The organism is Pseudomonas mohnii (assembly GCF_900105115.1).
In the GTDB taxonomy this organism is placed as follows: Bacteria; Pseudomonadota; Gammaproteobacteria; order Pseudomonadales; family Pseudomonadaceae; genus Aquipseudomonas; species Aquipseudomonas mohnii.
This window is the reverse complement of record NZ_FNRV01000001.1, coordinates 4,262,501-4,493,186: the sequence shown is the minus strand read 5'-3', so window position 1 is coordinate 4,493,186 and position 230,686 is coordinate 4,262,501. Positions and strand designations below refer to the sequence as shown.

The 230,686-nt window shown below is 59.3% G+C and carries 196 protein-coding genes, 3 tRNA genes, 2 rRNA genes, 1 other RNA gene and 5 pseudogenes (2 of these 207 cut by a window edge); 83 read left to right on the top strand and 124 right to left on the bottom strand.

From position 1 onward, the window contains the following. Positions 1-350, bottom strand: partial view of a phosphate-starvation-inducible protein PsiE gene (locus tag BLV61_RS20880; RefSeq protein ID WP_047537873.1) — the 5' portion only. The gene continues 151 nt to the left of window position 1, outside the view; the window shows 350 of its 501 coding nt (coding positions 1-350); its start codon is at positions 348-350; its stop codon lies off the left edge, out of view. A gap of 281 nt (positions 351-631) precedes the next feature. Between BLV61_RS20880 and BLV61_RS20875 the strand changes: the two are divergent. After that, a pseudogene (locus BLV61_RS20875) lies at positions 632-871 on the top strand (YebG family protein); the annotation flags it as partial. Positions 872-1,056: 185 nt separating this feature from the next. Here the strand turns inward: BLV61_RS20875 and BLV61_RS20870 are convergent. Next, positions 1,057-2,076 (bottom strand): Glu/Leu/Phe/Val dehydrogenase family protein, encoded by a 1,020-nt coding sequence (locus BLV61_RS20870; RefSeq protein WP_090467210.1) that lies wholly within the window; start codon positions 2,074-2,076, stop codon positions 1,057-1,059. Between the two features lie 183 nt (positions 2,077-2,259). Here BLV61_RS20870 and BLV61_RS20865 point away from each other — a divergent pair, with 183 nt between their 5' ends. Then, entirely contained in the window at positions 2,260-3,063 is an 804-nt protein-coding gene (locus tag BLV61_RS20865; protein WP_047537864.1) for a SirB1 family protein, read from the top strand. Between the two features lie 57 nt (positions 3,064-3,120). On the opposite strand, the gene maiA is transcribed toward BLV61_RS20865, so the two are convergent. Genes maiA through hmgA form a run of 3 tightly spaced genes read right to left on the bottom strand, consistent with a single transcriptional unit; the run spans position 3,121 to position 6,381 of the window. Next, the gene (gene maiA / locus BLV61_RS20860; RefSeq protein ID WP_090467207.1) at positions 3,121-3,756 is read right to left on the bottom strand and encodes a maleylacetoacetate isomerase; all 636 of its coding nucleotides are present in this window, start codon (positions 3,754-3,756) and stop codon (positions 3,121-3,123) included. Positions 3,757-3,768: 12 nt separating this feature from the next. Next, entirely contained in the window at positions 3,769-5,073 is a 1,305-nt protein-coding gene (gene fahA / locus BLV61_RS20855) for a fumarylacetoacetase (RefSeq protein WP_090467205.1), read from the bottom strand. Between the two features lie 3 nt (positions 5,074-5,076). Beyond that, positions 5,077-6,381: a homogentisate 1,2-dioxygenase gene (gene hmgA / locus BLV61_RS20850; RefSeq protein ID WP_090467203.1), complete on the bottom strand. Its 1,305-nt coding sequence runs from the start codon at positions 6,379-6,381 to the stop codon at positions 5,077-5,079. Between the two features lie 165 nt (positions 6,382-6,546). On the opposite strand from hmgA, the gene BLV61_RS20845 reads away from it, so the two are divergent. Beyond that, a complete protein-coding gene (locus tag BLV61_RS20845) occupies positions 6,547-7,368 on the top strand; it encodes an IclR family transcriptional regulator (protein WP_090467202.1) in 822 nt (273 codons plus the stop codon). Here BLV61_RS20845 and BLV61_RS20840 read toward each other — a convergent pair. From BLV61_RS20840 to BLV61_RS20820, 5 genes are all read right to left on the bottom strand, one after another. Continuing rightward, positions 7,333-8,022, bottom strand: a complete 690-nt coding sequence (locus BLV61_RS20840) for a hypothetical protein (protein ID WP_047537849.1) — start codon at positions 8,020-8,022, stop codon at positions 7,333-7,335. The two genes, BLV61_RS20845 and BLV61_RS20840, sit on opposite strands and share 36 nt — an antisense overlap. Before the next feature lie 142 nt (positions 8,023-8,164). Continuing rightward, the gene (locus tag BLV61_RS20835; RefSeq protein WP_090467201.1) at positions 8,165-8,491 is read right to left on the bottom strand and encodes a hypothetical protein; all 327 of its coding nucleotides are present in this window, start codon (positions 8,489-8,491) and stop codon (positions 8,165-8,167) included. Between the two features lie 143 nt (positions 8,492-8,634). Beyond that, complete coding sequence (locus BLV61_RS20830; protein ID WP_090467200.1) at positions 8,635-11,187, bottom strand: LuxR C-terminal-related transcriptional regulator; 2,553 nt, start codon at positions 11,185-11,187, stop codon at positions 8,635-8,637. 141 nt (positions 11,188-11,328) lie between these two features. Then, positions 11,329-12,696 carry a DUF1329 domain-containing protein gene (locus BLV61_RS20825; RefSeq protein ID WP_090467199.1) on the bottom strand — a complete coding sequence of 456 codons (1,368 nt, stop codon included), beginning with the start codon at positions 12,694-12,696 and terminating at the stop codon, positions 11,329-11,331. A gap of 23 nt (positions 12,697-12,719) precedes the next feature. Continuing rightward, positions 12,720-14,513, bottom strand: a complete 1,794-nt coding sequence (locus BLV61_RS20820) for a DUF1302 domain-containing protein (RefSeq protein WP_047537840.1) — start codon at positions 14,511-14,513, stop codon at positions 12,720-12,722. A gap of 713 nt (positions 14,514-15,226) precedes the next feature. On the opposite strand from BLV61_RS20820, the gene BLV61_RS20815 reads away from it, so the two are divergent. Continuing rightward, on the top strand, positions 15,227-15,997 hold the full coding sequence (locus BLV61_RS20815; RefSeq protein ID WP_090467198.1) for an N-acetylmuramoyl-L-alanine amidase: 771 nt from the start codon (positions 15,227-15,229) through the stop codon (positions 15,995-15,997). A gap of 49 nt (positions 15,998-16,046) precedes the next feature. Here the strand turns inward: BLV61_RS20815 and BLV61_RS20810 are convergent, their stop codons facing one another. The 4 genes from BLV61_RS20810 to BLV61_RS20795 all read right to left on the bottom strand — a co-directional run bounded on the left by BLV61_RS20810 (position 16,047) and on the right by BLV61_RS20795 (position 19,542). Next, positions 16,047-16,958, bottom strand: coding sequence for an SDR family oxidoreductase (locus BLV61_RS20810; protein WP_090467197.1), 912 nt, complete (start codon positions 16,956-16,958; stop codon positions 16,047-16,049). A gap of 211 nt (positions 16,959-17,169) precedes the next feature. Beyond that, positions 17,170-18,072: an alpha/beta fold hydrolase gene (locus BLV61_RS20805; RefSeq protein WP_047537831.1), complete on the bottom strand. Its 903-nt coding sequence runs from the start codon at positions 18,070-18,072 to the stop codon at positions 17,170-17,172. Beyond that, positions 18,072-18,854 (bottom strand): class II aldolase/adducin family protein, encoded by a 783-nt coding sequence (locus BLV61_RS20800; RefSeq protein WP_047537829.1) that lies wholly within the window; start codon positions 18,852-18,854, stop codon positions 18,072-18,074. The genes BLV61_RS20805 and BLV61_RS20800 overlap by 1 nt, the downstream gene beginning before the upstream one ends. Before the next feature lie 232 nt (positions 18,855-19,086). Continuing rightward, a complete protein-coding gene (locus BLV61_RS20795) occupies positions 19,087-19,542 on the bottom strand; it encodes a flavodoxin (protein WP_047537826.1) in 456 nt (151 codons plus the stop codon). A 101-nt stretch (positions 19,543-19,643) separates the two neighbouring features. On the opposite strand from BLV61_RS20795, the gene BLV61_RS20790 reads away from it, so the two are divergent. Continuing rightward, entirely contained in the window at positions 19,644-20,102 is a 459-nt protein-coding gene (locus BLV61_RS20790; protein WP_090467196.1) for a PAS domain-containing protein, read from the top strand. A 72-nt stretch (positions 20,103-20,174) separates the two neighbouring features. Then, positions 20,175-20,780, top strand: coding sequence for a hypothetical protein (locus tag BLV61_RS20785; protein ID WP_090467195.1), 606 nt, complete (start codon positions 20,175-20,177; stop codon positions 20,778-20,780). Positions 20,781-20,782: 2 nt separating this feature from the next. Here the strand turns inward: BLV61_RS20785 and BLV61_RS20780 are convergent, their stop codons facing one another. Then, on the bottom strand, positions 20,783-21,742 hold the full coding sequence (locus tag BLV61_RS20780; RefSeq protein WP_090469937.1) for a MerR family transcriptional regulator: 960 nt from the start codon (positions 21,740-21,742) through the stop codon (positions 20,783-20,785). 212 nt (positions 21,743-21,954) lie between these two features. On the opposite strand from BLV61_RS20780, the gene BLV61_RS20775 reads away from it, so the two are divergent. The 7 genes from BLV61_RS20775 to BLV61_RS20745 all read left to right on the top strand — a co-directional run bounded on the left by BLV61_RS20775 (position 21,955) and on the right by BLV61_RS20745 (position 26,623). Beyond that, positions 21,955-22,524 (top strand): antibiotic biosynthesis monooxygenase, encoded by a 570-nt coding sequence (locus BLV61_RS20775; protein ID WP_047537817.1) that lies wholly within the window; start codon positions 21,955-21,957, stop codon positions 22,522-22,524. Positions 22,525-22,697: 173 nt separating this feature from the next. Then, positions 22,698-23,408: a dihydromonapterin reductase gene (gene folM / locus BLV61_RS20770; RefSeq protein WP_090467194.1), complete on the top strand. Its 711-nt coding sequence runs from the start codon at positions 22,698-22,700 to the stop codon at positions 23,406-23,408. A 20-nt stretch (positions 23,409-23,428) separates the two neighbouring features. Next, a complete protein-coding gene (folE, locus tag BLV61_RS20765) occupies positions 23,429-24,004 on the top strand; it encodes a GTP cyclohydrolase I FolE (RefSeq protein ID WP_090467193.1) in 576 nt (191 codons plus the stop codon). A gap of 2 nt (positions 24,005-24,006) precedes the next feature. Then, the gene (gene folX / locus BLV61_RS20760) at positions 24,007-24,387 is read left to right on the top strand and encodes a dihydroneopterin triphosphate 2'-epimerase (RefSeq protein WP_047537809.1); all 381 of its coding nucleotides are present in this window, start codon (positions 24,007-24,009) and stop codon (positions 24,385-24,387) included. A 106-nt stretch (positions 24,388-24,493) separates the two neighbouring features. Beyond that, complete coding sequence (locus BLV61_RS20755; RefSeq protein WP_047537806.1) at positions 24,494-24,790, top strand: DUF1244 domain-containing protein; 297 nt, start codon at positions 24,494-24,496, stop codon at positions 24,788-24,790. Continuing rightward, complete coding sequence (locus BLV61_RS20750) at positions 24,783-25,121, top strand: HopJ type III effector protein (protein ID WP_090467192.1); 339 nt, start codon at positions 24,783-24,785, stop codon at positions 25,119-25,121. Before BLV61_RS20755 ends, BLV61_RS20750 begins: the two co-directional genes overlap by 8 nt. Positions 25,122-25,372: 251 nt before the next feature. Beyond that, the gene (locus BLV61_RS20745; protein WP_090467190.1) at positions 25,373-26,623 is read left to right on the top strand and encodes a 2-aminoadipate transaminase; all 1,251 of its coding nucleotides are present in this window, start codon (positions 25,373-25,375) and stop codon (positions 26,621-26,623) included. Between the two features lie 175 nt (positions 26,624-26,798). Here BLV61_RS20745 and trxB read toward each other — a convergent pair whose 3' ends face one another. Beyond that, complete coding sequence (trxB, locus tag BLV61_RS20735) at positions 26,799-27,755, bottom strand: thioredoxin-disulfide reductase (RefSeq protein ID WP_047539318.1); 957 nt, start codon at positions 27,753-27,755, stop codon at positions 26,799-26,801. Positions 27,756-28,070: 315 nt separating this feature from the next. On the opposite strand from trxB, the gene cysZ reads away from it, so the two are divergent. Both cysZ and BLV61_RS20720 read left to right on the top strand, forming a co-directional pair. Then, on the top strand, positions 28,071-28,823 hold the full coding sequence (gene cysZ / locus BLV61_RS20725; RefSeq protein WP_047537797.1) for a sulfate transporter CysZ: 753 nt from the start codon (positions 28,071-28,073) through the stop codon (positions 28,821-28,823). A 40-nt stretch (positions 28,824-28,863) separates the two neighbouring features. Then, positions 28,864-30,063 carry a glycosyltransferase family 4 protein gene (locus BLV61_RS20720; RefSeq protein ID WP_090467186.1) on the top strand — a complete coding sequence of 400 codons (1,200 nt, stop codon included), beginning with the start codon at positions 28,864-28,866 and terminating at the stop codon, positions 30,061-30,063. Between the two features lie 63 nt (positions 30,064-30,126). On the opposite strand, the gene BLV61_RS20715 is transcribed toward BLV61_RS20720, so the two are convergent. The 3 genes from BLV61_RS20715 to BLV61_RS20705 form a co-directional block, all read right to left on the bottom strand. Continuing rightward, a complete protein-coding gene (locus BLV61_RS20715; RefSeq protein ID WP_090467184.1) occupies positions 30,127-31,230 on the bottom strand; it encodes an NADH:flavin oxidoreductase in 1,104 nt (367 codons plus the stop codon). 221 nt (positions 31,231-31,451) lie between these two features. Beyond that, the gene (locus BLV61_RS20710) at positions 31,452-31,934 is read right to left on the bottom strand and encodes a glutathione peroxidase (RefSeq protein ID WP_090467182.1); all 483 of its coding nucleotides are present in this window, start codon (positions 31,932-31,934) and stop codon (positions 31,452-31,454) included. Positions 31,935-32,058: 124 nt separating this feature from the next. Next, positions 32,059-32,544, bottom strand: coding sequence for an FKBP-type peptidyl-prolyl cis-trans isomerase (locus BLV61_RS20705; protein ID WP_008054392.1), 486 nt, complete (start codon positions 32,542-32,544; stop codon positions 32,059-32,061). Between BLV61_RS20705 and BLV61_RS20700 the strand changes: the two genes are divergently transcribed. Genes BLV61_RS20700 through BLV61_RS20690 form a run of 3 tightly spaced genes read left to right on the top strand, consistent with a single transcriptional unit; the run spans position 32,513 to position 35,902 of the window. Then, positions 32,513-32,839 (top strand): DUF3565 domain-containing protein, encoded by a 327-nt coding sequence (locus BLV61_RS20700; protein ID WP_081997997.1) that lies wholly within the window; start codon positions 32,513-32,515, stop codon positions 32,837-32,839. The two genes, BLV61_RS20705 and BLV61_RS20700, sit on opposite strands and share 32 nt — an antisense overlap. Before the next feature lie 60 nt (positions 32,840-32,899). Beyond that, the gene (gene pta, locus BLV61_RS20695) at positions 32,900-34,999 is read left to right on the top strand and encodes a phosphate acetyltransferase (protein ID WP_047537783.1); all 2,100 of its coding nucleotides are present in this window, start codon (positions 32,900-32,902) and stop codon (positions 34,997-34,999) included. After that, entirely contained in the window at positions 35,000-35,902 is a 903-nt protein-coding gene (locus BLV61_RS20690; protein WP_090467179.1) for an acyltransferase, read from the top strand. A 183-nt stretch (positions 35,903-36,085) separates the two neighbouring features. On the opposite strand, the gene cysN is transcribed toward BLV61_RS20690, so the two are convergent. The 3 genes from cysN to BLV61_RS20675 form a co-directional block, all read right to left on the bottom strand. Beyond that, on the bottom strand, positions 36,086-37,984 hold the full coding sequence (gene cysN / locus BLV61_RS20685) for a sulfate adenylyltransferase subunit CysN (RefSeq protein ID WP_090467177.1): 1,899 nt from the start codon (positions 37,982-37,984) through the stop codon (positions 36,086-36,088). A 9-nt stretch (positions 37,985-37,993) separates the two neighbouring features. Beyond that, positions 37,994-38,911 (bottom strand): sulfate adenylyltransferase subunit CysD, encoded by a 918-nt coding sequence (gene cysD / locus BLV61_RS20680; protein WP_034147080.1) that lies wholly within the window; start codon positions 38,909-38,911, stop codon positions 37,994-37,996. A gap of 265 nt (positions 38,912-39,176) precedes the next feature. After that, positions 39,177-39,935 carry a Nif3-like dinuclear metal center hexameric protein gene (locus tag BLV61_RS20675; protein WP_047537773.1) on the bottom strand — a complete coding sequence of 253 codons (759 nt, stop codon included), beginning with the start codon at positions 39,933-39,935 and terminating at the stop codon, positions 39,177-39,179. A 103-nt stretch (positions 39,936-40,038) separates the two neighbouring features. Here BLV61_RS20675 and algW point away from each other — a divergent pair, with 103 nt between their 5' ends. From algW to BLV61_RS20660, 3 genes are all read left to right on the top strand, one after another. Continuing rightward, on the top strand, positions 40,039-41,199 hold the full coding sequence (gene algW, locus BLV61_RS20670; RefSeq protein WP_047537765.1) for a Do family serine endopeptidase AlgW: 1,161 nt from the start codon (positions 40,039-40,041) through the stop codon (positions 41,197-41,199). An 87-nt stretch (positions 41,200-41,286) separates the two neighbouring features. Next, positions 41,287-43,392, top strand: a complete 2,106-nt coding sequence (locus tag BLV61_RS20665; RefSeq protein WP_090467175.1) for a TonB-dependent siderophore receptor — start codon at positions 41,287-41,289, stop codon at positions 43,390-43,392. 12 nt (positions 43,393-43,404) lie between these two features. Further along, positions 43,405-44,124 carry a DUF4198 domain-containing protein gene (locus BLV61_RS20660; RefSeq protein WP_090467173.1) on the top strand — a complete coding sequence of 240 codons (720 nt, stop codon included), beginning with the start codon at positions 43,405-43,407 and terminating at the stop codon, positions 44,122-44,124. A 58-nt stretch (positions 44,125-44,182) separates the two neighbouring features. Here the strand turns inward: BLV61_RS20660 and hisC are convergent, their stop codons facing one another. The 10 genes from hisC to BLV61_RS20610 all read right to left on the bottom strand — a co-directional run bounded on the left by hisC (position 44,183) and on the right by BLV61_RS20610 (position 52,134). Then, complete coding sequence (gene hisC / locus BLV61_RS20655; RefSeq protein WP_047537760.1) at positions 44,183-45,235, bottom strand: histidinol-phosphate transaminase; 1,053 nt, start codon at positions 45,233-45,235, stop codon at positions 44,183-44,185. A 2-nt stretch (positions 45,236-45,237) separates the two neighbouring features. After that, complete coding sequence (gene hisD, locus BLV61_RS20650) at positions 45,238-46,563, bottom strand: histidinol dehydrogenase (RefSeq protein WP_090467171.1); 1,326 nt, start codon at positions 46,561-46,563, stop codon at positions 45,238-45,240. Positions 46,564-46,689: 126 nt separating this feature from the next. Next, the gene (gene hisG, locus BLV61_RS20645; protein ID WP_008018703.1) at positions 46,690-47,325 is read right to left on the bottom strand and encodes an ATP phosphoribosyltransferase; all 636 of its coding nucleotides are present in this window, start codon (positions 47,323-47,325) and stop codon (positions 46,690-46,692) included. A gap of 126 nt (positions 47,326-47,451) precedes the next feature. Then, complete coding sequence (gene murA, locus BLV61_RS20640; RefSeq protein ID WP_090467169.1) at positions 47,452-48,717, bottom strand: UDP-N-acetylglucosamine 1-carboxyvinyltransferase; 1,266 nt, start codon at positions 48,715-48,717, stop codon at positions 47,452-47,454. Positions 48,718-48,739: 22 nt separating this feature from the next. Continuing rightward, positions 48,740-48,979 (bottom strand): BolA family protein, encoded by a 240-nt coding sequence (locus BLV61_RS20635; protein WP_047537750.1) that lies wholly within the window; start codon positions 48,977-48,979, stop codon positions 48,740-48,742. Between the two features lie 114 nt (positions 48,980-49,093). Beyond that, positions 49,094-49,399 (bottom strand): STAS domain-containing protein, encoded by a 306-nt coding sequence (locus tag BLV61_RS20630; RefSeq protein WP_047537747.1) that lies wholly within the window; start codon positions 49,397-49,399, stop codon positions 49,094-49,096. Next, a complete protein-coding gene (locus BLV61_RS20625) occupies positions 49,396-50,049 on the bottom strand; it encodes an MlaC/ttg2D family ABC transporter substrate-binding protein (protein ID WP_047537745.1) in 654 nt (217 codons plus the stop codon). The genes BLV61_RS20630 and BLV61_RS20625 overlap by 4 nt, the downstream gene beginning before the upstream one ends. Positions 50,050-50,060: 11 nt before the next feature. Next, positions 50,061-50,528, bottom strand: a complete 468-nt coding sequence (mlaD, locus tag BLV61_RS20620) for an outer membrane lipid asymmetry maintenance protein MlaD (protein ID WP_047537743.1) — start codon at positions 50,526-50,528, stop codon at positions 50,061-50,063. Next, positions 50,528-51,325 carry a lipid asymmetry maintenance ABC transporter permease subunit MlaE gene (gene mlaE / locus BLV61_RS20615; protein ID WP_047537739.1) on the bottom strand — a complete coding sequence of 266 codons (798 nt, stop codon included), beginning with the start codon at positions 51,323-51,325 and terminating at the stop codon, positions 50,528-50,530. The genes mlaD and mlaE overlap by 1 nt, the downstream gene beginning before the upstream one ends. Further along, a complete protein-coding gene (locus BLV61_RS20610) occupies positions 51,325-52,134 on the bottom strand; it encodes an ATP-binding cassette domain-containing protein (RefSeq protein WP_090467168.1) in 810 nt (269 codons plus the stop codon). The genes mlaE and BLV61_RS20610 overlap by 1 nt, the downstream gene beginning before the upstream one ends. A 272-nt stretch (positions 52,135-52,406) precedes the next feature. Between BLV61_RS20610 and BLV61_RS20605 the strand changes: the two genes are divergently transcribed. The 10 genes from BLV61_RS20605 (at position 52,407) to BLV61_RS20560 (ending at position 59,435) form a co-directional block, all read left to right on the top strand. Further along, on the top strand, positions 52,407-53,381 hold the full coding sequence (locus BLV61_RS20605; protein ID WP_047537734.1) for a KpsF/GutQ family sugar-phosphate isomerase: 975 nt from the start codon (positions 52,407-52,409) through the stop codon (positions 53,379-53,381). Continuing rightward, positions 53,381-53,905 carry a KdsC family phosphatase gene (locus BLV61_RS20600; RefSeq protein ID WP_047537730.1) on the top strand — a complete coding sequence of 175 codons (525 nt, stop codon included), beginning with the start codon at positions 53,381-53,383 and terminating at the stop codon, positions 53,903-53,905. The genes BLV61_RS20605 and BLV61_RS20600 overlap by 1 nt, the downstream gene beginning before the upstream one ends. An 8-nt stretch (positions 53,906-53,913) precedes the next feature. Further along, complete coding sequence (lptC, locus tag BLV61_RS20595; protein WP_047537727.1) at positions 53,914-54,486, top strand: LPS export ABC transporter periplasmic protein LptC; 573 nt, start codon at positions 53,914-53,916, stop codon at positions 54,484-54,486. Beyond that, positions 54,473-55,021, top strand: coding sequence for a lipopolysaccharide transport periplasmic protein LptA (gene lptA, locus BLV61_RS20590; RefSeq protein WP_047537724.1), 549 nt, complete (start codon positions 54,473-54,475; stop codon positions 55,019-55,021). Before lptC ends, lptA begins: the two co-directional genes overlap by 14 nt. Further along, positions 55,021-55,746: an LPS export ABC transporter ATP-binding protein gene (lptB, locus tag BLV61_RS20585; protein ID WP_047537722.1), complete on the top strand. Its 726-nt coding sequence runs from the start codon at positions 55,021-55,023 to the stop codon at positions 55,744-55,746. The genes lptA and lptB overlap by 1 nt, the downstream gene beginning before the upstream one ends. A gap of 184 nt (positions 55,747-55,930) precedes the next feature. Continuing rightward, complete coding sequence (locus BLV61_RS20580; protein WP_090467166.1) at positions 55,931-57,424, top strand: RNA polymerase factor sigma-54; 1,494 nt, start codon at positions 55,931-55,933, stop codon at positions 57,422-57,424. 74 nt (positions 57,425-57,498) lie between these two features. Further along, positions 57,499-57,807 (top strand): ribosome hibernation-promoting factor, HPF/YfiA family, encoded by a 309-nt coding sequence (gene hpf / locus BLV61_RS20575; protein WP_047537716.1) that lies wholly within the window; start codon positions 57,499-57,501, stop codon positions 57,805-57,807. Between the two features lie 12 nt (positions 57,808-57,819). Continuing rightward, a complete protein-coding gene (ptsN, locus tag BLV61_RS20570) occupies positions 57,820-58,284 on the top strand; it encodes a PTS IIA-like nitrogen regulatory protein PtsN (RefSeq protein ID WP_047537713.1) in 465 nt (154 codons plus the stop codon). Positions 58,285-58,286: 2 nt separating this feature from the next. Next, positions 58,287-59,144: an RNase adapter RapZ gene (gene rapZ, locus BLV61_RS20565; RefSeq protein ID WP_047537710.1), complete on the top strand. Its 858-nt coding sequence runs from the start codon at positions 58,287-58,289 to the stop codon at positions 59,142-59,144. A 15-nt stretch (positions 59,145-59,159) separates the two neighbouring features. Further along, positions 59,160-59,435 carry an HPr family phosphocarrier protein gene (locus BLV61_RS20560; protein ID WP_047537707.1) on the top strand — a complete coding sequence of 92 codons (276 nt, stop codon included), beginning with the start codon at positions 59,160-59,162 and terminating at the stop codon, positions 59,433-59,435. An 88-nt stretch (positions 59,436-59,523) separates the two neighbouring features. Here the strand turns inward: BLV61_RS20560 and pmbA are convergent, their stop codons facing one another. After that, positions 59,524-60,870: a metalloprotease PmbA gene (gene pmbA / locus BLV61_RS20555; RefSeq protein ID WP_047537704.1), complete on the bottom strand. Its 1,347-nt coding sequence runs from the start codon at positions 60,868-60,870 to the stop codon at positions 59,524-59,526. Positions 60,871-60,978: 108 nt separating this feature from the next. Between pmbA and yjgA the strand changes: the two genes are divergently transcribed. Further along, entirely contained in the window at positions 60,979-61,503 is a 525-nt protein-coding gene (yjgA, locus tag BLV61_RS20550) for a ribosome biogenesis factor YjgA (protein ID WP_047537701.1), read from the top strand. A 48-nt stretch (positions 61,504-61,551) separates the two neighbouring features. Here yjgA and tldD read toward each other — a convergent pair whose 3' ends face one another. The 8 genes from tldD to mreB form a co-directional block, all read right to left on the bottom strand. After that, entirely contained in the window at positions 61,552-62,994 is a 1,443-nt protein-coding gene (tldD, locus tag BLV61_RS20545) for a metalloprotease TldD (protein ID WP_047537698.1), read from the bottom strand. Positions 62,995-63,006: 12 nt separating this feature from the next. Beyond that, positions 63,007-63,861, bottom strand: a complete 855-nt coding sequence (locus BLV61_RS20540) for a carbon-nitrogen hydrolase family protein (protein WP_047537695.1) — start codon at positions 63,859-63,861, stop codon at positions 63,007-63,009. 70 nt (positions 63,862-63,931) lie between these two features. Beyond that, positions 63,932-67,735 (bottom strand): YhdP family protein, encoded by a 3,804-nt coding sequence (locus BLV61_RS20535; protein ID WP_090467163.1) that lies wholly within the window; start codon positions 67,733-67,735, stop codon positions 63,932-63,934. A 75-nt stretch (positions 67,736-67,810) separates the two neighbouring features. After that, positions 67,811-69,268, bottom strand: coding sequence for a ribonuclease G (gene rng, locus BLV61_RS20530; protein WP_047537689.1), 1,458 nt, complete (start codon positions 69,266-69,268; stop codon positions 67,811-67,813). A 57-nt stretch (positions 69,269-69,325) separates the two neighbouring features. Further along, positions 69,326-69,922, bottom strand: a complete 597-nt coding sequence (locus BLV61_RS20525; RefSeq protein ID WP_090467160.1) for a Maf family protein — start codon at positions 69,920-69,922, stop codon at positions 69,326-69,328. A 44-nt stretch (positions 69,923-69,966) separates the two neighbouring features. After that, the gene (gene mreD, locus BLV61_RS20520; RefSeq protein ID WP_047537684.1) at positions 69,967-70,458 is read right to left on the bottom strand and encodes a rod shape-determining protein MreD; all 492 of its coding nucleotides are present in this window, start codon (positions 70,456-70,458) and stop codon (positions 69,967-69,969) included. Beyond that, entirely contained in the window at positions 70,458-71,594 is a 1,137-nt protein-coding gene (gene mreC, locus BLV61_RS20515) for a rod shape-determining protein MreC (protein WP_090467158.1), read from the bottom strand. The genes mreD and mreC overlap by 1 nt, the downstream gene beginning before the upstream one ends. 142 nt (positions 71,595-71,736) lie before the next feature. Continuing rightward, positions 71,737-72,774 carry a rod shape-determining protein MreB gene (mreB, locus tag BLV61_RS20510; protein ID WP_002555108.1) on the bottom strand — a complete coding sequence of 346 codons (1,038 nt, stop codon included), beginning with the start codon at positions 72,772-72,774 and terminating at the stop codon, positions 71,737-71,739. 211 nt (positions 72,775-72,985) lie between these two features. Between mreB and gatC the strand changes: the two genes are divergently transcribed. The 6 genes and pseudogenes from gatC to BLV61_RS20480 all read left to right on the top strand — a co-directional run bounded on the left by gatC (position 72,986) and on the right by BLV61_RS20480 (position 78,343). Continuing rightward, the gene (gatC, locus tag BLV61_RS20505; protein WP_047537661.1) at positions 72,986-73,273 is read left to right on the top strand and encodes an Asp-tRNA(Asn)/Glu-tRNA(Gln) amidotransferase subunit GatC; all 288 of its coding nucleotides are present in this window, start codon (positions 72,986-72,988) and stop codon (positions 73,271-73,273) included. 16 nt (positions 73,274-73,289) lie between these two features. Then, positions 73,290-74,741 carry an Asp-tRNA(Asn)/Glu-tRNA(Gln) amidotransferase subunit GatA gene (gene gatA, locus BLV61_RS20500; protein WP_047537658.1) on the top strand — a complete coding sequence of 484 codons (1,452 nt, stop codon included), beginning with the start codon at positions 73,290-73,292 and terminating at the stop codon, positions 74,739-74,741. A 146-nt stretch (positions 74,742-74,887) separates the two neighbouring features. Then, a pseudogene (gene gatB, locus BLV61_RS20495) lies at positions 74,888-76,336 on the top strand (Asp-tRNA(Asn)/Glu-tRNA(Gln) amidotransferase subunit GatB); the annotation flags it as partial. A gap of 143 nt (positions 76,337-76,479) precedes the next feature. Next, positions 76,480-76,854, top strand: a complete 375-nt coding sequence (locus tag BLV61_RS20490; protein WP_047537653.1) for a septal ring lytic transglycosylase RlpA family protein — start codon at positions 76,480-76,482, stop codon at positions 76,852-76,854. Positions 76,855-76,904: 50 nt separating this feature from the next. Then, positions 76,905-77,966 carry a calcium/sodium antiporter gene (locus tag BLV61_RS20485; protein WP_090467154.1) on the top strand — a complete coding sequence of 354 codons (1,062 nt, stop codon included), beginning with the start codon at positions 76,905-76,907 and terminating at the stop codon, positions 77,964-77,966. Further along, positions 77,963-78,343 (top strand): carboxymuconolactone decarboxylase family protein, encoded by a 381-nt coding sequence (locus BLV61_RS20480; protein WP_047537646.1) that lies wholly within the window; start codon positions 77,963-77,965, stop codon positions 78,341-78,343. Before BLV61_RS20485 ends, BLV61_RS20480 begins: the two co-directional genes overlap by 4 nt. Positions 78,344-78,439: 96 nt before the next feature. Here the strand turns inward: BLV61_RS20480 and BLV61_RS20475 are convergent, their stop codons facing one another. The 9 genes from BLV61_RS20475 to BLV61_RS20435 all read right to left on the bottom strand — a co-directional run bounded on the left by BLV61_RS20475 (position 78,440) and on the right by BLV61_RS20435 (position 90,071). After that, positions 78,440-79,381: an AEC family transporter gene (locus tag BLV61_RS20475; RefSeq protein WP_047537643.1), complete on the bottom strand. Its 942-nt coding sequence runs from the start codon at positions 79,379-79,381 to the stop codon at positions 78,440-78,442. A gap of 184 nt (positions 79,382-79,565) precedes the next feature. Beyond that, entirely contained in the window at positions 79,566-81,119 is a 1,554-nt protein-coding gene (gene garD / locus BLV61_RS20470) for a galactarate dehydratase (protein ID WP_090467153.1), read from the bottom strand. 11 nt (positions 81,120-81,130) lie between these two features. Then, positions 81,131-82,498: an MFS transporter gene (locus BLV61_RS20465; RefSeq protein ID WP_090467150.1), complete on the bottom strand. Its 1,368-nt coding sequence runs from the start codon at positions 82,496-82,498 to the stop codon at positions 81,131-81,133. A 168-nt stretch (positions 82,499-82,666) separates the two neighbouring features. Beyond that, on the bottom strand, positions 82,667-84,112 hold the full coding sequence (locus tag BLV61_RS20460; protein WP_090467148.1) for an aldehyde dehydrogenase family protein: 1,446 nt from the start codon (positions 84,110-84,112) through the stop codon (positions 82,667-82,669). Positions 84,113-84,187: 75 nt separating this feature from the next. Then, entirely contained in the window at positions 84,188-85,099 is a 912-nt protein-coding gene (gene kdgD, locus BLV61_RS20455; protein WP_047537632.1) for a 5-dehydro-4-deoxyglucarate dehydratase, read from the bottom strand. A gap of 392 nt (positions 85,100-85,491) precedes the next feature. Beyond that, positions 85,492-86,241 carry a FadR/GntR family transcriptional regulator gene (locus tag BLV61_RS20450; protein ID WP_177329342.1) on the bottom strand — a complete coding sequence of 250 codons (750 nt, stop codon included), beginning with the start codon at positions 86,239-86,241 and terminating at the stop codon, positions 85,492-85,494. A gap of 189 nt (positions 86,242-86,430) precedes the next feature. Next, the gene (locus tag BLV61_RS20445) at positions 86,431-88,158 is read right to left on the bottom strand and encodes an ABC transporter ATP-binding protein/permease (protein ID WP_090467145.1); all 1,728 of its coding nucleotides are present in this window, start codon (positions 88,156-88,158) and stop codon (positions 86,431-86,433) included. Positions 88,159-88,255: 97 nt separating this feature from the next. Then, positions 88,256-88,816, bottom strand: a complete 561-nt coding sequence (locus BLV61_RS20440) for a response regulator transcription factor (protein ID WP_047537624.1) — start codon at positions 88,814-88,816, stop codon at positions 88,256-88,258. Further along, positions 88,809-90,071, bottom strand: coding sequence for an ATP-binding protein (locus BLV61_RS20435; RefSeq protein ID WP_047537621.1), 1,263 nt, complete (start codon positions 90,069-90,071; stop codon positions 88,809-88,811). Before BLV61_RS20435 ends, BLV61_RS20440 begins: the two co-directional genes overlap by 8 nt. 306 nt (positions 90,072-90,377) lie before the next feature. Here BLV61_RS20435 and BLV61_RS20430 point away from each other — a divergent pair, with 306 nt between their 5' ends. The 9 genes from BLV61_RS20430 to BLV61_RS20390 all read left to right on the top strand — a co-directional run bounded on the left by BLV61_RS20430 (position 90,378) and on the right by BLV61_RS20390 (position 102,352). Continuing rightward, positions 90,378-91,094, top strand: coding sequence for an SIMPL domain-containing protein (locus BLV61_RS20430; RefSeq protein WP_047537618.1), 717 nt, complete (start codon positions 90,378-90,380; stop codon positions 91,092-91,094). Between the two features lie 466 nt (positions 91,095-91,560). After that, a complete protein-coding gene (locus BLV61_RS20425) occupies positions 91,561-93,186 on the top strand; it encodes an ABC transporter substrate-binding protein (RefSeq protein ID WP_090467142.1) in 1,626 nt (541 codons plus the stop codon). Positions 93,187-93,491: 305 nt separating this feature from the next. Continuing rightward, the gene (locus tag BLV61_RS20420) at positions 93,492-95,093 is read left to right on the top strand and encodes an ABC transporter substrate-binding protein (protein ID WP_090467138.1); all 1,602 of its coding nucleotides are present in this window, start codon (positions 93,492-93,494) and stop codon (positions 95,091-95,093) included. Between the two features lie 172 nt (positions 95,094-95,265). Continuing rightward, positions 95,266-96,699: an OprD family porin gene (locus BLV61_RS20415; protein WP_090467136.1), complete on the top strand. Its 1,434-nt coding sequence runs from the start codon at positions 95,266-95,268 to the stop codon at positions 96,697-96,699. A gap of 76 nt (positions 96,700-96,775) precedes the next feature. Next, complete coding sequence (locus BLV61_RS20410; protein ID WP_090467134.1) at positions 96,776-98,371, top strand: ABC transporter substrate-binding protein; 1,596 nt, start codon at positions 96,776-96,778, stop codon at positions 98,369-98,371. Positions 98,372-98,444: 73 nt separating this feature from the next. After that, positions 98,445-99,455 (top strand): ABC transporter permease subunit, encoded by a 1,011-nt coding sequence (locus tag BLV61_RS20405; RefSeq protein WP_047537606.1) that lies wholly within the window; start codon positions 98,445-98,447, stop codon positions 99,453-99,455. Between the two features lie 11 nt (positions 99,456-99,466). Beyond that, a complete protein-coding gene (locus BLV61_RS20400; protein WP_047537603.1) occupies positions 99,467-100,393 on the top strand; it encodes an ABC transporter permease subunit in 927 nt (308 codons plus the stop codon). 10 nt (positions 100,394-100,403) lie between these two features. Continuing rightward, entirely contained in the window at positions 100,404-101,372 is a 969-nt protein-coding gene (locus BLV61_RS20395; RefSeq protein WP_090467132.1) for an ABC transporter ATP-binding protein, read from the top strand. Continuing rightward, complete coding sequence (locus tag BLV61_RS20390) at positions 101,372-102,352, top strand: peptide ABC transporter ATP-binding protein (protein WP_090467130.1); 981 nt, start codon at positions 101,372-101,374, stop codon at positions 102,350-102,352. Before BLV61_RS20395 ends, BLV61_RS20390 begins: the two co-directional genes overlap by 1 nt. A 191-nt stretch (positions 102,353-102,543) precedes the next feature. On the opposite strand, the gene BLV61_RS20385 is transcribed toward BLV61_RS20390, so the two are convergent. After that, positions 102,544-102,801, bottom strand: a complete 258-nt coding sequence (locus BLV61_RS20385) for a hypothetical protein (RefSeq protein WP_047537594.1) — start codon at positions 102,799-102,801, stop codon at positions 102,544-102,546. A 324-nt stretch (positions 102,802-103,125) separates the two neighbouring features. Continuing rightward, positions 103,126-104,709 carry a peptide chain release factor 3 gene (locus BLV61_RS20380; protein ID WP_090467128.1) on the bottom strand — a complete coding sequence of 528 codons (1,584 nt, stop codon included), beginning with the start codon at positions 104,707-104,709 and terminating at the stop codon, positions 103,126-103,128. Positions 104,710-105,184: 475 nt separating this feature from the next. Here BLV61_RS20380 and BLV61_RS20375 point away from each other — a divergent pair, with 475 nt between their 5' ends. From BLV61_RS20375 to BLV61_RS20360, 4 genes are read left to right on the top strand one after another with little or no spacing between them, the layout of a single operon-like run. Then, positions 105,185-105,901, top strand: a complete 717-nt coding sequence (locus BLV61_RS20375; RefSeq protein WP_090467127.1) for an ABC transporter permease — start codon at positions 105,185-105,187, stop codon at positions 105,899-105,901. Between the two features lie 20 nt (positions 105,902-105,921). Beyond that, the gene (locus tag BLV61_RS20370; RefSeq protein WP_090467125.1) at positions 105,922-106,815 is read left to right on the top strand and encodes a glycine betaine ABC transporter substrate-binding protein; all 894 of its coding nucleotides are present in this window, start codon (positions 105,922-105,924) and stop codon (positions 106,813-106,815) included. A 13-nt stretch (positions 106,816-106,828) separates the two neighbouring features. After that, positions 106,829-107,482: an ABC transporter permease gene (locus BLV61_RS20365; protein WP_090467123.1), complete on the top strand. Its 654-nt coding sequence runs from the start codon at positions 106,829-106,831 to the stop codon at positions 107,480-107,482. After that, positions 107,479-108,636, top strand: coding sequence for an osmoprotectant ABC transporter ATP-binding protein OsmV (locus tag BLV61_RS20360; RefSeq protein ID WP_047537579.1), 1,158 nt, complete (start codon positions 107,479-107,481; stop codon positions 108,634-108,636). Before BLV61_RS20365 ends, BLV61_RS20360 begins: the two co-directional genes overlap by 4 nt. An 88-nt stretch (positions 108,637-108,724) precedes the next feature. Here the strand turns inward: BLV61_RS20360 and BLV61_RS31000 are convergent, their stop codons facing one another. Then, positions 108,725-109,288 carry a hypothetical protein gene (locus tag BLV61_RS31000; protein ID WP_139213639.1) on the bottom strand — a complete coding sequence of 188 codons (564 nt, stop codon included), beginning with the start codon at positions 109,286-109,288 and terminating at the stop codon, positions 108,725-108,727. On the opposite strand from BLV61_RS31000, the gene BLV61_RS20355 reads away from it, so the two are divergent. The 3 genes from BLV61_RS20355 to BLV61_RS20345 all read left to right on the top strand — a co-directional run bounded on the left by BLV61_RS20355 (position 109,287) and on the right by BLV61_RS20345 (position 112,921). Further along, positions 109,287-110,450: a type III PLP-dependent enzyme gene (locus BLV61_RS20355; RefSeq protein WP_047537576.1), complete on the top strand. Its 1,164-nt coding sequence runs from the start codon at positions 109,287-109,289 to the stop codon at positions 110,448-110,450. The genes BLV61_RS31000 and BLV61_RS20355 overlap by 2 nt on opposite strands. Positions 110,451-110,648: 198 nt before the next feature. Beyond that, entirely contained in the window at positions 110,649-111,830 is a 1,182-nt protein-coding gene (locus BLV61_RS20350; protein ID WP_090467120.1) for an alpha-xenorhabdolysin family binary toxin subunit A, read from the top strand. Positions 111,831-111,907: 77 nt separating this feature from the next. Further along, a complete protein-coding gene (locus BLV61_RS20345; RefSeq protein WP_047537570.1) occupies positions 111,908-112,921 on the top strand; it encodes an alpha-xenorhabdolysin family binary toxin subunit B in 1,014 nt (337 codons plus the stop codon). A gap of 91 nt (positions 112,922-113,012) precedes the next feature. On the opposite strand, the gene BLV61_RS20340 is transcribed toward BLV61_RS20345, so the two are convergent. Next, complete coding sequence (locus BLV61_RS20340; RefSeq protein ID WP_425272125.1) at positions 113,013-113,753, bottom strand: tetratricopeptide repeat protein; 741 nt, start codon at positions 113,751-113,753, stop codon at positions 113,013-113,015. Between the two features lie 57 nt (positions 113,754-113,810). Beyond that, on the bottom strand, positions 113,811-114,491 hold the full coding sequence (locus BLV61_RS20335; RefSeq protein WP_047537568.1) for a Fe2+-dependent dioxygenase: 681 nt from the start codon (positions 114,489-114,491) through the stop codon (positions 113,811-113,813). 207 nt (positions 114,492-114,698) lie between these two features. Between BLV61_RS20335 and BLV61_RS20330 the strand changes: the two genes are divergently transcribed. Together BLV61_RS20330 and BLV61_RS20325 are read left to right on the top strand one after the other, a co-directional pair. After that, complete coding sequence (locus BLV61_RS20330) at positions 114,699-117,017, top strand: TonB-dependent receptor (RefSeq protein ID WP_047537565.1); 2,319 nt, start codon at positions 114,699-114,701, stop codon at positions 117,015-117,017. Between the two features lie 248 nt (positions 117,018-117,265). Then, positions 117,266-119,794, top strand: a complete 2,529-nt coding sequence (locus BLV61_RS20325; protein ID WP_047537562.1) for a PepSY domain-containing protein — start codon at positions 117,266-117,268, stop codon at positions 119,792-119,794. 125 nt (positions 119,795-119,919) lie between these two features. On the opposite strand, the gene BLV61_RS20320 is transcribed toward BLV61_RS20325, so the two are convergent. From BLV61_RS20320 to ptsP, 3 genes are read right to left on the bottom strand one after another with little or no spacing between them, the layout of a single operon-like run. Next, positions 119,920-121,659 carry a PTS fructose-like transporter subunit IIB gene (locus BLV61_RS20320; RefSeq protein WP_047537560.1) on the bottom strand — a complete coding sequence of 580 codons (1,740 nt, stop codon included), beginning with the start codon at positions 121,657-121,659 and terminating at the stop codon, positions 119,920-119,922. 11 nt (positions 121,660-121,670) lie between these two features. After that, a complete protein-coding gene (pfkB, locus tag BLV61_RS20315; protein ID WP_047537557.1) occupies positions 121,671-122,612 on the bottom strand; it encodes a 1-phosphofructokinase in 942 nt (313 codons plus the stop codon). After that, positions 122,612-125,473 (bottom strand): phosphoenolpyruvate--protein phosphotransferase, encoded by a 2,862-nt coding sequence (gene ptsP / locus BLV61_RS20310; protein ID WP_047537556.1) that lies wholly within the window; start codon positions 125,471-125,473, stop codon positions 122,612-122,614. Before ptsP ends, pfkB begins: the two co-directional genes overlap by 1 nt. Positions 125,474-125,765: 292 nt before the next feature. On the opposite strand from ptsP, the gene cra reads away from it, so the two are divergent. After that, entirely contained in the window at positions 125,766-126,761 is a 996-nt protein-coding gene (gene cra, locus BLV61_RS20305) for a catabolite repressor/activator (RefSeq protein ID WP_090467118.1), read from the top strand. Between the two features lie 3 nt (positions 126,762-126,764). Beyond that, on the top strand, positions 126,765-127,541 hold the full coding sequence (locus tag BLV61_RS20300; protein ID WP_090467116.1) for a TatD family hydrolase: 777 nt from the start codon (positions 126,765-126,767) through the stop codon (positions 127,539-127,541). On the opposite strand, the gene BLV61_RS20295 is transcribed toward BLV61_RS20300, so the two are convergent. From BLV61_RS20295 to BLV61_RS20270, 5 genes and pseudogenes are all read right to left on the bottom strand, one after another. Further along, on the bottom strand, positions 127,542-127,931 hold the full coding sequence (locus BLV61_RS20295) for a hypothetical protein (RefSeq protein ID WP_090467115.1): 390 nt from the start codon (positions 127,929-127,931) through the stop codon (positions 127,542-127,544). A gap of 244 nt (positions 127,932-128,175) precedes the next feature. Next, on the bottom strand, positions 128,176-128,880 hold the full coding sequence (locus BLV61_RS32170) for a methyl-accepting chemotaxis protein (RefSeq protein ID WP_404943281.1): 705 nt from the start codon (positions 128,878-128,880) through the stop codon (positions 128,176-128,178). Between the two features lie 1,510 nt (positions 128,881-130,390). Further along, positions 130,391-131,227: a regulatory signaling modulator protein AmpE gene (gene ampE, locus BLV61_RS20280; protein WP_047537538.1), complete on the bottom strand. Its 837-nt coding sequence runs from the start codon at positions 131,225-131,227 to the stop codon at positions 130,391-130,393. Between the two features lie 2 nt (positions 131,228-131,229). Beyond that, entirely contained in the window at positions 131,230-131,799 is a 570-nt protein-coding gene (gene ampD, locus BLV61_RS20275) for a 1,6-anhydro-N-acetylmuramyl-L-alanine amidase AmpD (protein ID WP_090467112.1), read from the bottom strand. Between the two features lie 64 nt (positions 131,800-131,863). Next, positions 131,864-132,406 (bottom strand): annotated as a pseudogene (locus tag BLV61_RS20270) (DUF1631 family protein); the annotation flags it as partial. 271 nt (positions 132,407-132,677) lie between these two features. On the opposite strand from BLV61_RS20270, the gene nadC reads away from it, so the two are divergent. Next, a complete protein-coding gene (gene nadC, locus BLV61_RS20265; RefSeq protein ID WP_047537530.1) occupies positions 132,678-133,526 on the top strand; it encodes a carboxylating nicotinate-nucleotide diphosphorylase in 849 nt (282 codons plus the stop codon). Positions 133,527-133,588: 62 nt separating this feature from the next. On the opposite strand, the gene BLV61_RS20260 is transcribed toward nadC, so the two are convergent. The 17 genes from BLV61_RS20260 to rlmE form a co-directional block, all read right to left on the bottom strand. Then, positions 133,589-133,894 (bottom strand): DUF6388 family protein, encoded by a 306-nt coding sequence (locus tag BLV61_RS20260; protein ID WP_047539312.1) that lies wholly within the window; start codon positions 133,892-133,894, stop codon positions 133,589-133,591. A gap of 341 nt (positions 133,895-134,235) precedes the next feature. Continuing rightward, positions 134,236-134,311 (bottom strand) — tRNA-Thr (locus tag BLV61_RS20255). A 139-nt stretch (positions 134,312-134,450) separates the two neighbouring features. Then, positions 134,451-136,556, bottom strand: coding sequence for a polyribonucleotide nucleotidyltransferase (pnp, locus tag BLV61_RS20250; RefSeq protein ID WP_047537528.1), 2,106 nt, complete (start codon positions 136,554-136,556; stop codon positions 134,451-134,453). Between the two features lie 212 nt (positions 136,557-136,768). Next, a complete protein-coding gene (gene rpsO, locus BLV61_RS20245; RefSeq protein WP_046820615.1) occupies positions 136,769-137,038 on the bottom strand; it encodes a 30S ribosomal protein S15 in 270 nt (89 codons plus the stop codon). A 117-nt stretch (positions 137,039-137,155) separates the two neighbouring features. After that, positions 137,156-138,073 (bottom strand): tRNA pseudouridine(55) synthase TruB, encoded by a 918-nt coding sequence (truB, locus tag BLV61_RS20240; protein ID WP_047537524.1) that lies wholly within the window; start codon positions 138,071-138,073, stop codon positions 137,156-137,158. 3 nt (positions 138,074-138,076) lie between these two features. Then, positions 138,077-138,478: a 30S ribosome-binding factor RbfA gene (gene rbfA / locus BLV61_RS20235; protein WP_034148332.1), complete on the bottom strand. Its 402-nt coding sequence runs from the start codon at positions 138,476-138,478 to the stop codon at positions 138,077-138,079. 159 nt (positions 138,479-138,637) lie between these two features. Continuing rightward, entirely contained in the window at positions 138,638-141,166 is a 2,529-nt protein-coding gene (infB, locus tag BLV61_RS20230) for a translation initiation factor IF-2 (RefSeq protein ID WP_047537520.1), read from the bottom strand. Between the two features lie 27 nt (positions 141,167-141,193). After that, positions 141,194-142,675 carry a transcription termination factor NusA gene (nusA, locus tag BLV61_RS20225; RefSeq protein ID WP_047537517.1) on the bottom strand — a complete coding sequence of 494 codons (1,482 nt, stop codon included), beginning with the start codon at positions 142,673-142,675 and terminating at the stop codon, positions 141,194-141,196. Positions 142,676-142,722: 47 nt separating this feature from the next. Beyond that, on the bottom strand, positions 142,723-143,181 hold the full coding sequence (gene rimP / locus BLV61_RS20220) for a ribosome maturation factor RimP (protein WP_047539309.1): 459 nt from the start codon (positions 143,179-143,181) through the stop codon (positions 142,723-142,725). Between the two features lie 139 nt (positions 143,182-143,320). Continuing rightward, positions 143,321-143,397: transfer RNA gene (locus BLV61_RS20215), tRNA-Met, on the bottom strand. A 97-nt stretch (positions 143,398-143,494) separates the two neighbouring features. After that, a tRNA-Leu gene (locus BLV61_RS20210) sits at positions 143,495-143,580 on the bottom strand. 22 nt (positions 143,581-143,602) lie between these two features. Continuing rightward, the gene (gene secG / locus BLV61_RS20205; RefSeq protein ID WP_047537514.1) at positions 143,603-143,986 is read right to left on the bottom strand and encodes a preprotein translocase subunit SecG; all 384 of its coding nucleotides are present in this window, start codon (positions 143,984-143,986) and stop codon (positions 143,603-143,605) included. Between the two features lie 4 nt (positions 143,987-143,990). Next, on the bottom strand, positions 143,991-144,746 hold the full coding sequence (tpiA, locus tag BLV61_RS20200; RefSeq protein ID WP_090467107.1) for a triose-phosphate isomerase: 756 nt from the start codon (positions 144,744-144,746) through the stop codon (positions 143,991-143,993). Between the two features lie 66 nt (positions 144,747-144,812). Continuing rightward, positions 144,813-146,150 carry a phosphoglucosamine mutase gene (gene glmM / locus BLV61_RS20195; protein WP_090467105.1) on the bottom strand — a complete coding sequence of 446 codons (1,338 nt, stop codon included), beginning with the start codon at positions 146,148-146,150 and terminating at the stop codon, positions 144,813-144,815. Positions 146,151-146,166: 16 nt separating this feature from the next. After that, positions 146,167-147,018 carry a dihydropteroate synthase gene (gene folP, locus BLV61_RS20190; protein WP_047537505.1) on the bottom strand — a complete coding sequence of 284 codons (852 nt, stop codon included), beginning with the start codon at positions 147,016-147,018 and terminating at the stop codon, positions 146,167-146,169. A gap of 8 nt (positions 147,019-147,026) precedes the next feature. Further along, positions 147,027-148,937 (bottom strand): ATP-dependent zinc metalloprotease FtsH, encoded by a 1,911-nt coding sequence (gene ftsH, locus BLV61_RS20185; RefSeq protein WP_047537502.1) that lies wholly within the window; start codon positions 148,935-148,937, stop codon positions 147,027-147,029. A gap of 201 nt (positions 148,938-149,138) precedes the next feature. After that, on the bottom strand, positions 149,139-149,768 hold the full coding sequence (rlmE, locus tag BLV61_RS20180; protein ID WP_047537498.1) for a 23S rRNA (uridine(2552)-2'-O)-methyltransferase RlmE: 630 nt from the start codon (positions 149,766-149,768) through the stop codon (positions 149,139-149,141). Positions 149,769-149,869: 101 nt separating this feature from the next. Here rlmE and BLV61_RS20175 point away from each other — a divergent pair, with 101 nt between their 5' ends. Continuing rightward, positions 149,870-150,178, top strand: coding sequence for a YhbY family RNA-binding protein (locus tag BLV61_RS20175; protein ID WP_007942889.1), 309 nt, complete (start codon positions 149,870-149,872; stop codon positions 150,176-150,178). A gap of 9 nt (positions 150,179-150,187) precedes the next feature. On the opposite strand, the gene BLV61_RS20170 is transcribed toward BLV61_RS20175, so the two are convergent. From BLV61_RS20170 to grpE, 8 genes are all read right to left on the bottom strand, one after another. Beyond that, positions 150,188-150,592, bottom strand: a complete 405-nt coding sequence (locus BLV61_RS20170; RefSeq protein ID WP_047537492.1) for a hypothetical protein — start codon at positions 150,590-150,592, stop codon at positions 150,188-150,190. 34 nt (positions 150,593-150,626) lie between these two features. Then, a complete protein-coding gene (greA, locus tag BLV61_RS20165) occupies positions 150,627-151,103 on the bottom strand; it encodes a transcription elongation factor GreA (protein WP_047539307.1) in 477 nt (158 codons plus the stop codon). Between the two features lie 2 nt (positions 151,104-151,105). After that, entirely contained in the window at positions 151,106-154,327 is a 3,222-nt protein-coding gene (carB, locus tag BLV61_RS20160) for a carbamoyl-phosphate synthase large subunit (RefSeq protein WP_047537489.1), read from the bottom strand. A 118-nt stretch (positions 154,328-154,445) separates the two neighbouring features. Continuing rightward, positions 154,446-155,582 (bottom strand): glutamine-hydrolyzing carbamoyl-phosphate synthase small subunit, encoded by a 1,137-nt coding sequence (gene carA, locus BLV61_RS20155; protein ID WP_090467103.1) that lies wholly within the window; start codon positions 155,580-155,582, stop codon positions 154,446-154,448. A gap of 259 nt (positions 155,583-155,841) precedes the next feature. Further along, positions 155,842-156,648: a 4-hydroxy-tetrahydrodipicolinate reductase gene (dapB, locus tag BLV61_RS20150; RefSeq protein WP_047537484.1), complete on the bottom strand. Its 807-nt coding sequence runs from the start codon at positions 156,646-156,648 to the stop codon at positions 155,842-155,844. A 9-nt stretch (positions 156,649-156,657) separates the two neighbouring features. Next, a complete protein-coding gene (gene dnaJ / locus BLV61_RS20145; RefSeq protein WP_047537481.1) occupies positions 156,658-157,782 on the bottom strand; it encodes a molecular chaperone DnaJ in 1,125 nt (374 codons plus the stop codon). 298 nt (positions 157,783-158,080) lie between these two features. Continuing rightward, positions 158,081-159,997 (bottom strand): molecular chaperone DnaK, encoded by a 1,917-nt coding sequence (gene dnaK / locus BLV61_RS20140; protein ID WP_047537478.1) that lies wholly within the window; start codon positions 159,995-159,997, stop codon positions 158,081-158,083. A gap of 102 nt (positions 159,998-160,099) precedes the next feature. Beyond that, entirely contained in the window at positions 160,100-160,666 is a 567-nt protein-coding gene (gene grpE / locus BLV61_RS20135; protein WP_047537475.1) for a nucleotide exchange factor GrpE, read from the bottom strand. Positions 160,667-160,906: 240 nt separating this feature from the next. Here grpE and recN point away from each other — a divergent pair, with 240 nt between their 5' ends. Further along, complete coding sequence (gene recN, locus BLV61_RS20125) at positions 160,907-162,580, top strand: DNA repair protein RecN (protein ID WP_047537472.1); 1,674 nt, start codon at positions 160,907-160,909, stop codon at positions 162,578-162,580. A gap of 75 nt (positions 162,581-162,655) precedes the next feature. Here the strand turns inward: recN and fur are convergent, their stop codons facing one another. Further along, the gene (fur, locus tag BLV61_RS20120; protein ID WP_026013299.1) at positions 162,656-163,060 is read right to left on the bottom strand and encodes a ferric iron uptake transcriptional regulator; all 405 of its coding nucleotides are present in this window, start codon (positions 163,058-163,060) and stop codon (positions 162,656-162,658) included. A 97-nt stretch (positions 163,061-163,157) separates the two neighbouring features. On the opposite strand from fur, the gene BLV61_RS20115 reads away from it, so the two are divergent. Continuing rightward, positions 163,158-163,685 carry an outer membrane protein assembly factor BamE gene (locus BLV61_RS20115; protein ID WP_047537469.1) on the top strand — a complete coding sequence of 176 codons (528 nt, stop codon included), beginning with the start codon at positions 163,158-163,160 and terminating at the stop codon, positions 163,683-163,685. Between the two features lie 59 nt (positions 163,686-163,744). Here the strand turns inward: BLV61_RS20115 and BLV61_RS20110 are convergent, their stop codons facing one another. The 3 genes from BLV61_RS20110 to BLV61_RS20100 are packed head-to-tail and all read right to left on the bottom strand — an operon-like array spanning position 163,745 to position 165,897. Beyond that, positions 163,745-164,059 (bottom strand): RnfH family protein, encoded by a 315-nt coding sequence (locus BLV61_RS20110; RefSeq protein WP_047537466.1) that lies wholly within the window; start codon positions 164,057-164,059, stop codon positions 163,745-163,747. After that, a complete protein-coding gene (locus tag BLV61_RS20105) occupies positions 164,052-164,486 on the bottom strand; it encodes a type II toxin-antitoxin system RatA family toxin (protein WP_047537463.1) in 435 nt (144 codons plus the stop codon). The genes BLV61_RS20110 and BLV61_RS20105 overlap by 8 nt, the downstream gene beginning before the upstream one ends. 7 nt (positions 164,487-164,493) lie before the next feature. Beyond that, on the bottom strand, positions 164,494-165,897 hold the full coding sequence (locus BLV61_RS20100) for a sodium-dependent transporter (RefSeq protein ID WP_047537460.1): 1,404 nt from the start codon (positions 165,895-165,897) through the stop codon (positions 164,494-164,496). A 118-nt stretch (positions 165,898-166,015) separates the two neighbouring features. On the opposite strand from BLV61_RS20100, the gene smpB reads away from it, so the two are divergent. After that, entirely contained in the window at positions 166,016-166,498 is a 483-nt protein-coding gene (gene smpB, locus BLV61_RS20095) for an SsrA-binding protein SmpB (RefSeq protein WP_047537457.1), read from the top strand. Positions 166,499-166,570: 72 nt separating this feature from the next. Here smpB and BLV61_RS20090 read toward each other — a convergent pair whose 3' ends face one another. Next, positions 166,571-167,338 carry an FCD domain-containing protein gene (locus tag BLV61_RS20090; protein ID WP_047537454.1) on the bottom strand — a complete coding sequence of 256 codons (768 nt, stop codon included), beginning with the start codon at positions 167,336-167,338 and terminating at the stop codon, positions 166,571-166,573. A 264-nt stretch (positions 167,339-167,602) separates the two neighbouring features. Between BLV61_RS20090 and BLV61_RS20085 the strand changes: the two genes are divergently transcribed. The 7 genes from BLV61_RS20085 to ssrA all read left to right on the top strand — a co-directional run bounded on the left by BLV61_RS20085 (position 167,603) and on the right by ssrA (position 176,171). Next, positions 167,603-169,297 (top strand): lactate permease LctP family transporter, encoded by a 1,695-nt coding sequence (locus tag BLV61_RS20085; RefSeq protein ID WP_090467101.1) that lies wholly within the window; start codon positions 167,603-167,605, stop codon positions 169,295-169,297. A 151-nt stretch (positions 169,298-169,448) separates the two neighbouring features. Next, on the top strand, positions 169,449-170,273 hold the full coding sequence (locus BLV61_RS20080) for a (Fe-S)-binding protein (RefSeq protein ID WP_047537444.1): 825 nt from the start codon (positions 169,449-169,451) through the stop codon (positions 170,271-170,273). Further along, positions 170,270-171,724 (top strand): LutB/LldF family L-lactate oxidation iron-sulfur protein, encoded by a 1,455-nt coding sequence (locus BLV61_RS20075; protein WP_090467099.1) that lies wholly within the window; start codon positions 170,270-170,272, stop codon positions 171,722-171,724. Before BLV61_RS20080 ends, BLV61_RS20075 begins: the two co-directional genes overlap by 4 nt. Then, on the top strand, positions 171,724-172,395 hold the full coding sequence (locus tag BLV61_RS20070) for a LutC/YkgG family protein (protein WP_090467097.1): 672 nt from the start codon (positions 171,724-171,726) through the stop codon (positions 172,393-172,395). Before BLV61_RS20075 ends, BLV61_RS20070 begins: the two co-directional genes overlap by 1 nt. Continuing rightward, complete coding sequence (locus BLV61_RS20065) at positions 172,392-175,202, top strand: FAD-binding and (Fe-S)-binding domain-containing protein (RefSeq protein ID WP_090467095.1); 2,811 nt, start codon at positions 172,392-172,394, stop codon at positions 175,200-175,202. Before BLV61_RS20070 ends, BLV61_RS20065 begins: the two co-directional genes overlap by 4 nt. Before the next feature lie 204 nt (positions 175,203-175,406). Beyond that, complete coding sequence (locus BLV61_RS20060) at positions 175,407-175,682, top strand: hypothetical protein (RefSeq protein ID WP_047537432.1); 276 nt, start codon at positions 175,407-175,409, stop codon at positions 175,680-175,682. A gap of 99 nt (positions 175,683-175,781) precedes the next feature. Continuing rightward, positions 175,782-176,171, top strand: a transfer-messenger RNA (tmRNA) gene (gene ssrA / locus BLV61_RS20055). 416 nt (positions 176,172-176,587) lie between these two features. Here the strand turns inward: ssrA and BLV61_RS20050 are convergent. Beyond that, positions 176,588-177,532: a LysR substrate-binding domain-containing protein gene (locus BLV61_RS20050; protein WP_090467092.1), complete on the bottom strand. Its 945-nt coding sequence runs from the start codon at positions 177,530-177,532 to the stop codon at positions 176,588-176,590. 97 nt (positions 177,533-177,629) lie between these two features. Between BLV61_RS20050 and BLV61_RS20045 the strand changes: the two genes are divergently transcribed. The 3 genes from BLV61_RS20045 to BLV61_RS20035 all read left to right on the top strand — a co-directional run bounded on the left by BLV61_RS20045 (position 177,630) and on the right by BLV61_RS20035 (position 180,522). Next, positions 177,630-178,031 (top strand): tautomerase family protein, encoded by a 402-nt coding sequence (locus tag BLV61_RS20045; RefSeq protein ID WP_090467090.1) that lies wholly within the window; start codon positions 177,630-177,632, stop codon positions 178,029-178,031. 177 nt (positions 178,032-178,208) lie between these two features. Next, positions 178,209-179,444 carry an MFS transporter gene (locus BLV61_RS20040; protein WP_208604212.1) on the top strand — a complete coding sequence of 412 codons (1,236 nt, stop codon included), beginning with the start codon at positions 178,209-178,211 and terminating at the stop codon, positions 179,442-179,444. 46 nt (positions 179,445-179,490) lie between these two features. After that, positions 179,491-180,522, top strand: a complete 1,032-nt coding sequence (locus tag BLV61_RS20035; RefSeq protein ID WP_244159898.1) for a polysaccharide deacetylase family protein — start codon at positions 179,491-179,493, stop codon at positions 180,520-180,522. Positions 180,523-180,926: 404 nt separating this feature from the next. Here the strand turns inward: BLV61_RS20035 and BLV61_RS20030 are convergent, their stop codons facing one another. From BLV61_RS20030 to BLV61_RS19990, 9 genes are all read right to left on the bottom strand, one after another. Continuing rightward, on the bottom strand, positions 180,927-181,178 hold the full coding sequence (locus BLV61_RS20030; RefSeq protein WP_047537250.1) for a DUF2790 domain-containing protein: 252 nt from the start codon (positions 181,176-181,178) through the stop codon (positions 180,927-180,929). 450 nt (positions 181,179-181,628) lie between these two features. After that, entirely contained in the window at positions 181,629-182,999 is a 1,371-nt protein-coding gene (gene pelG, locus BLV61_RS20025) for an exopolysaccharide Pel transporter PelG (protein ID WP_047537247.1), read from the bottom strand. Next, a complete protein-coding gene (pelF, locus tag BLV61_RS20020) occupies positions 183,000-184,514 on the bottom strand; it encodes a GT4 family glycosyltransferase PelF (RefSeq protein WP_090467083.1) in 1,515 nt (504 codons plus the stop codon). It lies immediately after the preceding gene. Continuing rightward, positions 184,511-185,500 (bottom strand): HEAT repeat domain-containing protein, encoded by a 990-nt coding sequence (locus tag BLV61_RS20015; RefSeq protein WP_090467081.1) that lies wholly within the window; start codon positions 185,498-185,500, stop codon positions 184,511-184,513. Before BLV61_RS20015 ends, pelF begins: the two co-directional genes overlap by 4 nt. Next, on the bottom strand, positions 185,478-186,842 hold the full coding sequence (locus tag BLV61_RS20010) for a PelD GGDEF domain-containing protein (protein WP_090467079.1): 1,365 nt from the start codon (positions 186,840-186,842) through the stop codon (positions 185,478-185,480). The genes BLV61_RS20015 and BLV61_RS20010 overlap by 23 nt, the downstream gene beginning before the upstream one ends. A gap of 5 nt (positions 186,843-186,847) precedes the next feature. After that, on the bottom strand, positions 186,848-187,366 hold the full coding sequence (locus BLV61_RS20005) for a transporter (RefSeq protein ID WP_047537235.1): 519 nt from the start codon (positions 187,364-187,366) through the stop codon (positions 186,848-186,850). A gap of 29 nt (positions 187,367-187,395) precedes the next feature. Further along, positions 187,396-191,034, bottom strand: a complete 3,639-nt coding sequence (locus BLV61_RS20000; RefSeq protein ID WP_090467077.1) for a tetratricopeptide repeat protein — start codon at positions 191,032-191,034, stop codon at positions 187,396-187,398. Next, positions 191,012-193,825, bottom strand: coding sequence for a bifunctional glycoside hydrolase/polysaccharide deacetylase family protein (locus BLV61_RS19995; protein ID WP_090467073.1), 2,814 nt, complete (start codon positions 193,823-193,825; stop codon positions 191,012-191,014). The genes BLV61_RS20000 and BLV61_RS19995 overlap by 23 nt, the downstream gene beginning before the upstream one ends. A gap of 62 nt (positions 193,826-193,887) precedes the next feature. Further along, the gene (locus BLV61_RS19990; RefSeq protein ID WP_047537227.1) at positions 193,888-194,820 is read right to left on the bottom strand and encodes an NAD-dependent epimerase/dehydratase family protein; all 933 of its coding nucleotides are present in this window, start codon (positions 194,818-194,820) and stop codon (positions 193,888-193,890) included. Between the two features lie 443 nt (positions 194,821-195,263). Here BLV61_RS19990 and rimJ point away from each other — a divergent pair, with 443 nt between their 5' ends. Both rimJ and BLV61_RS19980 read left to right on the top strand, forming a co-directional pair. Then, positions 195,264-195,851 carry a ribosomal protein S5-alanine N-acetyltransferase gene (gene rimJ, locus BLV61_RS19985; RefSeq protein WP_090467070.1) on the top strand — a complete coding sequence of 196 codons (588 nt, stop codon included), beginning with the start codon at positions 195,264-195,266 and terminating at the stop codon, positions 195,849-195,851. An 83-nt stretch (positions 195,852-195,934) separates the two neighbouring features. Continuing rightward, entirely contained in the window at positions 195,935-197,374 is a 1,440-nt protein-coding gene (locus tag BLV61_RS19980) for an ArnT family glycosyltransferase (protein WP_090467068.1), read from the top strand. A 51-nt stretch (positions 197,375-197,425) separates the two neighbouring features. Here the strand turns inward: BLV61_RS19980 and BLV61_RS19975 are convergent, their stop codons facing one another. Together BLV61_RS19975 and pmrG are read right to left on the bottom strand one after the other, a co-directional pair. Next, positions 197,426-198,256 carry a phosphatase PAP2 family protein gene (locus BLV61_RS19975; protein WP_090467065.1) on the bottom strand — a complete coding sequence of 277 codons (831 nt, stop codon included), beginning with the start codon at positions 198,254-198,256 and terminating at the stop codon, positions 197,426-197,428. 26 nt (positions 198,257-198,282) lie between these two features. Further along, complete coding sequence (pmrG, locus tag BLV61_RS19970) at positions 198,283-198,954, bottom strand: lipopolysaccharide core heptose(II)-phosphate phosphatase PmrG (protein ID WP_090467063.1); 672 nt, start codon at positions 198,952-198,954, stop codon at positions 198,283-198,285. 19 nt (positions 198,955-198,973) lie between these two features. Between pmrG and BLV61_RS32165 the strand changes: the two are divergent. Together BLV61_RS32165 and BLV61_RS32160 are read left to right on the top strand one after the other, a co-directional pair. Then, positions 198,974-200,260: pseudogene (locus BLV61_RS32165) on the top strand (methyl-accepting chemotaxis protein); the annotation flags it as partial. A 42-nt stretch (positions 200,261-200,302) separates the two neighbouring features. Next, complete coding sequence (locus BLV61_RS32160; protein ID WP_404943280.1) at positions 200,303-201,166, top strand: methyl-accepting chemotaxis protein; 864 nt, start codon at positions 200,303-200,305, stop codon at positions 201,164-201,166. A gap of 119 nt (positions 201,167-201,285) precedes the next feature. Here BLV61_RS32160 and BLV61_RS19960 read toward each other — a convergent pair whose 3' ends face one another. The 8 genes and pseudogenes from BLV61_RS19960 to mdaB form a co-directional block, all read right to left on the bottom strand. Further along, entirely contained in the window at positions 201,286-201,654 is a 369-nt protein-coding gene (locus BLV61_RS19960; protein WP_047537209.1) for a glyoxalase superfamily protein, read from the bottom strand. 118 nt (positions 201,655-201,772) lie between these two features. Further along, positions 201,773-203,230 (bottom strand): N-acyl-D-amino-acid deacylase family protein, encoded by a 1,458-nt coding sequence (locus BLV61_RS19955; RefSeq protein ID WP_090467059.1) that lies wholly within the window; start codon positions 203,228-203,230, stop codon positions 201,773-201,775. 1 nt (position 203,231) lies between these two features. Next, positions 203,232-203,312: pseudogene (locus BLV61_RS30995) on the bottom strand (MurR/RpiR family transcriptional regulator); the annotation flags it as partial. Between the two features lie 34 nt (positions 203,313-203,346). Then, positions 203,347-204,792, bottom strand: a complete 1,446-nt coding sequence (locus BLV61_RS19950) for a SulP family inorganic anion transporter (protein ID WP_090467056.1) — start codon at positions 204,790-204,792, stop codon at positions 203,347-203,349. 159 nt (positions 204,793-204,951) lie between these two features. Next, positions 204,952-205,914 (bottom strand): IS110 family transposase, encoded by a 963-nt coding sequence (locus BLV61_RS19945; protein WP_090462387.1) that lies wholly within the window; start codon positions 205,912-205,914, stop codon positions 204,952-204,954. Between the two features lie 243 nt (positions 205,915-206,157). After that, positions 206,158-207,051 (bottom strand): NAD-dependent epimerase/dehydratase family protein, encoded by an 894-nt coding sequence (locus tag BLV61_RS19940; RefSeq protein ID WP_090467054.1) that lies wholly within the window; start codon positions 207,049-207,051, stop codon positions 206,158-206,160. Between the two features lie 103 nt (positions 207,052-207,154). Then, positions 207,155-208,066 (bottom strand): LysR family transcriptional regulator, encoded by a 912-nt coding sequence (locus BLV61_RS19935; protein ID WP_090467052.1) that lies wholly within the window; start codon positions 208,064-208,066, stop codon positions 207,155-207,157. Between the two features lie 72 nt (positions 208,067-208,138). After that, positions 208,139-208,729, bottom strand: coding sequence for an NADPH:quinone oxidoreductase MdaB (mdaB, locus tag BLV61_RS19930; RefSeq protein ID WP_047537199.1), 591 nt, complete (start codon positions 208,727-208,729; stop codon positions 208,139-208,141). 162 nt (positions 208,730-208,891) lie between these two features. Here mdaB and BLV61_RS19925 point away from each other — a divergent pair, with 162 nt between their 5' ends. Further along, a complete protein-coding gene (locus BLV61_RS19925; protein ID WP_047537197.1) occupies positions 208,892-209,206 on the top strand; it encodes a putative quinol monooxygenase in 315 nt (104 codons plus the stop codon). Here the strand turns inward: BLV61_RS19925 and BLV61_RS19920 are convergent. Continuing rightward, positions 209,196-209,960, bottom strand: a complete 765-nt coding sequence (locus BLV61_RS19920) for a sulfite exporter TauE/SafE family protein (RefSeq protein WP_047537194.1) — start codon at positions 209,958-209,960, stop codon at positions 209,196-209,198. The two genes, BLV61_RS19925 and BLV61_RS19920, sit on opposite strands and share 11 nt — an antisense overlap. Before the next feature lie 341 nt (positions 209,961-210,301). On the opposite strand from BLV61_RS19920, the gene BLV61_RS19915 reads away from it, so the two are divergent. The 4 genes from BLV61_RS19915 to BLV61_RS19900 all read left to right on the top strand — a co-directional run bounded on the left by BLV61_RS19915 (position 210,302) and on the right by BLV61_RS19900 (position 212,741). Beyond that, positions 210,302-211,186 carry a LysR substrate-binding domain-containing protein gene (locus tag BLV61_RS19915; RefSeq protein WP_090467050.1) on the top strand — a complete coding sequence of 295 codons (885 nt, stop codon included), beginning with the start codon at positions 210,302-210,304 and terminating at the stop codon, positions 211,184-211,186. A gap of 46 nt (positions 211,187-211,232) precedes the next feature. Beyond that, on the top strand, positions 211,233-211,808 hold the full coding sequence (locus BLV61_RS19910; protein WP_090467048.1) for an NAD(P)H-dependent oxidoreductase: 576 nt from the start codon (positions 211,233-211,235) through the stop codon (positions 211,806-211,808). A 63-nt stretch (positions 211,809-211,871) separates the two neighbouring features. Then, a complete protein-coding gene (locus BLV61_RS19905; RefSeq protein ID WP_090467046.1) occupies positions 211,872-212,243 on the top strand; it encodes a MerR family transcriptional regulator in 372 nt (123 codons plus the stop codon). A 153-nt stretch (positions 212,244-212,396) separates the two neighbouring features. Next, entirely contained in the window at positions 212,397-212,741 is a 345-nt protein-coding gene (locus BLV61_RS19900) for a cupin domain-containing protein (protein ID WP_030128140.1), read from the top strand. Between the two features lie 156 nt (positions 212,742-212,897). Here BLV61_RS19900 and mmsB read toward each other — a convergent pair whose 3' ends face one another. After that, entirely contained in the window at positions 212,898-213,785 is an 888-nt protein-coding gene (gene mmsB / locus BLV61_RS19895; RefSeq protein ID WP_090467043.1) for a 3-hydroxyisobutyrate dehydrogenase, read from the bottom strand. 10 nt (positions 213,786-213,795) lie between these two features. Then, positions 213,796-215,322 carry a CoA-acylating methylmalonate-semialdehyde dehydrogenase gene (locus tag BLV61_RS19890; RefSeq protein ID WP_047537177.1) on the bottom strand — a complete coding sequence of 509 codons (1,527 nt, stop codon included), beginning with the start codon at positions 215,320-215,322 and terminating at the stop codon, positions 213,796-213,798. Between the two features lie 150 nt (positions 215,323-215,472). Between BLV61_RS19890 and BLV61_RS19885 the strand changes: the two genes are divergently transcribed. Continuing rightward, complete coding sequence (locus BLV61_RS19885) at positions 215,473-216,420, top strand: LysR family transcriptional regulator (protein ID WP_047537174.1); 948 nt, start codon at positions 215,473-215,475, stop codon at positions 216,418-216,420. Here BLV61_RS19885 and yfiB read toward each other — a convergent pair. The 8 genes from yfiB to BLV61_RS19845 form a co-directional block, all read right to left on the bottom strand. Beyond that, on the bottom strand, positions 216,417-216,920 hold the full coding sequence (yfiB, locus tag BLV61_RS19880) for an outer membrane lipoprotein YfiB (RefSeq protein ID WP_208604211.1): 504 nt from the start codon (positions 216,918-216,920) through the stop codon (positions 216,417-216,419). The two genes, BLV61_RS19885 and yfiB, sit on opposite strands and share 4 nt — an antisense overlap. A gap of 6 nt (positions 216,921-216,926) precedes the next feature. Then, the gene (dgcN, locus tag BLV61_RS19875; RefSeq protein WP_047537168.1) at positions 216,927-218,195 is read right to left on the bottom strand and encodes a diguanylate cyclase DgcN/YfiN; all 1,269 of its coding nucleotides are present in this window, start codon (positions 218,193-218,195) and stop codon (positions 216,927-216,929) included. Next, positions 218,192-218,767 carry a regulatory sequestration protein YfiR gene (yfiR, locus tag BLV61_RS19870; protein ID WP_090467040.1) on the bottom strand — a complete coding sequence of 192 codons (576 nt, stop codon included), beginning with the start codon at positions 218,765-218,767 and terminating at the stop codon, positions 218,192-218,194. The genes dgcN and yfiR overlap by 4 nt, the downstream gene beginning before the upstream one ends. Before the next feature lie 119 nt (positions 218,768-218,886). Continuing rightward, positions 218,887-220,995: an exodeoxyribonuclease V subunit alpha gene (recD, locus tag BLV61_RS19865; protein ID WP_090467037.1), complete on the bottom strand. Its 2,109-nt coding sequence runs from the start codon at positions 220,993-220,995 to the stop codon at positions 218,887-218,889. Then, positions 220,992-224,684 (bottom strand): exodeoxyribonuclease V subunit beta, encoded by a 3,693-nt coding sequence (gene recB / locus BLV61_RS19860; protein ID WP_090467035.1) that lies wholly within the window; start codon positions 224,682-224,684, stop codon positions 220,992-220,994. Before recB ends, recD begins: the two co-directional genes overlap by 4 nt. After that, positions 224,681-228,133 carry an exodeoxyribonuclease V subunit gamma gene (recC, locus tag BLV61_RS19855; RefSeq protein WP_090467033.1) on the bottom strand — a complete coding sequence of 1,151 codons (3,453 nt, stop codon included), beginning with the start codon at positions 228,131-228,133 and terminating at the stop codon, positions 224,681-224,683. Before recC ends, recB begins: the two co-directional genes overlap by 4 nt. A gap of 218 nt (positions 228,134-228,351) precedes the next feature. Beyond that, positions 228,352-228,467 (bottom strand): 5S ribosomal RNA (gene rrf / locus BLV61_RS19850). Between the two features lie 155 nt (positions 228,468-228,622). Next, a 23S ribosomal RNA gene (locus BLV61_RS19845) occupies positions 228,623-230,686 on the bottom strand; it runs 828 nt beyond the window's last position.

The following is a 230,686-nucleotide window of genomic DNA, read 5'->3' as shown; positions in this document are numbered from 1 at the left end:
TAGATGATCCCGATGTCGGGCGGGTTGTGGTGCGAGACATTGGAAATCAGCAACCGTGTCAGCGCCGTGATCGCCACGTAGATCAGGAAACGCACCGGCATGTGGTTGGTCTTGAAGTAAATCCCGACCATCGCCCCCAGCTCCAGATAGATGAACAGCAGCAAGATGTCATCGATCTTGATGTGCCCCTGTTCGATCATTCCCAGAAATTCCATCACCGCTGCCCACGCGGTCACCGCACCAATGGCGAACAGCGCCAGATAGTGAAAGGTTTCGACGAACAGGTTGCCCAGGGACTCGGCCAGTTCATGCACGTTCTGCCGCAGGTTTTCTGCCCAGTTGATTTTCACGATGATGCTTCCTTAGGTCGGCTCGACCGGATAATGCGGGTTGGACATGACGATTGATCTGCATGCAGAAACAAGGCCACGCCATGATGGCGGGGCGCTCTGGAACGCGCTCCGTGACGTTTGGTCGCACCCACCTGTCATCGACGAGCCTGACAAACCCTGTTTTCGGTCTAGATTAAAAAGCCACTACCCAAACCCTGGGGTTTCGCTTATCCTTTTCGCTGTATATAGATACAGTAGTCGAATCAGACAACCAAATGTGAAGGCATGTGAGGTGGTGAATGGCCGTCGAAGTGGTATACCGCAGCAGCCGAGATCTGGAGCGCTTGTTCATGGATAAAGCCGAAGCTGACCGTCATGACAAAATGCTCGAACTGGCCGAGTTGTTGGCAGAAGTGTTGCAAAAAGCCGTTCCGTCCCTGACCGAGCAGCAAGTGGAAGAAGCCGGGATCTACATGGCGAAGAACCGCGATGTGTTCGCCAAGGCGTTCAAGAGCCAGCCGGATGCGTTGTCCGAATTGCTCAGCGCACCTGTCGAAGTCGCGGAACCGGTTGAAGTGGCGACGCCCGTCGAGGAGCCAGTGGCCGAGCCGATCGCTCCGGCGAAGCCAGCCAGGGCCGCCAAAGCAGCAAAGTAAGCAACGCCCGAATTGAACAGGCCCTGAGTCCGATGGAGTCAGGGCCTTTTTCATGCCGGGAAATCCATTCAGCGATACAAGACTTTCTCCGCCAATTCATCCGCCACCCGGGCCGGCGAACGCTTTTCCGCCTGGGCATGGGCGAAAACTTCCGTCAGGCGCGAGCTGATTTTCGACAGGTGGGCCGTGATGGTCGACAACTCTTCGCCACGGTGTTTGAGCGAGACGTAGATCAAGCCGCCGGCATTGATCACATAATCCGGTGCATACAGAATGCCCCGCCGCTCCAACTGATCGGCGACATCAAGATGAGTCAGCTGATTATTCGCCGAACCGGCCACTGCCGAGCAGCGCAGCTGCGTCACGCTGTGACTGCTGAGCACGCCGCCCAGGCCGCAGGGAGCAAGTATGTCGCAAGGGGTGCTGAGCAATGCATCGTTGGCGATCGGGTGTGCACCGAGTTGCTCCATGGCCAGTTGCACCTTGCCGTGGTCGATGTCGCTGACCAGCAGCTCGGCACCCGCGGCGTGCAGTTGTTCTGCCAGCGCAAACCCGACATTGCCCAGGCCTTGAATCGCCACGCGTAAACCTTCGAGATTGTCGCTGCCCAGTCGCGCCATCGCGGTGCTGCGAATGCCGGTAAAAACACCCATCGCCGCATGGGGCGCAGGGTCGCCCGCCGAGGTGGTACTGGTGACATGTTGGGTCTGCTGGGCGATGCAATCCATGTCCGCTACCGACGTGCCGCTGTCGATGGCAGTGATGTAGCGGCCGTCGAGCTGCTCGATGCAGCGCCCGAAGGACTCGAACAGCGCCGCACGGTTGGCCACATGGACCGGCCGAATGATCACCGCCACGCCACCGCCCTGGGCCAGGCCGGCCAACGCGGCCTTGTAGCTCATGCCTTGGGCCAGGCGCACCGCATCCTCGATCGCAGATTCGTCGTTGGGGTAGGCAAGGTAACGACAACCACCCAGGGCGGGCCCCAGTCGGCTGTTATGAATGGCAATGACCGCCTTCAACCCGGTGACCGGGTCGACGCTCAGATGCAGCGATTCAAGGCGAGTGCTTTGCATGAGAGCGAACATCGTAAGGCTCCCGAATCACTTCTTGTAGTCGCCAGTATAGGCTTGCGCCCAAAAATTGCAGAAGCGCACCGGAATAAGCGCAGCCTTGATGCAAGCATTCGGAAATAACCTGAATCAGCCTCTGCATGACACTGGACGAATGCTGGCGACGGGGCTAAAACGAGGCATTGCCCGGAGATTCTGATGACACCGCGCCAATCGTTTTTTGCCTGTCTGCAACGTTCACCGCCCGCGCTGTTCGAGGCAGCGCTATGGATTGCGGCCGAACATGACAACGAGGTCAATCCCGAGGCGTTGCTAAAGGAATTCCATGAGTTGCAACAGCGCGCGAGTTCCGGCTTGCCGATGCTGCCGGTCAACGAGCTGGCGCAACCCTTGTTACGCCGCATGAATGACCTGGGTTTCGCCCAGGACGACTTCAGCCCATTGCGCCCACAGGTGGCCTTGCTCAACAAGGTGCTGGAGTTGCGTCGCGGGCAACCGCTTTCCCTGGGGCTGATTGCCCTGGAGCTGGCCAGGGGCCTGGAAATCCCCTTGGTCGGGGTTAACTTTCCAGGGCATTTCCTGCTGCGCGTACCGGGGGCCGATCACTTGCTCGATCCGTGCGGCGGCCGCCGGCTATACCCCAACGATTGTCGGGAATTACTGCAACGCCAGTACGGCCCGAACATGAAACTCAGCGCCGAACACTTGGTTACCGCCGATCCCGTGCAGATGCTGCAGCGCCTGTCGCGCAACCTGCGTCAACTGCACCTTTCCCACGACGATTACATCGGCGCCTTGATCGACGCCGAACGCGTGCTGGAACTGGGCAATGGCAATGCCGCCGACTATCTGGCCCGGGCCAGTCTCTACCAACGGCTGGACTGCCCGAACGCCGAGCGCTTCGACCTTGAGCATGCGCTGTTGCTCAGCGACGACCCGATCCAGCGAATTCGCCTCACTGAACGGCTGGGGCATTTGCCGCCCAATTCCGTCGTGCATTGATCGCAATCCCCTGTGGGAGCGGGCTTGCCCGCTCCCACAGGGGATTTGTGCCGGGATTCAAGGCGTATCTGGCTGATTCGCCGGATGCGCCTCGATGAATGCTGGATGAGTCGCCGCCAGCGCCGCCACACGACGGATGCGCGGATAAGCTTCAAGTGCAATATTGAAGCGCTCGGCCGCATACAGCTGCGGGATCAGGTAGACGTCGGCCAGACCTGGCTCAGGCCCGAAGCAGTAATCTTCGTCGCCGATCAATTGCTCCACAGTCGCCAGCCCCTGGCTGATCCAGTGCCCGATCCACTCCATCACCTGCGGCTCGTCGTGTCCCAACTGGCGCAGCCTGTTGAGCACGCTGACGTTGTGCAATGGATGCACATCGCAGCCGATCACCCCCGCCACGCCACGTTCACGGGCGCGGGCCGCGAGGTCTTTCGACAGCAGCGGCGCCTGTGGATAACGCTCTTCCAGGTACTCGATGATCGCCGGTGACTGGATCAGCAACTCGCCTTCATCGGTGCGCAAGGCCGGCACGCGGCCCTGCGGGTTGATCGCCAGATACGCCGGCTGGCGGTGCTCGCCACCCGGCGGCGCGATCAGGTTGACCGGCAGTGCCTGGTAATCCAGGCCTTTGAGCGCCAATGCGATGCGCACCCGATAGGACGAGGTCGAACGGTAATAGGTGTAGAGCTGCATGACCCGTTCCCCTTAGCGTGCCGGCAACACTTTGCCACGGCATTCGCCGAAACCGATGGACGCAAAACCTTCACGGCTGCAACGGCCACGCAGGATGATTTCATCACCGTCCTCAAGGAATTTGCGCACTTCGCCCGACGCCAGTTCGATCGGCTTTTTACCGCCCTCGGTGATTTCCAGCAGGCTGCCGAACTGACCATTTTCCGGCCCGGACAGGGTGCCCGATCCGAACAGGTCGCCGGCCTGCAACTGGCAGCCGTTGACGCTGTGGTGCGCGACCATTTGCGCCACGGTCCAGTACATGTGTTTTGTGTTGCTGAGGGTCAGGCGATGGGCAGGCAGGTTCTGCTCGCGCATGGCTTCGGTCAGCAGCAGCACTTCCAGTTCGATGTCGAAGCCGCCAGCCGCCTGGTCACGCTTGTCGAACAGGTATGGCAGCGGCTGTGGATCGCCTTCCGGTCGCGCAGGCTGGGCACGACGGAACGGCTCCAGCGCTTCGGCCGTGACGACCCACGGCGAGATGCTGGTGATAAAACTTTTCGACAGGAAAGGCCCCAGCGGCTGGTATTCCCAGGCCTGGATATCCCGTGCCGACCAGTCGTTGAGCAGGCAGAAACCAGCAATGTGATCGGCGGCGTCACCAATGGCGATGGCGTCGCCCATCTCGTTGCCCTGGCCGATCCAGATGCCCAGTTCCAGTTCGTAGTCCAGGCGCGCGCACGGACCGAAAGTCGGTTCGCTCTGACCGGCCGGCAAGGTCTGGCCTTTCGGGCGACGGACGCCAGTGCCGGAGGGGCGAATGGTCGAGGCGCGGCCGTGGTAGCCGATCGGTACGTACTTGTAGTTCGGCAGCAACGGGTTGTCCGGGCGGAACAGTTTGCCGACGTTCTGCGCGTGTTCGATACCGACGTAGAAGTCGGTGTAGTCGTTGATTTTCGCCGGCAGGTGCATCACGCAATCCGCCGCCAGCGGCAGGAGTTTTGCGCCTTGGGCTTCGATCTTGCCACGCAGGCTGCTGCCTTCTTCGAGCAACTCGATCAAACGCTGACGCAAGGCCACGCGGGCTTCACGACCGAGTTCGAAGAACGCATTCAACTGACCGCCAAGGGTGGCTTCGACGGCGGCTTTTGCTGCGCCATCGAACAGGCCGGCAGCGAGTGCGGCCTCCAGGTCGACAATATGCTCACCGATGGCCACGCCACTGCGCGGCGCCGAACCTTTCACGCTGAACACGCCCAGCGGCAGGTTTTGCAGCGGGAAATCCGTATGACCGTTGGCGGAAGCAACCCAACTGCGAGGGAAGGAAGTCTGCGTCATGGGTTATCTCCGTGTCGGGTCGAAAGTGGCGGGCAGTGTGGCCCAGCAGGCATCGTAGTTGGTTTGCAGTTGCGGGCAATCGAGGGCGAACCGGCTCGGGCGCAGCACCTGGCTGGTCTCGAACATAAAGGCCATGGTGTTGTCGATTTTCACCGGCTTGAGGTCAGCATTGATGGCTTTGGTACAGGTTTCGCCATCCGGGCCGTGGGCGCTCATGCAGCTGTGCAAGGACGCACCGCCAGGCACGAAGCCTTCAGCCTTGGCGTCGTATTCGCCTTTGATCAGGCCCATGAATTCGTTCATCAGATTGCGGTGGAACCACGGTGGACGGAAAGTGTTTTCGGCCACCATCCAGCGTGGCGGGAAGATCACGAAGTCGAGATTGGCCAGGCCGTGGACGCTGGTCGGCGAGGTCAACACGGTGAAAATCGACGGGTCCGGATGATCGAAGCTGACGGTGCCGATGGTGTTGAACCGCCGCAGGTCATATTTGTACGGCACGTTATTGCCGTGCCAGGCGACCACGTTCAGCGGCGAATGATCGAGCTCGCAGCCCCACAGCTGACCGAGGAATTTCTGCACCAGCGTGGTTGGCTGCTTGAGGTTTTCGTAATGGGCCACCGGGGTCAGGAAGTCCCGCGGGTTGGCCAGGCCATTGCTGCCGATCGGCCCCAGATCCGGCAGGCGAAGCGGCGCACCATGGTTCTCGGCGACGTAGCCGCGGGCTTGCGGGTCAAGCAATTCGATGCGGAATTTCAAGCCGCGCGGCAGCACGGCGATTTCCAGCGGCTCCAGTTCCAGCACGCCCAGTTCAGTGGCGATGCGCAGACGGCCCTGCTCCGGGACCAGCAGCCATTCGCCGTCGGCGTTGAAGAACACACGCTCCATGGAGCGGTTGGCGCGGTAGCTGTAGATGCTGATCCCGGCCGGGTTTTCGGCGCCGGAGTTGGCCGCCATGCTCACCAGCCCGTCAATGAAGTCGGTCGGTTCAGCGGGAATATCTAGTGGGTTCCAGCGCAGTCGATTGGGGGTCACTTCACCCAGTGGACCACCGGCCAGTTGCCGCTCGAGTTTGACGAATGCCGGGTGATTGGCCGATGGCTGGATGCGGTACATCCATGTACGCCGGGCCTCGCTGCGGACCATGGTGAACGCGGTGCCGGAGAACAGCTCGGTATAGAGGCCGTACGGGGCTTTTTGCGGAGCGTTCTGGCCAACCGGCAGCGCACCGGGCAGTGCCTCACTGCTGAATTCGTTGCCGAAGCCTGACTGGTAAACCAGCGCTGGCGCCGTTGAATCGAGGTTCATGGAGCCTCCTGAACAGGGAGTGGGCAGTGGCCTGTCACTCCGTTGCAGAGGTCTGGGCACGCCGGGGTTATTTTTATCGTAATTCAATTACGCATAACGTAATTTGATTGGTATTGACCGTCAAGCTATAAAGACGCCCATTCGTCCCGGGATCACACCGCCTCCATGGAAAAGCCAGACAGCAACGGTAAACAGAAAGTCCGCTCGGCCGAGGTGGGTACCGACATCCTCAAGGCCCTGGCCGAGTTATCACCCTCGACTTCACTCTCGCGCCTGGCCGAACACGTGCACATGCCGGCGAGCAAGGTTCACCGCTATTTGCAGGCACTGATCGCCAGCGGTTTTGCCGAACAAAACAGTGCCACCAACCATTACGGCCTGGGCCGCGAAGCCTTGCGCGTCGGGTTGGCCGCACTCAACAGTATGGACGTGCTGAAAGTCGCCACCCTGCCCTTGGCCGAGTTGCGCGACGACTTGAACGAGACCTGCTTCCTGGCGGTGTGGGGCAACCAGGGTGCAACCGTGGTGCACATCGAACCGGCGGTACGTGCGGTGACGGTTGTGACGCAATTGGGCTCGGTGCTGCCGTTGCTCAGTTCATCGACGGGCCTGGTGTTTGGCGCCTACCTGCCCAAGCGCGAAACCGTGGACTTGCGCGAACAGGAATTGCAGGGGCAATCAGCCCACGCGCTGGCGGATGACCAAACCTATGCAGCCATGTGCGAGCAGATCCGCACACGTGGCCTGCATCATGTGCATGGCTTGTTGATGCCCGGCGTGGACGCCTTGTCGGCGCCGGTGTTCAACGCGATGGGGAACGTGGTGGCCGTGCTGACGGTGGTGGGCCCGACGTCGCTGTTTCACGCCGACGAGAACGGCCCGGCAGCGCGGCGATTACTCGCAGCGTCGCGGGCCGTCAGTTGGCGCATGGGATACGAGAGCCCCGTCCAATCAGATCAGGAAATCCGGAACGATTTCGATCACTAAATCGCGGATATCCGTCGCCGTGAGCTGTGGATGAAGATGACGCTCTTCGGCACTGTAGGCGACCGAATAAACGCCCATCCCCTCGCCGGAATAGAACGGAATTTCATCGTCCTGCAAATGAGCGTATAGATCTTCAACCAGGCTTCTAGATTGAATGACTTTTTGCACCCCGAGTTCAACGATAAAACTGGTCACGTACACGCTATCAATATCCACTTCGGGTATTTGATATTTCAATGCCGCGTGTACCGTCTCAACGTCCAATGGCTTGATCGACCGTTTTGAAAGATTGATCGAGGGAGCACTGGTCAGCGCATTGACTATATCGATGACGATGCGCTCAAAGCCCGGCATATCCAGAGCCTTGACCCTGTCTTTGGCTTCAAAGGAAAACCGCCGACTGAAAATTTCATTTAGGACCTGTACATAATTAGGCAACTGTTCACTTTCGACCCAACCCAGTGTTTCTTCGAATAGTGTTTTGGAAGAGATGACATTTTTGCTGATCAGATCATCCAATGTATTCAAATAGGTCTTGAACGAGTTAACCCCGAGCTTTTGCAGCCGCTCATCCAACAACACCTCTACCGCGAAACCTGCGCGAATTTTCTTCAACGCCATCATCTTGTGGGGAGAAAAGAAACTGTCACTCATAAATACTTCCGGTGTCGTTATCAGGCACATGCATCCTGCACGGCCAGCTGTTTCACATCAGCACGCGTCGAAACCCGACGGTGCTGAGGAAAACAAAATCAATAAATGATGTTCATACCAACTGACGCTGGCATAACCTCTTTCATCCGTTTACGGAGTCACCCAGAAAAACCCGGGCGATGTCCACTCCCATTCTGTTGACCTCATCAAAGTACAGGCCCTTGAAACGATAGGCCGGGTCGAATGTGTAAGGCTCGGTAAACAGACCCAGCGTCTCCCCTTCAAAGTGGGGAATCTCGCGGTCCTGCAGCTGTAGAAAGAACGCCCACACCAGTGTTTGGGAATAAGTTACCTGCGGATCTTCAAACTTATGAATGCCGTTCACATACACTTTATCGACATCGATACCACGCCCACTGAGCCTTGCATGCAACATGGCACACACTCGCTCAATATTCAGGTCTTCCATGATTTATCTTCCTTGCTTGCCAACTAATTAATATCAGGTTTGTTGTTGCCGGAAGCATACTAATCAAATCTGCACATCACGCACGCAGTAGAATGTTTCGCCATCTTGCAAGTTATACTTAGATAACTTCACCCACAGCCACTTCACCCTGACGATATAAGCCCCAACTTCTTCGCGATGGCCACCGCTTGGGTACGACGTTCGACGCCCAACTTGCTATGAATTCTTCGCGCGTGGGTTTTTACTGTATGCAGCGAGATAAACAACTGCTCGGCGATCTGCTGATTCGAATTGCCCTGAGCAATCAGGCTGAGCACTTCCAGTTCGCGCGCGCTCAATGGATTGTCGTCCAGGGTCGAAGGCGTCATATGTTCGTCTTCGCCCAATCGACTGAGCAATGTCGGCTGGCGCAGGCGCAGTTCGCACAAGGCTTGTTGCAAATGGCAGCGTTTCACCAGCTCCAGCCCGGCCTGCAAGGCCGACTTGGCCAGTGCCGTCTCGCCCATCAGATCGGCCACTTCGCAGATCGCCAATTGCAGCTCCGCTTCAAGCGCCAGCCTCCCGTGACGTTGAGCTTGATCGAGCAACGCCTTGAGCCGCTCCAGCGGCTGCTTCGCCTGATGCAGATACGTCTCGGCCAGCACCAACAGGTATTCGATCCGCGCGATCAGTTCCACTGTGGCCGGAGGCGCGTGACGGGCCTGAGGCCCACGGTAGTGCCGCAATACGCGGGTCAACGCTTCACAAGCCAATGGCGCGCGACCTTGCTGCAACCAGAAGTGACTGCTGATTTGCAGCAACACACTGCGATAAACCGTGTCGGGAATCTGCCGCTGCTGCATCAGGCGTTCGGCATCGCGCAGCCGGTCAAAGGCGTGTGCGTAATCGCGCTGATTGGCTGCCACCTGTGCCAGCCCGAGAAAACCATACAGCGCGCGTTTGTCCTGACTGTGCAGGCAGTCTTGCAGACCGGACTGGAAGAGCTCGGAAGCCAGGCCGTCCTGCCCCTGGCAGAGCGCCAGTCGTCCGCGTCGCAAGGCAATTCGTCCCAGCAGCGGTGTCGGACGATCAGCCTGCCGATCCAACAATTCATGGATATCCGCCAGCAGGCTTTCGGCACGTTGGGGAGCGCCGCGTTGCTCCAGCCACTGGGCGTGATCGAGTTCGAGCAAGCCTTCAAAGAGCAGCGAACCTTGCGACCGCGCCAGACACAGCGCCTCACGGTTGAAGGCCTGCGCTGCATCGAGGTCGGCGCAGAGCAGTGCTTGCTGGGTCAGCCCGGACAGGCATAACAATCGCGCGGCCCAGGCATCAGCGCCCAGCTCGGCCAGCGCTTCGATAAAGTGCGTGCGCGCCGCTTCCATCCGCCCCTGCAAATGCAGCAACCAGCCTTGCTGCGCCTGCCAGCGCGCCAGCAGTTGCCGTTGCAGGGCAGCCGTGGGCTGGGGGGTGAACCGGACCAGTTGCTCAATACACGCGGCCGCCTGATCGAAACGTCCGGCAAACAACAACGCTGCGGTGATCAAGCCCACCAATTGCGGCGTTCCGAAGGTCAACTCTTCGCCCTGGCGCTCATGCAGATCGAGCAGCAAACGCACATTCTCTCGGCGGAACAAGTGCTCAAAGCTGAAGTGCTGCAACAGACTGACCGCGACCTCGAACTCTTCGGCCAGCAACGCCTGCTCGAACGCGCCCTGCCAGTCCTGCTCGGCGGTGAACCACTGGCAGGCACGCCGATGCCAGGAACGCCCCGCCGAACCCTGCTCGTCACGCATGGCCCGGGCGAGTGGCACGAACACTCGCAGCCAGTCGGGCGAATCCTCCCAGGGTTCGATAAAACACCCCATGTCTTGCAAGGCGTGCAGCCACTTCGCGCCCTCACCGGCGCCAAACAGATGCTCGCACAGACCGGCATTGAATCGCGGCAGGTGCGCCAGTACTTGCCAGGCTTCCAGCAGTTCCGGCGGCAGGGTGTTGAACAGTTCATGTTGCAAGTAGTCGAGCAGCGTCGCCGATCGCCCCTGCTTGTCCTGCCCGGCCATCCACTGACAACCATCGAGCAAGGCTATGCGCGTGCCGGCGCACCAGCCACCGCTGCGCTGGATGATCTTCCTGGCCGTAATCGCTGCCTGCTCTGGCGCGACATGGACGAGCAGCTGTTCGATGTCCGACTCGTTGAACGCCAGCGCGCGCGCCTCGCACTCGTACAACTCATCATCGAGCAACAACCGTGGCCAGTTGCATGACGGACGCCGACGCGAGCCCAACCACCAGTTCAACAGCGGATTTCTGACTGCCAGCAAACGGTCCAGCAAGCGGTCGAGTTCAGGATTGGGCACGCGACAGTAATCATCGAGAAACACCCAGGTCGGCGTCTGCAACCGGGCCAGCGACTCCAGCAAAACGGGCTCATCCGCCGCTGCGAATCCCAGTGCCTGAGTCAGGCGCTGCTGAAAATCGACGACACTCAAACACGTCCCCGACAACGGCAACCAATACACCCGACAGTGCTCCGGTGCACGCAGCAGGCACTCGGTAAGCAGTGCACTCTTGCCGCTGCCGGCCGGTGCGCAGAGCAGTTTGACCCGCGCCGACGAGGCCAGCAGCGGTTCGGTCAACCGCTCGCGAGAGAGGTGGTGAGAAGACAAACGAGGCAGGGGTCCAGGACGGTCCAGACTCAGGGTCATGGCAGTCATAGTAGAAGCGCCTTTTTATAATTGTGGCGCCACCCTAGACCTCTCCCGAACGCTTGTTGAAGAAGTATTCAGCAGACTGATTTACACCCATAAAAAAGGTGACCGCGAGGTCACCTTTTTGTGTAAGAGCCTGTAGGAAGACTACTTCACACCTGTACTCCGCAAGGCTGCAGGCGTGTAGTCCCCTGCTTTTGCCGCGATGTTGAATTCGAAGCTGCGCTTCTCTTCATTCTTCATCCCCAGTGCGATGTAACGGCCGGCAATGAGGTCATACAGCGCCTCGACGGTGTAGGCCGGAACCTGATGATCGTAGTAGAACTGGGCATGCCCTTCCGCCACGCGCCAGAGCTGGCCGCGACCGTCGTAGTGATCAGCCAGGGCGACTTGCCAGGTGTCTTCGTCAATGTACATGTGACGCTTGGCATAGACATGCCGCTCGTTAGGCTTGACCGTGGCGACGACCTCCCACACCCGGTGCAACTCATAACGGGTCAGGTCCTGATTGATGTGCCCGGCCTTGATCACATCGGTGTACTTGAGGTCAGGCGAATCGAGCTTGTAGCTGTTGTACGGGATGTACATTTCTTTCTTGCCGATCAGCTTCCAGTCATAGCGATCCGGCGCTCCGGAAAACATGTCGAAGTTGTCGGTGGTGCGTAACCCGTCCGATGAGGTGCCGACGCCGTCATACGCCACTTGCGGTGCACGCCGCACGCGACGCTGGCCGGCGTTGTAGATCCAGGCCTTGCGCGGTTCCTGGACCTGATCGAGGGTCTCGTGAACCAGCAACACGTTGCCCGCCAGCCGCGCCGGTGCGGTCACCTCCTGTTTGAAATAGTTGAGCACGTTCTCCTCGCTGCCCGGTTTGTAATCCCCCAGCAGGGACGGTACGGCCACCTCGTCCTTGAAGCGGATGACGGTGAAATCACCATTCGATTGCGGCGTTGCCTGGGTAATGGTGCGGCGCAGATTACCGCCGTGATAACGGGTGATGTGGTTCCAGATCACCTCGACACCGTTCTTGGGAATCGGGAACGCGTAGTAGCGATTGCCAGTGAAATTGGCCAGACCGTTACCGTCGTTGATCGGGGTTACATTCAGCGCGCTGCGCTTGGCCGACTCATAGATTTCCGGTGGCAGGGCCGCCGTGCGGTGAGTCGGATACACCGGGATCCTGTAGGTCTCGGGATAGCGTTTGAACATCGCTATCTGCCCTTCGGAAAGCTTGTCCTTGTATTTGTCGACCGTCGCCGCCGTGATGACGAACAAAGGCTTTTCATTGGCGAATGGATCGGCCAGGAAACCCTTGCTGTCGACCGCCCCGGCGTTTTTCGGAATTCCGCCGGTCCACGCCGGAATCGAGCCGTCGGCATTGCCGGCCTTCTCCGCGCCCAACGGCGTAAGGCTGGTACCCAGTTTGTTGGCCTCTTCCGGCGTTACCGCCGCCATCACGTTGGCGGCCAGCAGACCGAGGGCCAGGGCACCGCATTGCAGAATCATCTTGCGCATGGAAATCATCCTTCTCAGCCAGATCAGAAGTTCACGCCAAAGCTCAACGCCACGAAGTCGCGGTCCTCGAGGGTGTTGTAGTCCCCCCCGAAGAAATCGGTGTAATTGAGGCTTGCGGTGTAGGTATTGCGGTAGTCCGCGTCGACGCCGAGGCTGATGGCCTTGGCACCTTCGTTGAACAGCCCGTTGGGGCCATACCCGCTGACGTCGTGGGACCACGACAGGTTGGGTTTGATGTTGATGCCGGCGATGAGGTTGTTGTAATCGAGGATGGCCCGGGCTCGATAACCCCAGGAGGTCGAGGTCACGAAGCCATCGGTGTCGCCGCCGAAACCATACTGCCCGTACACCGAGTCGCGTCCATAGCGCAGCTTGCTGCGGGCCTCCAGGCCACCGACGTGAACCACCGCCGCCTCGCCTACCAGGGTCAGGCGATCAGCGCCCATCACCTGATCGACGAAGTGCGTCAGGGTGCTCTGGACCTGGGTTATTTCCTTGCGCCGATAGCCCTTGTTGTCGGCGCCTGGACGGGACGCAATGGGCGATGCCGCGCCACCGGCAATCGGGTTGAGCATGGCCAGGGTCAGGTCGTTGGTGTTGACCTGCACCGGCGCGTTGGGCCGATAACTGATCTCGCCGGTCCATGCGGTACCGGTGGACAAGGTGGTAGAGAAACTCGCGCCGTACAGGCGAATGTCTTCCGGGTAATCGAGGTAATACTGACCGCGCCCGAGCATCACACTTTGCGCGAGACCCGAGCCACTGCCGGGCGCGATCCGGTTGGCCGTGGCCACGATCCCCGGAATGCTCGCCAGCGTGCTGGCACCCGCGGTGACGGTGCCCACCGTCGGCGTGCGGCTGTGGTAGTTCATGAAGTACAGACCGTACTCGGTGTCGTCGCCGAGCCAGCGCAACGCCGTCCCCCATTGTCCGGAATCGCGGGCATCACGGTCACCGCCACGGGGCACGATCACGCCCTCCTTGCTGACTTCAAACCCTTGGCCGAACGCTGCGGCAATCGGCTGCAACGGGGCGATGGCCGGGCTGGCGACGGTGTAGTTCTTGTTGCAACCGTCCGCCGCCACGTCGACGCCGAAGAAGGTCCCGCAGTTGTCGAGAACGGTCTGGTCCCATTCCAGTTGGTAGAAGCCTTCCACGGTCAACTTGTCCGTCAGGCCCTGGGAAGCAAACAACATGTTCACCGGAATCAAGCCTTCCTTGATCTCGGCACCCGGGCGCCGGAACGCGGAAACATCCACCGGGTTGATGCTGTTGATCGAGTTACCGATGAATGTACTTTCGCCCCAACTGACCACCTGCTTGCCCGCGCGCACCGTGCCCGGCAGATCGGCGATGGAGTAGTTGTGATAGACGAAGGCATCGAGGATCTGCCCGCCGGAAGACTTGGCGCCCTCCTTGCGGCCATGATCGCTGATGGGCTTGAACTCGCGGTCTTCGTCCTTCAGTTCGAAGTCGTACCAATACTTGCCACGGACAAACACACCGGTGTCGCCGTACTTCAGCTCAAGGTCATGGATGCCTTTGAAGATCTTCGAGAACGTCTCGCCTTTCTTGAAATTCAGCCGCCCGTCATCGCCGGTCGAGGACTGGCCCGAACCGCCATTGACCAAGCCCACCAGCGAGTCGTCGGCATCACGCATGCCCCAGCTCGCGCCCACCGACAGCGACGAGTCGAACGTCCCCTCGATCTCGCCGACGTTGAATGAAATGGCCTGTGCCTGGGCGCAGCAACCCAAGGCCACCGCAGCGGCCAGCGCCTGCGGCGTGAAGATGGCGCGCATTGTTGTTTTTGTCATGCGTCTTCCCCGGTGAGTGACAGAAGGCCTCACCCTACTGCCGCCCACCGGGGACGATAAGCGCACCAAGGAGGTATTCGTGGTGTACCTCTAAAGGATGAATGACCGCCGGGAACGGGGGTTTACACGGGGGTATGGATGGGCTGGATGGGAGGCCATCAGCTGTGCACATGTTGTGGCGAAATGGACCTCAAAGAGGTCATCAGGACTGTTACGAATGTCGCAATACAGCATGTCTCGAATCGCTATTTTTCCTTTACTGGCCAACACTTATTCTAGCCTGGCTTTCACGGGAACCCGCCCGGAAGCACGAAGCAGCGGCACGTGATTTACCGTGCCGACTGGCGACAGATTTCAGATGAGATTGAGGATCTCGACTCATCGCCCCGTGCACACCGACGTTGATTTGTAGCTCCTGGATCCAACGTCTTCTTTGGCCGCTGCGTTTGCAGCGGCCTTTTTTATGGGCGCGATTTTGTGGAGCCGACTGGATCCACTCTCATTATTTTTAATCTCTAGCAACTTTTAAACTAAACACCCCATGGCACTCAAACTCCCATCAGCCAAAAAAACCGCTTTCAACCCACATCATTCTCAGAATAAACCTACAAAACTTTGTACCTACCCGGAGCACTCCAACAATTAAGCTAAATCGCAGGTCAGACACTTCCCATCATCAGCTGACCTCTTCTTAATTCACTACGAGTGCTTTTATGAAATCCATCAGTTACAACAAGTATCGCTCCAGCAAAAGTTTCAACAGCCGAATACGCTTCCTTATCTTCCACTACACAGCCGACAACTTCTCCAGCTCGGTAAAAATTCTGACGGGGCCGAGCGCCAGCGCGCACTACCTGATTCCGGACATTACCGATTCAAGTTATTTGAGCGAAGGTTATACCGCACAGGAGGTCTTCAGTCTGGTGGATGAGTCCCATCGGGCCTGGCATGCGGGGGTCAGCCAGTGGGGGAGTCGCAGCAATCTGAACGACACCTCCATCGGCATCGAAATCATCAATCTTGCGACGGATAACAACGGCGATTTCAACTTCCCGCCGTATCATCCGGAACAGATCGCGGCCATTGAAGAACTTGCGCTGAATATCCTCAAACGCTACCCGGATATCACACCAACCCAGGTATTGGGGCACTCGGATATCGCGGTTGGACGAAAAAGCGACCCGGGGCCTGTGTTTCCCTGGCATGCGCTTTATCTCAAAGGCATCGGCGCCTGGTTCGATGAGGTCACCCGGGACGACTTTCTACAGCAATACAATGCCAGCGCCATTCCGGCCCGCAGCGAGTTGTTAACGCTATTCAAGTCTTACGGATATGACATTTCAGGCGCTTCGACCGAGCAAGGTTTTAAGCAACTGGTCCGGGCATTTCAGATGCATTTTCGCCCGGAGCGTTACGATGGGGTCATGGATGCGCAAACGGCCGCAACCCTGGCGGCGCTGGTGTCCAAGTACTTTCCTCGATAGCCCACGAATACAGTCGGCAAGGTCATTCGATATGACCTTGCCTGCCGCATTACAACGAATACTTCTGCAAATTCCCCATCATTTCCTTCAGCGCTTCAATGTTGTCCTTCGGATGCGCTGCGCCCTCGAAATCACAAATCTGCTGCCAGTGCGCCGCCACATCTTCCGGCGAAAAACCCACCCGCGGGTCGAACCCGGCGCCCAGGCTGCGCTCCCAGCGCACCTTGCCCATCCAGCCGCCGCCGACTTCGAACAGGCCAGAAGTTTCCTGGCAGTTTTCGCTGGCCAGGTACACCACCAGCGGGCTGACCAGTTCCGGTTTGAGTTGCTCGAACACTTGCGGCGGGATCAGGCCTTCGGTCATGCGCGTGCCGCCGGTGGGGGCGATGGCGTTGACCAGAATGTTGTTCTTGCGGCCTTCGATCGCCAGGGTGCGGGTCAGGCCGTAGAGGCCGAGCTTGACCATGCCGTAGTTGGATTGACCGAAGTTGCCGTAGATGCCCGAGGTGGACGCAGTGAAGATCACCCGACCGTAGTTTTGCTCGCGCATGTGCGGCCAGGCGGCGCGGGTGACTTTGTAGGCGCCTTCGACGTGGACGCGGTAAACCAGGTCCCAGTCGGCGTCTTCCATTTTGTGGAAGGTCTTGTCGCGCAGGATGCCGGCGTTGTTGACCACCACATCGACACGACCGAAGACGTCGAGTGCATGCTGAACGAGCTTGTCGCCATCGGTGACCGAGTCGTGGTTGGCCACGGCGGTGCCACCGGCATCACGGATTTGCGCGACCACGCGGTCTGCCGCAGATGCGTTGGCACCTTCGCCCTGGGCCGAACCGCCGAGGTCGTTGACCAATACTTTGGCGCCCTGCCGGGCGAACAACAGTGCATGCGCCCGCCCCAGGCCGCCACCTGCACCGGTGATGATCACGACTTTATCTTCGAAGCGCACAGACTCATTCATGGTGGGGACTCCAACAGGCCAGGGACATTGCCTTGGAGTTTCAGGCACAGCGCTGCGGGTCACAATGAACAGGGGGGAGGCTGAATGGTGCGCGATAAGGCTGGGGGATGATTGATGATGCAGAAGGCGAGCACAGCACCTGTCGCGAGGGGGTTTACCCCCCTCGCCACAAAGGCACCCTCGCCACAAAGTGTTCAGCGTTCAGCAGAACTCAGGAACACGCCACCTTGAGCGGCGGCAGCATCTGCTGATCGCGAAACGCCAGGTAGTGCTTGAGTACCTGGCACGGTGCCTCGATCTGTGGGTAGTGACCGATGCCGCTCAACAGCACCGCATCCGGGTTGGGGATCAGCTCCCGATAACGCGCGACCATGTGCGCGCCGGAGATCGGATCGACCTCGCCATCGATCACGCGCAAAGGCACCTCACCGCGCTGCATGGCGGCGACCCAACGATCGCGTTGTACTCGCCGTTCGGGGATGTAGCCGATCAACTTGTGCATGACCCGTGGCCCGTTATTGCTTTCGATCAGGCTCCAGAAATCATCCATTTCGCTCTCGGTGGGAAGCGTTTGAGGGCCAAAGATCTGATGAAAACTCTTCACCAACCCATCGCGACTGAACGCGCGGCCAATCATCCAGCCCAATGGGCTAAGCAGCAGTTTTTGCATCAATACGGGACGATGGGTTTCGGGAAACAGCCCGCCGTTGAGGAACACGCAACTGGCAATTTGAATCTGCGAATCGTAATGCCGGGCCAGCAGCTCCTGGGCCACGCTGTCGCCGTAATCATGCGCCAGCAGGTGCACAGGCTGCTCGACACCCAGTTGAGCCAGCAGCGCCTGTTGCAGATCAGCCTGCTCCAGCAAGCTGTACTCGTGATTCACCGGTTTGGCCGAGTCACCGAAACCCAACATGTCGCAGGCAATCACCCGATAGCGCTGAGCCAGCGGCTGCCACAGGTAATGCCAATCCCAACTGGCACTCGGGAAGCCATGGATGAGCAGCAGCGGCTCACCCTGCCCCGCCGTCCAGTAACGAATGGTCTGGCCACGGAAGTCGAATGTCTGGCTGCGCTTGCGCCAGATACACAGAGGAATCTCAGCGAGTGCCATTAGAGTTTATAACCCGTGTCTTGTTTATCGAGTTTGCGCAGTAGCGCTGGCCAGGCCAACGCACCGCCCATGCCTTCAGCACTTTTGGTGACACCGGCGATCATCGCCTTGGCACCCGCCAGAATCTGCGGTTCGATGGCGATCAGTTCCGCGCCACCGCCCTGCGCCATGACCTGGATGTCACAGGCGCGCTGGAAGGTAAACATCATCAGGAACGTGTCGGCGATGGTGCCGCCGCAGGTCAGCAAACCGTGGTTGTGCAGCATCAGGAAATTGTTTTCCCCGAGATCGGCTTGCAGTCGCGCCTTCTCTTCGTGATTCAGCGCAACGCCTTCGTAGGCGTGATACGCCAGGCTGGAAAGGACAAACAACGACTGTTGGCTGATCGGCAAAATGCCTTGTTTCTGCGCCGAGACCGCAACACCCGAGGCGGTGTGGGTGTGCAGCACGCAGACGACATCATGGCGAACCTCGTGAACCGCGCTGTGGATGGTGTAACCGGCCGGATTGATCTCGTAGGGGCTGTCCATCAGCTTGTTGCCGGCCTGATCGACCTTGACCAGGCTCGAGGCAGTCATTTCGTGAAACATCATCCCGAAAGGGTTGATCAGGAAGTCTTCGGTGCCAGGCACCTTGGCCGAGATGTGGGTGAAAATCAGATCGTCCCAGCCGTGCAGGGCAACCAGGCGATAACAGGCCGCCAGGTCGACCCGGGTCTGCCACTCGGCGGCACTGACCTGGTCTTTGACGCTGTTGGAGGATTGAACGGGGGCTACGCTCACGGCAAGGAACCTCTATTTTTATTATGGAGTGTTTCCAATGACTACCGAGTCTAGACATCCCCAGAGTCCGCGTAGTTGCATTCGCAGCCAGCTTGATGGCCGAGCGAGTCAGTCGCTCAATGAGGCGGGCCCCACGTCAAAGTACCGCCGCCAGAGATGGCGAGGCGGGCACTGCCTGCAGCCCCGGCAGCACCCTGAGAATTGACGTTTACAGACGTTGAGCGGTGCTCGGTCAGCCCCGCAGAGCGCCAGCCAGCTCGGCCAGCCAGGGCTCGGCATCCGTTTCGGGAGTGACGCTTTCACTGGCGTCCAGGCGCAGCATCGGCAGCACTTCGCGAATACCCAGCTCACCGAACAACTCACGCATCAATTCGCCGCCGCCGCAGAACGTATCGCCGTAGCTCGCATCGCCCAAGCCAATCACCGCGCCCGGCAAACCACGCCAGGCCGCGGGCAATTGGTCGCGGATCGCGAAGTACAGCGGTTGCAGGTTATCCGGCAATTCACCCATGCCGGTGGTCGAGGTCACCGCCAGGAAGGCTTGCGGGCCAAAGGCCTGAACATCGGCCAGACTTGCACGCGGGTTGTGCCAGGTTTCGAAACCGGCGGCTTGCAAAAGGCTGGCGGCGTGACGGGCAACCTCTTCGGCCGTGCCGTACACCGAGCCGGAAATGATGGCGACTTTCATCAATCTGATCCTGAAGCTGAGTCAAAGACCGGGATCTTAACAGCACAGTCTTTATTGTTCTTTTAGAATCCCCCCGACAACCAACAAGGAAGGGGTCCACCATGATCAACTCGAAACTGCTGCAATTGGCGATCAACGCCTCCAACGACGGCGTCGTGATTGCCGAAAAAGAAGGCGAGCAAGACAAGATTCTGATTTACGTCAACCCGGCATTCGAGCGCCTCACCGGTTACTCCAGCGAAGAAATCCTTTACCAGGATTGTCGCTTCCTGCAATCCGGAGACCGGGATCAGCCAGCTTTGTCGAAGATTCGTGATGCATTGAAGAGCGAAGGATCCTGTCGGGAAATCCTGCGCAACTACCGCAAGGACGGCACACCGTTCTGGAATGAGCTGTCCATTTCGACGGTGCAAAATCCGAGTGACGGGCTGGTTTACTTTATCGGTGTACAGAAAGACGTGACGCTGCAAGTCAAGGCACAGCAGCGGATTGCGCAGCTTGAAGCGCAATTGGCCGAAGTCCAGGCTGAGCTTGCGGCGCTAAAAGCGACGAACGGTTAAAACAAATCCGCGAATCAATTGTCATTAACTACAATCACCGAACACTTTGTAACTATTTCTTTCGAGCCTGCCATGCATCGCGACGCGCTCCTCACTCAGGATGAGCTGGATTTCATCCAGACCATGCAACACAACCCGCAGCTCAATGTGCGTGATGCGACGTCGAGCCTGCTCGTAAACGGCGGTTCGCAAATCCGTGACTTACTCACGCGCCTGGCAGCGCATGAACAAGTCACCATCCAGGCCAACTTCGACAATCAACAAATGACTTTCCCTCTGCACTTGGTGGAAGACGAGTTTCATGCGCTGCATCTGCGCCTGGGTGTTCCCAGTATTTATGAAGACGGTCCATTGGTGCGGCCATGGCGATTGGTGCTCGAAGAGCCGGTAGCGCTGGAAAATGCCCAGGGCCAACCCGGCACGATGTGGGTGCATGAAGTCTCGTTCAAAGGGGTTTTGCTCGAGGTTCGCAACAAGACCAAGGCACCGAAGCATTTCGCTTTGTGGTTCAGCCCTTCAGGCTATGAGCGAATCGCGCTGCGCGGCACCTTCGAGAAGGAAACCGAGCAAGGCTTCTACGCCTATCAATTGAGCCAAAGCGACACGGATGAAACCGAACGCCTACGCCAGTACATCCTGCAGCAACATCGATTGACCCACCCTAGCCTGCATCTCTGAATTCAAGTATCCAGATTGCCCGCCAGGAACTGATTCAGACGCTGGCGCATCACCACGCCCTCGCTTCCCAGACAACCAATCGACGATCCGGCAAGGCTTTCCTGCGCCAGGTCGGACGCATCACCGGCCAGCAGCAACGGACAATCAAGGCTCATTGCCAGACGATTCAGGCGCCGTGGAAGTTCGGGGGCCGGTACGTGATTGGAAAAAAGCACCAATGCCTGGGGTTTGATCCTTTCGCACACCAGGGTCAACTCATCAAATGGCTGCCCGATGGCTAACACGCGCACGCCGGCTTGTTCGCTGCTCAGGAACAAGGCAGCAATCAATAATTCAAGTTCCCGGCATTGGCCCGACAGGGCGCTGACGATGACTCGCCCTGGTTGCTTGTCACGGATCAACAGCAACCGTTGCGTGACCCGTGATCGCAGGAAACTATCCAGGAACAACCACTCGCTGACCCGGCCGAATGAATCCTGGCGTTGCAGCAACTGCTTCCAGAGCGGGAGCAGGATGTCCTGAAACACCACCGGCTGGCTGTAGCTGGAAAAGATCTGCCCGTATATTTGCTCCAGCAGCACATCGTCAAAAGCACTGACGGCGGCCTGAAGCTGCTGATGCCATTGCGCATAGTCAGCTTGCACGAGGTCGTTGGGGATCAGGTGCGACAACGCCTGAAGCGGCGCTGCCTTGGCCAGTATCTTGCCGATCTTGCTGACCGCGACACCGCGTTCGATCCAGCCGAGGATGCTGCGGACACGCTCGATATCGGCCATCGAGTACAGGCGATGCCCACTTTCGGTGCGCGTTGGCACGATCAGACCATAGCGTCGCTCCCACGCACGCAGCGTGACCGGATTGACGCCGGTCAGGCGAGATACTTCGCGAATAGGGAAGAGCTCTTCCTGCTCAAGAGATACAGCCTGCGGTACGCCTGAAGCACCATCAGTAAGTACGGGCATCTGCGCCTCAACGTCCATGCGTGGTTCGAGCGGCATTTTAACTCGCCTGCCCCATGATCATTCAAGCCATGCGCGATCGAAAAACACCAAATATGAAAACAGGTAGAATGCGGAATAATCCTTGCTTGTCACGACACGCAGTCCACCACCCCGGCACTGCGTTCAGCGAAGTTCCTACCCGGATCGATGCAAAAGCCTTACGGAGATACACAATGTCTACCTCACCCGTCACGCTGATGGTTGCACGTCGCGTTGCCGATGGGCGTTATCAGGATCTGATCGCCTGGTTACGCGAAGGCGAACAACTGGCCACCGACTTCCCCGGTTATCTCGGCTCCGGCGTGCTCGCTCCGCCGCCCGACGATAATGAATTCCAGATTATTTTCCGCTTCGCCGATGAGCAGACTCTGCACGCCTGGGAACACTCCGCCTCGCGTACGGCGTGGCTGGCGCGCGGTAGCGACTTGTTCGCCCATCCGATGGAACATCGGGTCAGTGGCATCGAAGGCTGGTTTGGCGCCGCAGGCCAGCGCCCACCACGCTGGAAACAGGCGGTGGCGATCTGGCTGGCTTTCTTTCCGGTGTCGCTGCTGTTCAACTTTGTTCTTGGACCGTTGCTGAGTGAAATGAGCCTGCTGCCTCGAATATTTGTCAGCACGCTGTGCCTGACCCCCTTGATGGTCTACTTCTTCATTCCACTGTCGACCCGGTTGTTGGCGGGTTGGCTCAATAGCAAGCCTGTGCGCCGGTTGTCCGCCGAGCCAAGCCCTCAAAGCCGCTGATCTCCCGGTGTAGGAGCGAACCAGCTCGCGATGAACCTGAGAACGCTGCGGGGTATCAGGCTCCCAGCGTTATCGTTCACGACCATCGCGAGCTGGCTCGCTCCTACCGGGGGCATAGGTGAACGCTGCAATGCGCTGGTATAGTTTTGCTCTTACCGCGACGCGAGCCGTTCATGACCTCTTCCGCAGCCCCAATCCTCATCACCGGCGCCGGCCAGCGGGTCGGCCTTCATTGCGCGCAGCGATTGCTCGAAGACGGCCATCGCGTGATTTTCAGCTACCGCAGCGAACGCCCCGGCGTACAAGCCCTGCGCGATCTGGGGGCGACGGCGCTGTTTGCCGATTTCGCCACCGAAGGCGGAATCCTTGCCTTCATCAGCGAGCTGAAAACCCATACCGAGAGCCTGCGGGCGATCGTGCATAACGCCTCCGAATGGCTGGCCGAAACCCCGGGGACCGAAGCCGAAGCCTTCACCCGCATGTTCAGCGTGCACATGCTGGCGCCCTACCTGATCAATCTGCATTGCGCCGACTTGCTCCAACGCTCGAGCCCCGCCGACATCGTGCACATCAGCGATGACGTGACCCGCAAGGGCAGCAGCAGGCACATTGGCTACTGCGCCAGCAAAGCCGGGCTCGACAGCCTGACGCTGTCCTTCGCCGCGAAATACGCGCCAGGCATCAAGGTCAACGGGATCGCCCCGGCCCTGCTACTGTTCAACCCTGATGATGATGCGGCCTACCGCGCCAAGGCGTTGGCCAAATCCGCACTGGGCATCGAACCCGGCAGCGAAGTGATCTACCAGAGCCTGCGCTATTTGCTCGACAACCCTTATGTCACCGGCACGACCCTGACCGTCAACGGCGGAAGGCACATCAAATAAGTGTCCCGCGAGGATTTTCCATGACGTTATCCCTGCCTCAGAACGCTCTGTCTCAGAGCTACCGCGAGATCCTGATCGGTCTGGGTGAAGACCCTGACCGCGAAGGCCTGCTCGACACCCCGGTGCGCGCGGCCAAGGCCATGCGCTACCTCTGCCATGGTTACGACCAGAGTGTCGAAGAAATCGTCAACGGGGCGCTGTTCGCTTCCGACAACGATGAAATGGTCATCGTCGACAACATCGAGCTGTACTCGCTTTGCGAACATCACCTGCTGCCCTTCATTGGCAAGGCGCATGTGGCTTATATTCCCACGGGCAAGGTGCTGGGCCTGTCGAAGATCGCACGGTTGGTGGACATGTTCGCCCGACGCCTGCAGATCCAGGAAAACCTCACCCGGCAAATCGCCGAGGCGGTGCAGCAAGTAACCGGCGCGGCCGGCGTCGCGGTGGTCATCGAAGCCCGGCACATGTGCATGATGATGCGCGGCGTCGAAAAACAGAATTCGACCATGAACACCTCGGTGATGCTCGGCGCCTTTCGCGAGTCGAGCAACACCCGCCAGGAGTTCCTGCAATTGATTGGACGGAGCAAGTAGTAATGCCACAACTTCAACCAGGCATGGCACGCATCCGGGTCAAGGACCTGTGCCTGCGCACCTTCATCGGCATCAACGAAGATGAAATCCTCAATAAACAGGATGTGTTGATCAACCTGACCATCCTCTACGCGGCCCAGGAAGCAGTGCGCGACAATGACATCGATCACGCGCTGAACTACCGGACCATCACCAAGGCCATCATCGCCCACGTCGAAGGCAATCGCTTCGCCCTGCTTGAACGCCTGACCCAGGAGATTCTCGATCTGGTCATGGCCAACGAGTCGGTGCTGTATGCCGAGGTCGAAGTGGACAAGCCCCACGCCCTGCGATTCGCCGAGTCGGTGTCGATCACCCTGGCGGCGAGCCGGACTACTGCGTAGCAGCGGCTAGCTACAAGCTTCAAGCGGCAAGCTGTAAACTTCGCCGCATCGCAAATCCAACTTGCAGCTCGACGCTTGCCGCTTGCAGCTGTCTCAGAGAGACCCCATGAACGATCAACAACGCCTGGAACTCGAAGCCGCCGCCTTTCGCCGGCTGGTGGCCCACCTGGACAGCCGCAAGGATGTGCAGAACATCGACCTGATGAACCTCTCGGGTTTTTGCCGTAACTGCCTGTCCAAGTGGTACAAGGCGGCTGCCGACGAACGCCAGATCGAGGTGAGCCTCGACGAAGCCCGCGAAGTGGTTTACGGCATGCCGTACGCCGACTGGAAAGCCCAATTTCAGCAAGAAGCCAGCGCCGAACAACAAGCGGCGTTCGCCAAAGGAAAACCCAATGAGTGATTTGAACACCCTGCGCACCAGCCTCAAAAGCGGCGAACACGCCTTCGCCGATACCCTGGCCTTCATCGCCGCCGGTTACGACTACCAGCCACAGGCGTTCAACAACGGTGGCGTGGAAAACGCCGCCGGACAGAACGAAGGTTCGTGCAAGACGCTGGGCCTGGCGCTGCTGGAAGGTTTGAGCGATGAAGAAGCCTTGCTGGCGTTCGGCGAACACTACCGTTCCGTGTTGGCCACACCTGAAGGCAGCGATCACGGCAATATCCGTGCGTTGATGGCCCATGGTCTGGCCGGGGTGAAGTTTGCTCAGCAGCCTCTGACCCGCCGCTGATTTAAATTGTAGGAGCAGCCGGTCGACGCTCGACTGCTCGCGATGGACGACAGGGCACCGCGGGGTGTAAGGTTGCCAGTGTTATCGTTGACCACCATCGCGAGCGGGCTCGCTCCTACAAGCCAGCGTTCACAGCGTGCAAAGCACATCCCGACTTTTCAGATTGACCCGGTCACTTTATTTCGTTTGCCCGCTAGCACTGCTCACGGCTTAGATAAAAGGAAGTCTTCCTTCTTCCGAGCCGGTCATCCATGAGCAGCGAAAGCATCAGTCAGTCGATCAACATCGTTCACCCTGTCACGCTCAGCCACGGTAAAAACGCCGAAGTCTGGGACACCGATGGCAAACGCTACATCGACTTCGTCGGCGGCATCGGCGTACTCAATCTCGGCCATTGCCATCCGCGCATCGTCGAAGCCATTCGCGAACAAGCCACCCGCCTGACCCACTACGCGTTCAACGCTGCGCAACATGAACCCTACATCGCCTTGATGGACGGTCTCAGCGCGTTTATCCCGGTGGACTACCCCGTCAGTGGAATGCTCACCAACAGCGGCGCCGAGGCGGCGGAAAACGCCCTGAAGATCGTGCGCGGCGCCACCGGCCGCAGCGCCGTGATCGCCTTCGATGGAGGCTTCCACGGTCGTACGCTGGCCACCCTCAACCTCAACGGCAAAGTCGCGCCGTACAAACAGAAAGTCGGTGTGTTGCCAGGGCCGGTGTACCACCTGCCCTTCCCGAGCAAGGACAACGGCGTCACCTGCGCTGAGGCCCTGAAGGCGATGGAGCGACTGTTCAGCGTCGAAATCGACGTCGAAGACGTTGCGTGTTTCATTGTCGAACCCGTGCAGGGCGAAGGCGGTTTTCTGGCGATGGACGTTGAGTTTGCCCAGGTATTGCGGCGTTTCTGCGACGAGAAAGGCATTGTGCTGATCGCCGATGAAATCCAGTCCGGTTTCGGCCGAACCGGCCAACGCTTTGCGTTCTCGCGACTGGGCATCGAACCCGATCTGATCCTGCTGGGCAAAAGCATCGCGGGTGGCGTGCCGCTGGGTGCGGTGGTCGGGCGTAAATCGCTGCTCGACAACTTGCCCAAGGGCGGGCTGGGTGGCACCTACTCCGGCAATCCCATCGCCTGTGCCGCCGCGCTGGCGACGCTGGATGAAATGACCGATGCCAACCTGAAAGCCTGGGGCTCGCAACAGGAAGAAGCGATCGTCAGCCGCTATGAAGCGTGGTGTGCGAGCAAGCTGTCGCCGTATCTGGGTCGACTGACTGGCGTTGGCGCCATGCGTGGCATCGAAATGATCAAACCTGATGGCACACCGGCAGCCGCGCAACTAACGCAACTGCTGGCCCTGGCGCGGGACGCCGGGTTGCTGCTGATGCCCAGCGGCAAATCACGCCATATCATTCGGCTGCTGGCACCGTTGACCACCGAGGCCGCGGTGCTGGAGGAAGGGTTGGATATTCTCGAAGCGTGCCTGAAGAAACTGGTCTGAACACATTCCCCCCGTAGGATCGAGCCTGCTCGCGATGGACGACAGGGCACCGCGAGGTGTCAGGTTGCCAGCGTCATCGTTGACCACCCTCGCGAGCGCGCTCGCTCCTACAGGAATGAGGTTTTTTCGACGCAATAAAAAAACCGGCCGAAGCCGGTTTTTTCCGATCGCAGAATCAAGCGTTCTGCAGATTATCCAGGTAACGCTCGGCATCGAGTGCCGCCATGCAACCGGCGCCGGCCGAGGTGATGGCCTGACGGTATACGTGGTCAGCCACGTCACCGGCCGCGAAGATACCTTCGATGTTGGTCGCCGTGGCATTGCCATCACGGCCGCCCTGCACAACCAGGTAGCCATCTTTCAACGTCAGCTGACCTTCGAACAGCGAAGTGTTCGGGGTGTGGCCGATGGCGATGAACACGCCGTCGACTTTCACTTCGTCAAAGCTGCCGTCGTTGTTCTTCAGACGCGCGCCAGTCACGCCCATGTTGTCGCCCAGGACTTCGTCCAGGGTGGCGTTCAGTTTCAGGATGATCTTGCCTTCGGCCACGCGGGCGTTGAGCTTGTCGATCAGGATTTTCTCGGCGCGGAAGGTTTCGCGACGGTGAATCAAGGTCACGGTGCTGGCGATGTTGGCCAGGTACAGCGCCTCTTCCACCGCCGTGTTACCGCCGCCCACCACAGCCACTGGCTTGTTGCGGTAGAAGAAGCCGTCGCAGGTCGCGCAGGCCGAAACGCCTTTGCCCATGAACGTTTCTTCCGACGGCAGGCCCAGGTAGCGCGCGCTCGCACCGGTGGCGATGATCAGCGCATCGCAGGTGTAGGTCGCGCTGTCGCCGGTCAGGGTGTAAGGCTTGGCAGCGAAGTCCACGGCATTGATGTGATCGAAAACGATCTCGGTTTCAAAGCGCTCGGCGTGCTCTTTCATACGTTCCATCAGCGCCGGGCCGGTCAGGCCGTGGACGTCGCCCGGCCAGTTGTCGACTTCGGTGGTGGTGGTCAGTTGACCGCCAGCCTGCATGCCGGTGATCAGCAGTGGCTTGAGGTTGGCACGGGCGGCATAGACCGCGGCACTGTAACCGGCAGGGCCGGAACCGAGAATAATCACTCGCGAATGACGGACTTCAGACATGACCTGCTCCTGTTGACCGGCCCGGAACACCTGGCGCGGATCGCCGGTTTGCCGGCGGGAATAAAAAAGGACCATTGAAAGCACTTGGGGAAGGCTTGAACTCGACAGTCCTGTAAAAAGAATGGGTGCAGCGTATCGAGGGGGCGAAGATTAAGGAAATACGGTTTAACAATCCAGCTCATAGGTGGTCTCTATCCCGGAAGCGTGATTATCAGGACGCCTTTGTTACAGTTAATGTCGATGCCGCTACCGCGCTTTCACCCGTCAGGCAAAGCCGGTAAGGTCGGCGCGTTTTCCCTCTGCTCGGAGCACGTTATGCCCGCCCCTGTTCTGTCCGGCCCGCAATACCTGCGCGAAGGCCTGAAACTGGTTCTCAGCCCCAGCCTGCGTCTTTTTGTATTGCTTCCACTTGTCATCAATCTGGTGCTGTTCGTCGGATTGATCTATCTGGCTGGTCACCAGTTCAGCCTATGGGTCGACACACTGATGCCTTCCCTGCCCGACTGGCTGAGCTTCCTCAGTTATGTCCTGTGGCCACTGTTCGTCGTACTGGTGCTGTTGATGGTGTTCTTCACCTTCACCATGCTCGCCAACGTCATCGCCGCACCGTTCAATGGCTTCCTGGCGGAAAAAGTCGAAGTGGTGGTGCGCGGCACCGACGACTTCCCGACCTTCAGCTGGGGCGAGCTGATCGCCATGATCCCCCGCACCCTGGGCCGGGAAATGCGCAAGCTCGGTTACTTCCTGCCCCGGGCGATCGGCCTGTTCATTCTTTCGTTCATCCCGGTGGTGAACATCATCGCCGCGCCGTTGTGGCTGCTGTTCGGGGTCTGGATGATGGCGATCCAGTACATCGACTACCCGGCGGACAACCACAAGCTGGGCTGGAACGAGATGCTCGCCTGGCTGCGGCAGAAACGCTGGCAGAGCATGAGTTTCGGCGGCATTGTTTATCTGGCGCTGCTGATTCCGGTGGTCAACATCCTAATGATGCCGGCCGCGGTGGCCGGGGCTACCTTGTTCTGGGTGCGTGAGCGCGGTGCGGAGAACCTGGTGACCCAACGCTGATACGGTCACAAATCCATCACGCAAACGCCATAACGCCGACATGGCCTCAGCCGACACTGAGGTCATGACGACAGCTCTGCATATCACCCTGATCACCGAAACCTTCCCTCCCGAAATCAACGGCGTGGCCAATACCCTTGGTCGCTTGTGCGACGGATTGCGCGCGCGCGGGCATCAGGTGGAGTTGATTCGGCCGCGCCAAGGCTGCGATCAGCAGCTGAGCAGCGACGATGAGTTAATGCTGTGCCGGGGCTGGCCGCTGCCGGGCTATCCCGGTTTGCAATGGGGTCAGTCGTCAATGCACAAGCTGTTGCGCCGCTGGAAGCGCCATCGCCCGGATGTACTGTACATCGCCACCGAAGGCCCATTGGGGTTGTCGGCACTGCGAGCGGCGCGGCGCCTGGGGATATCGGTGGTCAGCGGCTTTCACACCAATTTCCAGCAGTACTCCCACCAATATGGGCTCGGCTTGTTGACGCGGCTGCTGACCCACTACCTGCGCTGGTTCCACAATCGTTCGACCATGACCCTGGTGCCCAGCGTCAGTCAGCGAATGGAGCTGGAACGGCGTCACTTCGAGCGCCTGGCGTTGCTTTCCCGAGGGGTCGACAGTCAATTGTTTCACCCCTCCAAACGCTTGAACGCCCTGCGCGAGCAATGGGGATTGACCGAAGAAGACATCGCGGTCATTCATGTCGGTCGCCTGGCCCAGGAAAAAAACCTGGGATTGCTCAAGCGCACCTTCCACACCCTCAAGGCCAGTTATCCACAGCGCACCCTGAAGCTGATCGTGGTCGGCGACGGTCCGCAGCGCCAGGAACTGCAAAACGAATTGCCCGAGGCGATTTTCTGCGGCACTCAGCGCGGTGAAGCGCTGGCCTGTCACTATGCGTCGGGGGATGTATTTCTGTTTCCGAGCCTGACCGAAACCTTTGGCAATGTAGTGCTTGAGGCGCTGGCCTCGGGGCTGGGGGTCGTGGCCTACGATCAGGCAGCGGCAGCCCAGCATATTCGCCATGGCTACAACGGCGTACTGGCGATGCCGGGGGATGAAGAAGCGTTCTGCGATGCGGCGGCGTGGCTACTGGAAGAGCGGGAAACCTTGCGCTGCGTTCGGCTCAACGCACGCCAGCATGCCAGTCGCCAGGGCTGGGCGTCGATTATCGAGCAGTTCGAGGGGCAGTTGCGGGGGGCTTGCGTGGGGGAACAGGTGGTGTCGAACGCGTCGATAGTCCCTTGAACACTTACTGACTTTGAGGCCCCCATCGCGGGCTTGCCCGCGATGGGACCGGTACAGACGCCTTTAACTCAACGTCATCAATGCTTCGCGACTGAACGGCAGGATGTCCTGCTCACGACCTTCGCGCACCTTCTGCGCCCAGTCCGGATCGACCAACAGCGCACGACCCACCGCGACCAGGTCGAACTCGTCGTTGTTCAAGCGCTCCAGCAGTTTTTCAAGACTGGCCGGTTGCGCGACCTTGTCGGTGTTGACCATGAACTGCAGGAACTCGCCATCCAGACCGACGCTACCGACGGTGATGGTTGGCTTGCCAGTGAGTTTGCGGGTCCAGCCCGCCAGGTTCAGTTCGGAGCCGTCGAACTCCGGCTCCCAGAAACGGCGTGTCGAGCAGTGGAAAATATCCACGCCGGCGTCGGACAACGGCTGGAGAAATTCGCCCAAGGCTTGCGGGGTTTGTACCAGACGGGCGGTGTAATCCTGCTGCTTCCACTGCGAGAAACGGAAGATGATCGGGAAACCTTCGCCGACCGCCGCCCGTACCGCCTGGATCAATTCGATGGCGAAGTGCGAACGGTTGGCCAGGCTGCCGCCGTATTCGTCGGTACGCTGGTTGCTGCCTTCCCAGAAGAACTGGTCGATGAGGTAGCCGTGGGCACCATGGATCTCCACGCCGTCCATGCCGATGCTCTGGGCATCCCTGGCGGCCTGGGCGAACGCGGCGATCACGTCCTGAATATCTTGTTTAGTCATGCCGTGAACCACGACCTGACCGTCCTTCACTTTTTCCGACGGACCGTAACCCGGCACGCTGGCGTCCGGCTCGGTGCCGATGCGACGCACGCTGCCCACATGCCACAGTTGCGGAACGATCTTGCCGCCTTCGGCGTGGACGGCGTCGACGACTTTCTTCCAGCCTGCCAGGGCGGCTTCGCCATAGAAGTGCGGGACGTTCGGGTAGCCATTGGATGCCTTGTGACCGACGGTGGTGCCTTCAGTGATGATCAGGCCAACGCCAGCGGCAGCACGACGACGGTAGTACTCGATCACTTTGGAATTGGGTACGCCACCCGGGGAAAACGAACGGGTCATCGGCGCCATGACGACGCGGGTCGGCAGTTCGAGGTTGCCAAGGTGGAACGGTTTGAACAGGGCTTGGACGGGCATGGGGACGCTCCACGAAGGATTACTTTATGACGGCGATAATATGGAGTGTCCAACGCCGTGAACAGCACTATTGATTTGGGTGATTAAGGAGAAAAAGTTATGAATAACCCTGTAGGAGCGAGCCGGGTCGCGATGGACTTGAGAACGCCGCGGGGTGTCAGGTTTCCCGCGTCATCGTTCACGACTATCGCGAGCAAGGCTCGCTCCTACAGGTGGGGAGATCAGCTCAGGGCTTTTTCAATCGCCTGAATGACGCTCGGATCGTCCGGCGACGTACGTGGCGAGAACCGCGCCAGTACACGCCCGTCTTTGCCCAGGAGGAACTTTTCGAAGTTCCAGGTGATGTCACCCGGGAATTCCGCACCCTCGCCCGCCAACAGTTTGTACAGCTGATGACGTTCATGCCCGTTGACTTCCAGTTTGCTGGACAACGGAAAAGTCACGCCATAGTTGAGGCTGCAAAACTCCTGGATTTCTTGCTCGGTGCCTGGCTCCTGTCCGGCAAACTGGTTGCACGGCAAGCCCAACACGCTGAAGCCTTTGGCCTTGTATTGCTGGTAGAGATTCTCCAGCGCCGCGTACTGTGGGGTCAGGCCACATTTGGAAGCAACGTTGACCACCAGCACCACGTGCCCCTTGAAAGGCGCCAAAGGCAGCTCCTTGCCATTCAGGGCTGTCAAATTAAGGTCGTGAAAAGCACTCATGACGAACTCCAGATTTTCGTGTTCTTCTCGAAACAGCCACTTATCGGTGTCGCCTCGGACAGCCGCAGACTAAAAAGGCGCCCTCGGGGCGCCTCTCCAGTAATCGAAAGCTTAGCGCAGAAAATCAGTGGTGATGACCACCTTCGCCATGGACGTGACCATGAGCGATTTCTTCCTGGCTGGCATCACGGATATTGATGATCTTGACCTGGAAATTCAGGCGCTGACCGGCCAACGGGTGGTTGCCGTCGACAGTCACGTCGTCGCCGTCCAGATCGCGGATGGTCACGATCTGCATCTGGCCGTCCGGAGCGGAAGCGTGGAACTGCATGCCCACTTCCAGCTCATCAACGCCTTCGAACATGCTGCGGCTCAGTGTGCTGACCAGTTCGGCAGCGTACTCGCCATAGGCATCTTCAGGTTCAACGGCTACGGTCAGCTCGTCGCCGACTGCTTTGCCTTCCAGTGCCTTTTCCAGGCCCGGAATGATGTTACCTGCGCCTTGCAGGTAGACCAGCGGCGCGCCGCCGGCTGAGCTGTCGATGACCTCACCAGCGTCGTTGGTCAGGGTATAGTCGATGGAGACAGCCTTATTGGCGGCAATCAGCATGGGGCGAGACCTTTTGCATAAGAATAATGAAAGACCCAGTTTAGCGAAGCAATCGTCCGAAAGCGAACACAACCCGGACAGACGGATTGCGACGATCACCGGCTTTCATCAAGACGAGGACGGACACTGGGTCGCCGAGCTTTCCTGCGGCCACACACAGCACCTGCGACACCAGCCGCCCTGGCAGTCCCGCGCCTGGGTCACGGACCCTGCACAGCGCCATGAAAAAATAGGCCAGCCCTTCGATTGCGGTTGGTGCGCACAAGGCTCGGTTAGCGATAACCTTGGCGACTGAATTTCGGTAGATCGTCAGATATAGATGATCACCACTGCCATGCACCTCCAGAGAATCCGCATGCAAACTTTTTTTATCGCACCCACCGATTTTGGTGTGGGTCTGACCTCCATCAGCCTCGGGCTGGTCCGTACACTTGAGCGTGCCGGCCTCAAGGTCGGCTTTTTCAAACCGATCGCCCAGCCGCATCCGGGTGACACCGGGCCTGAGCGCTCCACCGAACTGATCGCCCGCACCCACGGCCTGAAACCTCCACAGCCACTGGGCCTGGCCCATGTCGAGCGCATGCTCGGCGACGGTCAGCTGGACGAACTGCTCGAAGAAATCATCACGCTTTATCAACAGGCGGCCATCGGCAAGGACGTGCTGATCGTCGAAGGCATGGTCCCGACCCGCAGCGCCAGCTATGCCGCACGGGTCAATCTGCACCTGGCCAAAAGCCTCGACGCCGAGGTGATCCTGGTGTCGGCGCCGGAAAACGAAGTGCTGACCGAACTGTCCGGTCGCGTCGAGTTGCAGGCGCAATTGTTTGGCGGCCCGAAAGACCCGAAAGTCCTCGGCGTGATCCTCAACAAGGTGAAGACCGACGAAAGCATGGAGGCCTTCGCCGCACGCCTTAAGGAGCATTCGCCGCTGTTGCGCAGTGGTGACTTCCGCCTGCTGGGCTGCATTCCGTTTCAGCCGGAACTCAACGCCCCGCGCACCCGCGACGTCGCCGACCTGATGGGCGCACAAGTGCTCAACGCCGGCGACTACGAAACCCGGCGCATGTCCAAAATCATCATCTGCGCGCGCACCATGCGTAACACCGTAGAGCTGCTCAAACCGGGCGTGCTGGTGGTGACCCCCGGCGACCGCGACGACATCATCCTCGCCGTGAGCCTCGCCGCCATGAATGGCGTACCGCTGGCCGGCCTGCTGCTGACCAGCGACACCCTGCCCGACCCGCGCATCATGGACCTCTGCCGTGGCGCCTTGCAGGCCGGTTTGCCGGTGTTGTCAGTGAGCACCGGCTCCTATGACACCGCCAACCAGTTGAACGGCCTGAACAAGGAAATTCCGATCGACGACCGCGAACGCGCGGAAATCATCACCGATTTCGTCGCCAGCCACCTCGACGCCAACTGGCTGCACCAGCGTTGTGGCACGCCACGGGAAATGCGCCTGTCGCCAGCCGTATTCCGCTATCAGTTGATTCAACGTGCGCAGAACGCCAACAAGCGCATCGTCCTGCCCGAAGGCAGCGAGCCGCTGACCGTGCAGGCCGCAGCGATCTGTCAGGCCCGCGGCATTGCCCGTTGCGTGTTGCTGGCCAAACCGGCAGACGTTGAAGCCGTTGCGCGCGCCCAAGGCATCGAGCTGCCACCGGGGCTGGAAATCCTCGACCCGGACCTGATTCGCGAGCGCTACGTCGAACCGATGGTTGCCCTGCGCAAAAGCAAAAGCCTCAACGCGCCCATGGCCGAGCAACAACTGGAAGACACCGTGGTGATCGGCACCATGATGCTGGCGCTGGATGAGGTCGACGGCCTCGTGTCGGGCGTTATCCACTCCACCGCCAACACCATTCGCCCGGCCCTGCAACTGATCAAAACGGCGCCGGGCTGCACGTTGGTCTCGTCGGTGTTCTTCATGCTGTTTCCGGAAGAGGTGCTGGTCTATGGCGACTGCGTGATGAACCCGCACCCGAGCGCCAGCGAACTGGCCGAGATCGCCCTGCAAAGCGCTGATTCCGCGGCAGCGTTCGGCATCACGCCACGCGTGGCGATGATCAGTTACTCCAGCGGTGAATCGGCCAGCGGCGAAGAAGTCGAGAAGGTTCGCGAGGCTACGCTGCTTGCCCATGAGCAACAGAACTCGCTGTTGATCGACGGCCCGTTGCAATACGATGCCGCCGCCAACGAAACCGTGGCCCGGCAACTGGCACCGAACAGTCAGGTGGCAGGTCGCGCCACGGTGTTCGTGTTCCCCGACCTGAATACCGGCAACACCACTCACAAAGCCGTGCAGCGCAGCGCCGACTGCGTCAGCCTCGGCCCGATGCTGCAAGGCCTGCGCAAACCGGTGAATGACTTGCCGCGCGGTGCGCAAGTCGATGACATCGTCTACACCATCGCGTTGACCGCAATCCAGGCAGCCAACCGACCTATGGACGTTTAAATGCTGGTTTTTCTACCTGCCGCCGTGCGCGGTGTCATTGCTTCGTTGCTATTGGCACTCAATACAATCCTGCTGTGCTCATTCCTGTTCTGCGTGGCGCTGATCAAGGTACTGCCGTTCGCCTTCACCCAGCGCATTGCCGGATGGTTGATGAGCCATACCCACGAAGCGTGGATCAGTATCAATAAAGGCTGGATGAACCTGGTCCGTCGCACCCGTTGGCACATCAGCGGCCTGCAAGGCCTGGACTACCAGCATTCGTACCTGATCACCAGCAATCACCAGAGCTGGGTCGACATCCTGGTGCTGCAATACGTGCTCAACCGCCGCATCCAGCCACTGAAGTTCTTTCTCAAGCAAGAACTGATCTGGGTCCCGGTGATCGGCCTGGCGTGGTGGGCGCTGGGCTTCCCGTTTATGAAGCGCTACTCCAAGGCCTATCTGGAGAAGCATCCGGAAAAGAAAGGCAAAGACCTGGAAACCACCCGCAAGACCTGCGCAAAGTTCCGCAATAATCCGGTGGGGATTTTCAACTTCGTCGAAGGCACGCGCTTCACCGAAGGCAAGCATGCCCAGCAGCAATCACCCTTTGAATACCTGCTCAAACCCAAGGCCGGCGGCATTGCCTTTGTGCTGGATGCCATGGGCGAGCAGTTGGAGTCCATCGTCAACGTGACCATCCACTACCCCGCCGGGCGTCCCGGTTTTTGGGATTTGCTGTGCGGGAATATTGCGGATGTGGTGGTGCACTTTGAAGAGCTGAAAATTCCGCCCCAGTTCATCGGCAAGAACTACGACCAGGACGGCGAGTACCGCCTGCAGTTTCAGGGCTGGATCAATCAGCTGTGGCAGGACAAGGATGCGTTGCTGGGGCAGATGCATCGACAGTATCCCGCGAAGTAAAAAGGCGTCTGTTCCGACCTCATCGCTGGCAAGCCAGCTCCCACAATGATTTTCAGTGGATACAGTTGTTGTGTACGACCGAGAAACCTGTGGGAGCTGGCTTGCCAGCGAAGGCGATATTGAGAACACAAAAAAAACCGCCGATGATCACTCATCGGCGGTTTTTTTATTTGCAGCTAACGCTTAGATCGCGCCACGCTTGCGCAGCAGATCCAGCACTTGCTTGACGCTTTCTTCCAGCGACAACGATTGGGTGTCGATCACCAGATCGGCATCCAGCGGTACGTCATACGGGAAGGACTCGCCCGGGATGTTATCGCCGGCCGCCGCGTACAGGCCTTGTGGATCGCGTTCGGCACAGACCGCTGGCGAAGCCTGGACGTAAACCGTCAGCAGACGCTCTTTGCCGATCAGTTCCTTGGCCTGTTCACGACCTTCGGAGCTCGGCGCAACGAAGGCCGCCAGGGTCAGCAAACCGGCTTCGTTGAACTGACGCGCCACGTGCGCGGCACGACGCCAGTTCTCGGTACGCCCGGCGCGATCCTGTGGCAGACCCTTGTTCAGGTCGTGACGCAGGTTCTGGCCATCGAGCACATACACCGCACGGCCCATGTCGAACAGCTTGCGCTCCACGGCATAAGCCAGGGTGCTCTTGCCTGCGCCCGACAAGCCGCTGAACAACACGGTGGCCGGTTGCTGGCCGAAGCGCTGGGCGCGTTCTTCGGTGGCGACGTGGGCCAGTTTGCCGTGGTGCGTGGCGCTGCCGTGTACCAGAGGCTGGGCGACGATCATGCCGGCGCCCACGGTGCCGTTGGTCAGGCGGTCGATGATGATGAACGCGCCGGTGGTGCGGTTGCTTTCGTAACCGTCGAGGGCAATCGGCGCATCGAGCGCGATCTTGACCTTACCGATTTCGTTCAGCTGCAATGCGCTGGCCGGGCCTTCTTCGAGGGTGTTCACGTCGACCTTGTTGACGATGCTGGCAATGGAGCCCGGCACGTAACTGGTGGCGCGCTTGATGTCGTATTTCTTGCCCGGCAGCATCGGCTCTTCAGCCATCCACACCAGCATTGCTTCGAAGCTGTCGGTGACGGGCGGCACGTTGTCGGCGTGGACCAACAGGTCGCCGCGGGAGATGTCGATTTCGTCTTCCATGGTCAGCGTCACCGCTTGACCGGGACCTGCATGCTCCAGCTCGCCTTCGAAAGTGACGATCGATTTCACGCGGCTGCTCTTGCCCGACGGCAGGACCACGACTTCGTCGCCTTTCTTGACGATGCCGCTGGCCAGGGTGCCGGCGAAACCACGGAAGTTCAGGTTCGGACGGTTGACGTACTGCACCGGGAAACGCAGGTCGGTGAAGTTGCGGTCGCCCGCCACTTCCACGGTCTCGAGAATTTCCATCAGCGACTGGCCGGTGTACCACGGCGAGCGCTCGGACTTGTTCACCACGTTGTCGCCCTTGAGGGCAGACATCGGCACGAAGTGCATGCTCGTAGGCTTCATCTTCAAGCCTTCGGCGAACTTCAGGTAGTCGGCCTTGATCGACTCGAACACGCCCTGATCGAAGTCCTTGAGGTCCATCTTGTTGATGGCGACGACGATGTGCTTGATGCCCAACAGCGAGGCAATGAAGCTGTGGCGACGGGTCTGGGTCTGCACGCCGTAACGGGCGTCGACCAGGATGATCGCCAGGTCACAGGTGGATGCACCGGTGGCCATGTTGCGGGTGTACTGCTCATGGCCAGGGGTGTCGGCGATGATGAACTTGCGCTTGGCGGTGGAGAAATAGCGGTACGCGACATCGATGGTGATGCCTTGTTCACGCTCGGCCTGCAGGCCGTCGACCAGCAACGCCAGGTCGATGTCCTCGCCGGTGGTGCCGACTTTTTTCGAGTCGCGGGTAATGGCTTCCAGGTGATCTTCGTAGATCATCTTGGAGTCGTGCAGCAGACGCCCGATCAGGGTGCTCTTGCCGTCGTCGACGTTACCGCAGGTCAGGAAGCGCAGCAGCTCTTTACGTTCGTGCTGGCCCAGGTAGGCGAGGATGTCCTCGCTGATCAAATCAGATTGATGCGACATGACAGCCCCTTAGAAATAACCTTGACGTTTCTTGTCTTCCATCGAGCCGGCGCCATCGTGGTCGATGACACGGCCCTGGCGCTCGGAAGTTCGCGTCAGGAGCATTTCCTGAATGATGTCCGTGAGGCTTTCGGCCTCGGACTCCACCGCGCCCGTCAACGGGTAGCAGCCAAGGGTACGGAAACGCACTTTCTTTTTGACGATGCGCGCTTTGTCTTCATCGCTCAGGTGTTCGAGGATGCGCTCGTCGTCGATCATGATCAGCGTGCCGTTCTTCTCGATGACTTCACGCTCGGCGGCGAAGTACAGCGGGACGATCGGGATGCCTTCAAGGTAGATGTACTGCCAGATGTCCAGTTCGGTCCAGTTCGACAACGGGAACACACGAATGGATTCGCCCTTGTTGACCTTGCCGTTGTAGACGTTCCAGAGCTCCGGGCGCTGGTTTTTCGGATCCCAGCGGTGCTTGCTGTCGCGGAACGAGTACACGCGCTCCTTGGCGCGGGATTTCTCTTCATCGCGACGGGCACCACCGAAAGCGGCGTCGAAACCATATTTGTCCAATGCCTGCTTCAGGCCTTCGGTCTTCATGATGTCGGTGTGCTTGGCACTGCCGTGGGTAAACGGGTTGATGCCTTGCGCCACGCCGTCCGGGTTCACATGGGTGATCAGGTCCAGGCCCAGCTCGGCGACCATCTTGTCGCGGAACTTGTACATCTCCTGGAATTTCCACCGGGTGTCGACATGCATCACCGGAAACGGCAGCTTGCCAGGGAAAAACGCCTTGCGTGCCAGGTGCAGCATCACGGCGGAGTCTTTACCGATGGAGTACAGCATCACCGGGTTATCGAACTCGGCGGCCACCTCGCGGATGATGTGGATGCTTTCCGCCTCCAGCTGTTTCAGATGCGTCAGTTTGTCGACCATGGCTACTCACGAAAGCTTTCTTATGAACGGCCAGCGGGCCGTGTTCGAGCGGGGAATCCTAGCACAGCGCCCACTTCTAATCAGGACGCCAACTAGAACGAAAGAGCATATGAATATGCCCCCTCGTTTGGGCAGAACGCACCGCCCCCCCTGTAGGAGCGAGCCTGCTCGCGATGAACCCGAGAACGCCGCGGGGTGTCAGGCCCCCAGCGTTATCGTTGACGAACATCGCGAGCAGGCTCGCTCCTACAGGGATTGCGTTTTTTCAGATGGGGTTCGGGCAATCGATGAAGATGTGCTCCAGCGCAAATCTGCGCGCCAGATAGTCACCCAGTGCCTGAACGCCATAACGCTCGGTGGCGTGGTGGCCGGCGGCGATGAAGCTGATGTCGTTTTCCCGCGCGCTGTGGAACGTCTGTTCGGAGGCCTCGCCGCTCAGGTACAGATCGACACCCGCCAGAATGGCCTGATCGATGTAGCCCTGACCGCCCCCCGTGCACCAACCGACCCGACGAATCATCTCGCTGCCCTCGACCAGCAATGGCTCGCGGCCCATGACTTCCTGGACCCGGCGGGCAAAATCCCGAGGCATCATCGGCTCACTCAACGAACCGACCAGACCGACAATCTTCAGGTTGTCCGGGTCCAGCGGGCCTTCGACGGTGATGTCGAGCTGCCGGGCCAACTGCACGTTGTTACCGACATCCGGGTGCAGATCCAGCGGCAGGTGATAGGACAGCAGGCTGATATCGTGCTTGAGCAATGTCTTCAGGCGACGCTGCTTCATGCCGGTGATGCACGGGTTTTCGCCCTTCCAGAAATAGCCATGGTGCACCAGCACCAGGTCGGCGTTGGCTTCCACGGCGGCATCGAGCAACGCCTGGCTGGCGGTGACACCACTGACAATGCGCATCACTTGCGGCCGGCCTTCGACCTGCAGGCCGTTGGGGCAGTAATCGGCAATTTTCGAACTGCTGAGGTAACGGTCGGCTTCTTCGACCAGGGTGCTCAAGGCGACGGCCATGAAAGACTCCTAAATATCCCGTTCAGAGGCACGCGCGGCCTCGTATAATGCGCGACATTATGGGCGGTCCGATACCGCCTGCAACCCTCTCAGGACGTGCTTAATGCTCAAGGCGCTGCGTTTTTCCGGCTGGCCGCTACTGGCCGGCGTGCTTATCGCTCTGTTGATAATCCAGCGTTACCCGCAGTGGGTCGGGCTGCCAAGCCTCGACGTCAATCTGCAGCAAGCCCCGCAGACCACCAGCATGCAGCAAGGTCCGGTGTCCTATGCTGACGCAGTGACCACGGCCGCGCCATCCGTGGTGAACCTGTACACCACCAAAGTCATCAACAAACCCAGCCACCCGTTGTTCGAAGATCCGCAGTTCCGCCGTTTCTTCGGCGACAACTCGCCCAAGCAGAAACGCATGGAGTCGAGCCTCGGTTCGGGCGTGATCATGAGCCCGGAAGGCTACATCCTGACCAACAACCACGTGACCAGCGGTGCCGACCAGATAGTGGTCGCGCTCAAGGACGGGCGCGAAACCCTGGCCCGGGTGATCGGCAGCGACCCGGAGACCGACCTCGCGGTGCTGAAGATCGATTTGAAGAACTTGCCGGCGATCACTGTCGGCCGTTCCGACAACATCCGTATTGGCGATGTGGCCCTGGCCATCGGCAACCCGTTTGGTGTCGGCCAGACCGTGACCATGGGCATCATCAGTGCGACCGGGCGTAACCAGTTGGGCCTGAACAACTACGAAGACTTCATCCAGACCGACGCCGCGATCAACCCTGGCAACTCCGGCGGAGCGCTGATCGACGCCAACGGCAACCTGACCGGCATCAACACGGCGATTTTTTCCAAGTCCGGTGGCTCCCAGGGCATCGGCTTCGCGATCCCGATCAAACTGGCAATGGAAGTGATGAAGTCGATCATCGAGCACGGCCAAGTGATTCGCGGCTGGCTGGGTATTGAAGTGCAGCCATTGACCCAGGAGCTGGCGGAGTCCTTCGGTCTTTCTGGACGCCCGGGCATCGTCGTCGCCGGGATTTTCCGCGACGGCCCGGCGCAGAAGGCCGGCCTGCAATTGGGCGATGTGATCCTCAGCATCGACGGCGAACCGGCCGGTGATGGCCGTCGCTCGATGAATCAGGTCGCGCGGATCAAACCGACTGACAAGGTCACTGTTCAAGTGATGCGCAACGGCAAGGAGCTCAAGCTCACCGCGGAAATCGGCTTGCGTCCACCGCCGGCTCCGGTGAAGGAAAAAGAAGAAAACTAAACCTGGCCCGAGCATTTCGGGCCATTAGCAGACATTCTCATTAGACATGTTATATTGTTTCAATTATGGCAATTGGAACAACATAACATGTCGTCTCGAACAAAGGCCTCCGTGGCAAGCCTTGCCCTCGGGCTGCTGGGGAATCCGGTCTTAGCCGAAGAACCGCAAACCCTCGAACTGGACGCGATCAGCGTCACTTCAGATTACGAATCCGCCACCGGCCCGGTCGATGGCTACCGCGCCACCCGCTCTTCCAGCGCAACCAAAACCGACACCGCCATTCGCGACATCCCGCAATCGATCAGCGTGATTCCCGTCAGTGTGCTCAACGACTTGGGCAGCATCAGCGTCGAGCGTGCACTGGACTTCGCGGGCGGCGTGTCGAAACAGAACAACTTCGGCGGCCTGACGCTCTACGAATACAGCGTGCGCGGCTTCACCACCTCGGAATTCTACAAGGACGGATTCAGCGCCAATCGCGGCTACCCGAGCACGCCGGACGTGGTGAGTATCGAACGCATCGAAGTGCTCAAAGGCCCTGCTGCCAGTCTTTACGGTCGAGGCGATCCGGGCGGTACGGTGAATATCGTCACCAAAAAGCCCCGGCCCGAAGCCTTCGCCACCCTGCACACCAGCGCTGGCAGTTGGGATCGCTACCGCACCGCGCTGGACGTCAACACCCCATTGGATGAGGACGGCAACGTGTTGTCGCGGGTAAACCTGGCCATCGAGGACGGCCAGAGCTTTCGCGATCACGTTGACCGTGAGCGGGTGTTCGTCGCGCCCGCCTTCAGTTGGCAACTCAATCCCGACACGACGCTGCTGGTTGAAAGCGAGTTCGTGCGCCACCGCTCCACGTTCGACCGCGGCATCGTCGCGCCGAACAACGTGTGGAGCGGCGTTTCTCGTTCGACCTTCCTCGGCGAACCCAACGATGGCGACATCGACAACCACAACAACCTGCTGCAAGCCGCGCTCGAACATCACCTGAATGACGCCTGGAAACTGCGCCTGGCCAGTCACTACAAGCAAGGCAAACTCTGGGGCTTTGCCTCGGAAGCGCGCGCCTTGAATGCCGATGGCCACACCGTCAACCGTCGCTACCGCGAGCGTGACAACGATTGGCACGACAGCATTACCCAACTCGAACTGCGCGGATTATTCGACACCGGCCCGTGGCAGCACGAACTACTGATCGGCAGTGAATACGAGAACTACCGCAAGAACGAGCGCGTGACGACCATCGCCGGCAGCCCCTACGCCGTCGATATTGACCAACCGGTCTATGGCCAGCCGAAACCAGGCGGCGCACGTTCCGGCACTGACTTCTTCGAACACGTCGAAAGCCGAGCCCTGAACCTGCAGGATCAGATCCTCTTCACTGACACGTTGCGAGGCATGCTCGGTGCGCGTCTCGAACGGTTCGAACAAGGCATCGACGATCACACGCGCAACACCACCAACCGCCAGCAACACGACGCCCTTACGCAACGGGCCGGACTGCTGTATCAGCTGACACCCGAAATCGGCTTGTTCGCCAACGCCTCCACTTCGTTCAAACCGAACAATGGCCTGGACGCCGCAGGCAGATCCTTTGATCCGGAAGAAGGTGTTGGCTATGAAATCGGGATCAAGAGCGACCTGTTTGACGACCGTTTGAGCAGCACCCTCGCCGCCTTCCATATCGAAAAGAAAAATGTCCTCGCCCTCGACCCGGGTACCGACACCAGCCGCGCCATGGGCAAGGCCCGCAGCCAGGGATTCGATCTGCAAGTCGCCGGGCAAGTCACCGATGCCGTACGGGTGATCGGCGCCTTCGCTTACATCGATGCTGAAGTCACCGAGGGCGACAAGGTCATTCCAACCGGCAGCCGAATTCTCGGCGTCGCCAAACACAGCGGCAGTCTGTTGGGGGTTTATGCGTTTCAGGACGGTCGCTTGCGCGGATCGGATCTCGGTGCGGCCTTCACCTATGTCGGTGACCGCTCGGGCGAAGCCGGCAGCGACTTCCAATTGCCGGCTTATCACACGGTCGACCTGCTGGCCCATTACAAGGCCAGCGACAACGTCACTGTGGGCCTGAACCTCAACAACGTTTTCGACGAGAAATACTTCGAGCGTTCCTACAGCAACTACTGGGTCAACCCCGGCGAGCCGCGCAATTTCACCGTCAGCCTGACACTCACTCTATAAAAGGACGCCCCCATGCCCTCTCTCAAATCCCTGGCCCTGCTCAGTCTATTGTTCACCCATGAGGTTTCGGCCCATGGTCTCTGGACCGAACAACGTCGCGGTAACATCGAAGTGATTTACGGCCACGGCGCCGAGGACAATGCCTTCAAGGCGCAGAAAATCAGCGGCGCCTGGGCTTATGACATCAGCGGAAAAATGATTCCGGTGACCGTCCAGCGCCTGCCTGATCACGCGCGCCTGCAACCGCTGAAACCGCCCGCGGTGATCGCCGTGGCACTGGACAATGGCATGTGGTCGCAGACCACCGACAAGAAATGGGTCAACGAGGGGCGCAGCAAAGTACCGGGCGCGATCGAGTCGACACAGACGTTCAAGTACAGCCTGGCGATTTATCAGCCGGCCGCCAGGTTGCCCAGGCTTGATCAACTGAAGTTGCTGATTCTGCCGGAGGTCGATCCGCTGACCGTGGGGCCGGGCAATTCGCTGCCGGTGCGTGTGCTACTGGATGGCAAACCGGCGGCCGGGGTGAAGTTGGTGGGTGACTATCGCAATGCGCCGAACACCTTGAGCACCGAAACCGACGCGGACGGCCGGGCGCAAGTGCTGGTGCGCAATGAAGGGCTGAATGTGATTTCGGCTCAGGTGGAAGTGCCGGTGAAGGACAGCGCTGACGTGAGCAGTCGTGGTTTGTTCAGTTCGCTGACATTCCTGGGCGAACCGCATCACGAGTAAGTCAAAACAACACTAAACACTGTGGGAGCGAGCTCGCTCCCACAGAATCCGGGATGGTTTACAGATCGCCCAAACCGTCGATCAACGCCTGGTTCTGCTCAGGCGTACCGATGGAAATCCGCAGGAACTGCGCAATCCGCTCCTGTTTGAAGTGCCGGACGATCACGCCTTGCTCACGCAACTTCGCCGCCAGCCCCGCTGCATCGTGCTGCGGGTGACGGGCGAAAATGAAGTTCGCTGCCGACGGCAATACTTCGAAACCCTTCGCCTGCAGCTGTGCAATCAACTGCTCGCGACTCTCGATGACCAACCGGCAAGTCATGTCGAAGTACTCACGATCTTCAAACGCGGCCGCCGCACCGACATTCGCCATCCGATCCAGTGGATAGGAGTTGAAGCTGTTCTTGATTCGCTCCAGCGCCTCGATGAGGTCAGGATGCCCCACCGCCAAACCTACCCGCAGACCCGCCAGGGAACGGGACTTGGACAGCGTCTGAGTCACCAGCAGGTTCGGATAACGGTCCACCAGACTGATCGCGGTTTCTCCGCCGAAGTCGATGTAAGCCTCATCCACCACGACCACCGAATCCGGGCTGGCCTTGAGGATTTGCTCGATGGCGTCGAGGGCCAGCAGGCAACCGGTTGGCGCATTCGGGTTGGGGAAAATGATCCCGCCATTCGGCTTGGCGTAGTCCGCCGGGTCGATCCGGAAGTGCTCGTCCAGCGGCACCGCATCAAACCGGATGCCGTACAGACCGCAGTAGACCGGATAGAAGCTGTAGCTGATATCCGGGAACAGCAGCGGCTGATCGTGCTGCAACAGGCCGTGGAAAATGTGCGCCAGGACTTCATCGGACCCGTTGCCGAGGAACACCTGATTGCGCTGCACGCCGTAATACCCGGCGACCGCATTCTTGAGCAGATCGCTGTTCGGATCCGGGTACAACCGCAGGTTGTCGTTCAGCTCGGCCTGCATGGCGGCCAGTGCTTTGGGCGATGGGCCATACGGGTTTTCATTGGTGTTGAGCTTCACCAGTTTTGCCAGTTTCGGCTGCTCGCCCGGTACGTAAGGCACCAGATTCTTGACGAACGGGCTCCAGAATTTACTCATGCTCAGTTTCCCTTTTGTTCGTCAACGATACGGTATTCGGCACTGCGGGCGTGGGCGGTCAGCGACTCGCCACGGGCCAGCACGGAAGCGGTTTTGCCCAGTTCGGACGCCCCCTGCTCGGAGCAGAAGATGATCGACGAGCGCTTCTGGAAGTCGTAAACACCCAGCGGCGAGGAGAACCGCGCGGTGCCGGAAGTCGGCAACACGTGGTTGGGGCCCGCGCAATAGTCGCCCAAGGCTTCGGAGGTGTGACGGCCCATGAAGATCGCACCGGCGTGGCGGATCTGCGGCAGCCAGGCTTGCGGATCGGCCACCGACAACTCCAGGTGCTCCGGCGCGATGCGGTTGGCCACTTCAATGGCCTGGGCCATATCGCGAACCTGGATCAGCGCACCACGACCATTGATCGAGGTTTCGATGATTTGCGCGCGCTCCATGGTCGGCATCAGCTTGGCGATGCTGGCGGCCACTTTGTCGAGGAAATCGGCGTCGGGGCTGACCAGGATCGCCTGGGCGTCTTCATCGTGTTCGGCCTGGGAGAACAGGTCCATGGCGATCCAGTCCGGATCGGTCTGACCGTCGCACACCACGAGGATCTCGGACGGGCCGGCGATCATGTCGATACCGACCTGACCAAACACGTGGCGCTTGGCGGTGGCGACATAGATGTTGCCCGGCCCCACCACTTTGTCGACCTTCGGCACGCTTTCGGTGCCGTAGGCCAGCGCGGCGACAGCTTGTGCACCGCCAATGGTGAACACGCGGTCGACGCCGGAGATGCAGGCGGCGGCCAGCACCAGCTCATTGATCTCGCCACGCGGAGTCGGCACCACCATGACCACTTCGGTCACACCGGCAACCTTGGCCGGAATGGCGTTCATCAATACTGACGACGGGTACGACGCCTTGCCGCCCGGCACATACAGGCCGGCGCGGTCCAGCGGCGTGACCTTCTGGCCCAGCACCGTGCCGTCGGCCTCGGTGTAAGTCCAGGAGTCCTGTTTCTGCTTTTCGTGGTAGCTGCGCACGCGGGCCGCAGCTTTTTCCAAGGCTTCGCGCTGCGCTACCGTGATGCGCGTGAGCGCCAGTTCCAGGCGTTCGCGCGGCAGGATCAGGTCGGCCATTGACGCGACATCGAGCCCGTCGAATTGGCGGGTGAATTCCACCAGCGCGGCATCGCCACGCTCGCGCACGGCCTTGATGATGTCCAGCACCCGCTGATTGACCGAGTCGTCAGACACACTTTCCCAGCTCAGCAGATGATCCAGATGATGTGCGAAATCCGGGTCAGCAGCGTTGAGTCGGCGAATTGCAGTCGGTGCGGTCATAGCGAGAGCCTCATAGGATTGGCAAAAACTCAGGCGCCCTAACTTAGCAGTCGTTTCCGCTTGGGCACCTGAGAATTCTGGCTATGAGGCGGATAGACGGGCGCGACTCAAGGTCGCGCAGGTGAATCAGCCGCGGTGTCGAGACTCCACTGCCTTGCGCAGGGTGTCGATCAACGCCTGAATACGGGCGTGTTGCATTTTCATCGAAGCTTTGTTGACGATCAGCCGGGAGCTGATGGCAGCAATGAAGTCCTGTGGCTCCAGACCGTTGGCCCGCAGCGTGTTCCCCGTGTCGACCACGTCGATGATCTTGTCGGCCAGGCCGATCAGCGGCGCCAGCTCCATCGAACCGTAAAGCTTGATGATGTCGACCTGGCGACCCTGTTCGGCGTAGTAACGCTTGGCAACGTTGACGAATTTAGTGGCGATTCGCAGACGGCCCTTGGGCTCGACTGCGCCGACCTTGCCGGCCGTCATCAGTTTGCACTGGGCAATTTGCAGGTCCAGCGGCTCGTACAGGCCCTGGCCGCCGTATTCCATCAGCACGTCTTTACCGGCGACACCCAGGTCGGCGGCGCCATGCTCGACGTAGGTCGGCACATCGGTGGCACGCACGATCAGCAGGCGTACATCTTCCTGGGTCGTGGGGATGATCAGCTTGCGACTCTTGTCCGGATTCTCGGTCGGCACGATGCCTGCTTCAGCCAGAAGCGGCAAGGTGTCATCAAGGATGCGGCCCTTGGACAGTGCGATGGTCAACATGGGAAACGTCAGTCCTTATCAAGGTACTCATGCCCGGTCGCAAACGGCGCCGGGCACACGTCGAGCCGGAATCCGGCTCGACTTCAACAATTCAACGGGCATGTCCTTATGCCCATGCAGCAGGAACTAGCCCGGTACGCGGCGAATCTTGGCGCCGAGCATCTGCAGTTTCTCTTCGATGCACTCGTAACCACGGTCGATGTGGTAGATGCGATCGATCAGGGTATCGCCTTCGGCGATCAGCGCCGAGATGACCAGGCTGGCCGAAGCGCGCAGGTCGGTCGCCATGACTGGCGCGCCCTTGAGCTTTTCGGTGCCGGTTACGATGGCGGTGTTGCCTTCGACCTGGATCTTGGCGCCCATGCGGTGCAGTTCGTAAACGTGCATGAAGCGGTTTTCGAAGATCGTCTCGATCACGGCGCCCGTGCCTTCGGCAATGGCGTTGAGGGAAATGAACTGCGCTTGCATGTCAGTCGGGAACGCCGGATACGGTGCAGTGCGCACGTTGACGGCTTTCGGCCGCTTGCCGTGCATGTTCAGTTCGATCCAGTCTTCGCCGCAGGTGATTTCCGCGCCCGCTTCCCGGAGTTTTTCCAGAACGGCTTCGAGGATGGTCGGATCGGTGTCCTTGACCTTCACGCGACCGCCAGTCACCGCAGCGGCGACCAGATAGGTGCCGGTTTCGATACGGTCGGGCATCACTTTGTAAGTGGTGGTGTGCAGACGCTCGACGCCATCGATGGTGATGGTGTCGGTGCCAGCACCGGAAACCTTGGCACCCATGGCGTTCAGGAAGTTCGCCAGGTCGACGACCTCAGGCTCGCGTGCGGCGTTGGCCAGTACACTGCGGCCCTTGGCCAGAGCGGCGGCCATCATGATGTTCTCGGTACCGGTCACACTGACGGTGTCGAAGAAGAAGTGCGCGCCACGCAGGCCGCCCTCCGGCGCCTTGGCCTTGATGTAGCCGCCTTCGACGTCGATGACCGCGCCCATGGCTTCGAGGCCACGGATGTGCAGGTCAACCGGACGCGAACCGATGGCGCAACCGCCAGGCAGTGCGACTTCGGCTTCACCGAAACGGGCAACCATCGGGCCCAGTACCAGGATCGACGCACGCATGGTTTTCACCAGCTCGTACGGAGCGATCAGGGTCTTGATGGTGCGCGGGTCGATTTCGACGGCCAGTTTCTCGTCGATGACCGGCTCGATGCCCATGCGACCGAACAGCTCGATCATGGTGGTGATGTCGTGCAGGTGCGGCAGGTTGGCCACAGTCACAGGGCCATCGCACAGCAGCGTCGCAGCCAGGATCGGCAGGGCAGAGTTCTTTGCCCCGGAGATGCGGATCTCGCCGTCAAGACGAGCTCCGCCAGTAATAATCAATTTATCCATAAGAATCTCGACGCCCTTGGGCTCAGGTGCGCTCGGCCCAGGCCGCGCTGCTGAAAAATTTCATAGTGACCGCGTGGATGCTGCCATCGGTGATCCACGGGTTCAAATGGGCATAGATCTGCTGCTGACGCTTGACCGGGCTCAATGCCGCCAGTTCATCGCTAATCACGTTCAGCTGGAAATTGCAGCCTTCGCCCTCAACTTCTACCTGAGTTCCTGGCAGCTTTCCTTCAAGGAAGCTCTTCACTTCGGTGGCCTGCATGCTCAACCTCAATCGGCGCCCTGTGCGCGCGGGTCGGACATCATACAAAAAAGCCCCGCGCCTGCGAACCCCGCGAAGCAGGACTCTGACGGGGGGCTACTTTATCGATGCGGGTTAGGGATGCGCCAACAGCTCGGTCAGCTCACTGACCTGAGCAATTTCGCGCATGTCTTCGGGCATCCCGCGGATGCTCAGCGCCTTGCCGGCCGCCTGGGCATCTCGCATGAAGCACAGCAGCAAGGACAGGCCGACACTGCTGGACTTCTCCACCGCCGAACAATCGATCACCAGGGCCGCAGCCTTGCTGGACTTGATCAGCGCCTGCCCCTGCTCGCGCAGGCCAGGGCCGGTGCGGTAATCCAGCACGCCACTGAGCAACAGTTCGCCGGTTTCGTTCATGCGAACGGCAGAATCACTCATTGGGCTGGCTTCTGGTCGGTTTTTTCGGTAGCGGCCTTGGCTTTGGCAACTTCCCCTGCCCAATTGTCGATGGTCGCCTGCAGGTTGTTGCCATTGCGCGACATTGCATCGGCGAACTGATCGCGGAACAGTTTGCCGATGTTGATGCCGTTGATGATGACGTTGCGCAGCTTCCACTCGCCATTGATCTTCTCGAGTGTGTACTGCACTGGATAGATCGCGCCATTGCTGCCCTTGACCGTCATGCCGACGCTGGTGCGGTCGCCCGACTCATCCTTGGCAGGGTCAACGACGATGCCCTGGTTGTTGTACTCAAGCAGCGCATTGCCATAGAACTGGAACAAACCTTTCTTGAAATTTTCTTCAAAGGTCTTCATTTGCTCAGGGGTGGCTTTACGCGAGTACTTGACCGTCATGATGCTCTTGGAAATACCCTCGGCATCCACCACGGGGCCGACGATGGTGTTCAGCGCCGCATAAAAGTCATTCGGGTCCTTCTTGTATTTCTCTTTGTTGGCCGCCAGGTCGGCGAGCAACCGATTGGTCGTGTCCTGTACCAGATCGTGCGCGGAAGGCGCCGCCACGGCGTTAGCTACCAACGGCAGGGCCGCGAGCAACACCAACAGGCCACGTCGCAAGATTGAGATCATTTAACAGCTCCTCATTTGGCGTCTTTGCTAACGGTATTGAGCAGGAATTTACCGATCAGGTCTTCCAGCACCAGCGACGACTGGGTGTCGTGGATGGTTCCGCCATCCTTGAGCAAGGCTTCTTCCCCACCCACGCTGATACCGATGTACTTCTCGCCCAACAGGCCAGCGGTCAGGATAGATGCAGTGGAGTCGGCGGGCAGGTTATCTACGCGTTTTTCCACCTGCATGGTCACCCGACCCGTGAAACTGTCGCGATCCAGATCGATTGCGGTGACCTTGCCGATGGTGACACCCGCCATGGTCACTTTGGCTCTGACCGTCAAACCGGCGATATTGTCAAAGTACGCATAAAGTTTATAGGTGTCGGTGCTCGGGCTCGGCGAGAGGCCACTGACCCGCAGCGCCAGCAGCAACAAAGCCAGGATGCCAGCCAGCAAGAAAAGGCCGACACCGATTTCCAGGGTGCGGTTTTGCATCAGAAATCTCCAAACATCAAAGCAGTCAGAATAAAGTCCAGGCCCAGCACTGCCAGGGAGGCATACACCACGGTCTTGGTAGTGGCACGACTGATCCCCTCGGAAGTGGGCTCGCAGTCATAGCCTTGGAATACGGCGATCCAGGTCACGACAAAGGCGAAGACGATGCTTTTGATGATGCCGTTGAGCACATCATCCGTGAACGTCACGCTGTTCTGCATGTTCGACCAGTAGGAACCTTCATAGACACCCAGCCAGTCGACCGCTACCCACGAACCGCCCCAGATGCCCACCACGCTGAAAATCATGGCCAGCACCGGCAGGGAAATGAAGCCGGCCCAGAGGCGCGGGGCAATAATGTACTTGAGCGGGTCGACCCCGATCATTTCCAGGCTGGACAGCTGTTCGGTGGACTTCATGTTGCCGATTTCCGCCGTCAGCGCCGAACCGGCACGCCCGGCAAACAGCAACGCAGTCACCACAGGCCCCAGTTCGCGCAGCAGCGTCAGCGCCACCATCTGCCCGACCGCCTGCTCCGAACCGTAGCTGGACAGAATGTTGAAACCTTGCAGCGCCAGTACCATGCCGATGAACACACCGGAGACCACGATGATCACCAGGGACATCACGCCCACCGAGTGCAACTGCTTGACCAGCAAGCCAAAACCGCCGCCAATACCGCCACGCCCAAGAAGCGCGTGAAACAGAAATATGGCCGAACGACCGAACACCGACAGCACATCGATGCCGGCCTGGCCGAACCGGCGCACTCGCTCTATAAGTGAAATCTTGCGCATCAACGCTTCCCCAGAAGATCTGCGCGGTAGTCCGTCGCTGGAAAGTGATAGGGGACCGGACCGTCCGGATCGCCTGTCATGAATTGACGGATACGCGGCTCGTCCGAGTTCATCAGCTCGTCAGGCGTGCCCTGCCCCAACACCTGCCCGTCGCCGACCACATAGATGTAGTCGGCGATGCTCGCGGTTTCGGCCAGGTCGTGGGAGACCACGATGCTGGTGATGCCCAATGCATCGTTGAGCAAGCGGATCAGGCGCACCAGTACGCCCATGGCGATAGGGTCCTGACCGACAAAGGGCTCGTCGTACATGAGAATTTGCGGATCGAGCGCAATCGCCCTCGCCAGCGCGACGCGGCGCTTCATGCCGCCTGACAGCTCGTCGGGCATCAGATCAAGGGCGCCGCGCAAACCCACGGCCTGCAATTTGAGCAGGACGATATCGCGGATCATTTCTTCCGGCAGTTGGGTGTGAACACGCAGCGGAAAGGCGACGTTCTCGAACACATCGAGGTCGGTAAAGAGTGCGCCGCTCTGAAACAGCACGCCCATGTGCTTGCGGGCGTCGAACAGATCGCTGCGCGACAGTTTTGGCAGGTTCTGACCGTTGACCCAGACTTCGCCATTGGTAGGCCGCAATTGTGCGCCCATCAACCGCAACAGCGTGGTCTTGCCACACCCGGAAGGCCCCATGATGCCGGTGACCTTGCCGCGGGGAATACGGATATCGACGTTATTGAAAATGCTGCGCGCACCGCGCTTGAAGGTCAGTCCCTTCAGCTCGACCGCGTAGGCGTTATCGGCACTCATCTAAACTCCTTGCGATGCAGCCTCTCACTCGGACGCCTGGCTTCCTGACAAAAGCACATCCGCCGAGCGGGCCGAACTGGCGGCGAACTATATCACTGCAATGGCCACGCGCCCAAGGCCAATGCCGAGCCATATTCAGCAACAAGACAGGCAAAAACGCTCATTTAGAGGGATTGAGCAGCATGGAGAGACAATGCTCGACAAACTTGCGTGAGGGTTTCGATCATAACCGCTATAATCGCCGCCTTTTCATCAGGCTATACGATTCAGACATGAGCCAATCCAGCGACCTGATTCAATCAGCACAACGCACCATCCGCCTCGAGGTAGAAGCCGTACAAAGCTTGCTACCGCATATCGACGCAGATTTCGTACGCGCCTGCGAGATGATTCTGGCCAGCAAAGGCCGCGTAGTCGTGGTCGGCATGGGCAAGTCGGGGCATATCGGCAACAAGATCGCCGCCACCCTGGCCAGCACCGGCACCACCGCATTTTTCGTGCATCCGGCCGAAGCCAGCCACGGCGACATGGGAATGATCACCCGCGACGACATCATCCTGGCGCTGTCGAACTCCGGCTCGACCAATGAAATCGTCACCCTGCTGCCACTGATCAAGCGTCTGGGCATCCAGCTGATCAGCATGACCGGCAACCCGAACTCGCCGCTGGCCAAGGCCGCCGAGGTCAACCTGAACGTTCACGTCGAGCACGAAGCCTGCCCGCTGAACCTGGCCCCCACTTCCTCTACTACGGCGGCGCTGGTCATGGGCGACGCCCTGTCCGTCGCACTGCTGGAAGCGCGCGGCTTTACCGCCGAAGACTTTGCCTTTTCCCATCCCGGTGGAGCATTGGGCCGACGCCTGCTGCTGAAGGTGGAAAATGTCATGCACGCCGGGCAAGAGTTGCCACAGGTTCAGCGCGGCACCTTGCTCAAGGATGCGCTGATGGAAATGACTCGCAAGGGCCTTGGCATGACAGTCATCCTCGAGGCCGACGGCAAGCTGGCCGGGATCTTCACCGACGGCGACTTGCGCCGCACCCTGGACCGCAGCGTCGACATCCATAGCGCCACGATAGATCAGGTCATGACCGTGCACGGCAAGACCGCCCGCGCCGAGATGCTCGCCGCCGAGGCCCTGAAAATCATGGAAGATCATAAAATCAACGCATTGGTCGTGGTCGACAGCGAAGACCGCCCGGTCGGCGCCTTGAACATGCACGACTTGCTGCGTGCAGGAGTAATGTAATGAGCGCGGACCTGCTGCAACGCGGCCAACACATCAAACTGGCAGTATTCGATGTCGATGGCGTCCTGACCGACGGGCGCCTGTACTTTCTCGAAGACGGCAGCGAATTCAAGACCTTCAATACCCTCGACGGCCAGGGCATCAAGATGCTGATGGCGGCCGGCGTCCAGACCGCGATCATCAGCGGCCGCAAAACCCCGGTGGTTGAGCGACGGGCGAAAAACCTTGGCATCCCGCATCTGTACCAGGGGCGCGAAGACAAACTGGTGGTGCTCGACGAGCTTCTCGGCCAACTCAACCTAAGCTATGAGCAGGTCGCTTATCTAGGCGACGACCTGCCGGACCTGCCGGTCATTCGCCGCGTCGGCCTGGGCATGGCGGTGGCCAATGCCGCAAGCTTTGTGCGTGAACACGCTCACGGAGTAACCCAGGCCCGCGGTGGCGAGGGTGCCGCCCGCGAATTCTGCGAATTGATCCTGCGCGCCCAGGGCCGTCTCGATGCGGCCAACGCCGCGTACCTGTGAGCCAAACCATGCTGAACAAAAAAATTCGCAACATTCTGGTGTTCGGTTGCATTGCGGCGATTTTCGCCGCGGTCGGCTATTGGAACATCAGCCCGGAACGCTTCCTCGACAAACCGATCGCGCATGTCGACGAAAGCGAAATCGATTATTACGCTACCAACGCCCACAGCGTGCAGTTCCTGCCTGATGGCAGGCTTCAATACGAAATGACTTCCGACAAAGTCGAGCACCTCAAAGCAAGCGAAGTCACGCTGCTGACCAACCCTGACCTGAACATGTTCCGCGGCACCGAGTTCCCGTGGCACGTCCAGAGCGAAAAAGGTGAGGTCAACCCGGACGGCACGCAGGTTGAATTGATCGATTCGGTACGCATCACGCGCTTTGATGAAAAAAACCGCAGAACCCTGATCACCACCACTCGAATGACGGTGTTCCCGCAGCAGCAATATGCGCAGACCGAGCAACCCGTTAGAATCGACGGCGCTGGCGGCGTATCGACCGGTACCGGAATGAAAGCGTATTTGAAAGAAAGCAGGATACACCTGCTATCGAACGTAAGAGGACAGTATGAGGCTCGTTAAAACCCTCCCTATTTTGCTCAGTCTGGGCGCAGCACTGGGAAGCGTGAGCGCCTGGGCTCTGCCGAACGATCAAGAGCAGCCTATCCGCATTCAAGCCGACGACGCCCAACTGGACGACAAGAATGGCGTTGCCACCTACAAAGGTGACGTGATCATTACCCAGGGCTCGATGAAGGTCACCGGCAACACCGTGACCATCACCCGCACGCCGACCGGCGATATCGACGTAGTGACCTCTGTAGGCAACCTGGCCTACTTCGAACAACTGCAAACCCAGGGCGACACCAAGCCTGTCCAGGGCTGGGGAGTGACCATCCAGTACCACGCCGCGCAAAACCGCGTCGTACTGATCGATCGCGCCAAAGTCATCGACAAGGACAACAACACCACCCAGGGCGAAAAAATCGTCTACGACACCGTCAAGAAGCTTGCGAGCGCTGGCCGAGCGACAGGTAACAAGGTCACCGAAGCGCGTCCGCGCATCGACATGGTGATCCAGCCGAAGAAGAAAACCGACGAGCAAAAGGCCCAGTAATGGCAACTCTGAAAGCTCAGCATCTGGCCAAGAGCTACAAGAGCCGCCAGGTCGTCCGTGATGTCAGCCTGTCCATCGACAGCGGTCAGATCGTTGGCCTGCTAGGCCCTAACGGCGCCGGCAAGACCACCTGCTTCTACATGATCGTAGGCCTGGTACAGGCCGATCAAGGCCGCGTACTGATCGACGACCTGGACGTCAGCCACCAGCCAATGCACGGCCGCGCAAAGGCCGGTATCGGCTATCTGCCGCAAGAAGCGTCGATCTTCCGCAAACTCTCGGTCGCCGACAACATCATGGCGATCCTGGAGACCCGCAAGGAACTCGACAAGGCCGGTCGCCGCAAGGAGCTGGAAAGCCTGCTGCAGGAATTCCACATCAGCCACATCCGCGACAACCTCGGCATGAGCCTGTCCGGTGGCGAACGCCGCCGTGTGGAAATCGCCCGGGCATTGGCCACCAACCCGAAATTCATCCTCCTCGACGAGCCCTTCGCCGGCGTGGACCCGATTTCGGTGGGCGACATCAAACAGATCATCCATCACCTCAAGGCCAAGGGCATTGGCGTGCTGATCACCGACCACAACGTCCGTGACACCCTCGACATCTGTGAAACCGCCTACATCGTCAACGATGGCCAATTGATCGCCGAAGGCGACGCTGCAACCATCCTGGCCAACGATCTGGTCAAGGAAGTGTATTTGGGCCATGAGTTCCGCCTGTAAGCACCGAGGTGTCTGGCTAGTCGACCGAGCGCTTGTCTCGATAAAAAATCAACACTTTTTTATTGTTACAGCGCTCTAGGCAAACACTTCAGTTTCAGGCATATAATTTGCTTATGTTTGGCGCTCCGGCGCCCTGTAGTGGATGGCGCATGTGCGCCGGCGAATAAGGTGTTTAGCCCCTGCCATGAAACCATCGCTAGTCTTGAGAATGGGCCAGCAGCTGACGATGACACCGCAGCTGCAACAGGCCATCCGCCTGCTCCAATTGTCGACCCTGGACCTGCAACAGGAAATCCAGGAGGCCCTGGAGTCCAATCCGATGCTCGAACGCCAGGAAGAAGGCGACGACTTCGATAACAGCGACCCCTTGGCCGACAACGCCGAACAGAAACCCAACCCCGACATTCAGGAACCCTCCTACCAGGAAAGCGCACCGACGGTTGATAACCTCGAGGAAGGCGACTGGAACGAGCGTATCCCCAACGAACTGCCCGTCGATACCGCCTGGGAAGACGTTTACCAGACCAGCGCCAGCAGTCTGCCGAGCAACGATGACGACGAGTGGGATTTCACCACCCGCACATCGGCCGGTGAAAGCCTGCAAAGCCATTTGCTGTGGCAATTGAACCTGGCGCCCATGTCCGACACCGATCGCCTGATCGCCGTGACCCTGATCGACTGCATCAACAATCAGGGCTACCTGGACGAGACGCTCGAGGAGATACTCGAAGCCTTCGACCCGGAGCTGGACATCGAGCTGGACGAAATCGAAGCCGTCCTGCACCGCATCCAACAATTCGAACCCGCCGGAATCGGCGCCCGCAACCTGGGCGAATGCCTGCTGCTGCAATTACGCCAGATGCCGGCCAAAACCCCTTGGCTCGCCGAAGCAAAGCGCCTGGTCACCGACTACATCGACTTGCTCGGCAGTCGCGATTACAGCCAGCTGATGCGCCGCATGAAGCTCAAGGAAGATGAGCTGCGCCAGGTGATCGAACTGGTTCAAAGCCTCAATCCGCGCCCGGGCTCGCAAATCGAATCCACTGAAGCCGAATACGTGGTTCCCGACGTGATCGTGCGCAAGGACAACGAACGCTGGCTGGTGGAACTCAACCAGGAATCGGTACCGCGTCTTCGGGTCAACGCCCAGTACGCCGGTTTCGTGCGTCGCGCCGACACCAGCGCCGACAACACGTTCATGCGCAATCAGTTGCAGGAAGCCCGCTGGTTCATCAAGAGCCTGCAAAGCCGCAATGAAACCCTGATGAAAGTTGCCACCCAGATCGTCGAGCATCAGCGCGGCTTCCTGGAGCACGGCGACGAAGCCATGAAACCGTTGGTCCTGCATGACATCGCCGAGGCGGTTGGCATGCACGAGTCGACAATTTCACGGGTGACCACACAGAAATTCATGCATACCCCTCGGGGCATATATGAACTGAAGTACTTTTTCTCCAGCCATGTCAGCACCTCCGAAGGCGGCGAATGCTCGTCCACGGCGATCCGCGCGATCATCAAAAAACTGGTTGCCGCGGAAAATCAGAAAAAGCCGTTGAGTGACAGCAAGATCGCTGGTTTACTGGAGGCACAAGGCATTCAGGTGGCTCGCCGCACCGTCGCCAAGTACCGCGAATCCCTGGGGATCGCGCCTTCGAGCGAACGCAAGCGGTTGATGTAGAGCCACGCCACAGCGTTCCAGTGGTAGATCATTTGATCTACCGCTTTATGCACTGGCAACGAAGGAGAAGCTGTATGCAAGTCAACATCAGTGGACACCAACTGGAAGTGACCGAACCTCTTCGCACCTACATCGGCGAAAAACTCCAACGGTTAGAGAGGCACTTCGACAAGATTACCAACGTACAGGTCACGATGACCGTCGAAAAGTTGAAGCAGAAAATCGAAGCCACGCTGCATATTCCCGGCAATGAAGTGGTCGCGAACGCGGAACATACCGATATGTACGCGGCGATCGACGCACTGACCGACAAGCTGGATAAACAACTCAAAAAGCATAAGGAAAAGACCCAGAGCCTCCTCCAGGGCGCTACCGGTCGTTAACACCCCCAACCCATGATCCGACTTGAAAGCATCCTGACCCCCGGCCGTTCCCTTGTGAACGTGCCGGGCGGCAGTAAAAAGAAAGCCCTCGAACAAATTGCCAACCTGATCGCCCGGGAAGTGCCGGATCTGGAGATGCAAGATGTCTTCGAGGCGTTGATTGCCCGTGAAAAACTCGGCTCGACGGGTTTTGGCAACGGCATCGCCATTCCCCACTGTCGCCTGAAGGGCTGCTCCTCACCCATCAGTGCCCTGATGCACCTCGATGCCCCCATAGATTTCGACGCCATCGACGGCGCACCGGTTGACCTGTTGTTCGTTCTACTGGTCCCGCAAGCCGCTACCGATGCGCACCTGGAACTTTTGCGCCAAATTGCCAGCATGCTCGACCGCAAGGAAGTGCGCGAAAAACTGCGCAGCGCCCCGAGCAATGAAGCCTTGTATCAGGTTGTCCTGGACGAGCAAAACGGTCAGTAACCATGCGCTTGATCATCGTCAGTGGCCGCTCCGGCTCAGGTAAAAGCACCGCCCTTGATGTACTCGAGGACAGTGGCTACTACTGCATCGACAACCTTCCCGCCGGGTTGCTGCCGGAACTCGCCGAACGCGCATTGATCCACACCGAACTGGCACAGCCGCTGGTGGCCGTGTCCATTGATGCACGCAACCTGCCCAGTCACTTGTCGCGATTCCCCGAATTGCTCGAAGAAGTCCGCAGCCGGCATATCCAGTGCGACGTTCTGTACCTGGATGCCGACGAAGAAACCTTGCTCAAGCGTTTTTCGGAAACCCGTCGTCGTCACCCGCTGAGCAGTGCCAATCGTTCGCTGGCTGAAGCGATCAACGATGAAACCAGCCTGCTCGGCCCCATAGCCGACCTTGCCGATCTCAAAGTCAACACCACCAACCTCAACCTGTACCAGCTGCGGGATACGATCAAGCTGCGCCTGCTGAACCAGCCGGAACCCGGTACAGCGTTCCTGGTGGAGTCCTTTGGTTTCAAGCGTGGCATGCCCGTGGATGCCGACCTGGTATTCGACGTGCGCTGCCTGCCCAATCCCTACTGGAAACCCGAGCTTCGGGCGCAGTCCGGGCTTGATCAACCGGTTGCCGAGTACCTGGCAGCCCAGCCGGACGTGGAAGAGATGTTCCAGGACATCTCCACCTATCTGCTCAAATGGCTGCCCCGCTTTGCCGCCAGCAACCGCGCCTATGTCACCATTGCCATTGGCTGCACGGGCGGACATCACCGCTCCGTCTACCTAACCGAACGCTTGGGCAAGACGCTGCAACAATCCCTGAAGAACGTCCAGGTTCGCCACCGCGACCTCAGCTAAAGGATTCACACCGCGATGCCTGCTCTGGAAATCGAAATCATCAACAAGCTGGGCCTGCACGCCCGTGCTTCTGCAAAATTCGTCGGAGTCGCCGGTGAATTCAAGGACTGCACGATCAGAGTCGGACGCACTCCAGAATCTACGGTCGACGGCAAAAGCATCATGGCAATGATGATGCTCGCGGCTGGCAAGGGCACCAAAATCTACATCAACACCGAAGGCGAAGACGCGCAAAAGGCGCTGGATGCGTTGAAAGACCTGATCAACCGCTATTTCGACGAAGGCGAGTAAACGCGTATCGAGGCCAAACCCGCTCGATAGCCCACAAAAAAAGGCGCACCCCCCATCAGGTGGTGCGCCTTTTTTGTAACAGGGGAGTTTAGCTGCCTGCCACCGTCATCCGCTCGATCAGTACCGATCCCGTACGGATATTGCTGCGCAGTTCCAAGTCATTACCCACGGCAACGATCTGCTTGAACATGTCACGCATGTTGCCGGCAATGGTCACTTCCTGGACCGCGAACTGGATTTCACCGTTCTCGACCCAATAACCCGCCGCGCCACGGGAGTAGTCGCCCGTGACCATGTTCAGGCCCTGCCCCATCAATTCGGTCACCAGCAGGCCACGCCCCATGCGACGCAGCAAGGCCGCCTGATCTTCATCACCATGGGTGACGAACAGGTTATGCACGCCTCCGGCATTCGCGGTGCTCGGCATGCCGAGCTTGCGACCGGAGTAAGTACCGAGGATGTAGGACACCAGCTCGCCCTTTTCAACGAACGGCTTCGCGTAAGTCGCCAGACCATCGCCATCGAAGGCCGCGCTGCCCAAGGCACGCATCAAGTGCGGACGCTCATCGATGGTCAGCCATTCAGGAAACAGCTTCTGACCCAGGGTGCCTTCAAGGAACGATGACTTGCGGTACAGGCTGCCGCCGGAAATCGCCGACAGGAAGCTGCCGAACAAACCACCGGCCAACTCGGCGGAAAACAGCACTGGCACTTCGCAGGTTGGCACCGGACGCGCGCCGAGACGGCTTGCCGCCCGTTGTGCGGCACGCTGGCCAATGCTCACCGGATCAGCCAGCAAATTGCCCTGGCGATTCACGTCATACCAATAATCGCGCTGCATCTGACCATCGGCCTCGGCGATCATCACGCAGCTCAGGCTGTGCCGGGTCGATGCATAACCGCCGATAAAACCGTGGCTGTTGCCATAGACACGGCAGCCTTGATGGGTACTCAGCGTAGTGCCATCGGCATTCTTGATCCGGCTGTCGGCAGCAAATGCGGCCGCTTCACAGGTCAGCGCCTGCTCGATTGCCTGCTCCGGCGTGATATCCCATGGGTGGAACAGGTCGAAATCCTGAACGTCACGCGCCATCAGAGCAGCATCCGCCAGGCCCGACGCTTCGTCTTCCGAGGTGTGTTTGGCAATGGCCAAGGCGGCGGCTACGGTCTCACGAATCGCCTCTGGACCGCTGGCCGAGGTGCTGGCCGAACCCTTGCGCTGACCAACGTACAAGGTGATACCGAATCCCTGATCACGATTGAATTCGACGGTTTCGACTTCGCGCTGGCGCACCGTGGTCGACAGGCCCTGCTCCAGGGACACCGCCACTTCACAGGCACTGGCCCCCTGGCGCCTGGCTTCAGCGATGATCTGCTCGACTTGTTCTTGCAGTGCCGGCAACGCTTGTGGGCCGACGCTTTCAACTGCACTCATGCTGTTCTCCACTCAAATTCTGCTTTCGGAATAGGTCATCGAGCGACCGGGCCGGACAAGCGGCCCCCGACTGGTTATCATGGCGGCGTTTCTTTGCGGACGGCCACCATGGTTGATTCTTACGACGACTCCCTCGATACGGGAGAAAAAAGCAAATCCCAGGTCAAACGCGAGCTGCATGCTCTGGTTGACCTTGGCGAACGCCTTACGACACTCAAGCCTGACTTGCTGGCAAAACTGCCCTTGACCGACGCTTTGCGCCGGGCCTTGGCCGATGCGCCCAAGCACACGGCGAACATCGCGCGTAAACGGCACCTCCAGTTCATCGGCAAACTGATGCGCGATCAGGACACTGACGCCATTCTGGTCTTGCTCGATCAACTCGATGCCTCCACTCGCCAATACAACGAACGCTTCCATAACCTGGAGCGCTGGCGTGATCGCCTGATCGCCGGCGACGATGCAGTCCTGGAAAAGTTCGTCATCGACTACCCGGAGGCTGATCGCCAGCAATTGCGCTCCCTGATCCGTCAGGCCCAGCACGAGCTGGCGACCAACAAGCCACCGGCATCGAGCCGTAAAATCTTCAAGTACATCCGTGAGCTGGACGAGACTCAACGCGGTCTGCGCTGAGACTCTGATCGGGTGAGTCGCCTGGCGGCTCACCCGCAGCTCCACGCCTTACGCGCCCGTGCCACCCACGGTGATCGCATCAATCTTCAGCGTTGGCTGGCCGACACCCACCGGCACCGACTGCCCATCCTTGCCACACGTCCCCACACCACTATCGAGCGACAGATCGTTGCCGACCATCGACACCTTGCTCATGGCTTCAGGCCCGTTGCCGATCAGGGTCGCGCCCTTGACCGGAGCGGTGATCTTGCCGTCTTCGATCAGATACGCCTCGCTGGTGGAGAACACGAACTTGCCACTGGTGATGTCCACCTGGCCGCCGCCGAGGTTGGCGCAATAGATACCGCGCTTCACCGAAGCGATGATTTCGGCCGGATCGCTTTCACCGGCGAGCATGTAGGTGTTGGTCATGCGCGGCATTGGCAGGTGCGCGTAGGATTCGCGACGGCCGTTACCCGTACGGGCCACGCCCATCAGGCGCGCGTTGAGTTTGTCCTGCATGTAGCCTTTGAGTACGCCGTTTTCGATCAGCGTCGTGCACTCGGTCGGCGTACCTTCGTCGTCAACGCTCAAGGAGCCACGACGCCCCGCCAGGGTGCCGTCATCGACGATGGTGCAAAGCTTGGACGCAACCATCTCGCCCATGCGTCCGCTGTAGGCTGAACTGCCCTTACGGTTGAAATCGCCCTCCAGACCATGGCCGACCGCTTCGTGCAGCAACACACCCGACCAACCGGAGCCAAGCACCACCGGCAACGTACCGGCCGGCGCCGGAATGGCCTCCAGGTTGACCAGCGCCTGTCTCAGCGCTTCGCGGGCATAGCCCATGGCGCGATCTTCGGCGAGAAAATAACGGTAATCGGTGCGACCGCCACCGCCATGACCGCCGCGCTCACGACGGCCGTTCTGCTCGACGATCACGCTGACATTGAAACGCACCAGAGGTCGCACATCCGCCGCCAGCCCGCCGTCGGTGGAGGCCACCAGAATCCGTTCCCAGACACCCGCCATGCTGACGGTGACTTGCTGGATGCGCGGATCGAGCGCGCGAGTCGCGGCATCGATGCGTTTGAGCAGATCGACTTTCTCGGCACGGGTCAGCACTTCCAGAGGATTGTCTGCCCCATATAACTGCGCGACATCCTGAGTGGTGAACGCCTGCACGGTGCCGCTTTGCCCGGCCCGAGAGATCGAGCGGGCGGCACGGGCTGCCGCGCCCAGGGCTTCCAGAGTGATGGCGTTGCTGTAGGCAAAACCGGTTTTTTCACCCGATTGCGCCCGCACGCCCACGCCCTGGTCAAGGTTGAAGCTGCCTTCCTTGACGATGCCGTCTTCCAGCGCCCAGGACTCGGAGATCTGCCCCTGAAAATACAGGTCGGCGGCATCGATTCCCGGGCCAGCCAGATCGCCGAGCACACCCTGCAGGCTCTCGATCGTTACGCCGCCAGGCGCCAGGAGGTGATCACTGACTGAGGACAACAACTCGCTCATATGCTTTATGCCTTAAATTCGTCGTTCTGATGCAGGCCGCTGGGCGCCCTGCGAGAAAAAGCGCCGGTGACTGGACACCGGCATCCGCGCCCGGATGGACGCCTGTTCGCTGCTGTCTATCTCGGCCAGCAGCACGGCCTCGCCTTGGTCCTGTTGCGCCAGCACGCGCCCCCATGGGTCGATGATGGCGGCATGTCCCCAGGTTTCTCGCGGCCCCGGATGCGTCCCACCCTGGGCGGCCGCGAGCACATAACACTGGGTTTCAATGGCCCGCGCGCGAATCAACACGTCCCAATGCGCCGCACCGGTCACGGCAGTAAAGGCCGATGGCGCGGTAATCAGCTCCGCGCCGGCAGCACGCAATTCGCTGTACAGCTCCGGGAATCGCAGGTCATAACAGACCGTCAGGCCGACTCGCCCTACCGGTGTGTCCGCGACCACGACACCACTGCCATAAGCATAGTCATCGGATTCGCGATAACGACCGCGATTGTCTGCCACGTCCACGTCGAACAAATGCAGCTTGTCGTAACGCGCCACCGTCTCACCCCGGTCATCGACCAGCAACGAGCAGGCGTGCACCTTGGCTGCCGGCTGGTCCACCGGCGGCAGCGGCAAGGTGCCGGCCACAATCCATAACTTGAGGTCGCGAGCGGTCTGTTTCAACCAGGGCAGGATCGGACCTTCGCCCAGTGCCTCGGCGCGGCCAATGTCGGCAATGTCGCGCCGGCCCATGGCCGCGAAGTTTTCCGGCAGCACCGCAAGCGCCGCACCACCGGCTGCTGCCTGCTCGAGCAATTGACGGGCCTGGGCCAGGTTGGCCAGCACATCGCTCTGGCTGACCATTTGAATCACCGCTACAGACATGGCGCGCTCCTGAATGGATAGACGTCCATGCTACTCCATAGGCCTGGAGTGTGCGTTCTGAAAAAGAGCGTCAAAAAGGCTTGTCGTAGGTGATTTTCGGTTCTTTCCATGGCCCCTTGACGGTGTACTTCACACTGGCAAAACGGGCCACGCGGTCACCGATCAGCTTGTCGATCAGGAACAGAGCACCGCCGACGGCAGGCGCGCCCACGATCAGGGCGGCAATTGGCAGGTTGTTGGTCACCGGCAACGTCACCATCAGCTTGGCGTCGATCTGATCGCCCACCAGGTTCAGGGTGCCGTTGAGCTCAACATTACTCGACGGGCCGGTCATCTGGATGGGCTCACGGGTCACATAGACGCCATTGGTCGCCACCAGCAGCCCCTTGACCCGGTCATAGCTCAAACCTTTGCCGAACAGGTCGGAGAAGTCCAGGCGCAATCGCCGGCCGATGGAGTTGAAGTTGAGCAGGCCGAATACTCGCAACGCCTGGGCACCGCCTTCGACTTCCACAAACTGCCCCTCCCTCATTGAAGCGTCGAGGGTCCCGGAGAAACGCTTGCTGGCCAGCCAGGCCGGTGAACCGGGCCAGCGACCATCGACATCCATATGGAACTCCTGGCTGGTCACGCTCGGTGCGAAGCCCCATCCCTTGAGCACATCCGCCAGATTCTTGCCGCTGATCCGCCCCTTGTACCAACTTGTGCTGGAACCTGGCGCACCTTCCCAGCCACCGCTGCCTTGCAACAGGATGCCTTTGAGGCCCATATCCAGTGAGTTGAGGGCGATCCCCTTGGCCGTAGGACGAACCTTGAGCGACCACGCACCGACCAGATCATTGCCCTGGAAAAGCTGGTTGATCGTGATATCCAGCGCCGGGATTTTCGTCGGATCCACGGTGGCCAGCGGGTCCGGCGAGTTTTCGTCGGCAAGAACCTTCGGATCAGGCGCCGGCAATCGCACGTATTGCAGATTGATGACCATTGGCGAGGCTTTCGCATCGGGAATACTGGCGGCGCCCTTGACTTGCTGACTGTCGAGCTGCAAAGCCCAGGCGGCCGGTTTTCGCGTCAACTGCACCGATGCCTGATCCAGGGTTGTACCCAGTGCGCTGAGCTTGCCGACCTTGAAATCGGCACTGCTGAGCAACTGTTTTGCACTACCGCCCGGGTCTTGCCCGGCGTACTTGTTCACCAGGTCCTGCCAGGGGCCGACATCCAGCTGCGATAGCACGCCGCGCACCCGCAGGCCTTTGGCAGCGGGCAGCATGGCATTGCCATTACCCAGGAACAATTCACCGCGACCCTCGGCAAAATTTCCGGGAGGCGCGGCGAAGGTGAAGTTCGCCAATTCGCCGTAATTCACCCAATAGCGTCGTTCCGCTCCCTGCAACGTCATGCGGAACGTCGTATCGCGCCCGGTTTCGGCGGGCATGCCGAAGGGTGCCGGCAAATCGATGGCGACACCTTTTAGATTGGAGTTGACCATCAACTGGCTATCACCGCCATTGAGGGTCAGTTGCAATTGATACAGGATCACGCCGCTCGCCGGCAGCGACTGGGAGACGCTGAGCCAGTTCGCGAGTTTCTTGACTTCGACCTGCCCCGAGGCTGTGACACGGGTATTGAGCTTGCCTTCACGACCATCGGCAAATATCTGTGCGCTTACCGGTTTGTCGAACGCTCGTGCCGTGATGTTCTGGCCGCTCAACCCTTTGCTGCTATCGAAACGAAAATCACCTTTGAGCTGAGTCAACTCAAGGGGGGGCTCGGGCAATTTCAGTCGAGCCTTTGCCGTTTTGAAGTCGACCACGATCTTCGGCTGCTCGCCTTTGACCAGCGGGATATCCAGCTTGAGCTTGCCTTGCAGGTCGCCCTCACCTTCCCAACCGGCGAAAGTTTCGGCAGTGCCGATCGGCGCTTCCTTGAGAATTTTCAGGCCGTCACCCAAGCCGCCGGCAAAACCGCCGTCAAGCAACAGATGAGTGCTCTGTCCTTCCGGAACGTGAGGAATGCTGACGTAAATATCGCTGACCTGGGTGTCGAGCAACTGCCCCTTGCTGGCCAGAATCCGCACGCCGCTGTCCTCGACGAACACGTCCCCCGTGACCTTGCTGACATGCGGCCAGCCGGGCTGGAACGCCAACTCGGCATCGTGCACTTTGAAAAACAGGCTGATGCTGCGGGCGGCATCTTCGGCACCGTGGTTCAGCGAGCCCTGGTACTGGAAGAAACCTTGATCGACTGCACCTTTGAGAATCGCCGTACGCAGCCATTCGTCGAGTGCCGGGCTCAGGACCGCCGGCAAGTACTTGGCGGTATAGCGACCGTCCCCGTCCACCAGGCCGACCCGCAGGTCCATGTAGTCTTCCTGGTTGTGGTCGAAATGCAGTCGGATCAGGAAGTCACCGGCAATCTTGCCTTCCTCGCCCAATACCTTCAGGTACGGCGCGATCAGGGTGAAGCCTTCTTTATCGAGTTTCCAGGTCAACCGGGCATTGGCCTGGATGTATTGCCACGGTTTGGCGAAAATCGGGTCCAGGTGCAGCATGAAATCCTTGCTGTCCATGCGCAGCTCGCCGTGGCCAAGGTCTCCGCTGATACTGCCGCTGACATTCCGTGCCGCCGGAGCGCCGTGGTAGGCGTCGAAGCCGACCCGATCAAGATTGGCGGCAAAGCTGAACTTGCTGTCGTCGGTGGCATTGGGCCGCACGTCGATCAGAACGTTGCGCAGGCCGCCGATGACCTTGAGCCGCTCGACCGTCGTGGCAAAACCTTCAGGTAATGGCGCCAGGGCATTGAGCAACGGCGTGAGCGGAGTGAGCTCGAGGCGGTCGGCCTGCAGGTGCCAAGCCTCTTCTGCCTTATCGGTGGCCGCCAGCTGCTTGAGCTGCAAGCGTGATTCCCAGCGAGTCTCGTCGAGGTTCATGGCCAGAGAGTCCAGGGTGACTAACATGCCTTCGGTGCTGCGTTGAAAATAGCCGTTGAGCGCCAGATTATTGATCTGGACCGGCTTGCGCTCGGCATAGGCCCCTTTGATTTGAGGCGCGTTCAACCGGACGGCGGCACTTTGCAAGACGCCTTGGCCCCAGGTCGCCCACAGCTCGCCACCGCCTTTGATCTCCGAGAAATTCCATTGCTGGGAAACACTTTCGGGCAGCCATTTAGACCAGTCGCTTTGCGGCAGACTCAAGTAAACGTCCGCTTCACCCTCCTTCCATCGGCTGGCCTGAATGCGGGTACGCAGGCTCATTGCCATCGGCTGACCATCGGGCAGGGTCAAGCGGACATCGAGCCGCTGGCGGTAAGCACCGGTTTTCAGATTCAAACCGACGTAAGTCAGGCTAAGGGGAGATTCCCCCCACGGCTGCAACGTGATCTGACTGTCGAGTACCGACAACTGCTGGACCATTTGCAGGCTATTGAGTAACTGCTCCGGGTCGAGGGGCTGATCGTTCCTGACCGGCAGACCTTCCAGCGCCCACTCACCGTCATTGCCTTGCTTGAGGCTGATCTTCAGGCCATTGAGTTCCAGGTGGGCAATACGTATTTCACGCGCCAGCAGACTGGCCCAGAGGTCCGGCACCGCCCGCACCTTTTCCAGGTGCAGGGCGTTGGCACCCTCGCCGACCGTCACATCGTGAGCCGAAAGAATAGGCGCGAAGCCGCTCCAATTGCCTTTCAGCTCGCCAATCTGCAGCGGCATGCCCAAAGCGTCGCGGCCCCGGGTCTCGACTTCGCCGCGATACTCCGCCACCAGTGGCGTCAGCTCACGGCCAAGGCTGACGTACAACGCCATCAGTACCAAAGCCAACGCGCACAGGCCCAGACCCCAGCGGGTCAGTGCGGCCAAAATGCGTGTCAGACGGTCCATGTCAGTTGGCTCCCATGGCAAATGTTTTGCAAAAAGCTGAGGCCAGCCGTTCAGGAAAAGTCAAAACGTAGCGATTCAGAGCAACACCACGTCGTATTGTTCCTGGGAATACATGGTTTCCACCTGGAAACGAATCGTGCGGCCGATAAACCCTTCAAGCTCGGCGACATTGCCCGATTCCTCATCGAGCAGACGATCGACAACTTTCTGGTTCGCCAATACACGATAGCCTTCCGCCTGATAGGCGCGAGCTTCGCGGAGGATTTCGCGGAAGATTTCGTAGCAGACGGTTTCCGGGGTCTTCAATTTGCCGCGGCCCTGGCAACTGCTGCACGGCTCGCACAGAACCTGCTCGAGGCTTTCGCGAGTGCGTTTACGGGTCATCTGCACCAGGCCCAACTCGGTGATACCGATGATGTTGGTCTTGGCGTGGTCGCGCTCCAATTGCTTCTCGAGCGTGCGCAGCACCTGACGCTGGTGTTCTTCATCTTCCATGTCGATGAAATCGATGATGATGATCCCGCCCAGGTTACGCAGGCGCAGCTGTCGAGCAATCGCAGTCGCGGCTTCCAGGTTGGTCTTGAAGATGGTTTCTTCCAGGTTGCGATGACCGACGAACGCCCCGGTGTTGACGTCGATGGTGCTCATGGCTTCCGCCGGGTCGACCACCAGATAGCCGCCCGACTTCAGCGGGACTTTACGCTCCAGGGCTTTCTGGATTTCGTCTTCGACGCCGTACAGGTCGAAAATCGGTCGTTCGCCGGGGTAATGTTCCAGACGATCGGCGATCTCCGGCATCAGTTCGGCGACGAACTGCGTGGTTTTCTGGAAGGTTTCCCGGGAGTCGATGCGAATTTTTTCGATCTTCGGGCTCACCAGGTCGCGCAAGGTGCGCAGCGCCAAACCAAGGTCTTCGTAGATCACACTCGGTGCGCTGATGGTTTTGATCTGCGCATTGATCTGATCCCAGAGCCGGCGCAGGTAGCGGATGTCCATGAGGATTTCATCGGCACCCGCGCCTTCCGCCGCGGTACGCAGGATAAAACCGCCGGCCTCCTTGATGCCTTCTTTGGCGACGCAATCGGAGACCACCTGCTTGAGACGCTCACGCTCGGCTTCATCTTCGATTTTCAGCGAAATACCGACATGAGCCGTACGCGGCATGTAGACCAGATAACGCGAAGGGATCGACAGCTGGGTGGTCAATCGTGCACCTTTGGAGCCGATCGGGTCCTTGGTGACTTGCACCACCAGGCTCTGGCCTTCATGAACCAGGGCACTGATGCTCTCGACCGCCGGGCCTTCGCGCAGGGAAATTTCCGAAGCATGAATGAACGCGGCGCGATCCAGGCCGATATCGACGAAAGCGGCCTGCATGCCAGGCAACACCCGTACGACCTTGCCTTTATAGATGTTGCCAACGATGCCGCGCTTTTGCGTACGTTCGACATGGACCTCTTGCAGGACACCGTTTTCAACCACCGCCACGCGCGATTCCATCGGCGTGATGTTGATCAGGATCTCTTCACTCATGGCAGGGTCTCGTTCAGGCATGTTCACGGTAATGGCCACATCTGGTCAGTACAACGCTTAACGCGCATTATGGTTTTGCCAACAGGGTATGCCGAAATGGCCGAGCAGTTCTGCGGTTTCGCACAGCGGCAAGCCAACCACCGCCGAGTAACTTCCATTGAGCCCGGCGACAAACACCGCACCCAGTCCTTGTATTCCATAACCACCCGCCTTGTCCCTCGGCTCGCCGCTGGCCCAGTAGGTCGTTGCCTCATCGCTGCTTATCGGGCGAAAACGCACCACGCTACGCACCACCCGCGACTCACAACGCTCACCTTCAAGTACAGCGATCGCCGTCAGGACTTCATGCTCACACCCGGACAACATCTTCAGCATGGCGCAAGCGTCAGCTTCATCAACCGGCTTGCCGAGAATTTTCCCGTCGAGCACCACGGCGGTATCGGCTCCCAGCACGCAAAACGGAGCGCCGGCCCCCACGACATCGCGCCCGGCCGCAGCCTTGCCGCGCGCCAGACGCTCGACATAGGCTGCCGGGGACTCCTGGGGCAATGGGGTTTCATCGATGTCCGCACTGATGGCGGAAAACGGAACGCCAATCTGCGTGAGCAGTTCACGCCGACGCGGCGAGCCAGAGGCGAGGTACAGCGGTTTCATCAAGACATCTCCCTTGTCATGGTGTGGGCAAATGCCTGACCGAATCAGTTGATTTTGTAACGTCGGCGCAATCCGCGCAAACCGAAGCTGATCCATGGCCAGAGCAAGGCACTGACCAGTGCCGGCAACACCAGCGCCAGCGTCGGCTGGCGATTGCCGGTCAGGGCGCTGAGCCACAACTGGACCAACTGCGCGAGGCCGAAGATCACCAGGATCACCAGGCTTTGTTGCCACATCGGGAACATCCGCAAGCGTTGTTGCAACGCCAGCACCAGGTAGGTGATCAACGTCAGGATCAAGGCATTTTGCCCCAGCAACGTGCCATACAGCACATCCTCGGTCAGGCCCAGGCACCACGCGGTGACCATCCCGACCTTCTGCGGCAGGGTCAATGCCCAGAACGCCAGCAACAAGGCCAGCCATAGAGGACGAAGGATTTCCATGAACTGCGGCAGCGGCGAAACGCTGAGCAGCATGCCAATGGCGAAGGTCAGCCAGACGATCCAGCCGTTTCGGGAGGCTTTGACACCAGCCATTATTCTCGTCCCCCAGTGGTAGCCGGCGCGGAGACAGGCGGTTTGGCAACAGGTTTGACTACGGCGGGTTGTGCCGCCGGCGGTTTGGCTGGCGCAGCTGTGGTCGTGGACGGCTTGGGATGTTTAACGCCTGGTTTGGCCGGGGTTGTGGCCGCCGGTACGGTAGCAGGCACTGCCGGGGCCACCGGGGCAGCCGGAGCCGGAGTCGGAACGATGGCCGGCTTGGGCACGGTCGCCGGAATGATCGGTCCACCACCCTGCGCATCCAGTGATTCCTGCGCCTGGGCAGCGTCGTTGGCACGTTCTTCAGGGGTACGGGTGTCGCTGAACACCAGCAGCAGGTATCGGCTGCGGTTCAGCGCAGCCGTCGGCACGGCGCGAACAATGGCGAATGGCTGACCGGAGTCGTGAATCACTTCCTTGACCGTCGCCACCGGGTAACCCGCCGGGAAGCGTTGGCCAAGGCCGGAGCTGACCAGCAGATCACCTTCCTTGATGTCAGCGGTATCGGCCACATGACGCAGTTCCAGGCGCTCCGGATTGCCGGTGCCACTGGCGATCGCCCGCAGACCGTTGCGGTTTACCTGCACCGGAATGCTGTGGGTGGAATCGGTCAGCAACAGGACGCGGGAGGTGTACGGCATCAACTCGACCACCTGCCCCATCAAACCCCGGGCATCGAGCACCGGCTGACCGAGGACCACGCCGTCGCGCTCACCTTTGTTGATGATGATGCGATGGGTAAAGGGATTGGGGTCCATGCCGATCAGCTCGGCCACTTCGACCTTCTCGTTCACCAGCGCCGAAGAGTTGAGCAACTCGCGCAGCCGAACGTTCTGCTCGGTCAGCGCGGCAAGCTTTTGCATGCGCCCCTGCAACAACAGGTTCTCGGTCTTGAGCTTTTCGTTTTCGGCGACGAGCTCGGTCCGGCTGCCGAACTGGCTGGCCACACCTTGCCATAGCCGCTGCGGCAGGTCGGTGATCCAGTAGGACTGCATCAGCACCAGCGACATTTGGCTACGCACTGGCTTGAGCAGTGTGAAGCGGGCATCGACCACCATCAGCGCGATCGAAAGCACGACCAGCACCAACACGCGCACGCCCAGTGAGGGACCTTTGGAGAAAAGCGGTTTAATAAGCCGCTCCTCCCAGGCAATTGTTCTCTTTACTCATACGGCATCAAACCGGCCTGGATGCAGACGACAGAAGATAAACGCGAACAGGCAGCACTGCAAAGTGCCGCCTGCGCGCTCAACAGCATAGAGGCAATCCGGCGACTTATTCGCTGGAGAGCAGGTCCATGGTGTGTTTATCCATCATTTCCAGGGCACGGCCACCGCCGCGAGCAACGCAGGTCAGCGGGTCTTCGGCGACGATCACCGGCAGACCGGTTTCCTGGGCCAGCAACTTGTCGAGGTCACGCAGCAAGGCGCCACCACCGGTCAGGACCAGGCCACGCTCGGCGATGTCGGAAGCCAGTTCCGGAGGCGATTGCTCCAGCGCGCTCTTCACGGCCTGAACGATGGTTGCCAGGGACTCTTGCAGAGCTTCCAGCACTTCGTTGGAGTTCAGGGTAAATGCACGCGGAACGCCTTCGGCCAGGTTACGGCCACGCACGTCGACTTCACGCACTTCGCCGCCCGGGTAGGCCGTACCGATTTCCTGCTTGATGCGCTCGGCCGTCGACTCGCCGATCAGGCTGCCGTAGTTGCGACGCACGTAAGTGATGATCGCTTCGTCGAAGCGGTCGCCGCCCACACGCACGGATTCTGCATACACCACACCGTTCAGGGAGATCAGGGCGATTTCAGTGGTACCACCACCGATATCCACGACCATCGAGCCGCGAGCTTCTTCAACCGGCAGGCCAGCACCGATCGCAGCGGCCATTGGCTCTTCGATCAGGAACACTTCACGGGCACCGGCACCGAGGGCCGATTCACGGATGGCACGACGCTCAACCTGGGTGGATTTGCACGGAACGCAGATCAAAACACGAGGGCTGGGCTGCAGGAAGCTGTTTTCGTGAACCTTGTTGATGAAGTACTGCAGCATCTTTTCGCAGACGCTGAAGTCGGCGATCACGCCGTCTTTCATCGGACGAATGGCAGCAATGTTGCCCGGCGTACGGCCCAACATGCGCTTCGCTTCGGTGCCGACAGCAACGACACTTTTCTGGTTACCGTGTGTCCGAATAGCCACAACGGAGGGCTCATTCAGGACGATACCGCGCTCGCGCACGTAAATAAGGGTGTTGGCAGTGCCCAGGTCAATGGAAAGATCGCTGGAAAACATGCCACGCAGTTTCTTGAACATGGGAAAGGGACCCTAGGCAACGCGTGGGTAAAAAAGTGCGGCAAACTCTAACAACGACAGGGATTTTGGGCAAGGCGCCAATATGTTAAATTGGCCGCTTTTCTGTGCACCAAGCCCCACAATCGCGGCCTTATGACCGTAGAAGTGCGGTAGTGTTCCGACAATCTAACACACGGACGCCGTCCGTTCTGTTTTCCACTGGAGAATCCCAATGGCGCTTGAACGCTCCGACGTGGAAAAAATCGCTCATCTGGCCTGTCTGGGCCTCAATGAAGCCGATCTTCCACATATCACTTCAGCCCTCAACAGCATTCTCGGGCTGGTCGACGAAATGCAGGCGGTCAATACCGACGGTATCGAACCGCTCGCCCACCCACTGGAAGCCAGCCAGCGCCTGCGTGCAGACGTCGTGACCGAGACCAATCATCGCGAGGCTTACCAGTCCATCGCACCAGCGGTCGAAAACGGCCTGTACCTGGTTCCGAAAGTCATCGACTAAAGGGAAAGAGCCTGCAATGCATCAATTGACTCTGGCCGAGATCGCCCGCGGACTCGCCGATAAAAAGTTTTCCTCCGAAGAGCTGACCAAAGTCCTGCTGGCGCGTATCGCCCAGCTCGATCCACAGCTCAACAGTTTCATCAGCCTCACCGAGGACCTGGCGCTCACGCAGGCGAAAGCCGCTGACGCCCGCCGGGCCAACGGTGAGAGCGGCGCCCTGCTCGGCGCGCCGATCGCCCACAAAGACCTGTTCTGCACCCAGGGTATCCGCACCAGCTGCGGCTCGAAGATGCTCGACAACTTTAAAGCACCGTACGACGCCACCGTCGTCGCCAAGCTGGCCGCCGCCGGGGCCGTGACCCTGGGCAAGACCAACATGGACGAATTCGCCATGGGTTCGGCCAACGAATCGAGTTACTACGGCGCCGTGAAAAACCCGTGGAACCTGGAATACGTGCCTGGCGGTTCGTCCGGCGGTTCGGCCGCGGCCGTTGCCGCTCGTCTGTTGCCGGCAGCCACCGGCACCGACACGGGCGGGTCCATTCGTCAGCCCGCCGCATTGACCAACCTTACCGGTCTGAAACCGACGTACGGTCGCGTTTCGCGCTGGGGCATGATCGCCTACGCCTCGAGCCTCGATCAGGGTGGCCCGTTGGCGCGCACGGCCGAAGACTGCGCCATTTTGTTGCAGGGTATGGCCGGCTTCGATCCGAACGACTCCACCAGCATCGACGAGCCCGTGCCGGACTACAGCGCCAGCCTCAACGGCTCGCTGCAAGGCCTGCGCATTGGCGTGCCTAAAGAGTATTTCAGCGCCGGTCTCGACCCGCGCATCGCCGATCTGATCCACAACAGCGTCAAGGAGCTGGAAAAGCTCGGCGCCGTGATCAAGGAAATCAGCCTGCCGAACATGCAGCACGCGATCCCTGCGTACTACGTGATCGCCCCGGCGGAAGCCTCTTCCAACCTGTCGCGTTTCGACGGCGTGCGCTTCGGCTACCGCTGCGAAAACCCGGTCAACCTGATAGACCTGTACAAACGCTCCCGCGGCGAAGGCTTCGGTCCGGAAGTGCAGCGCCGGATCATGGTTGGCGCCTACGCACTGTCGGCCGGTTACTACGATGCCTACTACCTGAAGGCGCAGAAGATCCGTCGCTTGATCAAGAACGACTTCATGGCGGCCTTCAACGAGGTCGACATCATCCTCGGCCCAACCACGCCGAACCCGGCCTGGAAGCTCGGCGCCAAGAACAGCGACCCGGTCGCTGCGTACCTGGAAGACGTCTACACCATCACCGCCAACCTCGCTGGCCTGCCGGGCTTGTCCATGCCTGCCGGTTTTGTCGATGGCTTGCCGGTCGGCGTGCAATTGCTCGCTCCGTACTTCCAGGAAGGTCGCCTGTTGAACGTTGCCCACCAGTATCAGTTAAACACTGATTGGCACACCCGCACCCCGCAGGGGTTTTGAAACTGCTGCGCTCGGTAATGCTGCGTTGAAAACTGGCTCGTAATGCTCATTGACTAAAGTCAACTCCGCTTACTCGCCAGTTTTCGCCTTGCCTTACCTTCGCTCGCGACGTTTCAAAATCCCCAGCAAAGGCTTCTGAGGAGACACACATGCAATGGGAAGTCGTGATCGGGCTGGAGATTCATACCCAGCTCACCACCCGGTCGAAAATCTTTTCCGGTAGTTCCACCACGTTCGGCTCCGAGCCGAACACCCAGGCCAGCCTGATCGACCTGGGCATGCCCGGCGTACTGCCGGTGCTGAACCAGGAAGCGGTGCGCATGGCGGTGATGTTCGGTCTGGCGATTGACGCCGAGATCGGCCAGCACAACGTGTTCGCCCGCAAGAACTACTTCTACCCGGACCTGCCCAAGGGCTACCAGATCAGCCAGATGGAATTGCCGATCGTCGGCAAGGGCCACCTGGACATCGCCCTGGAAGACGGCACGGTCAAACGTGTCGGCATCACCCGCGCGCACCTGGAAGAAGACGCCGGCAAGAGCCTGCACGAGGAGTTCAACGGTGCCACCGGCATCGACCTGAACCGTGCCGGCACACCGTTGCTGGAGATCGTTTCCGAGCCGGACATGCGCAGCGCCAAGGAAGCCGTGGCCTACGTCAAGGCGATCCACGCACTGGTGCGTTACCTGGGCATCTGCGACGGCAACATGGCCGAGGGTTCGCTGCGTTGCGACTGCAACGTGTCGATCCGTCCGAAAGGCCAGGCCGAGTTCGGTACCCGCTGCGAGATCAAGAACGTCAACTCGTTCCGCTTCATCGAGAAGGCGATCAACAGCGAAATCCAGCGTCAGATCGAACTGATCGAAGACGGCGGCAAGGTGATCCAGCAAACCCGCCTGTACGATCCGAACAAGGACGAAACCCGTCCAATGCGCAGCAAAGAGGAAGCCAACGACTACCGTTACTTCCCCGATCCGGACCTGCTGCCCGTCGTGATTGAAAACGCGTTCCTCGATGACGTGCGCGCCACCCTGCCGGAATTGCCACCACAGAAACGCGAGCGCTTCCAGGAGCAGTTCGGTCTGTCGGTGTACGACGCCAACGTGCTGGCCACCAGCCGCGAGCAGGCGGACTACTTCGAGCAAGTCGCCAGCATCAGCGGCGACGCCAAACTGGCAGCGAACTGGGTGATGGTCGAGTTGGGCAGCCTGCTCAACAAACAAGGCCTGGACATCGAAGCGTCGCCGGTTTCCGCCGAGCAACTGGGCGGCATGCTGTTGCGGATCAAGGACAACACCATCTCGGGCAAAATCGCCAAGGTTGTGTTTGAAGCCATGGCCAACGGCGAAGGCAGCGCGGACGAGATCATCGACAAGCGCGGCCTGAAGCAAGTGACCGACACCGGCGCCATCTCGGCGGTGCTGGACGAAATGCTCGCGGCCAACGCCGAGCAAGTCGAGCAGTACCGTGCGGCAGACGAAGCCAAGCGCGGCAAGATGTTCGGCTTCTTCGTCGGCCAGGCCATGAAAGCCTCCAAAGGCAAGGCCAACCCGCAACAAGTGAACGAATTGCTGAAAAGCAAGCTCGAAGGCTGATAGAAATGGAGCCAGTTTTTAAACCTGGCTCAAAACCTTGTAGGAGCGAGCCTGCTCGCGATGGAAAGTCAGTTGGCCCCGATGTGGCTGACTCTCCATCGCGAGCTGGCTCGCTCCTACAGTTTGTTTCGGGAAACCTTCGAATGAAACGTCTGCTCGGCGCCTGCGCCCTCCTTTCCCTCCTCGCCGGCTGCGCGAGTAACGATATCGTCGACCCACACGGCTACGACAAGACCGGCATGGCCTCGTACTACGGCGCCAAACACCAAGGTAAACGCACCGCCAGCGGCGAGCGTTTCGACCGGAATTCCCTGACCGCCGCCCATCGCCAGCTTCCCTTCGGCACGCGAGTGAAGGTCACCAACCTGAACAACGACAAATCCTGCGTGGTCCGCATCAACGATCGTGGGCCGCATACCCGTGGGCGCCTGATCGACCTGTCCCATGAGGCCGCCGAACGCCTGGGCATGCTCAAGAGCGGCACTGCGCGGGTTCGCGTGCAAGCCCTCGACGACTGACAAACGGAGCCCCGACCATCTTCGGACTAGCCGATTTACCCCTGATCAGCGTGATCGAATTGCTCAGCGGCCTGGTGCTGCTGATTGCCGGCGCCGAACTGATGGTACGTGCCGCCGTGCGCCTGGCCGCGCGCCTGCATGTGCGACCACTGATCATCGGCCTGACCATCGTCGCCCTCGGCAGCAGCGCACCGCAGATGGCCATCAGCCTGCAGGCCACACTGGCGCATAACGCCGACATTGCCGTCGGCAGCGTGATCGGCAGCAGCATTTTCAATATCCTCGTGACCCTCGGACTGTCGGCGCTGATCATCCCCCTGCGAGTTTCACGGCAACTGGTGCGCCTGGATATTCCGCTGATGATCGGCGCCAGCCTGCTGGTGTTCGTGCTGGCCTGGAATGAAGAGCTGACCCGTGCCGATGGCGTCATTCTCCTGACCGCACTGCTGCTGTACCTGGGCCTGTTGCTGCGTCAGTCGAAGCACTCGGCGCGTCCGCAGTCGACTCATGAGCACCCGGTGCAAGCGCCATGGTTAAAAAGTCTGATGATGATCATTGCCGGCCTGGCAATGCTGGTGTACGCCGGCCACTTATTGTTGGGCGCGGCGGTTGCGGTCGCCACTGATTTGGGACTGTCGGAACGGATCATCGGCCTGACCATCGTCGCCATCGGCACTTCCCTGCCGGAGCTCGCGACCTCGCTGATCGCCGCCTCCCGTGGCGAACGGGAGATCGCGGTGGGCAACGTCATTGGCAGCAACCTGTTCAACCTGTTGGGCGTTTTGGGCTTTACCGCACTGGTCGCGCCGACACCCCTATCGGTATCGCCCAATGCCCTGGATTTCGACCTGCCAGTGATGCTCGGCGTCGCCGCGCTGTGCCTGCCGGTGTTCTATTCCGGCTACCGGGTGACCCGCGCCGAGGGCTTGCTGTTTCTGGGTTTGTATCTGGCTTACGGCCTGCACGTGGTGTCGTTCACCACCGGCATGCCATTGGCGGGCAAGCTTGAACACCTGATGCTGTTTTTCGTCCTGCCGGCGCTGGTGGCGTTTTTGCTGTTCACGTCGCTGCGCGCCTGGCATCGCCAACACCACAAGAGAGAATTGCCATGACCGAGAACAAGAAGACCGGCGTTGAAGTACGCCGCCAAGTGATGGGCGACGCCTTCGTCGACCGCGCGCTGGGCAATGCCACCGAGTTCACCCAGCCGCTGCAGGATTTCGTCAACGAACACGCCTGGGGCAGCGTCTGGAGCCGCGAAGGCTTGCCGCTTAAAACCCGCAGCCTGATCACCCTCGCCGCCCTGACAGCGCTGAAGTGCCCGCAGGAATTGAAAGGTCACGTGCGCGGCGCGCTGAACAATGGCTGCACGGTGGAAGAAATTCGTGAAGCGCTGTTGCATTGCGCGGTGTATGCCGGCGTGCCGGCGGCGATCGACGCGTTTCGGGCGGCGCAGGAAGTGATTGATACCTACCAGAAGCCGGAGTGACATCGCGAGCAGGCTCGCTCCCACAGGGAATGCATTCCAAATGTGGGAGCGAGCCTGCTCGCGATGAGGCCCTAAAAAGCACCGACTCTTCAGCGACTAGATCCAACCACCCCACTGCAACAAAAAGATCCCGACGTTGGTGGTGACCGCCGCCATCAACGTGGTAATGACGATGATCGCCGCCGCCAGTTCATGATTGCCATTGGCTGCCCGGGCCATGACAAAACTGGCCGCCGCCGTCGGGCTGCCGAAGTACAGGAACAGAATCCCCAGCTCCGCACCACGAAAGCCCCAGAGCCACGCGCCGAGCGTCGCCAGTATCGGCAGGCCGAGCATCTTCACCAGACTTGAACTCAGCGCCATCGGGCCGCTCTTGCGCATCGCCGCCAGCGACAACGTGCCGCCAATGCAGATCAATGCCAACGGCAGGGTGGTCTGCGCCAGGTACTGGCCGGAGGTTTCCAGCCATCCCGGCAAACCGATCTTGAAGTAGGCAAACGGTGCCGCCGCGATCACGCTGATGATCAGCGGATTGCTGAATACGCTTTTGCAAATGCTCCACGGATCGGACTTGATCACCGGGCTGTACACCGCCAGCACGATGGTCGACAGCGTGTTGTAAAACAGGATCACCAGCGCCGCGAGAATCGCCCCCAGGGAAATCCCGTAATCGCCGTACATGCTCGCCGCCAGCGCCAGGCCGATGACCCCGTTGTTACCGCGAAATGCGCCTTGGGTGTAGATCCCGCGGTCTTCTCGCGGGCACTTGAAAATCGCCCAGCCCCAGGCGATGGCAAAGCACACCAGGGTGGCGAGGGAGAAGTAAATGAGCAACGCTGGTTGCAGCGCGGCGTGCAGGTCGGCGTGCAGGATGCCGAGAAACAGCAACGCCGGCATGGTGACGTTGAACACCAACGCCGACGCGGTGTGGATGAAGTTATCGTTGATCCAATTGATGCGCTTGAGCAGCACCCCCAGAAACAGCATGGCGAACACCGGGGCGGTGATGTTCAGGGTTTCGAGGAAAATGGCCAGCATGCCGTGGATAACCTTGGGTGAGCGTCGTTAGGGGGCTAATGATAAGCCAGCAAGTCCCTCGCCGTCTGGTAGAACGCTATCGCTGGCAAGCCAGCTCCCACAGGTTCCTCGGTGTTCATACGTCTTATGCAACGCAGAAGATTCCTGTGGGAGCTGGCTTGCCAGCGATGCAGCCGACGCGGTCTTACGTGATTGGCGCCGGATTGAACAAGGTGATGTCGTTATGCAGCTTGTGCCGCTCCGCCCACGTCTGTTTCTTGCCGCTGGCCACGTCCAGGTAGTAGTGGAACAACTCCCAGCCGAGGTCCTCGATGGAGGCGCGTCCGGTGGCGATTCGCCCCGCGTCGATGTCGATCAGGTCTGGCCAGCGCTGTGCCAGCTCAGTGCGGGTCGATACCTTCACCACGGGCGCCATCGCCAATCCATAAGGCGTGCCACGACCGGTGGTGAACACGTGCAGGTTCATCCCCGCCGCCAGTTGCAAGGTTCCGCAGACAAAGTCGCTGGCCGGCGTTGCGCAAAAGATCAGGCCTTTTTGCTTGAAGCGCTCGCCAGGGCCGAGCACGCCAGTGATAGCACTGCTGCCGGACTTGACGATCGACCCCAGGGATTTCTCGACAATGTTCGACAACCCGCCTTTCTTGTTGCCCGGCGTGGTGTTGGCACTGCGATCCGCTTCCCCCTTGGCCAGGTAACGGTCATACCAGTCCATTTCCCGCACCAACTCCTGAGCGACTTCCCTGGTTTGCGCGCGCGAAGTCAGCAGGTAGATCGCGTCGCGCACTTCGGTCACTTCGGAGAACATCACCGTCGCACCCGCACGCAACAGCAAGTCCGAGGCGTAGCCCAGGGCCGGGTTAGCGGTGATCCCGGAGAACGCATCACTGCCACCGCATTGCATGCCCAGGATCAGCTCGGACGCCGGCACGGTTTCCCGACGGCGCTGATCGAGCTTCTTCAAACGGGTCTCGGCCAGCGCCATGATCTGCTCGATCATCTCGGTAAAACCGTGACTGGAATCCTGCAGGCGATACAACCAGGGTTCGCTCAAATCCACCGAGCTGTCGTTCTCGTGCATCACTTGCCCGGCCTGCAATTTCTCGCAGCCCAGGCTGATCACCAAGGCCTCGCCACCCAGGTTCGGGTTGCGCGCCAGATTGCGCACGGTGCGAATCGGGATGTAGGCATCGGTGGCGGTGATCGCCACGCCGCAGCCGTAACTGTGGGTCAGCGCCACCACGTCATCGACGTTCGGGTACTTGGGCAGCAGCTCGTCCTTGATGCGCTTGACCGCATGGTCCAGCACGCCGGTAACGCACTGCACCGTGGTCGTGATGCCGAGAATGTTACGCGTGCCAACCGTGCCGTCGGCGTTGCGATAACCCTCGAAGGTATAGCCTTCGAGCGGTGCTTGTGCGGCCGGCACTTCGGTGGACAGCGGCAGGCTGTCCAGCGGTGGCGCGGTGGGCATGCGCAATTGGTCCTCCTTGACCCAACTGCCGCGTGGAATCGGCTGCAAGGCGTAGCCAATGGTCTGGCCGTAACGAATCACCTGTCCGCCCTCGGGGATGTCCTCTAGGGTGACCTTGTGACTTTGTGGCACGAAATCCACGGTGACCAGGCCATCGGCAAACTCGGTGCCGGCCGGTACGCCCTGATCGTTGACCACGATCACCACATTGTCCCGCTCGTGCAGGCGGATGTAGCGCGGCGAGTCGGAATGTTCAATCAACTGCATGACGCCGCTCCTCAGGAATGCGCTTGAGACAACTTGTTATTCATTTCAGGACCGCCCATCGGTGGTTCTTTGAGCACAACGCGTTTGATCGGACCGACGATGACCAGATAGCTGAACACCGCGACCAGTGCGTTGCAACCGACAAACACCAGCGCCCACTTGAACGATCCGGTGGAGCTGATGATGTAACCGATCACGATCGGGGTGGTGATCGAGGCGAGGTTGCCAAACATGTTGAACAGGCCACCGCTCAAACCGGCGATCTGTTTCGGCGAAGTATCAGAGACCACCGCCCAGCCAAGCGCGCCCACGCCCTTGCCGAAGAACGCCAGCGCCATGAAGCCCACGACCATCCATTCGATATCGACGTAGTTACACGCCACGATGCTGCTGGAAACCAGCAGGCCGGCAATGATCGGCGCCTTGCGGGCGAACGTCAGGGAATGCCCCTTGCGCAGCAGGTAGTCGGAAATCACCCCGCCGAGCACGCCACCAATAAAGCCGCAGATCGCTGGCAACGAGGCAATGAAGCCGGCCTTGAGGATGGTCATGCCGCGCTCTTGCACCAGGTACACCGGGAACCAGGTCAGGAAGAAGTAAGTGATGCCGTTGATGCAGTATTGGCCGAGGTAGACGCCGAGCATCATGCGGTTGGTCAACAGCTGGCGAATGTAGTCCCACTTTGGCCCGTCGACCTTTTTGCCCTTGCCTTTGTCCTGGTCCATGTCGACCATGCCGCCGTTCTCGGCGATGTGCTTGAACTCGGCGTCATTGATCATCGGGTGCTGACGCGGGCTGTGGATAACTTTCAGCCAGATCAGAGAGAACACGATACCGATGCTGCCCATCACGACAAACACATGCTGCCAGCCAAAGGTGTAGACGATCCAGCCCATGAGCGGCGCGAACAGCACCGTGGCGAAGTATTGAGCGGAGTTGAAGATCGCCGATGCCGTGCCGCGTTCAGCGGTTGGGAACCAGGCCGCCACGATGCGAGCGTTGCCGGGAAAGGACGGCGCTTCGGCCAGGCCCACCAGGAAGCGCAGCATGAACAGCGCGACAATCGCCGTGGACATGCCGAACTCACCGACATAACCCTGCAGGACGGTGAACAGCGACCAGGTGAAAATGCTCAAGGCATAGATTTTTTTCGAGCCGAAACGGTCCAGCAGCCAGCCACCGGGAATTTGCCCGGCCACGTAGGCCCAACCGAATGCAGAGAAGATATAGCCAAGGGTGACCGCGTCGATGCCGAGGTCTTTTTGCAGGCTGGAGCCGGCAATGGCGATGGTAGCCCGGTCGGCGTAGTTGATCGTGGTCACCAGGAAAAGCATGAGCAAGATCAAATAGCGGACGTGAGTCGGCTTGGTCGATTGCATGTAGATGTACTCCCACTGATTATTTTTATGCGCGGGTGAAACGGGTGCGATCCCTGTAGGAGCGAGTCCTGCTCGCGATGGTGTTCAACGATGACGCGGGGCATCAGGTTGACCGTGGCGACTTCAAGACCATCGCGAGCAGGGCTCGCTCCTACAGGGGGTATTGCCTTACGAGCCGATGTAACTGGTCTTCACGACCGTGTAGAACTCTTGCGCATAGCGGCCTTGCTCGCGGGAGCCATAGGACGAACCTTTACGCCCGCCGAACGGAACGTGGTAATCCACGCCAGCGGTCGGCAGGTTGACCATCACCATCCCGGCCTGGGAGTGGCGCTTGAAGTGGTTGGCGTACTTCAACGACGTCGTGGCGATGCCCGCCGACAGACCGAACTCGGTGTCGTTGGCCATGGCCAATGCCGCTTCGTAATCCGCGACGCGAACCACGTTGGCCACCGGGCCGAAGATCTCTTCGCGGCTGATGCGCATCGCCGCTTCGCTGTCGGCAAACAGCGTCGGAGCGAGGTAGTAGCCCTCGGTGTCACAGGTCACCAAGCCACCGCCGCTGACCAGACGCGCACCTTCGGACTGGCCGATGTCGATGTACTTCATGTCCTGTTCCAGTTGAGCCTGGGAAACCACCGGACCGATATCGGTGCCCGCTTTCAACGCGTGGCCGACCTTGATCGACTTCATGCGCTCGGCCATGGCTTCGACGAACTTGTCGTGGATGCCGGCAGTGACGATGAAGCGGCTCGACGCGGTGCAACGCTGGCCGGTGGAGTAGAACGCGCTCTGCACCGACAGCTCGACCGCTTGTTTGAGGTCGGCGTCCTCAAGAATGATCTGCGGGTTCTTGCCGCCCATTTCCAGCTGGACCTTGGCCTGGCGCGACACGCAGCTGACGGCGATCTGACGACCGACACCCACGGAACCGGTGAAGCTGATGCCGTCGACTTTCGGGCTGTGGACCAGGGCATCACCCACCACGCGACCGCTGCCCATCACCAGGTTGAACACGCCCGCCGGGAAGCCCGCGCGGGAGATGATTTCCGCCAGGGCCCAGGCGCAACCTGGCACCAGGTCCGCAGGCTTGAGCACGACGCAGTTGCCGTAGGCCAGGGCCGGGGCGATTTTCCACGACGGGATGGCAATCGGGAAGTTCCACGGGGTAATCAGACCGACCACACCCAGTGCTTCACGAGTGACTTCAACGTTGACGCCCGGGCGTACCGACGGCAGGTAGTCGCCGGACAGGCGCAGGCATTCACCGGCGAAGAATTTGAAAATGTTGCCGGCGCGGGTCACTTCGCCAATGGCCTCGGGCAGGGTCTTGCCCTCTTCCCGAGCCAGCAATGTGCCGAGCTCATCGCGACGGGCGAGAATTTCAGTGCCGACTTTATCCAGGGAATCGTGACGCGCCTGAATGCCGGATGTGGACCACGCCGGAAACGCGGCACGGGCGGCATCGATGGCGGCGTGGACTTGGGCCAGGTCAGCCTTGGCGTAGTCGCCGATGGCATCGCTGAGCTCGGACGGGTTGATGTTGGTCGCGTAATCGCTGGCCGCGACCCATTCGCCGTTGATGTAGTTGTCGAAACGCTTTGCATTTGTCACGGGACTGCCCTCGAAACAAAAAAATCTCACGCAAAAGGCCGCTGAATACCCAGCGGCCCCGTTAAACCGGATGTGTTACTGCGCGCCCTGCTTGTCGATCAGCGCGGCGAGCATTTCGTACTCTTCGCCCGTCAGATCGGTCAGCGGTGCACGCACAGGGCCCGCGTCGTAACCGGCAATTTTTGCCCCGGCCTTGACGATGCTCACGGCGTAACCGGCTTTGCGGTTACGGATGTCCAGGTACGGCAGGAAGAAGTCATCAATGATCTTGCCAACGGTGGCGTGATCGTCACGCGCGATCGCGTGGTAGAAGTCCATCGCGGTTTTCGGGATGAAGTTGAACACCGCCGAGGAGTAGACCGGCACGCCCAGCGCTTTATAGGCAGCGGCATAGACTTCAGCGGTCGGCAAGCCGCCCAGGTAGCTGAAACGGTCACCGAGGCGGCGGCGGATCGACACCATCAACTCGATATCACCCAGGCCGTCCTTGTAGCCGATCAGGTTCGGGCAGCGCTCGGCCAGACGCTCCAGCAACGGCGCGTTCAGACGGCAAACATTGCGGTTGTAGACCACGACACCGATGTTGACCGATTTGCACACGGCTTCAACGTGGGCGGCAACGCCGTCCTGGCTGGCTTCGGTCAGGTAATGCGGCAACAGCAACAGGCCCTTGGCGCCCAGACGCTCAGCTTCCTGCGCGTATTCGATGGCTTGACGGGTCGAACCGCCAACACCGGCCAGAATCGGCACGCTGGTGGCGCAAGTGTCGACCGCCGTCTTGATGATTTCCGAATATTCGCTGGCCGCCAGAGAGAAGAACTCACCGGTGCCGCCGGCGGCGAACAGAGCCGAGGCGCCGTATGGGGCCAGCCATTCGAGACGCTTGATGTAGCCAGCGCGGTGGAAATCGCCCTGGGCATTGAAATCGGTGACCGGGAAAGACAACAGGCCGGAAGAGAGGATGGACTTCAGTTCTTGTGGATTCATTATTCGAACACCCTGGGTAGCGACGTTTGTGTGTGAGAAAACCGTTCAGCCTTTGCTGAAGTTGTAGGTCATCGTACAACTTAAAATATAACCGTCAACTGCATTTCATCGCCGTGGGTGAAAATTGTTCGACAAGAGTCAGGCGAGATAGGGCGTTCAGCGGCTATTGGGGCAGGAAAAGCGGGGCAGACGCCGGCTCAATAGAGATACGTTGTCAGAAGATTGATGGACTGAGCAAACAAGCTGGGGATGTGGGAAATGGCTGATAACAGGCTCGCTCCCACACAGGAATTTAGGTGCGCACAAATCGTGTTCACCGCAAGTCAAACGGGGGAGCGAGCCTGCTCGCGATAGCGGTAACTGAGACGATGGATGACACAGGGGTAGATTGCCTACCCCCGCTGCGCCTCTGCCTCTTCATGGGCATGACGCAACCGCTCGCGGCTGTTCGTCAGGTGCAAACGCATGGCCGCGCGGGCCGCATCGGAATCCTGGCGAGCAATCGCATCGTAGATTTCTTCGTGCTCGCGGCTCAGGCGATTCATGTAGTGCTGCTGGTCATCGTGGGCCAGCCGCGCGGAATTGAGGCGAGTGCGCGGAATGATGCTGGTGCCCAGGTGGGTCATGATGTCGGTGAAGTAGCGGTTGCCGGTCGACAGGGCGATTTGCAGGTGGAACTGGAAGTCCGAGGCCACGGCATCGCCGGCGTGGGAGACGCTTTCATTCAAGGCATCCAGTGCCGCGCGCATCAACGCCAACTGCTCAGGGGTTCGGCGTTGCGCGGCCAGACCGGCGGACTCCACCTCCAGGCTGATGCGCAGCTCCAGGATGGCCAGCACATCACGCAAGGTCACCACTGTTGCCGGATCGATACGGAAACCGCTCGGGCTCGGGGTGTCGAGAACGAAGGTGCCGATACCGTGGCGGGTTTCCACCTGCCCCGCCGCCTGCAGACGGGAAATCGCCTCGCGCACCACCGTGCGGCTGACGCCATGGGCGTCCATGATTGCCGACTCGGTGGGCAACTTGTCACCACGCTTGAGGTGGCCGTCGCGGATCTGCTCGGACAGCACCGTCACCAGTTCCTGCGCGAGGCTGCGGCGCTTGCGAGGGAGGCGTGGTGTGTCGTTCAGGTTTTCCATGGTGAACATCTGTCTCGAAAAATTCGGTTGAAACCGCATCATAGCTCAACACGGTTGTACGATCACCCATCACCCTGTGTAGGAGCGAGCCTGCTCGCGATGGACTGGCGAGCGCCGCGTGTATTCAGGTGGCACGCGTTATCGTTAGCCACCCTCGCGAGCAGGCTCGCTCCTATAGGGAATGCGTGTTCAGGCGGTCACGGCCTGGTCCACCAGGCGGCCATTCTCGATACGAATGTGCCGCGGATGGAAACGCTTGAGACTGCTGCGATGGCCGACGCTGATGATGCTCAGTCCCGGCAACTCATCGATCAGCGCCTGATACAGCGAAGCCTCATCCTCTTCATCCATCGCCGACGTCGCTTCGTCCATGTACAACCATTGCGGCGCATAAATCAGGGCACGGGCGAAGGCCAGGCGCTGTTGCTCACCTGGCGACAGCAGACGCTGCCAGTGATTGGCTTCATCGAGGCGCGCCACCAGATGCGGCAGTCGGCAGGTTTCCAGTACGTGCACGTAGCGCTCGTTCGGGTAGGTATCGCCGGCCTGTGGATAACTCAATGCCTCGCGCAACGTACCAATCGGCAGATAGGGTTTCTGCGGCAGGAACAGGTAACGCGCCGCCGGCAGGCGGATACTGCCGTGGCCCGCCGGCCACAGATGCCCCATCGCCCGCAGCAAGGTCGACTTGCCGCTGCCGGAGCGACCGCTGAGCATCACGCGCTCGCCCTCCTCCACGGTCATCTCGGCATTGGTCAGCAGATGGCGACCGTCAGCAAGATCGAGGCCGAGGTTGTGCACCTGCAATGCATTCCCTTGATTCTGCACGTCGATGGCCGGGACACGCTCTTCGTTATCGACCATGGCCTGACGGAAGCTCAACAAACGATCACAGGTGGCGCGCCAGGAAGCGAGGTCCTGATACGCACTGATAAACCAGCTGAAACTCTCCTGAACGTTGCCGAAAGCCGAGCTGATTTGCATCAGTTCACCGAGTTCGATCTTGCCGGAGAAGTAACGCGGCGCAGCGACCATGAACGGAAAAATGATCGCAATCTGGCTGTAACCGGACGTGAAGAACGTCAGACGCTTGGACACCTTCATGATGTCCCAGAAGTTATGCCAAACCATCCCGAAACGACTGCTCAGGCGGCGGTTTTCGTTGGGCTCGCCGTTGTACAACGCAATGCTTTCAGCATTTTCACGGACCCGGACCATGGAGAAACGCAGGTCGGCTTCGAAGCGTTGTTGTTGGTTGTTCAGGCCGATCAAACGACGACCGATCAAATGCGTCAGCCAACTGCCGACCGCGGCATACACCAGCACGCACCAGAACATGTAGCCGGGAATGGTGAAGCCGAGCACTTCAATACTGCCTGATACACCCCACAGGATGATCGAGAACGACACCAGGCTGACAATATTGCGAATCAGCCCAAGGCCCAGGCTCAGCGTGTTCAAGGTGAAGTTGTTGAGGTCTTCCGATATCCGCTGGTCCGGGTTATCGGTGTAACCGCCCTGCTCCAGCCGATAGTAATTTTTGTCGCTGAGCCAGCGGGCGAAATACTTTTCGGTGAGCCAGGCCCGCCACCGTATGGTCAGCATCTGGGTCAGGTAAAGGCGGTACACCGCACCGATAATCGCCACCGCGGCAATGGCGCAGAAATACAGGATCAACGTCCAGAACGACGCCTCATCCTTCTTCTGCAGGGCGTTGTAGAAGTCTTTGTACCAGGTGTTGAACCACACCGAGATCCCGACGCTGACCAACGAGAGGGCAATCACGGCGATCAGCAACGTCCAGGCCTTGCCCTTCTCTTCGCTACGCCAGTAAGGCGTGGTCATCGCCCACACTTTGCGAAAAAACTGCCCGCGCACCGCGTCGTTGACCGCAGAATATTCAGCGTTCTGATTCATGGAAAAGGCTCGATAAAGAAAAAAACACGCACGAACCGATCATAGATGATCGGTTCGGTTTGTCGCGAGGAGCTACCCGCATTCGTTCAGCACAGGTTCAGCGGCGAACGGGGCGCTTCTGCAGTTTGCGCTGCAGCGTGCGGCGATGCATGCCCAGGGCGCGGGCCGTGGCGGAGATGTTGCCTTCGTGCTCGGTCAAGACGCGCTGGATATGCTCCCACTGCAGACGGTCGACCGACATCGGATTCTCCGGCACCAGGCTGTCGAGGTCGGCATGCTCGGAAAGCAGCGCGGCCAGAACGTCGTCGGCATCCGCCGGTTTGCACAGGTAGTTGCAGGCACCGCGCTTGATCGCCTCGACGGCGGTGGCAATGCTCGAGTAACCCGTGAGGATCACCACGCGCATTTCCGGGTCCATTTCCAGCAATTTGGGCAACAACACCAGACCCGAGTCGCCGTCCATTTTCAGGTCCAGGGCGGCGTAGTCCGGCAGATCGGCCTGGGCCATCGCCAGGCCTTCTTCGGCGGAACCGGCGGTACTGACGCGAAAACCACGGCGAGCCATCGCTCGAGCCATGACGCGGGTAAATGTTGCGTCGTCATCGACCAGCAGCAAATGCGGCAGTTCTTCGCCTTCGACTTGGATTTCGTCACTCATGTTGGTCTCCTCGGGCGACACGGGGCAGGCGCAGCTCGGTGAGCGTGCCGCCTTCCTCATGACTGTAGAGTTTCACTGAGCCGCCGGCGCGTGTCACGCTGGCCTTGCTCAAAAACAGGCCCAGGCCGAAACCTTTGCCCTTGGTGGTAAAAAATGGCTTGCCAATCTGCTCGGCGATGGCCAGCGGTACACCGGCTCCGTGGTCGCGAATGCTGATCGTCAGGTTATCCGCATCCCAGTCCAGCGTCACTTGCAGGCCCTCGGGACAGGCATCGGCGGCGTTGTTCAGCAAATTCAACAGGGCCTGGGTCAGGTCCGGCGGTGGAGCCATGCGCGGCACCTTGCCTTGACCCAGGCGCTGGAAGCGATAGCTGGCTTCCGGGCGCATCAGGTGCCAGCGGTTCAGTGCCTCATCGAGCCAGTCGGTGACGTCCTGCATCTCCACGGCCAGGCGGCGATTGGCTTCGGCGGCGCGCACCAGTTGTTGCAAGGTCTCTTTGCACAGCTTGACCTGATCCTGCAGCACGCTCAGGTCGTCCTGCAGCATCGGGTCGTGGTGATCCTGGCGCATTTCCTTGAGCAACACGCTCATGGTCGCCAGTGGCGTACCCAGTTCATGGGCGGCGCCGGCCGCCTGGGTGGCCACGGCCAGCAATTGCTGGTCGCGCAGTCCTTCTTCGCGGCGAATGGCGCGCAGTTCTTCCTGACGGCGCAACTCTTCGGCCATGCGCGCGGCGAAGAAGGTGATGACCGCCGCGGCGAGGGCAAAACTCAGCCACATCCCGTAAACCTGCAGGTTTTCCCGAGCGATCGGGAAGGTCTGCAACGGATAAAAGCGCGCCAGCAACAGGGTGTACATCGTCAACGCGATACCGGACAGGATCACCGAATAACGCCACGGCAATGTCACGGCCGCGATGGTCAGTGGCACCAGGTAATAAGACACGAACGGGTTGGTCGAGCCGCCCGAAAAGTACAGCAAGGCACTGTGGATAAACAGGTCGCAGGCCAGTTGCAAGGCGTATTCGAGTTCTGTCACCGGCCATGACGTACGCAGGCGAATCGCCGTGAACGCACACAACAGCATCGAGCAACCGAGGGTCGCCGCCAGCTGGAACCAGGGCAACGGCAGCAATTCAAACCAGTAGGCCAGGCCCACGGAGCCGGCCTGGGCGGCCAACACTAAAGTGCGGATGAACGTCAGCCGCCAGAGATTCTGGCGAGTTGCGGAGGTAATTTGAACGGGGGCGAGCATGAGCTCTCCTGATGAGCGCTCCAGGCGGATCGCCGGGAGTATAACCAAGCGCGGGGGCTGACAGGAAAAAGTGCGGCAAACGGCCACATGCAGGAGCGAGCCTGCTCGCGATGGTCGTCAACGGTGACGCTGGGAACCTGGCACCCCTCGGTGCTCTCAGGTTCATCGCGAGCAGGCTCGCTCCTACAGGGGGCATGTGTATCTGTATAGAAGTTGTAACTGTGCGAACCGGATCATAGAGGCTAGAGTCTGATGGTTTCACGCAGGCCCGGAACAGAGCCCTGCGCACCCTTCCAAGGAGCTTTCATGCACACATTCCGCCGCAGCGCCGCCCTCCTCGCCCTGAGCATTGGCGCGATCGCCAGCCTCCCGGCCCTGGCTGCCGACGAGCTTCATTACAACCAGATTTCACTGCGCGCCGAAGTCAGTCAGGAAGTGGCTCGCGACCTGATGATCGTGACCCTCTACACCGAAGAACAAAACAGTGACCCGGCCAAACTCGCCGCCGATGTCAGCACCACCATGAACAAGGCGCTGGCCCAGGCCAAACAGGTCAAGGACATCACTTTGCGCCAGGGCAGCCGCAACAGCTACCCGATCTATGACACCAAGGGTCAAAAAATCACTGGCTGGCGTGAACGCGCCGAGCTGCGCCTGGAAAGCCCGGACTTCGCCGCACTGTCGAAACTCACCGGCGAACTGCTCACCGACCTGAAGATGGGCGGCATGGACTTCGCCATTGCCACGCCAACCCGCAAGGCCAGCGAAGACGCCCTGCTCAAGGACGCCGTGACCGCGTTCAAGGCCCGCGCCCAACTGGCCACTGATGCACTGGGGGGCAAGGGTTACAAGATCGTCAACCTGAACCTCAACAGCAACGGCTATCCACAACCGTACATGCGCGCACCGATGATGATGAAAGCTGCCAGCATGGACGCCGCTCCGGTCACGCCGGAAGTGGAAGCGGGCACCAGCCAGGTCAGCATGACTGCCGACGGTTCGATTGAAGTGCTGATGCCTTGATTCATAACCGGTAGGCAAAAAAGGCGATCATTCAAGTGATCGCCTTTTTTTTTGCAAACCGACGTCTATGCTGATTCTGGAAATAAACAGGAATACCCAGACAACTATCGCAGTTGCACTTCGTACATCTTGCTCATGAGCCTGGCAACAATAATGGCTCCCATTTACCCCTGCCCCCACTGAGGGACAGGGGTATAAATAGGTAACACCTCGCCCCACCCACGGGCGCCGCCAAGGCCTTAACGCACCAAAAAGGGGCGCCGTTAGCACGATAAAAACACCGCGCAAACGGTCAAATGCGTCAAATTTTATACATATGCGACATTAAGGTACGTTCGTGCCACTGTTTAAGGCTTGTAGTCACTCTGGATCTTGCATTGGGTATGGCCCCTGCATAAGTATCCGCAGGCACGACTCACGAGGTCGTCCTCAAAATCAAAAAATGACAACAAATCATGAGGCCACCATGCTTAAACACGCGGTCATTCCGTTTCTATTAGGTGCCGGCTTATTAGCGGCCGCGCCTTTCGCCCAAGCTGCGACTAACCTGGTGTTCTGCTCCGAAGGGAGCCCGGCCGGTTTCGATCCGGGTCAATACACCACCGGAACCGACTTCGACGCCTCAGCCGAGACCATGTTCAACCGTTTGACCCAGTTCGAGCGCGGCGGCACCGCCGTAGTTCCTGGGCTGGCGACCAAATGGGACGTCTCCGATGACGGCCTGACCTACACCTTCCACTTGCGTGAAGGCGTCAAGTTCCACACCACCCCGTACTTCAAGCCCACTCGTGAGTTCAACGCCGACGACGTGCTGTTCACCTTTAATCGCATGATTAACAAGGATGACCCGTTCCGCAAAGCGTACCCGACCGAATTCCCGTACTTCACCGACATGGGGATGGACACCAACATCACCAAGATCGATAAAGTCGACGACCACACTGTCAAGTTCACCCTCAAAGACGTCGATGCCGCGTTCATCCAGAACATGGCCATGAGCTTCGCCTCGATCCAGTCCGCCGAGTACGCTGCCCAGCTGCTCAAGGAAGGCAAGGCCGCCGACATCAACCAGAAGCCGGTCGGCACGGGTCCGTTCGTGTTCAAGAGCTACCAGAAAGACTCCAACATCCGCTACACCGGGAACAAGGACTACTGGAAGCCTGAAGACGTCAAGATCGACAACCTGATCTTCGCCATCACCACCGACCCGTCGGTACGCATCCAGAAGCTGAAGAAGAATGAGTGCCAGGTCACTCTGTTCCCGCGTCCGGCCGACCTGAAGGCGCTGCGCGAAGACAAGACTCTGAAGCTGCCAGACCAGGCTGGTTTCAACCTGGGTTACATCGCCTACAACGTGATGCCCAAGGTCAAGGGTCAGACCGAGGCAAACCCGCTGGCCGACCTGAAGGTTCGCCAGGCGCTGGACATGGCCGTCAACAAGCAACAGATCATCGACTCCGTGTACCAGGGCGCCGGCCAATTGGCCGTCAACGCCATGCCGCCGACCCAGTGGTCCTACGACACCACCATCAAGGATGCACCGTACAACCCCGAGAAAGCCAAAGAGCTGCTCAAGGAAGCGGGCGTTAAAGAGGGCACCGAAATCGTGCTCTGGGCGATGCCGGTACAGCGTCCATACAACCCGAACGCCAAGCTGATGGCAGAAATGCTGCAGTCCGACTGGTCCAAGATCGGCCTCAAGGTCAAGATCCAGAGCTACGAGTGGGGCGAGTACATCAAGCGTTCCAAAGGTGGCGAAAACCAGGCAATGCTGATTGGCTGGAGCGGTGACAATGGTGATCCGGACAACTGGCTGAACGTGCTGTTCGGATGCGACTCGCTGGAAGGCAACAACTTCTCCAAGTGGTGCTACAAGCCGTTTGACGACATCGTCAAGCAAGCCAAGCGCACCTCGGATCAGGCCAAGCGCACCGAGCTGTACAAACAGGCTCAACACATTCTGAAAGACCAGACTCCAATGACACCTATCGCTCACTCGACGGTGTTCCAACCCATGCGCGCCGAAGTGCAGGATTTCAAGATCAGCCCGTTTGGCTTGAACTCCTTCTACGGTGTCAGCGTCAGCAAATAAGGTTCGGCAATGGCGACGTTTTTGACGTCGCCATTGCCGTATTACCCGAGAAAGCAGGAATCCGCCTACATCCAAATCGTCTGCTGACTACAGCAGTCCTTTAGGACGCGTCGTCATTTCCTACGAGTCTTTCGGACTCTACGCATTTACTGCCGGGCCCACGATTCATACCGTCGGGATCCGACCAGCTTATGCGTGGGTCATCGGTTTTTCTGATGCACGCCATGGCTTGAAACCAGTGAGGCCTCCACGTCCGCGGACGGGACAACGGCTCATTGTCAAAACACTGAACGAGAGGGAGCGTTATGCGCCATACCTTGGTTTTATCCGCACTGCTGGGCTCCGGCCTGTTGGCCGCCACTTCCATGAGCCAGGCCGCCAACAACAGCCTGGTGTTCTGCTCCGAAGGCAGTCCTGCTGGCTTCGACACCGCGCAGTACACGACCGCGACGGATAATGACGCCGCCGAGCCGCTGTACAACCGCCTGGCAGAGTTCGAAAAAGGCGCGACCAATGTCGTACCGGGCCTGGCCACGAGTTGGGATATTTCCGAGGACGGCCTCAAGTACACCTTTCACCTTCGTCCCGGGGTGAAGTTTCACACGACCAAGTACTTCACACCGACTCGTGACTTCAACGCCGATGATGTGCTGTTCACATTCAACCGCATGCTCGATCCGCAACACCCTTTCCGTAAGGCTTACCCGACCGAATTTCCATATTTCAACGGCATGAGCCTGAACAAGAACATCGCCAAGGTCGAAAAGACCGGGCCGCTGACCGTGGTCATGACGCTTAACAGCGTCGACGCCGCGTTCATTCAGAACATCGCCATGAGCTTCGCCGCCATCCTTTCCGCCGAGTACGCCAACAAGCTGCTGACCGAAGGCAAGCCGAGCGACATCAACCAGAAACCGATCGGCACCGGACCGTTCGTATTCAAGAGCTACCAGAAAGACTCGAATATCCGTTACACCGGCAACAAGCAGTACTGGGACCCGAGCCGGGTCAAGCTCGACAACCTGATCTTCGCCATCAACACCGATGCGTCGGTACGCGTGCAGAAACTCAAGGCCAATGAGTGCCAGATCACCCTGCACCCGCGCCCTGCCGATGTGACCGCACTGAAAAGCGACCCGAAGCTGCAGTTGATCGAGAAACCCGGCTTCAACCTCGGCTACATCGCCTACAACGTGCGCCACAAACCGTTCGACCAGCTTGAAGTGCGCCAGGCACTGGACATGGCGGTGAACAAGCAAGGCATTCTCAACGCCGTTTACCAGGGCGCAGGACAACTGGCCGTCAACGCCATGCCGCCGACCCAATGGTCCTACGACGACACCATTAAGGACGCCGCCTACAACCCGGAAAAAGCCAAAGAATTGCTCAAGGCTGCCGGCGTGAAAGAAGGTACCGAGATCACCCTGTGGGCCATGCCGGTTCAGCGACCGTACAACCCCAACGCCAAGTTGATGGCCGAAATGCTCCAGGCTGACTGGGCGAAGATCGGTCTCAAGATCAAGATCGTCAGCTACGAATGGGGCGAATACATCAAACGCACCAAGAATGGCGAGCACGACATCAGCCTGATCGGCTGGACCGGTGACAACGGTGACCCGGACAACTGGCTCGGCACGCTCTACAGCTGCGATGCCATTGGTGGCAACAACTACTCCATGTGGTGCGATCCGGCTTACGACAAGCTGATCAAGCAGGCCAAGGTCGTGACCGACCATGACCAGCGCACCGAGCTTTACAAACAGGCGCAGCAGTTGCTCAAGCAGCAAGTGCCGATCACGCCAGTCGCCCACTCGACGGTCAACCAACCGTTGAGCGCCAAAATCGAAGGGTTCAAGGTGAGCCCGTTCGGTCGCAACGTCTTCTCGGGTGTCAGCATCGAAAAGTAAAACCGTGTAGCTACATCGCCGGGGGCGCCTTGCGCCCTCACGCAAGCGTGTTGCCGTAATTCGCCCATAAGGCGTACAGCAAACGTTTGCGATGCGTGCATTGAGTTCCAAAGCAAATAGCCGGCTCATCAAAAAAGAACGGCATAAAAAAAGAAAGTAAGGAGCTTTACCCATGAAACTGAGCAGCACCGCGATACTGGCCTTGGCCATCAGCAGCGTTACCGCCACGGCGTACGCAGAACCCCAGAGCCAGGCCTACACCCCGGTTACTGTGAATGAGAAGAATGCTCAAAGCGACGCCACTGGTTTTCTCGAAGGCCAGTCGATTAGCGGCACTACCCGTAACTGGTACGCCAACGAGCAACTGCAACGCGGTGGCAAGTTCCAGTACAAGAAGGACGGCGTTTCGACCCCGACCGACCGCCGGATCAACTGGGTTCAGGGCACCATCGTCAAGTACAACTCGGGCTTCACCGAAGGCACTGTCGGTTTCAGCACTGAAGTGGCAGCCTACAACGCCATCGCACTGGATCGGGACCGCAAGGACCTGGCCTCCAATAACGGCGGCGCACCGGGCACTCGCCCAGGCGCGGGCAACAACCGTACCCTGACCACCGAAGGCGGTGACGCTCAAGGCCAGTGGAGCAAAATGGGTCTGGCCAACGTCAAGGCCCGAATCTCCAACACCACCCTGACCGCTGGCCGCATGAACTTCAGCAGCCCGATGGTCGACGTTATCGGCAACCGTGCGCTGCCTTCGAGTTTCGAAGGTGTGGCGATCCACAGCGAAGAGCTGAACAACCTGGCTTTCGATCTGGCCACGTTCGATCGCAACTCACCACGTACCGAAGAAAGCCAGCGTAAATTCCGTACCGAATACGCCAACGGCATCGTTGAAACCGACCACGTCTACACCGGCGGTCTCACCTACACCCCGTTTGCCAGCCTGACCACCAGCCTCTGGGCCACCCAGGCCGAAGACATCTGGAACCAATACTACTTCGGCGCCAGCCACGTGCTGGGCGATAGCCAGGTCCTGAGCCTGACCACTGGCCTGAACTACTACAAGACCAAGGACGAAGGTAAGGCGTTGATCGGCAAAATCGACAACGACACCTACTCCCTGTCGCTGGGCCTGGCTCACCAGGCTCATAGCCTCACCTTCTCGTACCAGGAAGTGAACGGTAACGAGTACTTCGACTACCTGCACGAAACCAACGGCATCTACCTGGCCAACTCCCTGCTGTCGGACTTCAACGGCCCGAACGAAAAATCGTTCCAGATTGCCTACGGTCTGAACATGGCCGAATACGGCGTGCCAGGCCTGAAGTTCAACATCTACCAGGCTCGCGGCTGGGGCATCGACGGCACTCACTACACCGGCAACGGTGGTGTAGCGGGCAAGGGTTACGACGGCATTCAGTCGATGGATGGCGAAACCCATTACGAATACGGCATCGGCGCTTCCTACGCCGTACAAAGCGGCCCGCTGAAGGCCACCACCGTTCGCGCGACCTACACCGCGCACCGTGCCAGCGAAAACCAGGCTGACGGCAGCATCAACGAGTTCCGTCTCGTGACCACGGTTCCGTTCAACATTCTGTAAACACGCCTGCCCGACGGCTGGCTCCTGAGAAGCCAGCCATCGGGTTTCCTGATCAACCGATTGCAGAGGGTTCTTGATGAAAATGCTTCCCCTACGTGCGGCCATCGCCGCCGCGTTGCTGAGTGTCGCGGTTGGCGTGTCGGCCAAACCCCTGGTGGTCTGTACCGAAGCCAGCCCCGAAGGCTTCGACATGGTCCAGTACACAACTGCAGTCACCGCCGATGCAGTGGCCGAAACCATCTTCAACCGCCTGGCTGACTTCAAGCCCGGCACCACCGAAGTGATTCCGGCACTGGCGGAGTCCTGGGACATCAGCGAGGACGGCCTGAGCTACACGTTCCACCTGCGCAAGGGCGTCAAGTTTCACACCACCGAATACTTCAAACCGACCCGCGACATGAATGCCGACGACGTGGTCTGGAGCTTCCAGCGTCAACTGGACCCGAACCACCCATGGCACAAACTGTCGAGCGTGGGCTTCCCGTACTTTGAAAGCATGGGCTTCAAGGAACTGCTCAAAAGCGTCGAGAAAGTCGACGACAACACGGTCAAGTTCACCCTGACCCGCCGTGAAGCGCCGTTCCTGGCCGACATCGCCATGGCCTTCTCGTCAATCTACCCGGCCGAGTACGCCGACCAGTTGCTCAAGGCCAACAAGACCGCCGACCTGAACAACAAGCCGGTCGGCACCGGTCCGTTCGTCTTCCAGCGCTACAACAAGGACGCCCAGGTTCGCTTCAAGGCCAACCCGGACTACTTCCGTGGCAAGCCGCCGGCCGAGGCATTGATCCTGGCCATCGCCACCGACAACAACGTGCGCCTGCAGAAGCTCAAGGCCAACGAGTGTCAGGTCGCGCTGTATCCGAAGCCGGATGACATCCCGAGCATCAAGAAGGACCCGAACCTGAAGGTCGACGAACTGAACGCCATGACCGTTTCGTACGTCGCCATGAACACCACGCACAAATACATGAGTGACGTGCGTGTGCGTAAAGCCATCGACATCGCCTTCGACAAGGAGGCCTATGTCAACGCCCTGTTTGGCAAAGGCAATGCGACAGCGGCGGTCAACCCGTACCCTGACACCCTGCTGGGTTACAACCACAGCCTGAAGAACCCGGCCCACGATCTGGACAAGGCCCGCGCCCTGCTCAAGGAAGCCGGCGTACCTGAAGGTACGACATTCACCTTGTTCACCCGCAACGGTGGCGGCCCGACCAACCCGAACCCGATGCTTGGCGCGCAAATGATGCAGGCTGACCTGGCCAAAGTCGGGATCAAGATCGACATCCGCGTGATGGAATGGGGCGAAATGCTCAAGCGCGCGAAAAACGGCGAGCACGATATGGTTTCCGCCGGATGGGCGGGCGATAACGGCGACCCGGATAACTTCCTGACACCTATGCTCAGCTGCGAAGCTGCAAAGAACGGCGAAAACTACGCCCGCTGGTGCAATGACAAATTCCAGGCACTGATAGACCAGGCCCGCGAAAAAACCGACCCCGCCGAGCGTGCCGCCTTGTACGAGCAGGCCCAGGTTATTTTTAATCAAGACCAGCCGTGGATCAGCATGGCGCACACTAGAATGTTTACAGCAATGCGCAACAACGTAGTGGGTTATCACATTAGCCCGCTCACCACGAATAACTTCGCCACCACCCAGGTGAAGTAGATAAGAAACTCCCGGCATTCCTGAACCCAGGCGTGCCGGGCACGCCTAACCGGCTGATGAGGTACACCACACGATGTTTAGTTTTATTGCCCGCCGACTGGGGTTATTGATCCCCACATTCTTCGGCATCACCTTGCTGACTTTCGCGTTGATTCGCATGATCCCTGGCGACCCTGTGGAAGTCATGATGGGCGAACGCAGAGTCGACCCGGAAATGCACGCTCAGGCAATGGAACGCCTAGGTCTGAACAAACCCCTGTATGCCCAGTACCTGGATTACATCGGCAAACTGGCCCACGGCGATCTCGGGGAGTCCCTGCGTACCCGTGAGAGCGTCTGGACCGAGTTCACCTCTCTCTTCCCCGCGACCCTGGAGCTGTCCATGGCCGCCCTGTTGTTCGCCGGCATCCTGGGCCTTCTGGCCGGGGTGATCGCGGCACTCAAGCGAGGGTCCCTGTTCGATCATGGGGTCATGGGTATCTCCCTGGCGGGATACTCGATGCCGATCTTCTGGTGGGGCCTGATCCTGATCATGTTCTTCTCGGTATCCCTGGGCTGGACCCCGGTTTCCGGGCGAATCGACCTGCTGTACGACATCGAGCCGCGCACCGGCTTCATGCTCATCGATACGTTGCTGGCCGATGACGTCAGTGCCTTCTTCGACGCCCTGCACCACCTGATCCTGCCGGCCATCGTGCTCGGCACAATCCCGCTGGCGGTGATCGCGCGGATGACCCGTTCGTCGATGCTCGAAGTGCTGCGTGAGGACTACATCCGCACCGCCCGTGCCAAAGGCCTGTCGCCTTCACGCGTGGTGTTCGTGCACGGTCTGCGTAACGCGCTGATTCCGGTGCTGACGGTGGTCGGCCTGCAAGTCGGCACCCTGTTGGCCGGTGCGGTCCTGACCGAAACCATCTTCTCCTGGCCGGGGATCGGTAAATGGCTGATCGAAGCCATTGGCGCCCGGGATTACCCGGTCGTGCAAAACGGCATCCTGTTAATCGCCTGCCTGGTGATTCTGGTCAACTTCGTAGTGGACATCCTCTACGGCTTTGCCAATCCACGCATCCGTCATCAGCGCTGAGGTCCATACCCATGAGCACTCCAACTTCCTCAGTAGCCGCCACCGCCTCCGCCGCGGATCAAAGCCTGCTGTACCCGTCGCCGTACAAAGAATTCTGGCAAGCGTTTTCCAAGAACAAAGGCGCCGTCGCCGGCCTGCTGTTCATGCTGCTGGTGATTTTCTGCGCCATCTTTGCCCCGTGGGTCGCGCCGCATAACCCGAGCGAGCAATACCGCGACTTCCTGCTGACCCCTCCGGCCTGGCTGGAAGGTGGACAGATGCAGTTCCTGCTCGGGACCGATGAGCTGGGTCGTGACTTGCTGTCGCGCCTGATCCAGGGTTCGCGCCTGTCCTTGCTGATCGGCTTGTCGTCGGTTGTCATGTCGCTGATCCCGGGAATCCTGCTGGGTCTGTTTGCCGGGTTCTTCCCGCGCGTGCTCGGCCCGACCATCATGCGTCTGATGGACATCATGCTGGCCCTGCCGTCCCTGCTGCTGGCCGTGGCGATCGTCGCCATCCTCGGCCCTGGCCTGATCAACACCGTGATCGCCATCGCCGTGGTGTCCCTGCCGTCCTACGTTCGTCTGACCCGTGCCGCGGTGATGGGCGAACTGAACCGCGACTACGTGACCGCCGCGCGCCTGGCCGGTGCCGGCCTGCCGCGCCTGATGTTCGTGACCGTGCTGCCCAACTGCATGGCGCCACTGATCGTTCAGGCCACCCTGAGCTTCTCTTCGGCGATTCTCGATGCCGCCGCACTGGGCTTCCTCGGCCTTGGCGTACAACCGCCAACCCCTGAGTGGGGCACCATGCTGGCCTCGGCCCGCGACTACATCGAACGCGCCTGGTGGGTCGTCAGCCTGCCTGGCTTGACCATTTTGCTCAGCGTGCTGGCAATCAACTTGATGGGTGACGGCCTGCGCGATGCGCTGGACCCGAAACTCAAGAACGCCGCCTGAGGAGATTCCAATGTCACTGTTAGAAATCAAGAATCTCAACGTTCGCTTCGGCGACAAGAACGCCGTTCCCGTGGTCGATGGCCTCGACCTGAAAGTGGACAAGGGCGAAGTCCTGGCCATCGTTGGCGAATCGGGTTCCGGCAAGTCCGTGACCATGATGGCGCTGATGGGCCTGATCGAGCATCCGGGGATCGTCACTGCCGACGCCCTGAATTTCGATGGCAAGAACATGCTCAAGCTCAGCAACCGTCAGCGTCGGCAAATCGTCGGCAAAGACCTGGCCATGGTCTTCCAGGACCCGATGACCGCGCTGAACCCGAGCTATACCGTCGGCTTCCAGATCGAAGAAGTGCTGCGCCTGCACCTGAAAATGTCCGGCAAGGCCGCGCGCAAGCGTGCCATCGAACTGCTGGAAAAAGTTGAAATCCCGGGTGCCGCCAGCCGCATGGACGCCTACCCGCACCAACTGTCCGGCGGTATGAGCCAGCGGGTCGCCATCGCCATGGCCATTGCCGGCGAACCGAAACTGCTGATCGCCGACGAACCGACCACTGCATTGGACGTAACGATTCAGGCGCAGATCATGGACCTGCTGCTGGCGTTGCAGAAAGAGCAGAACATGGGCCTGGTACTGATCACCCACGACCTCGCGGTCGTGGCCGAAACCGCCCAGCGCGTGTGCGTGATGTACGCCGGTCAAGCGGTCGAAGTCGGCCAGGTGCCCCAGTTGTTCGACATCCCGGCGCACCCGTACAGCGAAGCGCTGCTCAAGGCGATTCCGGAACACAGCCTGGGGGCCTCGCGCCTGTCGACCCTGCCGGGCATCGTGCCCGGTCGTTACGACCGTCCGCAGGGCTGCCTGCTGTCGCCGCGCTGCCCGTATGTGCAGGACAAGTGCCGTGCGCAGCGTCCGACCCTTGACCCGAAAAGCAACAGCCTCGCCCGCTGCTTCTACCCGCTGAACCAGGAGGTGGCGTAATGGCCGTCGTTCTTACCGCCCGCGACCTGACCCGTCACTATGAAGTGTCCCGTGGCCTGTTCAAGGGTCACGCCACCGTTCGCGCCCTCAACGGTGTGTCGTTCGAGCTGGAAGCCGGCAAGACCCTCGCCGTCGTAGGCGAGTCCGGCTGCGGCAAATCCACCCTGGCCCGCGCCCTGACACTGATCGAAGAGCCGTCCTCGGGCTCCTTGAAAATCGCCGGCCAGGAAGTGGCCGGTGCCGACAAGGCCCAGCGCAAGCAACTGCGCAAAGACGTGCAGATGGTGTTCCAGAGCCCGTACGCCTCGTTGAACCCACGGCAGAAAATCGGTGATCAACTGGCCGAGCCGCTGCTGATCAACACCAACCTGTCGGCCACCGAACGTCGCGAGAAAGTTCAGGCGATGATGAAACAGGTGGGTTTGCGTCCCGAGCACTACCAGCGCTATCCGCACATGTTCTCCGGCGGTCAGCGCCAGCGGATTGCCCTCGCCCGCGCCATGATGCTGCAACCGAAAGTGCTGGTGGCGGACGAACCGACCTCGGCGCTGGACGTGTCGATTCAGGCCCAGGTGCTGAACCTGTTCATGGACCTGCAGCAAGAGTTCAACACCGCCTACGTGTTCATCTCACACAACCTGGCGGTGGTGCGGCACGTCGCCGATCACGTGATGGTGATGTACCTCGGTCGTCCGGTGGAAATGGGCCCGAAAGAAGACATCTACACCCGTCCTCTGCACCCCTACACCCAGGCGCTGTTGTCGGCGACGCCGACCATTCACCCGGATCCGGACAAGCCGAAGATCAAGATCGTCGGCGAACTGCCCAACCCGCTGAACCCGCCGGCCGGCTGCGCGTTCCACAAGCGTTGCCCGTACGCCACCGACCGTTGCAAAACCGAAGAGCCAGCCCTGCGTCTGCTCGACAGCCGTCAGGTGGCTTGCCACTACGCCGAGCAATTCCTCGACGGCGCGGCGTAAAAAACTGTGGGAGCGAGCCTGCTGGCGATTGCGGTACACCAGTCAACAATTTCTGTTCACTGGCACCGCTATCGCCAGCAGGCTAGCTCCCACAGGGATTGTGTAGTTCCAGGTAGTCAAGCGTTAACCTGACCCCTGCTGCTTCGACTGCGCGTCAATCGAAGAAGCAGGGGTTTTCTTTTGTCTGGAATTTACGACTGGCTATCGCCTTCCTCGTCGTCACTGGAATCCGGTTCGTCGGTGGTCGAGTCATCACCATTATCCGCGCCGCCCTGGCCCTGATCACCCGGTTCGGATTCGGACTTGGCGAGCATCAATCCACTGTCTCCGCTCTGCCCGCTCATCGCCTGGGTAGCGTGGTTCTCACACTCGGCCCAGACCGCCGCACTGCCGAGGGACAGCATCACGAAAACCTTCAACAGCAATACAACGCGTAGCAACCTGTTCATAACCGATTCCATCCTTTCGCAGGTGAAACTCAAGTGCCTGGCTGGCGCTGAGTAAAATCTAGTTCCGATCAGCCGGGTTCTCCAGACAGGACGCTATCGACTCGACGGAAATGCCATGGGCGTGGAGATTGGTTTGCGATAAGGGTTATGCCGAAAAGATAACAAGCTTGCTCCCTATGAAAGTTAACGATGATGCGCGCCTCCTGAAAGAACGCGGGCCCGCCGAGACCATCGCGAGCAGGCTCGCGCCTACAGGAAACTGTGACAGGCAACAAAAAACCCCGCAGCTTTCGCAACGGGGTTTTGGGTGTTTCAACTCAGCGCTTAGTGATGCTCACGCGTCGCGCGGAATTTCACGTCCGGCCAGCGCTCTTCCATCAGTGCCAGGTTGACCCGTGTAGGCGCCAGGTAGGTCAGGTGACCGCCGCCGTCCAGTGCCAGGTTTTCCACCGCCTTGTTGGAGAATTCCTCGAGCTTCTTCTTGTCACTGCACTCGATCCAACGCGCCGAGTAGACGGTGATCGGCTCGTAGGAGCACTCGACCTTGTATTCCTCCTTCAAGCGGCTGGCGACCACGTCGAACTGCAGCACACCGACCGCACCGAGGATGATGTCGTTGCTGCGCTCCGGGAAAAACACCTGGGTCGCGCCTTCTTCGGCCAGTTGTTGCAGGCCCTGGCGCAGTTGCTTGGATTTCAGCGGGTCCTTGAGGCGTACGCGGCGGAACAGTTCCGGGGCGAAGTGCGGGATACCGGTGAAGCCCAGGGTTTCGCCTTCGCTGAAGGTGTCGCCGATCTGGATGGTGCCGTGGTTGTGCAGACCGATGATATCGCCGGCGAAGGCTTCTTCCAGCTGCTCACGTTCGGAGGAGAAGAAGGTCAGCGCGTCGCCGATCCGCACGTCTTTGCCGGTACGCACGTGGCGCATCTTCATGCCTTTTTCGTACTTGCCGGAGCAAATACGCATGAAGGCGATGCGGTCACGGTGTTTCGGGTCCATGTTCGCCTGGATCTTGAAGATGAAGCCCGAGAACTTCTCTTCGATCGGTTCCACGGTGCGCTCGTTGGCCACACGTGCCAGCGGACGCGGCGCCCAGTCGACCACGGCGTCGAGTACATGGTCGACACCGAAGTTGCCCAGCGCCGTACCGAAGAACACCGGGGTCAGCTGACCGTCGAGGAATTCCTGCTGGTTGAACTCGTGGCAGGCGCCCTGCACCAGTTCCAGCTGCTCGATGAAGCGCTCGTACTCGTCACCCAGGTGGGCGCGGGCTTCGTCGGAATCGAGTTTCTCGATGATCTTGGTTTCGGTGCGCTCGTGGCCATGACCGGCGGTGTAAACGATGATGTAGTCATCGGCGAGGTGATACACGCCTTTGAAGTCGCGGTAGCAACCGATCGGCCAGGTGATAGGCGCAGCCTTGATCTTCAGGACCGCTTCGATTTCGTCGAGCAGTTCGATCGGGTCGCGGATGTCGCGGTCGAGTTTGTTGATGAAACTGACAATCGGCGTGTCACGCAGACGGCAGACGTCCATCAGGGCGATGGTGCGTGGCTCTACACCCTTACCGCCGTCGAGGACCATCAACGCCGAGTCGACCGCGGTCAGGGTGCGGTAGGTATCTTCGGAGAAGTCTTCGTGGCCCGGGGTGTCGAGCAGGTTGATCATGTGCTCGCGATACGGGAACTGCATGACCGACGTGGTAATCGAGATACCCCGCTGCTTTTCCATTTCCATCCAGTCGGAGGTGGCATGGCGGTCGGATTTGCGAGATTTCACCGTGCCGGCTACCGCAATCGCCTTGCCCATCAGCAAGAGCTTCTCGGTGATGGTGGTTTTACCGGCATCGGGGTGGGAAATAATGGCGAAAGTGCGGCGTTTCGCGACTTCGGCGGCCTGTTTGGTCATGGGAAATCGCCTGGCAGGTGATTCAAAAAAGGGCGGCGAGTATAGCGCAAACCGTCCGCCACAGACCACCGCTCGGCCCGTCGGCCGCGTCGATCAACAGAACCCTTTCAGGACATGAAGGGTGGCTAAATGCTGCCAATTATGGAACCTTTTAAAAGGTGGAGGCGTCCACTCCCCTGTTACGGCTTCGTCAGGGGCTGAAAAATCAGCAAGTTAGCCTGACGAGGCTGCGCTTATGGCTCGATAAGCTGTACGTGTTCCGCCTGTAGGAGCGAGCCTGCTCGCGATGGACGTCAACGATAACGCTGGGTACCTGAATGTACGCGTTGTCTGGACGTTTTTCGCGAGCAGGCTCGCTCCTACAGTGGAACGTGCTCGGCATGAGCTGCTTCTCGCGAACGTTGATTTCCCGGCAACCAGCAATGGCATGCCACACGGGACTGCGCTCGCCGACAAAGAAAAAAGGAGTCCGCCTGTGGCTATCCACTATGGCAAAGGGCTGACAGGAGGCGCGCTGGTAATCGCCCTCCTGGCCCTGCTGATCCACTGGATCGGCGTCAACACGATCGAACACTACCGCGACGATTTGTTGTTTTACCTGCAAGCTCATCTGATTCTCGTCCTCGCTTCCATGCTGGCCGCTCTTGTCGTGGGCATCCCTGCCGGCATACTCCTCAGTCGCCCAACCATGGTCGACCGCGCCGAACGCTTCATGCAGGTCTTCAATATCGGCAACACCATTCCGCCGCTGGCCGTGCTGGCCATCGCCCTGGGCATCCTGGGTATCGGCAGCGGCCCCGCGATCTTCGCCCTGTTCCTAGCCTCGCTGCTGCCGATCGTGCGCAACACGTATGAAGGGCTGAAAAACGTCCAGGGTTCGCTCAAGGAAGCCGCCGTCGGCATCGGCATGACCCCGCGCCAGGTGCTGTGGAAAGTCGAATTGCCCAATGCCATGCCGATCATCATCGGTGGCGTGCGCGTGGCACTGGCCATCAATGTCGGGACGGCGCCGCTGGCGTTCCTGATCGGCGCCAACAGTCTCGGCAGCCTGATTTTCCCCGGCATCGCCTTGAACAATCAGCCGCAACTGCTGCTGGGCGCGGCCTGCACCGCCCTGCTGGCCCTGCTGCTCGACGGTCTGGTGACACTGGCCAGCCGAACCTGGCTCGAACGCGGCTTGCGCCCGTCTTAAGCCTCGGTAAAGGAACGCTCATGAAGACATCAAGCTTTTTATTAGGCTGCATCCTGCTATGCGCAGGATTTGCCCAAGCGGCGGACAAGCCGCTGATCCGCATCGGCGCCCGCGTGTTCACCGAACAGACCCTGCTGGCGGAAATCACCTCCCAATACCTGCGCGCCAAGGGTTACGACGTGCAAGTCACTGGTGGCCTGGGCAGTAATCTGGCCCGCAGCGCCCACGAAAGCGGTCAACTGGACATGCTCTGGGAATACACCGGCGTGTCGCTGGTGGCCTATAACCATGTGACCGAAAAACTCGACAGCGAACAGTCCTACACCCGGGTAAAAGAACTCGACGGTAAAAAAGGCCTGGTCTGGCTAACCCCGTCCAGATTCAGCAACACCTACGCCCTCGCATTGCCGAAGAACGTCGCCGATGCGTATCCGCAGATCAACACCATCAGCGATCTCAACAGGGTGCTGCGGGACGAGGCCAAGACCAATCACCTGGTAGCGCTGGACACTGAATTCGCCAACCGCTCCGACGGCCTCGATGGCATGGTCAAGCTGTACGGCATGAACCTGACCCGTAACAACATCCGCCAGATGGACGCGGGCCTGGTTTATACCGCGCTGCGCAACGGTCAGGTATTTGCCGGCCTGGTCTACACCACCGACGGTCGCTTGAACGCCTTCAAACTCAAGTTGCTCGAAGACGACAAGCACTACTTCCCCGACTACACCGCCGCCCCGGTGGTGCGTCAGGCCTATCTCGATGCGCACCCGCAACTGGCCGGGCAGCTCAAGCCACTGGCCGAACTGTTTGACGACGACACCATGCGCCAGCTCAACGCGCGGGTTGATGTCGATCACGAAAGCCCCTCCGCCGTGGCCGCCGATTTCCTGCGCCAGCATCCACTGAACTGAACGAGGAAAAGCCATGGAATTCTTGAACGCCTTTTCCCATCTCGATTGGCCGCTGGTGCTGCACCTGACCTGGCAGCACATCACCCTGGTTGGCATCGCGGTGACGCTGGCGATTGTCGTTGGCGTGCCCCTGGGCATTTTGATGACCCGCTTCCCGACCCTCGCCGGGCCTTTGCAAGCCGGCGCCACGGTGCTGCTGACCGTGCCGTCGATTGCCCTGTTCGGCCTGCTGCTGCCCTTCTACTCCAGATTCGGCCAGGGCCTGGGCCCGATGCCGGCGATCACCGCCGTGTTTCTCTACTCACTGCTGCCAATCATGCGTAACACCTACCTGGCCCTGTCCGGCGTCGAACCGGGCATTCGCGAAGCCGCGCGCGGTATCGGCATGACCTTCAGCCAGCGCCTGCGCATGGTCGAACTGCCCATCGCCGTGCCGGTGATCCTCGCCGGCGTGCGCACCGCCGTGGTCATGAACATCGGTGTCATGACCATCGCCGCGACCATCGGCGCCGGCGGCCTCGGCGTACTCATCCTCGCCTCCATCAGCCGCAGTGACATGTCGATGCTGATCGTCGGCGCCTTACTGGTCAGCCTGCTGGCCATCTTCGCCGACCTGCTTCTGCAGTGGCTGCAACGTTCGCTGACTCCGAAAGGACTGCTCAAATGATCGAACTTCAAAACCTGACCAAGACTTTTCAAAGCAACGGCAAAACTATTTCGGCCGTGAACGACGTAAGCCTGACCGTCAATGAAGGCGAAATCTGCGTGTTCCTCGGGCCATCGGGTTGCGGCAAAAGCACCACGTTGAAAATGATCAACCGCCTGATCAAGCCGACCTCGGGCAAGATCCTGATCAATGGCGAAGACACGACGGCTCTCGACGAAGTGACCCTGCGCCGCAACATCGGTTATGTCATCCAGCAGATCGGTCTGTTCCCGAACATGACCATCGAGGAAAACATCACCGTGGTTCCGCGCCTGTTAGGTTGGGACAAACAGAAATGCCACGACCGCGCTCGAGAACTGATGAGCATGATCAAGCTTGAGCCCAAGCAGTATCTGCATCGATACCCTCGGGAATTGTCCGGTGGCCAGCAGCAACGCATCGGTGTGATTCGCGCCCTGGCGGCGGATGCTCCGTTGCTGCTGATGGACGAACCGTTCGGCGCGGTCGACCCGATCAACCGTGAAATGATCCAGAACGAGTTCTTCGAGATGCAGCGGGCGCTGAACAAGACGGTGATCATGGTCAGCCATGACATCGACGAAGCGATCAAGCTGGGCGACAAGATCGCGATCTTCCGTGCTGGCAAACTGTTGCAGATCGACCATCCGGACACCCTGCTCGCCCATCCGGTGGATGACTTTGTCAGCAACTTCGTCGGCCAGGACAGCACCCTCAAGCGCCTGTTGCTGGTGAAAGCTGAAGATGCGGCGGACAACGCGCCATCGGTCAGCCCGGACACCCCGGTGGCCGACGCGCTGGAATTGATGGACGAACATGACCGGCGTTACGTGGTCGTCACCGACGGCGAGAACAAGGCGTTGGGCTATGTACGTCGCCGCGATCTGCACCGCCAGACCGGCACCTGCGGGCAATACTTGCGCGAGTTCAATGCCACGGCCGCCTACGACGAGCATTTGCGCATCCTGTTGTCGCGCATGTACGAGTTCAACCGTTCGTGGCTGCCAGTGATGGATGCAGAGCGGGTGTTCCTGGGTGAGGTGACACAGGAGTCGATCGCGGCTTATCTGAGTTCCGGGCGTTCGCGCGGGATGAAGACCAATATCGTCTCGCCGGCTGAGGCAGTGGTTGCCTGATAATCGAGTAAAAAACACAAATCTCTGTGGGAGCTAGCCTGCTAGCGATTGGGGAATACCAGTCAACACTGTTTTGATGATGAAATTGTCATCGCCAGCAGGCTGGCTCCCACAGGTTCTGTGCGATTTTTGAGTGATTCACAGGCCGGAAAAAAATATCAACAGTAGAGCCTGCAAAAGCCATCCACAAACACACACTTAAATAATCAAATTCCCTCTCAGTCCAGATTCTCGCAGCCAACGTCGCCGAAGTTGACGACATTGCACTTTCTAGAGACTTGGCGCACAAAAGCGTCGAACGTGCAGGTATTTTTAACACTTCATAAATCATCCGGAACATCCGGCTGTCATCTGTGTCAGTTAAAAAGGACTGTGCCGTTGCCGTGCGACAGACGAGTGCAAAAACGCGACATTTTTTGTTGATCTCAAGCCCCTCACGCCCTAAAGTTCGCGCCGAACGTCCATGCTGGAAACGATCCATCCGGCTCAAGTACTGACGACGAGACAGCAAGGCCAAGGGAAGCAACGCTACCCATGGCCTTTTTGCTTTCGGCGACATGCCTTGGGAAGTAGGCGAACCAAAGTGGGGATACGGAGGACGTTCATTTGCACCCATTGATAATTTTAGTTTGCCAGTAGGAGTTCCCAGCATGTCGATCCAGGTCGAAGACTATTTCGCGCGCGAAACCTTTCAAAAAATGAAGGCGTTCGCCGACAAGCAAGAAACCCCGTTCGTGGTGATCGACACCGCAATGATCAGCCAGGCTTATGACGACCTGCGCGCCGGTTTCGAATTCGCCAAGGTCTACTACGCGGTCAAGGCCAACCCGGCCGTGGAAATCATCGACCTGCTCAAGGAAAAAGGCTCGAGCTTCGACATCGCCTCGATCTATGAGCTGGACAAAGTGCTGAGCCGTGGCGTCGGCGCCGACCAGATCAGCTACGGCAACACCATCAAGAAATCCAAGGACATCCGCTACTTCTATGAGAAGGGCGTGCGTCTTTACGCAACCGACTCCGAAGCCGACCTGCGCAACATCGCCAAGGCTGCGCCGGGATCGAAAGTCTATGTGCGCATCCTGACCGAAGGCTCGACCACCGCCGATTGGCCGTTGTCGCGTAAATTCGGCTGCCAGACCGACATGGCCATGGACCTGTTGATTCTCGCCCGCGACCTCGGTCTGGTGCCTTACGGCATCTCGTTCCACGTCGGCTCGCAACAGCGCGATATCAGCGTCTGGGACGCGGCAATCGCCAAGGTCAAAGTGATCTTCGAGCGCTTGAAGGAAGAAGACGGCATTGAACTGAAGCTGATCAATATGGGCGGTGGCTTCCCGGCCAACTACATCACCCGCACCAACAGCCTGGAAACCTACGCTGAAGAAATCATCCGCTTCCTCAAGGAAGACTTCGGTGACGACCTGCCGGAAATCATCCTGGAACCCGGCCGTTCGCTGATCGCCAACGCCGGCATCCTGGTCAGCGAAGTGGTACTGGTCGCCCGTAAATCCCGTACCGCTGTAGAGCGTTGGGTGTACACGGATGTGGGCAAGTTCTCTGGCCTGATCGAAACCATGGACGAAGCCATCAAGTTCCCGATCTGGACCGAGAAGAAAGGCGAGATGGAAGAAGTCGTCATCGCCGGCCCAACCTGCGACAGCGCCGACATCATGTACGAAAACTACAAGTACGGCCTGCCGCTGAACCTGGCCATCGGTGATCGCCTGTACTGGCTGTCGACCGGTGCCTACACCACCAGCTACAGCGCCGTTGAGTTCAATGGCTTCCCACCGCTGAAGTCGTATTACGTCTAAGTCTCGCGAGTCACACCAAAAAGGCCTGTGAATATTCACAGGCCTTTTTTATTTCTTCCAAAATAATACGCCTCCGCCTGTTCGTTTTATACGACACACACTGAAAACCTTATGCACTTAACTTTAATAACAATCAGCGCTACTTTTCGCCTGCAATAAAATCAATTTCACAATGCTAAAACATAAAAAAGGATTTTCATGTTAGCCACTCAAGAATTAAAGATAACTTCCGAAGACCTTAACAAACTTACCACTGAATTTATGGACGCGGTCTCCGGAACCCTCCCTGGCGTCGAGCGAGATCCAGGACTATTAGTCACGAACGAAGACGTACGGAGGATCAAACGCTACGTCAAGGGCGGGCTAGAACTCCCTATCGACGAAAAAGAAATCGAGCAGATTCACAAATTAGACCAGCTGAATATCAGCGGCCTCAAATCGGCTGACCTGCAACTTTTATTCATGAAAATGAAAGATCATGCTGGAACCTGGTCAGCACTTGAATCCAGCATGAAGGCCGTCGGTTCTGACCTTCACGTATTTTCCGATAACATTACATCTAACTGCACAGCCATTATTGAATACCTCAAGACGCTTCCAAGCTATGTGAGTGGCGTGGGCAAAATTGGCGGTCTACCCCCGGAAGAAATCGACAAGCTCCCAGAGATCATATTAACCGGGGAAGAGAAGAAAAAAATCCCGACCTTACTTGAGTTGGTCGACGAACTTAAAATCGTCATCACCGCGCACAGCCAAAGCACAAAACTCACAAAAACAGCAATAACCGATTTCAAACACGGCATAACAAACATTATCAAACCTGAACTCGGTTTAAAAATCACCCTTTGCAACAGTCAGAATTTTAGCGATGAAATAAAACAATACAACCAACGACTTGACGTCATTAACGCCAGGATCGATCAAAAAAACGCGGAAATCGCAGAATACAGCAGAAATAAATGGTGGGGTGTTATCGGCGGGGTCGTCGGTTTTATTATCACCTCGTCGATTTACGGCAGCAAAGCCCAGCAGGCACGAAATGAACTGGACCAGCTGACTGACGAACGGCGCGATATCGAAAAAAAACTTGCGACAACCAACACATTCCTTGCATCGCTGCTCGCATTTGAAACCAACCTCCAGGACCTGCAGGTCCGGGTGGAGGGCGCCTCGGGCAGCTCGTCGAATCTGGAAAGCCTCTGGGAACTTATCCAGGCCTATGTCGAGTCTTCCAGTAAAAGACTCGATGGTGTGACCAACGCCATGTACTTGGTGTCTTTCGTTTCGAGGTTGACCAGCATGACGGAGAATTGGAAAGCGATCAAGAAACAGGCAGGTGATTTATTGACCGCCTTTAACAATGCATCACATGAGTCCTGAGACCTGGAAAGCAAATAAAGCGCCTTTGCGATATTTATTAATCATCATGCATCCATCTTTTAGACATCGAGATCACCATGACCGTACACACCATCGACACCTCGTTTCAGTACCCTGCACCCGACATGAACAAGATTTACAAAAGCAGGGAGGAACTCAATTACAAGATCCGCACACTCGGCAACCTTTACTTACCCGTACTCGCCGAAGAGCTGAAAGGACTGGAAAAAGAAATAAACACTACTGACGCCCAGGCACTTAAAGCAATCACCCTGATACCTTCAGCATTGCAAACAAGTGAAATTCTACAGTACTACACCATCATCGAAAACCTTAAAAACGAGAACCCGACAAGCGAACAGAAAGAAGCCATTGACAGTTTTTATGGCGAAATAAAATCGCTGATCGGCAACTCCACCACCGAGACACTTAAGCTCTTCACAGAACTCAACAACAGCCTGACAAATCTGCAGGCCGTTACGCTCAGCGACAACCAATATCGAATCAATGAACTGGACACATCGATCCTCAAAATCTCCCCGCAACTTTCCGAAGAGGAAAGTGCCATCGAACGTCTGGTAACCGATGAAACGGCGCTGAACGAGGCCATCAAGATCATTGAAGCAACCGACACCTTCTCCTTGATAAAAGATGTTTTTCTCAGCCTCGAAAAACTGGCGGCTCTCAATTTGTCCGCACCTCAACTTGAACTGGTTAAAGCAGGTATTGGCGCGGCCGGAAAAATCCTGGATTTGGTCAGCAACGCCATCAAGTATGACAATCTGGTCACAGCCAGGCGCCAGACTCAAACAAAACTGGATAATCGTCGCCTCAATCTCGCCGGCATCAAGAAAGAGCTAAAAACACTGGAAGATCGAAAGTTTCAATTACTGGAACTGCAAGCGATCAAAAACCCAAGAGAGACTTATACGCATGAAATAAGCACGCTCACCGAATCCGTCGAAAAATTTCTGCAGATCAACAGCTACGAAGCTTCAGACGACTTGCACGCCGTTGTTAAACGTTTCATCGAGCAGACAAATGTGTTCGTGGCGCACCTGAACAGCCTTCGCAAGGAATGGCGCAGCTAAACCGGGATCCATCCGGTTGGCCTCAGCCGATCAGGACAATACGAGCGAAAAAGCAAACCGTGCTTTTTCGCTCCACCTGGATGGCACCTTCCTATTGAAGAGAACTCATCACTCCAGCCTCGGCTCTGAGCGCCTCGCCTTCCAGGTGAGCAGCGCGTTGTCGGTAGTCCTGCGCCAACGCCCGGAGTTGCGGATGAGGAGCCTGTAACAGCGTTCGGCTACTGACGCGCAGGAAGTTCAGATTGCCGGCCGCCAACGCCCGGTGCAGCCACAACAATGCCTCCTCGACTCTCCCGTCGTCCGCCAGAACGGACGCATAACTGAATTGCCCCCGAAAATCCCCGCCTTCGGCAGAACGTCGATACCACTCAAATGCCGCAGCCGAGTCAGCCGGGCAGTGCTGGCCTTCCTCGAGGTAGCGCCCCAACAGGTTCATCGATTTGGCGTGCCCGAGTTCGGCGGCGCGCTGATACAGCTTCAGCGCCTGTGCTTGATCCTCGATGACCCCACGCCCGGTCGCCAGCAGATTGGCGTAGTTGTACATCGCCCAATCCAGCCCACCCTCGGCGGCCTGACGATAATGCCTGGCAGCGATTGCAGCATCGGCCGTGCAACCCCAGCCATGTTCATGGCATCGACCGAGCATATTGCGCGCCATCAGATGTCCGCCTTGGGCGGCGATCCCGAACCAGCGCACCGCCAGTGACTGATCCCGAGCGATGCCCCGCCCTTCCAGCAGAATCTGTCCCAGCAAGGCCTGTGCATCGAGAAGCCCTGCACGGGCGGCAAGCAGAATCGCCTGGGCGGCACGGGCCGGGCTTTCATCGAGCATGGCGTTGAGCGCATCAGTGTCGAGAATCTCTTCGCGGTGCGACCTGAAGTCCAGCACTTACACCTCGACCCAGCGGCGCAACAGGTTGTGATAGGTGCCAGTCAGGCGGATCAGCGAAGGGTGGTCGGGCAGGTCCTGGGTCAGTTGGCGAATCGCGCCATCCATTTCAAACAGCAACGCACGCTGGCTGTCTTCGCGCACCAGGCTTTGGGTCCAGAAAAAAGAAGCGTAGCGGGCTCCGCGAGTGACCGCATTGACCTTGTGCAGGCTGGTGCCGGGGTACAGCACCATGTCACCGGCCGGCAACTTCACGCGCTGGGTGCCGTAGGTGTCCTGGATTTCCAGTTCGCCGCCGTCGTAATCCGCAGGCTCGCTGAAAAACACTGTTGCCGACAGATCGGTTCGCACCCGCTCAATGCTGCCCTTGGGTTGACGTACGGCGTTGTCGATATGGAAATCGAAACTGCCACCGGCCGTGTAACAGTTCAGCAACGGAGGAAAGACTTTGTGCGGTAGCGCGGCAGACATGAACTGCGGATTTTTCCACAGTCGCTCCAGCATCGCCGCGCCGATCTCCTTGGCCAACGGATGGCCTTCCGGCAATTGCAGATTGTGCTTGGCCTTGGCTGACTGGTAACCGGCAGTGATTTTACCGTCCGCCCAATCGGCCTGCTCCAGAGCCTCGCGAATGCGCTGCACTTCTTCTTTTTCGAATAAGCCGGGGATGTGCAGCAACATGGGCAAGGCACCAGAAAGCAAAGGGGCGCCAATGGTATTGATTCTTATTGCCTGTGTAAAACCCGCCAGACGAATGAAACGGTAAAAACCGTAAGGGTAAATTGTAAAGAATGTAAATTCATCGCGAATAGTAATGTTTCGCAATTGATACGAATACGTATTTACCCTATATTCCGCCGCCTCAAATCCTTGGGGAGGGGAATAAAAATGTCACGCCAACAACCACAGCTACCTGTCAGTTCACCGCGTCTACTCGCCTCTGCGATTGGTATGGCGATCACCGCCGGCTCCGCGGGCCACATGGTATTCGCGGCTGAAAAGACCGACGAGAAAGCACCGAGCAACACCATCTCCCTCGGTGCAACCGCTATCACCGGCGAAGCGCAAGACCAGACCTCCTACAACGTCGAAAAAGCCTCCTCGCCCAAGTACACCGCGCCGCTGGTGGACACACCGCGCTCGATCACAGTGATCCCGCAGCAAGTGCTCAAGGACACCGGCGCCATGAACATGCAGGACGCGCTGCGTACCGTTCCCGGCATCACCTTCGGTGCCGGTGAAGGCGGCAACCCACAAGGCGACCGTCCGTTCATTCGTGGTTTCGATGCCCAGGGCGATACTTACCTGGACGGCGTGCGCGATACCGGTTCGCAGAGCCGGGAGATCTTCGCCGTTGAATCGATCGAAGTCAGCAAAGGACCGAACTCGGCCATTGGCGGCCGTGGCGCTGCCGGCGGCAGCATCAACCTGGTGAGCAAAAAAGCGCACCTGGGCGATTCGTTCGACGGTGGTTTTACCTGGGGTTCTGACCAGACCCAGCGTTACACCATGGACGGCAACTATCAGTTCTCCGACACCGCCGCTGGCCGTCTGAACCTGATGAGCCATGAAAGCAACGTCGCCGGCCGCGACAGCGTCGATTACGATCGCTGGGGCGTCGCTCCGTCGCTGGCCTTTGGCCTGGGCACCGATACCCGGGTCAATCTCGATTACTACCATCTGGAAAGTAACGACACGCCGGACTCGGGTATCCCCTACTCCATTCCGACTGCAGGCTCCGCTGCCCGCACCAAGTCCAACCCGGACAAACCAAACGACGGCGGCGACAGCAGCAATTTCTACGGCCTGGACAACCGCGATTTCCGCAAGGGCCGCACCGACACCGCGACCATCGCCATCGAGCACGACCTGAACGACGCGCTGACCGTCAAGAACACCCTGCGCCACGGCACCAGCATGCAGGACTACATCCTGACCCAGCCGGACGACAGCAAGGGCAACGTCAACAACGGCAGCGTCTGGCGTCGTGCCAACACCCGCGTGAGCAACACCGAAACGACCACGAACCAGACCGATCTGTTCGGCGATTTCCATATCGCCGGGTTCAAGAACAGTTTCGCCACCGGTATCGAGTTCACCCACGAGGAGAGCCAGAAATCCTCGTACAACGTCAACACCGATACCACCCCGGCAACAGCCGCCGCGACCACCAATTGCAGTCCTGCGTTGATTGGTCCTCGTAGCGGATACAACTGTACTTCGCTGGCAAACCCGATCCCGAGCGATCCGTGGAACGGTGCCATCTCACGTAACTACGCCGGCACCGACACCAAGGCCGACACCTATGCGTTGTACGCGTTCGATACGCTTGAGCTGTCCGAACAATGGCTGGTGAACATGGGCCTGCGTTACGACCATTTCGACACGAGCTACAAAACCTACACCAACGCCGGCACCACCACCTCCAAGGGCGACGACGTCAGTGAATTCGTGACCGGTCAATTCGGTGTGGTCTACAAACCGGCGGAGAACGGCAGCATCTATGCGTCGTACGCGACGTCCGCCACCCCACCGGGCACTACCCTCGGCGACGGTCAGGAAGGCAACCCGCTGGGCGGCACGCCTGATCGCAACGGCAACCTGCTGAGCAGCGACATGGAGCCGGAAACCACCAAGAACTACGAAATCGGCACCAAGTGGGATCTGATGAACGATCGTCTGTCGCTGACCGCCGATATCTTCCGCACCGAGAAGGAAAACGCCCGGGTACAGACCAACACCACGTCCTATGAAAACGTCGGCAAAACCCGCGTTCAAGGTGTTGAACTGTCGGCTACCGGTAAAATCACCGACAAATGGCAGGTCTTCGCCGGTTACGCCTACATGGACAGCGAACAGATCGATGGCGGTCCGCTGGGCAAGGCCAACGATGGCAACGAACTGCCTAACACGCCGAAAAACAGCGCCAGCCTCTGGACGACCTATCAGGTCACGCCGAAGCTGACCATCGGCGGCGGCGCGTTCTACGTCGATGACGTGTTCGGCAGCGTGGCCAACACCACCATGGTCGATTCCTACGTTCGTTACGATGCAATGGCCGCCTACAAGCTGACCAAAAACATCGACCTGCAACTGAACGTGCAGAACCTGACCGACGAAACCTACTACGACAAGGCCTTCTCGACTCACTTCGCCAACCAGGCGGCGGGCCGTACTGCCTTGCTGAGCACCAACTTCCACTTCTGATACGCGACCTCTGTAGGAGCGAGCCTGCTCGCGATGGACTGGAGAACAACGCGGGGTGTCAGGTTCTACGCGTTATCGTTGACGACCATCGCGAGCAGGCTCGCTCCTACAGGAGGGTGAAGGCCGAAACAGCGCCTGGCCCCGTTCATCCAGATGAACGGGGCTTTTGCGTGTAAAAAAGAATGCTTCTCGACAACCCACGGCATAATGCGCGCCGTGATGACTTTTGAACGAACAAGGCGAGCGACGTGTTGAAGAAAACCCTGTTCCAGTTGCACTGGTTTTTTGGCATCAGCGCCGGACTCGTCCTGGCCCTGATGGGCATCACCGGGGCGACGGTATCGTTTCAGGATGAAATCCTGTATGCGCTGAACCCATCGGTCTTGCAGGTCCACAAGCAGGTCGCCGGGGTGCTGCCGCCCGCCGAACTGGTGGAGAAGATCGAAACGGCCACGGGCAACAAAGTGGCGGGGCTCTCGGTCGACATCGACAGCGGCATTGCCGCGAAAGTGTTCTTCACACCGCCACCGGGCCAACGTCGCGGACCGATGCGTTACTTCGATCCTTACACCGCCGAGCTGCTGGGCGACGCCACTGGCCAGGACTTCTTCGGCCTGATGCTGCAATTGCACCGTTTCCTCGCCATGGGCGATACCGGTCGGCAAATCACCGGGGCCTGTACGTTGATCCTGGTGTTCTTCTGCCTCTCCGGCCTGTACTTGCGCTGGCCCCGCCAATGGAAAAGCTGGCGCGCCTGGCTGACCCTCGACTGGAAGAAAAAAGGTCGCAGCTTCAACTGGGACCTGCACTCGGTCGCCGGCACCTGGTGCCTGGTGTTTTACCTCCTGGCCGCCTTGACCGGGTTGTCCTGGTCCTACGAGTGGTACAACAAGGGCCTGACCCGTTTGCTCTCCGATTCGCCGCAGAACGAGCGCGTTCGCGGTGGTCGTGGCCCGGCGCCTGGCGGTCCGGCGCCGACGGCCGATTATTCGGCCATGTGGCTGAGTATCTATAGCGCTGCCGGTCCCAACCTGAGCTTCTATAACACGCGCATGCCGCCCGTCGCCGGGCAACCGGCGACCGTGTTCTACCTGCTGAAAAACTCACCCCATGACCGCGCGCTGAACCAGATCACCCTCGATCCGGTCACCGGCGAAATCAAACGGCACGAGCGCTACAGCGACAAGAGCCTCAAGGCGCAATTGCTGACCAGCCTCTATGCGCTGCACGTCGGTAGCTACTTCGGCATCGTCGGGCGGATCATCCTGACGATCGCCGCGCTGAGCATGCCGCTGTTTTTCGTCACGGGCTGGCTGTTGTACCTCGATCGTCGCCGCAAAAAACGCCAGATCAAAGACGCCCGTAAAGACCTCGCCCAACCCGGTGGCGATGCCCCGGCGTGGCTGATCAGTTTCGCCAGCCAGAGTGGCTTTGCCGAGCAACTGGCCTGGCAGACGGCCGGCCAATTACAAGCGGCCGGCCTGCCAGTGAAAGTGCTACCGCTGGCGACTGTCAGCGAGCAGGACCTGCGGAGTTCGAACAACGCGCTGTTCGTGGTCAGCACCTTCGGCGACGGCCAGGCACCGGACAGCGCCCGTGGTTTTGAACGCAAGGTGCTGGGGCGGGCGTCGAGCCTGGAGAGCTTGAACTACGCGGTGCTCGGTCTCGGCGACCGGCAGTATCAACACTTCTGCGGCTTTGCCCGGCGCTTGCACAGCTGGCTGGGCGAACACGGCGGCAAGACCCTGTTCCCCCCGGTGGAAGTCGACAGCGGCGACCCTTACGCCTTGCGTCACTGGCAGCAACAACTGGGGCTGCTGACCGGACAAGCACCGGTCGACACCTGGCAAGCTCCGAGCTATGACAACTGGCCGCTGGTTCGTCGCGAGTTGCTCAACCCGGACAGCAGCGGCTCGCCCGTGTACTTGCTGGGCCTCAAACCGCCCACCACCAGCAGTTGGCTGGCAGGCGATCTGGTGGAAGTGTTACCGCGCAATGGCTCCTGGGCGATCGAGCATTTCCTCGACGGCATGGGGATTGACGGTCGCGCCACGATTGAATTCGATGGCCGGTCGCAGCCTCTGGAGCAAGCCCTCGCCAGCCGCCAACTGCCGGCGAATCGGGCGCATCTGGTCGGTTTGCATGCCCAGGCGCTGGTGGATGCGCTGGTGCCTTTGGCCCTGCGCGAATACTCCATTGCCTCGATTGCCGCCGATGGCGTACTGGAGCTGATCGTTCGCCAGGAACTGCACCCCGATGGCAGCCTGGGCGTCGGCTCCGGCTGGCTGACCGAACACGCGCCGGTGGGCAGCACCATCCACCTGCGTGTGCGCCGCAACAGTGGTTTCCATCTGCCGTCAGACCCCGTGCCCATGATCCTGCTGGGCAACGGTACCGGGCTGGCCGGGCTGCGCAGCCTGCTCAAAGCGCGGATTGCCGACGGCCAACAACGTCACTGGCTGTTGTTCGGCGAGCGCAATCGGGAACACGACTATCTGTGTCGGGACGAGTTGGAAGAGTGGTTGATTTCGGGAGATCTGCAGCGCCTGGACCTGGCGTTCTCGCGGGATCAGGCGGAGAAAATCTACGTGCAGGATCGCCTGCGCGAATCAGCCGCGGAATTGAAGAAGTGGCTGGCTGAAGGTGCGGTGATTTACATCTGCGGCAGCTTGCAGGGCATGGCTTCGGGAGTCGATCAAGTGCTCAACGATGTACTCGGCGCTGCCGAAGTGGAACGCCTGATCGAACAGGGCCGCTACCGCCGCGACGTTTACTGACGCGGCACAACCCCCCTGAAGGAGCGAGCCTGCTCGCGATGAACTCAAAGACACCGCGGACTATCAGATTCCCCGCGTTATCGTTGACCACCATCGCGAGCAGGCTCGCTCCTACAGGGTGGGGATCAGGCGCTGACGGGCTCGATCGCCAACTCCGTCACCTCAGGCCGCTTGACCAGCGCATACACCACCGCCGTCAACAAACTCCCCGCCACGATCGCCAGCAAATACAGCAACGCATGGTTGATCGCGTTCGGGATGGCCAGCACGAACAATCCACCGTGGGGCGCCATCAGCTTGCAGCCGAAATACATCGACAACGCGCCGGTCAGCGCGCCACCGGCGATGCTCGCCGGAATCACCCGCAACGGGTCCTTGGCAGCGAACGGAATCGCCCCTTCGGAGATGAAGCACAATCCCAGCACCAGCGCCGCTTTACCCGCCTCGCGCTCGGTCTGGGCAAACTTGCGCCGGGCGATGAACGTGGCAATGCCGAGGCCAATCGGCGGCACCATGCCGGCCGCCATGGTCGCAGCCATCGGTGCATAACTCTGCGAGGCCAGCAGCCCGACCGAGAACGCATAGGCCGCCTTGTTGATCGGCCCGCCAAGATCGACGCACATCATTCCGCCCAGCAACACGCCCAGCAGGATCGCATTGGTGGTGCCCATGCTGTCGAGGAAATGCGTGAGCCCTTCGAGCATCCCGGCCACGGGTTTGCCGACCACGTAGATCATCACCAGGCCCGTGAACAGACTGGCCAGCAACGGGATGATCAGGATCGGCTTGAGCGCTTCAAGGCTTTGCGGCAAACGCGCATAACGATTGATCGCCTGGGCGGCGTAGCCGGCGAGGAAACCGGCAATGATCCCGCCGATAAAACCGGCACCGAGGGAGCTCGCCAGCAACCCGCCGATCATCCCCGGCGCCAGGCCCGGACGGTCGGCGATGGAGTAAGCGATGTAACCCGCCAGCAACGGCACCATCAGCTTGAACGCGGTCTCGCCGCCGATCTGCATCAAAGCCGCCGCCAAGGTGCCCGGTTCCTTGAACGCAGTGATGCCAAACACAAACGACAAGGCAATCATCAGGCCGCCCGCCACCACCATCGGCAACATGAACGACACGCCGGTCAGCAGGTGTTTGTAGATGCCGGTCTTCTCGGCCTTGACCGGGCCATTGGCGCCGCTGGCGGCGCTTTCCTGCGTGCCTTCGGCCAGCGCTTTGTTCAACGTGGCTTCGGCCTGCTTGAGGGCAATGCCGGTGCCGCAGCGATAAATTTTCTTGCCGGCGAAACGCTCGGTGGCGACTTCGATATCGCAAGCCAGCAGTACCACGTCGGCCTCGGCGATGGCTTGCGCACTCAGCGGATTGCGCGCCCCAACGGAGCCCTGGGTTTCCACTTGCAGGTCGTAACCCAGGCGCTTGGCCGCTTGCTGCAAGGCTTCGGCGGCCATGAAAGTGTGGGCGACGCCGGTCGGGCATGCCGTGATCGCGACCAGGCGCGGTGCGTTTTTGCTCACTGCAACCGGTGCGGCGACGGTTTCGGGTGCAACGTATACCCGAGCCTCTTCGGCGCCACGGCGCAACACCGCCTCGACGTCCTGCAGGGCTTGCGCCGGGGTGCTCTGGAACACCCGCTTGCCGACGAATCGCGACATGTCCACCGGGGCGCTGGTCACCAGCAGTACCCACTCGGCGGCCTCGATCGTCGCCGCCGACAATTGCCGTTCAGGATGCGCCGCGTCGTTCACTTCGACACTGGTGCTCCAGCCCTGACGCTGGGCCGCTGCATCCAGCAGACGAGCGCACAGCACACTGGTGACCATGCCGTTCGGGCAGGCAGTAACAATGGCTAATTTCATGACCAACCCTCTTATTGTTCTGTCAGGGGACGCACGCGCACACCCTGTTCGAGCTGCGCCAGTTGCGCCGCGTCGCTGATACCGAAACCGATCTGCGTGACGGCCATCGCGGCAATTGCCGTGGCGCGGCGCAAGGTCTGCTCAGGCAGGTCGGCGCTGACCAGGCCGTGGAGCATCCCCGCCAGCAACGAGTCGCCCGCGCCCACCGTACTGGCGACGCTGACTTTAGGTGGCGTGGCGTGCAGCGCCGAACCGACGCTGAACCAGTTCACGCCATCGGCTCCGTGGGAAATCACCACATGCTCGACACCCTGCGCGTGCAAACGATTCGCCGCTGCGGCCTGCGCGGTGACAGATACCACCTCGCAACCCAGCACTTCAGCCAGCTCTTCTGTGTTCGGCTTGATCAGCCATGGACCGGCCTTGAGCCCGGCCCGCAAGGCGTCGCCGCTGGTGTCGAGCGCGACCTTCAGACCGAGTTCTTTCAAGCGCAGGATCAACGCCTGCAACCATTGCGGACTCACGCCCTGAGGCAGGCTGCCGGCGACGACGACGGCATCATGCCCCGGAGCGATCCGGTCAAGACGATCAAGCAAGGCCTGCTGGGCCGTCGCGCTGACCTGCGGCCCCGGGCCATTGATGTCGGTGATGCGACCATCGCTTTCCGCCAGTTTGATATTGCTGCGGGTCTCCCCCGGCACGCGGATAAACCCATCGACAAAATTCCGTTTGGCGAACAGGGTTTCGAACGCTTGCAGGTTGTCTTCACCGAGAAATCCGCTGACCGTCAGTTGATGCCCGAGGTCCGCCAATACCTGCGCCACGTTCAACCCTTTGCCGGCGGCATGGGTGTGCATGACATCACTGCGATTGACCTGACCCGGCTCCAGGCGCGGCAACTGGACGGTGAGGTCCAGCGCCGGGTTGAGGGTCAAGGTTAAAATCCTGGCCATTACAGGGCCTCCACTAATGCGCGCACTTCGTTGGCGCTGCCCACGGCGAGCGCCGCTTGGGCAAGGGTTTGGGTCTGGCTCAGGCTGAGTTCACGGATTCGCGCCTTGACCTCGGGAATGCTGCGCCCCGACACGCTCAACTCGTCCACACCGAGCCCGACCAGCACCGGCACCGCCAGCGGGTCGGCCGCCAGTTCACCGCAGACACCGACCCACTTGCCATGGGCATGGGCGGCGCGCACGGTGATGTCGATCAGTTGCAATACCGCCGGATGCAGACCATCGGCCTGGGCCGACAAGGTCGGATGACCACGGTCGATGGCCAGGGTGTATTGCGTCAGGTCGTTGGTGCCGACGCTGAAGAAGTCCACCTCTTTGGCCAACACCGGCGCCAGCAATGCCGCCGACGGCACTTCGATCATGATCCCCAGTTGCAGGTCCGCGACCGGGATTTCCAGACGCAGGCGTTCGGTCATGTCCCGGGCCTGGCGCCACTCATCGACGCTGCCGACCATCGGGAACATGATCCGCAGCGGACGGTTGTCAGCCGCGCGCAGCAAGGCGCGCAACTGCGTTTCCATGATGTGTGGCCGTTGCAAGGTCAGGCGAATGCCACGTACCCCAAGGAACGGATTTTCTTCCTTGGCGATCGGCCAATAGGGCAGCGGTTTGTCGCCGCCGACATCAAGGGTGCGCACCACCAGGGGGCGACCCATCAGGCCATCGAGGACACGCCGGTATTCGACCTCCTGGGTCGCCTCGTCCGGCGCTTGCGGGTGCGCCATGAAAATCAGTTCGGTGCGCAACAGGCCAATGCCTTCGGCCCCCTGCTCCACCGCACCGGTCACGCCAGCGCTTTCACCGATGTTGGCGAACACTTCGACCGCATGGCCGTCGCGGGTCAAGGCGGGTTGATGGCGCTGTTCAGCGGCCACCTTCAATCGTTGTTCACGGGTGTCGCGTTCGTCAGTGGCCCGTTGCAGCGTTGCGGCATCGGCATCCACGTGCAGGCGACCGCGTTGGCCATCGATCAGCAACGGCGTGCCCGGCGCCAGCAGCAACACGGCCGGACCGGCACCGACCAACGCCGGAATACCGAGCGCTCGGGCCACGATCGCACTGTGGGCAGTAGCGCCGCCGCGGGCGGTGAGGATACCGGCCACGCGAGTCGGGTCCAGACGCGCAACGTCGGATGGACCGACTTCGTCCATCACCAGAATGTAGGGTTGCTCGGGTTCACTCGGGGTTTCGATCCCGCAGAGCGTCGCCAACACCCGACGACCGATATCGCGCAAATCGGCAGCGCGTTCGGCAAGCAAGGCGTCCTGCAGCGCTTCCTGTTGCCGGGCCGCCGCTTCGACCACCGACATCCAGGCCGCTTCGGCGCTTTCGCCCTGCTTGAGACGGGTGTCGACTTCATCGGTCAATTCCGGGTCGTCGAGCATTTCCTGGTGGGTGACGAAAATCTCGCGAATGGCCTTGGCCTTGCTGCGTTCGATCAAACCACCGATGTCGCGCCGCACATCCGCCAGCGCCTGCTTGAGCCGATCGCGTTCGATGGCGGCGGACTCACCGCGCAGCGGGTACTCGATGGCTTGCAGCACTTGAATATGCGCCGGGCCGATGGCGATTCCCGGCGCGGCGGCGATGGCCTGAATCACGCTACCGGACGCCGGGGCGAGCAGTACCTGGGCCGCCTCGACAATTTCTTCACGCGGTTGGCTGACGGGCGGCAGCGGCTCGATTTCTTCACCGAGGCCTTCTTCGATGGCAGCCAACAACGCAGGCAGCGCATCGGCGGCGATGCTCGGCTCGGCGATGATTTCCAGCACCTGACCACGACGGGCGCCGAGGCTGAGCAGCTTGCTGAGGCTCTTGACCGACACCGCGCTGTCCTGACCATCGACGATGCGGATGCGAATTTCACCTTCAAAACTCTTTGCCAGTTGCGCGAGGATTTTCGCCGGCCGTGCATGCAAACCGTGGGCATTGGCCAGCGCGATCCGCGTACTCGGCCAGTCCGCCGGCAGTTCACCGCCGAGCACTTCAAGCACCGCGCGGCAGCTGGTGGCACGGCCCAATTCATGGCCGCGACCTTCAATCAATAACGCGCACAGTCGTTCCAGCAACGCTTGATGGGCCTCACCCAGGCTGGCCAGGCAGAACAACCCGTTCAGCGGCTGACCGAGGTAACGCAGCGGTTTGTCCGGGGTCACGAACGCCAGACCGGGGCGCTTGACTGTTTGCTCACTGTGCAGCCACCACAGGCCATCGCCCAGGGGCAGTGCTTCGACCTGTTGCAACACGGCGGAGAAACCGTTGCTGACGCAATCGGCCTGACGCAACAAACGCGCACCGCGCCAGACCAGCTCTTCAAAATCTTCGGCTGCCACACCCAGGCCGATCATTTGCGCATCCAGCGCCAATTCTTGCGGCGCACCTTGCAGCAGTTTCAGCAGGGCCTCGGCGGAACTGGCGCGGCGCAGGGCCTGGCCCAGATCGGTCTCGCCGAGGGCGCGGGTCAGTAGTTGCAGCAGGCGCAGGTGTTCATCGGACTTGGCGGCGATGCCAATGGCCAGGTAGACGATCTGCCCGTCGCCCCAGTCAACGCCATCGGGAAACTGCATCAGGCGCACGCCCGTGGTGAATACCTGATCGCGGGTTTCCGGGGTGCCGTGGGGGATGGCGATACCTTGACCGAGAAAGGTCGAGCCCTGGGCTTCACGCGCCTGCAGGCCAGCGAGATAACCCTCGGCAACCAGACCATCGGTAACCAGATGCCGGGCCAGCAACTGCAAGGCTGCGGACTTATCCACAGCCGACTGGCCCATGGATATCTGCTCTATGGTGAGCTCGAGCATGCTTTCTCCTTTTGGCACCTGTTGGCACCAGGTATTGTTTTGATTGATTCAGCTTAGGCGCTTGTCCTGCGACAGTCTTCAGCGGTTTCGTGGCAGAACCGGCCTAAGGCGCTCATAACGTAGAAAATACGCTTGCTGAAACGTTTAATCTAGATTGATTGGCACGTTACTCGATAATGGCCCATCCTTGAAGTCCAACTTGTCGGCTGCGTGAAGGCGGGATCGCCTGCGTGAATCGGTTAGGATTGGCAAAATTGTCGAGGCAAGCTCGAAAAAACAAGGAAATCCCGGGTTGAAACTCAGTGATATTGCCCAGTTGGCCGGTGTGTCTGTTACCACCGCCAGCTACGTCATCAATGGCAAGGCCGAACAGCAACGCATCAGTAGCGCTACCGTCGAACGTGTACGCGCAGTCGTCGAGCAACATGGCTTCACGCCCAATCCCCAGGCCGCCGGGCTGCGCAGTCGGCACACCCGCACCCTGGGGTTCATTTTGCCGGATCTGGAAAACCCCAGTTACGCGCGAATCGCCAAACTGCTGGAACAAGGCGCACGCGCTCGCGGCTATCAGCTGCTGATCGCCAGTTCCGACGACGCACCGGACAGCGAGCGCCAATTGCTGAAGCTGTTTCGCGCCCGCCGCTGCGATGCCCTGATCGTTGCCAGTTGCCTGCCTCCGGGCGATGACAGCTATCGCCAGTTGCAAGCCAAGGGGATTCCTATCATCGCGATCGACCGTGTCATGGAGCCTGAACACTTCTGCTCGGTGATCAGCGACGACCGGGAAGCCAGCCTGCAACTGACTCGCAGCCTGCTGGACCCGTTGCCCAAGCAAATCGCCTTGATCGGTGCCCGCCCCGAACTGAGCATCAGCCAGGAACGTGCCGCCGGTTTCAAAGAGGCCTTGAAGGACTTCAACGGCGAGGTGCTGATCGAACAGGGCGAATCCTTCAGCCGCGAATGCGGCAAACAACTGATGGAAGAATTACTCCAGCGTGTAGGGCATTTACCCGAAGCACTGGTGACCACGTCCTATGTGCTGTTGCAGGGCGTGTTCGATGCCTTGCACGACTTCCCGCTGAAAAACCGCCCGTTGCGCCTCGGCACTTTCGGCGACACTCAGTTGCTGGATTTCCTGCCTCTGCCGGTCAATGCCATGGCCCAGCAACATCAGCTGATTGCCGACAAGGCCCTTGCACTGGCCCTGGCGGCCATCGAGCACTCCGATTACCAACCCGGCGTGCAGGCCATCCCGCGCACCTTCAAGCAGCGTATCCGCCAGGACTGAACCGTGGAGCTGATCGACAGCCACACCCATCTGGACTTTCCCGATTTCGACAAGGATCGTCAGGCGCTGCTGGTCGAAAGCCGAGCCCTCGGGGTACGGCGGATAGTGGTGCTGGGGGTATATCAGGGCAATTGGCAGCGCGTCTGGGATCTGGTGCTAAGCGATCCCGACCTGCATGCCGCGTTCGGCCTGCATCCCGTGTATCTGGACGATCATCAGCCCGATGATTTACGCGAACTCGGTGAGTGGCTGACCCGTCTGGCCGGTCACCGACAGTTGTGCGCAGTGGGCGAGATTGGCCTGGATTACTTCATCGAAACCCTCGACCGCGAACGCCAGCAAGCGTTGTTCGACGCACAGCTGCAACTGGCCGCGGATTTCAATCTGCCGGCACTGATCCATGTGCGACGCAGTCATGCGGCGGTCATTGCCACGCTCAAGCGGTTTCGCCTGCCACGCGCGGGCATCATCCACGCCTTCGCCGGCAGCAAGGAAGAGGCGCGCGAATACATCAAGCTCGGTTACAAGCTCGGCCTGGGCGGCGCCGCGACCTGGCCCCAAGCGCTGCGCATGCACCGTGTCCTCGCCGAGCTGCCGCTAGAATCAGTGGTCCTGGAAACCGACTCACCGGACATGGCACCCGCCATGTACCCCGGTCAACGCAACAGCCCGGCGCACTTGCCCGCCATTTGCGCGGCACTGGCCAGCATCATGGCGATCAGCCCTGAGCGATTGGCGGCGGTCAGCACGGCCAATGCCTGTGAATTGTTCAACTGGTAGTCAGTCGGCGTGAGCCTTGGCGGCCTCAAGAATCAATGTCATGTGCTGACGCTGACGGGCAAAGCGCATGGCGATGAAGTAGACGAAAATCGCCAGCAGCGAGAAATTGAGCTGTTCCAGAACGCTGATCATGCCAAGCCACTCCAGCACCAGCGCCACCAGTAAAGCGGTGCAAATCATCACCAGCAGGCTCGCCTTCAACATGGCCAGGGAATCAAGCGACTTGAAGCGCTTGATTTGTTTCGGGTCGTTCAGTTGCAAGGTTTTTCGGCAATGTGTGCATCTGAACGCTTCGTTGATTGCAATGGCGTTGATCTGCCAGGACTCAAGCAGCGATGTGCGCTGGCAATGGGCGCAGCGTCCCTGGATTCCAAGGGTTGCAACAGGCATAGAAAGGCCTCCTCCGTGTGGGCACTGAAATGAATCTCCGTTCATTGAAGTTGAAATAAAGGAACATGGAGAAAAACAGCAAGGTTCTTACGAAATTTGAGAAAGGTATTACAAAATTTTCAGCCACACACAGAACCTTTGAAACGGAGCCTGTTCGCGAACGCGGGATGCCCGACGGCATCAACGTCGGCCATCACGCCATCATCGCAAGCAAGCGTTTATACAGCTGGCGGACTGCTGCTATCTAGACGCGGAATGCGCTAATCAGCTGTTTGAGTTCCACCACCTGAGCCGACAACACTCGACTGGCATCCTCGGTCTGGTGCGCACCTTCAGCAGTCCGCTCACCGGCCCGATTGATTTCGACAATGTTCTGGTCGATATCGTGGGCCACCGCCGTTTGCTGTTCCACGGCTGCGGCGATCTGCTGGTTCTGGTCGACGATCATACCGACGGCACCGAGGATGTTTTCCAGCGCCTGCTGGACCTTTTCCGACTGCCCTACCGTGCCATTGGCCATCTCATGACTCACACCCATCGCCTTCACGGCAGCGCCGACCCCACTGTGGAGCCTGGTGATCATCTGTTCGATTTCTTCGGTCGATTGCTGGGTTCGCTTGGCCAGTGTCCGGACCTCGTCCGCCACCACGGCGAATCCACGCCCCTGCTCGCCGGCCCGCGCCGCTTCGATGGCGGCATTGAGCGCCAACAGGTTGGTTTGTTCGGCGATGCTCTTGATCACCTCCAGCACGCGACTGATGGACTGGCTGTCACTGGCCAGTTGATTGATCACCAGCACCGACTGATCTATTTCGCTGGCCAGCGCCGCGATGCTGCCTTGCTGGGACTCGACCAGCCCACGCCCACTGATGGTTTCGTCGTTGACACTGTGGGCGCTGCTGACCGCCGCGGCGGCGCTGCGCGCGACCTCGAGGGCCGTGGCCGACATCTGGTTCATTGCCGTGGCGACTTGCTCGATCTGGCTCCGTTGCCCGGCCACGGCATGGTTGCTTTGCGCCGAGACGTTTTCTACTTGCCCGGCCTGGCGTTCCACCTCACTGACGGTTTGCCCCACGCGCTCAATCAGGTCATGGATTTTTTTCACGGTGCCGTTGAATACCTCGCCCAACTCGCCCAATTCATCGCGACTGTGGGCGCTGAACGTCACCGTCATGTCGCCGGCCGCGACTTTATCCATCACCCCGCCAAGGCGTTTGAGCGTGGTACGGGTCGAGGCGTAGAAGCCGCCGTAAAGGTAGAAGATCAGCACAAACACCACCGACAGCGCCACTGCCTGCAAGACCATGTGCGTGCGGTTCTGATCCAGGCGCTGCTGCAACTGCACGCCGAGAAATTTCAGCGTGGCTTCGTTGAGTTGATACGTCTGGTCCATCAGGCCAGTGACCTGATCGTAGAAACCCTGCCAGGGCGTATCCAGGGTGTCGGCCATTACCACTTGCTCTTCGAACAGTTCACTGGCCTTTTTCAACGTCGCCCTGCTGCCATCGGCCAGGGCTGCCAGGGTTTCCCGAGCCGCTCTACTGGAACCCAATGCGTCCTGCAATTTCAGCCCATACTCGCCTTGCAGCTTTTCGATCTGCGCCAACAGCTCATCGAAACGGGTACTCGACGCCGAATTGAGAAACCCCTGGCCCAGTGAGAAGGAGCCCATCGCCCGGCCTTCACCCAGAAGCTGAGTCACTGGCGGGGTGACGTTGGTGATGAGTTCGCTCAGTTGGCGCATGTCGCTCTGGGAATCGCGGCTCAGTCCGGCCTGACTGGCGACGATCTGGCTGAAAATCTGCGCACTGCCGAGCAACTTGCCAATCATTCCGCTTTTGCTTTGCAGGGACGTTTCGCTGTGTTGCGCCTTGAAGGCGGCGATCATTTCATCGCGCTTGGTATCGAATACCGCGATTTGCTCGGGGTCCGTGCTCATCGCGGTCAGCCCTTGCAAACGGGTCAGAAGGCTTTGCTCCAGGGCGCTGATCTGCGACTCGACATTGCCCGCCTTGCCCGATTGGCCGAGGGTGACATTGATCTGCACCAGGTTGTTGAGGGTTTCCAGATCGCGCCGCAACGCCAGGCTGCTGCCCAGCAGATCGAGGCTTTGCAGTTCGGTACGGGTACCCTGGAACTCGCGATAGGAGTCACGCACCAGGTAGAAGTTGGTCACCAGCATCGGCACCAGGAACAGGACGCTGATCAGACTGAACTTCATGCCAAAGCTCAGACGGTTCATCAGTGCGACAGCGGGATAGAGCAAGCTCTTCACTGGAAGTCTCCCCATGATTTCTTATTTTTATTGGCAGGCGCAGACCGACAGCAGATAGCCACTACCCGGCGCTATTTCTGTATAGCGTAAATCGAAGAGAGGTTTTGTAACTTAAGGTTAACGGCAAAAGTTTGTCCGAGGTTCTGGCTGCGCCCGGACAATCTTTTGGCCGCTAATAAAGAAATCAGGCCAGAACGGTCCACAAGGCGAAACCGGCATACCAGAGCACTGCAGCCCGCAACAGCAGTTCCCAGATCCGGTCAAGATTATTGATGCCTTCAGGCCCGACCACCGGTGCCGGGATTTCACCCGCCACCAGCCCGGCCTTCTCGATCAATAGCGCGGCGCTGATGTTCCAGTTCAACAACTCGTGCAACATCACCCGGCCGACGGCGACAAAGTTGCCGACCAAGGCAAAACTGGCCGCCAGCAAGCGCACCGGCAGCCAATCGAAGGCATGACGCAGTTGCGCCGCGCGTTCGACCACGGCCGGGTTTTTCCCATGCTCCTCAACCAGCGCGAGCAATCGATAACTCAGAGCCGCGACCGGCCCCAACAGGAAGTACCAGAAAATCACCGCGAAAAAGCTCTGGTAGGCCTCCCACAGCAAATGTCCTTCAACCCGTTCCAGCAGTTGTTCGCCACTGTCGGCGCAGATATCCACATCGCGTTTGGCGACATGGGCCGCGGCTTGCAGGTCTTCCCGACGCCAGGCGTCGCGAAACGGCCCCAGACCGGCGAGCAGATCGCCACGACCCAGACTGTAAATCACCACCAGCAGGTGCACCGGTAACACCAGCAAACCGTAGGCCACCGGCTGCAGCACCATCAACAGCAACCCCAGCAACGCCACCGGCAAAAATACCGAAATGGCCAGGATCAGCCACGGCCGATTGACCAGACGCGCGTTGACCTCAATCCTGGCCAGCTCGCGCAACCAAAAACCGTCGCGTTGTACCCGGTGGCGCAGGGCCGAGAACTTCTCGATCCAGACCGCCAACAGCAGCACCAGAAAACTCATTGTTACTCCTCTTTTTCCATGGCGGCTTTTGCCAGGGCCGCACGATAGCGTGCCCAATCGAACGCCGGTCCCGGATCAGTCTTGCGCCCGGGCGCGATGTCACTGTGCCCGCAGATGCGCTGCGTGGTAATGGCCGTGAAGGCGCTTTGCAGTTGCCGGGTCAGGGCCGTCAACGCGTCATATTGGGCGTCGGTGAACGGCAGATCATCCGTGCCTTCGAGTTCAATTCCCACGGAAAAATCGTTACAGGTCTCCCGCCCCTCGAAACTCGAAACGCCGGCGTGCCAGGCGCGCTCAAGACAAGAGACAAACTGGGTGACAGTGCCGTCACGCTCGATCAGAAAATGCGCCGACACCCGCAGATCGGCAATCCCTTCAAAGTAGGGGTGCTCCGTGACATCCAGTCGGTTCTGGAAAAATTCCTGCACCTTTCCCGTGGCGAATTGCGCCGGCGGCAGGCTGATGTTGTGGATCACCAGCAGGGAAATTTCGCCCGTGGGGCGCGCATTGAAGTTGGGCGAGGGGCAAAGACGCACGTCCTGACACCAACCGCTTGCGGGGTCCAACTGCATACAGGCTCCTTCAACGACGACCGTGTGAGTGCCCAGTATGCCGCGATAGCCCGTCCGAACGCGATCACTTGCCGCGATTGAGACGCCGCAGGTGGCCGATGACCGCCTCCAGCGCCCGATCAAACAATAAGGTGTCATCGAGGACCCGTGCCGCCCCCTGGCGAAATTCCCGCGCCAGGGACGAACGACTGCGCTCCAGCACCTTCATGCCGGTGCGGTTGACGAAGATGTATTGACCGGAGGCTTCAATGATCGCCGCCAGTTTGCAGCGCAGGGAGTTTTCCGGATCGGTCTGGAACTCGACCCAGCAGCCAGAATGCAGCTGATTGACGTGGCGCATTCCGGCATCGTCTACCGGCAGCGGCAGCCCCTTATCCACAGGGCCTTCATCGGCGCTGGGCAATACGATTCTTTCCAGCACTTCGATCATGACCGCCGCGTCCGCGAGCGGGCGCTCGGGCCGCTCAAACAATTGCACATGCAGGCTTTCCAGCTCGCTGAAAAACTCACAGGTGACGAAAGGGTCGTACGCCGAACCACTCAAACCCTCGCGCAAGGATTTGAGCAAACCCGGCACCCGCGCCAACAGTCGTGTACCGGCGTCGGGCACTACATTCCCGTCTTTGTGCATCCAGCCTCCAGAAAATCCGAATCGTCAAAGTCATGGCGTCAAATACAAGGCGAATTATCTTGTAAAAGAGAGCGCTTGCGCCAGAGGACTCTTCGGCTTCTGCGTAAATAGCCCCCTCCCTTGCCTACAGGCAGGTCCTTGGGATTCGACCAAATGCAGGCGTCTGAGCATTGGCGATAGCTCGGATGCCTTGGGTTGCTTCGCACCATGGCCCTATAATCGGGCCACTTTGTTTGTGGAGTCCGTTATGCCGAATCTACGCCTCGCCGATTTGACCACCGAAATCGAAGCCAACGTGCGCCGCGCGCTGCTCGAAGACATTGGCAGCGGCGACATCACCGCACAGCTGATCCCGGCCGAACGCTTGGCCAAAGCCACCATCATCACCCGCGACGCCGCCGTCATCAGCGGTACCGCCTGGGTCGATACCGTGTTTCGGCAACTGGACCCACGAGTGGCGGTGCACTGGCAGGTCGCCGATGGCGAAAGGGTCAAACCCAACCAGGTGCTGTTCCACCTCGAAGGCCCCGCGCGCTCGTTGCTGACCGGTGAACGCAGTGCCTTGAACTTCCTGCAACTGCTGTCCGGCGTGGCCACCCGCGCGCAATACCTGGCGGATTTCGTGGCCCAGACCCAGGTCAAGCTGCTCGACACGCGCAAAACCTTGCCAGGTCTGCGTCTGGCGCAAAAGTACGCCGTGACCTGTGGCGGTTGTCACAATCATCGCATCGGCTTGTATGACGCGTTCCTGATCAAGGAAAACCATATCGCCGCTTGCGGAGGCATTCCTGAGGCCATCGCAGCCGCGCACAAAATCGCACCGGGCAAACCGGTTGAGATCGAAGTGGAAAACCTGGATGAACTGAAAGAGGCCTTGGCGGCCGGTGCCGACATCATCATGCTCGATGAACTGAGCCTGGATGACATGCGCGAAGCCGTGCGCTTGAACGCTGGCAAGGCAAAACTGGAGGCCAGCGGCGGCATCAACGAAAGCACGTTGCTGCCTATCGCCGAAACCGGCGTGGATTACATTTCGATTGGTGCAATGACCAAGGATGTGAAGGCTGTCGATCTGTCGATGCGTCTGAGCCTCTGATCACACGCAATGAAAAACTGCAGGAGCGAGCTTGCTCGCTCCTGCATGTGGTGGGCGCTTTTTCAGACCACCAGATTATTCATCTCGCAGTACTCATCCCACTCGACGCCCAACACTTCAGCCGCCTCCTTGTGCAGAACCAAGCGCGCGGCCTCGTACTCTTCGGGGCTTGATGTGTACTTGAGCGTCAGTTCCCACGGCTGCAGGCCCTGGGCTTCAGCCTCATCCTCGAAGGCCCACTGGATCTGGTCTTTCTGATCGTCGGCTGGCAAGTCCTTGATCTCTTCGGCTAGCTGGGGCGAATCCAGCAAATATTTCTTGAGTGCCTCTTCGTGCCGGGCTTCCTGGCTCAATTCTTTAACGGTCATGGTGTTCTCGCTGATCTGGGGAATGGAAGATGGATCTGGATCATCAAGGATCTCTCTGACGCAAATAACCGTGTTCAACCTGGTTTGTCTGGCCTTCAGAACCATTCGGGATCATCTGAAAACTGCTGGGCTAAGCTCATGCAGGTTCCGAATATAGGATGTTTATCAGACGATTTACACGACTCTTTACATCAATCCACAAATAAACCGCACTCACCTTCTGTCGCGCCTGGAAACAGGCCGGCAGCGATTCCGGCCAAGACGCCAGCCGCAACGAAAGAGACGAACTCAACAGTACGATCGAGGATTGGAGCAGAAAGGCGAAACAACAGGGGGGGGGATGGTGCCCGAGACAGGAATCGAACCTGCGACCTTCGCGTTACGAGTGCGCTGCTCTACCGACTGAGCTACACGGGCGGTGCGCTAAACCTAGCATCGCGAAGGCATACCGGCAACTTTAGCCAGCGCCTCGATTGTCTACAGGCAAAAAAAGACCCCGTCGTTTTCACGGCGGGGTCTTTTTTAGAACGTTGAAGCGGTCAGGCGGGGGAGCGGATTAAACGCCCGAAGCCTTGGCTGCTGCTACGTCCTTGATGGACAGCTTGATGCGGCCGCGGTTGTCCACGTCCAGTACCAGTACTTCCACTTCCTGACCTTCCTTGAGGATGTCAGTCACTTTCTCTACGCGAGCGTCGCTCAGCATGGAGATGTGAACCAGACCGTCCTTGCCAGGCAGGATGTTGACGAATGCGCCGAAGTCGACGATGCGCTCAACCTTACCGACGTAGATCTTGCCGATCTCGGCTTCCGCGGTGATACCCAGAACGCGCTGACGTGCTGCTTCAGCGGCGTCCTTGGTTTCGCCGAAGATCTTGATCGAACCGTCGTCTTCGATATCGATCGAAGCCTTGGTCTCTTCACAGATCGCACGAATGGTCGCGCCACCTTTACCGATGACATCACGGATTTTGTCGGTGTCGATCTTCATCGCGATCATGGTCGGTGCATTGGCCGACAGTTCGGTACGCGACTGGCCGATGATCTGGTTCATCTGACCGAGGATGTTCAGGCGCGCTTCCAGGGCTTGGCCCAGAGCGATTTCCATGATTTCTTCGGTGATGCCCTTGATCTTGATGTCCATCTGCAGCGCGGTCACGCCTTTGGCGGTACCCGCTACCTTGAAGTCCATGTCGCCCAGGTGGTCTTCGTCGCCCAGGATGTCGGTCAGGACGGCAAATTTCTCGCCTTCTTTAACCAGACCCATGGCGATACCGGCAACCGGCGCCTTCATTGGAACACCAGCGTCCATCAGAGCCAGGGAAGCACCGCAGACCGAAGCCATGGAGCTCGAACCGTTGGACTCGGTGATTTCCGACACAACGCGGATGGTGTACGGGAACACGTCGGCGGCAGGCAGCATGGCCTGAACCGAACGACGGGCCAGACGGCCGTGACCGATTTCGCGACGACCGGCACCACCCATGCGACCACACTCGCCCACCGAGAACGGAGGGAAGTTGTAGTGCAGCATGAACGGGTCTTTTTTCTCGCCTTCCAGGGTGTCCAGCAGTTGTGCATCACGGGCAGTACCCAGAGTTGCAACGACCAGAGCCTGGGTTTCGCCACGGGTGAACAGCGCCGAACCGTGGGTCTTCGGCAGAACGCCGACCTCGATGTTCAGCGGACGTACGGTGCGGGTGTCGCGGCCGTCGATACGTGGCTTGCCGTTTACGATGTTTTCGCGAACGGTGCGGTATTCGATTTCACCGAAAGCAGCTTTGACGTCAGCAGCGGAAGGCTGGCCTTCTTCGCCGGACAGCTTGGCAACGACCTGATCCTTCAGCTCGCCCAGGCGAGCATAACGGTCGGCTTTGACGGTGATGGTGTAAGCCTGGGAGATCGCTTCGCCGAACTCGGCGCGAATGGCACCCAGCAGCTCGGTGGCTTCGGCTTGCGGAGCCCAGGTCCAGGTTGGCTTGGCAGCTTCGGCGGCCAGCTCTTTGACGGCCTGGATAACGACCTGGAACTCGTCATGGGCGAACAGTACGGCGCCCAGCATCTGGTCTTCGGTCAGTTCTTTGGCTTCGGATTCAACCATCAGAACGGCTTCAGAAGTACCGGCAACGACCATGTCCAGGCTCGAAGCAGCCAGCTGCTCGTAAGTCGGGTTCAGCAGGTAACCGGTGCTTTCGTGGAACGCAACGCGGGCAGCGCCGATCGGACCATCGAACGGAATGCCGGAGATCGCCAGCGCAGCCGAGGTACCGATCATCGCAGCGATGTCCGGATCGGTCTTCTTGCTGGTGGAAACGACGGTGCAGACTACCTGCACTTCGTTCATGAAGCCTTCCGGGAACAGCGGACGGATCGGACGGTCGATCAGACGGGAAGTCAGGGTTTCTTTCTCGGAAGGACGGCCTTCGCGCTTGAAGAAACCACCAGGGATCTTACCGGCAGCGTAAGTTTTTTCCTGGTAGTGAACAGACAGAGGGAAGAAGCCCTTGCCTGGATCGGCTTGCTTGGCACCGACTACGGTCACCAATACGCTGACGTCGTCGTCAACGGTGACCAATACTGCGCCGGAGGCCTGACGGGCGATACGGCCAGTCTCGAGGGTAACGGTCGACTGACCGAACTGGAATTTTTTGATGACCGGGTTCACGGTGTCCTACCTTCTTTTGTGGCTCTTGGGGAAACTGGTTTCTTGCGAAATTCTTGGGCAACGTCGGGAGTCGGCCCGATCGGGATGTCCAGGGTGCAGCTACTCAGGCAAAGCAGATATCCAGATAAAACTTGAGGCTGGAAGCCTGCCATGTGCCAGCGGGAAACTCGCGGACACACGACAGACAACCAACCTCTAGCGCAATCGCTGAATTAGCGACGCAGACCCAGGCGACCGATCAGAGCGCTGTAACGGCTCACGTCTTTGCCTTTCAGGTAGTCCAGCAGCTTACGACGCTGGTTTACCATGCGGATCAGACCACGACGGGAGTGGTGATCTTTACCGTTGGCCTTGAAGTGACCTTGCAGTTTGTTGATGTTGGCGGTCAGCAGTGCAACTTGCACTTCTGGCGAACCAGTGTCACCAACAGCTTGCTGGTAGTCAGCTACGATTTGGGCTTTTTCTTGAACGTCGAGAGCCATGAGGCAATCCTTTTATCAGGAAACTGTTTCAGAAAAACAGTTTCAACAGGCCAGGGACAAATCCCTGTATCTAAAAATGAGTAGTGACCGTGCCTGTTGACAGCCACCCTCGTCCGGTCATTCTGACCGAATCAGTCGACGCGGCGCGATGCGCCCGTCTTCGCTCACTTCACCGATACCGATGAAGCGACCGTTGTGATCCTGTACCCGTACCATACCGAATTTCGGTGCATCCGGAGCGCGGACCGGCTGGCCGTTAAGCCAGTAGAACGAGCTGTGCTCCGAGAACTGCAAAAGCGGCCAATCCAGCAGACCGCTGTCCGATGGCATCAGGAAGCGGTCGACCGCTTCGTTGCCGCCTTCGGCATGTACCGCTTCCAACTCTTCCAGGGTGACCGTCTGGGCCAGCGTGAAAGGCCCGGCCTGCGTACGTCGCAGTTCTGCAACGTAAGCGCCACAACCGAGCTGCTCACCAATATCCTCCACCAGGGTGCGAATATAGGTGCCTTTGCTGCAATCCACTGCCAGCCGCGCAGTATCACCTTCGAAGGCCAGCAATTCCAAGCGCGTAATAGTAACAGAACGCGGTTCACGCTCCACTACTTCGCCTGCACGGGCCAGCTTGTACAGCGGCTGGCCATCACGCTTGAGCGCCGAGTACATCGGCGGTATCTGACTGATTTGCCCACGAAAATTCGGCAACACAGCTTCGATATCGGAGCGACCAACGGTCACAGGACGCTCCTGCAAAACTTCGCCCTCGGCATCCGCCGTGGTCGTGGTTTTGCCCAGTTGCGCCAGGGTTTCGTAACCCTTGTCGGAATCGAGCAGGTATTGCGAGAACTTGGTGGCCTCACCGAAGCACAACGGCAACACGCCGGTAGCCAGCGGATCGAGACTGCCGGTGTGTCCCGCCTTCTCGGCATTGAGCAACCAGCGGACCTTCTGCAAGGCCGCATTGGAGGTGAACCCCAGCGGCTTGTCCAGCAGGATGATACCGCTGACGTTACGACGGATACGTTTGACCTGAGCCACCGATTACTCCTTGGTGTCTTCGGCTTCTGCCGCAACCGGATGCTGATTGTCTTCAGCCACTGCGCGCTCGATCAAGGCCGACAGATGCGCACCACGCACAACGCTTTCGTCGTAATGGAAGTGCAACTGTGGAACGCTGCGCAGCTTCATCTCGCGAGCCAACTGCATGCGCAGGAAACCGGCGGCGGAGTTGAGCACCTTGATGCTCTGCGCGATGTCTTCGGCGCTGTCCTGACCCATCACGGTGATGAAAATCTTGGCGTGACCGACGTCACGGCTGACTTCCACTGCGGTAATGGTGACCAGGCCGACGCGCGGGTCTTTGACTTCACGACGGATCAGTTGTGCCAGCTCGCGCTGCATCTGATCGCCGATACGTTGGGTACGGCTATATTCTTTTGCCATGTCTTGTTACCTGTTACTGCCCCACGGCGAAACCCGTGAGGTCTGAAAGCGGCAAACGCCCGGCCTGACAGAAGCCAGACCGGGCGTTGCGTTTAGAGTCCGGGTGATGCGCCGTGCATTTGCATGCGGCTGCCCATCACGGCTCTTGAAGTGCGCGAGTTAGAGGCTGCGAGCAACCTGAACCTTCTCGAAGACTTCGATCTTGTCACCGACTTTGACGTCGTTGTAGCTCTTCACGCCGATACCGCATTCCATGCCGGCACGCACTTCGGAAGCGTCATCCTTGAAGCGGCGCAGGGATTCCAGCTCGCCTTCGAAGATAACGATGTCTTCGCGCAGTACACGGATTGGACGGTTACGGTGAACAGTACCCTCGATCACCATGCAACCGGCGATCGCGCCAAACTTCGGCGAACGGAACACGTCACGCACTTCGGCCACACCGAGGATGTTCTCGCGAACATCGCTGCCAAGCATACCGGTGAGGGCTTTCTTGACGTCTTCGATGATGTCGTAGATCACGTTGTAATAACGCATATCCAGACCTTCCTGCTCGACGATCTTGCGAGCGCCGGCATCGGCACGCACGTTGAAGCCGAACAGTACAGCATTGGAGGCCAGTGCCAGGTTGGCGTCGGACTCGGTGATACCACCGACACCGCCACCGACAACGCGCACTTGCACTTCGTCGTTACCCAGGCCGTTCAAGGCACCGTTCAACGCTTCCAGCGAACCACGGACGTCGGATTTGAGGACGATGTTGAGCGTCTTCTTCTCTTCCTGACCCATGTTTTCGAAGATGTTTTCCAGCTTGCCTGCGTGAGCACGAGCCAGTTTGACTTCGCGGAACTTGCCTTGACGGAACAGAGCCACTTCACGGGCTTTCTTCTCGTCGGCAACCACGCTCATCTCGTCGCCAGCATCCGGGGTACCGTCCAGGCCGAGGATCTCGACAGGGATGGCTGGACCGGCTTCCTTGATGGCCTTGCCGTTCTCGTCGAGCATGGCGCGAACACGGCCGTAGTTGGAACCGACCAGCACCATGTCGCCTTGACGCAAGGTACCGTCCTGAACCAGAACGGTCGCCACCGGGCCACGGCCCTTGTCGAGACGCGATTCAACCACCACACCACGACCAGGAGCCGAAGGCGTAGCTGTCAATTCCAGAACTTCGGCTTGCAGCAGAACGGCTTCGAGCAATTCGTCGACACCGGTACCCATCTTCGCCGAGACCGGTACGAATGGCGTGTCACCGCCCCACTCTTCCGACGTCACGCCGTGTACCGACAATTCGCTACGGATGCGATCGAGATCAGCGCCCGGCTTGTCGATCTTGTTCACCGCCACGACCAGCGGAACGCCCGCGGCCTTGGCATGCTGAACAGCTTCGATGGTTTGCGGCATCACGCCGTCGTCCGCTGCAACGACCAGGATCACAATGTCGGTCGCCTTGGCACCGCGGGCACGCATCGCGGTAAACGCGGCGTGGCCCGGGGTATCGAGGAACGTCACCATGCCACGGTCGGTTTCAACGTGGTATGCACCGATGTGCTGGGTAATACCGCCGGCTTCGCCAGCTGCAACCTTGGCACGACGGATGTAGTCGAGCAGGGAAGTCTTACCATGGTCAACGTGGCCCATTACGGTCACGACTGGCGCACGGGCAACGGCCTCGCCTTCAAACTTCAGGGACTCGGCCAGGGAATCTTCCAGGGCGGTGTCGCTGACCAGGGTCACTTTGTGGCCCAGCTCCTCGGCAACCAGTTGAGCAGTTTCCTGATCGAGCACCTGGTTGATGGTCGCCGGAGTACCCAGCTTGAACATGAACTTGATGATTTCAGCAGCCTTGACCGACATCTGCTGGGCCAGATCGCCCACAGTAATGGTCTCGCCGATCTTCACTTCGCGCACGACAGGGCCGGTTGGGCTCTGGAAACCGTGGGCATTGCGCTTCTTCAGCTTGGCCTTGCCGCGACCACCACGACGGAAGCCATCGCTTTCTTCGTCGGTAGTACGAGGGGCAACGCGTGGAGCAGGCGCTTTTTCCTTGACCGACGCACGATGCGGAGCGTTTTTGCGCTCGCCATCGCCACTACCGCGACGATTGTTATCGTCGGCACGTGGTTTGTCCGGACGGCGCTGTTCGTCACGCTTGCGAGTGTCCGCCGCAGGCGCAGCTGGAGCAGCTGCCACGACCGGCGCGCTTTCGCGCACAGGTTCGGCCACTGCTGCATGCGCGGCTACAGGTTCGGCTGGAGCGGTCGGCGCAGCGGCTGGCTGGCGACGAGCTTCTTCTTCGGCGCGACGCTTGGCTTCTTCTTCAGCCTTCTGACGTGCAGCATTTTCTACTGCGCGACGCTCTTCCAGTTCCCGCTTGCGCTCGGCTTCGATTTCTTCCGGGCTGCGCTGTACGAAGACTTTCTTCTTGCGTACTTCTACGCTGATGCTTTTGCTGCCAGCAACACGCAGGGTGCTGGTGGTTTTACGCTGCAGCGTAATCTTGCGTGGTTCTTCCACTTTCGCCTTGTGGCTGCTTTTCAAGTGAGTCAGCAACGATTGCTTCTCACTGTCAGTCACACTTTCTTCGGCGGCGGTGTGCGGCAGACCTGCCTCACGCATCTGCTGCAACAGGCGCTCTACCGGTGTTTTGACCTCATCGGCCAGTTGTTTCACCGTGACTTGCGTCATGCACTTCTCTCCTCAGGCCGCGCCTAATTACTCGAACCAGTGGGCTCGGGCGGCCATGATCAACTTGCCGGCACGATCATCGTCAATGCCGTCGATGTCGAGCAGGTCGTCAATAGACTGCTCGGCCAGGTCTTCGCGGGTAATTACGCCGCGCACCGCCAGTTCCATCGCCAAATCCTTGTCCATACCCTCAAGCGAGAGCAGGTCTTCGGCCGGATGGGCGTCTGCCAGCTTTTCCTCAGTAGCGATGGCTTTGGTCAACAAACGATCCTTGGCACGAGCGCGAAGCTCGTTGACGATGTCTTCGTCAAAGCCGTCGATGTTGAGCATTTCTTCCAACGGTACGTAGGCAATCTCTTCCAGGCTGGTGAAGCCTTCATCGACCAGCACCTGGGCCAATTCTTCGTCGACTTCCAGCTCGTCGATGAAGTTGCGCAGGATGTCGCCGGTTTCTGCTTGCTGCTTAGCCTGGATGTCCGATTCGGTCATCACGTTCAGGGTCCAGCCAGTCAATTGGCTGGCCAGACGCACGTTCTGACCACCGCGACCGATGGCCTGAGCCAGATTGTCTGCGCCAACGGCGATGTCCATTGCATGGGCATCTTCGTCGACGATAATTGCCGCAACCTCGGCCGGTGACATGGCGTTGATCACGAACTGAGCCGGGTTGTCATCCCACAGAACGATATCAACACGCTCACCGCCCAACTCGCCCGACACTGCCTGGACGCGCGAGCCGCGCATACCAATGCAAGCGCCCTGCGGGTCGATGCGTTTGTCCTTCGAGCGGACGGCGATCTTGGCGCGCGAACCCGGGTCACGGGACGCCGCCATCACTTCGATCAAGCCTTCAGCGATTTCCGGCACTTCGATGCGGAACAACTCGATCAGCATTTCCGGCGCGGTACGCGACAGGATCAACTGCGGGCCGCGGTTCTCGGTGCGGATTTCCTTGAGCAGCGCACGCAGACGCACGCCAACACGGAAGGTTTCGCGAGAAATGATGTCTTCACGAGCCAGCAACGCTTCAGCGTTGTTACCCAGATCGACGATCACGTTGTCGCGGGTCACTTTCTTCACGGTACCGGAGATGATTTCACCCAAGCGCTCGCGGTAAGCGTCAACAACCTGGGCACGCTCGGCTTCGCGGACTTTCTGCACGATGACTTGCTTGGCAGTCTGTGCAGCGATACGGCCGAATTCGATCGACTCGATTTTTTCTTCGACGACGTCACCCACCTTGGCACCCGGATGCGTTTCAGCAACCTTGCTCGGCCAGGTTTCGATGGCCGGATCGTCCAGGTCTGCTTCTTCGACAACCGTCCAGCGACGGAAAGTCTCATAAGCACCGGTGTGGCGATTGATTTCCACACGCAGATCAACTTCGTCCTCGAAACGCTTTTTGGTAGCAGTGGCCAGAGCCAGCTCCAGCGCTTCAAAAATTACGTTTGCCGGTACGCCCTTTTCATTGGATACCGACTCAACAACCAGCAGTACTTCTTTGCTCATCGTACGCCTCGCCTTTCGCAAGCCATTGGATCCGCGGGATCCGCGTCTCAGTCAAAACTGGGAATAATGTTGGCCTTGTCGATCATATCGATCGGCAACAGGAACTCGTGGTCTTCTACCTGCACCACGACATCCTGCTCTTCTACACCGCGCAGAAGGCCCTGAAAGTTGCGTCGACCTTCAAAAGGCGAACGCAGCTTGATCTTCACTTGTTCACCGGCAAATTTTGCAAACTGCTCAATAGTGAACAGAGGGCGTTCCATGCCAGGCGAGGAAACTTCAAGGGTGTACTCAACGGAAATCGGATCTTCAACATCCAGGACACCGCTGATCTGACGGCTGACGATGGCACAGTCGTCCACCAGCACACCGCCTTCTTTATCGATATAAACGCGCAACAGTGAGTGGCGACCCTGAGCCGAAAACTCAATACCCCAGCATTCATAGCCAAGGGCCACGACCACCGGGGCCAACAAGGCCTGCAACTGTTCTAGCTTGCTCGACACCTGAACCCCCTCGTGCATGTAAATGCATGCTATGCAAAATAAAAAAATGGGCGAAACGCCCATCCCTGAAACGCCGTCGAACAGCGGCGTTATAAAGTGTCCAGCTAACAAAAAGCCCCTTAAAAGGGGCTCCTTAAACTGGTTGCGGGGGCCGGATTTGAACCGACGACCTTCGGGTTATGAGCCCGACGAGCTACCAGACTGCTCCACCCCGCGACAAAGCTGGGGCGGAAGTATACGACCGATCCTTGACAGGGTCAATGTAACCTTCCACCTGCAAGAAAGCCCGCAATAGCGGGCTATCCTGACTAATTGGTACCGAGAAGGGGACTCGAACCCCTACACCCTATGGGCACAACCACCTCAAGGTTGCGTGTCTACCAATTCCACCACCTCGGCAATACTACGTTTGAAACCCTTCTTACTTCTGCTCTTGAGCTGGAGGCACGTCAGTCGCACTGTTGGCCGACTTTTGCTCTTGAAGCACCGGTACATCATCAGAAGCCGGTTGTTGCTTTGGAACTTCCAACACTGCCGGGTTTGGCAAACCTACTTGAGTCAGCTGGTGAGCTTTCTCTTTAGCAAAGTAACCTAACCCTAAGCTGGTTATGAAGAAACCTGCGGCAAGTATAGCAGTAAACTTACTAAGAAAGGTAGAGGAACCTTGGCTTCCGAACACAGTATTTGAAGCACCTGCTCCGAAAGACGCGCCAGCATCCGCACCTTTACCCTGCTGCAGCAATACCAGAGCAACTACGCCCAATGCACCCAGCAGATGAAAAACGACTACGACTGTTTCCAGCATTTTTTCAGTTTCCCGCGGCGCGACAAATCGCACCGAACTCATCTGCATTCAGGGAAGCTCCACCAATGAGCCCCCCATCGATATCCGGCATGCCGAACAGTTCGACCGCATTGGCCGCCTTCACGCTGCCGCCGTATAGAAGCCGCACACCTTGTGCGACTTCAGAATTCTCTACCGCCAACTGCGCACGGATGGCTGCATGCACATCCTGAGCTTGTTGCGGCGAAGCAGTCAGCCCGGTACCAATGGCCCAGACCGGCTCGTAAGCGATGACTGCGCTTGCAAAAGCACCGACGCCCAACTCCTCAATGATACTGCCAAGCTGACGCGAGACAACCTCAAGAGTCTTCCCGGCTTCGCGCTGCTCAAGGGTCTCCCCTATACACAACACCGGGGTCAAGCCACACGCCTGTGCCGCCGCAAACTTGCGAATCAGCATTCCGTCCTGCTCGCCAAGTACCTGGCGGCGCTCGGAGTGCCCGACAAGCACCAAGGAACAACCTGCATCCACCAACTGACTCGGTGCAATCTCACCAGTCAACGCACCCTGCATTGATTCCACCGCAGAGTTCTGCGCGCCAATCGAAATCGGCTTTCCTTCCAAGCCATCAATCACTTGATTGATATGCAGAAAAGGCGGGAATACCGCAACATCAACACCGCTCGGCAAGGCCAGATCACGAAGGCCTTTGATCAGCTCAGCGACGCTGGCGCGGGTACCGTGCATCTTCCAGTTACCAGCTACCATAGGGCGACGCATGCTGTACCTCGTCGGTCAAAGTGGGCGCAGATGTTACCCAACACAATCATGGCTGGCAAGCCGAATTCAGGCAGAAACTTCAGTAACCAGTTTTGCCAGCTCTTCGGCGTAGCCGCGAACCTGAGTTTCGTCTTCGCCTTCGACCATGACGCGCACCAGTGGCTCTGTCCCGGACTTGCGCAGGAGCACGCGTCCACGACCCGCCATGGCCTTGGTCACTCGCTCACTGGCTTCCTTGACCGACGAATGCTCGAGAGGACTCGCTCCCCCCCCAAAACGTACATTGATCAATACCTGCGGGCACTTACGCAACGCCTGACGAGACTGAGCCAGACTTTCCGAGCGCGTCTTGAGCGCCATCAGAACCTGCAATGCAGCAACGATCGCATCACCCGTAGTGGTGTAATTGAAGCAAACGATATGCCCCGAGTTCTCGCCTCCTACCAGCCAGTTGCGCTCCAGCAGGTCAGCAATCACATAACGATCACCAACATTGGCACGAACAAAAGGAATCGCGAGGTCCGCCAGAGCCAGCTCCAGCCCCAGGTTACTCATCAGGGTACCGACCACACCGCCTTGAAGCTTGTCGCGCTCATGCAAATCGCGAGCAATGATGTACAGCAGCTCATCCCCATCGACGATGGTCCCCGTGTGATCGACCATCAGAACACGGTCACCATCACCATCGAACGCGATCCCAAGATCAGCATGCTCGGCAAGAACGGCAGCCTGCAGTTGCCCCATATGGGTCGAACCACAATTGTCATTGATGTTTAAACCATTGGGCTGCGCGGAAAGAACAACGACATCGGCGCCCAACTCACGGAACACGCTAGGCGCCACCTTGTAAGTCGCACCATGGGCACAGTCGATGACGATTTTCATCCCGGCGAAGCTGGTGCCAGTCGGCACGCTGCTCTTGCAGAACTCGATATAACGACCCGACGCATCGTTGATTCGCGTGACCTTGCCGATCTTGCTCGACTCAACCACGGTCATCGGCGTGTCCAGCAGCTCCTCGATCATCAGCTCGACTTCATCCGGCAGCTTGGTGCCCTTTCCGGAGAAGAACTTGATGCCGTTGTCATCGTGAGGATTATGCGAAGCACTGATCACAATCCCGGCCTCAGCATGAAAGGTGCGCGTCAGGTAAGCGATGGCTGGCGTTGGCATCGGCCCCAACAACATTACATCTGCGCCTGCCGAGGTGAGCCCGGCCTCGAGTGCCGACTCAAACATATAACCGGAAATGCGGGTGTCCTTGCCGACAAGCACCTTGCAGGCACCCATCTTGCGAAACGCCATGCCCGCGGCCCAGCCGAGTTTGAGCATGAAATCAGGAGTAATCGGGTATTCACCGACTCGACCACGAATGCCGTCAGTACCAAAGTATTTCCTAGTCATAAGCTCTCCATAACTCTTATTCGGCTGATTCCACTGCGGCGATCATCCTCACCACATCGATAGTTTCTGCTACATCATGGACGCGCAATATACGCGCGCCCTTATGCGAAGCCAGCGCCGCAAGGGCAAGACCGCCAAACAAGCGCTCACCCACGGGGCGATTCAATGCTTGCCCGATCATGCTCTTTCGCGAAACCCCGACCAACAGGGGTCGCCCCAAGGCATGCAAGGCTTCCATATGCTTGAACAAGCTAAGATTGTGTTGCAAGTTTTTTGCGAAGCCAAAGCCTGGATCGAGAATGATCCGATCGGCGCCAATCCCCGCAGCTGCGCACCGGGCCATGCGCTCAGCGAGAAACTCGCCCACTTCCTTCGTAACGTCCCGGTATTGCGGATTGTCCTGCATGTCGCCCGGCTCGCCGAGCATATGCATCAGACAGACTGGCAACCCAGTTGCCGCCGCCGCATCCAGCGCGCCTTCCCGACGCAGCGCCCGAACGTCATTGATCAAACCGGCCCCCAGTCGCGCGGTCTCGCGCATGACGGCTGGCGTGGAAGTATCCACTGAGATGATCACATCCAGTTCACGGCTGATCCGCTCGACGACCGGCGCAACACGCTCCAGCTCTTCCAAAGGCGAAACCGCCCTGGCACCTGGTCGCGTGGACTCACCGCCCACATCGATCAGGGTCGCGCCAGCCGCCACCATGGCTTCAGCATGGCGCAAAGCCGCGTCGAGCTGGCTGTATTGACCACCGTCGGAGAAAGAATCGGGAGTGACATTGAGAATGCCCATGACATGAGTATGGGCCAAATCAAGAACCCGGTTGCCGCAAGGCAACCGGGTCGAGGACTGAACAGAAGTCATTTCAAACCTTAAACGTCAGCAGCCGGGCCGCCAATCGGTGTTTCCGGACGCTCATCCTGCACCACCGGAGGGGTTCCGGAAGTACCCGTGCCACCCGACCAATCGCGAGGTTCGCGAGGCGTACGACCCGCCATGATGTCATCGATCTGATCGGCATCGATCGTCTCATACTTCATCAGGGCATCAGCCATGGCATCGAGCTTGTCACGGTTGTCCGTAAGGATCTGCTTAGCCGTGCCGTAGCATTGATCAATAATGCTGCGCACTTCGGAGTCGATCAGCTTGGCCGTTTCGCCGGAGAAACTTGCACTCTGACCACCGCCGCCGCGACCAAGGAAAACTTCACCTTCTTCTTCGGCATACATCAATGGTCCGAGCTTCTCCGAAAGACCCCACTTGGTCACCATGTTCCGCGCAATCTGACTGGCACGCATGATGTCGTTGGAAGCACCGGTGGTCACACCATCGAAGCCCAGTGTCATTTCTTCAGCGATACGACCGCCGTACAGCGAGCAGATCTGGCTGATCAGCGCTCGCTTGGACAGGCTGTAGCGATCTTCTTCCGGCAAGAACATGGTCACACCCAGCGCACGACCACGCGGGATGATCGATACCTTGTACACCGGATCATGCTCAGGCACGACGCGACCAACAATGGCGTGACCCGCCTCGTGGTAAGCCGTGTTCTGCTTTTCTTTCTCGGACATGACCATGGATTTGCGCTCGGCACCCATCATGATCTTGTCTTTGGCCAGTTCGAATTCCTTCATCTCGACAATGCGCTTGCCGGCACGCGCGGCGAACAACGACGCCTCGTTGACCAGGTTGGCCAGGTCGGCACCGGAGAAACCAGGAGTACCACGAGCGATCACCGCCGGAGCGACGTCATCACCCATTGGCACTTTGCGCATGTGGACTTTGAGAATCTGTTCGCGACCACGGATATCCGGCAGACCGACCACGACCTGACGGTCGAAACGGCCCGGACGCAGCAGCGCAGGGTCCAGTACGTCTGGACGGTTGGTGGCCGCGATCACGATGATGCCGTCGTTCATTTCGAAGCCGTCCATCTCCACCAGTAACTGGTTGAGAGTCTGCTCGCGCTCGTCGTGACCGCCGCCCATGCCGGCACCACGGTGGCGACCGACGGCGTCGATTTCATCGATGAAGATAATGCATGGCGCGTGTTTCTTGGCCTGTTCGAACATATCGCGAACACGGCTGGCACCGACGCCGACGAACATTTCGACGAAGTCAGAACCGGAGATGGTGAAGAACGGCACCTTGGCTTCGCCAGCAATCGCCTTGGCCAACAAGGTTTTACCGGTACCCGGAGGACCAACCATCAGCACGCCGCGAGGGATGCGACCGCCCAGACGCTGGAACTTGCCCGGATCACGCAAGAACTCGACCAGTTCACCGACTTCTTCCTTGGCTTCGTCGCAACCGGCAACGTCAGCCAACGTGGTTTTCACCTGATCTTCGGAGAGCAGGCGCGCCTTGCTCTTGCCGAAGCTCATTGGCCCGCCCTTGCCACCTGCGCCGCCCTGCATCTGCCGCATGAAAAACATGAATACGGCAATGATCACCAGGATCGGGAAGCTGGCGACCAGAAGTTGAGTCCAGATGCTTTGCTGCTCAGGCTGCTTGCCTTCGACCACGACGTGGTTATCCACCAGATCGCCGATCAAGCCATTATCCTGGATCGCCGGACGAATGGTCTTGAAGCTGTCGCCATCGTTGCGCTTGCCGGTGATCACATAGCCATCAACCGCCACGCGCTCGACCTTGCCATCCTTGACCTGCTGGATGAAGTCGGAATAGTTGAGGGTCTGCGGCTCGTTAGGACTGGAGAAGTTGTTCATCACCGTCACCAGGACAGCCGCGATGATCAACCACAGGATCAGATTCTTTGCCATATCGTTCAATTAACTACCCTCTGAAGCAAGCGCCGCTGATGGCGCGCGCTTCGCATGATATTCACCGGCCTAACTTACTACATTACCTACAACTTGGCAGGCGCCGTCTGTAACCCTTTGTGAAACTCTTCCTACACAATATTCGCTATTTCTCACAGGGCGAAATACGAAATTCCTATTGCCCCGCAAAAAAACCTCGTTTTACTCACTCCGGCCGCGGTAGCCCCAAGCCAGCATGTATTGCTCGCGGGAACTGCCGCGGGAAGAGTCCGGCTTGATCATCTGGACCTTGTCGAATTTCTGACGAGCGTCCTTCACATAAGCATCAAACCCTTCACCCTGAAAAACCTTGATCACAAAATTACCACCCGGCTTGAGTATCCGGGCTGCCAGGTCAAGAGCCAGCTCGCAAAGAAACATGGCTTTGGGCATATCTACGGCGGGCGTACCACTCATATTGGGGGCCATATCGGAAATCACAAGGTCCACCTGCGAATTACCCACGGCGTCCAGGATCTGAGCGAGCACTTCGTCCTGGGTGAAGTCACCCTGGATGAAAGTCACGTCCGGAATGCTGTCCATTTCGAGGATGTCCGAGGCGATCAGGCGCCCCTGGCCACCGATCAGCCGGCTAGTGACCTGCGACCAGCCACCGGGCGCCGCCCCCAGGTCGACAACGGTCATACCCGGACGGATCAGCTTGTACTTCTCCTGGACCTCCAGAAGTTTGTAACTCGCACGCGAGCGGTAGCCATCCTTCTGCGCCTGCTTCACATAGGGGTCATTGACATGTCTTTTCAGCCAACCAAGGCTTGTCTTGGAACGCGCCATTGGGCACCTCGATGATAAGGGTCGTGATTAATTGGGCGGATCCACGAACCCTCGGGTAAAATGGCCGCCATTTTACAGAATCCAGACGAAAGGGTCAGATTATGCCGCTCACTCAAGAGCAGAAGAAACAGTACAAATCCATTGGCCACCATCTGAAACCAGTTTTGATTGTGGCTGACAACGGTTTGACTGAAGGTGTGTTAGCCGAACTTGAACGCGCTTTGGCGGATCACGAGCTGATCAAAATCAAGCTCAACATCCTCGATCGCGAATCGCGCCTGGCCTCCATTGCAGAATTGTGCAAGGTCGGCAAGGCGGACCTGGTTCAGGTCATCGGCAAGATGGCACTGATTTACCGCAAGAACTTCAGCGTCAACAAACAGCTGTCGAACGTCCATCGCTTCAAGTGATGGCAAGGGTCAAGGGTGTGCTTCGCGCACCCTGCCACTCCATCCAGGCACCGGCTGCATGACCAGCACCAGTCCGGAAAAGCCCAAAACAAGATAGCTGAACACCTGCCAACGCACCGCATCGGGCCACCCGACACGCACGGCGAAGTACATCGCGCAGGCACACAACCCCACCAGCAACAACTGGCCACGAATATCGCGCCATAGACTGGCAAGGCCCACGGCCTGAATCAGCACCAAAGCCTGTAAAACCAGACACACTGTGGCAAACCCCACCATCAGTGCATTCAGCATGCCTGCTATTTCGTCAATCAGCAGCGGTGCCAGGCCAATCAACCCCAGCACCGGCAGCAGGCCGATATGCAATAACCACAGGCCGCCAACCCATAACATCTGAGTCAGCTGCCAAAGCATCGCGCCCGCACGAAGCAGGCGCCTGCTTTTAGTTTCAGATGTGGCGAACTTCGACAATCTCGTACTCGATAACGCCGCTCGGCGTTTTGACCGCCACCACGTCACCCTCTTCCTTGGCAATCAAGGCGCGGGCAATAGGCGAACCAACGGAGATCTTGCCGAGTTTGATGTCTGCCTCGTCCTCACCAACGATCTGGTAGGTCACGCTTTCATCGGTCTCGACGTTAGCAATCTCCACAGTCGTGCCAAAAATCACCTTGCCGGTGTGAGCAATGGTCGTGACATCAATCACCACTGCGTTTTGCATGCGGCCTTCGATGTCACGGATCCTTGCCTCAACCATACCCTGCTGCTCGCGAGCAGCGTGGTATTCGGCGTTTTCCTTCAAGTCACCCAACTCACGGGCCGTACCGATGTCCTGGCTGAGCTTCGGACGAACGACCTTGGTCAGGTGAGCATGTTCTTCTTCCAGGGCGCGAGCGCCCTGAACGGTCATTGGGTACTTCGTTATGCTCATGCCTTCAATCCTGCGTGTAGATCCTGCAAGCGACGTACGGTCTTCTCGGGACCGAACTTAAGCGCTTCGCAGATCGCTTCGCCAGCAGCAATGGTCGTGGTGCAGTAGATCTTGTGCTGCAGGGCGTTGCGACGAATGGAATAGGAGTCAGCGATCGATTGACGACCTTCGGTGGTGTTGATGATCAAGGTGACTTCGTCATTCTTGATCATGTCGACCACGTGCGGACGCCCCTCGGTCACCTTGTTCACGCGGCGCACTTTCAGGCCTGCGGCTTCGATCAGCTTGGCAGTACCGGCAGTAGCAACCACTTCGAAGCCCAAGTTGATCAGATCACGGGCCACGCCTGCAACCAGCGGCTTGTCGTCGTCACGCACACTGATAAACGCAGTACCGCCGGTCGGCAGCACTTCGCTTGCACCCATCTGGGCTTTGGCAAACGCTTCGCCGAAGGTGTCGCCCACGCCCATCACTTCACCGGTGGACTTCATCTCAGGGCCGAGAATCGGGTCAACGCCAGGGAATTTGGCGAATGGGAACACCGCCTCTTTCACGCTGTAGAAGTTAGGAATGATTTCCTTGGTGAAACCGATTTCCTTCAGGGTTTTACCGGCCATGACGCGGGCTGCGATCATTGCCAGGGAAACACCGATGCACTTGGATACGAAAGGAACGGTACGCGAAGCACGCGGGTTGACTTCAATCACGTAGATGTCGTCGCCCTGCAGCGCCAACTGTACGTTCATCAGGCCGACCACACCCAGCTCCAGGGCCATTTTCTTGACCTGTTCGCGCATCTCGTCCTGGATATGCGCAGGCAGCGAGTACGGTGGCAGCGAGCACGCGGAGTCACCGGAGTGAACACCAGCCTGCTCGATGTGCTGCATGATTGCGCCGATTACTACGTCTTTGCCGTCGCAGACCGCATCCACGTCCATTTCGATGGCGCAGTTGAGGAAGTGGTCCAGCAGCACCGGGCTGTCGTTGGACACTTGAACCGCTTCACGCAGGTAGCGCTTGAGTTCTTCTTCTTCGTAAACGATTTCCATCGCACGACCGCCCAGTACGTAGGACGGGCGCACCACCAGCGGGTAGCCGATCTTGGCAGCTGCACGGATCGCTTCGTCTTCGCTGCGCACGGTAGCGTTAGGCGGCTGACGCAGGTTCAGGCGCTGGACCATTTGCTGGAAGCGCTCACGGTCTTCGGCTCGGTCGATGGCGTCAGGGCTGGTGCCGATGATCGGCACGCCAGCAGCTTCCAGGGCGCGCGCCAGTTTAAGCGGGGTCTGGCCGCCGTACTGAACGATCACGCCTTTCGGCTTCTCGACGCGGACGATTTCCAGCACGTCTTCCAGGGTTACCGGTTCGAAGTACAGGCGATCGGAAGTGTCGTAGTCGGTAGAAACGGTTTCCGGGTTGCAGTTGACCATGATGGTCTCGTACCCGTCATCGCGCAGAGCCAGCGCCGCGTGTACGCAGCAGTAGTCGAACTCGATGCCCTGGCCGATACGGTTCGGGCCACCACCCAGGATCATGATCTTGTCGCGACCCGATGGGGCGGCTTCGCACTCTTCTTCGTACGTCGAATACAGGTAAGCGGTATCGGTGGCGAACTCGGCGGCGCAGGTGTCGACGCGCTTGTAGACCGGGAAGATCTCCAGCTTGTGACGGTGAGCACGCAGGGCCTTCTCGGTCACACCCAGCAGCTTGGCCAGGCGCATGTCGGAAAAACCTTTGCGTTTGAGGCGGAACATCAGGTCGCGATCGATGCTGGTCAGACCCAGGGTCTTGACCTTCTCTTCGTCCTTGATCAGATCTTCCATCTGCACCAGGAACCATGGATCGATCATGGTCATGCCGAAGATATCTTCAACGCTCATGCCGGCGCGCATGGCGTCCGCCACGTACCAGATACGCTCGGCGCCCGGCACGGTCAGCTCGCGCTTGAGGACGCTCATGCTTTCAGGATTGCTCAGGTCAACCTTCTCATCCAGACCGCAAACGCCGACTTCCAGGCCGCGCAGGGCTTTCTGCAGGGATTCCTGGAAGGTACGGCCGATGGCCATGACTTCACCGACCGACTTCATTTGCGTGGTCAGGCGGGCGTCTGCCTTGGAGAACTTCTCGAAGGCGAAACGTGGCAGCTTGGTCACGACGTAGTCGATGGACGGCTCGAAGGATGCTGGAGTTTTACCGCCAGTGATGTCGTTCGACAGCTCATCCAGGGTGTAACCCACGGCCAGTTTGGCTGCGACCTTGGCGATCGGGAAACCGGTGGCTTTCGACGCCAGGGCCGAGGAACGGGATACGCGCGGGTTCATTTCGATGACGACCATGCGGCCAGTGTTCGGGCAGATGCCGAACTGGACGTTGGAACCGCCGGTTTCCACGCCGATCTCGCGCAGCACCGCCAGGGAGGCGTTACGCAGGATCTGGTATTCCTTGTCGGTCAGGGTCTGTGCAGGCGCCACGGTGATCGAGTCACCGGTGTGCACGCCCATCGGGTCGAAGTTTTCGATGGAGCAGACGATGATGCAGTTGTCCTTCTTATCGCGGACAACCTCCATTTCGTATTCTTTCCAGCCGATCAGGGATTCGTCGATCAGCAGCTCTTTGGTCGGCGACAGGTCCAGACCACGGGCGCAGATTTCTTCGAACTCTTCACGGTTGTAAGCGATACCGCCGCCGGTGCCGCCCATGGTGAAGGACGGACGGATGATGCACGGGAAGCCAAGCTTCTCGAGGACCGCATTGGCCTCTTCCATGCTGTGAGCGATACCGGAGCGCGGGCACGCCAGACCGATGGACTTCATCGCCTTGTCGAAACGCGAACGGTCTTCAGCCTTGTCGATGGTATCGGCGTTGGCACCGATCATCTCTACGCCGAACTTCTCCAGAACGCCTTCGCGCTCCAGGTCCAGGGCGCAGTTCAGGGCGGTCTGGCCGCCCATGGTAGGCAGCAGCGCGTCCGGACGCTCTTTCTCGATGATCTTGGCAACGGTCTGCCACTTGATCGGTTCGATGTAGGTAGCGTCAGCCATGGCCGGGTCGGTCATGATGGTGGCCGGGTTGGAGTTCACCAGGATGACGCGGTAACCCTCTTCGCGCAGGGCCTTGCAGGCCTGGGCGCCGGAGTAGTCGAATTCGCAGGCCTGGCCGATCACGATCGGGCCAGCGCCGAGAATCAGGATGCTTTTAATGTCTGTACGTTTTGGCATGGGTTTGTCACTCAAATCCGCAGGTCAGTCGGCAAGCCGTCTTGTTCAATCTCTGAAGACTTGAGGGGGCCGCCGGTATCGGGACCACCCTCAAGCTTTGCAACATCAGGGCGAGCGATCAGCGTCGCTTGGCCATCTCGTTGATGAAGCGATCAAACAAAGGCGCTACGTCGTTCGGGCCAGGGCTGGCTTCAGGGTGACCCTGGAAGCTGAAGGCGCTCTTGTCGGTACGCTCGATCCCTTGCAGGGTGCCGTCGAACAGCGATTTGTGAGTCGCACGAACGTTGGCCGGCAGGGTGGCTTCGTCTACGGCAAAACCGTGGTTCTGGCTGGTGATCATTACCACGCCCGTGTCCAGATCCTGGACCGGGTGGTTGGCACCGTGGTGGCCATGACCCATTTTCAGGGTCTTGGCGCCAGAGGCCAGGGCCAGCAACTGGTGACCAAGGCAGATGCCGAATACCGGAATCTCGGTTTCCAGCACATCCTTGATCGCCTGGATCGCATAGTCGCAAGGCTCCGGATCGCCAGGGCCGTTGGACAGGAATACGCCGTCCGGCTTCAGAGCGAGCACGTCAGCCGCTGGCGTTTGGGCCGGCACCACGGTGACTCGGCAGCCGCGCTCGACCAACATGCGCAGGATGTTCAACTTGACGCCGTAGTCGTAGGCGACCACGTGATACGGCAGCTCGGAGGCTTCGATGGTGGCATGGCTGTCGGTTTTCAGGTCCCAGACAGTCGAACGCCACTCGTAATTCTCTGTGGTGCTGACGACTTTCGCCAGGTCCATGCCTTTGAGGCCTGGGAAGCCCCGGGCGGCGGCGATGGCGGCCTCTTCGGAAATGTTGTCACCGGCCATGATGCAGCCGTTCTGTGCGCCTTTTTCACGCAGGATGCGAGTCAGGCGACGGGTGTCGATACCGGCGATTGCCACAACGTTGCTGGCTTTCAGGTAGTCGGACAGAGGCATGGTGCTACGCCAGTTGCTCGCAACCAGTGGCAGGTCACGGATGACCAGGCCAGCGGACCAAACGCGGTTGGACTCGGCGTCTTCCGGCGTGGTGCCGGTGTTGCCGATGTGCGGGTAAGTCAGGGTAACGATCTGTTGGGCGTAGGAAGGATCGGTAAGGATTTCCTGATAGCCGGTCATTGCGGTGTTGAACACCACCTCACCAACGGTTTGACCGTCGGCTCCAATGGCTTCGCCGCGAAAAATGCTGCCATCAGCAAGGGCGAGTATGGCTGGCTTAGTCAAGAAGACCTCCCGTAAATAAAGCCTGAAAGGGCGATCGCAGGTTGTAAAAAAGCGGAGTGACGTATGGACACGTCACCCCGCTTCTTCACTGAATTATTCTGCGCGCTTTTAGTGGACACACTAAAGCTGTAGCTTACAGAAAAAGGCATTTTTGGTCTACCGCCAATGAGCCCGAAAGGCCAGAGAATGCGACAGGACGTCGCTTGGCGGTGTAAAACCGGACTCAAGCACATGACTCAAGCCCGGTTTAAACAGCATTTTAACGCAGATCGAGCACGTCTTGCATGTCGTAAAGACCAGGCTCACGCCCCTCCAGCCACAATGCAGCACGTACCGCACCCTTGGCGAAGGTCATGCGACTGGAAGCCTTGTGAGTGATCTCCAGGCGCTCTCCTTCACAGGCAAACAGCACGGTATGATCACCCACCACGTCACCACCACGAACAGTGGCAAAACCGATGGTCTCGCGCTCGCGCGCACCGGTGTGACCCTCGCGACCATAGACGGCAACCTTCTGCAAGTCGCGATCAAGAGCACTGGCAATGACCTCACCCATGCGCAACGCCGTGCCTGAAGGCGCGTCGATTTTGTGCCGGTGGTGAGCCTCGATGATTTCGATATCCGCCTCATCGCCCAATACGCGAGCCGCCATATCAAGCAACTTCAGCGACAGGTTCACACCCACGCTGAAGTTCGCAGCGAACACAATCGGGATGTCTTTACCGGCCTCGGCCAGCAACTGCTTTTGCGCAGCGTCAAGCCCCGTCGTGCCGATCACCATGGCTTTACCCGCCTTGCGGCAGAACGCCAGGTTTTTCAGCATGACTTCCGGCAGGGTGAAGTCGATCAATACGTCGAACTCATCCGCTACCGCATCCAGGTTACCGGACAACGGCACGCCGATACGCCCCAGCGAAGCCAGCTCACCGGCATCCACGCCAATCAGCGTACTGCCGGGGCGAACGATAGCCGCCGTCAGACCAGTGAGCGGCGCGCGCTGCTGCACCGCCTCGACCAGAATCTTGCCCATGCGCCCGGCAGCGCCCATCACAGCTATACGTCGCATGACAACTCCTTACAGATCGCCGAAGAAGCGCTTCACGCCTTCGAACCAGCCAGTGGTTTTCGGCGAGTGACTGTTGTCATCCGCCAGCGAGCTACGGAACTCCTCGAGCAATTCACGCTGACGACGGCTCAGGTTAACCGGGGTCTCGACCGCCACGCGGCACATCAAGTCACCCGCACCGCCGCCACGTACAGGCGCAACGCCCTTGCCACGAACACGGAATTGCTTGCCGGTCTGAGTTCCTTCAGGAATTTTCAGCTTGACCCGACCATCGAGGGTCGGAATCTCCAGCTCACCACCCAACGCCGCATCGACGAAGCTGATCGGTACTTCGCAGAACAGATGCTTGCCATCACGCTGGAAGATCGCGTGTTCGCGCACATTGATCACGACATACAGGTCGCCGGTCGGACCGCCCTGCGCGCCCGCCTCGCCTTCGCCAGACAGACGAATGCGGTCACCGGTATCAACACCGGCAGGCACTTTCACCGACAGGGTCTTGTACTCTTCGACGCGACCTTCGCCGTGGCAGGAGTCACACGGATCGGAAATGATCTTGCCCTGGCCATGGCACCGCGGGCAGGTCTGCTGCACCGAGAAGAAACCTTGCTGCATGCGCACCTGACCGATACCGCCACAGGTCGGGCAAGTCACCGGAGAGGAGCCTTTCTTGGCGCCCGAGCCATCGCACGGTTTGCAGTTGACCAATGTTGGCACGCGGATATTCACCGTCGTGCCGCGCACCGCTTCTTCCAGGTCCAGCTCCAGCGTGTACCGCAGGTCACTGCCGCGCTGAGCGCCGCCACGGGAACCACCGCGACCGCCACCGAAGAAGTCACTGAAGACATCACCAAAGATATCGGAGAAGTTCTGACCGCCAAAACCGGCACCACCGCCACCCATGCTCGGGTCAACACCCGCATGACCATACTGATCGTAGGCCGCACGCTTGCTGGAATCGGACAGAACTTCGTAGGCCTCGTTGGCCTCTTTGAATTTCTCTTCCGACGCTTTGTCATCGGGATTACGGTCCGGGTGGTGCTTCATCGCCAGGCGGCGGTAGGCCTTTTTCAGGTCTGCCTCGCTTGAGCCTCGTTCAACACCCAATACTTCGTAATAGTCACGCTTTGCCATAAGTCTTTTGCACTCTTGAGGACGTTCGACAAACCTCTCCTGAGCCTCGCCAAACTCGTTGAGCCCCAATACAGGCCCGGACCCAACTCACGTCAATTCAACGATCCTGGTCTTTGATTCGATGCGGTACTTGCGGCTCGGAAAGCAGGAGCATTCCCGGCCATACCATCAGCACTCGAACGTTGTCGCATGCTGTAAAAATTCGCTTGCTCCAGACACGCCAACGCGGGAGCAAGCTCCCGCGCGGCGACATCCTACCAGTCACCGCCCCAAGGCAGCCAACCGGCCGACCAACAACTTACTTGTGGTCTTTGACTTCTTCGAACTCAGCGTCGACGACGTCATCAGCTTTTTCAGCCGATTCAGCGTGCTGTGCAGCGCCTTCAGCGGGTTGAGCCTGATCGGCGTACATCTTCTGAGCCACTGGCGCGGAGACCTTGGACAGCTCTTCAACCTTGGCTTCGATCGCAGCCTTGTCATCACCCTTGACAGCGGCTTCCAAAGCAACGACAGCGGCCTCGATCGCAGCCTTCTCTTCAGCGCTCACCTTGTCGCCAGCATCGGCAACCATTTTGCGAGTCGAGTGAACCAGTGCATCACCCTGGTTACGGGCAGCGGCCAGCTCTTCGAACTTGCGATCTTCCTCGGCGTTGGCCTCGGCATCACGCACCATGCGTTCGATCTCTTCATCGGACAGACCGGAGTTGGCCTTGATCACGATCGACTGAGTCTTGCCGGTAGCCTTGTCTTTGGCGCCTACGTGCAGGATGCCGTTGGCGTCGATGTCGAAGGTCACTTCGATTTGTGGCACACCACGTGGTGCTGGCGGAATCTCGGCCAGGTCGAACTTGCCCAGGGACTTGTTCTGCGCCGCTTGCTTACGCTCACCTTGCAGCACGTGAATGGTCACGGCGCCCTGGTTGTCGTCGGCCGTCGAGAACACTTGCGATTTCTTGGTAGGAATCGTGGTGTTTTTCTCGATCAGCGCAGTCATCACGCCACCCATGGTTTCGATACCCAGGGTCAGCGGGCTAACGTCGAGCAGCAGGACGTCTTTCACGTCACCGGCCAGTACCGCGCCCTGGATAGCAGCACCCATGGCAACCGCTTCGTCCGGGTTAACATCTTTACGAGCTTCTTTACCGAAGAACTCGGTCACCAGCTTCTGTACCAGTGGCATACGGGTCTGACCGCCCACCAGGATCACGTCGTTGATTGCGCCAACGTCGATACCGGAGTCTTTCAGAGCGATGCGGCAAGGTTCGATGGTGCGTTGAACCAGGTCTTCAACCAGCGCTTCCAGCTTGGCGCGCGAGATTTTCACGTTCAAGTGCTTAGGACCGGTGGCGTCTGCAGTGATGTACGGCAGGTTCACGTCGGTCGACTGAGCGGAAGACAGCTCGATCTTGGCTTTTTCAGCCGCTTCTTTCAGGCGCTGCATCGCCAGCGGGTCACCCTTGAGGTTCATGCCGCTTTCTTTCTTGAATTCGTCGACGAGGTAGTCGATCAGACGGATGTCAAAGTCTTCACCACCCAGGAACGTATCACCGTTGGTGGCCAACACTTCGAACTGGTGCTCGCCATCGACTTCAGCGATTTCGATTACGGAAACGTCGAAAGTACCGCCACCCAGGTCGTAAACGATCACGGTGTGGTCGCCCTTGGCCTTGTCCATGCCGTAAGCCAGCGCAGCTGCGGTTGGTTCGTTGATGATACGTTTTACGTCCAGACCAGCAATGCGGCCGGCGTCTTTGGTGGCTTGACGCTGGCTGTCGTTGAAGTAGGCCGGAACGGTGATCACCGCTTCAGTCACTGGCTCGCCGAGGTAGTCTTCGGCGGTTTTCTTCATCTTCTTCAGAATTTCAGCCGAGATTTGTGGCGGAGCCATCTTCTGGCCGTTCACCTCAACCCAAGCGTCGCCGTTGTCAGCCTTGGCGATTTTGTAAGGGACCATCTTGATGTCTTTCTGTACGACTTCTTCGTCGAACTTGCGACCGATCAGACGCTTCACCGCGTACAGGGTGTTGTGCGGGTTGGTCACTGCCTGACGCTTGGCCGACTGGCCAACCAGGATCTCGCCATCGTTGGCGTAAGCGATGATCGACGGCGTGGTACGCGCGCCTTCGGCGTTTTCGATAACTTTGGCTACGCCGTTTTCAAGTACGGAGACGCAGGAGTTAGTAGTCCCCAGGTCGATACCGATGATTTTGCCCATGTTCACTCTCCCGAAACTTTGGATTTGGTTGCCGCAGCAGTGATGGATAACTGCGGTAGTAATTAAACGCTTGACTTCTAAATGGGGGCCTTGCGGCTAATTTCAAGCCTGCTCGTCAATCGAAGGCGAAACAGGTGCCGGAGCCTTGCTGACCACGACCATCGCCGGGCGCAGCAGGCGTCCGTTGAGCTGATAGCCCTTCTGGAACACCTTGAGCACGCTGTTCGGCTCGAGGTCGGCGCTTTCCTGCATTGCCATTGCCTGATGAAGAACGGCATTGAACGGTTCGCCGTGCGGATCGATCGCTTCCAGCTGATAACGCTTCAGGGTGTCCTGGAACATTTTCAGTGTGAGCTCGATGCCTTCGCGCATCGGACGGATGCTTTCATCATCCGGGCTGGACAACTCCAGACCACGCTCCAAGCTGTCGATGATCGGCAGCAGATCGCCGGCGAATTTTTCCAGCGCGAATTTGTGAGCTTTTTCTACATCCTGCTCGGCGCGACGGCGGACGTTCTGCAGATCGGCGGCCACACGCAAAGCCTGATCCTGCGCACCTGCCAGCTGTTCTTCGAGCACTTTTACACGAGCTGCCAAATCATCACCCGAGGCTTGGGAGGCCTGATCGGCGTCCAGATTTTGCGTATCCACTGCCTGTTCGTCAGCCATAGAATTCTCCTTTCAATATCGTCCGTGAGCTCAACTCACGCTTCTGCCCAGCTATATGGGGCCGCAAAATCCAGCTTCAAGGGGTCTCCTTGCATTAACCCTACAAAAACACCTGCATTATCATTCCGGGGCGCACTAAGGATTTCGTCGGATTAAGCAAATCGAGCTAATGGGGGGCATTGTCAGCCCGAAACAAAACACTGTATAAATAACCAGACCTAACGCCTGGGAGCGGCCTTTATGCTGGTGCACCTGTCAGTACATAACTACGCCATCGTTGAACATCTCGATCTCGAACTCGATCGCGGGATGAGCGTGATCACAGGGGAAACCGGCGCCGGCAAGTCGATCATGCTCGACGCGCTGGGCCTGACCCTGGGCGATCGCGCCGACAGTGGCGTGGTCCGCCCCGGCGCCGACAAGGCCGATATCCTCGCCACCTTCGATCTGTATGACATTCCCGAAGCCCGCACCTGGCTCGCCGAGCGCGACCTGGAAAATGACGGCCCGTGCATCCTGCGCCGGGTAATCACCGCCGAAGGTCGTTCGCGCGGCTACATCAATGGCACACCATGCCCCTTGGGCGATCTCAAGGCTTTGGGTGAGCTGCTGATCGACATCCACAGCCAGCACGAACACCAATCCCTGCTCAAGACCGACACTCACCGCCGCCTGCTCGACGAATACGCCGGTGCAACGGACCTCGCCCGCCAGGTTCAACTGGCTGCCCAACGCTGGCGCCAGACCCGCCAGGAACTGGAGCGTCTCTCCAACTCAGGCGACGAGCAGCGAGCCCGCCATCAATTGCTCAGCTATCAACTCGAAGAGCTTGAAAACCTGGGCCTGGGCGACAATGAGCTGGAGCAGCTGGAACAGGAACACAAGAACCTGACTAACGCCGAAACCTTGCTGGGCATCTGCCGGCAAGTCGTCGAGCAATGCAGCGAGAGTGACTCGGGCAATGTCCTGAACGCGTTGACCGCGAGCCTCAACCGCTTGTCGAGCGTGAACAACTCGATCGGCGCCCTGGGCGAAGCCAGCAGCCTGCTGACCAGCGCGCAAATCCAGGTTGAAGAAGCCGTGGGCGAACTGAACCGCTTCCTCGACAATTTCGATGCCGACCCATCACGCCTTCAATATCTCGAGGAGCGGCTTGATTCGATCTATACCCTGGCGCGCAAACATCGCATCCAGCCGACCGAAGTCGCCGAGATGCAACAGAAGCTGCTGGATGAGATTGAAACCCTGAATGCCAACGACGAATCCATCGAGCGACTGAGCGATGAGTTGGCCGCCTATGCGCGTCACTACCAGGAAAGAGCCCGGGAGCTCAGCGAGCTGCGCCACCAGGCCTCGAGCAGCCTGGCCAGTGCCGTGGAGCAGGAAATTCAGCGACTGGGCATGCCCGGTGGACGCTTCACTATCGAGCTACGCCCTAACAGCAGTGATGAGCTTTTGCCCAACGGCCTGGAACAGGTAGAACTGCTGGTGAGCGCCAACCCCGGTCAGCCACTGAAAGCCTTGGCGAAGGTCGCTTCAGGCGGCGAGCTGTCGCGTATCAGCTTGGCCATTCAGGTGATCACCGCACAAACTTCCCGTGTACCGACCCTTGTATTCGACGAAGTGGACGTGGGCATCGGCGGCCCAACAGCCGAAATCGTCGGCCAGCTACTACGTCGCCTGGGGGAACGAGGGCAGGTTCTGACCGTTACTCACTTGCCACAAGTAGCCGCACAAGGTCATCAACATCTATTTGTGCACAAAGTGCGCGGCGACGACGCCACCCACACTGCCGTCTCCAGACTGAGCAAAAATGATCGTGTCGAAGAAGTCGCACGGATGCTGGGAGGCATCGACCTGACCAAGGAATCCCTGGCTCACGCCAGGAAAATGGTCGTCACCGCGAAGATTTAAGTTCGGCCGAAAGCACGAAGGCGACCCTGGGGTCGCCTTCGTTCGTTTCACGAATCTCAGATTCGCGCGACATGCTTACTTTTTCTTGCGCACATACAGCACAAGATTGTGATCAACCATTTCGAAACCATATTTCTCGACGATGGCTTTCTGCAGGCGCTCGATTTCTTCGTCGAAGAATTCGATCACTTCGCTGGTCTCGACGTTGACCATATGGTCGTGGTGCTTACCGTCGTCCAGTTCGAAGACCGCGTGGCCTCCGTCGAAGTTATGCCGCACCACAAGGCCAGCTGCCTCGAACTGAGTCAGTACACGGTAAACCGTGGCCAGACCGACGTCCTCGCCAGCCTCCATCAATGCCTTGTACACATCCTCGGCACTCATATGACGCTGCTCGGCGGAATCGAGCATTTGCAGAATTTTGACCCGTGGAAGGGTCACTTTGAGGCCGGCTTTGCGTAGTTCGCTATTTTCAACCATGGTCAGCTTTCTCGCGATGCTGCTTCGCAGCTTCTCTTAATGCGGGTATGATCGGCGTTTACGTTGTCCCAGCCAAGATAGTGGAAGTCGCCCACCGATGCAAAACACCAAGCTCTTGCTAACCAGTTTCACCTTTGTGGGACTGCTCGCACTCGCCGGTTGTTCATTCCCCGGGGTTTACAAAATCGACATCCAGCAGGGCAATGTCGTCACGCAGGACATGATAGACCAGTTGCGCCCGGGAATGACCCGTAAGCAAGTAAGGTTTATCATGGGCAACCCTCTGCTGACCGACACGTTCCATGCCGATCGCTGGGATTATCTGTACAGCCTGCAACCGGGTGGCGGTGAACGCCAACAAGAACGCATTAGCGTCATCTTCAACCCTAATGATCAGCTTGTCAGCCTCTCTGGTGATTTCATGCCAGGCGTGAGTCGCGACGAGGCAATTCTCGGCAAGGACAGCGCCACGACAGTGACCGCTCCAGCAGAGAACGCCGAGAAGCCAAAACCGGAAAAACCGGTCAAACCAGGCTCGCTGCTCGATCAGATCCAGAAAGACGTCGACGGTGTAGAAACCGTGCCAGTCCCGACGCCACAACCGCTGGACACCTCGCCACAATAATTTGCAACACAATAAAAAACCCGGCATGCCGGGTTTTTTATTGCCTGGTTTCATACGAGTTACTGATTCCGCGATCTGGCCTCGGCCGCCTTGGCCGCACGCAGCCGTCGAACCTCTTTCGGATCGGCGAGCAATGGCCGATAAATCTCGATGCGATCCCCTGACTGAACCGCACGAGTGTCGGGATTGGTGATCACCTTTCCAAAGATCCCCACCGGGCACTCGGCCAAGTCAAGGTCCGGAAATACCATTCCAATACCGGATGCCACCAGTGCCGCACGAACAGTCGTTCCTGCCGGCACCGCCACTGACAGAAGCACTTGACGATCAACCGCGGCATACGCCACTTCGACTTCTTTCAATGCCTCAACCATACATTTGCTTGGCCCGCTGACAGAATGCATCTACCAGTGTGTTGGCCGCCTGATTGAACAACGGCCCCAGGGTCGCGCGAACAATCGGCCCCGCATAGTCGAACGACAGATCCAGGCTGATCTTGCAGGCCTTCTCACCCAGCGGCTTGAACACCCACACACCATGCAACTGAGTGAACGGCCCCTCTTCAAGGTTCATTTCAATCGACTGACCGGGAACCAGGGTGTTACGCGTCACAAAATGCTGGCTCAGCCCCCCCTTGGCCACCCCAACACTCGCACGCATATGCTCGGTGGAGGCATCCAGCACTTCCGCTGTCGAGCACCACGGCAGGAATTCCGGATACCGTGCTACGTCGTTAACCAGGTCATACAGCGCTTGCGCCGGATAGGGCAGCAGGGCCGAACGTGAAATGTGTGTCGTCATGTCAGCGTTATTTCCACAGCTGTGCGGCAAACACTACGAGAATGCCGATGGGCGCCACATAGCGCATCAAGAACAAGGACAGGGCAAAAATCGCAGGGTTGCGGGTCGCCAATTCGTCGCGCACCGCCTCCCGCCCCATCACCCAGCCTGCGAACACCACGAAACACAAACCACCGAGTGGCAACATGATCCGCGAGGTGAAGAAATCGATCACGCCGAAGAAATCCAGACCGCCCGCGGCTCCCCACTGGTAGAGGTGGAAAAAACCGCCTTCGTTCACGAAAAACTTCGCTTGCTTCCAGATATTGAAAGAAAACACCGTGCCGAGACCGACAAACCAGCAACTGAACGCCAGCCAGAAAGTAACCCAGGCGCGGCTGACTTTTGTCCGCTCAACCAGGTAAGCCACCATCGGCTCGAGCAGCGAAATAGCCGAACTCCATGCCGCAATGGCTACCAGCACGAAGAACACGACGCCCATCAATTGGCCGAAGACTACGTTACCAAAGGCAAATGGCAAGCTGACAAACATCAGGCCAGGGCCTTCGCTCGGATTCAGGCCTGCGGCGAACACAATCGGAAAAAGCGCCATGCCGGCCACGAGAGAAACCAGGGTATCGAGCAGCGCCACGCCAACCACAGTGCGCGTAATCGACGAGTTCTTCGGCATATAGGCGCCGTAGATCATGATCGAGCCGACGCCCACGCTCAGGGAAAAGAACGCATGCCCCATGGCTGGCAACAAACCATCGAGGACTTTTTCCGGGTGGAAGTCGAACATGAAATGCACGCCCTCCATGAAATGCCCGGTGGTCATGCTGTACCCCAGCAGTACAAGGATCATGACGAACAGCAACGGCATCATGATCCGCAGACTGCGCTCAAGCCCCGCCACCACGCCTTTGGCGATCACCACGGCAGATAACAGCATGAAAATCGTGTGCCAAAGTGTCAGCCGCCATGGATCAGCGATCACATTGCCGAAGTAAGCGCCCACCTGATCCGGCGTCACACCCTGGAAGTCGCCACGCCCCATATCGATGATGTAATCCAGCGACCAACCACCAACGACGCTATAGAAGGACAGGATCAGCAAAGCCGTGATCATCCCGGCAAAGGCCCCCCAGGACCACTTGCCCGAATGCCCCGCTTCGCGCGCCAGCGCCTTCAGCGCGTTGGCCGGACTCTGCCGGGCACGCCGACCAATCAGGGTTTCAGCCAGCATGACTGGCACCCCGATCAACGCAATACAGGCCAGGAACATCAGCACGAAGGCGCCGCCGCCATAGACGCCAACCATGTACGGAAATTTCCAGATACTACCCAGGCCCACGGCCGAACCGGTCGCAGCGAGTATGAAGACCCAGCGGCTAGCCCAACTGCCGTGGACAGAAACCTTGTCTGTCGACATCGTTATTACGACCAAGCGTTCAAAAATGAGCGCGCATTGTCCGGGATTCAATCAACCTGCTCAAGCACGCAGCAACACCGTAGCCGACTCGCGTGCAACTCCCTATAATGCCGCCCCTATGGCTAAACAGAAGAAACACCCAACAGGGACCATCGCGCAAAATAAAAAGGCGCGACACGATTACTTCATCGAACATCGGTTCGAGGCTGGTCTGGTCCTGGCCGGCTGGGAAGTAAAAAGTCTGCGGGCGAGCAAGCTGCAACTGGTCGACAGTTACGTGCTGCTCAAGGATGGCGAAGCCTGGCTGCTCGGCAGTCACATTACGCCTCTGATGACCGCCAGCACCCACGTCATCGCTGACCCGACTCGCACCCGCAAGCTGCTGCTCAACCGGCGCGAGCTGGACAAGCTGTCCGCCGCCGTGCAGCAAAAGGGTTACGCCTGCGTGTGTCTGTCCTGGTACTGGAGCAAGCACATGGTCAAGTGCGAGATCGCTCTGGGCAAGGGCAAGAAGGAATACGACAAGCGTGATACCGAGCGCGAGCGCGATGCCGGCCGCGAGTTGCAGCGTGCGGTGCGCAACAAGGGCAAGGAAGAGTAATTTTCCAGCCTGGTCACTGCTTTTGTGGCGAGGGAGCTTGCTCCCTCGCCACATTGAATCTCATGACGACAGCTACATCCCCTTGCGCCGCTCCGCCCGAGCCATGCGCTGCACTTCCTGACGCACTTCCTCCAGCACTTCCTGCACATACAGGATGTGTCGGCTGGAAACTTCGCGTGCCTGTTCCGCACGACCTTCGACAATCGCCAGGTACAACTCGCGATGCTGTGTGATCAGCATGTCCCGGGTTTCGGTACGCTGCTTGTACATGCCGCCAATGTTGGTCACCACGTTGCGCTTGAGCAAATCAAACAACCCACGAATGGTGTGCAACAACACGGCGTTATGACTGGCCTCAGCGATCGCCAGGTGAAACTTCGCGTCCGCCGCGCCCTCTTCCGCCCGACTCACTTCATCGTGACGTGAATAGCAGTCCTGCAACTCGTTAAACGCCGCCGTCAGCCGCTCACGATCAACATCCGTAGCGCGTAACGCAGCGTAATAGGCACAGGACGCTTCAAGGGTATGGCGAAACTCCAATAGATCGCGCTGCGCTTCAGGATTGCTCTCCAGCAGGTGCAGCAATGGATCGCTGAAGGTTGTGCCCAGGGACTCCACGACGTAGTTGCCGCCACCCTGACGACTGACCAACAACCCCTTGGCAGCCAGCTTTTGTATGGCTTCACGCAATGAAGGGCGAGACACACCGAACTGCTCGGCCAATACGCGCTCGGCCGGCAAGCGCTCGCCTGCCTTCAGCGTGCCCTCGAGAATCATGCCCTCAAGCCGCTCGACAATATCGTCAGACAAACGGCGCTGACGAATCTGATCAAACCCCATAACTCAATTTCTCCACGGTCCCGACGATTCGCCGGCGGCTCTATTCTGGCCTATCGGCGCAGCGCCGACACCTGCCAGACAGCCATTGCGTAAGCAGATCAGACGACCCGAACGCGCAGGCATTCGACAAGAATTTTAGAGCGGCAAATTGACACACCGCCTCCAAGGCTTTTACCCTAGCCAACAGCGATTGTAAATTGGTATTACCAATTAACCAAGAACGCTGATCAGTGCCTGACCAACAACAATTAGGGGCCACCCCATATGCAAACCTGGCAACAGCTCTACAGCCCGCTCGGCAGCCTCGGCTTGTCCGCCCTCGCGGCCGTTATCCCTATCGTATTTTTCTTCCTGGCCCTGGCCGTGTTCCGCCTCAAAGGGCACGTGGCCGGCAGCATCACCCTGGCCTTGTCGATTCTGGTGGCAATCTTTGCCTTCCAGATGCCGATCGACATGGCATTCGCCGCCGCCGGATACGGCTTCGCCTACGGTCTGTGGCCAATTGCCTGGATCATCGTGGCCGCCGTGTTCCTCTACAAACTGACGGTCAAGAGCGGGCAGTTCGAAATCATTCGCAGCTCCGTGCTGTCGATTACCGACGACCAGCGCCTGCAAGTGCTGTTGATCGGCTTCTGCTTCGGCGCCTTCCTGGAAGGTGCAGCCGGTTTCGGCGCGCCGGTCGCGATTACCGCCGCGCTGCTGGTCGGGCTGGGCTTCAATCCACTGTACGCCGCAGGCCTGTGCCTGATCGCCAACACCGCCCCGGTGGCGTTTGGCGCCCTGGGCATTCCGATCATTGTTGCCGGGCAAGTGACCGGTATCGATGCGTTCAAGATCGGCGCCATGGCCGGTCGTCAACTGCCGCTGCTGTCGCTGTTCGTACCGTTCTGGCTGGTGTTCATGATGGACGGCCTGCGGGGTGTCCGTGAGACCTGGCCGGCAGCACTGGTGGCGGGCTTGAGCTTTGCCGTCACCCAGTTCTTCACCTCGAACTTCATTGGCCCGGAACTGCCGGACATCACCTCGGCCCTGGCCAGCCTGATTTCCCTGACGCTGTTCCTGAAGGTCTGGCAGCCGAAACGCGCCGCCGGCCAACACATCGCCGGCGCCGTCTCGGCGTCCGTGGTCACCGCCAGCGCCGGCGGCTTTGGCCAGAAGCGCACCACCGTCGCTTCGCCTTACAGCCTGGGTGAAATCTTCAAAGCCTGGTCGCCGTTCCTGATCCTGACCGTGCTGGTCACCATCTGGACCCTGAAACCGTTCAAGGCCATGTTCGCCGCCGGCGGCTCGATGTACAGCTGGGTGTTCAACTTCGCCATTCCGCACCTGGATCAGATGGTGATCAAGGTTGCACCGATCGTCGCAGCGCCGACGGCTATTCCGGCGGTGTTCAAGCTTGACCCGATTTCTGCGACCGGCACGGCGATTTTCTTCTCGGCGTTGATCTCGATGCTGATTCTGAAGATCAACATCAAAACTGGTCTGACCACTTTGAAAGAGACCTTCTACGAACTGCGCTGGCCGATCCTGTCCATCGGCATGGTGCTGGCGTTCGCCTTCGTCACCAACTACTCGGGCATGTCCTCGACCATGGCCCTGGTATTGGCAGCCACTGGCGCCGCGTTCCCGTTCTTCTCGCCATTCCTCGGCTGGCTCGGTGTGTTCCTGACCGGTTCCGACACTTCGTCCAACGCCCTGTTCAGCTCGTTGCAGGCGACCACCGCGCACCAGATCGGCGTTAACGACACCCTGTTGGTGGCGGCGAACACCAGCGGCGGCGTGACCGGCAAGATGATCTCGCCACAATCGATCGCCGTGGCCTGCGCCGCGACGGGCCTGGTGGGCAAAGAATCGGACCTGTTCCGCTTCACCCTCAAGCACAGCCTATTCTTTGCAACGATCGTCGGCCTGATCACGTTGGCCCAGGCCTACTGGTTCACTGGCATGCTGGTGCACTAAACGCCACAAGCGGCATGGAAAAAACCGACGCCGGACCACGATTCCGGCGTCAGCTATTCACCACCCGGTCTGTAAGGCTGCTGAAAGAATCACTCTCTATATTCAGCAGCCTCAGCGGACGGATAACCGGGATCACCCGGAGACACGCCTGATGAGCGAACTTTTTTACAACGCTGTGCCGAATGCGACCCGTGTCGCCCCGCCACTGCCCGAGCCTCGGCAATACCCCAGCGAAAAACCGCAAAGGGTCTACCTGTTCGGGACCTGCGTAGTGGATTTGTTCTACCCGGAAGCCGGAATGGACGCGATCCACTTGCTGGAGCGCGAAGGCATCCGTGTCGAGTACCCGCAAGGGCAAAGCTGCTGCGGCCAACCGGCCTACACCTCGGGTTACACCGAGCAGGCAAGGACCGTGGCGCGCTCGCAACTGGCGCTGTTCGCCGGGGATTATCCGGTGGTGGTACCGTCCGGTTCGTGCGCGGGCATGCTGCGTGAACACTATGCCGACTTGTTCAAGGACGAGCCGCAAACGTTGAAACAGGTTCAGGCACTGGCGGCCAGAACCTACGAACTCGCCGAATTCCTGTTGCATGTCTGCAAGGTGCGGCTCAAGGACAGCGGCGAGCCCGTGAAAGTGGCGTTGCATACCTCGTGTTCGGCACGCCGGGAAATGAACACCCACTTGCATGGCCGCGAGTTGCTGGCGCAACTGAGCAATGTGGAGCGAGTGGAGCACAGTCACGAAAGTGAATGCTGTGGCTTTGGTGGGACTTTCAGCGTCCGTATGCCGGACATTTCCGGCGCGATGGTGGCCGACAAGACCCGGTCATTGAAGGAGTCCGGCGCGCACAAGGTACTCAGTGCCGACTGCGGTTGCCTGATGAACATCAATGGCTCGCTGGAAAAACAGAAGGAAGCGCTGCGCGGCCAACATCTGGCCAGTTTCCTTTGGCAGCGTACCGGAGGTGCCCGATGAGCACTTCCACGATTATTCCTACGGTCGCCGTAGAAGAAGATTTCCGCACCCGCGCTCACGAGGCGTTGGGTGACACGCAATTGCGAAACAACTTTCGCAAGGCGATGGATTCACTGATGACAAAACGGGCAGCGGCGTTCAGCGATGCCCATGAAAGAGAACATTTGCGAGCGCTGGGCAATGCCGTCCGCGCCCGAGCATTATCCAAGTTGCCCGACCTGCTCGAGCAACTTGAACAGAACCTGACCCGCAACGGTGTGAAAGTGCACTGGGCGGAAACGGTGGACGAAGCCAATGGCATCGTCCTCTCGATCATCCGTGCTCACGAGGGGCGGCAAGTGATCAAGGGCAAATCGATGGTCAGCGAAGAAATGGAGATGAACCATTTCCTCGCTGATCAGGGCATTGAATGCCTTGAATCGGACATGGGCGAATACATCGTCCAGCTCGACAACGAGAAGCCTTCACACATCATTATGCCGGCAATCCACAAGAATGCCGGTCAGGTCGCGTCCTTGTTCCACGACAAACTTGGCGTGGAATACACCAAGGACGTTGACCAACTCATTCAGATCGGTCGCAGGGTCCTGCGGCAGAAATTCTTCGAAGCGGACATCGGCGTCTCCGGTGTCAACTTCGCCGTGGCCGAAACCGGCACCCTGCTGCTGGTGGAAAACGAAGGCAACGGCCGCATGACCACCACGGTGCCGCCGGTGCATATCGCCGTCACCGGCATCGAGAAAGTCGTGGAGAACCTGCGCGACGTGGTGCCACTGCTGTCACTGCTGACCCGCTCGGCCCTGGGCATTCCGATCACCACTTACGTCAACATGATCTCCGGCCCACGCAAGGCACATGAGCTCGACGGCCCGCAGGAAGTGCACCTGGTCTTGCTCGACAACGGTCGCAGCCAGGCTTTTGCCGACAGCGAATTGCGCCAGACCCTGAACTGTATTCGCTGCGGCGCCTGCATGAATCACTGCCCGGTCTACACCCGAATCGGCGGCCATGCCTACGGCGAGGTTTACCCTGGCCCTATCGGAAAAATCATCACCCCGCACATGGTCGGCCTGGCGAAAGTCCCGGACCACCCGAGCGCCTCGTCGCTGTGCGGCGCCTGTGGTGAAGTGTGCCCGGTAAAGATTCCGATCCCTTCATTGCTGCGTCGTCTGCGCGAAGAAAACGTCAAAGCCCCGGACAGCCCTCATCAAGTGATGCGCGGCCAGGGCAGCAAGTATTCGCGCAAAGAGCGATTCATCTGGAACGCCTGGGCGAAACTAAACAGTTCGCCGACGCTGTATCGCCTGTTCGGATTCTTCGCCACACGCCTGCGCGCCCTCACACCGAATAATGTTGGCCCGTGGACACAGAACCACAGCGCACCGAAACCCGCTGCCCGCTCATTGCATGACATGGCCCGCGAGCATCTGGCCAAACAGGGAGATCGTTGATGAGCGCCAAGCAAAATATCCTCGCCAAATTGCGTAAAAGCCTGACAGGCACCACGCCAGTACCTGACACCTTCGACGTCGATCTGGTGACGCAGCCCTACACCTACGCGCCGGAGCAACGCATCGCTCAATTACGCAAATTGATGGAAGCGGTGCACACGGAAATCCATCTGACCTCGGGTGAAGACTGGCCTGCGTTGCTCGCGCAATTGCTGCAAGAACGACAGTTACCGAGTCTGCTGATCGCACCGACGACGCCCCATGGTCAACGCATCACTCAACACTGGTCGAATAATCCGCACCTGCCGACACTCAAAGCCTACGACCGTCCCGTCGAGGAGTGGAAAGCCGAACTGTTCAACGACACCCCGGCCAGCCTGACCGCCACCCTCGGCGCAATCGCTGCCACAGGCAGCCTGATCCTCTGGCCGACGCGTGAAGAGCCGCGATTGATGAGCCTCGCGCCACCGGTGCATTTCGCCCTGCTCAAGGCGAGCGAGATTCGCGACAACTTCTATCAGGTGCAGCAGGAGTTCGAATGGGCCGAAGGCATGCCGACCAATGCGTTATTGGTGTCCGGCCCGTCGAAGACTGCCGACATCGAACAGGTGCTGGCCTACGGCGCCCATGGTCCGAAAGACCTGGTGGTATTGATCCTGGAGGACCAATGAGTCTACCGGCCGCTTTTCTGCGTGATGCACAGCAACTGATTCCACAGGAACGACGCTTCGACGACCCGTTGTCGACGCTGGCCTTCGGCACCGACGCCAGTTTCTATCGACTGATTCCAAAACTGGTAATACGCGTCGAATCCGAAGAAGAAGTCGTCACGCTGCTGAAACTGGCCCAGCGTGACCGGGTGCCGGTGACGTTTCGCGCTGCCGGTACCAGTCTTTCTGGTCAGGCGATCAGCGATTCGGTGCTGATCGTGCTGGGCGATAACTGGAACGGTCGCGAGATCCGTGGCCAGGGCACACAAATCCGCCTGCAACCCGGCGTGATCGGCGCCCAGGCCAATGCCTGGCTGGCGCCGTTCGGGCGCAAGATCGGCCCGGATCCGGCCTCGATCAATGCCTGCAAAATCGGCGGCATCGTCGCTAACAACGCCAGCGGCATGTGCTGCGGCACGGCGCAAAACACCTATCACACGCTGGCCGGAATTCGGCTGGTGCTGGCCGATGGCAGTCGCGTCGATACCGAAGACGCCGCCAGCGTCGCGGCGTTTCGCCAGAGCCATGCGGCGCTGCTGGAGCGTCTGGCGACTTTGGGCCGCGAAACACGCGCAAACACCGAACTGGCTGCGAAGATTCGCCACAAATACCGCCTGAAAAATACCACCGGCCTGTCACTCAATGCCCTGGTGGATTTCGACGAGCCTGTGGATATCTTGAGCCACTTGCTGGTGGGCTCCGAAGGCACACTCGGTTTCATCAGCGCCGTGACTTACGACACGGTGATCGATCACCCGAACAAGGCCTCGGCGCTGATTGTGTTCCCGGATGTGGAAACCTGCTGCAACGCGGTCACGGTGCTGAAAAGCCAACCGGTGTCGGCAGTAGAGCTACTGGACCGCCGCAGTTTGCGCTCGGTACAGAACAAACCCGGCATGCCGGCTTTCGTACAGCAGCTGTCGAATAATGCCTGCGCCCTGCTGATCGAATCACGCGCTGCGTCGTCCACGCTACTGCATGAACAACTGGCGCAGATCATGGCGTCGCTGGCATCGTTCCCGGTGGAAAAACAGGTCGATTTCACTGAGGACCCACTGGAAAACGCCCGTCTCTGGGCGATCCGAAAAGACACCTTCCCCGCCGTCGGCGCGGTGCGCAAAACCGGTACCACGGTGATCATCGAGGATGTGACCTTCCCGGTGGAACAACTGGCCACTGGCGTGAACCGGCTGATCGAGTTGTTCGACAAACATCACTACGACGAAGCGATCCTCTTCGGACACGCACTGGAAGGCAATCTGCACTTCGTCTTCACCCAGGGCTTCAATAACCCGGAAGAGGTCGCACGTTATCAGGCGTTCATGGACGACGTCGCGCAGTTGGTCGCGGTGGAGTTCGGGGGGTCGCTGAAGGCCGAACACGGTACCGGGCGCAACATGGCACCGTTCGTCGAACTGGAATGGGGCAGCGATGCCTATCAATTGATGTGGCAACTCAAACGCCTGCTCGATCCCAATGGCATTCTCAACCCGGACGTGGTGCTCAGCGAAGATCCGCAGATCCATCTCAAGCATCTCAAACCCTTGCCGGCCGCCGACGAGATTGTGGACAAGTGCATCGAATGCGGCTTCTGCGAACCGGTTTGCCCGTCGAAAGGCCTGACCCTGAGCCCGCGCCAACGCATCGTGATCTGGCGTGACATCCAGGCGAAGAAGCGCGCAGGCGTCGACACCACCGAACTCGAAGCGGCTTACGAATATCAAGGCATCGACACCTGCGCCGCCACAGGGCTTTGTGCACAGCGTTGCCCGGTAGGCATCAACACCGGCGAACTGGTGAAAAAGCTTCGCGGCCAGCATGCCACGCATACGAAAACCGCCAGTTGGCTGGAAGGAAATTTCGCTACGGCGCTGCAAGGTGCGCGCTTCACCCTGCACGTGGCCAATGGTGCACGGATGTTGCTCGGCGCACCGCGGCTGACCAGGCTGTCCGCTACGGTAACCCGGCTTTCCAAAGGGCAAATCCCGCAATGGACCAATGCCATGCCGCAGCCTGAACGGGCGATCCGCTTCAGCCCGACAGTGTCGGACGAGCGTCCGCGAGTGGTGTACCTGGCCGCATGTGTCTCACGGGCCATGGGGCCGGCGGCCGGCGACAAGGAACAAATGTCGCTCTACGACAAAACCCGCGGCCTGCTGGAAAAGGCCGGTTATCAGGTGGTGTTCCCGGACAATCTGGACAACCTCTGCTGCGGCCAGCCCTTCGCCTCCAAAGGCTATGCCGAACAAGCCGAACACAAACGCCAGGAACTGATCGGCGCGCTACTGCACGCCAGTCGTGGCGGGCTCGATCCCATCTACTGCGACACCAGCCCCTGCACCTTGCGCCTGACCCAGGACCTGGGCGATGTCCGCCTTGACCTGTACGACCCGGTGCGCTTCATCCGTACGCATTTGATGGATCGACTGGACTTCACCCCGCAGGACACTCCGATCGCGGTGCATGTCACCTGCAGCACCCAGCACCTCGGGGAAAGCCAGGCGCTGATCGACCTGGCGCGCAAATGCAGCAAAACCGTGATCATCCCCGAAGGCATTCATTGCTGCGGGTTTGCCGGCGACAAGGGGTTCACCACCCCCGAACTGAACGCGCATGCGCTGCGCACCCTGAAAGACGCCGTGCAGTATTGCAGCGAAGGGATTTCCACCAGTCGTACCTGCGAAATCGGCCTGAGCCAGCATGGCGGGATCGATTATCACGGCCTGGTTTATCTGGTGGACCGCGTGACGCAAGCGCGTCCGGCTTGAAGGTAATGGATTGAAAGGGGCCTCAGCCCCTTTTTCATGCAATTGCGATTTGCGACAGGGTTTGCGCAAACCGGCAAAAAAAAACCGAATTCCTCCTTGCAGCTATAGTCATTTAGCTAGGCCCTGTGAATGGGCTTATAACCACCTCGGCCAGCGGCCTCTTCTGCCGGCAGCACCGAGCCCTCATGCGCAAGGAGATCACCCATGAAGCACTCTGCAATTGCTGGATTGTTCATCACCGCTGCACTGTTGGCCTCGCCGGTATTCGCGGCGGATAAAGATCTTTGCGAAAACAATATCAAGCAGATTCAAGCGGCCTTGGACTCTGATCCCGCCATATCAGAAAACGCCGATGACAACATACAAGCAGGCCTGGACAAAGCAAAAGCAGCCCAGGCCAAAGGAGACGACAAGGGGTGCCTTGGAATCACCGGCGGTTTGCTGGAGAAAATTCAACTGCGAAACCCAACCAACAAGTAATACCGCTCGGCCAGGCCAACCTTCGGGTTGGCCTTCCGGGCTACATTGGCGTAGACTACGCAGGCTTGTTGCTCATTCAGATTCACGAGCAATGAGTTCGGGGCCGTTTAGGATTCGACGCCGGTCGCGAAACTTTAGGTGCATGCCGAGTTGGTAACAGAACTCGTAAATCCACTGTTGCAACTACTTATAGTTGCCAATGACGACCAATACGGTGCTGCTCTCGCTGCTTAATTGCAGCTGACATGCACTCCTGGTGCCTTCGGGTCCAGCAATCATCAGGGGATGTCTGTAAACCCGAAATGATTGTCATATAGAACAGAATCGCCGTGCAGTACGTTGTGGACGAAGCGGCTAAAACTTACACAACTCGCCCAAAGCACCCTGCCCGTCGGGTCGCTGAGGGTTAACTTAATAGACACGGCTACGCATGTAGTACCGACAGCGGAGTACTGGCGGACGGGGGTTCAAATCCCCCCGGCTCCACCAAATGATCAAAAAAAGACGTCCAAGGACGTCTTTTTTTGTGCCTGAAATCCAAAAAAATCAAGGCTTTAGGGTCTATTAGCGTCCAACACAATCCACATCACCGGATATTCCAAGCCCCTCAGTGGTAATTTTTGGAATACCAATTGGTGTCATGGGGCAAGAGAAAGCGGATGAGGTCATGCCGTCGATTTTAAGCTCTCACAGGTGAATTGCAGTAATCACCACTCATTGGACAATTTCAAGTAGCAGTTTGGTCGCTGCTCGAACTGATGTAGGCGAAGGGCTTTTCGCGAATAGTCGAGTGGCGCGGCGGTTGATTTTTAAAGGCGATCCATCCGTTCCAAACCAGACTCTAGAAGCGTCAATAACAATGCTCGGTGAATAAAGACCCACAAGGCTTAAGCGGTTGAGCGGCATCAAGCGTTCAACATCGCTTGCGCCTCCCTGGACAACGCGATGCCGGGCAATCGTTGGAGTCGGTCTATCAGCAAGTGAATGAAGGCCAACGTGGCTGCCGAGAATGAGCGACCACGGCGCCAGCGTAATGCAGCGATACGACTCAAGTCTGCATGATCGATTTCCCGAACTTCAAACCGCTTGGCATCGTCGATTGCCAGTCGGCTGGCAATGGTAGCCCAATCGCCTCTACCCACCAGCCGCACCAGCGAATCGACGTTCGCGGCCTCAACGCGCACATCCAACGGTAAGCCGGCCCGCGAGAACGCAGAATCGATTTGCCGTCGCATGGCGAAGTTACGATTGAGCAAGGCCAATCGCAAATCCGCGAGTTCCTCCATGGAGACGCGTTCGCTACAGCGGCCCTCACTCATCGCGCGCAAGCGGATCAGCACCAGGTTTTCCTCGAACAACGTGCACTGGTTAATGTCGGCGCTCGACAGATTTGAAAATGCCAGCCCGATGTCGATCTCATTTTCGGTCAGGGCCCGATCTATTTGTGCGGCGGGCATTTCTTCAATCGAGACTTTCAATTCGGGATGTGCAACCAGCATTTCGGCCACCGCAGGGATCACCAATGCCCGTGAGTAGGTGTCGATCGCTCCGATGCGCAGCCTGCCCTTCACCTCCCTTGATCGTCCGTGCACCGAAGCCAGAGCGGTATCAAGATCCTCCAGCAAGGGCTCCAACAAACTAAACAGCTCAATGCCCGCAGGTGTTAGCGCCACACCGCGCCCGACACGATCCAACAGTTGAACGCCCATCAAGCCTCTTAATTCACGTAAATGCTGAGACAAGGCGGGCTGCGTCAAATGCAGCAAATTGGCGGCACGGGTCACAGAACCCAACCGAGCAGTGGCAATGAAACTACGCAGTAAACGAAGATCGATCGCGGATATATTCATAACGGAAGCTTATATTACACAAAGAAAAACATAATTTTATTGTGCATAAAAGGACTGCTTAAATGAAGCCTCACTTGCATATGGGTAAAAAATAACCATGCCCCACATCGTATTTGAAAGCACGAGCGGACTTCTTAGCAGACTGAACTTCGTGCAAGTGATGAGCACTATTCACACCGACATTGCGGCTGCAGGCCATGCGCAGTTAGGTGACTTCAAAAGCAGGGTTCATGCCTGCCACGCAACGCTCGCTGGAGTCGATCCTGATGCAGAGTTCGTAATCGCCACGCTGATCACCACCAACCCTCGCCCGACTGGGGTCCAGCGACAGATGGCGCAGATCATCCACGACACACTGGTGGCGGCAATCAACGCATTCGATGCCAAGTTCTGCTGGCAGTGCTGCGTCTTCATCGAAAGTGTCGAGCGCTCGTCCTATCTGAAAACCGATTCGAAGCACCACTGCGGCGTGACACTCACTGCCCCTCAAATACCCTGACACGCAACACAGCCCTTTCGGAAGGTCGTCATGACATACAACTCAAATAATTCGTCATCACCCAGCGTCCCCTTGTTTGAAACTCCATCGCGAGGCGACAGCCTGACCTCTGCTTCACCATCTACCCACTTCCCCCAAGTGCTTAACTCAATCTACCTGCGTATTACCTGGAGATTGATGCCGGTGTTGTTGCTGGCTCAGGTTCTGGCGTTTCTGGATCGGGTCAACGTAGGTACGGCAAAATTGCAGATGGCAACCGACCTGCAACTGAGTGCCAGCGCTTATGGACTAGGTGCCGGTATTTTTTTCATCGGTTACTTCATCTTCGAAGTGCCGAGCAATCTGCTATTGCACCGCTTGGGCGCGCGCGCGTGGATCGCACGCATCATGCTGAGCTGGGGCCTCGTCTCCGCAGCGGCGATGTTTATTCAGACGCCTACTGGTTTCTACATCCAGCGCTTCTTTCTAGGCATTGCCGAGGCCGGATTCTTTCCGGGTGTAATTCTGTACCTGACCTATTGGTTTCCTGCACATCGACGCGGACGAATGACCACTCTGTTCATGACGGCCAGCGCATTGGCGGGCGTGGTCAGCGGCCCCGTCTCAGGCTGGATCATGTCAGGTATGGACGGCGTCCAAGACTTGTCGGGTTGGCGCTGGATGTTTCTCATCGAAGGACTGCCATCCGTGTTAGTGGCCGGCCTGGTTTATTGGGTGTTACCGAGTACGCCGAAACAGGCGAACTGGTTAAATCGAGATGAGAAGGCCCTGCTGGAGACCGACCTTGCAGTGGCAGAACAACAGAAACACGAGCATCGCCTCAAGGATTTGTTCACCCCTATTACCCTGATGTTTTCACTTGTTTATTTCCTGCTCTTGATGGGTCTGTACGGCATCAATTTCTGGCTACCCACGATCATCAAGGGCTCTGGTATCAACGACACACTAACCATCGGCTGGCTGTCGGCAATCCCTTATATGTGTGCGGCAGTGGTAATGAACCTGGTCGCTCGCAGTGCCGACAAAACCCGTCGCTGGGGACTGCATGTTGGGCTCAGCGCACTGGTCGCCAGTGCCGGTTTTTTCACTACAGTCATGAGTGATCAGCAAATTGCCATGTCTCTGTTCGGGTTAACGCTGGCTAGCGCTGGCGTCCTGTCTGCATTGCCGCTGTTCTGGAACCTCCCAACTCAACGTTTGACCGGCGTGGCTGCCGCTGCGGGCATAGCGTTAATCAATTCCATCGGCAACCTTTCCGGTTTTGTCGGCCCCAGCGTCATAGGTTGGCTGATTGACCGAACCCAACACACCAGCGCCGGGATCCTGTTTCTAAGCATCACGGCACTGTTGGCCGGCGTACTGACGCTGCTTTATTCCGCGAATAACACAACCACGCGTAACCAAAGGATTTGAACCGATATCGTGACATGGCATGTCACTCCAACACTAAGGTAATCCCATGAAACCGTATGACTCAGCGCCTGCCGATCCCCATATGCCTACCAACCCGGAGCGACGGACATTCATCCAGCACGCCAGCGCCGGAGCAGCCATTCTCGCGGCAGGTTCATTGATGACACCCGCCATGGCGGCTACAGCGGGTGGCACCAGCACGAGCAAGATCCCAAACCAAAAGGGTAAGTTCTGGCCCGGAGATACCCGTCTAGTGGTGTCGGTATCCATGCAGTTCGAAGCGGGCGGCCAACCGCCAAAAGGAACTGACAGTCCTTTCCCTCACGTTGATTTCCCCGATAGTGTGCCCTCTGACGCCGCGACCAACACCTGGTTCGCCTACGGTTACCGGGAAGGCATCCCAAGGATGCTAGACCTTTGGGATCGTCATGGGGTCAAGGTCACTTGCCACATGATCGGCGAAGCCGCAAAGCGCCACCCTGAACTGGCGAGAGAAATCGTCAAACGTGGTCATGAAGCAGCAGGGCACGGGCCACGATGGAGTTCACAATACGCCATGAGCCTTGATGAAGAACGACTCTTCCTGCAACAAGCGCGAGACATGGTCGAAGAGATCACCGGTCAAAAACCGGTCGGTTATAACTGCAACTGGCTGCGACGTGGTCCAAATACTTTGTCGCTGCTCCAGGAACTCGGATACCTATATCACATCGATGATCTCAGCCGCGATGAGCCCTTCATTGAGCAAGTGAACGAAAAAGATTTTGTTGTCGTTCCGTACACTCTGCGCAACAACGATATCCTCCTAATTGAGGGCCGAAACTACTCGCCTGGTCAGTTTCTTGAACAGGTCAAACTCGACTTCGATCAACTTTACGAAGAAAGCAGCTCCCGCCGCCGCATGATGTCCATCAGCGCCCACGACCGCATCAGCGGCTCGCCCCAAATGGTACGAGTCTGGGATGAGTTCCTTAAGTACGTAAACAGCCATGCCGGCGTAAAATTCATGCGCAAGGACGAAATCGCCCAGTTCACATTGACCAGTTCGTCGTCACTCAGAGAAATCGAAACGATATGATTCAGCTGTAAAGTTCCATGACCCGATGAGTCAGAAAAATCACAGGGATGTCTATATCTACCCAAGCTGACCTAACACTGTCATCACGAAAACTTTGGCAAACAAGCAGGTGGATTGATCGGTGCGGTAGGCGGGGCAGCAAGTGGGACAGAGCCGGACGATGAAGGCGCCTTGAATCTGGCGAAAGGCGAAGGACTCGAACCCTGGCCGTTTCCAGTCGCTCCGGGTTCACACCGGATAGCCCGCCACCGGACGTCATCTTCCAGACATGAAAAACCCCGCACTTGGCGGGGTTGGCCTGCATCATGGACACAGGCGTTTCAAAGATGCCGGGATCTTCCCCCGGCCTGCCCCATTGGGGCGTTTGAACAAACCTGCCACAGGCAGGCTTTGTCGGGACTCGGTTAGTTGCCTGAGCAACCGTTACCCATCGCGCTGTATTGCATGACGTGTTGCTGACCCTGGTGGTCCAGGTAAGTCATCTGGAGAGGGACCACGGCGCAGACGTCATCGGGAACGGCGTCCATGTGAATCACTTTGGCGATGTCGAGGTGAGAGCCGTAGGTGTATTGCTCTACCGCAGACTGATCGGCAAACGCCATCTGGCTACCCAGCATTACAAAAGAAGCAGCAATCAATGTCTTAAACAATTTCATTTCAAGTGTCCCAACGATGCAAACGATTCACGTCTTCAGTCGGAATGAATAAGGCCGAAGGCTCTACGATGCGCGGCAGGGTGGTTTGCTTGGACCCTTATGAGCTTGCGCTTCGTGGCTTTGTTTGGAAGCTGGGCCCATTTTATTCCGGTGGTGTTTTTGATAAAGACCAAAGACTGAAATGCATTATTGGAAAAATGGTAATAATCAGCACCGTCTACCGTGCTGGGGTTTATCCCCACCAGCCAGGCATTCTGAGTGGCAAAGTCGGACCCGAATTGGCGCCATGAAGTGCTGTAGCCGGCTCGAACGGTCCATCAAGGAGTGGCCGGAGCGAGTCGTCTTGCGTCGGTATCGTGGCTCACAAACCCTGTCATCGGATGCAGCCACGCCCAACAAAAAAGGCACTGACGATGATCGCCAGTGCCTTTTCAGCGCCTCGAAAGTGTTTCAGCGCGACAACATAAAGGTGTCGTACTCGAGATCTTCCAGTGCCGTGGACAATCGATGTAACCCCAGCAACACGCAAACCAGCAATGACAGGGTAAAGCCATAGCCGAAGAAGCTCGGCCCCAGGTGCATGCTGAGCAGGGTCAACCCGGCGTTCAGCACCGCGAAAATCACGCACAGTTCCAGCACCACGGCGCGTTTGTCGAGGTAGAAAAACACGTTGAGCAGCGCCATGAACACCACCTGGATGCTCACTCCGATCAGGTCGATGTAGAACAGCGGCAGGTAGTAACTGGAAATGCCCAGCCAATCCAGCAAGCGCGGAGCGAACAGGAACAGCAGCACCACCGTCAATCCCTGTACCTTGCAGATTTCCAGCAGGCCCTGGCGGATCGACAAAGTCATTTCGGTTTTCAGCGAACCGATGTGTTGCAGGGTTTCGCCTTCGCGGATGGCCCGGAACAGGCGGTCGTACCACTCGGCAAAATCGGTTTCGATGCGCACCAGGAACACCGCCATTCCGGGGATGATCGCCAGGTACGCGAGGAAGATTGGCAAGTCATACAGGATCGACGCACGCAGGGGGCCGACAACGAGATTCGAGGTACCGGGGTTGAACCAGAACAGGAACTTGTCGATCCAGATACCGAAGTTGTAGAAGAACCCGGTCGCCAGCAGGCTGAGAAACACCTGGCGGCGTTGCAGGAAGTCGAAGGCGATCAGCTTCTCCGCGCGGTACTCACGCAGGATGTCGTAGAGAAACAGAAACAGCAGCGTGCTGTGCCCGATCAGCAACGCCAGCAACAAGCCCGGCATCTGCAGGAAGCTCAGCAGGTAGGCACTGGCGACCATCAGCGTGTAACCCACCAGCATCACCAGCAGGATGCGGTTGTAGGCCTTCATCCCTGAAAGAAAGATGATCACCAGCCACAAGTTGCACAACACCACGAAGTTCGACAGCACCAGCAACCGGTAGATCAGCGGCTGGTCGAACAACAGGCTCAGCACCAGGATTCCCAGCACCCCGGCACCGACGGTTACCAGCAACAGCACGCCCAGCAGGTTGGGCAGAATCTGCTCGTACTTGTGCTCGAACAACCGGTCGGAAACGAATCGGGTGAAGAACAGTTGCAGACCGCCCGTGAGGATCAGCGAGCTGGCCATGAGGTACGTCACCGTCACCAGAAACTGCCCGACCAGCACATTCGGCAGCAACAGGCCCAGGCTGATGATGCCCACCAGCATCACGCTGATGATCGACAGCACCCAGGGCCCGGAGCTGATCAGTCCGGCGTAGACGTAAGCGTGCAAAGTCGCGGTGTAAGAATCGCGCGACAGGATCTTGCGTAGTTCGAAGCCAATCCCGGCCATTTAACTGTTCTCCATGGCGGCTTGATACAAGTCGCGATAACGCTGCAGCATCAAGGCTTCGGTGTAGTAGCGATTGACCCGCAGCAAGCCGCTGGCCTGTGCAGCTTCCCAGCGTTGCGGGCTGCGCAGCAGTTCGAGGATCGCCACGCTGGTGGCTTGCGGGTCGGCAATCGCAACCACTTTGCCGGCCAGGCCGAGGTCGCGGTCTTCGACGCTGCCGCCTTCGATCAGCTCGCGGCAGGAACCCACGTCGCTGCTGACGACCGGCGTACCGGCGGCCCAGGCTTCGAGAATCACCAGCGGTTGCGCTTCGCTGATCGAGGTCAGCACCATCAAGCCCAGTTGCGGCAGGATGTCCTGGATGCGCTGGAAGCCCAGGAAACGCACCTTGCCCTCCAACCCCAGGCTGGCCATCAGGCTGCGGCATTCGCCGACATATTCCGGATCTTCCTCTTCCGGACCGACGATCCAGCCTTCGGCCTGGGGCATGGCACTGATCACCCCGCGCATCGCCCGCAGGAAAGTTTTGACGTCCTTGATCGGCACCACACGCCCGATCAAACCCACTACCGGCGCAATGCCGGGAGCGCGGGATTCGAGGGCGGCGGTCCATTGCGGCAGGTCAATACCGTTGGGAATGACCCGGGTGCGGAGCGGATCGGCGCCGTCCTTGATTTGCCGCTGTCGATTACCGTCATACAGCGAAATGATGCTGTCGGCGCTGTTGTAGGTCAGTTGCCCGATGCGCTCGAAGAAACGCACCCATAACGTACGGATGTAACCCGAGCCGGCATCGAGGCTGCGGTTCAGCGCCTGGCCCGAACTCTCGGCGATCCAACTGGCCTGGGCCAGATCGATCTTGCGCTCCTTGGTATAGATCCCGTGCTCGCTGAGCAGGTAGGAACAGTTCCAGCGTTGCTTGAGAATGCAGCCCAACAGCCCGGCGTAACCGGTGGAAATCGAATGCAGCACCCGCGCCCGAGGCATCTTGCGCGACGCCTCGGCGAGCATCAGCAAAGGCGACTGCATCGAGCGCAAGGTCCAGAAATAATTGATGAAGGACGGGTCGGCGCAATGCAGGCGATAACCCTCGCTCAACGCCTCCCAACTGGCGCGGCTACGCAGCACATCGTCGAGGGTCAGATGGCCCTGGGCGATGTTATCGAGCAAGCGCTCACCCAGTTCGGGCTCCGGCGCGTCCGGGTGATGCAGGAAGCGATACAAACCCTGCAACTGTTGCAGATCGGCGTCCCGTGGCGTGCCTCGGGTGTCGGTCGGATGCGTGGCGTCTTCGAGAAAGACTTCTTCAATGTGCAGTACATTCGCCGGCACTTGATAACGTCGCTGCGAATACGCCGAACGCTGTCCGCCAATGAACATCACCGAAAACGTCAGTTCCGGCAGACCGAGGATCATCTGGTGAATCCAGCTCGACACGCCGCCGCGCACATAAGGCCAAGTGCCTTCGAGCAGCAGGCAGATGTCGGCCATCGGTGCCTCTTGCTTGTGACTCATGTCCAGCTCCTCACCAGGTCAGCGAAGGGTGGTCGCTGACGGGTTTTCTCGGGGAGGCTCGCCAGCAACCCGGGAATCTCGCGATAACGACCCGCCTCGAATGCCAACTCGGCCTGGAAAGGCAGAATCTGCGCCGCGCCCATACCGTTGTCCTGGGCTTCCTGGAGTAACACTTCGGCACGCGCGATATCACCACGCTCCAGGGCAATGCGTCCGGCCAGCAGAAACAGTTCACCGCCCTCACCCGCTTCCAGGCCCTGCTCGGCATGCTCGCTGGCCTGATTGAGCACGTGCTCGAGTACGCTGCCTTGCGCCAGCCCCAGATACGCCAGCTCCCAGTACCAGCGCGCCAGCGTGCCATGCAGCACGCCGGCGGCTTTGCCCTTTGCGCCGTTCAGCTGGCCAAGGGCGATCTGGATATGCAAGTTGATGTCACTTTCCTGTTTGTCCAGCATCGAATACGCCAGCAACCGCACATCATCGCTTGGGTCGCCCAGTGCCAGTTTGAGGATCGGTACCGCCTCCTTGCCGCGCATGCGTCGCGTCGCCAATAGAGCGGCCAGACGCTGATCGGGGTCCGGCGCATGGCGCAGCACGTCCTGCAAACCGCCGTCGGCAAAAATCGGTTTATGCAGTTGCTGTTGCGCCCGATATGGCAGGCTCGGAATGCCGACCGCTTGCCAGGCTTGTTTGTCGCGTTTGCGTGGCAGGTACAGCGCCGGAAAAATCGCTGCGACCACGCCCACCGTGCCGAGCACAGGGACAAAGAACGCCATGCTGAAAATGAACAGCGGGCTCCACGGCAGCGGCGAACGATACCGCGCCGGCAACAGCAGCCACACTGCCGCGCACAACATCACGCAGGCCAGGCCATGAGTGAGGGTGAACACCAGCAGTTGCTGCACCTCGGGCACGTCCACCCACAGACTGGTCCAACTGCCTGCCTCTAACAACAAGGCTCCGCTAAACAGCCACTTGCTGATCATTCAGACCACACTCGTTGAACAGGAAGTTACGCAGCCCGTTGTGTTCACCAGGCTCCAGGTTGAAAGGCATGACCCGTACGCCGAGGCTGTCCATGTCACTCTCAATGCCAAAGTGTTCGTGTATCAGCAGGTTGATGCGTGACAGATAGCCTTCGGTGCCTTGGGGGCTGGTCAACGGCAAAAGTACCAGCAGCAACTGATGGTCGCGGTTGTTGCGCAGCGGCAGGTGCAAATCCAGACCGCGCTGACTGCGCTCCAGCAAGCGTGTCAGCTCTTCGTTGGCCCGGGTCATTTCAAAGGCGAACAGGCCGGCCGACAACTTGTGCTGCTCGACGTCCACCAGCGAACGCTTGAGTTGCAGTGTGAAGTGCTGCGCATCGGCATTGACCAATTGCAGCACCTGCGTGTCGCGCTGCAACAGGTCGGCGATATGCCCGGCCAGCAGCGCCAACAGGCTTAGGGTGCGATCCTGGAAAGCGAAGAACGGCATGTGTCGTACAGCCAGCACCGCCAACAAACGGCCCTCGGCATCGATTAACGGAATACACGCCTGCAATGACGAGAATTGCGCCGAACCGCCGGCATCGATCAGTTCCTGGCGCACGCTCACCAGCTCGCCGCGCTCCAGGCACAGCTTGACCAGACCGTCTTCGGTGTCCAGATCCCCCATGACCCCGATGGTCGCCAACGGCTTGGGCAACAAGTGCCCGGCGTGATCGTCCACGCGATACAAACCGGCTACCCGCAGCGCACCGTATTGCCCCAGCACCGCCACGATCGGGTCGGCCAATGCACCCAGCGCATCGCCTTCCTCCGGCATCACCCGCAGTTTTTCGCGCAGGCCCAGCAACGAGCTGCGCAAGCTTTGGTCACTGCCCGCCACGCGCTGTTCCAGCAGATCGTGGGAGACCCGCAGAATCTGATGGGCGCGAGTGAATTCATCGAGTCGATATTGACGGTAATCGTTGGCCATCTGCAGACGCTCCAGTCGGCGTTCCCACAGATCGCGCACCTCGCCCACCAACATCCCGCAGACCAGGACGCCGACAATCCAGGACGGCTCAAGCGCTGCATAACCGGCATGGCCGCTGAAGCGCAGCGCGAACACCGCCATCACCAACAACACCGCGCTGAGCAAACCGCGGACAAATCCGTAACGCACACCTAACAGCAGCGGCGCCAGGATCGGCCAGGGGAACCCGCCGTGCATTTGCATCGGGTCTTCCGGCGTCAGCCACAAGCCGAGGCCGATCGCCAGGCCTGTCACCAGGAACGTTTCCAGCCAAGACACCGGGCCGCTGGCGCGAGGCGCCAGGCTGTAATCCTTGTGTGGAGAATTCATTGCGATCACTCGAACCGAAGGGCGCCAACAAGCGTATCGAGCACTTTTTGCGCAGTGCCCGCGAGGCTTTCACGGGACCAGCCGGCACGTGCGCCACTTTTGCTCCAGAGCACCCGACCGCTGTCCGCATCGAGCACGCGCAGGCTGATGCCCACCGCCGGTTCGCCATCCAGGCCGTTCTTGTACTGCCACTCTTCAACGCTGCCGGTGACCACATAATCGAGTTTCTGCTCACGCGCCCAATCCAGCGCGCCGGCCAGACGCTCGTTGTCATCCATCAACGCTTGTTCTCCCTGGGTGCTGGCCGGGTAAACCCGTGGTTGCAAACCATGGCTGCTGAGCACGCTAAGCAGGATTTGCTCGCTGCGCTCACCGGCCTGCGGCGTCTGTGAATAGTTGACCATCGGCACGATGCCCCACTGCGCAGTGCGCGGCAGGCTCGGGCTGGCGTCGCCGGTGAAGCTCGCGCAACCAGCGACGAACAGGACCGCCAGCGCCAGGCCCAGATTACGAATTGCTTGCATACGTTTTTCTCCCGTAGAAAATTCCATGATCAGCGTCCGAAACGCACGCCGTAGCTCACACCCAGTGTTCCGCCTGACTTGCCATCCCCGCCCTGTGGCGCGGATTGGTAGCCGAAGGTCAGGGCCAGTTCGTCGTCACCCAGCACTTCAACGCCAATCCCGGTGTTGATGCCGTAGTTGAAGGTTTGATCCGTCCATTGCCAGCCTGCCGTCAGGTCCACCAGCCAGGTGTATTGCGGCTTGGTCCGTACCAGTGCGCCGGGCAGACCACGACGCCAGGAACTGCCGAAATACAGTTGGCCGTAGCGGCTTTGCAGCAGGTCGCTGGCGGTGACGGTTTCGATGTCCAGTGGATTGATCGGATCAGGCAAACCCGTATCAGGGTCGAACGTCTGCACAGGCGCTGCCCTGATGACCGGGCCACCAAAGTTACTGGACAGGTAATTCAGCGACTTATCCTTGACCTGGTTTTTCTGATAGTCGACACCGCTGCGCACGGTCCAGTTGGGACCGGCGAATTCCAGCGTGTGGTTGAGTTCCATTTTCAGCGCGTGACCATTGCCGAGGTCGTCACCGGCACGGGTGGAAAACGACCGCTGTGCGACCTCCCAACTGAACTGATCGCGAGCGGTCAGGCTGTGACGTCCCCCGAGGAACACCCGATCCTGCTGACCGAAAGCACGCATCAGGCCGCTGTCTTCGCTCTTGCGATGCCAGTCGACGCCGGTCTCCAGTTCATCACTCACGTCCAACTGCCAGGTCCGGGAAAGGCCCAGGCCATTGCGGTCGTCGTCCTTGCGCTGGCTGGTGTCGGCGAACAGTTTGTAGCTGCCGTTTTCCACCGAACGTTGCAAGGTCAGCGCAGCGTTACGCTCTTCGCCGATTTTCGATGGCTCGATCTCGTCGCCACTGTAGTCGCCCTGTTCCAGCTCAAGATCGGCGTACCATTGATCACCCAGGTTGCGCGCAATTTCCAGGCGCGGCGCCTTGAACGCGAGACCGCCGAAATCCTGGTCATGCCACGACAGCTGCGCACCTTGCGGCGTGCGTTCCTGGATTTCCACGGCCTGACGACGCAGTTGTTCGCGCACCGCTTGCGGCTGCTCGTCGCCGAGCGCCGTCAGGCTGGTGTCGAGGGCTTCGTTCAGCCGACCCAGACGACTGAGGGCCTGCGCGCGTTGCGCCGGGTTCAGATCGCTACTGGCCAACAGCGTTTCGACCTGTTCGTTGTTACGGCTACGCAGCGCTTGCTGAATCTGCTCATAACGCTCGACCTTCAAGCCCTGACCGCGCGCCCAGTCCAGCCATTGGTCCTTTTGCGAGTCCTGGTTGGTCGCATCCAGACGCGCCAGCAACCGTTCGAACCACAATTGCAGCATCGCCGGCGAGCCGTCCTTCCACTTCAGCAATTCGTGCTGGGCCTTTTTCGGCGAGTAACTGCTGGCCATCAAACGCAACCAGATACCGTAGCGCCCGGACGACGGCTGGACATTGTCCACCTCGGGGCTGCGCAGCAACTTCAGGCGCAGGCGCTGGGCCGCATCCTGATAGCCGGCACTCTCCAGCGCATCGGCGTAGGCCGCTTGCACCAGCCAATCCTGCGGACTGGTCTTGAGGTACATCCGATACCAGGCCAGCGCTTCGCTATCGCGACCGAGCATCTGGCTGGCACTGGCGAACGGTAGCCACAAAATCCGGTCTTCACGTGCCCGGGCTTTCCATTGGGTCAGCAACGGCTTGAGTTCGGCGGTATTGCCCTGATCGACGTAAAGCCACATCAAGCGCTCGCGAAACAGGTTGTCCTCGGGGAATCGCGCCAGCCCTTCCTGATACAGGCGCTGCGCCTCTTCGGGCTGGTCTTTATGCACGGCCAGTGCGCCGCGCACGGCCAACACTTGAGCCTGCCCGTAAGCGGCCGGGTATTGCTCGGCACCCTTGAGCAACGCCTCCACTTGTGACCAGTCCTGCAGTTCCTCGGCTTGCTGCAACGCTTCGACCAGGCGCTGCGGGTCATGGCTGCGCTGCCAACCGCCGACCATCAACTGCAAGGCGCGCCGGGGATTGCTGGTGCGATAAAGGGTGATCAATTGACTCTCGTCGCCGCTGTTGAGCGAGCCCTTGAGCGCCAGCATTTTTTCCAGGGACACCTGCAGTTCATCGTCCAGTTCCAGGTCCCAGGCCAGCGCGGCACGGGATCGCCAGTAATTCGGATCGGTGATAGTGCGGTTATCGACCTGCAACACCTGCCACGCGGCTTTGTTATCAAACAGCTTCAGGTAGGTATCGACCCAATCGACCCGTTCGGTGGTGGTCAGGGCAAAGCGTTTCGAGTAGTCCTTGTAGACCTTGGCCTTGGACGCGTACTGCCCGGTGTTTTCCAGGTTTTGCAGCAGACGCGTCCAGGCCAGGCGATGCTGGGGGTACTTGCGCAGGTAAGCGTGCAGCCAGGCTTCAGCCTGTTGCGGCGTGCCTCGCGATTCGTGGCCGTAGATCAGCGCGTCCAGCTCGATGTCGGTCAGCGGCCGTTGCGCCATGATCTCGGCGAGCAATGGAATCGAGCGGTCGAAGTCGAACTGCTGACTCGCCAGGCGCCAGGCGTGCTCACGGGTTTGCGCGTCTTCGCGCAATTTCAGCAGGCGAATCCAGTAGTCGAGGGCCGTCTCGGTTTCGCCGCTCCACTCGCCGAGCTGAGCCATTTGCTCCAGTAATTGCGGGTCTTCAGGATGTTCGAGCAGCAGTTGCTGACCGCTTTTCCAGGCGCCCGGCAAATCGCCGAGTGCCAGACGCATGCTGAAATCCTTTTGCAGGATTTGCGGATCGTCAGGTTGCAAGACGCGCCATTGTTGCAGGAAGCGTTGCGCCAGATCGAAGCGCTTGCTCGCGATCGCCACATCGACGCCCTGCTGCACCCAAGCCGTATCGGTTTGTGGATTGATCAGCCGGTCGACTTCATCGGCGAGCACCTGCACGGCCTGGTCGCCCTGCCCGGAGGCCAGGAGGCTGTTGAACGCCAGTTGCGCGTATTCACGGCGCTCGGCCGCCTGTTCGGTGGCCTTTTTCAGCTCCAGGTAAATCTCGGCGGCACGTCCCGGTTGCTCGCCGGCCAGGTACCACTGCGCGGCAGACTTGAGGGCATCGCTTCGCTGCTGCGGATCACGCGCGGCGATCTCTTCATAGACGCTGGCGGCAAAGGCTGGCGCCTGCAAGTTCAACGCGAGCTTGGCCAGGCTTTGCAATTGCGGCAGCGGCAACAGGTGATGATCGAAACTTTTCAAGCGTTCGACCAACGCCTGCTGCGTGATCAGATCGCTGCCCTTGGCCGCTTCCAGCGCATCCAGTTCAAGCCGGTAATAGGCCTGTAACTCCTGGTTCGGCTTGGGCCAGTTCTCCAGATGCTGACGGGCCTTGGGGTAATCGCCGAGACGGATCAACAGATCGATCAGTTGCAGGCGCAGGCGATCGTCTTCGGGGTGGGCCGTCAGCAGCAGTTCGGCATAGTTGGCCGAGACGGCATCCGGTTCACGGCCATCGGGCTGGAACACTTCTTCGCGCTGGAACGTCGCCCACAGCAGGCCACCCACGGTGACCGCCACCACCGCCAATGCCCATGGATTGAGCAGGCGACTGCCTTTAGTGACTGAGGCGTTAGTTGCAGAGGAGCTGACCATTACTCACCTGCTTCATCGGTAATTGAAAAGTCCACAGGCCGGCGGACGCCTTGCCTGTAAAACGCTGTCCATCCACTTCGACCCGGCAGGCGCTCGCCGAGCGCACCGAGAAGCTCAGGTCGACTTGACCGGCAAACGAAAAGCTCACGTGTTGGTCATCCAGGTAACGCCAGTCCAGCAACGGCAAATTGGCTTCTTCAAGGGCCGGGCGTGAATCCCGGTCAGGGCGCAACACCAGCAATGCACGGTCACTGCTCAAGTGCACGTAGCGTCCCTGAGGCACATCACGCACCCCCGCAATACCTTGGGAACGCCGCAGATCCGGCCACCCCATTTGCGGATCAAGGCGCACGGTGCGCAACGCATCCATGCCGCGAATCTGCCAGTCGCCCTCGGCGGTGCGCGCCAGACTGGCCTGATACAGACCGTGCAGGCGATCAAGGTAATCGCTCATCCACAGCGACATCGGCTGCTGTTCGCGCATGTAGCCGTAGATCTCGTTCATCGCTTTGATCGAGGCCTGCTTGGTGCTCGAATAGAAGTGGTAATAGAGGTGCAGGCCGCGCAGGCGTCGCGGGCTGTCGGTCAGCTCAAAGGTGTCAATCACATCGCGAAAACCGTAATACGGTCCTTTCCAGAGATTGGTGTAGAGGTTTTCGTTGATGATCGGCGCGTAGTACTGCAGACCGCCCGAGGTCGGTCGCAACAGCGGGTTCAGACCGGTCAGCGACGGGTTGGCCTTGGTCAACATGGTCTCGGCGCCGTTGACGTTTTTCAGGCCCGCGTCATAGGCCAGTTTGATCGTGGCCGCCGACGGCAAGGCGTCGCCCGGCCAGAAGACCAGCTTCACCGGTTTTTCCGGGGTCGTCAGTTGTTGATTGATGTAGTCACGCGAACCAAAAATCTCGCGGCGGAAATCCAGTTTGTCGTAATTCGGAATGGCCATTTTCAAGCCATATTCCGGATTGAAGCCTTCGCGTTTCTGCGCCACTTCCGGCTGCATGAAAAACGGATGGCTAAAGGTGTGCGTCGCCACTTCGACTTTCGGGTTGGCGAACAACTCGCGGGCGATGGGCTCCAGCTCGCGGGCCAGAAACGGAAACATTCCGCGCGGGGAAATCTCGCCCTCGACGATCGACACCGAGGTCAGGAACGGGTTGGGCCGGATGAAATCATCCAACACTTGTTTGCCCGCGTAAGGCGTGCCACGCACCTCGGCGCGCGAGGGAAAGCCGTCGCCATCGATGTGCACCGTGGCGATGCGCCGCCCGTTTTCGGTGGTGGTGTCCGGCCGTGGCTGCACCGGCAGCCGCAGGCTGGCCTGGAGAAACGCGAACGGATCGAGAATCCAGCGACTGCGCTCGTTGTTGGTTTCCAGGATGTACGGCGCGAGTGCCAGACCGCCCCAACTGGCTACCGCGACAGGGGTAAACGTTTGGCCGCCTTCGCCAGTCAACAGCAACGATGCTTTAGGACCATTGGGCAGCACAGAAACCGCACTCAGGTCACGGGATCGCGGCTGCACCGGTGCTTCGAACGCCCCGAGCAGCGACTTGTCCTGATAGGTGATCGTCAGCGCTTGAGTGGCCGGAGGTGCCCGGCGTTCAAGGCCCAGGCGCTTGAGCAGCAGCTTGTCTTCAACCGGCAGACCGGCGAAAAACACCAGCGGCACCTGTTCGTCCAGACGCTTGCCCAGCCAGCGATTGAACGCCGGACTGTCCTGCGGCGGGCCGCTGGTCATCCAGGTAATGATGCCCGCATACAAACCGCTGAAACGGTGCTCCGGCAGCGTTTCGTCAGCCGCCAGATAGTCGACCCGATAGCCCAGGTATTCGAGCAGACCGCCCAACAGCGTGTGCCCGGCGTTGCGAATCACATCGCCTTCACGCGGGTCGTAAATCAAGGCGATGCGACGTGGCTGGACTTCAATGCTGCTGATGCCCATCGAATCCAGATCGGGGGTGCCAATGTACGGAATGAAACCCTCTTCACGCAGACGCTTGGCCAGCTTGCGCGCTTCCTCGCGGCGCTCTGGCGGCAAGTAGTCGATGGCCACCAGCGCAATGCCTTTGGCGCGCAAGGGTTGCAGCTGGGTTTCCAGCCACTGGCGGTCAGCTTCGGGCACCGGACGATACCGTTTGGCGGACGCGTCCCAACCGGCATGGATGGACTCGACGGCCACGGCGGCTGCCACGCCATCGAGCTCTGCCAGCACTTCAAAACCGCGATTGAAAAACAGCTTCAGGTCTGGCTGACGCTGGTGCAGCTCCCGCAGGAAACTGGCCAGGGCATGGCGTTGCGCTTCTTGCTCCGCTTGCGGCATCAACTGAAAGCTGTCGAGCGTGTCGAGGAACAGCCCGGCATAACCTTCGGCTTGCAGTGCCTTGGCGCGGCTGAACAAATGCTCACGCCAGGCCGGCGCGGCGAGGTCCATGACCTGGCTGTCCCAGGCGCCGTTGCGAACCGGGCTGACGGCTTTGCCCAGGCCGGCCTTGTCGATGGCCGCCTTGTTGCCGCTGAATTCACCGACGGACAGGTAGGCAAACGGCTGGCTGCCCAACTTGCGCAGGGTTTTGACGTCCCCCGCCGACACATGCCCCGGCTCGACCACCGACCAGTCGAACTGGGCCAGCTCGGAGATCGGCGGCTCGTCGGCATACCAAAAGGTCACGCTGGAGGGTGGCGCCAATGCGGCAGCCTGTACGGCAGGGCCACTGACACACAATGCCAGAGCGGCTAACAGTCGCTTGGCGACCGAGCGGACACGCGTCCTGCGAAAAACGATTTCCATAACTCACTCTTGAAATGACTGAACCGTTACCGCTTGAACATCGGGCAGTAAAACCGGCCGAATCAAAGACTGCGGATAAGTTGCGCTAGACCATTGCCGATGGACGTCGGTTCCGGAAGATTGAAGCGTGCGAGCAGGCGCGCATTGTTGGCGCGCGAATGGCGAATATCGCCCTGACGTGGCGCCAGGTAATTCACCGTCAAGGGGTTGCCGGTGGCCGCGCCCAGTTCAGCGATCAAATCATTGAGGCTGGTGGAGCGGCTCAAGCCGATGTTCACCGCACCGGATTGCGGTTCGCTCGCCTCCACCGCCTGGAGCAGGATGCTCACCAGGTCCAGGACGTAGACGAAGTCGCGGGTCTGCTCACCGTCACCGAAAATCGAAACCGGCTGCCGGTTCATCGCCCGCTCGGTGAAAATGCTGATCACACCGGAGTACGGCGAAGACGGATCCTGGCGCGGGCCAAAGATGTTGAAGAATCTCAGGATCACCGGTTCCAGGCCGTGTTCGCGGCGATAGAAATCCAGGTAATACTCGCTGGCCAGTTTGTCGCTGGCATAGGGCGTGAGCGGCGACTTGGCGGTGTTTTCATCAATGGCCGAACCTTCGCCATTGTTGCCATAGATGGCCGCGCTGGAGGCGAACACGACACGCTTGATCCCGGCCTTCAACATGTTTTCACAGACGTTGAGCGTGCCGACAAAATTGCTTTGATGGGTGCTGACCGGATCGTCCACCGACGCTTGAACGGAGGCCACGGCGGCCAGGTGAACGACCGCGCTGCAATCACGCATGGCCTGACCCACCGTAGCGCTGTCGGCGACATCACCGACGACCAGGTTCAGGTTGGCATTATCCATTGGCAAGTTACTGACTTTGCCGGAGGACAGGTTATCCAGCACACGCACTTTGTAACCTTTCGCCAGCAACGCTTCCACCAGGTGTGATCCGATGAAACCAGCACCGCCAGTAACGAGTATTCGCTCCACAAACATGAAAATTCTTCCTGAAAAATCAAGCGGATACTTGGATTTGAAGTCCGCCAACGGTTTGAGCTCGCGCCATCACAGTCGCGAATGCCCCGTGAAACTTGCCAGTCGCGAGTGACATTTTTATGGCGGTAGGCCATCAAAACGCCGCCGATAATGGGAGATCGGTCGACGACTGTCAATAGACCGTCTATTTTTCTCATCACCCTCAAAACAATAGAAAAACAGCCATTTTTTTGACGACATTTATCCAGATTTCGTGCCGGATCACTTGTACGGCCTTGGGGGGAGCGCCAACCCTCTGACAGATGAACTTTTCTTCACCCCATCGATTGGCCGCAACCTGTACATTTTTCTCGCTCATTCAAGAAACTACGGTTTGCCCGCCCTCCCGCGGGCTTTTTTTTGCCTGTAAATTGTGGGTCGTCCACCGTAACCTCGAGCGCCCGATGACGATCCTCACCCTCCCCTGCAAACGCCTGACGCTGGCCATCCTCAGCCCCAGCCAGGCTGCGCTGGAAAGCGACTTCTACCAGCGCAATCAGGCACACCTCGCCCCCTGGTCACCGGTTCGCCCCGACGACTACTACCGTCCGGAAAAAATCCGCTCGCGCCTGGCGCAACAGGCCTTTGCCTTCGAAGACGGCTACGCGGTGCACTTTGCAGTGCTGGATCGCGACGGCCAGCAGATGATCGGCGCATGCAATTTCAGCGGCATCATTCGCGGGGCATTTCAGGCGTGTTACCTCGGCTATCACATCGACCAAGCCCACCAGGGCCAGGGTTTGATGCATGAAGCCCTGCAAGCGGGCATCCGTTACATGTTCGAGACAATGAACCTGCACCGGATCATGGCCAACTTCATCCCCGACAACGAGCGCAGCGCCCGGTTGCTGGAGCGCCTGGGTTTCGAGCGCGAAGGCTATGCCAAGGCGTACCTGAACATCGGCGGGCGCTGGCAGGATCATGTGCTGACGGCGCTGGTCAGCAAGGTCTACGAAGACCCTGATCAATGCTGGTCAAGACAGCTTTCCTAAGCTTTCACACCTCGTTCACGTTTTGTTAAGGATTCGCTTCGTATGCTCGGGATTCGTACTCCCTCCCCGGTCCCCGAACGCCTATGTCGCGCTCCACTTCCTCACTGTTATTGCTTGCCGTGCTGCTGTTTTTCTTCGCCCTGGGCAATCACCAGCTGCAAGGCTCCACCGAGGCGCGGGTCGCCGGCATTGCCATGGAAATGCACCTGGACAACGACTGGGTAACCCCTCGCCTGTTCGGCGAACCCTTCCTGGAAAAACCGCCCCTGAGCCTGTGGCTCGACGCCGGAGCCATCGGCGCGTTCGGCAGCACGCCGTGGGCGGTGCGGCTGACCTCGGCCTTTGCCGGGTTGTTCAGCGTGATGCTGTTGTTCGCGATGCTGCGGCGCTTCGGCCGGCCAACAACCCTCGCCTGGACCGCCGCATTGCTGTTGGCGACCATGGCCAGCTATTGGAGCAACGTGCGTGGCGTCGGCGAAGACGCGTTGCTCGCCCTCGGTGTGACGCTGACGCTACTGGCGTTCTTCCAGGGGCACCGACAATCGAGCCTGAGCAATGCGCTGTTGTTCGCCCTGGGAATCGCCATCGCCACCTTGAGCAAAGGCATCCTGGGGCTGGCGATGCCGGGGGTGGTGATCTTCGCCTTTTTGCTGGCCGAAAGCCTGATGGACAAGCGCCTGCACCTGGCGCACTGGCTTCGTCCAGGGCTGCTGACGCTGCTGGGATTGCTGCCACTGATGATCTGGCTGGCGCTGCTGTATCAGCGCGGCGGCATCCAGGCAGTGACGGAACTGCTGTTGACCAACAGCGTCGGACGCTTCAGTGGCTCCTTCGTGGAAGCCGGTCATTTCGAACCGATCTACTACTACCTGGCCAAACTGCCCGAGGCATTTTTGCCCTGGAACATTCTGGTGTACCTGGGGCTCTGGCATTTCCGTAAAAGCCTGATGGCCAACCGTTACCTGCTGTTCTTCACCCTGTGGATACTGGCCCAGTTCGTCATGCTGACGTTGGCGTCGAGTAAACGCACGGTGTACCTGATGTCGATGACACCGGCAGCGGCCGTCATCGCCGCCGAGTACGCGAGCGTCCTGTACGCAAAACTGAAGGCCCGGCAAGACGTCTCGCCCCTGGCGAGCAGCATTCTCCGGCATCGTCGCAGCGTGGCGGTTGGCACGCTGTCCGTGGTAATCGCCAGCTACCTCGCCGCGGCACAATGGGCGCTCCCCCACGCCGATCGCACATTGTCGTTCCTGCCGCTGACCGAGCAGATCCGGGCCCTGCAGGCCAACGGTCAGCAAGTCGCGCTGTATCAGGCCAACGAACGACTGGGCGGCGCCAGCGTGTTCTACACCCACCGCGTGCTCAAAGGACTGGATACCGAGGCGCAGCTGCATGAGTTCCTGACCGCGTCGCCTTCCAACGTGGCGGTCATTGGCGCCGATGCAGAACCGCCCGCGCCATTGAAAGTGCTCAAATCCATGACGGTCGGGAAACAGCATTACTACTTTGTCGGGCAATAAAAAACCCGTGATCCCTGGGGATCACGGGTTTTTCGTATCCGGCGCCTGAAGTTAACTGGCCGCCTGAGCCTGCGCTACAGCTACCCGCCGCTCGTGCTTTTGCAGAACCGGCTGATCCAGCCGCACCCGGCCGTAAAACGCCAGCGCCGTCAGCAAACACGCCAGCCACACGAAGATCCCGGCCCAGAAGGTGTGGGACATGTAGTGCCAGCCTTGCAGAACACGCGTGGTGCCGTAGACGAAACCCAGCAGCAGCGAACCGTACATCACCGCTTTGGAAAAGCGCCAGCGGTAGCGACGTGCCACGAAATACAACGCCAGCATGGTGAAACCACCCGAGGCATGGCCGCCTGGCCAGCAACGGCCATCGCCTGCTTCCCTGAACAGCTGGAAGTTCTGGTACCACTCGATGTGGGCGATTTTTCCACCGTAAAGCGTCGTTTCAATCGGGCAGTACACGCTGGTATGCGACTTGAGGAAATGGATCACTCCCGTGCAAATCGCGAACGCAAATACCACAAACAGAAAATCCCGACGATGGTCCCTGGCAAACCGAAGCACAGGGGCGGCTTTGGTCCGCTCCAGAAAGTTGCCCAGGCGCGGATGTTTTTGCGGGGTGACCAATGGCCAGACAAACGACAGGATCGCGCCGATCAACGCAATTTCAGCAGTCCAGTTGGGAATGATCCGCGCCCACTTGTGGGTGAGCTTCTCAAAGAAGTGAACCTGGTCGATTGGGAAGGTTTGGGTAATCGGATCAAAGAACAGATTGCTGAACGCGATGTCGATTGACGTCATGTCGAACATCAGGAAAACCACGGCGGCGCAGGCCAGCGGAATACCGAAATTCAACCAGTAGAAACGGTGGGAAGTACTCTGCATCGTGCGTCCTGATCAAAAAGATGAATTCATTTACTCGTCACCGATTGCCAGTCCGAGGCGTCGATGAACCCTAGCATGCGAGGTGTCTGTGGCGTTTCGGCGGAAATGAACAACGAAGCGCCGTAGCCCGGAGTGGAGCCTGACAACTTGAGGTCTTTCTCGAGCTGCTCCATGCATTCGCTGTGGGTCACCAGGATCAGGTTGCGTCCGGCCACTTTATGCGCCAAAGCGTCGCGCAGCATAGTGCCCTTGCAACTGATCAGCCAGTCCTCACCGGTGCCGACCTTGTTGAACATGTAGGCCGCTGTCTGTGCTGTACGCAGCATCGGGCTGTTGTAGATGTCGGCCTTGCTCAGCCCCAACTGCTCGAAGTGCTTGCCGACTTCCACCGCGACGCTACGCGAACGTTCGGTAATGCCATCGTTGCCCACCAGGCAGGCGGCGCTGGAGTGATCACAACGCTCGACATGACGTACCAGCACGATCATGTCGCCCTTGGCCCAACCGGCCAGCAATGCCTGAAAGCCGGCCACATTACCATGGGCCAGGTCCGGCGCGGCGGCAGGCCGCAGCAGAAAAAGGATCAGGGGTACCACCAGCAATGCCGAGGCCAGCACCACGATTGCATTGCGATAACGGGCAAATCGGCTCAGGTCGATCGAGCGTTTTACTCCGAACAGAGTGAGTCTCAATTCCATATCTAGTCGCCTCGCCGGCATGCACCATTATTTTTATGCGGCGAGGCTAGAGAGGCGGGCGTCGTCTACAGGTGAAACCCATGTGAAAAAAAGCTTAAGAATTGGCGCGGTCCGACGCACGGTCGGCCCATACACAAAGTGCAACACTTTCGCGCAAAAGCCATTTCAAAAAACGTTTCAGCTCCAGGAATCGCTGCCGATACACCCTGCTTACATAGCTTGGTGGCTCCCAAAAACAACAATCTTCCAGCCAACCACGATCAAGAAGCACTGCGTTACTGGAGGAATTTTCATGAATAGCTGGTTCGGCAACATCAGCGTGAACCTGAAACTGGGCCTGGGCTTTGGCCTGGTTCTGGCACTGACTTGCGTCCTCGCCTTGACCGGCTGGACCAGCCTGGGCAGTTTGATTGACCGCAGCAACTGGATGAGCGACATCACCCAGCTCAACGCCAGCCTGACCAAGCTGCGCGTGGCGCGCCTGCAATACATGCTGACCAACGGCGACGAAGCCACCGCCCAGAACGTGCAGACCACCCTCGAAGCCTTTTCCGCTCAACAACAAGCGCTGCTGGTGAAGTTCAAGAGCCCGGAAAACCTCAAGCTGCTCAATGAGCAAGGCACCGTCATCGACGCCTACAAGACGTCCCTGAACAAAATGCGCGGCGCCTACCGTGCCGGCAGCAGCGCCCGCGATGCCATGACCGCCAATGCTGAAACGGCCAACACGCTGATCAACGATCTCAATAACCGCGTGCAACAACTGCCGCCGGGCGATCAGCGCTTCGAACAGTTCCAGGCCATCACCGCCGCCAAGGAAGCCTTCTTGCTGGCCCGCTACGAAGTACGCGGCTACACCGCGACCACCAACGCCGAAACCGAGCAAAAGGCCGTCGCCCAACTGGACGCCGCCATCGCCAGCCTGAAACAGCTCAACGCGCATTTCGCCGACGTTCAGCCAGACGCCCTGCAGCGACTGGAAACCGCGCTGGGCAACTACCGTAGCGCCTTGCAGGCTTACAAAACCGCAAACGGTGACGTGGTGCAGGCACGCAAGGAAATGACTGACGAGGGTGCCGCCATCGTCAGCCTGAGCGAGGCGCTGTATCAGATTCAACTCGACCGCCGTGACGCCGAAAGCGACAACGCCCGCACCCTGCAACTGGTCAGCACATTGCTGGCATTGTTGGTGGGCATCATTGCCGCCGTCGTCATTACCCGACAGATTACCGGCCCGCTGCGCGACACCCTGGCCGTGGTCGATCGCATCGCCAGCGGCGACTTGTCCCATGATGTCCAGGTGACGCGCCGCGACGAACTCGGTGTATTGCAACAAGGCATCGCGCGCATGGGCGTGACCCTGCGCGACCTGATCAGTGGCATCCGCGACGGCGTCACCCAGATCGCCAGCGCTGCCGAAGAATTATCGGCCGTGACCGAACAAACCAGCGCCGGGGTCAACAGCCAGAAAGTCGAAACCGATCAGGTCGCCACCGCCATGCACGAAATGACCGCCACCGTGCAGGAAGTCGCGCGCAATGCCGAGCAGGCCTCGCAAGCGGCAGCCGCGGCCGACGGTGAAGCTCGCGAAGGTGACAAAGTGGTGGCCGAAGCGATCGACCAGATCGAACGCCTGGCCAGCGAAGTGGTGCGATCCACCGAAGCCATGGGCGTGCTGCAACAGGAAAGCGACAAGATCGGCAGCGTCATGGACGTGATCAAGGCCGTGGCCGAACAGACCAACCTGCTGGCGCTCAACGCGGCCATTGAAGCGGCGCGCGCCGGTGAAGCCGGACGTGGTTTTGCCGTGGTGGCCGACGAAGTCCGCGGCCTGGCCCAGCGTACGCAAAAATCCACCGAAGAAATCGAAAGCCTGGTGGCGGGTCTGCAGAACGGCACCCAACAAGTGGCAATGGTGATGAACAACAGTCGCGTCCTGACCGACAGCAGCGTGGCCCTGACCCGCAAGGCCGGCGCTTCACTGGAAAACATCACCCGCACGGTGTCCAACATCCAGTCGATGAACCAGCAGATCGCAGCCGCCGCCGAACAGCAAAGCGCCGTGGCCGAAGAGATCAGCCGCAGCATCATCAACGTGCGCGACGTCTCCGAACAGACCGCTGCGGCCAGCGACGAAACCGCAGCGTCCAGTGTTGAACTGGCGCGGTTGGGCAATCAGCTGCAAGCGATGGTGAGCCACTTCCGGGTCTGACGCTGGATCAGCGCTGAACCACAGATCCCATCGCGGGCAAGCCCGCTCCCACAGGTTCAGTGAGTACCCTGCGGGAGCGGGCTTGCCCGCGATGGCGATCTGATTGTCACCGCACATGCTCACACACTGATCGCATTGGTAAACACCAACCGATTGCCGAACGGATCGGCGATGGTCATGTCCTGGCTGCCCCACGGCATCGCCTGGATCTGCGGGTGAGCGAAGGGGTATTGCTTGGCCAGCAATTGTTGCTGGAGCGCTTCCAGTTCATCGGTCTCGATGCGCAGGGCCGAGCCCGGCGTGCTGTCACCCTGGTGTTCGGACAGATGCAGCACGCATTCACCGTGGGAAACCTGCAGGTACAACGGGGAGTCGGGTTCGAAACGATGCTGCCAATCGATCTTGAACCCGAGGAAGTCGACGTAGAACTCAACGGCCTTGATTTCATCGAAGATCCGCAGGATCGGGGTGGTTTTGCCCAAGCTCATCGCGTTGCTCCCAGACGGAAATTGCCCGGCGTGTAGACGGGCTGTACCTCAGCAATTCGGCTTGGTCATGGCATTCTTTAATCTCAATGTGCCACTACTGTGATGCAACGCCCAAACCTCACTCAAACCCGTCTCGCAAATCCCCTTCCCGCGCCAGAAACCGCCCTGCCCTGCGCCCGGTCGCCTGACCGTCGCAGTAACTCAGAACCCCGTTGACCCACACGCCGTCGATGCCTTCGGCCGCCCGTTGCGGATCATTGAAGTCCGCCACGTCGCGAATAGTCGCCGGGTCGAACAACACCAGGTCGGCCCAATGCCCTTCGCGGATCTCGCCCCGCTCCTTCAAACCGAATCGCGCGGCTGATAGCCCGGTCATTTTGTGCACGGCGGTGTGCAGCGCAAACAGTCCTGCGTCGCGGCTGAAATGTCCGAGCACCCGAGGGAACGCGCCCCACAAACGAGGATGGGGAAACGGGTCTTCCGGCAAACCGTCGGAGCCGACCATCGACAGCGGATGCGCGAGGATTCTGCGTACGTCCGCCTCGTCCATCCCGTAATACACCGCACCGGCCGGTTGCAGTTGGCGGGCGGCATCGAGCAACGACAGGTTCCACTCGGCAGCGATGTCCATCAGGTCGCGGCCGCCCATCTCCGGATGCGGCGTCGACCAGGTGATGGTGATCCGATGGGCGTCGGTGACTTGCTTGAGGTCCAGGGTCGAAGAGCTCGCCGCATAGGGATAGCAATCGCAGCCCACCGGGTGGGTTTGCGCGGCACGCTCAAGGGCTTCCAGCAGCTGCGGGCTGCGGCCCCAGTTACCGGCGCCGGCGCATTTGAGGTGGGAAATGATCACCGGGACTTTCGCATGACGGCCAATCCGGAACGCCTCGTACATGGCCTCCAGTACCGGTTCGAATTCGCTGCGCAAGTGGGTGGTGTAGACGGCGCCGAACGCTGTCAGCTCTTCGGTCAGTTGCATGACTTCGTCCGTGGACGCCGAAAACGCGCTGGCATAAGCCAGGCCCGTGGACAGTCCCAGCGCACCGGCCTTCAGGCTCTCGCGCAGCTGTTCGCGCATCGCGGCAATTTCGCTGGCCGTGGCGGTGCGATACAGATCGTCGAGATGGTTGCTGCGCAGCGCGGTGTGGCCCACCAACGCGGCGACGTTCAGCGTCGTGTTCGCCGCTTCGACCGCCGCGCGGTAATCGCTGAACGTCGGATAAACAAAGGCGGCGCGGCTGCCCAGCAGGTTCATCGGGTCCGGCGGATCGCTGCGCAAACTCACCGGCGAAGCACTGATGCCGCAGTTGCCGACGATCACCGTGGTCACCCCCTGGCTGAGCTTGGGCAGCATTTGCGGCTGGCGGATCACCACGGTGTCGTCATGGGTGTGCACGTCGATGAAACCCGGCGCCAGCACGCGACCGGCGGCGTCGATCTTCTGGGTGGCGCGGGCGTCGCGCAGGTCGCCGATGCGCTCGATGCGACCGTTCAGTATCGCCAGGTCGGCGGGGTAGCCGGGGCTGTTACTGCCATCGATGATCAGCGCGTTGCGAATCAGCGTGTCGTACATCATCTCAGTCTCCCAACGGCAAGTGATCATCGCCGCCGCGGTAATCGTCCAGGGCGAGTTTGATCCGCCGCAGACGTTCTTGATGGTGGACTTTCATCGCACCTGCCACGGGCGGGACCTCAGTCGTGCTGCACGCGCGCCCGCTTGAGCAGCTTCTTGCAGCGTTCGGACAAGTGCAACACCCGCAGGTGCTTCCCAGCCTTTTCATAGCGCTCGCGCAATGTCTTGAGCGCGGCGATGGCCGAGTAATCGACGAAGCTCAGGTGGCGACAATCGAGGGTCACCACGGACGGGTCGTTGGCAGGATCGAACTGATTGAGAAAGGGTGTGGTCGAGGCGAAGAACAGCGTGCCATGCAGCAGGTACAGCTTGCTGCCGTCGGCTTCGACGTGAGTGTCGGCATACAACTCACGGGCTTGCTGCCAGGCGAAGTTGAGGGCCGCGATGATGATGCCGCACAGCACGGCCGTCGCCAGATCGGTGAACACCGTGATCACCGTCACTGCGATGATCACCAGCACGTCATTGAGCGGCACCTTGTTCAGCACCCGCAGCGAGGCCCAGGCAAAGGTCTGCTGCGACACCACGAACATCACCCCGACCAAAGCTGCCAGCGGAATGCGCTCGATCAGCGGCGACAGAAACAGAATGAACAGCAAGATCGCCACCCCGGCGACCACACCGGACAAGCGACCACGACCACCGGAACTGAGGTTGATCACGGTCTGGCCGATCATCGCGCAACCACCCATGCCGCCCAACAGGCCGGACACCACGTTGGCCGCGCCCAACGCCACGCATTCGCGATCGGGGTAGCCGCGGCTCTCGGTGATTTCATCGGTGAGGTTCAGGGTCAGCAGGGTTTCCAGCAAACCGACCAGCGCCATCAGGATCGCGTAGGGCGCGATGATGCGCAGGGTGTCCAGGTTCCAGGGAAGGTCCGGCAGGGCAAATGTCGGCAGGCCACCGGCGATGTGCGCCATGTCGCCCAGGGTTCGGGTCGGCAGGCCGAGCAGGTAAACCGCCAGGCCAACGCCCAGAATCGCCACCAACGCTGGCGGGACCGTGCGGGTCAGGCGCGGCAATACATAGACAATCGCCATCGTCACCGCGACCAGGCCGATCATCATGTACAGCGGCGCACCGCTCAACCAGGCCTCACCGCTTTTGAAGTGCTCCAGTTGCGCCAGGGCAATGATGATCGCCAGGCCATTGACGAAGCCGAGCATCACCGGGTGCGGCACCATCCGCACCAGTTTGCCCAGCCGCAGCAGCCCGAACGCCAGCATGACCAGGCCACCGAGCAACACCGTGGCCAGCAAGTACTGCACGCCGTGCTGCACCACCAGCGCGACAATCACCACCGCCATCGAACCCGCGGCCCCGGAGACCATGCCCGGCCGACCACCGAACAGCGCGGTCAGGGTGCAAATGATGAACGCGCCATACAGGCCCATCAGCGGGTTGAGGTGGGCCACCAGCGCGAAGGCGATGCATTCGGGCAGCAAGGCGAAAGACGTGGTGAGGCCGGCCAGGGCATCGGCGCGTAGATGTTTTGGTTTCATGGGGACCGCATACAGGGAGTCGCAAGAAAGAGTTTGCGGATGTTACGGAATCGAGGGGGGCCCGGCCAGTTTATGCGACTTCGAAAATGCTATCGCGAGCAGGCTCGCTCCCACAGTGAACCGCGTTCTCCATACCGGCGCGGTCTAATGTGGGAGATTCTATGTTTGGGGGGAACCCCCAAACATAGAATTTGGTTGGTACTCACTTTGGTTTTTCATCAAGGCAAACACCACTCTGGCCAGTTTGCGAGCCAGAATCACCAAGGCCTGGGTACCTTTGAGGCCTCGGTCCAGGTAACGCTGATAGAACGGTCTCCAGGTTGGTGAGCGGCTGGCAGCCATTGCGCTGTTGTGAAATAAGCGCCGGAACTCCGAATCGCCCCGTTTGGACAAGTAGCGTCTCTGATCTTTCTTGCCTGATTGTCTCACTCGCGGATCCATTCCCAGGAAGGCGATGAAGCCATCGCTGTCGGAAAACTCTCCGCGCATGAAAGCTGTTACCGCCGCTGTGGCCGTCAGGACGCCTATGCCTTCAACGGCTTGGCAGCGTTTTACCTGAGCGTCCATACCCGCTTCGCTAACGATGTTCTTCAGCGCCTTCTGAATGCCTTTTTCAATCTGCTCTACACAGCGCAGGTATTCACCCAGCGCCTCTTCGAGCAAGGGTTCGTCCCTCCAACTTTGCTTGATTGCCACCCGATGTCGAACAAGCTCAGCCCGGCGTCGCAGCAAGCTTTTGAGCTGCGTGTAAGCCTTGGGAGGCGGACTCCAGACCCTGAGCTTGTCGGACTCCTTGCCCAAATAACGCGCCAGCAAGACCGCGTCCAGAGCATCTGTTTTTGCCCGGACACCTATCCCATCGCGGTATTTATTAAGGCGGCTGCCATCAATGACGTAAACGTCATGACCCAGTTCATGAGCGATTTCCGTCGTGTCGAGGTGGTAGGTGTTGGTCGCTTCAAGCGCCAGTGCACAGTTGTCTGGCAATAACTTAAGCCACTTTTTCAGTGCTGATCGTTCATTGGCGACGATCAAAGTGCTCTCTTCGTCGCATCGATAGACAACGATCTCATCCTTCGCCACATCCACACCAACGACCACCTGCGAATCAAGGATTGTCATGGCCCACCCTCCGAGCTAGGGTTTAGAAACTTGTCGGGGTTCACCGTTGCGCTGGCTTGTCGCTATCGTCGGTCCGAGCCGATGCATTCCTTATCGGCGCATTAGGTGAAGGGGTGGGACGATGTCTCCCACGGTCTGTACTGGCTAGAGTCAGATGACGAGCTTTAGTCCCACCCACCCCTTCAAGTCTAAACATACAAGCGAGCCTGCTCGCGATGAACGATGACGCGGTCCAGCGCGAACTCACACCATCTCGTTAAGAATCCATTCAACCACCGACGTACGCTTCGGCACCCAGCCCAGCAACTCCCGCGCATGCTTGCCGCGAACCCGGCTGTTGGAGCCCAGGCCATAGTTGGCCATTTCATAACCCCATTCGGCTTCGGCGTCTTTCAGCGCCCAGTCTTGCGGCTTGCCCAGTTTCAACACCTCGGCCATCGCCGTGGTCATGTCGATGAACGACGCTTCGCCGCTTTCGACAAAGTAGAACGTGCCGGGGACGTTTTTGCTCAGCGCCAGCAGGTACAGGGCCACCACGTCTTCGATGTGCACGTTGGACCAGATGTTCTGGCCGGTCCCGACGTGGCGCACCACGCCACTTTTACGCGCCTGTTTCAGTAAACGCGGCAACTGCACGCTGTCGCGATGGACGCCCAGGCTGTGGCCGTAGATCAGGGTGTTGCAGATGACCGCCGAATTCACGCCGTCCCCGGCCGCCGCCAGGATCAGGTTGTCGATGGCCACCCGTGCAGCCTTGTCGACGGTCGGTTCCGGCAGGTTGTCTTCGTAGTAGATGACATCGCTGGACTTACCGCCCGACGCATCGCCGACGATGCTCGAACCGCTGGTGTGCAGGAATACCTTATTGGAACCGCGCAGGGCGTCTAGCAGGGCCTGCACCGCACCGCGATGGTCACTGCTGGCGGCGTTGATCACCGCGTCGGCGGTGCGGGCCTGATCGGCCAATAGTGCGCTGTCGTCAAGAGTGCCGATGACCGGGGTGATGCCCAGCGCTGTCAGTTCATCCGCTTGTTCGGCGCTGCGCACCAGACCGGTGACCCGATGGCCGGCGCGGATCAGGCCCGTGGCGATCGAGCCGCCGATGAAGCCGGCGGCGCCGGTGACGAATACATTCATGGAGGAACTCCCTGCGTTGATAAGTGATGCACCGAGTATCAAGCAGCGATCCCTGACGAAAAATCCCTGCTGACCCAATTCACTCTTGCGCAGGAGTCACGAATCAGTCGCTGAAATCGTCGGCTGCGTACAGCGCCAATTTGCTCTGGATGAAATCCAGGAAACATTGAATTCGCAGGGCCAGTTGCGAGTTGCGGTAATACACCGCGTTGATCGGCTGGCGATAACCACTGTTGAACTCGGCCAGCAAGACTTTCAAGCGTCCGGCGCGGATGTCGTCGATGGTCATGTAATGCGACAGGCTGGCGATGCCCTGCCCTTCCAGCGCCAGATGACGAATGGTTTCGCCGCTGGAGGCACTGAGGGAGGCCTGGATCGGCCAGCGGTCACCGTGCACGTAGCGCAGCGGCCATTGGTTGAGGCCTTCGTTCTGGGTGAATCCCAACAAGGTGTGGGCGGCGAGGTCGGCCACGGCGGTGGGCGTACCGTGCTTTTCCAGGTACGCCTGGCTGGCGACGATGTGCAGCGGACTGCAACCCAGGGAGCGGGCATGCAGGGTCGAGTCGGCCAGGGTGCCGATGCGGATGGCGATGTCGGTGCTCTGTTCGAGCAGGTCGATGATCAGATCGTTGCTGTTGAGTTCCAGTTGAATGTCCGGATAGAGCCGGCGGAACTCATCGATGTAGGGCACGATCGCGTGCAGCATGAATGGCGATGCGGCGTTGATGCGCAAACGCCCGGACGGCGTTTGCTGGCGCGAAGACAGGCGCTCTTCGAGTTCGTCCATCTGATCGAGAATCAGCTTGGCCTGTTCGAAGAAATACTTGCCCTCCTCGGTCAGGTCCATGCGCCGCGTCGTGCGGTTGATCAACGTGGTATCAAGCTTGGCCTCCAGCCGCGACAGCGTGCGGCTGACCGCCGAAGGCGTTTGCCCAACCTGTTCGGCCGCCGCAGAAATCGACCCGCACTCAATCACGCAGACGAAAATCTGCAATTCATCGGATCTGGCTTTCACGTGTGTTCCTTATCGATAGTCCTGCACAGGTCTGCTGTGTTGCCTGCTCCAGCTATCGATAGTAGCGGAGCCTCAAGCCTTCAGGCCAAACACCTCAATCAAATGCTGCTCGTAGCGCACCACATCGGCTTCGATGTTCGGGCGTTTCATCACGTCAACACAGAGGAATGTCGGCAATCCGGTCATGCCGAGGAATTCGTTGGCCTTGTGGAAAGGAAAGTACACCGCGTCCACGCCTTTGCCTTCAAAGAAGTCGGTCGGGTCGTCAAAGGCTTGCTGCGGTGCGTTCCAGGTGAGGGACAGCATGTACTGTTTGCCCTGGATCAAGCCGCCGCTGCCGTACTTCTGCGATGCGTCGGAACGGGTACGACCGTCGCTGGCATAGAGACTGCCATGGCCTTCGGTGAACACTTCATCGATGTACTTCTTCACGGTCCACGGCGCGCCCATCCACCAGCCGGGCATCTGGTAAATGATCACGTCGGCCCAGAGGAACTTGGCGACTTCTTCCGCGATGTCGTAGCCCTCGTCGATGAACGTGGTTTTGACATCCACGCCACCACGGTCCAGCACGCTCAATGCGGTTTCGTGGAGGGTGGTGTTGTAGCGGCCATCGGAGTGGGCGAATTTTTTGCCGCCATTGAGCAACAGGACTTTTTTCATGAGGGATCTCGGAAAGGGTCAGAAATGGATGGCGGCAGCGTACCGATTCGCCTCGCGTGGAATAAGCGCCTTCATCGCAAAATTCATTTGACCCACAAGCACGAATCGACGGCTGATTGTTGACTTAGACTGATGCCCATTCTGACTTGAGGAGCATTTTCGATGAGTGAACTGCAAGGCTTCATCCTGCACGCCAAGACCCGCCCGGAAAAATCCGACGCCTTCGAAGCTTTTTTCAGCGGCTATGTAGAAGCCAGTCGCGCCGAACCCGGTTGCATCGAGTACCACATGCTGCGCGACAAACAGGACCCGACCCTGTTCATCTTCTACGAGATCTGGCAGTCCCAGGCCCACCTCGACGTGCACTCTAATCTGCCGCACATGAAACAGTTCCTCGATCAACGCGACGAATACCTGGAGCGGGATTTCGAGATCCGCGCCATCGACATGATCAGCCCGTCGTCCGCTAGCCGCTGATCAACAAGTGGCCGCCGAGCACGCCGAGGCCGATGAAGAACACGCGCTTGAACAACGCGGCGCTGATCCGTTGGCGCAGCGATTGCCCCAGCCACATGCCGAGCACTGCCGGGATCAGCGCCAGCAAGGACGCGCTCAACTCGCCGCCACCGAGCGCGCCACGCCATAACAAGCCACCCGCCAGGGCGAGTGTCGATACGGTAAACGACAGGCCCAGCGCCTGTACCAGTTCATCCTTGCTCAAGCCCAGCGCTTGCAGATACGGCACCGCCGGGATCACAAACACGCCGGTGGCCGAGGTGATGACGCCCGTCAGTCCACCGCACAGTGGACCGAGCCAAGGTTCGCTGCGGGCACCTGCGCGCAAGGTCGGCAGAAACAACCCGCTCAACGCATAGAGCAACAGCGCCGCCCCCAATCCCCGCACCACCCAGTGCCCGCCAGCCATGCCGATCCAGACAGTGCCGGCCCCGGTGCCGATGAAAATCGCCAGCAGCATCGGCCAGAGTCGTTTGATCAAACCGCGCAAATGTCCGCCGAATGCCAATTGCCAGACGTTGGTCAGCGTCGCGGGAATGATCAACAGCGCAGCAGCCTGTGACGGGGCCATAGCCAGACCGAGCAAGCCCATGGCGATGGTCGGCAGACCCAGGCCGATCACACCCTTGATCGTGCCGGCCAGCAGAAAGGTCGCCATGACCAGTAATGTCAGGGTGAAACCGAGATGTTGGTAAAACGAGGCAAGTGTATTCATGGGGCCATGGTGAGCCCGCCGTGGTCGCTTGAAAATCTGCCATATACTGAGGCTGCCTCTCTTTAAACAAGAGGCTGAGGAATGAGGCCAACGAATGACGCCATCGCGAGCAGGCTCGCTCCTACATGAGACTTGCGAACGACACCAATCCCCTGTGGGAGCGGGCCTGCCCGCGATGGTCGTTAACGATAACGCGTGTTTACTGGTTAAACGCGGCGCTCTTAAGTCCATCGCGAGCAGGCTCGCTCCTACATGAGGCCTGTGAACGACACCAATCCCTTGTGGGAGTGGGTCTGCTCGCGATGGGTCCCCTTCAGACAACAGATAGCCAAAGGCTGACGATGCACTTCGACCTGACCGACCTGCGCCTGCACCTGAATATCCTCGACAGCGGCAACATCACCGCCGGTGCCGCGCGCAGTCACTTGTCGCTGGCAGCGGCGAGCGCACGAATCCGTGCCATGGAAGCATCAATCGGCGTTGATTTTCTCGAGCGTGGCCGGCGTGGCGTCACTCCCACGCCGGCGGGAAAAGCGCTGGCGCAGCACGCCCGGCTCTTGCTGCAACACGCTGAACGCATGCAGCAGGACCTCGCCGAATACGCCAATGGCGTCAAAGGTCAGGTGCGGCTGTTGTGCAACACCACGGCGCTCACCGAGTACCTGCCGGAACTGCTCGCGGACTTTCTGCGCGAACATCCCAACCTGGACATCGACCTGCAGGAACTGCCCAGCGCCCGCATCACCCATGCCTTGCGTCAGGGCGCGGCCGACCTCGGTATCGTCTCTGACGCCGTGGACACCGACAACCTGCAGACCCTGCCGTTTCGTGACGATCCACTGGGGTTGATCGTGCCCCGTCATCACCCTCTGGCCGACACTCGGTCGATCGCCTTCAGCGATACACTGCACCACGATTACGTTGGATTGAACGCCAACAGCGCGTTGGCGGTGTACCTCGAAGAGCAAGCGCTGCACGTCGGCGCGCGCTTGCAGATCCGCATCCGCGCGGATGGTTTCGATGGCGTGATGCGCATGGTCGCTCGCGGCGCGGGACTGGCGATTGTGCCGTTGGCGGCGGTCGAACGCTGGCCGGGGGAAGCCCCTTTCAACTGCATCGCCCTGCAGGAACCCTGGGCCCGACGCACGCTCCAGCTCTGCGCCAGGGATTTCGCGACACTGCCCGGTTATGCCAAGGCCTTGCTGCATGCCTTGACTCTCCCCTGAGGGGCAGACTTTACCCTTGGGGCTTTCAACTTCAAGGACAGCGGCAATGGGCAAACGAATGCTGGTGATTCTGGGTCATCCGTCGAGCAACAGTTTTTGCGCCGCCATCGCCGAGCGCTACACGCAATCGGCGCTGCAGGCCGGGCATGAGGTGCGCCAATTGCTTCTCGGGAAAATGGACTTCGATCCCATCCTGCGCGAAGGCTATCAACAGGTTCAACCACTGGAAGCGGACTTGCGCCAGGCGCAGGCAGACATCTTGTGGGCCGAGCATCTGACGCTGGTCTATCCGATCTGGTGGGGCGGGATTCCAGCCTTGCTCAAGGGCTTTTTCGATCGCGTTTTGCTGCCCGGTTTCGCCTTCAAGTACCGCGAAGGCAAGGCCTTTCCCGACAAACTGCTGCACGGTCGCAGCGCCCATTTGCTGGTAACCATGGATACGCCACCCTGGTACTACCGCTGGATCTATCGCATGCCGGGGCTGCACGAGGTCCGCAAGACCACACTGGAGTTTTGCGGTATCAAGCCCACCAAAACCCTCACGTTCGGGCCGATTCTCGGGGCCAGCGCAGCGCAACGGCAGACCTGGCTCGAACAGGTGCATGCTATCGCCGCTCATTGAATGTCCCGGATAATGCGCAGGGCCTGCGGGCGCATTGTTCGGGACATTTAAAAAGGGACTTTCATGTACATAGGTCAAGCCGCGCGACTCTCGGGAAGCACCGTCAAAAGCATCCGCCACTATGAAGCCATCGGCTTGTTGCCCCCCGCGCAACGCCATGGAAAGTACCGCACTTACTCGCAGCAACACGTCGAGTTGCTGATGTTCATCAAGTGTGCCCAACAGCTGGGCTTCAGGCTCAAGGAAATGCAGGCGATGTTCGAACAGCACCGGGGCGAGGCCTTTCCATGGGCACTTGCGCGAGTCGCCATCGCCGACAAAAAACGCGAGCTGATGGACAACATCGACGCCCTCCAACAACGCCACCGGGCGCTGGAGGACTTAGAGGCGAGCTTGCAGAATGCTCAGGAACAGTGCCGGCTCGACAGTCTTTGATAACCATCGGCCGGCATCAGGGCTTCGAAAGACTTACGCGGACGGACGCTGCCCGCTGCGTTTCTGGATACCTCGATGTCGAGCACAGACAACTGATGCACCACCAAGCGCTATAGGGTGCGACTTCAGTTCTCCCTAACGCTCGGAGTCATCATGTCCGCACCGATTACTGTTCTTCGCGACACTCACCCGCTGCCGGTGCTCGACGCCTGCAAATGGGAAAAACTCGAAGGCGATCCGCATACCGTCAACCTCAACGCCTACACCAGCGAAGACGGCAGCAAGATCATGGGCACCTGGATCTGCACGCCGGGCAAGTGGTATGTGGAATACGTGAAGTGGGAGTACTGCCACTTCCAGGAAGGCTACTGCATCATCACCCCGGAAGGCATGGCGCCGATCCACCTGCGCGCCGGTGACATTTTCGTCATCGAGCCAGGCATGAAAGGCACGTGGGAAGTGGTGGAGACCGTGCGCAAGTATTTCGTGTTTGCCTGATACAAAAAAACCGGGAGATCACCCGACGTGATCTCCCGGTAAATGTCGATAGGTCCATGCTGCCCCTGCTCGCGATGTCGGACTCACATTCAACATTTTCGTCGACTGTCACACCGCTATCGCGAGCAGGCTCGCTCCCACAGGTTTTCCGAGCGATTATTGCGGTTTGCGATAACTGTTGATGATCGCCGAGAAGTCGTTCCCGCCTTCCCCACGCAAACTCATCGCCTGATACAACTGCTGGGCCACCGCGCCGAGCACCACCGGTTGGTGCGCCTGACGCGCCGCTTCGGTGGCCAGCCCCAGATCCTTGAGCATCAGTTCGGCACCGAAACCGCCGGTATAGCCGCGTGACGCAGGCGCCGTTTCGACGATGCCCGGCCACGGGTTGTACATCTCCGAACTCCAGCAACGCCCGGTGGAGCTGTTGATGATGCCCGCCAGCACCTTGGTGTCGATGCCCAGGGCATCGCCCAGGGCCATGGCTTCGCTGACGCCGACCATGGATATCCCCAGCAGCAGGTTGTTGCAGATTTTAGCGATTTGCCCGGTGCCGACCTCACCGCAATGGACGATGTTGCGGCCCATTTGTGCGAGTACCGGTTGCAGGGTGGCGAACAGTTCCGCGGTGGCGCCGACCATGAAGGTCAACGTCCCGGCGGCTGCGCCACCCGTGCCGCCGGACACCGGGGCATCGGCCATGGCCACGCCTTGCTTGGCAGCAGCGGCAGCCACGTCACGCGCGGTCTGCGGGTCGATGGTGCTGCAATCCACAGCCGGTACGCCTTTGCCGATACCGGCCAGAACGCCGTCTTCACCCAGCCAGACACTGCGCACATGCACGGCCGCCGGCAGCATGGTGATCACCAGCTCGGCACCCTCCGCCGCTTCCCGCGCCGAGGCACTGATGCTGCCGCCCAACTGCTCGAGTTCCGCCAGCACGGCTTTGTTCAGGTCGACCAGGCGCAGGGCATGGCCGGCCTTGATCAGGTTGCGCGCCATCGGCGCGCCCATGTTGCCCAGACCGATAAAAGCGATTTTCATGTCCGGCTCCTTAACGCAAGTTGATGGTGGTGTTCACACCGTCGTTGACGCTGTCGTCATCGAACCAGCGACTGGTGACCGTCTTGGTCTGAGTGTAGAACTGCACCACTTGCTTGCCGTACGGGCCGAGGTCGCCGAGTTTGGAACCACGGGAACCGGTGAAGCTGAAGAACGGCACCGGCACGGGGATCGGGATGTTGATACCGACCTGGCCGACGTCGATTTCGCTCTGGAACTTGCGCGCCGCCGCACCGCTCTGGGTGAACAGGCCGGTGCCGTTGCCAAACGGGTTGGCGTTGACCAGGGCGATAGCCTCGTCGAGGGTATTGACCTCCAGCACCACCAGCACCGGGCCGAAGATTTCCTGGGTGTAGATCTGCATGTCGGTGGTCACGCCGGAGAACAGCGTCGGGCCGACAAAGTTGCCCTGCTCGAAACCGGGAACCGTGATGTCGCGACCGTCCAGCTCCAGTTTCGCGCCTTCCTTGATGCCGCTTTCGATCAGGTCGAGAATCCGCGCCTTGGCCTTTTTCGAGATCACCGGCCCTACGTCGGTGCCCGGCTCACTGCCCGCGTTGACCTTGAGCTTTTGCGCCAGCGCCTTGAGGTCAGGCAGCCACTGCTTGGCCGCACCCACCAGCACCACCACCGACGTGGCCATGCAACGCTGCCCGGCTGCACCGAAGCCGGCGCCCACCAGCGCATTCAGCGCTTGTTCGCGATTGGCATCCGGCAGCACCACGGCGTGGTTCTTGGCGCCCATCATCGATTGCACGCGTTTGCCGTGCTTGCCGGCCAGGTCGTAGACGTGAGTGCCGACCGCAGTCGAGCCGACGAACGAAACCGCCTTGATGTCCTTATGGGTGCAGAGCGCATCCACCACGTCCTTGCCACCGTGCACGACGTTGAGCACGCCCGCCGGAACGCCGGCTTCGATTGCCAATTCCACCAGCAGCATGGTCGACAGGGGGTCCTGCTCGGACGGCTTGAGTACGAAGGTGTTGCCGCAGGCGATGGCCATCGGGAACATCCACAGCGGAATCATCGCCGGGAAGTTGAACGGGGTGATGCCGGCGCAGACGCCGATCGGTTGACGCAGGGTGTAGGTGTCGACGCCACCGGCGACGTTTTCAGCGAACTCGCCCATTTGCAGGGTGCCAATGGAGCACGCGTGTTCGACCACTTCCAGGCCACGGAAAATGTCGCCCTCGGCGTCGGCAATGGTTTTGCCTTGCTCGTTGCTGAGCACGACGGCGATGCGTTTGGAATGTTCGCGAATCAACGCCTGCAGCTTGAGCATGATGCGCATCCGCGCGCCGATCGGTGTCAGCTTCCAGGTCTGGAAGGCGCGATGGGCGGCGCTGATCGCGGCGTCGACTTCTTCGGCGGTGGCAAACGGCACCTTGGCCAGCACCTGTTGGGTCGCCGGGTTGATGATGTCGTGCCATTCAGTGGTCTTGGATTCGACCCACTCGCCATCGATCAACAACTTGACCTTGTGCAGCGTGGTTTCGTTAGGCGTAAGCGAAGCGTTCATGTGGGTCTCCGGATGTTTGTTTTTATCGTGGGAGCCAAGGCGAAAAAGTCGCCTTGCGATGAGGCGTGTGTCGCGAATTGGTTGTGGGACTGTTTTTGGAGTATAGATGTGCAAACTTCTAATAAGAACGCACATAAAAGCCGGTCCATCATGCAAAAAAACATCACGTCCTTAGGCTCCCTGAACTGGGATGACCTCAAGTTTTTCCTCGAAGTCGCCCGAACCCGCAAGGCCAGTACCGCGGCCAAACGCCTGGCCGTCGACTACACCACCGTGTCGCGGCGCATCAGTTCGCTGGAAGCGTCATTGGGGACGTTGCTGTTCGAGAAGTCCCGGACCAGCGGCTTCGTCCTGACCGCCGAAGGCCAGCGATTGCTGGGGTACGCCGAGTCGATCGAAAGCACGTTGCACATGGCCTGCGAGCAGGTGTCGGGCTCCGGGGTGGCGTTGTCCGGGCATGTGCGCATGGGCTGTACCGAAGGGTTCGGCAGTTTTTTCATCACGCCTCAGCTTAGCCATTTCGTCGACGCCTACCCGGCCATTTCGGTGGACATCCTGCCGCTGCCGCACTTCATCAGCCTGTCCAAACGCGAGGCGGACATCGTTATCGCCCTGGAGCGCCCGGAACACGGGCCCTACGTGTGCTGCAAACTGACGGATTATCGCCTGCAGCTGTATGCGACCCAGGAATACCTGGACAAACACCCGCCGATCCGCCGCCCGGCCGACCTCAGTGAGCATTCATTCATCAGCTATGTCGACGACCTGGCGTTCAGTTCGGAGCTGCTGTACCTGGCCAACGTGTTGCCCGGCGCCAGTGCCAATCTGCGCAGCACCAGCGTGATCGCGCAATTCGTGGCAGCGCAGCAGGGCCGGTCACTGGCGATCCTGCCGTGCTTCCTCGCCGCTCAGGACCCACGCCTGCTGCCGGTGCTGCCGGAAGAAATCAACATCACCCGGCAGTTCTGGATGTACTGCCGCGAAGACCTGCGCAAGCTCAAGCGGATCACCCTGTTGTGGGATTACATCCGTTCGGTCACTGAGCAAAATCAGCGGCTGTTGATGGGGGAAAGTCGGGAGATGTTGTTCGCCGATTAGTTGGCGCTCACCACGATGGAGACGCGGCGGTTTTCCGCGCGGCCGTCCGCCGTGTCGTTGGAGGCCACGGGCTGGCGGCTGCCAAGCCCACGCAGTTGGATGTTGTCCTGTTTCATACCGGTGGTGGCCAGCACCGTGGCGACGCTTTTGGCCCGGCGCAAGGCAAGCTGTTCGTTATAGGCTTCTTTGCCGGAAGCATCAGTATGACCATCGACTCTGACGCGCTCGATCCCGACACCCAGTAACGATTTGCCAATGCGCTCGACGATCGTGGTGCTCTGCGGGTTGAGGCTGTCGATATCACTGCCAAACAGCACTTTGCCGGACAGGCCGAACGCCCAGCCTTCATCGGTCAGTTTGAAACCTTCCTGCTTGAGCACGGCAATCTGCGCCGGAGTCAGACCTTTTTGCGGTACCGACTGGCAACCCGTCAGGGTCAGGATCGCCATTACCAGGGTGATCGTGAACAGTCGCCGGGAACGCTGAATGAGTGAGAACACGGGAAATTAGCTCCTGATTTGAACATCGGCGACAGGGTGCTCCGCCCCTGCCGTGTGTTGAGCGCCACGGGCAAGGCGCTTGGCTTGATACATCGCCGTGTCGGCCGCGTTGAGTAACGCGACCGGTGTAGCGCCATGATCGGGGTAAACGGCAATGCCGATGCTGAGTGAGGTCAGCACTTGATGATCGCCCGGCAACGGGATGGGGACTTCCATGCTGGCCAGGATTTTGTCGGCAATGCGCTCGGCGTCTTCGATCTTGTGCAGCGGTGTCAGCAGCACGGCAAACTCATCACCGCCCAAGCGTGCCACCAGATCCTCTTCCCGCAGTTGCATCCGCACCCGATTGGCCACGGCGACCAATACGGCGTCCCCTGCGGCATGACCGAAGTTGTCGTTGATTTCCTTGAACCGGTCGCTGTCGAGAAACAACACCGCCGCCCGCTCGTTGAGTTTGTTGGCGTTGCGCAATGCCCGTATCAACCGCCCCTCAAAAAACGCCCGGTTCGGCAACCCCGTGAGGCTGTCGTGACTGGCCTGGTGGGCCAGGGTTTCGTTTTCGCTTTGCAGGTGGGTTTGCCAGGATTCCAGCTCATCGAGCAAGGCATTGAAGTCGTTGCCCAGGTTGTCGAGTTCGGCAATGGAAGCGGCGGGGACACGTTGGTCGAAAGCACGCTCGCTGCGCACGGCATGAGCCACCGAGGCCAGATTGCGAAGTGGGCCAATGATCCCGCGAAGCTGTCGGCGTGCCAGAGAGAGCGCGACCCAGGTGCTGATCGCCGAACACAACACAATACCCATCAGGCCGCTGAGCAAAAAGCGCATCAGGTTGCCGCCATGGCCGGTCAGCAAAATGCGCCCGATCTCCCGATCTTGATGGATGATCGGCAAGTTGATGGGTTCTTCCAGAAAGACCTTGGCCATCTGCATTTCGAGTCTGGAAAACAACCCGGTTTCCGGCCGCTGCCAGCGCGCCAGCAATTGACCACGTGCGTCCAGCACCTGGGCGTCGGCCACTTCTTCGGTGGATGCAATCAGCGCCAGCGCCTCGGTGGCGGCAGCTTTGTCGTTGAACACGACGGCGGCTTCCACGGTGTAATTGATCGAACGTGCGATCAGGTGCAGGTTGTGGTCGGCGTAGACGCGCAAGGCCAGTACGCCAAGCAGGGTCAACGAAACACTGGCCATCGCCACACCCACCAGCGCGACAATCAAATGACCGCGGCCGAGGACGGAACGCAACGCCGGGCGACTGCCCGGTTTGAATAGACTCATGGCGCCGCCGGTTTGCGGCGGGACAGTTGCAGCACGCTTGGGTGAATGCGTACGCCGCTACGGGCAACGGAATCGAGGTTGACTTCAAACGACACCTGATCGTCGCTGACCCGCAGGCAAAACAGACTGCCCACGGTGCATTGATCGTCGCTTTCGCTGATGCTCAGCACGGGGCGGCCGGTCAGCGAGGCGAACAGCCGTCCGCGCTCTTCCTGGGTCAATTTGCCGATGTAGACCGCATCGCATTCACTGGCAATCGACGGATTGTCAGCCAGCAGCCGCTGCACCGTCACGGGCCTGCCGGTCGCCAGGGTCGTGCCTTTGACCAGATCGTCGGTGTATTCGGTGGGGCCGACAATGCACAGACGAAGTTGCGCAGGCTCAATCGGCCAACGGGCATAGCTAAGAATCCCGAGCACCACTTGCGTGACCGATTTGGCACGCTGGTCGGCCATGCCCGCCGGTGCTTGAGACTGAGCGAAAACCACGCCAGACAACACAAAGAGAAGACCGGCAAGCAGCGCTTGTTTGCAGCCAACCACACGCCCCGTCGTCCTGACAGCCACCTTCATGCAGGGATTCTCTTCGAACGTAACAAATTGATGCCGCAACGATAGCACAGCGTTTAGACACCAGCGAGACTGTGCACGATCGTACTTCGAGCCGTTTGCGCAGCCTCGCGACGCCTCGCTCAGCCTATCGTTTCGACTTCTTCCTTGAGCGCCAGCATCAACCCGCTCAAGCGTTTGACCTTGCGCCTCACGGCCTCCTCAAACACCCCTGCACGCGGCTCGATCAGTGTGAACCAGTCCTTGGCCCGGGTAATCCCGGTGTAGATCAACTCTTTGGTCAACACCGGGTTCAGGGCATCGGGCAGAATCAACGCGGTGTGGGAAAATTCCGAGCCCTGGGATTTATGCACGGTCATGGCGTACACGGTTTCAACGTCGTTGAGTCGACTGGGCAGGACAAAACGCACGCCGCCCTGCCCGTCGTTGCGCGGGAATGCCACGCGAAGCACCTGCTTGCCAGCGTCAGGCCCGTCACGCTCGGGAAGTTTCAGCGCAATACCGATGTCGCCGTTCATCAGGCCCAGGCCGTAGTCGTTGCGGGTCATCAGCACCGGGCGCCCCTCGTACCACTGCTGGTCGCTGTCGATCAGACGGGCCTTGAGTAACGCGTCGGTCACTCGCCGGTTCAAGCCCTCGACGCCCCATGGCCCCTTGCGCACCGCGCACAACAACTGAAAAGCGTCGAAGGCTTTCAGCACTTCCCGCGCCCACTCCATCCAGCACGCATCATCGAGCGGATTGTCGAGGGCTGGCCGTTGGTTGCGCAGCAGGCTCAGGTAATGCCGGTAACCTTGTGGTCCTTCGCCATGACCTTCGAGCAACAGGCGCTCCAGCGCCCGGTCCTGTTCATTCTTGAGGGACAGGGAAAACACATCGTCATGGCTTCGTGCCGCCAGCAATCTACGGGCTTCATCCGGTTGCTGTTGATTGACCCAACGGGCGAGTTGACCGATTCCACTGCCTTCGCCAAACCGCCGCGAGTGACGCAGCATCACCACTTGCTGGGCCAGTGGATGCGTGCCTTGAGTGTCTTCCTGCAAGCCACTGGCCGCCAGGCTTTCGCCACTGACCGCTTCCAGCCACTGACGTGTTTGCGGGCTGTACCAACCCGCCTCGGCATCGCGGCACAAATCGCCCAGCACGGCACCGGCCTCGACCGAGGCCAGCTGATCCTTGTCGCCCAGCAACACCAGGCGAGCATGGGCTGGCAGCGCGTCGAGCAGGCTGGCCATCATTTCCAGGTCGATCATCGAGGCTTCGTCCACCACCAACACGTCCAATGGCAAGCGATTGCCCGCGTGGTGGCGAAAATGTCGCGTACCGGGACGGCTGCCGAGCAGACGGTGAACGGTGGTGACATCCGAAGGGATTTTCTGGCGTATGGCGTCGGTGACTTTCAGCGTTCTGACTTGCTGACTGATGGATTCGGTCAGGCGCGCCGCCGCTTTGCCGGTCGGCGCCGCGAGACGAATGCGCAGCGGTTTGCCCGCCTCTACCGCTGGCGCCTGAAGCAACGCCAGCAAGCGCACGACAGTGGTCGTCTTGCCGGTTCCCGGTCCGCCGGTGACGATACTGAAGGCGCCTCGGGTAGCGAGGGCGCAGGCCAGTTTCTGCCAGTCGATCACGTCCCCCGGTTTGGCCACACCGAACAGTCCGCTGAGGCGCTCGGACAAGTCGCCGGGGGTTGCTTCGTGTTCGGCCAGGCGTTGACGCAGCGCGTTGTCGATACGGCGCTCGTAAGCCCAGTAACGGCGCAGGTACAGACGCTTGCCGGACAACACCAGTGGACGGCTATGCACCGCCTCACACCCGTCGGCCGCCAACGCGACCAGACTGCTGGAGGCCAGCACCTTGCACCAATGGGCGCCGTCCAGCGCGACCAGCAACTGCGATGGCAACACCATCGCGCCACTGTGCAGATCACCCTCCGGTGGCAGCGACAGGGCGAAGTCCGGCTCCTTCAATGTCTCGAACAAGTCGAGGCAAACATGGCCGTGGCCCAACTGGTGACTGGTCAATGCCGCGGCCAGCAGCACCAATGGATCATCGTCCGGCGCCAGTTCATGAAGAAAGGCCACGAAGGCTTTGTCCAGTGCACGCAACCAGCCACGTTCGACCCAGCGGGTGAGCAGCAACAGCAAGTCGTCAGCACGGCTCAGGGGGGCAAGCTCGGCGAGGCTCTCGGCGGCCAATGAAGTGGGCAACAGGTCAGCGAAGGTGCGGCTCATAGCAATACTCCCTGTTCCCAGGCGGGTTCGGCCTTGGGTTCTGGCTTACCTTGAAACAGCCGGTCCATTCGTTCGATCAGCTCTTTTGGAGGGCGGGCGAAGTACACGCCCTGGCTGGAGGCACGCGTGCCGCGCAAGAACAGGTACAACGCGCCACCGACATGCCGGTCGTAGTCGTAATCGGCCAGTCGGGCCTTGAGTTGCCGATGCAGCGCCAGGAGGTACAGCACGTATTGCAGGTCATAGCGGTTGTCGAGGATCGACTGCTCCATGGCCTGCCCGGTGTACGCCGCGTCGTCGACGCCAAGCCAGTTGGATTTGTAGTCAGCGACGTAGTAACGGCCGTCGTGCTCGAAGGTCAGGTCGATAAAGCCCTTGAACATGCCATTGAGCAACACGGGTTCGGCGGCTACCCGCGCCACGCCGTTGTGCGTGTATTGGCACACCAGCGCGTCGAGCTTGAGCACGTCGACTTTGTGACTGGCGAACCAGAATTCCATTTCGACCTGGTACTGGGTCAGTTGCTCGAAAACCACCGGCGGGTGCCCTGTACCGACCGGCAACGGCGATTTGAGCAAGTGCTGCAGCCAATCGCTCAACGTGGTGATCCAGCCTTCCCAGCCACGGCGATTGCAGCGACGGGCGATCGCATCTTCCACGGCCTGAGGGCTGGCGGAAAAACCTTCGCCGCCCGCCCATTCGAGCAATCCATGAAGAAAGGTGCCCGGATTCGGACCGCGAGGGAATCGATGGATATCGGCGCCCCCGGCGACCATTTCATGGGGCGCTTGTGGATCGAGTCGTTCGTCGTCAAAGAGTTTCTGCGCCTGCGGACTCTCCGGCGCTTCAACGCTGCCGACACTCAGGATGTCGCTGATTCGCAACGCGCTGTAGGAAGCGATCCACCAGTTTTCGCTGGCCTTGCGCTTCGGCATCAACGGGGCCAGCAACGCTGCTTCGTTCTGCGGTGGGTGGTAATGCTCGGCGCTGGCTTCGGGCATTTCGCCGTAAGCCAGCGCGGCACAGTCCTGTTGCAGGTCTTCCAGCCAACGCTTCAGCCCCGCCGACTCAGCCAATGCAGCGCCGCCGCCCAACAGATAACCCAGCGCCGAAAGGTGCAGCACCGAGCTGTTGTTATTGCCGCGCTTGAGGTCTGTCACGCCCAGCCAGCAGGCATGCTGCGCCCGGGTCAGGGCGACATAGAGCAAGCGCAAATCTTCGGCCAGACGTTCATCATCGGCCAGGGCAATCAACTCGGCGGTCGGACTCAAGGTCACCTGGGCCTTGCCCGTGGCGTCGTGGTAATGCAACGGCAGTCGGCTGCCATCCACCGGTTTCGCCGAACAAATGAACGGCAGGAACACCAAGGGATATTCCAGCCCCTTGGATTTGTGGATGGTCACGACCTTGACCAGTTGCTCATCGCTTTCCAGACGCAGGATCTGCTCTTCGCCGGCCTGGCCGGACAATGCCAGATGCTCGGACAGATGTCGGATCAGGGCCTGCTCGCCATCCAGTTCGGCCGCCGCCTGCTGCAACAACTCGCAGAGGTGCAACAGGTTGGTCAGCACTCGCTCGCCATCGCTGCGTGCCATCAACGCCTGGGGCAGCTGGAAGTCATGCAGCAAGCGTCGCAACATGGGCAACACGCCCTGCTTGCGCCAGACCTCGCGATAATTGCGGAATTGCATGACCCGCGATTCCCAGGCCAGTTCGTCCTGATTCAGCCGCTCCAGTTCCGCCAGCGACAGATTCAGCGTGATACAAGCCAATGCAGCCCGCAGAGGGCGTTCGACATCCGGCTCGGCACAGGCCTTGAGCCAGGCCAGCACATCGTGAGCTTCTTGAGCGGCGAACACCGAGTCCTTGTCCGACAAATAAACGCTGCGTACGCCACGGGCCGAGAGTTCTGCACGCACAGCCTGCGCTTCCTTGCCATCACGGACCAGGATCGCAATGTCCGCGGGTAACAGCCCTCTGAAGTCCTTGCCATCCTGAGTGAAACCCGCACGCCCCTGTTGCCCGCCATTGAGCAGCCCGGTGATCTCGCTGGCGCAGGCGGCCGCCAGTTGTTGCCGGTAAATCGCACCGGACAACGGTTGCTCGGCGGACAAGTGCCAGATGTTCAGGGCCGGTACGACCTGACCATCGACGCACAGGACTTCTTTGCGGCCCTGGGAGTCAACCGGCAGGAACGGCACCGGGTTGTCGCCGTTCGTTTCGCGGAACAGGAACGCACCACGCCCGGACTCACGGGATTCCGCACGCTCGAAGACATGGTTCACGGCACCGACCATGCCATGACTGGAACGGAAATTGGTGCCCAGGGTGTGCAGTCGGCCAGCGGTGGCCTGACGCGCTCGAAGGTAGGTATAGATGTCGGCACCGCGGAAGGCGTAAATCGCCTGTTTCGGGTCGCCGATCAGAAACAGGCCGTTTTCGGGGTTGTTGTCTTCGATGCGGTAGATGCTCTCGAAGATCCGGTACTGCACCGGGTCGGTGTCCTGGAACTCATCGATCAGCGCTACCGGAAACTGCTCGCGGATCAAGGCGGCCAAGCGCTCGCCGCCATCGGATTGCAACGCCGCATCAAGACGCAGCAACATGTCGTCAAAGCCCATTTCCGCACGGCGACGCTTCTCTTCTTCGAAGCGTGCACCGACCCAATGGGCGGCGTGTTGCAGCACGGCGGCATCGGGCGTCGGCAATTGATCAAGCGCGGTTTTCAGGCCGGGCATTGCGTCCAGGCCAGGATGACTGGGCACGTCGCCCTTCTTCCAGGCCTCGGCCATACCCTCGGGCGTCAGGCGCGTGAAACCGGTGCCGATGTCCAGTTGCTCAAGGGATTCATCCTCGGCCCAGGCTTTGAGTTTCTCGAACCAGGGCTCGAAGTAACGCGCCTGCATCTTGCGACCGTCGACATTTTTGCTGGCGACACCCTCGTGGCAGATGGCGAGCAACTCGTCCGCCCACTGACGCCAGGGCCTCTTGAGTTCGAGCAAGGCCGCCCGTCGTTCCTGCAGACACTCGCTGATCAGCTCGACAGGTTCCTTACCTTCAACACTGTCTCGCTCACTGGCGAACAGTCCGCGAACGCGCGGTAACAGTGCGGCCGGACCGCCCCAATTGTTACGCACCCAGTTCAGGGTATCGCCTTGCATCGGGTAGCAGAACAGTCGCCAGTAATCGCGCAAGACCTCGCCGAGCAAATCGCTGTGATCGGTTTCCAGGGTCTGGGTAAACAGGCTGCCACTGTCAAACGCGTGTTCACGCAACATCCGCTGGCACCAGCTGTGGATAGTCGAAACGGCGGCTTCGTCCATCCACTGGGCGGCGATGTCCAGGCGGTTCGCGCAACCGGGCCACTGTTCGGGCGGGTACTCGTTACGCAGGTCTGCAATCAGCCCATCGGGTGCCGATGTTTCATCACGGAAATACCGGGCGGCTTCTGCCAGCCGTGTGCGAATACGTTCGCGCAGTTCTTTGGTGGCAGCATCGGTGAAGGTTACGACAAGGATTTGCGGAGGCAACAGCTCGCGCCCGAAACCACTCGGTTCACCGCCATGGCCAAGGACCAGGCGCAAATACAATGCGGAAATAGTGAAGGTCTTGCCGGTCCCGGCACTGGCTTCGATCAGTTGACTGCCGCGCAGCGGGAATGCCAGGGCAAGAGGCGTCTTGCTGGTCATGGGCGCGCCTCCTCGCTGGACAGCGAGCGCCAAGGCGCCTCGAGTAGTGGCCGATACAACGCGCTGCACCAATCGACGAACGTCTCATCGGCGGTCAGTGCATCGTAATCAGCGAATTGACGGGCCAGTGCCACGCTTTCCCTTCGCTCCCCGTCAGTGTTCACGCCATCACCTTCATACGCTTTGCGAGCGGCCGCTTCGGCTTTGACCGGCTCGGTTTGACCCAACCAGGCGAACGCAGTCTTGACGGCAATCGGCAGCGGCTGGCGCATGCCCGATTGCCAGGCCAGCAACAGGTCCCCCAGAATTCGTGATGCAGACGCCTGCTCCATCGGATCAAGCACCAGGCTGTCGTCACTGGCCACCAATGCAGTCGTCATCGCCATGCCGCTGGCGCAAGCGACCAGATGATTGACCCAGGGTCGCGTCAGGCGATGCCATTTGCGCGACTTGATCGAACCGATGCTGTTGGGGATGGTTGTGACCGAGAGCAAACCACCGTCCGCTCGTTGGTGCAGACCGCTGAGCCAACCCTCGACAGACAGACCATGCAACTCCAGATTGACCGGCAGGGCACTGGTCAGCGGCGTCGGCCATAAGGCCAGGAGCTGATGGTAGCGTTGCAGCAGATCGGGTAACGGCTCTATCAACTCTCGCTGAAGGCATTCGCCAAATCCTGCCATCGGCAGCAGCCCACTGTTTTGCAGGCGCCGGGCCTGCGCCTCCAATGCCTGATCGACTTCGCCCGGTTGCGTCAGTGCGGCGTCGAGCAAACTGTCGCTGAGGCTATAGCGTTGCAGTGCATCGAGCACAAAGGGCTCTTCATCCGCCAAAGGCACTTCGGCAGCTTCGAAAAACACCTTCAAGCGCTGGCTGAAGAAATGCCGCACAGGGTGACGCAGGAAATCCTGCAGTTGACCCAGACCCAGCGGCTCTTCCGGAACGTGGGCTTCCAGTATTTCGATCTCAACCGCGTATTCGGCTGCGTGATGAAGCACCTGCCATTCATTGGCGTAGCTAAACAGTGCATCGCCTTCATGGAAGTAACGCGCGCTGAAAGGCTGCAAAGGGTGTTCCTGGGTGAGGGCCTCGAGCAGCGCCTCGTTGGCGTCGGTCAATCGCCAGCCGCTGGCCAGGTGGTCGCGGAGCTGGCCGATCAGCACCGACGCCGGGCGTTCGCTGTTATCGCGGATACTACGGCCGACCCAACTGATGTAGAGCTGGTCACGGGCCGACAACAGCGCTTCCAGCAGCAAGTAACGGTCATCTTCGCGTCGTGATCGATCACCGGGGCGGTAGTCACTGCCCATGAGGTCGAAATCCAATGGAGGCTGTGCACGCGGGTAGTCACCGTCATTCATCCCCAGCAGACAGACCAGTTTGAAGGGAATGGCTCGCATGGGCATCAAGGTGCAGAAGTTAACGGCTCCGGCCAGAAAACGCTGAGACAAGCGTCCCTGATCGAGACCGGCCAGCCAGGCCTCACGGACGACGGTCAGGGGCAGTTCATCCTGCAAGCCTACCGATTCACAATTCTCGAGCCAGGTTTCGCGCAACGCTTCCAGTTGGGTCAGCAAATAGTCGTCATGCTCGTTACTGGCCTGGAAGAACAATGACATCAACGCCTGTAATCGCACGCTCCATTGCTGGGGCGATGCCGGCTGCGTAAGTTCGTGGTGGGCGATCTCCAGCGCATCGAGCAACGCCACCAGCGGGCCAATGAGCGCGGCATCCAGCCCGCCGATCTCGTCGTAGGGTTCGATACCGTCGCAAGCGCTCCCACTGCCCACGGCATAACCCAGCAACATCCGGCGCAGACCAAAACGCCAACTGTTTTGCTCCAGCGCTTGCGGCAGTCCCAATCCTGCCCGCTGCTCGGCATTCATGCCCCAGCGAATACCCGCGCCTTCAATCCAGCGGTGAAGGGTGGGCAGATCACGCTCCTCGACGCCGAAGCGAGCGCGCAATGCCGGGACATCCAACAGATCGAGAATTTCGCTGACAGGGAAACGGCTGTCCGGCAGCTTGAGTAGATGTTCGACGGCGATCAGCAACGGGTCGCGGCCACGCTGGCCTTGGTCAGCGAGCGTGAAGGGAATGAAACGCGGATCATGACGATCAAGCTGCCCGAACACTGCTCGTATATGCGGGGCATAACTGTCGATATCCGGGACCATGACGATCACATCCCGTGGACGCAAATCTGCATCGGCGCTGAAACGTGCGAGCAATTGATCGTGAAGGATTTCGACTTCACGTTGAGCGCTGTGCGCGATGTGAAAACGGATCGACTGATCTGTCTCCAGATCTACAGCCGGCCAACGTTCGCGAGTCTCGTTCAGGGGACGCAGCTCAAGGATATCGTCCTGCAACTGATTGAGCATGTTCAGGGGCTGGCTGTCACTGAACAGGTCGATGCGGCCGTCGCGAAACGCAGAGCGATAGCTGTTGGGATCATCGTAGCTATCGAGCAGGTTGATATAGTCCCGCCCCTGCTTGCCCCATGCGGCCAGCAACGGATGGGCATGCTGATGAAGGGTTTGCGGGTCGAGCACAACCGGCATCCCGCTCTTGCGAGCCTGGCGTTTGTATTGATGCCGCAACAGGTCCTTATCGGCGACGATGTCCGCCCAATGGTGGCGACTCGGGTTATGCACGCACAGCAGCACCTGGCTGAAACGAGCCAGTCCGGCCAAAGCTTCCAGGGCCTGTGCGGGCAGAGACGAAATGCCGAAAACGATGACTCGGGAAGGCAGCCCGACAGGGGCAACGTCGAGACGGTTGATCCGCTCGATGAACCGCTGGTGTACACCGGCGCGGCTTTGCGCCATGCCCTCTTCGCCGACATCCAGCAGCAGTGCGCGCCACAATTCCGCTTGCCAGCAATTGGCCGGGGTCAGCGGTTTGGCTTCACCTCTGCCGTTGCGTAATTGATGCCGGCCTTCAGCCCAGTCTTCGAGCCAATCGGCCCGGTACACCTGGTACTGGTCGAACAAATCCGCCAGCCGCTCAGCCAATTGATAGCGTTTGCGCAGATCGGTGTCATGGGTCAGGAAGCGCTGAAGGGGCTCGAAATGCGGTTGATTGATCAGTTGCGGCAGCAGACGCATCAGGCGCCAGGTCAAGGGAGCCTTATCGAGCAGGGAAGTGACCGGAATTTCGTCACGGCCAAGGACCATGCGATACAGCTGCCACATGAAGCTGCCCGGTAACTGTACGTCGATGGCAGCGGCGATACCGCAGCCGCCCATGTCATCTTCTTCAGAGTCTTCAGCCAGTGCCAACTTGAGCCACTGGGCAATGCCATTACTCTGCACAAGTGCAATTTCATTTTCCAAGGGCGCCAGCGGGTAACGCCGCATCCAGCTCACCACCAGGCTGCGTAACTCGTCGAGGCGGTTGCCGTGAACCACCATAAAACCAGCACTGAGGGACGTTGCATCCGGCATAAAGGCTTCCTTGGAAAGCTCAAAATCGAGGGACGACTTTAGCATTGAAGGCGACTTGCTTCATTGTAGGAGCGAGCTCGCTCGCGAAGAACTTCAGGGCTGCGGGTGACCTCAGACAGTAACGTCATCGTTGACGACCATCGCGAGCAGGCTCGCGCCTGCAGCCGGAAAAAACAAAACCCCTACCTGCATACGCAGATAGGGGTTTCGGAATTTAATCTTGACGATGACCTACTCTCACATGGGGAAACCCCACACTACCATCGGCGATGCATCGTTTCACTGCTGAGTTCGGGATGGGATCAGGTGGTTCCAATGCTCTATGGTCGTCAAGAAATTCGGGTACCGAACCGTCTTTCGACGCTTCAGCAAATTGGGTATGCGATAGTTTGTGCGGCTTTTGTGAATCGTTGCGAACTTTCGGTTCATTGCGTCTTCACACACCGCAATCTGGTGCCTTTTCAGGTCAGCAAATTGCTTGGGTGTTATATGGTCAAGCCTCACGGGCAATTAGTATTGGTTAGCTCAACGCCTCACAGCGCTTACACACCCAACCTATCAACGTCGTAGTCTTCGACGGCCCTTCAGGGGACTCAAGGTCCCAGTGAGATCTCATCTTGAGGCTAGTTTCCCGCTTAGATGCTTTCAGCGGTTATCTATTCCGAACATAGCTACCCGGCAATGCCACTGGCGTGACAACCGGAACACCAGAGGTTCGTCCACTCCGGTCCTCTCGTACTAGGAGCAGCCCCTCTCAAATCTCAAACGTCCACGGCAGATAGGGACCGAACTGTCTCACGACGTTCTAAACCCAGCTCGCGTACCACTTTAAATGGCGAACAGCCATACCCTTGGGACCGGCTTCAGCCCCAGGATGTGATGAGCCGACATCGAGGTGCCAAACACCGCCGTCGATATGAACTCTTGGGCGGTATCAGCCTGTTATCCCCGGAGTACCTTTTATCCGTTGAGCGATGGCCCTTCCATACAGAACCACCGGATCACTAAGACCTACTTTCGTACCTGCTCGACGTGTCTGTCTCGCAGTCAAGCGCGCTTTTGCCTTTATACTCTACGACCGATTTCCGACCGGTCTGAGCGCACCTTCGTACTCCTCCGTTACTCTTTAGGAGGAGACCGCCCCAGTCAAACTACCCACCATACACTGTCCTCGATCCGGATAACGGACCTGAGTTAGAACCTCAAAGTTGCCAGGGTGGTATTTCAAGGATGGCTCCACGCGAACTGGCGTCCACGCTTCAAAGCCTCCCACCTATCCTACACAAGCAAATTCAAAGTCCAGTGCAAAGCTATAGTAAAGGTTCACGGGGTCTTTCCGTCTAGCCGCGGATACACTGCATCTTCACAGCGATTTCAATTTCACTGAGTCTCGGGTGGAGACAGCGCCGCCATCGTTACGCCATTCGTGCAGGTCGGAACTTACCCGACAAGGAATTTCGCTACCTTAGGACCGTTATAGTTACGGCCGCCGTTTACCGGGGCTTCGATCAAGAGCTTCGCGTTAGCTAACCCCATCAATTAACCTTCCGGCACCGGGCAGGCGTCACACCCTATACGTCCACTTTCGTGTTTGCAGAGTGCTGTGTTTTTAATAAACAGTCGCAGCGGCCTGGTATCTTCGACCGGCGTGGGCTTACGCAGCAAGTGCTTCACCCTCACCGGCGCACCTTCTCCCGAAGTTACGGTGCCATTTTGCCTAGTTCCTTCACCCGAGTTCTCTCAAGCGCCTTGGTATTCTCTACCCAACCACCTGTGTCGGTTTGGGGTACGGTTCCTGGTTACCTGAAGCTTAGAAGCTTTTCTTGGAAGCATGGCATCAACCACTTCGTGTTCTAAAAGAACACTCGTCATCAGCTCTCGGCCTTAGAATCCCGGATTTACCTAAGATTCCAGCCTACCACCTTAAACTTGGACAACCAACGCCAAGCTGGCCTAGCCTTCTCCGTCCCTCCATCGCAATAACCAGAAGTACAGGAATATTAACCTGTTTTCCATCGACTACGCTTTTCAGCCTCGCCTTAGGGACCGACTAACCCTGCGTCGATTAACGTTGCGCAGGAAACCTTGGTCTTTCGGCGTGGGTGTTTTTCACACCCATTGTCGTTACTCATGTCAGCATTCGCACTTCTGATACCTCCAGCAAGCTTCTCAACTCACCTTCACAGGCTTACAGAACGCTCCTCTACCGCATCACCTAAGTGATACCCGTAGCTTCGGTGTATGGTTTGAGCCCCGTTACATCTTCCGCGCAGGCCGACTCGACTAGTGAGCTATTACGCTTTCTTTAAAGGGTGGCTGCTTCTAAGCCAACCTCCTAGCTGTCTAAGCCTTCCCACATCGTTTCCCACTTAACCATAACTTTGGGACCTTAGCTGACGGTCTGGGTTGTTTCCCTTTTCACGACGGACGTTAGCACCCGCCGTGTGTCTCCCATGCTCGGCACTTGTAGGTATTCGGAGTTTGCATCGGTTTGGTAAGTCGGGATGACCCCCTAGCCGAAACAGTGCTCTACCCCCTACAGTGATACATGAG

Coding starts and splice junctions, on each gene's coding strand:
- rpsO (WP_046820615.1), bottom strand. CDS start 137,038: ATGGCTCTCGACGTTCAAGAAAAAGCCCAAATCGTAGCTGACTACCAG.
- BLV61_RS20445 (WP_090467145.1), bottom strand. CDS start 88,158: ATGAATCAGAACGCTGAATATTCTGCGGTCAACGACGCGGTGCGCGGG.
- mdaB (WP_047537199.1), bottom strand. CDS start 208,729: ATGAAAAAAGTCCTGTTGCTCAATGGCGGCAAAAAATTCGCCCACTCC.
- ftsH (WP_047537502.1), bottom strand. CDS start 148,937: ATGGCAAAGAATCTGATCCTGTGGTTGATCATCGCGGCTGTCCTGGTG.
- BLV61_RS20610 (WP_090467168.1), bottom strand. CDS start 52,134: ATGAGTGCCGATAACGCCTACGCGGTCGAGCTGAAGGGACTGACCTTC.
- rng (WP_047537689.1), bottom strand. CDS start 69,268: ATGAGTGAAGAGATCCTGATCAACATCACGCCGATGGAATCGCGCGTG.
- BLV61_RS20100 (WP_047537460.1), bottom strand. CDS start 165,897: ATGTCGACAGACAAGGTTTCTGTCCACGGCAGTTGGGCTAGCCGCTGG.
- rimJ (WP_090467070.1), top strand. CDS start 195,264: ATGACGATCCTCACCCTCCCCTGCAAACGCCTGACGCTGGCCATCCTC.
- gatC (WP_047537661.1), top strand. CDS start 72,986: ATGGCGCTTGAACGCTCCGACGTGGAAAAAATCGCTCATCTGGCCTGT.
- pta (WP_047537783.1), top strand. CDS start 32,900: ATGCAAACTTTTTTTATCGCACCCACCGATTTTGGTGTGGGTCTGACC.
- BLV61_RS20710 (WP_090467182.1), bottom strand. CDS start 31,934: ATGAGTGCTTTTCACGACCTTAATTTGACAGCCCTGAATGGCAAGGAG.
- BLV61_RS20480 (WP_047537646.1), top strand. CDS start 77,963: ATGACCGAGAACAAGAAGACCGGCGTTGAAGTACGCCGCCAAGTGATG.
- BLV61_RS20815 (WP_090467198.1), top strand. CDS start 15,227: ATGAAATCCATCAGTTACAACAAGTATCGCTCCAGCAAAAGTTTCAAC.
- kdgD (WP_047537632.1), bottom strand. CDS start 85,099: ATGAATCCACAAGAACTGAAGTCCATCCTCTCTTCCGGCCTGTTGTCT.
- BLV61_RS20030 (WP_047537250.1), bottom strand. CDS start 181,178: ATGAAATTGTTTAAGACATTGATTGCTGCTTCTTTTGTAATGCTGGGT.
- ptsP (WP_047537556.1), bottom strand. CDS start 125,473: ATGCTCGAGCTCACCATAGAGCAGATATCCATGGGCCAGTCGGCTGTG.
- maiA (WP_090467207.1), bottom strand. CDS start 3,756: ATGCAGCTCTACACCTATTACCGTTCGACCTCGTCCTATCGGGTGCGC.
- BLV61_RS20370 (WP_090467125.1), top strand. CDS start 105,922: ATGAAGACATCAAGCTTTTTATTAGGCTGCATCCTGCTATGCGCAGGA.
- nadC (WP_047537530.1), top strand. CDS start 132,678: ATGCCGAATCTACGCCTCGCCGATTTGACCACCGAAATCGAAGCCAAC.
- BLV61_RS20085 (WP_090467101.1), top strand. CDS start 167,603: ATGCAAACCTGGCAACAGCTCTACAGCCCGCTCGGCAGCCTCGGCTTG.
- BLV61_RS20540 (WP_047537695.1), bottom strand. CDS start 63,861: ATGTCTGTAGCGGTGATTCAAATGGTCAGCCAGAGCGATGTGCTGGCC.
- BLV61_RS20335 (WP_047537568.1), bottom strand. CDS start 114,491: ATGTTGCTGCACATCCCCGGCTTATTCGAAAAAGAAGAAGTGCAGCGC.
- BLV61_RS31000 (WP_139213639.1), bottom strand. CDS start 109,288: ATGCTGGGAACTCCTACTGGCAAACTAAAATTATCAATGGGTGCAAAT.
- pmbA (WP_047537704.1), bottom strand. CDS start 60,870: ATGAGTGCAGTTGAAAGCGTCGGCCCACAAGCGTTGCCGGCACTGCAA.
- BLV61_RS20110 (WP_047537466.1), bottom strand. CDS start 164,059: ATGGTTGAGGCATTGAAAGAAGTCGAAGTGGCGTATGCCGCGGTTGAT.
- BLV61_RS20870 (WP_090467210.1), bottom strand. CDS start 2,076: ATGTTCGCTCTCATGCAAAGCACTCGCCTTGAATCGCTGCATCTGAGC.
- rlmE (WP_047537498.1), bottom strand. CDS start 149,768: ATGGCGCGTTCCAAGACAAGCCTTGGTTGGCTGAAAAGACATGTCAAT.
- BLV61_RS20465 (WP_090467150.1), bottom strand. CDS start 82,498: ATGCAATCGACCAAGCCGACTCACGTCCGCTATTTGATCTTGCTCATG.
- BLV61_RS20675 (WP_047537773.1), bottom strand. CDS start 39,935: ATGGCCGTCGCCTTGAGCACCCTGGTCGAAGAAGCCGACCGTTACCTC.
- BLV61_RS19955 (WP_090467059.1), bottom strand. CDS start 203,230: ATGATGTACGACACGCTGATTCGCAACGCGCTGATCATCGATGGCAGT.
- dnaJ (WP_047537481.1), bottom strand. CDS start 157,782: ATGGCAAAGCGTGACTATTACGAAGTATTGGGTGTTGAACGAGGCTCA.
- BLV61_RS20390 (WP_090467130.1), top strand. CDS start 101,372: ATGGCCGTCGTTCTTACCGCCCGCGACCTGACCCGTCACTATGAAGTG.
- cysZ (WP_047537797.1), top strand. CDS start 28,071: ATGCCCGCCCCTGTTCTGTCCGGCCCGCAATACCTGCGCGAAGGCCTG.
- BLV61_RS19885 (WP_047537174.1), top strand. CDS start 215,473: ATGCAAAAAAACATCACGTCCTTAGGCTCCCTGAACTGGGATGACCTC.
- BLV61_RS20440 (WP_047537624.1), bottom strand. CDS start 88,816: ATGAGTGACGAAATCCAAGTCGAAGGCGAAGAACTGCCGCATTTGCTG.
- yjgA (WP_047537701.1), top strand. CDS start 60,979: ATGGTTGATTCTTACGACGACTCCCTCGATACGGGAGAAAAAAGCAAA.
- pelG (WP_047537247.1), bottom strand. CDS start 182,999: ATGGCCGGGATTGGCTTCGAACTACGCAAGATCCTGTCGCGCGATTCT.
- BLV61_RS20080 (WP_047537444.1), top strand. CDS start 169,449: ATGAGCGAACTTTTTTACAACGCTGTGCCGAATGCGACCCGTGTCGCC.
- BLV61_RS20660 (WP_090467173.1), top strand. CDS start 43,405: ATGCCCTCTCTCAAATCCCTGGCCCTGCTCAGTCTATTGTTCACCCAT.
- BLV61_RS20385 (WP_047537594.1), bottom strand. CDS start 102,801: ATGAACAGGTTGCTACGCGTTGTATTGCTGTTGAAGGTTTTCGTGATG.
- BLV61_RS20830 (WP_090467200.1), bottom strand. CDS start 11,187: ATGACTGCCATGACCCTGAGTCTGGACCGTCCTGGACCCCTGCCTCGT.
- murA (WP_090467169.1), bottom strand. CDS start 48,717: ATGGATAAATTGATTATTACTGGCGGAGCTCGTCTTGACGGCGAGATC.
- BLV61_RS20350 (WP_090467120.1), top strand. CDS start 110,649: ATGTTAGCCACTCAAGAATTAAAGATAACTTCCGAAGACCTTAACAAA.
- BLV61_RS20865 (WP_047537864.1), top strand. CDS start 2,260: ATGACACCGCGCCAATCGTTTTTTGCCTGTCTGCAACGTTCACCGCCC.
- BLV61_RS19945 (WP_090462387.1), bottom strand. CDS start 205,914: ATGACAATCCTTGATTCGCAGGTGGTCGTTGGTGTGGATGTGGCGAAG.
- mlaE (WP_047537739.1), bottom strand. CDS start 51,325: ATGCGCAAGATTTCACTTATAGAGCGAGTGCGCCGGTTCGGCCAGGCC.
- cysD (WP_034147080.1), bottom strand. CDS start 38,911: ATGGTCGACAAACTGACGCATCTGAAACAGCTGGAGGCGGAAAGCATC.
- BLV61_RS20560 (WP_047537707.1), top strand. CDS start 59,160: ATGCCTGCTCTGGAAATCGAAATCATCAACAAGCTGGGCCTGCACGCC.
- BLV61_RS20295 (WP_090467115.1), bottom strand. CDS start 127,931: ATGCCTGTTGCAACCCTTGGAATCCAGGGACGCTGCGCCCATTGCCAG.
- BLV61_RS19980 (WP_090467068.1), top strand. CDS start 195,935: ATGTCGCGCTCCACTTCCTCACTGTTATTGCTTGCCGTGCTGCTGTTT.
- BLV61_RS20820 (WP_047537840.1), bottom strand. CDS start 14,513: ATGACAAAAACAACAATGCGCGCCATCTTCACGCCGCAGGCGCTGGCC.
- BLV61_RS20380 (WP_090467128.1), bottom strand. CDS start 104,709: ATGACCAAACAGGCCGCCGAAGTCGCGAAACGCCGCACTTTCGCCATT.
- BLV61_RS20750 (WP_090467192.1), top strand. CDS start 24,783: ATGAGTGATTTGAACACCCTGCGCACCAGCCTCAAAAGCGGCGAACAC.
- BLV61_RS20490 (WP_047537653.1), top strand. CDS start 76,480: ATGAAACGTCTGCTCGGCGCCTGCGCCCTCCTTTCCCTCCTCGCCGGC.
- mreB (WP_002555108.1), bottom strand. CDS start 72,774: ATGTTCAAGAAACTGCGTGGCATGTTTTCCAGCGATCTTTCCATTGAC.
- BLV61_RS20745 (WP_090467190.1), top strand. CDS start 25,373: ATGAGCAGCGAAAGCATCAGTCAGTCGATCAACATCGTTCACCCTGTC.
- BLV61_RS20690 (WP_090467179.1), top strand. CDS start 35,000: ATGCTGGTTTTTCTACCTGCCGCCGTGCGCGGTGTCATTGCTTCGTTG.
- secG (WP_047537514.1), bottom strand. CDS start 143,986: ATGCTGGAAACAGTCGTAGTCGTTTTTCATCTGCTGGGTGCATTGGGC.
- BLV61_RS20810 (WP_090467197.1), bottom strand. CDS start 16,958: ATGAATGAGTCTGTGCGCTTCGAAGATAAAGTCGTGATCATCACCGGT.
- hmgA (WP_090467203.1), bottom strand. CDS start 6,381: ATGAACCTCGATTCAACGGCGCCAGCGCTGGTTTACCAGTCAGGCTTC.
- BLV61_RS20400 (WP_047537603.1), top strand. CDS start 99,467: ATGAGCACTCCAACTTCCTCAGTAGCCGCCACCGCCTCCGCCGCGGAT.
- algW (WP_047537765.1), top strand. CDS start 40,039: ATGCTCAAGGCGCTGCGTTTTTCCGGCTGGCCGCTACTGGCCGGCGTG.
- BLV61_RS19960 (WP_047537209.1), bottom strand. CDS start 201,654: ATGAGCTTGGGCAAAACCACCCCGATCCTGCGGATCTTCGATGAAATC.
- BLV61_RS20450 (WP_177329342.1), bottom strand. CDS start 86,241: ATGGAAAACCTGAACGACACACCACGCCTCCCTCGCAAGCGCCGCAGC.
- recC (WP_090467033.1), bottom strand. CDS start 228,133: ATGCCGGATGCAACGTCCCTCAGTGCTGGTTTTATGGTGGTTCACGGC.
- BLV61_RS20040 (WP_208604212.1), top strand. CDS start 178,209: ATGCCGGTGTTGTTGCTGGCTCAGGTTCTGGCGTTTCTGGATCGGGTC.
- BLV61_RS19890 (WP_047537177.1), bottom strand. CDS start 215,322: ATGAACGCTTCGCTTACGCCTAACGAAACCACGCTGCACAAGGTCAAG.
- pfkB (WP_047537557.1), bottom strand. CDS start 122,612: ATGGCCAGGATTTTAACCTTGACCCTCAACCCGGCGCTGGACCTCACC.
- fahA (WP_090467205.1), bottom strand. CDS start 5,073: ATGACGCAGACTTCCTTCCCTCGCAGTTGGGTTGCTTCCGCCAACGGT.
- BLV61_RS20005 (WP_047537235.1), bottom strand. CDS start 187,366: ATGCAAGCAATTCGTAATCTGGGCCTGGCGCTGGCGGTCCTGTTCGTC.
- infB (WP_047537520.1), bottom strand. CDS start 141,166: ATGACGCAAGTCACGGTGAAACAACTGGCCGATGAGGTCAAAACACCG.
- BLV61_RS20035 (WP_244159898.1), top strand. CDS start 179,491: ATGAAACCGTATGACTCAGCGCCTGCCGATCCCCATATGCCTACCAAC.
- BLV61_RS20090 (WP_047537454.1), bottom strand. CDS start 167,338: ATGGGGTTTGATCAGATTCGTCAGCGCCGTTTGTCTGACGATATTGTC.
- hpf (WP_047537716.1), top strand. CDS start 57,499: ATGCAAGTCAACATCAGTGGACACCAACTGGAAGTGACCGAACCTCTT.
- BLV61_RS20425 (WP_090467142.1), top strand. CDS start 91,561: ATGCTTAAACACGCGGTCATTCCGTTTCTATTAGGTGCCGGCTTATTA.
- cysN (WP_090467177.1), bottom strand. CDS start 37,984: ATGTCGCATCAATCTGATTTGATCAGCGAGGACATCCTCGCCTACCTG.
- BLV61_RS20600 (WP_047537730.1), top strand. CDS start 53,381: ATGAGCGCGGACCTGCTGCAACGCGGCCAACACATCAAACTGGCAGTA.
- pmrG (WP_090467063.1), bottom strand. CDS start 198,954: ATGGAATTGAGACTCACTCTGTTCGGAGTAAAACGCTCGATCGACCTG.
- BLV61_RS20580 (WP_090467166.1), top strand. CDS start 55,931: ATGAAACCATCGCTAGTCTTGAGAATGGGCCAGCAGCTGACGATGACA.
- mlaD (WP_047537743.1), bottom strand. CDS start 50,528: ATGCAAAACCGCACCCTGGAAATCGGTGTCGGCCTTTTCTTGCTGGCT.
- BLV61_RS20410 (WP_090467134.1), top strand. CDS start 96,776: ATGAAAATGCTTCCCCTACGTGCGGCCATCGCCGCCGCGTTGCTGAGT.
- BLV61_RS20475 (WP_047537643.1), bottom strand. CDS start 79,381: ATGCTGGCCATTTTCCTCGAAACCCTGAACATCACCGCCCCGGTGTTC.
- BLV61_RS20045 (WP_090467090.1), top strand. CDS start 177,630: ATGCCCCACATCGTATTTGAAAGCACGAGCGGACTTCTTAGCAGACTG.
- BLV61_RS20105 (WP_047537463.1), bottom strand. CDS start 164,486: ATGACGACACACATTTCACGTTCGGCCCTGCTGCCCTATCCGGCGCAA.
- BLV61_RS20420 (WP_090467138.1), top strand. CDS start 93,492: ATGCGCCATACCTTGGTTTTATCCGCACTGCTGGGCTCCGGCCTGTTG.
- nusA (WP_047537517.1), bottom strand. CDS start 142,675: ATGAGCAAAGAAGTACTGCTGGTTGTTGAGTCGGTATCCAATGAAAAG.
- lptC (WP_047537727.1), top strand. CDS start 53,914: ATGCTGAACAAAAAAATTCGCAACATTCTGGTGTTCGGTTGCATTGCG.
- BLV61_RS20795 (WP_047537826.1), bottom strand. CDS start 19,542: ATGAAAGTCGCCATCATTTCCGGCTCGGTGTACGGCACGGCCGAAGAG.
- BLV61_RS20805 (WP_047537831.1), bottom strand. CDS start 18,072: ATGGCACTCGCTGAGATTCCTCTGTGTATCTGGCGCAAGCGCAGCCAG.
- BLV61_RS20000 (WP_090467077.1), bottom strand. CDS start 191,034: ATGGTCAGCTCCTCTGCAACTAACGCCTCAGTCACTAAAGGCAGTCGC.
- recN (WP_047537472.1), top strand. CDS start 160,907: ATGCTGGTGCACCTGTCAGTACATAACTACGCCATCGTTGAACATCTC.
- BLV61_RS20435 (WP_047537621.1), bottom strand. CDS start 90,071: ATGCTCGCCCCCGTTCAAATTACCTCCGCAACTCGCCAGAATCTCTGG.
- rbfA (WP_034148332.1), bottom strand. CDS start 138,478: ATGGCAAAAGAATATAGCCGTACCCAACGTATCGGCGATCAGATGCAG.
- BLV61_RS20840 (WP_047537849.1), bottom strand. CDS start 8,022: ATGAGTGACAGTTTCTTTTCTCCCCACAAGATGATGGCGTTGAAGAAA.
- BLV61_RS20755 (WP_047537806.1), top strand. CDS start 24,494: ATGAACGATCAACAACGCCTGGAACTCGAAGCCGCCGCCTTTCGCCGG.
- BLV61_RS20835 (WP_090467201.1), bottom strand. CDS start 8,491: ATGGAAGACCTGAATATTGAGCGAGTGTGTGCCATGTTGCATGCAAGG.
- BLV61_RS20845 (WP_090467202.1), top strand. CDS start 6,547: ATGGAAAAGCCAGACAGCAACGGTAAACAGAAAGTCCGCTCGGCCGAG.
- recD (WP_090467037.1), bottom strand. CDS start 220,995: ATGAGCCGCACCTTCGCTGACCTGTTGCCCACTTCATTGGCCGCCGAG.
- BLV61_RS19905 (WP_090467046.1), top strand. CDS start 211,872: ATGTACATAGGTCAAGCCGCGCGACTCTCGGGAAGCACCGTCAAAAGC.
- BLV61_RS19950 (WP_090467056.1), bottom strand. CDS start 204,792: ATGAAACCAAAACATCTACGCGCCGATGCCCTGGCCGGCCTCACCACG.
- BLV61_RS19920 (WP_047537194.1), bottom strand. CDS start 209,960: ATGAATACACTTGCCTCGTTTTACCAACATCTCGGTTTCACCCTGACA.
- carB (WP_047537489.1), bottom strand. CDS start 154,327: ATGCCAAAACGTACAGACATTAAAAGCATCCTGATTCTCGGCGCTGGC.
- folP (WP_047537505.1), bottom strand. CDS start 147,018: ATGACTTCTGTTCAGTCCTCGACCCGGTTGCCTTGCGGCAACCGGGTT.
- dgcN (WP_047537168.1), bottom strand. CDS start 218,195: ATGAGTCTATTCAAACCGGGCAGTCGCCCGGCGTTGCGTTCCGTCCTC.
- grpE (WP_047537475.1), bottom strand. CDS start 160,666: ATGGCTGACGAACAGGCAGTGGATACGCAAAATCTGGACGCCGATCAG.
- folM (WP_090467194.1), top strand. CDS start 22,698: ATGACCTCTTCCGCAGCCCCAATCCTCATCACCGGCGCCGGCCAGCGG.
- recB (WP_090467035.1), bottom strand. CDS start 224,684: ATGACCAGCAAGACGCCTCTTGCCCTGGCATTCCCGCTGCGCGGCAGT.
- garD (WP_090467153.1), bottom strand. CDS start 81,119: ATGCAGTTGATTGAACATTCCGACTCGCCGCGCTACATCCGCCTGCAC.
- BLV61_RS20070 (WP_090467097.1), top strand. CDS start 171,724: ATGAGCGCCAAGCAAAATATCCTCGCCAAATTGCGTAAAAGCCTGACA.
- glmM (WP_090467105.1), bottom strand. CDS start 146,150: ATGACTAGGAAATACTTTGGTACTGACGGCATTCGTGGTCGAGTCGGT.
- BLV61_RS20355 (WP_047537576.1), top strand. CDS start 109,287: ATGTCGATCCAGGTCGAAGACTATTTCGCGCGCGAAACCTTTCAAAAA.
- BLV61_RS20015 (WP_090467081.1), bottom strand. CDS start 185,500: ATGATCAGCAAGTGGCTGTTTAGCGGAGCCTTGTTGTTAGAGGCAGGC.
- dapB (WP_047537484.1), bottom strand. CDS start 156,648: ATGCGACGTATAGCTGTGATGGGCGCTGCCGGGCGCATGGGCAAGATT.
- tldD (WP_047537698.1), bottom strand. CDS start 62,994: ATGAGCGAGTTGTTGTCCTCAGTCAGTGATCACCTCCTGGCGCCTGGC.
- BLV61_RS20060 (WP_047537432.1), top strand. CDS start 175,407: ATGAAGCACTCTGCAATTGCTGGATTGTTCATCACCGCTGCACTGTTG.
- BLV61_RS20010 (WP_090467079.1), bottom strand. CDS start 186,842: ATGAATTCTCCACACAAGGATTACAGCCTGGCGCCTCGCGCCAGCGGC.
- BLV61_RS20360 (WP_047537579.1), top strand. CDS start 107,479: ATGATCGAACTTCAAAACCTGACCAAGACTTTTCAAAGCAACGGCAAA.
- ptsN (WP_047537713.1), top strand. CDS start 57,820: ATGATCCGACTTGAAAGCATCCTGACCCCCGGCCGTTCCCTTGTGAAC.
- BLV61_RS19940 (WP_090467054.1), bottom strand. CDS start 207,051: ATGAATGTATTCGTCACCGGCGCCGCCGGCTTCATCGGCGGCTCGATC.
- lptB (WP_047537722.1), top strand. CDS start 55,021: ATGGCAACTCTGAAAGCTCAGCATCTGGCCAAGAGCTACAAGAGCCGC.
- BLV61_RS20635 (WP_047537750.1), bottom strand. CDS start 48,979: ATGCAGGCCACCGAAGTGAAGAGCTTCCTTGAAGGAAAGCTGCCAGGA.
- folE (WP_090467193.1), top strand. CDS start 23,429: ATGACGTTATCCCTGCCTCAGAACGCTCTGTCTCAGAGCTACCGCGAG.
- BLV61_RS20625 (WP_047537745.1), bottom strand. CDS start 50,049: ATGATCTCAATCTTGCGACGTGGCCTGTTGGTGTTGCTCGCGGCCCTG.
- dnaK (WP_047537478.1), bottom strand. CDS start 159,997: ATGGGCAAAATCATCGGTATCGACCTGGGGACTACTAACTCCTGCGTC.
- BLV61_RS20050 (WP_090467092.1), bottom strand. CDS start 177,532: ATGAATATATCCGCGATCGATCTTCGTTTACTGCGTAGTTTCATTGCC.
- rapZ (WP_047537710.1), top strand. CDS start 58,287: ATGCGCTTGATCATCGTCAGTGGCCGCTCCGGCTCAGGTAAAAGCACC.
- BLV61_RS19995 (WP_090467073.1), bottom strand. CDS start 193,825: ATGGAAATCGTTTTTCGCAGGACGCGTGTCCGCTCGGTCGCCAAGCGA.
- folX (WP_047537809.1), top strand. CDS start 24,007: ATGCCACAACTTCAACCAGGCATGGCACGCATCCGGGTCAAGGACCTG.
- BLV61_RS20345 (WP_047537570.1), top strand. CDS start 111,908: ATGACCGTACACACCATCGACACCTCGTTTCAGTACCCTGCACCCGAC.
- BLV61_RS20665 (WP_090467175.1), top strand. CDS start 41,287: ATGTCGTCTCGAACAAAGGCCTCCGTGGCAAGCCTTGCCCTCGGGCTG.
- smpB (WP_047537457.1), top strand. CDS start 166,016: ATGGCTAAACAGAAGAAACACCCAACAGGGACCATCGCGCAAAATAAA.
- fur (WP_026013299.1), bottom strand. CDS start 163,060: ATGGTTGAAAATAGCGAACTACGCAAAGCCGGCCTCAAAGTGACCCTT.
- pelF (WP_090467083.1), bottom strand. CDS start 184,514: ATGAGTCACAAGCAAGAGGCACCGATGGCCGACATCTGCCTGCTGCTC.
- ampD (WP_090467112.1), bottom strand. CDS start 131,799: ATGCAGTTGGACCCCGCAAGCGGTTGGTGTCAGGACGTGCGTCTTTGC.
- BLV61_RS20785 (WP_090467195.1), top strand. CDS start 20,175: ATGCATCGCGACGCGCTCCTCACTCAGGATGAGCTGGATTTCATCCAG.
- BLV61_RS20715 (WP_090467184.1), bottom strand. CDS start 31,230: ATGCCCGTCCAAGCCCTGTTCAAACCGTTCCACCTTGGCAACCTCGAA.
- yfiR (WP_090467040.1), bottom strand. CDS start 218,767: ATGAAGGTGGCTGTCAGGACGACGGGGCGTGTGGTTGGCTGCAAACAA.
- BLV61_RS32160 (WP_404943280.1), top strand. CDS start 200,303: ATGGGCGTGACCCTGCGCGACCTGATCAGTGGCATCCGCGACGGCGTC.
- trxB (WP_047539318.1), bottom strand. CDS start 27,755: ATGTCTGAAGTCCGTCATTCGCGAGTGATTATTCTCGGTTCCGGCCCT.
- hisC (WP_047537760.1), bottom strand. CDS start 45,235: ATGAGTAAATTCTGGAGCCCGTTCGTCAAGAATCTGGTGCCTTACGTA.
- BLV61_RS20320 (WP_047537560.1), bottom strand. CDS start 121,659: ATGAAATTAGCCATTGTTACTGCCTGCCCGAACGGCATGGTCACCAGT.
- BLV61_RS20260 (WP_047539312.1), bottom strand. CDS start 133,894: ATGACCGTTAAAGAATTGAGCCAGGAAGCCCGGCACGAAGAGGCACTC.
- BLV61_RS20175 (WP_007942889.1), top strand. CDS start 149,870: ATGCCGCTCACTCAAGAGCAGAAGAAACAGTACAAATCCATTGGCCAC.
- BLV61_RS20700 (WP_081997997.1), top strand. CDS start 32,513: ATGGAGACAGCCTTATTGGCGGCAATCAGCATGGGGCGAGACCTTTTG.
- BLV61_RS19900 (WP_030128140.1), top strand. CDS start 212,397: ATGTCCGCACCGATTACTGTTCTTCGCGACACTCACCCGCTGCCGGTG.
- BLV61_RS20075 (WP_090467099.1), top strand. CDS start 170,270: ATGAGCACTTCCACGATTATTCCTACGGTCGCCGTAGAAGAAGATTTC.
- BLV61_RS20340 (WP_425272125.1), bottom strand. CDS start 113,753: ATGCTCGATGAAAGCCCGGCCCGTGCCGCCCAGGCGATTCTGCTTGCC.
- BLV61_RS20720 (WP_090467186.1), top strand. CDS start 28,864: ATGGCCTCAGCCGACACTGAGGTCATGACGACAGCTCTGCATATCACC.
- BLV61_RS20065 (WP_090467095.1), top strand. CDS start 172,392: ATGAGTCTACCGGCCGCTTTTCTGCGTGATGCACAGCAACTGATTCCA.
- BLV61_RS19925 (WP_047537197.1), top strand. CDS start 208,892: ATGAGTGAACTGCAAGGCTTCATCCTGCACGCCAAGACCCGCCCGGAA.
- BLV61_RS20775 (WP_047537817.1), top strand. CDS start 21,955: ATGTCTACCTCACCCGTCACGCTGATGGTTGCACGTCGCGTTGCCGAT.
- BLV61_RS20630 (WP_047537747.1), bottom strand. CDS start 49,399: ATGAGTGATTCTGCCGTTCGCATGAACGAAACCGGCGAACTGTTGCTC.
- mmsB (WP_090467043.1), bottom strand. CDS start 213,785: ATGAAAATCGCTTTTATCGGTCTGGGCAACATGGGCGCGCCGATGGCG.
- BLV61_RS20780 (WP_090469937.1), bottom strand. CDS start 21,742: ATGCCCGTACTTACTGATGGTGCTTCAGGCGTACCGCAGGCTGTATCT.
- BLV61_RS20405 (WP_047537606.1), top strand. CDS start 98,445: ATGTTTAGTTTTATTGCCCGCCGACTGGGGTTATTGATCCCCACATTC.
- BLV61_RS20430 (WP_047537618.1), top strand. CDS start 90,378: ATGCACACATTCCGCCGCAGCGCCGCCCTCCTCGCCCTGAGCATTGGC.
- BLV61_RS20705 (WP_008054392.1), bottom strand. CDS start 32,544: ATGCTGATTGCCGCCAATAAGGCTGTCTCCATCGACTATACCCTGACC.
- BLV61_RS20535 (WP_090467163.1), bottom strand. CDS start 67,735: ATGGACCGTCTGACACGCATTTTGGCCGCACTGACCCGCTGGGGTCTG.
- BLV61_RS19910 (WP_090467048.1), top strand. CDS start 211,233: ATGGGCAAACGAATGCTGGTGATTCTGGGTCATCCGTCGAGCAACAGT.
- BLV61_RS20115 (WP_047537469.1), top strand. CDS start 163,158: ATGCAAAACACCAAGCTCTTGCTAACCAGTTTCACCTTTGTGGGACTG.
- BLV61_RS20605 (WP_047537734.1), top strand. CDS start 52,407: ATGAGCCAATCCAGCGACCTGATTCAATCAGCACAACGCACCATCCGC.
- tpiA (WP_090467107.1), bottom strand. CDS start 144,746: ATGCGTCGCCCTATGGTAGCTGGTAACTGGAAGATGCACGGTACCCGC.
- BLV61_RS19915 (WP_090467050.1), top strand. CDS start 210,302: ATGCACTTCGACCTGACCGACCTGCGCCTGCACCTGAATATCCTCGAC.
- BLV61_RS32170 (WP_404943281.1), bottom strand. CDS start 128,880: ATGTCGGCCACGGCCCTCGAGGTCGCGCGCAGCGCCGCCGCGGCGGTC.
- BLV61_RS20790 (WP_090467196.1), top strand. CDS start 19,644: ATGATCAACTCGAAACTGCTGCAATTGGCGATCAACGCCTCCAACGAC.
- mreD (WP_047537684.1), bottom strand. CDS start 70,458: ATGGCTGGTGTCAAAGCCTCCCGAAACGGCTGGATCGTCTGGCTGACC.
- BLV61_RS20365 (WP_090467123.1), top strand. CDS start 106,829: ATGGAATTCTTGAACGCCTTTTCCCATCTCGATTGGCCGCTGGTGCTG.
- BLV61_RS20525 (WP_090467160.1), bottom strand. CDS start 69,922: ATGAAACCGCTGTACCTCGCCTCTGGCTCGCCGCGTCGGCGTGAACTG.
- gatA (WP_047537658.1), top strand. CDS start 73,290: ATGCATCAATTGACTCTGGCCGAGATCGCCCGCGGACTCGCCGATAAA.
- hisG (WP_008018703.1), bottom strand. CDS start 47,325: ATGTTGACCATCGCACTGTCCAAGGGCCGCATCCTTGATGACACCTTG.
- ampE (WP_047537538.1), bottom strand. CDS start 131,227: ATGAGTTTTCTGGTGCTGCTGTTGGCGGTCTGGATCGAGAAGTTCTCG.
- BLV61_RS19975 (WP_090467065.1), bottom strand. CDS start 198,256: ATGCAGAGTACTTCCCACCGTTTCTACTGGTTGAATTTCGGTATTCCG.
- BLV61_RS20825 (WP_090467199.1), bottom strand. CDS start 12,696: ATGCGCAAGATGATTCTGCAATGCGGTGCCCTGGCCCTCGGTCTGCTG.
- BLV61_RS20330 (WP_047537565.1), top strand. CDS start 114,699: ATGTCACGCCAACAACCACAGCTACCTGTCAGTTCACCGCGTCTACTC.
- BLV61_RS20395 (WP_090467132.1), top strand. CDS start 100,404: ATGTCACTGTTAGAAATCAAGAATCTCAACGTTCGCTTCGGCGACAAG.
- BLV61_RS20170 (WP_047537492.1), bottom strand. CDS start 150,592: ATGCTTTGGCAGCTGACTCAGATGTTATGGGTTGGCGGCCTGTGGTTA.
- lptA (WP_047537724.1), top strand. CDS start 54,473: ATGAGGCTCGTTAAAACCCTCCCTATTTTGCTCAGTCTGGGCGCAGCA.
- BLV61_RS20415 (WP_090467136.1), top strand. CDS start 95,266: ATGAAACTGAGCAGCACCGCGATACTGGCCTTGGCCATCAGCAGCGTT.
- hisD (WP_090467171.1), bottom strand. CDS start 46,563: ATGACCGCACCGACTGCAATTCGCCGACTCAACGCTGCTGACCCGGAT.
- BLV61_RS19990 (WP_047537227.1), bottom strand. CDS start 194,820: ATGTTTGTGGAGCGAATACTCGTTACTGGCGGTGCTGGTTTCATCGGA.